This window comes from Rhodococcus sp. WB9 (genome assembly GCF_007558985.1).
Lineage (GTDB): Bacteria > Actinomycetota > Actinomycetes > Mycobacteriales > Mycobacteriaceae > Rhodococcus_F > Rhodococcus_F opacus.
On record NZ_CP041769.1, the window covers coordinates 4,441,245 to 4,671,930 of the forward strand.

At 65.8% G+C, this 230,686-nt stretch carries 210 protein-coding genes and 23 pseudogenes (2 of these 233 only partly in view); 113 read left to right on the top strand and 120 right to left on the bottom strand.

Features of this window, described 5'->3' with window-relative positions; all coding sequences use genetic code 11:
* From FND50_RS20495 to FND50_RS20545, 11 genes are all read left to right on the top strand, one after another.
* Positions 1-89 carry the end of an aromatic/alkene monooxygenase hydroxylase subunit beta gene (locus FND50_RS20495; protein ID WP_144286892.1) on the top strand. It extends 1,018 nt beyond the left edge of the window, so the window shows 89 of its 1,107 coding nt (coding positions 1,019-1,107); its start codon lies beyond the left edge, outside the window; its stop codon occupies positions 87-89.
* Positions 86-427 (top strand): propane 2-monooxygenase effector subunit MimD, encoded by a 342-nt coding sequence (gene mimD / locus FND50_RS20500; RefSeq protein WP_005242368.1) that lies wholly within the window; start codon positions 86-88, stop codon positions 425-427. Before FND50_RS20495 ends, mimD begins: the two co-directional genes overlap by 4 nt.
* A 79-nt stretch (positions 428-506) precedes the next feature.
* Positions 507-1,553, top strand: coding sequence for an amidohydrolase family protein (locus FND50_RS20505; RefSeq protein ID WP_144286893.1), 1,047 nt, complete (start codon positions 507-509; stop codon positions 1,551-1,553).
* The gene (locus tag FND50_RS20510) at positions 1,550-2,293 is read left to right on the top strand and encodes an iron-sulfur cluster assembly protein (RefSeq protein WP_144286894.1); all 744 of its coding nucleotides are present in this window, start codon (positions 1,550-1,552) and stop codon (positions 2,291-2,293) included. Before FND50_RS20505 ends, FND50_RS20510 begins: the two co-directional genes overlap by 4 nt.
* Positions 2,290-3,315, top strand: a complete 1,026-nt coding sequence (locus FND50_RS20515; RefSeq protein WP_144286895.1) for an NAD(P)-dependent alcohol dehydrogenase — start codon at positions 2,290-2,292, stop codon at positions 3,313-3,315. The genes FND50_RS20510 and FND50_RS20515 overlap by 4 nt, the downstream gene beginning before the upstream one ends.
* Positions 3,316-3,356: 41 nt before the next feature.
* Positions 3,357-5,006, top strand: coding sequence for a chaperonin GroEL (gene groL, locus FND50_RS20520; RefSeq protein WP_144286896.1), 1,650 nt, complete (start codon positions 3,357-3,359; stop codon positions 5,004-5,006).
* A gap of 97 nt (positions 5,007-5,103) precedes the next feature.
* On the top strand, positions 5,104-5,430 hold the full coding sequence (locus FND50_RS20525) for a putative quinol monooxygenase (RefSeq protein WP_005571675.1): 327 nt from the start codon (positions 5,104-5,106) through the stop codon (positions 5,428-5,430).
* 50 nt (positions 5,431-5,480) lie between these two features.
* Entirely contained in the window at positions 5,481-6,851 is a 1,371-nt protein-coding gene (locus FND50_RS20530; protein WP_144286897.1) for an FAD-binding oxidoreductase, read from the top strand.
* Positions 6,848-7,168: a hypothetical protein gene (locus tag FND50_RS20535; RefSeq protein WP_144286898.1), complete on the top strand. Its 321-nt coding sequence runs from the start codon at positions 6,848-6,850 to the stop codon at positions 7,166-7,168. The genes FND50_RS20530 and FND50_RS20535 overlap by 4 nt, the downstream gene beginning before the upstream one ends.
* 102 nt (positions 7,169-7,270) lie before the next feature.
* Positions 7,271-9,019: a sigma-54-dependent Fis family transcriptional regulator gene (locus FND50_RS20540; protein WP_144286899.1), complete on the top strand. Its 1,749-nt coding sequence runs from the start codon at positions 7,271-7,273 to the stop codon at positions 9,017-9,019.
* A gap of 160 nt (positions 9,020-9,179) precedes the next feature.
* A complete protein-coding gene (locus FND50_RS20545) occupies positions 9,180-9,425 on the top strand; it encodes a hypothetical protein (RefSeq protein WP_005571679.1) in 246 nt (81 codons plus the stop codon).
* A gap of 373 nt (positions 9,426-9,798) precedes the next feature.
* Here FND50_RS20545 and FND50_RS20555 read toward each other — a convergent pair whose 3' ends face one another.
* The 5 genes and pseudogenes from FND50_RS20555 to FND50_RS20580 all read right to left on the bottom strand — a co-directional run bounded on the left by FND50_RS20555 (position 9,799) and on the right by FND50_RS20580 (position 15,600).
* Positions 9,799-10,095, bottom strand: coding sequence for an antibiotic biosynthesis monooxygenase (locus tag FND50_RS20555; RefSeq protein ID WP_144286900.1), 297 nt, complete (start codon positions 10,093-10,095; stop codon positions 9,799-9,801).
* A 93-nt stretch (positions 10,096-10,188) separates the two neighbouring features.
* Complete coding sequence (locus FND50_RS20560) at positions 10,189-11,121, bottom strand: NAD(P)H-binding protein (RefSeq protein WP_144286901.1); 933 nt, start codon at positions 11,119-11,121, stop codon at positions 10,189-10,191.
* 245 nt (positions 11,122-11,366) lie between these two features.
* Positions 11,367-12,560, bottom strand: coding sequence for an NADP-dependent malic enzyme (locus FND50_RS20565; protein WP_144286902.1), 1,194 nt, complete (start codon positions 12,558-12,560; stop codon positions 11,367-11,369).
* A gap of 84 nt (positions 12,561-12,644) precedes the next feature.
* A pseudogene (locus FND50_RS20570) lies at positions 12,645-13,454 on the bottom strand (coenzyme F420-0:L-glutamate ligase); the annotation flags it as partial.
* Positions 13,455-13,845: 391 nt separating this feature from the next.
* A complete protein-coding gene (locus tag FND50_RS20580) occupies positions 13,846-15,600 on the bottom strand; it encodes an MOSC and FAD-binding oxidoreductase domain-containing protein (protein ID WP_144286903.1) in 1,755 nt (584 codons plus the stop codon).
* Between the two features lie 720 nt (positions 15,601-16,320).
* On the opposite strand from FND50_RS20580, the gene FND50_RS20595 reads away from it, so the two are divergent.
* Entirely contained in the window at positions 16,321-17,295 is a 975-nt protein-coding gene (locus FND50_RS20595) for an SDR family oxidoreductase (protein WP_260850558.1), read from the top strand.
* A gap of 147 nt (positions 17,296-17,442) precedes the next feature.
* Here FND50_RS20595 and FND50_RS20600 read toward each other — a convergent pair whose 3' ends face one another.
* The 7 genes from FND50_RS20600 to FND50_RS20630 all read right to left on the bottom strand — a co-directional run bounded on the left by FND50_RS20600 (position 17,443) and on the right by FND50_RS20630 (position 23,942).
* Positions 17,443-18,624 (bottom strand): acetyl-CoA C-acyltransferase, encoded by a 1,182-nt coding sequence (locus FND50_RS20600; protein ID WP_144286905.1) that lies wholly within the window; start codon positions 18,622-18,624, stop codon positions 17,443-17,445.
* A gap of 72 nt (positions 18,625-18,696) precedes the next feature.
* The gene (locus FND50_RS20605; protein ID WP_144286906.1) at positions 18,697-19,623 is read right to left on the bottom strand and encodes an SDR family NAD(P)-dependent oxidoreductase; all 927 of its coding nucleotides are present in this window, start codon (positions 19,621-19,623) and stop codon (positions 18,697-18,699) included.
* Positions 19,620-20,906, bottom strand: coding sequence for an MFS transporter (locus FND50_RS20610; RefSeq protein WP_144286907.1), 1,287 nt, complete (start codon positions 20,904-20,906; stop codon positions 19,620-19,622). The genes FND50_RS20605 and FND50_RS20610 overlap by 4 nt, the downstream gene beginning before the upstream one ends.
* 132 nt (positions 20,907-21,038) lie before the next feature.
* Entirely contained in the window at positions 21,039-22,274 is a 1,236-nt protein-coding gene (locus FND50_RS20615; protein ID WP_144286908.1) for an alpha/beta hydrolase, read from the bottom strand.
* Positions 22,271-22,516, bottom strand: coding sequence for a hypothetical protein (locus tag FND50_RS20620; RefSeq protein ID WP_144286909.1), 246 nt, complete (start codon positions 22,514-22,516; stop codon positions 22,271-22,273). The genes FND50_RS20615 and FND50_RS20620 overlap by 4 nt, the downstream gene beginning before the upstream one ends.
* On the bottom strand, positions 22,513-23,160 hold the full coding sequence (locus tag FND50_RS20625) for a VOC family protein (RefSeq protein ID WP_005261903.1): 648 nt from the start codon (positions 23,158-23,160) through the stop codon (positions 22,513-22,515). The genes FND50_RS20620 and FND50_RS20625 overlap by 4 nt, the downstream gene beginning before the upstream one ends.
* A gap of 23 nt (positions 23,161-23,183) precedes the next feature.
* Positions 23,184-23,942, bottom strand: a complete 759-nt coding sequence (locus FND50_RS20630) for a maleate cis-trans isomerase (RefSeq protein WP_133984014.1) — start codon at positions 23,940-23,942, stop codon at positions 23,184-23,186.
* 644 nt (positions 23,943-24,586) lie between these two features.
* Between FND50_RS20630 and FND50_RS20635 the strand changes: the two genes are divergently transcribed.
* The 5 genes from FND50_RS20635 (at position 24,587) to FND50_RS20655 (ending at position 33,342) form a co-directional block, all read left to right on the top strand.
* Positions 24,587-26,689, top strand: coding sequence for a hydantoinase/oxoprolinase family protein (locus tag FND50_RS20635; RefSeq protein WP_144286910.1), 2,103 nt, complete (start codon positions 24,587-24,589; stop codon positions 26,687-26,689).
* 11 nt (positions 26,690-26,700) lie between these two features.
* Positions 26,701-29,025, top strand: a complete 2,325-nt coding sequence (locus FND50_RS20640; RefSeq protein ID WP_144286911.1) for a hydantoinase B/oxoprolinase family protein — start codon at positions 26,701-26,703, stop codon at positions 29,023-29,025.
* Positions 29,026-29,068: 43 nt separating this feature from the next.
* Positions 29,069-30,766, top strand: coding sequence for a (2,3-dihydroxybenzoyl)adenylate synthase (locus tag FND50_RS20645; RefSeq protein WP_144286912.1), 1,698 nt, complete (start codon positions 29,069-29,071; stop codon positions 30,764-30,766).
* A gap of 171 nt (positions 30,767-30,937) precedes the next feature.
* The gene (locus FND50_RS20650) at positions 30,938-32,521 is read left to right on the top strand and encodes an FAD-dependent monooxygenase (RefSeq protein WP_144286913.1); all 1,584 of its coding nucleotides are present in this window, start codon (positions 30,938-30,940) and stop codon (positions 32,519-32,521) included.
* Entirely contained in the window at positions 32,518-33,342 is an 825-nt protein-coding gene (locus FND50_RS20655) for a TetR/AcrR family transcriptional regulator (RefSeq protein ID WP_144286914.1), read from the top strand. Before FND50_RS20650 ends, FND50_RS20655 begins: the two co-directional genes overlap by 4 nt.
* Before the next feature lie 37 nt (positions 33,343-33,379).
* Here the strand turns inward: FND50_RS20655 and FND50_RS20660 are convergent, their stop codons facing one another.
* Both FND50_RS20660 and FND50_RS20665 read right to left on the bottom strand, forming a co-directional pair.
* On the bottom strand, positions 33,380-33,808 hold the full coding sequence (locus FND50_RS20660; protein ID WP_005569020.1) for a nitroreductase family deazaflavin-dependent oxidoreductase: 429 nt from the start codon (positions 33,806-33,808) through the stop codon (positions 33,380-33,382).
* Positions 33,809-33,926: 118 nt separating this feature from the next.
* Positions 33,927-34,115, bottom strand: coding sequence for a ChaB family protein (locus FND50_RS20665; protein WP_144286915.1), 189 nt, complete (start codon positions 34,113-34,115; stop codon positions 33,927-33,929).
* A gap of 302 nt (positions 34,116-34,417) precedes the next feature.
* On the opposite strand from FND50_RS20665, the gene FND50_RS20670 reads away from it, so the two are divergent.
* Positions 34,418-34,654 carry a hypothetical protein gene (locus FND50_RS20670; protein WP_260850561.1) on the top strand — a complete coding sequence of 79 codons (237 nt, stop codon included), beginning with the start codon at positions 34,418-34,420 and terminating at the stop codon, positions 34,652-34,654.
* Positions 34,651-34,857: a hypothetical protein gene (locus tag FND50_RS20675; RefSeq protein WP_005261917.1), complete on the top strand. Its 207-nt coding sequence runs from the start codon at positions 34,651-34,653 to the stop codon at positions 34,855-34,857. The genes FND50_RS20670 and FND50_RS20675 overlap by 4 nt, the downstream gene beginning before the upstream one ends.
* 47 nt (positions 34,858-34,904) lie before the next feature.
* On the opposite strand, the pseudogene FND50_RS20680 reads toward FND50_RS20675, so the two are convergent.
* Positions 34,905-35,665: pseudogene (locus tag FND50_RS20680) on the bottom strand (AraC family transcriptional regulator).
* Between FND50_RS20680 and FND50_RS20685 the strand changes: the two are divergent.
* The 3 genes and pseudogenes from FND50_RS20685 to FND50_RS20695 all read left to right on the top strand — a co-directional run bounded on the left by FND50_RS20685 (position 35,646) and on the right by FND50_RS20695 (position 37,767).
* Complete coding sequence (locus FND50_RS20685; RefSeq protein WP_144286917.1) at positions 35,646-36,443, top strand: sulfite exporter TauE/SafE family protein; 798 nt, start codon at positions 35,646-35,648, stop codon at positions 36,441-36,443. The pseudogene FND50_RS20680 and the gene FND50_RS20685 overlap by 20 nt on opposite strands.
* A 183-nt stretch (positions 36,444-36,626) precedes the next feature.
* Entirely contained in the window at positions 36,627-36,851 is a 225-nt protein-coding gene (locus tag FND50_RS37610) for a low temperature requirement protein A (protein WP_313905327.1), read from the top strand.
* Positions 36,758-37,767, top strand: a pseudogene (locus tag FND50_RS20695) (low temperature requirement protein A). Before FND50_RS37610 ends, FND50_RS20695 begins: the two are co-directional and overlap by 94 nt.
* Positions 37,768-37,818: 51 nt before the next feature.
* Here the strand turns inward: FND50_RS20695 and FND50_RS20700 are convergent.
* Positions 37,819-38,685, bottom strand: a complete 867-nt coding sequence (locus FND50_RS20700) for a helix-turn-helix domain-containing protein (protein ID WP_144286918.1) — start codon at positions 38,683-38,685, stop codon at positions 37,819-37,821.
* Between the two features lie 185 nt (positions 38,686-38,870).
* Between FND50_RS20700 and FND50_RS20705 the strand changes: the two genes are divergently transcribed.
* From FND50_RS20705 to FND50_RS20725, 5 genes and pseudogenes are all read left to right on the top strand, one after another.
* Positions 38,871-39,797: an alpha/beta hydrolase gene (locus FND50_RS20705; protein ID WP_144286919.1), complete on the top strand. Its 927-nt coding sequence runs from the start codon at positions 38,871-38,873 to the stop codon at positions 39,795-39,797.
* Between the two features lie 62 nt (positions 39,798-39,859).
* A complete protein-coding gene (locus FND50_RS20710; protein ID WP_144286920.1) occupies positions 39,860-40,765 on the top strand; it encodes an alpha/beta hydrolase in 906 nt (301 codons plus the stop codon).
* 177 nt (positions 40,766-40,942) lie between these two features.
* A pseudogene (locus tag FND50_RS20715) lies at positions 40,943-41,667 on the top strand (nitroreductase).
* Between the two features lie 100 nt (positions 41,668-41,767).
* On the top strand, positions 41,768-43,243 hold the full coding sequence (locus FND50_RS20720; RefSeq protein WP_144286921.1) for an MFS transporter: 1,476 nt from the start codon (positions 41,768-41,770) through the stop codon (positions 43,241-43,243).
* Entirely contained in the window at positions 43,240-43,884 is a 645-nt protein-coding gene (locus tag FND50_RS20725) for a TetR/AcrR family transcriptional regulator (protein ID WP_144286922.1), read from the top strand. Before FND50_RS20720 ends, FND50_RS20725 begins: the two co-directional genes overlap by 4 nt.
* 345 nt (positions 43,885-44,229) lie before the next feature.
* Here the strand turns inward: FND50_RS20725 and FND50_RS20735 are convergent, their stop codons facing one another.
* From FND50_RS20735 to FND50_RS20745, 4 genes and pseudogenes are all read right to left on the bottom strand, one after another.
* The gene (locus FND50_RS20735) at positions 44,230-45,114 is read right to left on the bottom strand and encodes an aldo/keto reductase (protein ID WP_144286923.1); all 885 of its coding nucleotides are present in this window, start codon (positions 45,112-45,114) and stop codon (positions 44,230-44,232) included.
* Positions 45,115-45,197: 83 nt separating this feature from the next.
* Positions 45,198-45,407, bottom strand: coding sequence for a hypothetical protein (locus tag FND50_RS36930; protein WP_260850564.1), 210 nt, complete (start codon positions 45,405-45,407; stop codon positions 45,198-45,200).
* Positions 45,408-45,487: 80 nt separating this feature from the next.
* Complete coding sequence (locus tag FND50_RS36935) at positions 45,488-45,742, bottom strand: MFS transporter (protein ID WP_260850565.1); 255 nt, start codon at positions 45,740-45,742, stop codon at positions 45,488-45,490.
* Positions 45,739-46,777: pseudogene (locus FND50_RS20745) on the bottom strand (alcohol dehydrogenase catalytic domain-containing protein). The gene FND50_RS36935 and the pseudogene FND50_RS20745 overlap by 4 nt, the downstream one beginning before the upstream one ends.
* Positions 46,778-47,016: 239 nt before the next feature.
* Between FND50_RS20745 and FND50_RS20750 the strand changes: the two are divergent.
* A pseudogene (locus tag FND50_RS20750) lies at positions 47,017-47,714 on the top strand (helix-turn-helix transcriptional regulator).
* Between the two features lie 71 nt (positions 47,715-47,785).
* Here the strand turns inward: FND50_RS20750 and FND50_RS20755 are convergent.
* The 11 genes from FND50_RS20755 to FND50_RS20810 all read right to left on the bottom strand — a co-directional run bounded on the left by FND50_RS20755 (position 47,786) and on the right by FND50_RS20810 (position 59,631).
* Positions 47,786-48,610, bottom strand: a complete 825-nt coding sequence (locus FND50_RS20755; protein WP_144286924.1) for a bifunctional allantoicase/(S)-ureidoglycine aminohydrolase — start codon at positions 48,608-48,610, stop codon at positions 47,786-47,788.
* Positions 48,611-48,728: 118 nt separating this feature from the next.
* Positions 48,729-49,049: a DUF202 domain-containing protein gene (locus FND50_RS20760; protein ID WP_144286925.1), complete on the bottom strand. Its 321-nt coding sequence runs from the start codon at positions 49,047-49,049 to the stop codon at positions 48,729-48,731.
* A complete protein-coding gene (locus tag FND50_RS20765; RefSeq protein WP_260850566.1) occupies positions 49,050-49,373 on the bottom strand; it encodes a YidH family protein in 324 nt (107 codons plus the stop codon).
* A gap of 29 nt (positions 49,374-49,402) precedes the next feature.
* On the bottom strand, positions 49,403-50,398 hold the full coding sequence (locus FND50_RS20770) for a LysR family transcriptional regulator (protein ID WP_144286927.1): 996 nt from the start codon (positions 50,396-50,398) through the stop codon (positions 49,403-49,405).
* A 46-nt stretch (positions 50,399-50,444) separates the two neighbouring features.
* A complete protein-coding gene (locus tag FND50_RS20775) occupies positions 50,445-51,638 on the bottom strand; it encodes an acyl-CoA dehydrogenase family protein (RefSeq protein ID WP_144286928.1) in 1,194 nt (397 codons plus the stop codon).
* A gap of 24 nt (positions 51,639-51,662) precedes the next feature.
* Positions 51,663-52,856 (bottom strand): CaiB/BaiF CoA-transferase family protein, encoded by a 1,194-nt coding sequence (locus FND50_RS20780; RefSeq protein WP_260850567.1) that lies wholly within the window; start codon positions 52,854-52,856, stop codon positions 51,663-51,665.
* 5 nt (positions 52,857-52,861) lie between these two features.
* Positions 52,862-53,977, bottom strand: a complete 1,116-nt coding sequence (locus FND50_RS20785; protein WP_260850568.1) for an MFS transporter — start codon at positions 53,975-53,977, stop codon at positions 52,862-52,864.
* A 15-nt stretch (positions 53,978-53,992) separates the two neighbouring features.
* Positions 53,993-55,137, bottom strand: a protein-coding gene (locus FND50_RS20790; RefSeq protein WP_144289124.1) for an IS3 family transposase whose coding sequence is annotated in 2 segments (ribosomal slippage) — positions 53,993-54,858 and positions 54,858-55,137 — 1,146 coding nt in all. Because the reading frame shifts where the segments join, the coding sequence is not laid out codon by codon here.
* Positions 55,138-55,170: 33 nt separating this feature from the next.
* Positions 55,171-55,467: a hypothetical protein gene (locus tag FND50_RS20795; protein WP_260850570.1), complete on the bottom strand. Its 297-nt coding sequence runs from the start codon at positions 55,465-55,467 to the stop codon at positions 55,171-55,173.
* A gap of 725 nt (positions 55,468-56,192) precedes the next feature.
* Positions 56,193-59,165, bottom strand: coding sequence for a UPF0182 family protein (locus FND50_RS20805; RefSeq protein WP_186301099.1), 2,973 nt, complete (start codon positions 59,163-59,165; stop codon positions 56,193-56,195).
* Between the two features lie 205 nt (positions 59,166-59,370).
* On the bottom strand, positions 59,371-59,631 hold the full coding sequence (locus FND50_RS20810; protein WP_144286931.1) for a hypothetical protein: 261 nt from the start codon (positions 59,629-59,631) through the stop codon (positions 59,371-59,373).
* A 952-nt stretch (positions 59,632-60,583) separates the two neighbouring features.
* Between FND50_RS20810 and FND50_RS20820 the strand changes: the two genes are divergently transcribed.
* Positions 60,584-62,077, top strand: coding sequence for a wax ester/triacylglycerol synthase family O-acyltransferase (locus tag FND50_RS20820; protein WP_144286933.1), 1,494 nt, complete (start codon positions 60,584-60,586; stop codon positions 62,075-62,077).
* Between the two features lie 472 nt (positions 62,078-62,549).
* Entirely contained in the window at positions 62,550-62,912 is a 363-nt protein-coding gene (locus FND50_RS20825) for a cupin domain-containing protein (protein ID WP_144286934.1), read from the top strand.
* Positions 62,913-62,986: 74 nt separating this feature from the next.
* Here FND50_RS20825 and FND50_RS20830 read toward each other — a convergent pair whose 3' ends face one another.
* Together FND50_RS20830 and FND50_RS20835 are read right to left on the bottom strand one after the other, a co-directional pair.
* A complete protein-coding gene (locus FND50_RS20830) occupies positions 62,987-63,205 on the bottom strand; it encodes a hypothetical protein (protein ID WP_144286935.1) in 219 nt (72 codons plus the stop codon).
* A 56-nt stretch (positions 63,206-63,261) separates the two neighbouring features.
* Positions 63,262-63,540 (bottom strand): hypothetical protein, encoded by a 279-nt coding sequence (locus FND50_RS20835; protein WP_144286936.1) that lies wholly within the window; start codon positions 63,538-63,540, stop codon positions 63,262-63,264.
* Between the two features lie 223 nt (positions 63,541-63,763).
* Here FND50_RS20835 and FND50_RS20840 point away from each other — a divergent pair, with 223 nt between their 5' ends.
* A complete protein-coding gene (locus tag FND50_RS20840; RefSeq protein ID WP_144286937.1) occupies positions 63,764-64,207 on the top strand; it encodes a DoxX family protein in 444 nt (147 codons plus the stop codon).
* A 53-nt stretch (positions 64,208-64,260) separates the two neighbouring features.
* Here the strand turns inward: FND50_RS20840 and FND50_RS20845 are convergent, their stop codons facing one another.
* Together FND50_RS20845 and FND50_RS20850 are read right to left on the bottom strand one after the other, a co-directional pair.
* Positions 64,261-65,553: a wax ester/triacylglycerol synthase domain-containing protein gene (locus FND50_RS20845; RefSeq protein ID WP_144286938.1), complete on the bottom strand. Its 1,293-nt coding sequence runs from the start codon at positions 65,551-65,553 to the stop codon at positions 64,261-64,263.
* A gap of 117 nt (positions 65,554-65,670) precedes the next feature.
* Positions 65,671-67,317 (bottom strand): alpha/beta fold hydrolase, encoded by a 1,647-nt coding sequence (locus FND50_RS20850; RefSeq protein WP_144286939.1) that lies wholly within the window; start codon positions 67,315-67,317, stop codon positions 65,671-65,673.
* Positions 67,318-67,538: 221 nt separating this feature from the next.
* Between FND50_RS20850 and FND50_RS20855 the strand changes: the two genes are divergently transcribed.
* Complete coding sequence (locus FND50_RS20855; protein ID WP_144286940.1) at positions 67,539-67,898, top strand: thioesterase family protein; 360 nt, start codon at positions 67,539-67,541, stop codon at positions 67,896-67,898.
* 144 nt (positions 67,899-68,042) lie between these two features.
* Here the strand turns inward: FND50_RS20855 and FND50_RS36205 are convergent, their stop codons facing one another.
* The gene (locus tag FND50_RS36205; RefSeq protein WP_186301101.1) at positions 68,043-68,201 is read right to left on the bottom strand and encodes a hypothetical protein; all 159 of its coding nucleotides are present in this window, start codon (positions 68,199-68,201) and stop codon (positions 68,043-68,045) included.
* A gap of 498 nt (positions 68,202-68,699) precedes the next feature.
* Between FND50_RS36205 and FND50_RS20860 the strand changes: the two genes are divergently transcribed.
* Positions 68,700-70,043 carry an NAD-dependent succinate-semialdehyde dehydrogenase gene (locus tag FND50_RS20860; protein ID WP_144286941.1) on the top strand — a complete coding sequence of 448 codons (1,344 nt, stop codon included), beginning with the start codon at positions 68,700-68,702 and terminating at the stop codon, positions 70,041-70,043.
* Between the two features lie 123 nt (positions 70,044-70,166).
* Here FND50_RS20860 and FND50_RS20865 read toward each other — a convergent pair whose 3' ends face one another.
* Entirely contained in the window at positions 70,167-70,370 is a 204-nt protein-coding gene (locus tag FND50_RS20865) for a cold-shock protein (RefSeq protein ID WP_005242781.1), read from the bottom strand.
* Positions 70,371-70,902: 532 nt separating this feature from the next.
* Positions 70,903-71,400: pseudogene (locus FND50_RS37830) on the bottom strand (class I SAM-dependent methyltransferase); the annotation flags it as partial.
* A gap of 484 nt (positions 71,401-71,884) precedes the next feature.
* Between FND50_RS37830 and FND50_RS20880 the strand changes: the two are divergent.
* Complete coding sequence (locus FND50_RS20880) at positions 71,885-72,145, top strand: WhiB family transcriptional regulator (RefSeq protein ID WP_269207245.1); 261 nt, start codon at positions 71,885-71,887, stop codon at positions 72,143-72,145.
* A 179-nt stretch (positions 72,146-72,324) separates the two neighbouring features.
* Here the strand turns inward: FND50_RS20880 and FND50_RS20885 are convergent, their stop codons facing one another.
* Positions 72,325-72,522 carry an FCD domain-containing protein gene (locus tag FND50_RS20885; RefSeq protein ID WP_144286944.1) on the bottom strand — a complete coding sequence of 66 codons (198 nt, stop codon included), beginning with the start codon at positions 72,520-72,522 and terminating at the stop codon, positions 72,325-72,327.
* 68 nt (positions 72,523-72,590) lie between these two features.
* On the opposite strand from FND50_RS20885, the pseudogene FND50_RS36940 reads away from it, so the two are divergent.
* Positions 72,591-72,950 (top strand): annotated as a pseudogene (locus FND50_RS36940) (amidohydrolase family protein); the annotation flags it as partial.
* 175 nt (positions 72,951-73,125) lie between these two features.
* Here FND50_RS36940 and FND50_RS20895 read toward each other — a convergent pair.
* Complete coding sequence (locus FND50_RS20895) at positions 73,126-73,794, bottom strand: zf-HC2 domain-containing protein (RefSeq protein WP_144286945.1); 669 nt, start codon at positions 73,792-73,794, stop codon at positions 73,126-73,128.
* Positions 73,781-74,338, bottom strand: coding sequence for a sigma-70 family RNA polymerase sigma factor (locus FND50_RS20900; protein WP_169695577.1), 558 nt, complete (start codon positions 74,336-74,338; stop codon positions 73,781-73,783). The genes FND50_RS20895 and FND50_RS20900 overlap by 14 nt, the downstream gene beginning before the upstream one ends.
* 209 nt (positions 74,339-74,547) lie before the next feature.
* Here FND50_RS20900 and FND50_RS20905 point away from each other — a divergent pair, with 209 nt between their 5' ends.
* Genes FND50_RS20905 through FND50_RS20915 form a run of 3 tightly spaced genes read left to right on the top strand, consistent with a single transcriptional unit; the run spans position 74,548 to position 76,724 of the window.
* A complete protein-coding gene (locus tag FND50_RS20905) occupies positions 74,548-75,006 on the top strand; it encodes a hypothetical protein (protein ID WP_144286946.1) in 459 nt (152 codons plus the stop codon).
* Positions 74,999-76,105: a catalase family peroxidase gene (locus tag FND50_RS20910; protein ID WP_144286947.1), complete on the top strand. Its 1,107-nt coding sequence runs from the start codon at positions 74,999-75,001 to the stop codon at positions 76,103-76,105. The genes FND50_RS20905 and FND50_RS20910 overlap by 8 nt, the downstream gene beginning before the upstream one ends.
* Positions 76,095-76,724, top strand: a complete 630-nt coding sequence (locus FND50_RS20915) for a cytochrome b (RefSeq protein ID WP_144286948.1) — start codon at positions 76,095-76,097, stop codon at positions 76,722-76,724. The genes FND50_RS20910 and FND50_RS20915 overlap by 11 nt, the downstream gene beginning before the upstream one ends.
* 268 nt (positions 76,725-76,992) lie before the next feature.
* Here the strand turns inward: FND50_RS20915 and FND50_RS20920 are convergent, their stop codons facing one another.
* Positions 76,993-77,877 carry a class I SAM-dependent methyltransferase gene (locus FND50_RS20920; RefSeq protein WP_144286949.1) on the bottom strand — a complete coding sequence of 295 codons (885 nt, stop codon included), beginning with the start codon at positions 77,875-77,877 and terminating at the stop codon, positions 76,993-76,995.
* Between the two features lie 340 nt (positions 77,878-78,217).
* Here FND50_RS20920 and FND50_RS36210 point away from each other — a divergent pair, with 340 nt between their 5' ends.
* Positions 78,218-78,367, top strand: coding sequence for a hypothetical protein (locus tag FND50_RS36210; protein WP_164709532.1), 150 nt, complete (start codon positions 78,218-78,220; stop codon positions 78,365-78,367).
* 705 nt (positions 78,368-79,072) lie between these two features.
* Here FND50_RS36210 and FND50_RS20925 read toward each other — a convergent pair.
* Entirely contained in the window at positions 79,073-79,270 is a 198-nt protein-coding gene (locus tag FND50_RS20925; protein ID WP_144286950.1) for a hypothetical protein, read from the bottom strand.
* 941 nt (positions 79,271-80,211) lie between these two features.
* Here FND50_RS20925 and FND50_RS36215 point away from each other — a divergent pair.
* Positions 80,212-80,391, top strand: coding sequence for a hypothetical protein (locus FND50_RS36215; RefSeq protein WP_186301105.1), 180 nt, complete (start codon positions 80,212-80,214; stop codon positions 80,389-80,391).
* Between the two features lie 280 nt (positions 80,392-80,671).
* On the opposite strand, the gene FND50_RS36495 is transcribed toward FND50_RS36215, so the two are convergent.
* Positions 80,672-81,139: a DUF6325 family protein gene (locus tag FND50_RS36495; RefSeq protein WP_222105614.1), complete on the bottom strand. Its 468-nt coding sequence runs from the start codon at positions 81,137-81,139 to the stop codon at positions 80,672-80,674.
* 102 nt (positions 81,140-81,241) lie between these two features.
* Positions 81,242-82,032 (bottom strand): annotated as a pseudogene (locus FND50_RS20935) (sulfatase-like hydrolase/transferase).
* A gap of 210 nt (positions 82,033-82,242) precedes the next feature.
* Between FND50_RS20935 and FND50_RS36945 the strand changes: the two are divergent.
* Entirely contained in the window at positions 82,243-82,374 is a 132-nt protein-coding gene (locus tag FND50_RS36945) for a hypothetical protein (RefSeq protein ID WP_260850575.1), read from the top strand.
* 146 nt (positions 82,375-82,520) lie between these two features.
* On the opposite strand, the gene FND50_RS20940 is transcribed toward FND50_RS36945, so the two are convergent.
* The 4 genes from FND50_RS20940 to FND50_RS20960 form a co-directional block, all read right to left on the bottom strand.
* On the bottom strand, positions 82,521-82,904 hold the full coding sequence (locus FND50_RS20940) for a hypothetical protein (RefSeq protein WP_144286952.1): 384 nt from the start codon (positions 82,902-82,904) through the stop codon (positions 82,521-82,523).
* 682 nt (positions 82,905-83,586) lie between these two features.
* The gene (locus FND50_RS20950) at positions 83,587-84,981 is read right to left on the bottom strand and encodes a wax ester/triacylglycerol synthase domain-containing protein (RefSeq protein ID WP_186301107.1); all 1,395 of its coding nucleotides are present in this window, start codon (positions 84,979-84,981) and stop codon (positions 83,587-83,589) included.
* Positions 84,982-85,120: 139 nt separating this feature from the next.
* Entirely contained in the window at positions 85,121-86,221 is a 1,101-nt protein-coding gene (locus tag FND50_RS20955) for a patatin-like phospholipase family protein (protein ID WP_186301342.1), read from the bottom strand.
* Between the two features lie 95 nt (positions 86,222-86,316).
* Positions 86,317-88,155 carry a long-chain fatty acid--CoA ligase gene (locus FND50_RS20960; protein WP_144286955.1) on the bottom strand — a complete coding sequence of 613 codons (1,839 nt, stop codon included), beginning with the start codon at positions 88,153-88,155 and terminating at the stop codon, positions 86,317-86,319.
* Positions 88,156-88,461: 306 nt separating this feature from the next.
* Between FND50_RS20960 and FND50_RS20965 the strand changes: the two are divergent.
* Positions 88,462-89,308 (top strand): annotated as a pseudogene (locus FND50_RS20965) (ATP-dependent DNA ligase).
* Positions 89,309-90,730: 1,422 nt separating this feature from the next.
* Here FND50_RS20965 and FND50_RS36955 read toward each other — a convergent pair.
* From FND50_RS36955 to FND50_RS20990, 5 genes are all read right to left on the bottom strand, one after another.
* A complete protein-coding gene (locus FND50_RS36955; RefSeq protein WP_260850576.1) occupies positions 90,731-90,964 on the bottom strand; it encodes a helix-turn-helix domain-containing protein in 234 nt (77 codons plus the stop codon).
* A gap of 20 nt (positions 90,965-90,984) precedes the next feature.
* Positions 90,985-91,116 carry a hypothetical protein gene (locus tag FND50_RS36960; protein WP_260850577.1) on the bottom strand — a complete coding sequence of 44 codons (132 nt, stop codon included), beginning with the start codon at positions 91,114-91,116 and terminating at the stop codon, positions 90,985-90,987.
* A gap of 133 nt (positions 91,117-91,249) precedes the next feature.
* Complete coding sequence (locus FND50_RS20980; RefSeq protein WP_186301108.1) at positions 91,250-91,885, bottom strand: RES family NAD+ phosphorylase; 636 nt, start codon at positions 91,883-91,885, stop codon at positions 91,250-91,252.
* 9 nt (positions 91,886-91,894) lie between these two features.
* Positions 91,895-92,494 carry a helix-turn-helix domain-containing protein gene (locus FND50_RS20985; protein WP_144286957.1) on the bottom strand — a complete coding sequence of 200 codons (600 nt, stop codon included), beginning with the start codon at positions 92,492-92,494 and terminating at the stop codon, positions 91,895-91,897.
* Between the two features lie 232 nt (positions 92,495-92,726).
* Entirely contained in the window at positions 92,727-93,488 is a 762-nt protein-coding gene (locus tag FND50_RS20990; RefSeq protein ID WP_144286958.1) for a hypothetical protein, read from the bottom strand.
* 607 nt (positions 93,489-94,095) lie between these two features.
* Between FND50_RS20990 and FND50_RS36965 the strand changes: the two genes are divergently transcribed.
* The 4 genes from FND50_RS36965 (at position 94,096) to FND50_RS21010 (ending at position 98,039) form a co-directional block, all read left to right on the top strand.
* Complete coding sequence (locus tag FND50_RS36965) at positions 94,096-95,364, top strand: hypothetical protein (RefSeq protein WP_260850579.1); 1,269 nt, start codon at positions 94,096-94,098, stop codon at positions 95,362-95,364.
* A 17-nt stretch (positions 95,365-95,381) separates the two neighbouring features.
* Positions 95,382-96,638 carry a DUF4041 domain-containing protein gene (locus FND50_RS21000; RefSeq protein WP_260850580.1) on the top strand — a complete coding sequence of 419 codons (1,257 nt, stop codon included), beginning with the start codon at positions 95,382-95,384 and terminating at the stop codon, positions 96,636-96,638.
* A gap of 387 nt (positions 96,639-97,025) precedes the next feature.
* A complete protein-coding gene (locus tag FND50_RS21005) occupies positions 97,026-97,700 on the top strand; it encodes a DUF4190 domain-containing protein (protein ID WP_144286959.1) in 675 nt (224 codons plus the stop codon).
* 81 nt (positions 97,701-97,781) lie between these two features.
* Positions 97,782-98,039, top strand: a complete 258-nt coding sequence (locus FND50_RS21010; protein WP_144286960.1) for a hypothetical protein — start codon at positions 97,782-97,784, stop codon at positions 98,037-98,039.
* A 177-nt stretch (positions 98,040-98,216) separates the two neighbouring features.
* Here FND50_RS21010 and FND50_RS21015 read toward each other — a convergent pair whose 3' ends face one another.
* The 9 genes from FND50_RS21015 to FND50_RS21055 form a co-directional block, all read right to left on the bottom strand.
* Positions 98,217-98,855 carry an RES family NAD+ phosphorylase gene (locus FND50_RS21015; protein ID WP_144286961.1) on the bottom strand — a complete coding sequence of 213 codons (639 nt, stop codon included), beginning with the start codon at positions 98,853-98,855 and terminating at the stop codon, positions 98,217-98,219.
* 7 nt (positions 98,856-98,862) lie between these two features.
* Positions 98,863-99,459 carry a hypothetical protein gene (locus tag FND50_RS21020; RefSeq protein WP_144286962.1) on the bottom strand — a complete coding sequence of 199 codons (597 nt, stop codon included), beginning with the start codon at positions 99,457-99,459 and terminating at the stop codon, positions 98,863-98,865.
* 1,007 nt (positions 99,460-100,466) lie between these two features.
* On the bottom strand, positions 100,467-100,595 hold the full coding sequence (locus FND50_RS36970; RefSeq protein ID WP_260850582.1) for a hypothetical protein: 129 nt from the start codon (positions 100,593-100,595) through the stop codon (positions 100,467-100,469).
* Positions 100,596-100,753: 158 nt separating this feature from the next.
* On the bottom strand, positions 100,754-102,454 hold the full coding sequence (locus FND50_RS21030) for a 4Fe-4S binding protein (protein WP_144286963.1): 1,701 nt from the start codon (positions 102,452-102,454) through the stop codon (positions 100,754-100,756).
* A 15-nt stretch (positions 102,455-102,469) separates the two neighbouring features.
* Positions 102,470-103,144: a 3,4-dihydroxy-2-butanone-4-phosphate synthase gene (locus FND50_RS21035; protein ID WP_186301110.1), complete on the bottom strand. Its 675-nt coding sequence runs from the start codon at positions 103,142-103,144 to the stop codon at positions 102,470-102,472.
* On the bottom strand, positions 103,131-103,928 hold the full coding sequence (locus FND50_RS21040; RefSeq protein WP_144286965.1) for an enoyl-CoA hydratase-related protein: 798 nt from the start codon (positions 103,926-103,928) through the stop codon (positions 103,131-103,133). The genes FND50_RS21035 and FND50_RS21040 overlap by 14 nt, the downstream gene beginning before the upstream one ends.
* The gene (locus FND50_RS21045; protein WP_144286966.1) at positions 103,925-104,845 is read right to left on the bottom strand and encodes an alpha/beta hydrolase; all 921 of its coding nucleotides are present in this window, start codon (positions 104,843-104,845) and stop codon (positions 103,925-103,927) included. The genes FND50_RS21040 and FND50_RS21045 overlap by 4 nt, the downstream gene beginning before the upstream one ends.
* Positions 104,842-105,363: a flavin reductase family protein gene (locus FND50_RS21050; RefSeq protein ID WP_144286967.1), complete on the bottom strand. Its 522-nt coding sequence runs from the start codon at positions 105,361-105,363 to the stop codon at positions 104,842-104,844. The genes FND50_RS21045 and FND50_RS21050 overlap by 4 nt, the downstream gene beginning before the upstream one ends.
* A 102-nt stretch (positions 105,364-105,465) precedes the next feature.
* On the bottom strand, positions 105,466-106,362 hold the full coding sequence (locus FND50_RS21055) for an alpha/beta hydrolase fold domain-containing protein (RefSeq protein ID WP_144286968.1): 897 nt from the start codon (positions 106,360-106,362) through the stop codon (positions 105,466-105,468).
* 331 nt (positions 106,363-106,693) lie between these two features.
* On the opposite strand from FND50_RS21055, the gene FND50_RS21060 reads away from it, so the two are divergent.
* From FND50_RS21060 to FND50_RS36975, 3 genes are read left to right on the top strand one after another with little or no spacing between them, the layout of a single operon-like run.
* Positions 106,694-108,841 (top strand): acetate--CoA ligase family protein, encoded by a 2,148-nt coding sequence (locus tag FND50_RS21060; protein WP_144286969.1) that lies wholly within the window; start codon positions 106,694-106,696, stop codon positions 108,839-108,841.
* Positions 108,838-110,016: an AMP-binding protein gene (locus FND50_RS21065; protein WP_260850583.1), complete on the top strand. Its 1,179-nt coding sequence runs from the start codon at positions 108,838-108,840 to the stop codon at positions 110,014-110,016. Before FND50_RS21060 ends, FND50_RS21065 begins: the two co-directional genes overlap by 4 nt.
* Positions 110,013-110,348 carry an AMP-binding enzyme gene (locus FND50_RS36975; RefSeq protein ID WP_260850585.1) on the top strand — a complete coding sequence of 112 codons (336 nt, stop codon included), beginning with the start codon at positions 110,013-110,015 and terminating at the stop codon, positions 110,346-110,348. Before FND50_RS21065 ends, FND50_RS36975 begins: the two co-directional genes overlap by 4 nt.
* Before the next feature lie 74 nt (positions 110,349-110,422).
* On the opposite strand, the gene FND50_RS21070 is transcribed toward FND50_RS36975, so the two are convergent.
* Both FND50_RS21070 and FND50_RS21075 read right to left on the bottom strand, forming a co-directional pair.
* Entirely contained in the window at positions 110,423-112,285 is a 1,863-nt protein-coding gene (locus tag FND50_RS21070; protein ID WP_144286970.1) for an acyl-CoA dehydrogenase, read from the bottom strand.
* A 90-nt stretch (positions 112,286-112,375) separates the two neighbouring features.
* Positions 112,376-113,578 carry an acyl-CoA dehydrogenase family protein gene (locus FND50_RS21075; RefSeq protein WP_260850586.1) on the bottom strand — a complete coding sequence of 401 codons (1,203 nt, stop codon included), beginning with the start codon at positions 113,576-113,578 and terminating at the stop codon, positions 112,376-112,378.
* 544 nt (positions 113,579-114,122) lie between these two features.
* Here FND50_RS21075 and FND50_RS21080 point away from each other — a divergent pair.
* Positions 114,123-115,163, top strand: a complete 1,041-nt coding sequence (locus FND50_RS21080) for an LLM class F420-dependent oxidoreductase (RefSeq protein ID WP_144286972.1) — start codon at positions 114,123-114,125, stop codon at positions 115,161-115,163.
* Positions 115,164-115,193: 30 nt separating this feature from the next.
* Positions 115,194-117,128 carry an NAD(P)/FAD-dependent oxidoreductase gene (locus FND50_RS21085; RefSeq protein WP_144286973.1) on the top strand — a complete coding sequence of 645 codons (1,935 nt, stop codon included), beginning with the start codon at positions 115,194-115,196 and terminating at the stop codon, positions 117,126-117,128.
* Positions 117,129-117,189: 61 nt separating this feature from the next.
* Here the strand turns inward: FND50_RS21085 and FND50_RS21090 are convergent, their stop codons facing one another.
* The 14 genes from FND50_RS21090 to FND50_RS21155 form a co-directional block, all read right to left on the bottom strand.
* On the bottom strand, positions 117,190-118,431 hold the full coding sequence (locus FND50_RS21090; RefSeq protein WP_144286974.1) for an ABC transporter substrate-binding protein: 1,242 nt from the start codon (positions 118,429-118,431) through the stop codon (positions 117,190-117,192).
* An 87-nt stretch (positions 118,432-118,518) separates the two neighbouring features.
* On the bottom strand, positions 118,519-119,232 hold the full coding sequence (locus FND50_RS21095; protein WP_144286975.1) for an ABC transporter ATP-binding protein: 714 nt from the start codon (positions 119,230-119,232) through the stop codon (positions 118,519-118,521).
* Positions 119,229-121,904: an ABC transporter permease subunit gene (locus FND50_RS21100; RefSeq protein ID WP_186301111.1), complete on the bottom strand. Its 2,676-nt coding sequence runs from the start codon at positions 121,902-121,904 to the stop codon at positions 119,229-119,231. Before FND50_RS21100 ends, FND50_RS21095 begins: the two co-directional genes overlap by 4 nt.
* 75 nt (positions 121,905-121,979) lie before the next feature.
* On the bottom strand, positions 121,980-123,515 hold the full coding sequence (locus FND50_RS21105; RefSeq protein WP_186301112.1) for a class I adenylate-forming enzyme family protein: 1,536 nt from the start codon (positions 123,513-123,515) through the stop codon (positions 121,980-121,982).
* 17 nt (positions 123,516-123,532) lie between these two features.
* A complete protein-coding gene (locus FND50_RS21110) occupies positions 123,533-123,943 on the bottom strand; it encodes a hypothetical protein (protein ID WP_144286978.1) in 411 nt (136 codons plus the stop codon).
* A gap of 1 nt (position 123,944) precedes the next feature.
* Positions 123,945-125,015, bottom strand: a complete 1,071-nt coding sequence (locus FND50_RS21115; RefSeq protein ID WP_144286979.1) for a phosphotransferase family protein — start codon at positions 125,013-125,015, stop codon at positions 123,945-123,947.
* A gap of 27 nt (positions 125,016-125,042) precedes the next feature.
* Positions 125,043-125,849, bottom strand: a complete 807-nt coding sequence (locus tag FND50_RS21120) for an SDR family NAD(P)-dependent oxidoreductase (RefSeq protein WP_144286980.1) — start codon at positions 125,847-125,849, stop codon at positions 125,043-125,045.
* Positions 125,846-126,988 carry an acyl-CoA dehydrogenase family protein gene (locus FND50_RS21125; RefSeq protein ID WP_144286981.1) on the bottom strand — a complete coding sequence of 381 codons (1,143 nt, stop codon included), beginning with the start codon at positions 126,986-126,988 and terminating at the stop codon, positions 125,846-125,848. Before FND50_RS21125 ends, FND50_RS21120 begins: the two co-directional genes overlap by 4 nt.
* Positions 126,989-126,991: 3 nt before the next feature.
* Positions 126,992-129,145 carry a 3-hydroxyacyl-CoA dehydrogenase NAD-binding domain-containing protein gene (locus tag FND50_RS21130; protein ID WP_260850587.1) on the bottom strand — a complete coding sequence of 718 codons (2,154 nt, stop codon included), beginning with the start codon at positions 129,143-129,145 and terminating at the stop codon, positions 126,992-126,994.
* Positions 129,146-129,223: 78 nt separating this feature from the next.
* On the bottom strand, positions 129,224-130,432 hold the full coding sequence (locus FND50_RS21135) for an acetyl-CoA C-acetyltransferase (protein WP_144286983.1): 1,209 nt from the start codon (positions 130,430-130,432) through the stop codon (positions 129,224-129,226).
* A gap of 51 nt (positions 130,433-130,483) precedes the next feature.
* Positions 130,484-132,052, bottom strand: coding sequence for an AMP-binding protein (locus tag FND50_RS21140; RefSeq protein ID WP_144286984.1), 1,569 nt, complete (start codon positions 132,050-132,052; stop codon positions 130,484-130,486).
* 51 nt (positions 132,053-132,103) lie between these two features.
* Positions 132,104-133,093 (bottom strand): hypothetical protein, encoded by a 990-nt coding sequence (locus FND50_RS21145; protein WP_144286985.1) that lies wholly within the window; start codon positions 133,091-133,093, stop codon positions 132,104-132,106.
* A 29-nt stretch (positions 133,094-133,122) separates the two neighbouring features.
* On the bottom strand, positions 133,123-133,980 hold the full coding sequence (locus FND50_RS21150) for an enoyl-CoA hydratase-related protein (protein WP_144286986.1): 858 nt from the start codon (positions 133,978-133,980) through the stop codon (positions 133,123-133,125).
* A 5-nt stretch (positions 133,981-133,985) separates the two neighbouring features.
* Positions 133,986-134,810: an SDR family NAD(P)-dependent oxidoreductase gene (locus FND50_RS21155; RefSeq protein WP_144286987.1), complete on the bottom strand. Its 825-nt coding sequence runs from the start codon at positions 134,808-134,810 to the stop codon at positions 133,986-133,988.
* Positions 134,811-135,042: 232 nt separating this feature from the next.
* On the opposite strand from FND50_RS21155, the gene FND50_RS21160 reads away from it, so the two are divergent.
* The 8 genes from FND50_RS21160 to FND50_RS21195 all read left to right on the top strand — a co-directional run bounded on the left by FND50_RS21160 (position 135,043) and on the right by FND50_RS21195 (position 142,831).
* Complete coding sequence (locus tag FND50_RS21160) at positions 135,043-136,227, top strand: lipid-transfer protein (RefSeq protein ID WP_144286988.1); 1,185 nt, start codon at positions 135,043-135,045, stop codon at positions 136,225-136,227.
* A complete protein-coding gene (locus FND50_RS21165; protein WP_144286989.1) occupies positions 136,227-136,682 on the top strand; it encodes a MaoC family dehydratase N-terminal domain-containing protein in 456 nt (151 codons plus the stop codon). Before FND50_RS21160 ends, FND50_RS21165 begins: the two co-directional genes overlap by 1 nt.
* On the top strand, positions 136,679-137,125 hold the full coding sequence (locus FND50_RS21170; protein WP_144286990.1) for a MaoC/PaaZ C-terminal domain-containing protein: 447 nt from the start codon (positions 136,679-136,681) through the stop codon (positions 137,123-137,125). Before FND50_RS21165 ends, FND50_RS21170 begins: the two co-directional genes overlap by 4 nt.
* Before the next feature lie 24 nt (positions 137,126-137,149).
* Entirely contained in the window at positions 137,150-138,388 is a 1,239-nt protein-coding gene (locus tag FND50_RS21175) for a TetR/AcrR family transcriptional regulator (protein ID WP_144286991.1), read from the top strand.
* Between the two features lie 42 nt (positions 138,389-138,430).
* On the top strand, positions 138,431-139,204 hold the full coding sequence (locus FND50_RS21180) for an SDR family NAD(P)-dependent oxidoreductase (RefSeq protein WP_144286992.1): 774 nt from the start codon (positions 138,431-138,433) through the stop codon (positions 139,202-139,204).
* A 536-nt stretch (positions 139,205-139,740) separates the two neighbouring features.
* Positions 139,741-140,970, top strand: a complete 1,230-nt coding sequence (locus FND50_RS21185; protein ID WP_144286993.1) for a cytochrome P450 — start codon at positions 139,741-139,743, stop codon at positions 140,968-140,970.
* A gap of 38 nt (positions 140,971-141,008) precedes the next feature.
* The gene (locus FND50_RS21190) at positions 141,009-141,971 is read left to right on the top strand and encodes a PDR/VanB family oxidoreductase (RefSeq protein WP_260850590.1); all 963 of its coding nucleotides are present in this window, start codon (positions 141,009-141,011) and stop codon (positions 141,969-141,971) included.
* 32 nt (positions 141,972-142,003) lie between these two features.
* Positions 142,004-142,831 (top strand): SDR family NAD(P)-dependent oxidoreductase, encoded by an 828-nt coding sequence (locus FND50_RS21195; RefSeq protein ID WP_144286995.1) that lies wholly within the window; start codon positions 142,004-142,006, stop codon positions 142,829-142,831.
* Positions 142,832-142,906: 75 nt separating this feature from the next.
* Here the strand turns inward: FND50_RS21195 and FND50_RS37835 are convergent, their stop codons facing one another.
* Positions 142,907-143,269: a hypothetical protein gene (locus FND50_RS37835; protein WP_144286996.1), complete on the bottom strand. Its 363-nt coding sequence runs from the start codon at positions 143,267-143,269 to the stop codon at positions 142,907-142,909.
* 316 nt (positions 143,270-143,585) lie between these two features.
* Here FND50_RS37835 and FND50_RS36985 point away from each other — a divergent pair.
* Positions 143,586-143,895: pseudogene (locus FND50_RS36985) on the top strand (IS21 family transposase); the annotation flags it as partial.
* Positions 143,896-143,964: 69 nt separating this feature from the next.
* On the opposite strand, the pseudogene FND50_RS37840 reads toward FND50_RS36985, so the two are convergent.
* The 3 pseudogenes from FND50_RS37840 to FND50_RS36990 form a co-directional block, all read right to left on the bottom strand.
* A pseudogene (locus FND50_RS37840) lies at positions 143,965-144,054 on the bottom strand (transposase); the annotation flags it as partial.
* A 39-nt stretch (positions 144,055-144,093) separates the two neighbouring features.
* Positions 144,094-144,564 (bottom strand): annotated as a pseudogene (locus FND50_RS21210) (transposase); the annotation flags it as partial.
* 44 nt (positions 144,565-144,608) lie between these two features.
* A pseudogene (locus tag FND50_RS36990) lies at positions 144,609-144,742 on the bottom strand (dihydropteroate synthase); the annotation flags it as partial.
* Positions 144,743-144,885: 143 nt separating this feature from the next.
* On the opposite strand from FND50_RS36990, the gene FND50_RS21215 reads away from it, so the two are divergent.
* Positions 144,886-146,130, top strand: coding sequence for a porin PorA family protein (locus FND50_RS21215; RefSeq protein ID WP_144286999.1), 1,245 nt, complete (start codon positions 144,886-144,888; stop codon positions 146,128-146,130).
* A 183-nt stretch (positions 146,131-146,313) separates the two neighbouring features.
* Positions 146,314-146,535, top strand: coding sequence for a hypothetical protein (locus tag FND50_RS21220; protein WP_144287000.1), 222 nt, complete (start codon positions 146,314-146,316; stop codon positions 146,533-146,535).
* 315 nt (positions 146,536-146,850) lie between these two features.
* Here FND50_RS21220 and FND50_RS21230 read toward each other — a convergent pair.
* Positions 146,851-147,187, bottom strand: a pseudogene (locus tag FND50_RS21230) (integrase core domain-containing protein); the annotation flags it as partial.
* A gap of 24 nt (positions 147,188-147,211) precedes the next feature.
* Between FND50_RS21230 and FND50_RS21235 the strand changes: the two are divergent.
* Positions 147,212-148,087 carry a LuxR family transcriptional regulator gene (locus tag FND50_RS21235; protein WP_260850591.1) on the top strand — a complete coding sequence of 292 codons (876 nt, stop codon included), beginning with the start codon at positions 147,212-147,214 and terminating at the stop codon, positions 148,085-148,087.
* 261 nt (positions 148,088-148,348) lie between these two features.
* On the opposite strand, the gene FND50_RS21240 is transcribed toward FND50_RS21235, so the two are convergent.
* Positions 148,349-149,203, bottom strand: a complete 855-nt coding sequence (locus FND50_RS21240) for a TauD/TfdA family dioxygenase (protein ID WP_144287001.1) — start codon at positions 149,201-149,203, stop codon at positions 148,349-148,351.
* A 151-nt stretch (positions 149,204-149,354) separates the two neighbouring features.
* Entirely contained in the window at positions 149,355-150,761 is a 1,407-nt protein-coding gene (locus tag FND50_RS21245) for an MFS transporter (protein WP_260850593.1), read from the bottom strand.
* 463 nt (positions 150,762-151,224) lie between these two features.
* Between FND50_RS21245 and FND50_RS21250 the strand changes: the two genes are divergently transcribed.
* Positions 151,225-151,665, top strand: a complete 441-nt coding sequence (locus FND50_RS21250) for a transposase (protein WP_186301114.1) — start codon at positions 151,225-151,227, stop codon at positions 151,663-151,665.
* A 141-nt stretch (positions 151,666-151,806) separates the two neighbouring features.
* Positions 151,807-152,820 (top strand): Lrp/AsnC family transcriptional regulator, encoded by a 1,014-nt coding sequence (locus FND50_RS21255; RefSeq protein WP_144287002.1) that lies wholly within the window; start codon positions 151,807-151,809, stop codon positions 152,818-152,820.
* Between the two features lie 432 nt (positions 152,821-153,252).
* Here the strand turns inward: FND50_RS21255 and FND50_RS21260 are convergent, their stop codons facing one another.
* Complete coding sequence (locus FND50_RS21260) at positions 153,253-154,242, bottom strand: XdhC family protein (RefSeq protein WP_144287003.1); 990 nt, start codon at positions 154,240-154,242, stop codon at positions 153,253-153,255.
* Between the two features lie 185 nt (positions 154,243-154,427).
* On the opposite strand from FND50_RS21260, the gene FND50_RS21265 reads away from it, so the two are divergent.
* The 5 genes from FND50_RS21265 to FND50_RS21285 all read left to right on the top strand — a co-directional run bounded on the left by FND50_RS21265 (position 154,428) and on the right by FND50_RS21285 (position 159,450).
* The gene (locus FND50_RS21265; protein ID WP_144287004.1) at positions 154,428-154,976 is read left to right on the top strand and encodes a MarR family winged helix-turn-helix transcriptional regulator; all 549 of its coding nucleotides are present in this window, start codon (positions 154,428-154,430) and stop codon (positions 154,974-154,976) included.
* Positions 154,977-155,274: 298 nt separating this feature from the next.
* The gene (locus FND50_RS21270; protein ID WP_144287005.1) at positions 155,275-155,643 is read left to right on the top strand and encodes a hypothetical protein; all 369 of its coding nucleotides are present in this window, start codon (positions 155,275-155,277) and stop codon (positions 155,641-155,643) included.
* The gene (locus FND50_RS21275; protein WP_144287006.1) at positions 155,643-156,512 is read left to right on the top strand and encodes a xanthine dehydrogenase family protein subunit M; all 870 of its coding nucleotides are present in this window, start codon (positions 155,643-155,645) and stop codon (positions 156,510-156,512) included. Before FND50_RS21270 ends, FND50_RS21275 begins: the two co-directional genes overlap by 1 nt.
* Entirely contained in the window at positions 156,509-157,054 is a 546-nt protein-coding gene (locus FND50_RS21280; RefSeq protein WP_144287007.1) for a (2Fe-2S)-binding protein, read from the top strand. Before FND50_RS21275 ends, FND50_RS21280 begins: the two co-directional genes overlap by 4 nt.
* Before the next feature lie 71 nt (positions 157,055-157,125).
* Positions 157,126-159,450, top strand: coding sequence for a xanthine dehydrogenase family protein molybdopterin-binding subunit (locus tag FND50_RS21285; RefSeq protein WP_260850596.1), 2,325 nt, complete (start codon positions 157,126-157,128; stop codon positions 159,448-159,450).
* Here FND50_RS21285 and FND50_RS37845 read toward each other — a convergent pair.
* The 3 genes from FND50_RS37845 to FND50_RS21300 form a co-directional block, all read right to left on the bottom strand.
* Positions 159,362-159,847, bottom strand: a complete 486-nt coding sequence (locus tag FND50_RS37845; protein WP_144287009.1) for a transposase — start codon at positions 159,845-159,847, stop codon at positions 159,362-159,364. The two genes, FND50_RS21285 and FND50_RS37845, sit on opposite strands and share 89 nt — an antisense overlap.
* A gap of 225 nt (positions 159,848-160,072) precedes the next feature.
* The gene (locus FND50_RS21295) at positions 160,073-161,128 is read right to left on the bottom strand and encodes a hypothetical protein (RefSeq protein WP_144287010.1); all 1,056 of its coding nucleotides are present in this window, start codon (positions 161,126-161,128) and stop codon (positions 160,073-160,075) included.
* Between the two features lie 47 nt (positions 161,129-161,175).
* Positions 161,176-163,722, bottom strand: coding sequence for an ATP-binding protein (locus FND50_RS21300; protein ID WP_144287011.1), 2,547 nt, complete (start codon positions 163,720-163,722; stop codon positions 161,176-161,178).
* Positions 163,723-164,580: 858 nt separating this feature from the next.
* Here FND50_RS21300 and FND50_RS36500 point away from each other — a divergent pair.
* On the top strand, positions 164,581-164,823 hold the full coding sequence (locus FND50_RS36500; RefSeq protein WP_222105580.1) for a hypothetical protein: 243 nt from the start codon (positions 164,581-164,583) through the stop codon (positions 164,821-164,823).
* Between the two features lie 291 nt (positions 164,824-165,114).
* Here the strand turns inward: FND50_RS36500 and FND50_RS21310 are convergent, their stop codons facing one another.
* Both FND50_RS21310 and FND50_RS36220 read right to left on the bottom strand, forming a co-directional pair.
* Positions 165,115-165,780 (bottom strand): RES family NAD+ phosphorylase, encoded by a 666-nt coding sequence (locus FND50_RS21310; RefSeq protein WP_186301116.1) that lies wholly within the window; start codon positions 165,778-165,780, stop codon positions 165,115-165,117.
* Positions 165,781-165,785: 5 nt separating this feature from the next.
* Positions 165,786-166,805 carry a hypothetical protein gene (locus FND50_RS36220; protein ID WP_186301117.1) on the bottom strand — a complete coding sequence of 340 codons (1,020 nt, stop codon included), beginning with the start codon at positions 166,803-166,805 and terminating at the stop codon, positions 165,786-165,788.
* Positions 166,806-167,320: 515 nt separating this feature from the next.
* Here FND50_RS36220 and FND50_RS21315 point away from each other — a divergent pair.
* Both FND50_RS21315 and FND50_RS21320 read left to right on the top strand, forming a co-directional pair.
* Positions 167,321-167,653 carry a hypothetical protein gene (locus tag FND50_RS21315; protein ID WP_144287014.1) on the top strand — a complete coding sequence of 111 codons (333 nt, stop codon included), beginning with the start codon at positions 167,321-167,323 and terminating at the stop codon, positions 167,651-167,653.
* Positions 167,654-167,662: 9 nt separating this feature from the next.
* Entirely contained in the window at positions 167,663-167,911 is a 249-nt protein-coding gene (locus FND50_RS21320) for a hypothetical protein (protein WP_144287015.1), read from the top strand.
* Between the two features lie 37 nt (positions 167,912-167,948).
* Here the strand turns inward: FND50_RS21320 and FND50_RS21325 are convergent, their stop codons facing one another.
* Positions 167,949-168,962 (bottom strand): DUF4344 domain-containing metallopeptidase, encoded by a 1,014-nt coding sequence (locus FND50_RS21325; protein ID WP_144287016.1) that lies wholly within the window; start codon positions 168,960-168,962, stop codon positions 167,949-167,951.
* 234 nt (positions 168,963-169,196) lie between these two features.
* Positions 169,197-169,412: a hypothetical protein gene (locus FND50_RS21330; RefSeq protein ID WP_144287017.1), complete on the bottom strand. Its 216-nt coding sequence runs from the start codon at positions 169,410-169,412 to the stop codon at positions 169,197-169,199.
* A gap of 398 nt (positions 169,413-169,810) precedes the next feature.
* Between FND50_RS21330 and FND50_RS21335 the strand changes: the two genes are divergently transcribed.
* The 3 genes from FND50_RS21335 to FND50_RS21345 all read left to right on the top strand — a co-directional run bounded on the left by FND50_RS21335 (position 169,811) and on the right by FND50_RS21345 (position 171,184).
* Positions 169,811-170,080, top strand: coding sequence for a CD225/dispanin family protein (locus FND50_RS21335; RefSeq protein ID WP_144287018.1), 270 nt, complete (start codon positions 169,811-169,813; stop codon positions 170,078-170,080).
* 160 nt (positions 170,081-170,240) lie between these two features.
* Positions 170,241-170,567, top strand: coding sequence for a hypothetical protein (locus FND50_RS21340; protein WP_144287019.1), 327 nt, complete (start codon positions 170,241-170,243; stop codon positions 170,565-170,567).
* Positions 170,564-171,184, top strand: coding sequence for an FHA domain-containing protein (locus FND50_RS21345; protein WP_144287020.1), 621 nt, complete (start codon positions 170,564-170,566; stop codon positions 171,182-171,184). Before FND50_RS21340 ends, FND50_RS21345 begins: the two co-directional genes overlap by 4 nt.
* Before the next feature lie 1,335 nt (positions 171,185-172,519).
* On the opposite strand, the gene FND50_RS36225 is transcribed toward FND50_RS21345, so the two are convergent.
* Together FND50_RS36225 and FND50_RS21360 are read right to left on the bottom strand one after the other, a co-directional pair.
* Positions 172,520-173,152, bottom strand: a complete 633-nt coding sequence (locus tag FND50_RS36225; RefSeq protein WP_186301119.1) for a hypothetical protein — start codon at positions 173,150-173,152, stop codon at positions 172,520-172,522.
* Between the two features lie 2,300 nt (positions 173,153-175,452).
* A complete protein-coding gene (locus FND50_RS21360; protein ID WP_144287022.1) occupies positions 175,453-175,809 on the bottom strand; it encodes a hypothetical protein in 357 nt (118 codons plus the stop codon).
* Between the two features lie 427 nt (positions 175,810-176,236).
* Between FND50_RS21360 and FND50_RS21365 the strand changes: the two genes are divergently transcribed.
* The 3 genes from FND50_RS21365 to FND50_RS21375 all read left to right on the top strand — a co-directional run bounded on the left by FND50_RS21365 (position 176,237) and on the right by FND50_RS21375 (position 179,220).
* Positions 176,237-177,382 carry a DUF475 domain-containing protein gene (locus FND50_RS21365; RefSeq protein WP_144289129.1) on the top strand — a complete coding sequence of 382 codons (1,146 nt, stop codon included), beginning with the start codon at positions 176,237-176,239 and terminating at the stop codon, positions 177,380-177,382.
* 26 nt (positions 177,383-177,408) lie between these two features.
* Positions 177,409-178,080, top strand: coding sequence for a tellurium resistance protein (locus FND50_RS21370; protein WP_144287023.1), 672 nt, complete (start codon positions 177,409-177,411; stop codon positions 178,078-178,080).
* Between the two features lie 861 nt (positions 178,081-178,941).
* Positions 178,942-179,220, top strand: coding sequence for a hypothetical protein (locus tag FND50_RS21375; RefSeq protein ID WP_144287024.1), 279 nt, complete (start codon positions 178,942-178,944; stop codon positions 179,218-179,220).
* 287 nt (positions 179,221-179,507) lie between these two features.
* On the opposite strand, the gene FND50_RS21380 is transcribed toward FND50_RS21375, so the two are convergent.
* From FND50_RS21380 to FND50_RS21400, 5 genes and pseudogenes are all read right to left on the bottom strand, one after another.
* Complete coding sequence (locus tag FND50_RS21380) at positions 179,508-179,897, bottom strand: hypothetical protein (protein ID WP_144287025.1); 390 nt, start codon at positions 179,895-179,897, stop codon at positions 179,508-179,510.
* Between the two features lie 658 nt (positions 179,898-180,555).
* On the bottom strand, positions 180,556-181,656 hold the full coding sequence (locus tag FND50_RS21385) for a DUF2207 family protein (protein ID WP_186301120.1): 1,101 nt from the start codon (positions 181,654-181,656) through the stop codon (positions 180,556-180,558).
* Positions 181,657-182,228: 572 nt separating this feature from the next.
* Positions 182,229-182,597: pseudogene (locus FND50_RS21390) on the bottom strand (integrase core domain-containing protein); the annotation flags it as partial.
* Between the two features lie 362 nt (positions 182,598-182,959).
* The gene (locus tag FND50_RS21395) at positions 182,960-184,054 is read right to left on the bottom strand and encodes a HoxN/HupN/NixA family nickel/cobalt transporter (protein WP_144287027.1); all 1,095 of its coding nucleotides are present in this window, start codon (positions 184,052-184,054) and stop codon (positions 182,960-182,962) included.
* Between the two features lie 437 nt (positions 184,055-184,491).
* Positions 184,492-185,406: a helix-turn-helix domain-containing protein gene (locus tag FND50_RS21400; RefSeq protein WP_260850598.1), complete on the bottom strand. Its 915-nt coding sequence runs from the start codon at positions 185,404-185,406 to the stop codon at positions 184,492-184,494.
* An 804-nt stretch (positions 185,407-186,210) separates the two neighbouring features.
* Between FND50_RS21400 and FND50_RS21410 the strand changes: the two genes are divergently transcribed.
* The 14 genes and pseudogenes from FND50_RS21410 (at position 186,211) to FND50_RS37010 (ending at position 196,494) form a co-directional block, all read left to right on the top strand.
* Positions 186,211-186,666: a phenylacetaldoxime dehydratase family protein gene (locus FND50_RS21410; RefSeq protein WP_144287029.1), complete on the top strand. Its 456-nt coding sequence runs from the start codon at positions 186,211-186,213 to the stop codon at positions 186,664-186,666.
* A gap of 19 nt (positions 186,667-186,685) precedes the next feature.
* Complete coding sequence (locus FND50_RS21415; RefSeq protein WP_144287030.1) at positions 186,686-188,239, top strand: amidase; 1,554 nt, start codon at positions 186,686-186,688, stop codon at positions 188,237-188,239.
* Positions 188,236-188,934: a nitrile hydratase subunit beta gene (gene nthB, locus FND50_RS21420; protein WP_144287031.1), complete on the top strand. Its 699-nt coding sequence runs from the start codon at positions 188,236-188,238 to the stop codon at positions 188,932-188,934. Before FND50_RS21415 ends, nthB begins: the two co-directional genes overlap by 4 nt.
* Before the next feature lie 2 nt (positions 188,935-188,936).
* The gene (nthA, locus tag FND50_RS21425) at positions 188,937-189,548 is read left to right on the top strand and encodes a nitrile hydratase subunit alpha (protein ID WP_144287032.1); all 612 of its coding nucleotides are present in this window, start codon (positions 188,937-188,939) and stop codon (positions 189,546-189,548) included.
* On the top strand, positions 189,545-189,958 hold the full coding sequence (locus FND50_RS21430; RefSeq protein WP_144287033.1) for a nitrile hydratase accessory protein: 414 nt from the start codon (positions 189,545-189,547) through the stop codon (positions 189,956-189,958). Before nthA ends, FND50_RS21430 begins: the two co-directional genes overlap by 4 nt.
* A 632-nt stretch (positions 189,959-190,590) precedes the next feature.
* Entirely contained in the window at positions 190,591-190,725 is a 135-nt protein-coding gene (locus FND50_RS37850) for a hypothetical protein (protein WP_397492265.1), read from the top strand.
* Positions 190,725-191,638, top strand: a pseudogene (locus FND50_RS21435) (ABC transporter substrate-binding protein); the annotation flags it as partial. The gene FND50_RS37850 and the pseudogene FND50_RS21435, both read left to right, overlap by 1 nt.
* A 2-nt stretch (positions 191,639-191,640) precedes the next feature.
* A pseudogene (locus tag FND50_RS37620) lies at positions 191,641-192,660 on the top strand (FecCD family ABC transporter permease).
* Positions 192,657-192,899: pseudogene (locus tag FND50_RS21445) on the top strand (ATP-binding cassette domain-containing protein); the annotation flags it as partial. The pseudogenes FND50_RS37620 and FND50_RS21445, both read left to right, overlap by 4 nt.
* 8 nt (positions 192,900-192,907) lie before the next feature.
* Complete coding sequence (locus FND50_RS37005) at positions 192,908-193,033, top strand: hypothetical protein (protein WP_260850599.1); 126 nt, start codon at positions 192,908-192,910, stop codon at positions 193,031-193,033.
* 230 nt (positions 193,034-193,263) lie between these two features.
* The gene (locus FND50_RS21450) at positions 193,264-194,322 is read left to right on the top strand and encodes a phenylacetaldoxime dehydratase family protein (protein ID WP_144287035.1); all 1,059 of its coding nucleotides are present in this window, start codon (positions 193,264-193,266) and stop codon (positions 194,320-194,322) included.
* A 49-nt stretch (positions 194,323-194,371) separates the two neighbouring features.
* The gene (locus FND50_RS21455; protein WP_260850600.1) at positions 194,372-194,866 is read left to right on the top strand and encodes a helix-turn-helix transcriptional regulator; all 495 of its coding nucleotides are present in this window, start codon (positions 194,372-194,374) and stop codon (positions 194,864-194,866) included.
* Positions 194,863-196,308: an ABC transporter substrate-binding protein gene (locus FND50_RS21460; protein ID WP_144287036.1), complete on the top strand. Its 1,446-nt coding sequence runs from the start codon at positions 194,863-194,865 to the stop codon at positions 196,306-196,308. Before FND50_RS21455 ends, FND50_RS21460 begins: the two co-directional genes overlap by 4 nt.
* A 60-nt stretch (positions 196,309-196,368) precedes the next feature.
* Positions 196,369-196,494, top strand: coding sequence for a hypothetical protein (locus FND50_RS37010; protein WP_260850602.1), 126 nt, complete (start codon positions 196,369-196,371; stop codon positions 196,492-196,494).
* A 260-nt stretch (positions 196,495-196,754) separates the two neighbouring features.
* Here the strand turns inward: FND50_RS37010 and FND50_RS37015 are convergent, their stop codons facing one another.
* The 3 genes from FND50_RS37015 to FND50_RS21480 form a co-directional block, all read right to left on the bottom strand.
* Positions 196,755-196,886, bottom strand: coding sequence for a hypothetical protein (locus tag FND50_RS37015; RefSeq protein WP_260850603.1), 132 nt, complete (start codon positions 196,884-196,886; stop codon positions 196,755-196,757).
* Positions 196,887-197,360: 474 nt separating this feature from the next.
* The gene (locus tag FND50_RS21465) at positions 197,361-198,344 is read right to left on the bottom strand and encodes an FUSC family protein (RefSeq protein ID WP_260850604.1); all 984 of its coding nucleotides are present in this window, start codon (positions 198,342-198,344) and stop codon (positions 197,361-197,363) included.
* 688 nt (positions 198,345-199,032) lie between these two features.
* Complete coding sequence (locus FND50_RS21480) at positions 199,033-199,572, bottom strand: hypothetical protein (protein WP_144287038.1); 540 nt, start codon at positions 199,570-199,572, stop codon at positions 199,033-199,035.
* A 1,637-nt stretch (positions 199,573-201,209) separates the two neighbouring features.
* Between FND50_RS21480 and FND50_RS21490 the strand changes: the two genes are divergently transcribed.
* From FND50_RS21490 to FND50_RS21500, 3 genes are all read left to right on the top strand, one after another.
* Entirely contained in the window at positions 201,210-201,656 is a 447-nt protein-coding gene (locus tag FND50_RS21490) for an Hsp20/alpha crystallin family protein (RefSeq protein ID WP_005568125.1), read from the top strand.
* Between the two features lie 114 nt (positions 201,657-201,770).
* Positions 201,771-202,097 (top strand): hypothetical protein, encoded by a 327-nt coding sequence (locus FND50_RS21495; protein ID WP_144287039.1) that lies wholly within the window; start codon positions 201,771-201,773, stop codon positions 202,095-202,097.
* 639 nt (positions 202,098-202,736) lie between these two features.
* On the top strand, positions 202,737-203,198 hold the full coding sequence (locus FND50_RS21500) for a CinA family protein (RefSeq protein ID WP_144287040.1): 462 nt from the start codon (positions 202,737-202,739) through the stop codon (positions 203,196-203,198).
* Between the two features lie 279 nt (positions 203,199-203,477).
* On the opposite strand, the gene FND50_RS21505 is transcribed toward FND50_RS21500, so the two are convergent.
* Positions 203,478-203,780, bottom strand: coding sequence for a hypothetical protein (locus FND50_RS21505; protein WP_144287041.1), 303 nt, complete (start codon positions 203,778-203,780; stop codon positions 203,478-203,480).
* A 354-nt stretch (positions 203,781-204,134) separates the two neighbouring features.
* Between FND50_RS21505 and FND50_RS21510 the strand changes: the two genes are divergently transcribed.
* The 6 genes and pseudogenes from FND50_RS21510 (at position 204,135) to FND50_RS21530 (ending at position 207,275) form a co-directional block, all read left to right on the top strand.
* Positions 204,135-204,530, top strand: coding sequence for a hypothetical protein (locus tag FND50_RS21510; RefSeq protein WP_144287042.1), 396 nt, complete (start codon positions 204,135-204,137; stop codon positions 204,528-204,530).
* Between the two features lie 37 nt (positions 204,531-204,567).
* Positions 204,568-204,823, top strand: a pseudogene (locus FND50_RS37025) (hypothetical protein); the annotation flags it as partial.
* Between the two features lie 69 nt (positions 204,824-204,892).
* Positions 204,893-205,000: an FAD-binding oxidoreductase gene (locus tag FND50_RS37030; RefSeq protein ID WP_186301121.1), complete on the top strand. Its 108-nt coding sequence runs from the start codon at positions 204,893-204,895 to the stop codon at positions 204,998-205,000.
* A 181-nt stretch (positions 205,001-205,181) separates the two neighbouring features.
* Positions 205,182-205,886 (top strand): hypothetical protein, encoded by a 705-nt coding sequence (locus FND50_RS21520; RefSeq protein WP_144287043.1) that lies wholly within the window; start codon positions 205,182-205,184, stop codon positions 205,884-205,886.
* Between the two features lie 178 nt (positions 205,887-206,064).
* Positions 206,065-206,472 carry a YciI family protein gene (locus FND50_RS21525; protein WP_005263776.1) on the top strand — a complete coding sequence of 136 codons (408 nt, stop codon included), beginning with the start codon at positions 206,065-206,067 and terminating at the stop codon, positions 206,470-206,472.
* A gap of 167 nt (positions 206,473-206,639) precedes the next feature.
* Positions 206,640-207,275: a GyrI-like domain-containing protein gene (locus FND50_RS21530; RefSeq protein WP_144287044.1), complete on the top strand. Its 636-nt coding sequence runs from the start codon at positions 206,640-206,642 to the stop codon at positions 207,273-207,275.
* 90 nt (positions 207,276-207,365) lie between these two features.
* On the opposite strand, the gene dapA is transcribed toward FND50_RS21530, so the two are convergent.
* Together dapA and FND50_RS36235 are read right to left on the bottom strand one after the other, a co-directional pair.
* Positions 207,366-208,271 (bottom strand): 4-hydroxy-tetrahydrodipicolinate synthase, encoded by a 906-nt coding sequence (dapA, locus tag FND50_RS21535; protein ID WP_144287045.1) that lies wholly within the window; start codon positions 208,269-208,271, stop codon positions 207,366-207,368.
* Positions 208,272-208,325: 54 nt separating this feature from the next.
* Positions 208,326-208,478: a hypothetical protein gene (locus FND50_RS36235; protein WP_005568109.1), complete on the bottom strand. Its 153-nt coding sequence runs from the start codon at positions 208,476-208,478 to the stop codon at positions 208,326-208,328.
* A gap of 383 nt (positions 208,479-208,861) precedes the next feature.
* Here FND50_RS36235 and FND50_RS21540 point away from each other — a divergent pair, with 383 nt between their 5' ends.
* Complete coding sequence (locus tag FND50_RS21540; protein WP_144287046.1) at positions 208,862-209,494, top strand: hypothetical protein; 633 nt, start codon at positions 208,862-208,864, stop codon at positions 209,492-209,494.
* An 80-nt stretch (positions 209,495-209,574) separates the two neighbouring features.
* Here FND50_RS21540 and FND50_RS21545 read toward each other — a convergent pair whose 3' ends face one another.
* The 4 genes and pseudogenes from FND50_RS21545 to FND50_RS21560 form a co-directional block, all read right to left on the bottom strand.
* A complete protein-coding gene (locus tag FND50_RS21545; RefSeq protein ID WP_005263781.1) occupies positions 209,575-211,815 on the bottom strand; it encodes an NADP-dependent isocitrate dehydrogenase in 2,241 nt (746 codons plus the stop codon).
* A 325-nt stretch (positions 211,816-212,140) separates the two neighbouring features.
* Complete coding sequence (locus FND50_RS21550) at positions 212,141-213,013, bottom strand: LLM class F420-dependent oxidoreductase (protein WP_144287047.1); 873 nt, start codon at positions 213,011-213,013, stop codon at positions 212,141-212,143.
* Between the two features lie 57 nt (positions 213,014-213,070).
* Positions 213,071-213,279, bottom strand: a pseudogene (locus tag FND50_RS37035) (MmgE/PrpD family protein); the annotation flags it as partial.
* 473 nt (positions 213,280-213,752) lie between these two features.
* The gene (locus FND50_RS21560; protein WP_007299397.1) at positions 213,753-214,094 is read right to left on the bottom strand and encodes a YciI family protein; all 342 of its coding nucleotides are present in this window, start codon (positions 214,092-214,094) and stop codon (positions 213,753-213,755) included.
* Positions 214,095-214,333: 239 nt separating this feature from the next.
* Between FND50_RS21560 and FND50_RS21565 the strand changes: the two genes are divergently transcribed.
* Together FND50_RS21565 and FND50_RS21570 are read left to right on the top strand one after the other, a co-directional pair.
* Positions 214,334-214,858, top strand: a complete 525-nt coding sequence (locus FND50_RS21565; protein ID WP_144287048.1) for a hypothetical protein — start codon at positions 214,334-214,336, stop codon at positions 214,856-214,858.
* A gap of 353 nt (positions 214,859-215,211) precedes the next feature.
* On the top strand, positions 215,212-215,811 hold the full coding sequence (locus tag FND50_RS21570) for a glyoxalase (RefSeq protein WP_144287049.1): 600 nt from the start codon (positions 215,212-215,214) through the stop codon (positions 215,809-215,811).
* A gap of 487 nt (positions 215,812-216,298) precedes the next feature.
* On the opposite strand, the gene FND50_RS21575 is transcribed toward FND50_RS21570, so the two are convergent.
* Complete coding sequence (locus FND50_RS21575; protein WP_005263790.1) at positions 216,299-216,577, bottom strand: hypothetical protein; 279 nt, start codon at positions 216,575-216,577, stop codon at positions 216,299-216,301.
* Between the two features lie 1,175 nt (positions 216,578-217,752).
* Between FND50_RS21575 and FND50_RS21580 the strand changes: the two genes are divergently transcribed.
* The 3 genes from FND50_RS21580 (at position 217,753) to FND50_RS21590 (ending at position 221,193) form a co-directional block, all read left to right on the top strand.
* Positions 217,753-218,700, top strand: coding sequence for a hypothetical protein (locus FND50_RS21580; protein ID WP_144287050.1), 948 nt, complete (start codon positions 217,753-217,755; stop codon positions 218,698-218,700).
* Positions 218,701-219,152: 452 nt separating this feature from the next.
* Positions 219,153-220,625 carry an aldehyde dehydrogenase family protein gene (locus tag FND50_RS21585; protein ID WP_144287051.1) on the top strand — a complete coding sequence of 491 codons (1,473 nt, stop codon included), beginning with the start codon at positions 219,153-219,155 and terminating at the stop codon, positions 220,623-220,625.
* 70 nt (positions 220,626-220,695) lie between these two features.
* Positions 220,696-221,193: a hypothetical protein gene (locus FND50_RS21590; protein WP_144287052.1), complete on the top strand. Its 498-nt coding sequence runs from the start codon at positions 220,696-220,698 to the stop codon at positions 221,191-221,193.
* A 33-nt stretch (positions 221,194-221,226) separates the two neighbouring features.
* On the opposite strand, the gene FND50_RS21595 is transcribed toward FND50_RS21590, so the two are convergent.
* On the bottom strand, positions 221,227-222,147 hold the full coding sequence (locus tag FND50_RS21595; protein WP_144287053.1) for a S1C family serine protease: 921 nt from the start codon (positions 222,145-222,147) through the stop codon (positions 221,227-221,229).
* 145 nt (positions 222,148-222,292) lie between these two features.
* On the opposite strand from FND50_RS21595, the gene FND50_RS21600 reads away from it, so the two are divergent.
* Complete coding sequence (locus FND50_RS21600) at positions 222,293-222,622, top strand: hypothetical protein (protein ID WP_144289131.1); 330 nt, start codon at positions 222,293-222,295, stop codon at positions 222,620-222,622.
* A 188-nt stretch (positions 222,623-222,810) separates the two neighbouring features.
* On the opposite strand, the gene FND50_RS37040 is transcribed toward FND50_RS21600, so the two are convergent.
* The 3 genes and pseudogenes from FND50_RS37040 to FND50_RS21615 all read right to left on the bottom strand — a co-directional run.
* The gene (locus tag FND50_RS37040) at positions 222,811-223,413 is read right to left on the bottom strand and encodes an MFS transporter (RefSeq protein WP_260850606.1); all 603 of its coding nucleotides are present in this window, start codon (positions 223,411-223,413) and stop codon (positions 222,811-222,813) included.
* A gap of 147 nt (positions 223,414-223,560) precedes the next feature.
* The gene (locus FND50_RS37045; RefSeq protein ID WP_260850607.1) at positions 223,561-223,845 is read right to left on the bottom strand and encodes an MFS transporter; all 285 of its coding nucleotides are present in this window, start codon (positions 223,843-223,845) and stop codon (positions 223,561-223,563) included.
* Positions 223,846-223,859: 14 nt separating this feature from the next.
* Positions 223,860-224,201: pseudogene (locus tag FND50_RS21615) on the bottom strand (nitroreductase family protein); the annotation flags it as partial.
* A 181-nt stretch (positions 224,202-224,382) separates the two neighbouring features.
* On the opposite strand from FND50_RS21615, the gene FND50_RS21620 reads away from it, so the two are divergent.
* The 4 genes and pseudogenes from FND50_RS21620 (at position 224,383) to FND50_RS21645 (ending at position 227,402) form a co-directional block, all read left to right on the top strand.
* Positions 224,383-225,129, top strand: a complete 747-nt coding sequence (locus FND50_RS21620) for an SDR family oxidoreductase (protein ID WP_144287054.1) — start codon at positions 224,383-224,385, stop codon at positions 225,127-225,129.
* 294 nt (positions 225,130-225,423) lie between these two features.
* Positions 225,424-225,667 (top strand): annotated as a pseudogene (locus tag FND50_RS37050) (RNA polymerase subunit sigma); the annotation flags it as partial.
* Positions 225,651-226,709 (top strand): anti-sigma-D factor RsdA, encoded by a 1,059-nt coding sequence (locus FND50_RS21635; RefSeq protein WP_144287056.1) that lies wholly within the window; start codon positions 225,651-225,653, stop codon positions 226,707-226,709. The pseudogene FND50_RS37050 and the gene FND50_RS21635, both read left to right, overlap by 17 nt.
* 420 nt (positions 226,710-227,129) lie before the next feature.
* Positions 227,130-227,402 carry a hypothetical protein gene (locus tag FND50_RS21645; RefSeq protein ID WP_005260568.1) on the top strand — a complete coding sequence of 91 codons (273 nt, stop codon included), beginning with the start codon at positions 227,130-227,132 and terminating at the stop codon, positions 227,400-227,402.
* Between the two features lie 427 nt (positions 227,403-227,829).
* Here FND50_RS21645 and FND50_RS21655 read toward each other — a convergent pair whose 3' ends face one another.
* From FND50_RS21655 to FND50_RS21670, 4 genes are all read right to left on the bottom strand, one after another.
* Positions 227,830-228,147, bottom strand: coding sequence for a DUF202 domain-containing protein (locus tag FND50_RS21655; RefSeq protein WP_260850608.1), 318 nt, complete (start codon positions 228,145-228,147; stop codon positions 227,830-227,832).
* Positions 228,144-228,512, bottom strand: a complete 369-nt coding sequence (locus tag FND50_RS21660; protein ID WP_144287058.1) for a YidH family protein — start codon at positions 228,510-228,512, stop codon at positions 228,144-228,146. The genes FND50_RS21655 and FND50_RS21660 overlap by 4 nt, the downstream gene beginning before the upstream one ends.
* Complete coding sequence (locus tag FND50_RS21665) at positions 228,500-229,819, bottom strand: alkyl sulfatase dimerization domain-containing protein (RefSeq protein WP_144287059.1); 1,320 nt, start codon at positions 229,817-229,819, stop codon at positions 228,500-228,502. The genes FND50_RS21660 and FND50_RS21665 overlap by 13 nt, the downstream gene beginning before the upstream one ends.
* 137 nt (positions 229,820-229,956) lie before the next feature.
* On the bottom strand, positions 229,957-230,686 hold the 3' portion of the coding sequence (locus tag FND50_RS21670) for a CdaR family transcriptional regulator (RefSeq protein WP_144287060.1). 506 nt of this gene lie beyond the right edge of the window; only the last 730 of its 1,236 coding nucleotides appear in the window; the start codon falls outside the window, past its right edge; its stop codon occupies positions 229,957-229,959.

The following is a 230,686-nucleotide window of genomic DNA, read 5'->3' on the forward strand; positions in this document are numbered from 1 at the left end:
TCGCCACCAGTTTCGACGCCGCCACCGACAAGTTCCGTTCCCTGCTCGAGGACCTCGGGCTCGACATCCCCAAGGAGTTGGACCAGTGAGCATGCAATTCGGATCGTCCACCGAGTTCTCCAACATGTGTGGCGTCACCTTGATGAACACCCCCATCGGCCGCGTCGTCGCGGAGGTGATGGGCGCCAAGGACGGTGTGGAGCTGACCGAGTACCCGTCGATGATCCGCGTCGACGGCCAACGCCTGCTCGACTTCGACTACGAGGAACTCACCGACGCCCTGGGTCAGGAGTTCGACGGGTCCATCTTCGAGGAGATCAGCTCCACCCACTACGGGCGCATGGTCCACCTCGACGAGAAGACCCTGCTGTTCGCCAGCCCGGAGGACGCCGCCGAGTACATCGGATTCGACCTCACAGCGCAGTAGATCGCAGCCGTCCGGGGCCACACAGGGTGGCCCCGGACACCCACAGCCCATCCGAAAAACAGGACCAAGCGAGGACCCGATGTATCAGAAGGACGGTCAGAAATACTTCATCGTGGACGGCCACGTACACGTCTGGGACGCCCGCGAGTCGAACCAGAAGAACGTACACGGCAAGCAGTTCATCGACTGCTTCTACGACTATCACAAGAACCTCAGCCCCGAAGAGGTCGTGTGGGACTACGACACCTACACGTACTACGGCAGCGAACGCTTCGAGCGTGACATCTTCGTGGAGGGATACGTCGACCACGCGATCTTCCAGGCCACCTTGCTCAGCGACTTCTACCACAACGGATTCGGGCGAACCGACGAAGCACTCGCCCTGGTCGCCAAGCACCCCGGCAAACTCACCTACAACCACGCCTACGATCCCCGCCACGAGGAGGCCGGGCTCGAACAGCTCCGCAAGGACGCCGACCGGATGAACCTGCAGGGCGTCAAGCTCTACACCGCCGAATGGCACGGCGACTCCCGCGGCTACAAACTCGACGACCCCTGGTCGCGGCGCTACCTCGAAGAGTGCATCGAGTTGGGGATCAAGAACATTCACGTCCACAAGGGCCCGACGATCCGTCCCCTCGACCGCGACGCGTTCGACGTCTCCGACATCGACAAGGTCGCCACCGACTACCTGGACCTGCGGTTCGTCGTCGAGCACGTGGGCCTGCCGCGCCTCGAGGACTTCTGCTGGATCGCCACCCAGGAGTCGAACGTGTACGGCGGCCTGGCGGTTGCCCTTCCGTTCATCCACACCCGGCCCCGCTACTTCGCCCAGATCATCGGCGAGTTGCTCTACTGGATCGGCGAGGACAAGATCCTGTTCGGCAGCGACTATGCGCTGTGGACCCCGAAGTGGCTGATCGAGAAGTTCGTCGACTTCCAGATCCCCGAGGACATGCAGGGCGAGTACGCCCCGATCACCGTCGCGCAGAAAAAGAAGATCCTCGGCCTCAACGCGGCAGCCCTGTACGACATCGACGTTCCCGCGAACCTGCGACTGGCCGAGCCGGCCGGGCAGGAAGGTGTGGAGGTCGCTGCCGGGGCGCGGGAAACCGTGTCGTCATGACCGCCGCCGTCGTCTGCACCGAACAGGACGTCCTGATGGCCCTGTCGACGGTCACCGACCCGGAACTGGACGAGCCGATCACCGATCTCGGCTTCGTCCGGTCGGTCACCCTCGACGACGACGGGGTCACCGTGCACCTGCGGCTGCCCACCGCGTTCTGCTCGCCGAACTTCGCCTACCTCATGGCCTCCGACGCCCTCGACGCCCTGCGTCTGGTCGAGGACATCGGCGAGGTGCGGGTGCTGCTCGACGACCATCACGACAGCGACAAGATCAACGCCGGTCTCGCGGCGGACGCCGGATACGTCGGGACGTTCGGCTCCGAGGCGGAGGAGAGTCTGCACGAGTTGCGCCGAACGTTCCGGTCCAAGGCGCACGCCGCGGCGATGGAGCGGTGTGTCGAGGCGCACCTGAAGACCACCGATGTGGGTGTGAACGAGATCTACCGGATCACCCTCAGTGACCTCGCTTCCGGCAGGGCCAAGGCCGCGCTGCTGCGTCGCCGGATCGGCATCGGGTTGAGCATCTGCCCGGCCAGCCGGGTGTTCGTCGACGACGACGGCAAGCGCATCGCCCCGGAATCGGTGCCGATGCGGCTGCGCTTCGCCAAGTCGGTGCGCATTTCGATGGAAGGCAACGCGCACTTCTGCCGCGGCCTGCTCGCCACCCGCTATGCCGACAGCGAATCCGTCGGCGCCACACCGCGAATCACCAATCTCAGAACCAGGAGCCCGCGATGAAGGCCGTGCAAGTGGTGGGATACCACACCAAACTGCAGCTCACCGACATTCCCGAACCCACGATCGAGGGCCCGCTCGATGTCATCGTGCGCATCGGCGGCGCGGGGGTGTGCCGCACCGACCTGCACATCCTCGAAGGGCAGTGGGAGGCGAAGTCCGGTGTCGCGCTGCCGTACACGATCGGACACGAGAACGCAGGCTGGGTCCACGCCGTGGGCGACGCCGTCACCAATGTCGCGGTCGGCGACAAGGTGATTCTGCACCCGCTCATCACGTGCGGACTGTGCCGGGCGTGCCGATTCGGAGACGACGTCCACTGCCAGAACAGCACATTCCCCGGCATCGACGTCAACGGCGGCTACGCCGAATATCTGCGCACCACCGCCCGCAGCGTGGTCCGGATCGACGACTCGCTCGAACCGGCCGATGTCGCCGCCCTCGCCGACGCGGGCCTGACGGCGTACCACGCCGTTGCCAAGGCCGCGGAAACGACTCGGCCCGGAGACGTGTGCGTAGTGATCGGGGCCGGCGGACTCGGTCACATCGGCATCCAGGTCCTGAAGGCGATCTCCGGTGTCACCGTGGTCGTGCTCGACCGCAACCCCGCGGCCGTCGAACTCGCCGTGAAGATCGGCGCCGACCACGGCATCGTCGCCGACGGCACCCACATCCAGCAGGTGCTCGACCTGACCGGCGGTCACGGCGCCGAAGCCGTCGTCGACTTCGTCGGCGAGGGCGGCGCGACCGCAGAAGGGATCGCGATGCTGCGCCGCGCCGGGAACTACTACGTCGTCGGGTACGGCGAGAACATCGACGTCCCGACGATCGATGTGATCTCCACCGAGATCAACTTCATCGGAAATCTCGTCGGCTCCTACAACGACCTCCAGGAGCTCATGATCCTTGCCGCCCAGGGCAAGGTCACGTTGCACACCACCCGGTACCGGCTCGAGGATTTCCAGCAAGCACTCGACGATCTCGATGCCGGCCGGGTTCGCGGCCGCGCGATTCTCGTCCCGTAGCACGTCGCATCCTCCGCTCGAAGCACGAAAGGACATCAGCCATGGCAAAAGAGCTGCGGTACAACACGGACGCCCGGGCGCGGCTCGAGCACGGCGTCAACGCCCTCGCCGACGCGGTCAAGGTGACCCTCGGCCCCAAGGGGCGCAACGCGGTGCTCGAAAAGCTCACCGGACCACCGACGATCACCAACGACGGCGTGACCATCGCCCGCGAGATACAGCTCCGCGAACCCTTCGCCAACATGGGTGCCCAGCTGGTCAAGGAAGTGGCGATGAAAACCAATGGTGTGGTCGGCGACGGCACCACCACGGCAACCGTGCTCGCCCAGGCGATGGTCCGCGAGGGGCTGCGGTCCGTCGACGCCGGCGCCAACCCCATGCGGGTGCGCCGCGGCATCGAACGGGCCGTGTCCGTGGTCGTCGACTCCCTCCACGAGCAGGCCTCCCGAATCGGGGGGCAGAGCGATCTGCAGCGGATCGCGACCCTCGCCGCCAGCGACGACGAGGTGATCGGGCACGCCATCTCGAAGGCCGTCGACTACGTCGGCAAGTCCGGGGTCGTCACCACCGAGGAGAGCGACATCCTCGGGCTGTCGGTCGACATCGTCGACGGCATCGAGTTCGATCACGGCTACATCTCCGGCTACATGGTCACCGACCCGGAGCGGATGGAAGCGGTGCACACCAATCCGCTGATCCTGCTGACCAACAAGAAGATCACCCAGGTCCAAGACATCATGCCGAGCATCGAGGTGGCCAAGCGCGCCGACCGGCCCCTGGTGGTGCTGGCCGAGGAGGTCGACGGGCCGGCGCTGCAACTACTCGTCGGCGGCAACATGCACAAGACGATGCAGTCGGTGGTCGTCCGGGCCCCCGGTTTCGGGCACCGCCGGGTCGCCGAGCTCGAAGACCTCGCGGTGGCGCTGGGTGGGCACGTGATCGCCAAGGACACCGGCATCGAACTGTCCGAAATCAGTGTCGAGCATCTCGGTTCGTGTGATCGCATCACCGTGACCGAGAACGAGACCACGATCGTCGGCGGGCACGGGGACCAGCGACTGCTCGACGCCCGCATCGCCCAGCTCGAGTCCCAGCACGAGCGCGCCAAGATCGAGGCAGACCAGGAGAGCCTCGAACTGCGCATCGCCCGGCTCACCGGTCGGGTTGCCGTCATCCGCGTCGGCGGCGCGACCAGCGTCGAGCTCAAGGAGCGGATGCTGCGCGTCGAGGACGCCCTGGCCGCCACTCGCGCCGCGGTGGAGGCGGGGATCGTCTCCGGTGGTGGCACCGCGCTGGCGCAGTCGCATCGGGCGTTGACCGATCTCGACCTGACCGGCGACGAGGCCATCGGGTGTGACGTCGTGCGCCGCGCCCTCGCCGAACCGCTGCGCTGGATCGCGATCAACGCCGGGTTCGACGGCGACGAGGTCGTCGAGGTGGTCGCCGGTTTGCCGCTCGGGCACGGCTTCAACGCGCTCACCGGTGAATACGGGGACATGTTCGACGACGGGGTGATCGATCCGTTCAAGGTCACCCGCGCCGCACTCGAGAGCGCGGCCTCGATCGCGGCACTTCTGATCACCACGGAGACCGCTGTCGTGGAAGAGGTGCTGGGCAATCCCGGTGCCATCATGGCGCCCGGTTTCGGCGATCTCGCCGACGGCATGGTCCGCCCGTCGAACATCTACTAGTGCACGCAGTGGGTCACCGCCTCGACGGTCCTGCGAGGCGGTGACCCACTGCCCCGTTCCGGTGGTGAGGAATTCGTCCGAAAGAAAGTGAGTCATCGTGATTTTCATCGTGGTGAAGTTCAAGGTCCTCGACAAGTACCGGAACGACTGGTTACTCGTCACCAAGGAGTTCACCGACGCGACCCGATCCGAGCCGGGCAATCTCTGGTTCGAATGGCATCGCAGCGCAGACGATCCCGCCGAGTTCGTGCTGATCGAGGCGTTCCGGGACGGGCAGGCCGGGTCCGACCACGTCGCTGCCGACCACTTCCGGAAGGGATTGGACGCGATGCGCCCGGCACTGAGCGAGACACCGCGCATCCTCCACACCGACCTACCCGGCACCGACTGGTCCCGCATGGGCGAACTGGAGATCAATCGGTAACCCGGTGCGGTGCACAACCCGACGGAATACAACACTGTGGAAGGACAAGCATGACCGTGGTGACGACCGGTCCCGTCGCGGGTCTGCTCGCGGCACTGGGCGATGCCGTGGTGACAGACAGCGACACCATGATCGCCTACACCCGCGACCAGTCGACGCTCTCCCCCTCCGGGCATCCGATCGCGGTGGTCCGCGCCCGGACCACCGACCACGTCGCGAGAACCCTGAAAACCGCCCACCGGTACGGCATTCCGGTCGTCACGAGAGGGGCGGGCACCGGACTCGCCGGCGGGGCCAACGCGATCGACGGCTGCATCGTGCTCAGCACCGAGAAACTCGACCGCATCGTCACCATCGACGAACAGTCCCGCACCGCGACGGTCGAGCCGGGAGTGATCAACGGTGATCTCGCTGCCGCGGCGGCGGAGCGCGGACTCTGGTACGTCCCCGACCCCGGCAGTCGCGCCGTCTCCACGATCGGGGGAAACCTCGCGACCAATGCCGGCGGAGCATGCTGCGCGAAATACGGGGTCACCGGCGACCACGTCGCCCGGATCAAGGCGGTGCTCGCCGACGGCCGGATCATCCACACCGGCGCCACCACCCGCAAGAATGTCGCCGGATTGAACTTGACCCAACTGCTGGTCGGGTCCGAGGGCACCCTGGCCGTCATCGTCGAGGCGACCATGCGGCTGCGTCGACCACCGGCACGCACGGCCACCGTCGTCGCCGCCTTCGCCGAGCCCGTCCAGGCGGTCGACGCGGTGATGGCGATTCAGGCGGTGGCCGACCCGAGCTTGGTGGAACTCATGGACCGCACCACCATCTCGGCCGTCAACGACATGACCCGCATGGGTCTCGACCAGACGGCCGGTGCGCTGCTGTTGATCCAGTGTGACGGCGACGCAGCCCCGGCGGAAGCGCAGCGCAGCGCGGACGCGTGCCGTGCCGCCGCGGCCACCGAGCTGTACATGAGCACCGACCCCGCCGAAGGCGACGCCCTCATGCAGGCCCGCAGTGTGGCGCTGACCGCCCTCGAGCGCCGCGGCAGCACTCTGCTCGACGACCTGGCCGTGCCGGTGCCCCGGCTACCGCACATGCTCGACGCCATTACCCGAATCGCCGACCACCACCGCCTCCTCATCGGCACCTTCGGGCACGCCGCCGACGGCAACCTCCACCCCACGATCGTGTTCGACGCCGCAGATCCGGACGCGACCGAACGGGCCCACCAGGCCTTCGACGAGATGGTGGCGCAATGCTTGGCGCTGGGTGGATCCATCACGGGCGAGCACGGCGTCGGCGACCTCAAACGCCGCTACCTCGAACCCATGATCGGCTCGGTGGAGAGGTCCCTGATGGCAGAAGTCAAGGCAGCGTTCGACCCCACCGGAATTCTCAATCCGGGGCGTGCGATATGACACCCACGAAACCACGCATCCGATCGAAACGGGACGACGACCTCGTCCTGGAGTTCGGCAACCGGTGGGCAGTGTTCGGCGGCGGCAGCGCCGAAGACATCTTCGTCACGTTCGGGTGGACCGAGGCGCAGTACTTCGCGCGCCTGCGGGTCCTGGCCAGGCGCCGTTTCCCGCCCCTCGACGACACCCTCCGGAACCGTCTTCTCGACGTGTGCGCCGAGCGGTTACAGCGAACCGATCATCCCCCTTCCTCTGCGGCGAAGAGCCACGTCGATGGCAGTGCATCGCGGCCGACGGCGCGGCCGTCCCCGACCTGACCCCGGCCCTCCACCACCCCGTCTCATATTGAGACCCGTCTCACATCGAGACGACGTACTCTCAACTACGTGAGAGGTGGAGAATCGGGGCGTAAATACAGCATGACCAGCAAGGATATACAGAAGGCGCGAGAGCTGTTCCTCGCCGACGACGACCTCGACAGCTCCGTTCGCCAGCCCATCTCGTACTCGTGGCAGCGATCGAAGTCGCTCAAGGTGCGCCCGGATCAGCTCGACCTCCCGTTCGTACGAGAGCCGAATCTGGACTGCCCTCTCGTGGCGGCAGCCGAACCCGTCCTGCGGCAGCTCGCGGACGGACTGGTCGACGAACCGGTGAGCGTCATCCTGACCTCGGCTGACGGAGTGATCTTGACCAGGATCACCGCCAGCCGACGACTCAATCGCACACTCGACGACGTCCAACTGATACCCGGTTACAGCTACTCGGAAGAATTCGCCGGCACCAACGGCATCGGCACCACTCTCGAAACCCGTCAACCCACCCTGGTGACGGGCGCCGAGCACTACGCCGACTGTCTCGGGCAACTGGCGTGCGCCGGTGTCCCGATCACCCATCCGATGTCCGGCGCCCTCGTCGGCGCGCTCGATCTCACCGGCTGGGTAGAGGACGGGGGCCCGCTGTTGGCCACCCTCGCCAAATCCGCCACGGCTCAGATCGAAGGCCGCCTCCTCGCACAGGCCAGTGCGGACCAGACCGCATTACTCAACACCTATCTGAAGGCCTGTCGACGGTCACCCCAAACGGGAGTGTTGGCGCTCGGAGACGATGTCATTCTCGTCAACCGAAAACTACGCGTGGCACTGGACGCCCAGGACCAGGGTGCGTTGCTCGAACACGCCGTGGACCTGAGCGGCGCTCCGGCCACCCAACGACACATCGTCGCCCTGCCCAGCGGGCAGACGGCCCGGCTGTCCTCGGTCGAGGACTTCGGGCTCGGCGCCCGGAGGCAGATGGCCTTGTTCTACGTGCATCTACTCGAGATCCCCACATCGGGATCCCCTGCTCTGGAGAGCATCCGCATATTGCCCGGAATCACCGGCACCAGCGCGTCCTGGCGCCGCAGTTGCCAGCAGATCGCTCGCTGCGCGCGCGAACAACAGTGGGTCACCGTCTCCGGCGAAGCCGGAAGCGGCCGAGCATCAGCTCTCAAAGCCGTTGCCATCGAACACATTCCCATCCGCACACGGATCTTCACGGTGGCCGAACTCGCGGGCGACAGCGCCGGCCTGCCGGCACTCGAACAGGAACTCGGACAAGACCGATTCAGCGTCATCCTGCGCGATATCGACCTCCTCGGCGAGTCACAGCAGCGGATCGTCGCCGACCTCATTCAAGGACGCGAGCACGCCGGATGGATCGGTGCGACCATCGGCGGAACCGATCACAATACCGACCTCGAGACACTGATCCTTCCCCACTTCAGCCATACCGTCACCATGCCCGCGCTGCGTCATCGCATCGACGATCTCCACAGCTTGGTACCGCATCTACTGAGGCAGCTCGGTCGCGGCGCGGACTTGTCTCTCTCGCCTGCGGCGATGCGCCAACTCTGCAAGTACAGCTGGCCCGGAAACGTCACCGAGCTCCGCCAGGTTCTGCATGATGTGGTCCAGCGTCAGCGCTCCGGTGTCGTCGAGGTCGAGCAGCTGCCCCCGATGTGCCACGCTCTGAGCCGCCACACACTCACACAGATCGAAGCCCTCGAACGCGACGCCATCGTGCGCAGCCTCGAAGAGAATCACGGCAACAAGAAGGCCGCCGCAACAGCTCTCGGCATCTCACGGGCCACCATCTACCGCAAGATCAAGGAATTCGGCATCGACATCTGACGTCGCCCGCATCAGTTGGTGTCAGAAAATGAGACACTCGTCACACCCTAGCCGGCGGATCATGAGGTCAGAGAGAGAATCCCACGCGGATCAGCAACTCGTTGAGGGCCAGCCTCTTTCGAGTGCGGGAACGCGACCGGGACCGACGCGAGGACGACCCATGAATACGAACCCGCTTGGCGCGGATACCCACTCGGTATCCCCCGGCAGCACCACCTCCCGGGTGTGGTTGGTCGCCGCGCTGGCGCACACGTGCGAACCCACCGACCGTCCCGCGGTACGTGACGATCTGATGCGGACCTGGGTTCCGGAGCCGGGCAGCGGTTACCGCACCCGCGACGGCCGTCGCCGGGCCACCTGGGCGCAATTGCACTCCCGGTTCGATCTCGTCGAGGTGACTCCATGACAACCTCCTGCGCGATCCGGCCCGCACCGGCCCGCCACCACTCATCTGGGGTGAGACGGACCTGCGCGACCGTGCTCAGTGATCAACTGGCCAGGGAAGACGCCGCTGAGGATGCACGAACCTTGTCCCCCGATGACCGGACGACGTGCCCGCTGCACCGACGGTGGATTCACCAATGCGTCGCGTCGCCGACACACGTCAACGCCATCACGCGACACAGATGGTGCCGCCAGTGCGCCGTGCCGCTCACCGTCACCGTCGACGAAATCGCACGGACCGTCACGATGGTATGCCCGTCCTGCGGTGACGGCGGCAGCCCCGCCACCACCAGACTGGTGTCCGCGTGTTGCGCCAGCCTCGGCGAGGCGTCGAATCACACTTCGCGGACAGGCGCGTAGTGCTCCACGAGCGGGAAGGGATCGTAGAAGTGGTGCAGCAGGTCCTTCCACTCCTGGTACCGGCACGATTGCCGAAAGCCTTCGGTGTGGTCTTCGAGTTCTTCCCACTCGACCAGCAGGAGATAGACATTCGGTCGCTCGAGGCCGCGTGACAATCGCAGTCGCAGGAATCCCGGTATCGACGAAATGATCGCCTCGGCCTGCCCGAATGCAGATTCGAATTCCTCGACCTTCGCGGGTGTCACAGACAGCAGCGCATGTTCCAAGATCATCGGCACAGTATGCGACGTCGCAAGGTCGTGGGTGCGAGCGACGTGATCGCCGCTCGAACGGGTGGCGCAAGTAGTGGCGATTCTCGGCCCTCACTACCCGGCGGCGGCCGGCTTCGAGAACAGCTCGCGGTGTGCGGCGACGTACTGCTCGACCGACTGCGCGGGCCGGCCGGTCACGTCCTCGACGTCGGTGGTCAACCGGTCGTAGCGATCGTCCCGGTGCAGTGTGGCAACGGTGAGGAGGTGTTGCACGGTGTGCGACGAGATGTCGGGAACGGCGCTCAACAACTCCACGAAGTCGTCGTGGGGCAGATCGGATCCCGTCACCGACTGTCCCAAGCCACGCGTGTACTGCTCGGCGAGGCCGTCGATGTCCAGGACGGCGGGGCCGGTCAGCTCGAGAACCTGCCCGATTCGCCCTGCCGGATCCTGAAGAATGGCGGCGATCACTCGGGCCACGTCGGTCGCGGCGACGGGCGAGGTCCTGCCGGTACCGAACGGCAAGGCCAAGACGCCGCGTTCGGCGACGGAACGGCTCGCCACGACGGTGAACAGCGGATTGTCCAGGAAGACTGTGGGTCTGACGTGGACGACGGGCAGACCGGACCAGTTCATGATGCGCTCGGCGAGCCAGTGCAGCCGTTGGTGCCGAGACTCTTCGGTGCTGGTCGACGTCATCTGCGACACCGTCATCTGGGACATGTTCACCAACGCCTCGAGATCGCCCCGCTCGTCGGCGATCGCGCACACAACGGCGGCCGCCTCGAGATAGTCCGCGGACACACTCATGTTGAAGAACATCCGCGTCACGCCCGTCAGCGCCGCAGCGACGTCACCGGGGCGGGTCAGATCGCCCACGACGATGTCCGCTCCCAGCTCCCGTAGTGCGTCGGCGCGGCCGTCATCGCGATGAACCATCGCCCGCACGGGCTCGCCACTGCGCAACAGCTGCTCGGCGACCAGCCGGCTGATACTGCTGTAACCACCGCCCACCCCGGTCATCAGGATCGGCGCCCCGTCACTCATGACCGAATCTCGCTGTTCGCGTCGCGTGAAGACGCCACGACAGCTCTACTGACACTGGAACGCGCACTGGAGCCATGGTGGACCTCCTGGATTTACGCTCTCCTGCGACATTACGACAGGACGGCGCGCGCCAGCCACCCACCGGAAAAGACACTTGGGATCACCGACTGCCGGATCCGTCGCGAACACCCCGACACCGGAACCGTGGGTGCGGGTTCCGGATCGGGGTGCTCGACGGATTCTCGCTAGTCGGTGACGCCTTCTGCACGGGCAGCGGCGGCGACTGCCTCCGCGACAGCGGGGGCGACGCGAGGATCGAGCGGGCTGGGAACGATCTTGTCCACAGCCAGCTCGTCACCGACGACCGAGAGGATTGCCTCGGCGGCGGCGAGCTTCATACCTTCGGTGATCCGGCGGGCACCGGCATCGAGCGCACCACGGAACACCCCGGGGAAGGCAAGCACATTGTTGATCTGGTTCGGGAAATCCGAGCGTCCGGTGGCCACGATCGCCGCATGCTTGCGGGCGATGTCGGGGTGGATCTCCGGGTCCGGGTTCGACAACGCGAACACGATGGAATCCTTCGCCATCGTGGCGATCAGTTCCTCCGGCACGGTGCCCGCGGACACCCCGAGGAACACGTCCGCCCCGTTGAGGGCTTCGGCGGTGCCGCCGCGGCGGCCGGCCGGGTTGGTGCGCGCGGCCAGGTCGACCTTGACCTCGTTCAGGTCCTTGCGGTCGGCGGACACGATGCCCTTCGAATCGAGGACCGTCACGTCGGCGATCCCCGCGGCGAGCAGGATGTTCGCGCAGGCGACACCGGCGGCGCCGGCACCGGAGATGACCACCCGCAACTGGTGGAGGTCGCGGTCCTGGACCTTGACCGCACCCTCGAGGGCGGCCAGGACGACGATGGCGGTGCCGTGCTGGTCGTCGTGCATGACCGGGCAGTCCAGGGCCTCGATGACCCGCTTTTCGATCTCGAAGCAGCGCGGTGCGGAGATGTCCTCCAAATTGACCGCACCGAAGCTCGGGCGCAGCCGGATCAGGGTCTCGACGATCTCGTCGGGGTCCTTGGTGTCCAGGACCAGCGGGATCGAGTTCAGGCCCGCGAAGTTCTTGAACAGGGCGGACTTGCCCTCCATCACGGGCAGCGAGGCCCGGGGGCCGATGTCGCCGAGGCCGAGTACCGCGGAGCCGTCGGAGACGACGACCACCAGGCGGCTGGTCCAGGTGTACCGGTCGGCGAGGGTTTCGTCGGCGGCGATGGCGCGGGAGACCTGCGCGACACCGGGCGTGTAGGCGATGGACAGGGCGCGCTGCGTATCGAGGGCGGTCGTGGTCTCAACCGAGAGCTTCCCCCCGACGTGGCCGGCGAAGATCTCCTCGTCGGTCAGCTCGACCTTCTGCGGTGTGGTGGGTTCGGACACGATGGTCATTGTCTACTCATTTCTTGGCTATCGACGATCAGCGTGAGCGTGTCGTCGGAATTGATCATTGATTCGGCGCTCATTGCGCGTGGGTCATCTCTCGATCAGGGCGTCGCCGGGGTCGGCGGCGTGTCGGGGGGTAAGTGGTTCGAGGGGGTGGCCGACGGCGACCGCTCCGAGGGGTTGCCAGTCGGCGGGGAGGTCGAGGGTGCTGCGGACGATATCGGCGGCGAAGATCGTCGACCCGATCCAGCAGCTGCCGATTCCCTTGGTGGCCAACGACACCAGCAGCCCCTGCACCGCGGCGCCGACCGCGACGGTGAACATCGTCGACTCCGCCGCCTGCCGGCGCTTGTCGGGGTAGGTGTGGGCGCCGTCGGGGACGCAGAACGGGATGATCACCTCCGGTGCGTCGAACAAAATGTTGCCGCGGGCCACCCGCGCCGCCACCGCGTCCGCGCTCATCCCGTCGGCGGCCAGGTCGGTGCGCCACTGCTCCCGCATCCGGGTCAGCAGGGCGTCTCGGACGGTGCGGGTGCGGACCCACACGAACCGGACCGGTCGGGTGTGGTGCGGTGCGGGCGCGGTCAGGGCGTCCGCGATCGACGCCCGTACCGCATCCGGATCGACCGGGTCGGTCGAGAACTGGCGGACCGAGCGGCGCAGCAGCAACGCCTCCGCCCGGCCCAGCTCGACCGATTCGGCGGTGCCGAGCCAGAACAGGTTATCCGCCCCGGGCCGGATGACGTTCTGCGCTCTCGAGCCGTCGTCCTTCGGCCGGAGTCCTCGGATCACGGCGACGGGGACGCTGCCCAGCCTGCCCTTCACGAGATCGCCCGCTGCGGCGATCTCGTCCGCCATCGCCACCTCGGTGACGAACAGTTCATTGCCCCGACGTCCACGCCGTTGGTGCGGATGCGCTCAACTGGCTGGCGGGCGCACTGAACACGGGTGACCACGCCGCCGCAAACTTCTACGAGGCGGTCCGGTGACTACTTCGCGACGTGAGCACCTGGTCGTACACGCACTGCTCGGGAGTCATGGCACGACTGTCACCGCGCGCAGGCACGAGTTGACGATCGACGAAGCGCCGCGATACGGCGGGCACGATTCCGGCGCAAATCCGGTCGAGCACATGCTCGCCGGTCTTGCCGCTGCCTCGCTGGTAGTGCTTCGGCTGCTCGGCGAGGTCGCGTTGGCCGAGTCTGCCACGCTGCGTCCATATCCACGGAAGGGGTGTCCATCCGCGAGTTGACGACTGCGGACGAGTAGCCAGGTGGGCCCCCGTGGCTCTTCAGAGATCGAGAACGAGGTCGGTTTCGGGTTGCGAGCAGCACAGGAGAGCCGTGCCCGGCGTCGGGGGCTCCAGGGGGTCCGGTCGGTATCGAACGGTCCCGGAGTGGATCGGGGTCTGGCAGGTGTGGCACACGCCGGTGCGACACGACCAGCGGGTCGGAACGTCGCAGGCTTCGGCGAAATCGAGGACGGTGCTGTACTCGTCGCTCCATGGCGCGGTGAGTCCGCTGCGGGTGAAGGTGATCCGCGGCCCAATGCCGGCGGGGCCTGGGGGCTGGTGCGGCGGAGCGTGGGCGGCGTCGGTCAGTCCTGGGTTGATGGCCGGGAGTGCGCCGAACAACTCGGTGTGGATACGGTCGGAGCCCACCCCGACACGCGTGAGTGCTTCGCGGACGGCGGCCATGAACGGGGTGGGACCGCACAGGTAGGCGGTCGCGTCGGTAGGCAGGGCCAGGACGCCGAGGGCTTCGCGGCCGAGGCGGCCGGAGACAGCCGGCGGATCCACGACCGCTGCCGGGCCAGGGGCTGTGTAGTAAACGTGTTCATGCCCCCGGTCGAGGCCGGCCAACAGCTTGTGCGCTTCGGCCGCGAAAGCGTGTTCGGCGGCCGAATGAGCGGTGTGCAGCCACCAGATGTCGCGCTTGCTGTGGGCTGCGGCGAGTGCATGCAGCATCGCCAGAACGGGGGTCACCCCGACGCCGGCCGAGAGCAGAAGCACGGGCGTGGTGTCGTCGCGGTCTTCGGGAAGGACGAAATCTCCACGCGGAGAAGCGACGTCGACGGTGTCGCCGACACGCAACCGCGTGTGGAGATAGGTGCTGACGAGGCCATGGGTCTCGCGTTTGACGCTGATGCGGTACTCGTTGTCCGACGGGGTGGTGGACAGTGAATAGTTGCGCACCGGTGGAGGGTCGGCGGCGCCTGCGACGCGGAGGGTGAGGTACTGGCCGGGTTTCGGCCGGGTCAACGGGGCATCGTCGTGTGGTGCCAGGTAGATCGACGCCACGGTTGTGCTTTCGGCGACGATCCGTGAGACGCGCAGCGGCCGGAAGCCGGCCCAGGCGTTCGATTCGGCGCCGGCGGGCGGCTCGTCGGCGCGCGCCGGGTGCTCTGCGGCGTCGAGCAGATCACGAAACGATCGCTGCCAGCCGGGGCTGAGCGCGGGGATGTCCACTGCTTTGCGGAGTTGGCCGATCTCCCGGTCGGGCAGGTACAGCAGCGCGTCGACGGCGGCGACGCTCATGCGGTGCCGGCCGACCCGGGTGCGGACGATCTCGTCGCCGGCCTGCACCTGCCCCTCGGTGATGACCCGGAAGTAGAACCCGGGCCGATGATGGGCGACGAGCAGCGCCGGCATCTCGGGTTCACCCAGGCGCATTCCGACCCGATAACAGGTGACGCGGGGCTGAGTGACCTCGAACTCGGCGTCGCCGATGCGATAATGGTCACCGATGTGCACCTCGTCGTCGGGTAGGCCGTCAACGGTGAAGTTCTCACCGAATTGGCCATATTCGAGATCGTCGCGATCGAGATGCCGCCGCCAGAAGTCGTAGGACTGACACTGGTAGACGAGCACGGCACGAATTTCGCCGCCGTGGCCCTCGAGGTCGCCTTGACCGTCGCCGTCGATGTCGAGCGTGCGAGCCATGCGTGGACCGTCGACGGGGTACTTGAAGATGCCCGTGTGGACGGTCCGGCCTTGCCAGGGCACGTCTTTCGGCATACCGACGTTGAGCGACTGCAGGCGTGCCATTGTGCGACCCCTTCCTGTTTCGGCCGGTGTTTCGCGCGGAGCGGGTTGCCGGAGGTGTCCATCGTTCGCGCCCCGGCCACCGCGATGAGCAGCTTCGTCATGTCGCAGAACATCCTATATCCGATTGTGATCTGCGCCACTCCCGACCGGCCCGATAGTCATGAAACAGCTTTCCGATCGACATCCGCGCCGCGGAAGGACGCCGCGTCTGAGCGGATCGGTGGATCGGTGTGCGTTGCGGAACGAGCACGGTCAGGATGGCACCGACGGCGGCCGGCGCCGCGAAAGCCGCCAGTTGCCAGTTGGTTCCGGTCCCGATCGCGACGGGAACGCCACCGTAAGTGGGGCCGACGATCGCCCCCGATCCGGCCCACACCTAGTCCTGTGACACGGCTCCTCCATCCATTCCGGTCGGGAGGACATGTCGAGTTCCGTTGTCACGCCGAACAATAAGGCGTCTTTCAATGATGGCGGCTGCGCATGAGTGTGACTGTCGATCAGTCCGGGAAGCAGAGTCTTGCCCCGCCCGTCGACGACCTCGATCTCGTCAGTCGAGTCGAACTCTGTAGTGACCGCCTCGATCAACCCGCTCCTGACGTGGACCGTCGAGCGCTCGACAACCTTCTCTCCGTCAAAGACCCTTACATCCCTGATTACGAATTCTGTGCGAGTCATCGCCCCTGCCATCCTTGGTCGGTACATCTACATTGATGTAAGATATTGGACAAGTACGTAAACGATTGTATCAAGGGCCACACCCGGGAATCGCGTCCTTTCGGATCCATCGCCCGGACGCGCGGTGCCCACACAGCCAGTGCAGATCTCGCCGGCGGAGCCGCACCGGCCGCGCACAACTATCGCGAGGTCGCATTTCGGCGTCTGGGGGATTCCAGAACGCCACCCGAACAACCACATGCCACAACGAACACGAGCAGAAGGCAGGATGCGATGAACGGGAATCAACGAGCCGCAATCGTCACTGGCGGATCCGCAGGAATCGGGCTGGCGATCGCCGAAGCGCTCGCAGACGAGGGCTACAACCTGACAATCGTCGCGCGAGACCAGAGCAAGCTCACCGAGGCTGCGACCCACCTGCGCGGGCGTGGCGTCGAGGTCCTGCCGGTGTCCGGAAATCTGGCCCGTAGCGCCGACTGTGAGGCCGCCGTGGCCTCGCACGTCGAGCGGTACGGCCGCACCGATGTCCTGATCAACAATGCCGGCCTGGGCCTGAGCGGAAATATTGCCGACTTGGCGACGCCGAAGCTTGACCTCCATCTGAATCTGAACCTTCGGTCCGCTTACCTGCTGATGCAGAGCTGCATTCCGACACTGCAAGTGGCGGGAGCCGAACACGGTAAGGCATGGATCGTCAATGTGAGCTCAATCTTCGGCAAGCTGCCGCGGGCAGGAGTGGCCGCCTATTCGATGACCAAAGCGGCGATGATCGCCCTGAGCCAGTCGGCGCACGGCGAACTCAGCCGTCTCGGCATCCAGGTCACCGCCATCTGCCCGGGACTGGTCGAGACACCCGGATCCTCGTGGATGGAAAAGGACCCCAGTGCCACGCTGCCGCCCTCGGACGTGGCCGAAGCGGTGCGATTTCTTCTGCGCACCTCGCCGCGGTGCGCCGTTCCCGAAATCACGCTGACCACCCCCGGGCCCGACGTCCACTATGTCGACCTCCCGTGGACCTGACAGGCCCTAGCTGCCAGACGGCTCCTGCACCGTCACCCCGGCTTCGGGGTGACGGTGCAGGAGCAAGATCCGCCGGGCGTGACATTCGAACTCGGCGTCGGCCTCATTTCCCGCACGTAGGGCAAAAGCCCTGCCGCATGGCGGGTTTCAGTTGACTTCGAAGAGTCCGGCTGCGCCCATCCCGCCGCCGACGCACATCGAGATCACGACATACCGAGCGCCTCGGCGTTTACCTTCGATGAGAGCGTGGCCGACCAGGCGGGCGCCGGTCATCCCGTACGGATGACCGATCGAGATTGCGCCGCCGTTGACATTGAATCGGTCGGGGTCGATGCCGAGATGATCGCGGCAGTAGACGGCTTGGGAGGCGAAGGCTTCGTTGAGTTCCCACAGACCGATATCGTCGACGGCGAGGTTGTGCTGCTCGAGTAGCTTCGGGATCGCGAAGACCGGTCCGATTCCCATCTCGTCCGGTCCGCACCCTGCCACGACCATGCCGCGGTACACGCCGAGCGGTTCGAGACCGCGGCGTTCGGCCTCCTTCGCCTCCATCAGAACCGATGCCGAGGCACCATCCGAGAGCTGGGAGGCGTTGCCGGCCGTCACGCTCGACCTGTTCGTCACCTCGCCGTCGAGAAGGACCGGGCGCAGTGCGGCGAGCCCTGCCGCAGTGGTGGAGGGACGGTTCCCTTCGTCCCTGCCCAGCTGGACGGGTACGTTCCCATCCTCGGTGGTCTCGAGGCTGTCGAGGGGAACGATTTCGGCGTCGAATCGGCCCGCGGCCTGCGCTGCGGCGGTGCGCTGCTGGGACAGCAGCGCGAACTCGTCCTGACGGTCTCTGGTGACCTTGTACCGTTCGGCCACGATCTCGGCCGTGTGCAGCATCGGCAGATAGGTGCTCGGGAGGTTCTCGACCAGCCAGGGGTCGGTGGCGCGGTATCGGTTCCGGTGCTCGTTCTGGACCAGGGAGATCGACTCGACGCCGCCGCCGATCGCGATCTGCATGCCGTCGCCGACGATCTGCTTGGCGGCAGTGGCGATGGCCATCAGCCCGGAGGAGCATTGCCGATCGATGGTCATGCCCGGCACAGAAGTGGGGAGCCCGGCGCGCAACGCGGCCTGGCGGGCGATGTTGGTTCCGGACGAGCCCTCCTGCATGGCGCAACCGAGGACGACGTCCTCGATCTCCTCGCCGTTGATTCCGGCTCGTTGCGCGGCATGGGCGATCGCGTGTGCGGCGAGCTGCTGGGGCTGGGTGTTGTTGTAGGAGCCTCGATACGCCTTGCCGATCGGCGTGCGTGCGGTCGAGACGAGGACGGCTTCCCTCATGTGGTGCTCATTTCTGGACGAAGGCACACGGTGATGGTTGGTGTGACGGTTCGTGGCGCCGGGCTCGTAGGGTCAACGGGCAACTGTGCCGGCTCGGGTGGCGGAGTCGACGAAGTGCTGAATCTGGGCGGTGGTGCTGTCGGTGCCCGACTGCACGCTCGAGTCGCTGATCTGCGGCCAGTGGCGGGCAACATCGTCGGGGGTTCTGGCATCGGCGGGGAGGAAGACGCCGTGGGATTCGAGCATGCGGCTGACCGCGAATGTTCCACCGCCGGCGCCGAGGATCGTCTTGGTCGGCGCGTCCGTGGACACCAGGAACAGTGCGCCGGGTGTGATCGACTCCGGGGTCAAGATTTCGGCGGCCGTGGCGTCGAAGATCGATTCGGTCATGTGGGTCGTCGCGAGCGGTGCCAGAGCATTGACGTGGATGCCCTTGGATCGGCCCTCGATGCCGAGCACGTTCATCAGCCCGACGAGCGCGGATTTTGCTGCAGCGTAGTTTGCCTGCCCGAAATTGCCGTAGATTCCGGAGGCGGAGGTAGTCATCAGGATTCGGCCGTAGTTCTGAGTGATCATGTGCTGCCACACGGCCTTGCTGCAGTTCACGGCGCCCATCACATGGACGTCCAGGACTGTGCGGAAGTCGTCGAGACCAGCGTTGCGGAAACTGGCATCGCGCAGGATCCCGGCATTGTTGATCAGGATGTCGATTCGTCCCCAGGCGGAGAGAGCGCGGTCGACCATCGCAGTGACCTGCGTGTAGTCGGTGACGTCGGCGTGGTCGGCGATCGCCGAGCCGCCGCGGGCGGTGATCTCGGCGACGACACGGCCCGCGGGGGTGTCCGGAGTGTCATCGGCGGAGCTGACCTCGGGGGATCCGCCGATGTCGTTGACGACGACATGGGCGCCGTGGGCCGCGAGGGCGAGGGCGTGGGCGCGGCCGAGTCCACCGCCGGCCCCGGTGATGATGGCGACCTGTCCGGCGAAATCGATGGTCATGACACAGCCTTCCGGTCGGCGGGCTCGGCCGCAGGGGTGAGGGTGGTGGTCGTATCGTCCGTGGCGCGGCGCGGTACCAGGAGGGTCACGACGGCTCCGACGACGGCTGGCAGCGCGAAGGCGAACAGCTGCCAGGTGGTATCGGCGCCGAGTGCAACGAAGAGTCCGCCGTACGTGGGGCCGATGATGGCACCGATCCGCCCGACTCCCAGTGCCATTCCGAGTCCGGTGGCCCGGCAGGATGCGGGGTAATAGGTACCGATGTAGGTGTTGAGCAGGATTTGGGTGCCCGTGGTGCCGAGCCCGGCCAGCATCACCAGCAGGTAGATCACCGCAAGTGGTGGGGCGGTCGCTATGGCCAGCAGCGACAGTGCGGCGCTGAGGAAGAAGGCGACTGTGACGGGTTTGATGCCGTACCGGTCGGCGAGCGTGGCACCGATGAGTGCTCCTGCCGCACCGCCGACGTTCAAGGCGAGCAGGAAGGACAGGGCCGCTCCCAGCGGGTAGCCGGCAGATTTCATGAGCGCGGGAAGCCAGGTCGCGACGCCGAACAACACGAGAAGGCAGACCAGGGTCATCGCCCAGAACAGCAATGTCGCGAGGGTGCGCTCGGTGCCGAAGAGTGCGCGCAGCCCGCGTTCGGGTGTGGCGGTGGGGTCCGGCCCGGAGATGGAGTTGAGGTCGGCGGGGAGGCCGAGGTGATATCGGTGAGCGATCGCTGTGGCAGCGTCGTGCTGGCCCCGGGAGGCGAGATAGGCCGGTGATTCCGGGAGGTACCGGAGCATCACGGGCAGGAACATGAGTGCAGGCACCATACCGGCCAGGAACATAGCCCGGAACCCGTACTCGGGCACGAGCCACAGCGAGAGCACCCCGGCAAATATCCCGCCGATGCTGGTGCCGACGAACCCGAGCGCCACCGACCTGGCCCGAGCGCCCGGGGCGGCGAACTCGATCAACGTCGCTGCCGCGGTGGGCATGAGGACGCCGGCACCGAGACCCACGACAACCCGCCCGATTCCGAAGACCGCGGGGGTGGGCGCGATCGCACACACGCCCATCGCGGCGGAGAACACAACGACGGCGGCGAGAAGTGTGCGGCGGCGGCCCCATCGGTCGGCGACGGCTGCGGCGAGCAGAGCGCCGACCAGCATGCCGACGCCGACGAGTGAGCCGAGCATTCCCACGTCGGTTGCGTCCAGATTCCAGGGGGTGTAACTCAGCAGTGACGGAACCACAGTTCCGAACATCAGAAGGTCATAGCCCTCGAGGACCAGTGCCATGAGGCAGAGCCCGACGACGGGCGCTGAGCTAGGGATACGAACAGACATTGTTGTCTCCGCTCGGAGAGGGAGTGGCCCCGCCTGCGCCGCTGAATGCGGGCCAGGCGGGGCCACCGGGGGGCTGGGGAATGTCTAGGCGAACCGGGTCGCCAACCAGGTACCGATGTCGGCGGCGGCCAGGGTGGCGCCGGTGGGGGCGCCATCGCGGATCGGGCCGCCGAAGTGGGTGCCGGCGACGCGGACGTGGGTCTTGTCCGCCGATCCGAGGGCATCGACCATGGATGTGGCGTCCTCAGGGAAACAGGCCTGGTCGCCAGTGAGTTCGACGAACAGGGACGGCGCGGTGAGGGCAGGGGCGCAGCGGAGGAAGTCGGCGTTGCTGCTCAGTCCCGACCAGGTGGACAGCCAGGCGTCCGGGGTGACGAAGCGTCCGAAGCCGACGAGTCCGTAGTTGGTCAGGTCCGGCCTTCGGCCGAACAGTGACCCGTAGGGCCGCTCGTTCGGGCTCAGGTACAGGTCGGTGAACCGCAAATCCGCGTCGGTGCGGTACACGGTGAGGACGCGGGGTGCGAGCGCGGCGCGGTGATCCGCCGGGTCGGAAGTGCTCTTGTAGCGGCGACGCGCGTCGGCGGCTTCGTCGACGCGTCGCCGGGCGAGTGCGTCGATGCGGGCAATGCGCTCACGCTGCGCCGCCCGGTAGCGGGTGATGAACTCGGGCGAGTACGAGGAGCTGTGCGGCGGTTCGGCGAATCCGTTGGCGGGATCGAACGGGTTCAACCGCGGATCAACGGACAGGGGGTCGGCCTCGTCGACGACCGAGGGGTCGATCAACCGCTGCAACAGCGCACCCTGCCCTGGGTGCGGCGCCATGAACACCGCTGCATCGGGCAGCGGCATCTGCGCGCCCGCCAGGTCGATGGGCCGGCCGGCGGGGGTGCGGGTCAGCCGCTCCCCCGCCGGTAGTCCGGCCTGCTGGTGGTAGAACGCGAACAGCGTGCCGCCTCCGGAATGCCCCAGGGTGACGACGTGCTCGAAACCCCTCTCCCGCAGGAACACTTGCCCGGCCGCAGCATCGAGCAGGGCCTGCTCGTGCACCAGGGAGATGTCGTTGTTGACCGATCGGGTGCCCTGCGTCCACACCGCGAACCCGCGGGCGAGTAGTTCGGGCACCAGCACGTGGTGGGCCAGGTCCTGGCGCGGGTGCATCAGTGCGACGACGGTGCGGGCTCCGGGGACGACCCGCAGGACCCCGGAGATCTTCGCTCCGTCCGCGGTGGTGAGTTCGTGCACCGAAGTGACGGTTGTGTCGGGGGCTCGGGCGGCGTCGATGTACCGTCCCGCGCCGAGCCGCTGAGTTTGTTCGGTCATCGCGGCTCGATTCGTATGGCGTCCTTGTCCCACTGGGTGATTCGGGACCGGTGCAGTCCGGCGACGCCGCTGTACCACACCGCGTGGCGGACTTTGGTCGCCCGTCGGTCGATCACGATGGGGGCGTCGGAGACGATTCGGTAATACGGTCCGACGCGATCGATCATCACGGCCGGGTCTTGTCCCGCGACTGCGGCGATCGGAGTGTTCTCGGGGACATCGAGGACGAACAGCGTGGTCATCGGTTGCTCACCATTTCTTTCTCGTCCTGCTTCTGCTGCCAGGCCTCGGCGCGCTCGACGATCAGCTCTGCCTTGCGGGTGAGTAGCGCGGCCATGCTCGGTTCGGGGCCGGACACGACGTCGACGAGGGCGTCGATGGTGATGTTGGCGTCGAGGTCCTCCTGTGGGGTGACCGGGCGCAGCGCCCGGGTGATTTCGATCATGTAGCCGTTGGGGTCGTGGGTGTAGATCGACTCGATCGTCTCGTGCTGGATCTGCATCTCGACGGGCCATTCGCTGCCATCGAGACGCCGCCGGTATTCCATCAGGTCGTCTTCGCTGTCGACGTGGATGGCCAGGTGGCGGGAGCGGATGAAGAAGATGGGTACGTCCTCGGTGAAGCGAGAATACGAGTCGCCCTGCGGGCCTCCGTCGAACGGTTCGAGGCCGAAGTAGTAGAAGAAGGCGAGCCGGTCGTCGTTGCCGATGTCGAAGAAGAAGTGGATGAAGTCGGGGTGCTTTTCCGGGCCCCAGCCGGCCGCGCAGATCGAGTGCACGACGGGGAACCCGAGAACGTCGCGGTAGAACTTGACGGTCGCGGCGGGGTCGAATGTGGGGTAGGCGACGTGGTCGACGCCTTTGACCGTGTGTTTCTGTTCGGACATGTTGAACTCCAATGGATTCAGGGCTACTGAAGGGCAGCGGCCGGAGCATCGGCACGCAGGAGACCACCGGCTCCCGGGATATCGACCGGAAGGCCGAGGGCTCGCAGCAGGCTGTAGACGCCGGCGGTGGCGGCCGAGAGCACCGGCAATTCGAACTCGTCTTCGGCGGCCTGGACGAGGTCGAGCGAGGGCATCTGGACGCACGCGGAGATCACCAGCGCGTCGACTCCGGCGCGGTCGAGTGATCGAGCGGCGTCCATGACCCGGTCACCGGGGATGCAGCCGACCTCGGCGTTGTCGGCGACCTCGAGGGCGCGCCAATCCGATACCTGAATTCCTTCGGCCTCGATGTAGGCGACGACCTGCTCGGCGAGGGGACGCATGTAGGGGGTGACCAGGACGATTCGCTTCGCATCGATCGCGTGGAGCGCTTCGACGAGGGCGCCCGCGCTGGAGCGGACTACCGCGTCGGAACCGCCGGCCGCCAGTTGCTCGGCGACCAGGCCTTCCACGCGCTGGTGCTCCCCCGGACCCACGGACATCAGGGCGACCAGGCACGCATAGAGGATGGCGTCGACGCCCGCGTCACCGAGCTCGAGGATGCACCGCTCCCGTTGAGCGTTCATCGCCCGCAACTGTTCCGGCGACACGGCCTGCATCCGCATCCGGCTCGAGTGGAACGAGAACTGTTCGTCCGCATGCCGGTTGAGCAGTGTCGGCATTTCCGTCTCGACCGTCACATTCGAACTCGGCACGACGAGCCCGATGCGGTGAATGCCCATGAGGTAGCCCTTCTGATCTGGAATGCCCGGGCGGTGGTTGCGAGAGCACCACCCCGGCTTACGGAGATTTACGTTCACGACGAGTATTCGACGCCAATGATGATTCGTCAAGCCCCGCCGGACGGCGGACGCGATCTCGATGCCAGAACAACGTGCACACACCGTCGGCCGCCAGCATGAACGCGCGCGAGGAAGGATGATCCGATGACCATATGAGCGGGCATTCGCATGGGATGGGTGGGTGGCGGCGCCGCCCACCGCTCGAGGGCCACGACATGGGCCGGACGCCTGGAGTATTCCCTGCTCTACTTCACGCTCGCCCTACATTTCGCACAGGTCGGACCACCCCAGTGGCCTACCCCTGGTCCGCGCACGTTCCGCGACGAGGTCCGGCCCTCCGGTTGCACAGTCACCGTCTTCGTCGACGACACAGGGCATCCGCGGCCGGTCTGCACTCCGCTCGAAGATCGCCCCACCGCACACCTGAACCGACTGGTCGCAGTCCACTCACTTTCGTGTCGCTACTCACATTCGACACTTGACATGTCACCAGACACGTCGAATACTCGACATTGACGTAAGGAGTGTTCGAGGATGACCTCACCCCCCGTCGCATTCCCCCAGGACGAAGGAGCACAGCGGCAATGGCATATGTAATCGGAGTGGACGTCGGTGGCACGTTCACAGACGCGGTATTGGACGACAGTGCCGGCACTGTTCTCGCCGCCAAGGCTCCCTCGACCCCGCCCGACTACTCCCGCGGCGTCATCGATGTTCTCGAGGCACTCGCCGAACAACTGGGATGCCCGGTCGAGGAGATGCTGGCCGACACGCACCACATCGCGCACGGCACCACCTCGTCACTCAATGCCCTCGTCATGGGCAACGTGCCCCCAGTCGGCTTCCTCACCACAAAGGGGCACCGCGACTCGATCTACATCATGAACGTGGAGGGCCGGTATCTGGGAAGCTCACCGGAGCAGCTGCAAAATGTCATGGGGCAGAGCAAATCTCACGGTCTCATCCCGAAGAAGCACGCCCTGGAGGTGACCGAACGACTCGACCGTGACGGCAATGTCGTCGTCGCCCTCGACGAGGAGTCTGCCCGAGAGTCCATCCGTGTGCTCCTCGCCGAGGGGGTGTCGGGGATCGCGGTCTCACTGTTGTGGTCGTTCCGCAATCCCGCGCACGAACAGCGCATTCGCGAACTCGTCCACGAGATCGACCCGACGATGTTCGTCTCTCTGTCGAGCGAGGTGAGCCCCCGTATCCGCGAGTTCGCCCGCAACGCGACCACCATCATGAGCACCCAGATCGGCCCCGGGCTCCGGGACTACCTCGGCGAACTGGAATCGAAGCTGCGCGAGCGAAACCTCGCCGGACCGCTGCTGGTGATGCAAAGCAACGGCGGAGCGGTCGCCGCCGCGGAAGCACCGAAGAACGCGATCAGCACCGTCGGATCGGTGCTGACCGGTGGCGTGGTCGGGGCGGTATCCCTCGGCGGGCAACTCGGCCATCGCAATATCATCGCGACCGACGTCGGCGGCACCACCTTCCTCGTCGGCCTCGTCGTCGACGGCGATCCCGTCCGCTCCTCCAGCACGATCATCAACCACCATCCGATCAACGTGCCCACCCTCGAGGTACACGCCATCGGATCCGGGGGCGGCGCCATCGCCTGGATCGACGCCGGCGGCAACCTGCAAATCGGCCCCCACAGCGCCCAGGCCGTCCCCGGGCCCGCCTGCTACGGCCAGGGCGGCACCGAACCCACCAACGCCGACGCCAACCTGGTGCTCGGGATCCTGCCCGAACGGGGCCTGCTCGGCGGCCGCAAGCCGCTCGACAAGAACCTCGCGCGGGAGGCGATCCGCGCCCGAATCGCCGAACCCCTCGGACTGTCGATCGAGGACGCTGCCGCAGCCATCTACGCAGTCCAGAACGCCCAGACCGGCGACCTGTTGCGCAAGACCGTCGTCGAGGCCGGACATGACCCGCGTGACTTCGTCCTCTACGCCTTCGGCGGGTCCGGCCCCGCCCACTGCGCGGCCTACGCCGCCGAGGTCGGCGTCGGTGAGGTCATCGTCCCGCTCGGCCAGGTCGCCTCCGCGTTCTCGGCATACGGTCTCGCCTCGTCCAACATCGTCCTCGCCGCCGAATTGTCCGACCCGGCGGCGATGCCCCTCGATCCCACCCGCGCCGATCGAAACTTCACCCAGTTGGAGAACCAGGTGCTCGAACAACTGAACCGGCAGGGTTTGACCTTCACGCGCGTCGAGATCGAGCGTGAGATCGACATGCGCTACAGCATGCAGCTCGCCGAGGTCGCCACCCCGATTCCGGCCGGAAACCTCGACGCAGAGGAGATCGCGCGGGCGTCGGATCTGTTCGAGCAGCGGTACGCCGAACTCTATGGAGAGGACAGCGGATTCCGGGAGGCCGGCATCCAAGCGATCACCTACCGGGTGCGGGCCACCGGCATCCTGCCGTTCTCCCCCACCCTGCCGGAACTGAAGTCCGCGGACTCCGCTGATGCCTCCGCCGCGAGGATCAGCACCCGCAAGGTCTGCCTCGACGGCAAGCTCGGCTACGTCGACACCGACGTCTACTACTACAGCAAGCTACTCGCCGGACACGTCCTGCCCGGCCCGGCCATCGTCGAGGTCCCCACGACCACCGTCGTCGTCCCCCACGGCACCACCGGCACCGTCGACCGCCTCGGCAATCTCACCATCGTCGCCCAGTAGGAGCACCACTCATGACCGCACAGATTCCCGGCTCCGAAGTCTTCTCGAGCCGACCGATCGACCCCGACGCCCTCTCGCGATCACTTCCCCCGGCACTGGAAGTCCATACCGTCACCCAAGAGCAGATCGACGACCTCGACCCGTTGACCTACGAGGTCATCCGGCACCGGCTGTGGTCGGTCACCGACGAGATGGGTGAGGCACTCAAGCGGATGTCCGGTTCCCCCATCGTCACCGACGCCAACGACTTCGACTTCGCCATCAGTGACGAAATCGGCCAGGAAGTGCAGGTCGGCCTGTACAACACCATGCTCGTCGGTGCCGTCGACCTCGCCATCTACTGGACCCTCCAGCACCGCTCGACCAACCCGGGTATCACCGAGGGCGACATGTTCCTGTGCAACGACCCCTGGGTCGGCGGTGGACTGCACCAGAGCGACGTGATGGTCTACCAGCCAATCTTCCACGAGGGCAAGCTGTTCGGGTGGACCAGCGCCATCTGTCACGAACCCGACCTGGGCGGATCCGGGCTCGGCTCGTTCGACCCCTCCGCCCAGGACGTGTTCTCCGAGTCCCTGCCCACCCCACCGATCAAGGTCGTCCGCGACTACGAACTCCAGCGCGACGTCGCCGACGCCTGGGTGCGGCGCTCGCGAGTGCCGATGCTCGTCGGACTCGATCTGCGCGCGAAGATCGGCGCCAACACCGTGGGCCGCAACCGATTGCTCGCGGTGATCGAGCAGTACGGTGCCGACACCGTCAAGGCCGTGATGAAGCGGATGATGGCCGACGCCGAAGGGCGCCTGCGCGGCAAGCTCGCATCACTGCCGGACGGCACCTGGAAGGCCACCGGCTACCAGGACCAGTCGCAAGTCGGCGACCGCGGAATCCACAAGATCACCGTGGCCATGACCAAGACCGCCGATCACCTCACCTTCGACTTCACCGGCACCGACCCGCAGACCGGCGTCATCAACTGCACGTACGCCGGCATGCGAGGCGGTGTGATGCTCGCGATCCTGCCGATCCTCGCCGGCGACATCCCCTGGTCCGCAGGCGGATTGATGCGCTGCTTCGATCTGGTCGCCGAGGAGGGCACCATCAACAACGCGACGTTCCCGGCGGCGGTGAGCCGTGGCCCGATCGGACCGGCGTGGCTCACTGGCACCCTGATCGCCGAATGCCTGTCGCAGATGCTCGACCGGTCGGTCGATCTCGGCAAGAGCGTGCAGGCCGCGTGCTGCGGCACGTGGGATACCGCGGTGATCGCCGGACTCGACGAGCGACCCGAACAGTCGGTGCCGTTCCTCAACATCATGATGGAGCCGATGGCCGGCGGCTACGGGGCACGCCCCACCGCCGATGGCATGGACACCGGTGGCCTCTTCTGCATCCCGATGGGCCGCATCCCGGACACCGAGATGACCGAATTCCTCTACCCTCTGCTCACCCTGTGGCGCCGCGAGGAACCCGACTCCGGCGGACCCGGACGCCAGCGCGGCGGTGTCAGTGCCTCCATCGCCATCACCCCGTACGGCACCAGCCTGCCGATGGGCCTGGTACTCGCGTCGGCAGGCAAGGCCGTCGCCCAGAACAACGGTCTTGCAGGCGGATACCCCGGTAACACCGGCGTCGAGGTCCTAGCCCGCGGCACCGACATCGTCGAACAGTTCGCCGCCGGCCGTATCCCCGACGCGCTGGACGATCTCGGCGGCGGCCGGGAACTCGGAGCCTGCTACGCCGAGAGCTACGTGGCACCCGGTGAGGTGCTGTACATGCACTGGCAGGGCGGCGGCGGCTACGGCGATCCGCTGCTGCGCGACCCGGCCGCCGTGGCAGCCGACTTCCGCGAAGGCAAGGTCACCGAACACGGTGCCGAGACCGTCTACGGCGTCGCCCTCGTCGACGGCGACGTCGACGAGGGACAGACCTCACAGCGGCGCGAGGAGATGCGCACCGAACGGCGCGAGCGCTCCGGTGTCACCCTCACCGATGCCCCCACACTCGACCTGACCGGAGCTCGCAGGCTCGACGACAACCTGGCCGAGGTCACGGTCGGAGACACCCGCGCGATCGCCTGCGCCCAGTGCGGACGTCTCCTCGGCGACGACAAGAACAACACCACGCTCGATCTCGCTCGGTTCGAGGGCCCGTCGTCGACCGCCGGTCCACAGGTGACCTCCGACCCCGCCGAGTATGTCGACACCCCGGTGGTTTTCCGGCAGCTGTGCTGCCCCGGCTGCTGGACCGCCATCTACTCGTGCATCGTGCCGGCTGATCACCCCGACCACGCCCTCGACCTGGCGCGGCTTCTGCCCGCGGTGGCGGAGCGGTGATGTGCCGGACAATTGCGATCAGTACCAGAAGAGGAGGACAAAGGTGACATTCTCGGACTGGGGTGGGCGCCTCGTTCCGTTCCCCGAGGATCGCGCCCGCCGCTACCGCGACAGCGGCGAGTGGAGCACCGATCCCACCGGGCGGCGGCTACACCAGGTCGCCACCCGGTTCCCGGACCGACCGGCCGTGATCACCGCCGAAGGTCAGATGAGCTTCGCAGAACTCGATCGTCGCACGGACCAGATCGCGGCCGGGCTGATCCGGCTCGGCCTCGAGCGACTCGATCCCGTCATCTTCCAGCTCACCAACCGTCTGGAGACAGTCCTCGCGTGGTACGGCTGCATCAAGGCCGGGCTGGTCCCGGTGGCGACGCTGGCCGCGCACCGCATGCACGAGATCGGACACATCAGTCGCAAGGTCGGCGCCGTCGCGCACCTCGTCGAGGCGAATCTGCCCACCTTCGATCTCGTCGAGTTCGCCCGCGAACACGCCGACGGCCATCCCACCATGCGGCACATCATCACCGTCGGCGATGCGGAGATCAGCGACCGGGACGACGTGACTCGCCTCGAAGATCTCGGTCTCGAGATCGATCCCCACACAGCGCACGACATCGTCGAGCAGGTCGCAACACACACCGACGCCTGCGACGTGGTTGCGTTCCAGCTCTCCGGTGGCACCACCGGAGTTCCCAAGGTCATCCCACGCATCCACGCCGAATACTGGAACAACGCGCTGCTGTATGCACAGCGACTCGGATGGGACGAGAACAGCCGGGTCGCACATCTGATCCCGATCATCCACAACGCCGGCATCTCGTGCGGGCTCCACGCCGCGCACTCGGTCGGCGCCTGCCTGGTCCTGGCCACCGCTGATGCCCCGACCGCCTTCCAGCTCATGGCGCGGACGAAAGCGACCGAGGTCCTCATCGGGCACGGCCACTACCAGGCCGTGCTGAGTCCGGACTTCGACCAGGCTGGAGCCTGGCTCGAACGCGTCATCCTCTCCGGCGCCAAGGTTCCGCACGAGCTGTTCGAGCGCGTCGACGACGGAACCGGACGCTGGGCCGGGCAGTTGTTCGGCATGGCCGAGGGCTTGTTCACGGTGACCCCACTCGACGCCCCCGCAGAAGCCCGACTGACAACAGTGGGTACCGCTATCTCGTCCGACGACGAGATACGCATCCTCGAACCCGGCACCGAGAACGAACTCGGCGACGGGGCGGTCGGAGAACTGTGCTGCCGAGGCCCCTACACGCTCCCCGGTTATTTCGACGCCCCGGACCACAACCGGGACGCCTTCACCGCCGACGGTTTCTACCGCACCGGGGACCTCGGCGCGATCACGGTGATCGACGGTGCACGTTATCTGTCGATCGAGGGTCGGATCAAGGATCTCATCAACAGGGGTGGTGAGAAGATCAACGCCGAAGAAGTCGAACTGCTTCTGCTCGAGCATCCCGATATCGCACACGCGGCGGTGGTCGCCATGCCCGACCCCAGGCTGGGAGAGAAGACCTGCGCATATCTGGTGTCGATCGACGGAGAAGCTTTGCCGCTACACGACATTCAGGAGCACTTGGCGCAGCTCGGGGTCGCCAAATTCAAGTGGCCCGAACGGCTCGAGTGGGTGACGACCTTGCCACACACGAACGTGAACAAGATCGACAAGAAACGACTGCGCGCCGAGATCGCAGCGAAGGTTGCCAACGAAGCCGACTCACGTCGCGTGGGTGCATAGATCGGTCGTTCCACCGCACCTCAACACCTTCGGGGCATGCCTGACCGGGCATGCCCCGAAGTCCGTGAACGCGGCGGCCGATTCCCTGTCCCCTCACGGAGACAACCAAGTTGACGTGTCGACGTATGCGTAGAATACTTGACATACACGTCACAGAGAGTGGAGTTCGTCATGAATCTCGAGCGAGTAGCAGTACTGGGCGGTGGACCGGGCGGCCTCTATGCCGCAAGGCTGATCAAACGCAGCCATCCGAACGCCGAGGTGACCGTCTACGAACAGAGCCCCCCGGATCAGACATTCGGTTTCGGCGTCGGCCTGGCGTCTCGCACCCAGCGGAACCTGCGGGAAGCCGACCCGGCATCGCTCGAAGCCATTGTGGCGGCCGCGCACGCCCACGAAATGTCGATGCAGGTCGGCGATCAGATCGCCCGGCTGGCACACGGTGATCTCCTCGCTATCGCACGCACCACCTTGCTCGCGGTCCTCCAGCAACAAGCCCAGAACGCCGGGGTGCAAATACATTTCGGCGAACGGCGTGAAGCATCAGAGCTCGATGCGGACCTGATCATCGCCGCCGACGGCATCAACAGCGCAACCCGCTCGCAGATGTCCGACACCTTCGAGCCCCGCATTGACACCGGCGCCGGCCTCTACCTGTGGTGTGGAACCGACTTCGCGCTCCCCAGCGCCATCTTCGTTCCGGTCACCACCGAGCACGGCACCTTCGTCGCGCACGCCTACCCGTACGCCGCGGACCGCAGCACCTTCCTCATCGAAACCGACGAGGAAACATGGCGGCGGGCAGGATTCGATGTCTCCACCGACCGGACCGCCCCCACCGCCAGCGACGGGTTCGCCCTCGAGTACCTGCAGGACGCGTTCGCCGACACCCTCCAACACCACCGGCTGATCGGAAACCGCACCCGGTGGACGCGCTTTCGCACCATTTCGTGCGAGCACTGGCACAGCGGCAACGTCGTACTCCTCGGCGACGCCGCCCACACCGCGCACTACTCCATCGGCTCGGGCACCAAGCTCGCCATGGAAGACGCCATCGCACTCGACCACGCCCTCACCGCCTCCGCGAACATCGACGACGCGCTCGCGGACTACGAACGGGCTCGCCGCCCCGCCGTCGAATACCTCCAGCGCATCGCGCACCGCAGCGAACTCTGGTGGGAGTCCTTCCCCCAGAGGATGGCACTTCCGGTCGAACAGCTGCTCATCGCCTACATGACCCGCGCCGGAAAGGTCAGCCTCAACCGATTCCACGACACCGCGCCCACGCTCGTGCGGAAGGGCCTGGCGAGCTACGCGGACGTGCCTGCCGACGCGATCCCCGACACGGACATCACGGACTGGACAATCGGGCAACCACTCGACCACGGCGACTGCCGATTCGAGCATCGGATCGCACCGGCGGACCTGCGCGATGCCACCACCACCACAGTGCTCGACATCGACTTCGACTCCGCGTGGGGCCCGGAGGCCACCGCACTCGTCGAGACTGCACCAACCGCGCGAACTCTGTGGCTCACCGGCCCATCCACCCGCTCGTCGCTGCTCAGCAGGCTCGATTTCGCCGAACGTCTCGGTCACCACACGGACGCAGTCGTCGTCGTCGAGGCCCCCACTTCCTGCCGCGCAGATGTCGCAGCAGGTTTGGCCAGCGTACGGATGCACCTCGCGTTCTTCCGTGATCCGGCGACGTCGGACGCTGATCCGGCGCTTTCCGGGTTGCGGGTCTCGACATGAGTACGCGACCGGTGACCGGCGCCGGTTATCCTTCGGACATGACAAGCGAGGAGGCCGCGAACGAGCGCCGACCCCGAGGCCGGGGCAAATCCCGTTCCACCGATCAGGCTGCGACCGAAAGCGCGGGCATCCGCAGCAACCCTCGCCGTGAGCTGGTGGAAAAGCAGATCATCGAGCAAGCCACTCGACTGTTTGCCGAACGAGGATTCGCGAGCACCACACTGCAGGACATCGCCGACGCAACCGGCCTGACTCGGCCGGCGCTCTATCACTACGTGGCCAACAAGGACGAGCTCCTCTCCCGCCTGGTCTGCGAGAGCACTGAGACACCGGCCGCATTGCTGCATACCATCAACGAGCGCACCGATCTGGGTCCGACGGAAAAGCTCCGCGAGATGGCCACCGCCATCGCACTGCATCAGGCGCAGGCCCCAGATCGATTCCAGTTGATCGTCCGATCGGAAGCCGAACTACCCGAAGACATCTCGCGCAACTACGAGCAGAGCCGTCGACACGTGCTGAAGGAATTCATCCAGGTCGTCGAAGACGGTATCCGCACCGGCGAGATGCGACCGGTCGACCCACGAACTGCGGCCTTGGCCATCATCGGCATGCTCAACTGGATCGCCTGGTGGCATCAGCCGGGAAACGCAGTCGACGACCGCGTCATCGCTACGCAACTTGCGGACATGGCAGTACGCTCGCTGGTCCAGCCGGACCCGCAGTCGGCGACCCCGGAAGGTCCGGCGCGAGCGATCGCCATGCTCCGCCAGGACCTGAACTACCTCGAACGACTGCTCGACGAATCACGCCCCGACTGACCACGCTCGACAGCAACGTGCCCCGATCTGATGGAGGTCACCCGCGGCGCAGCGCCAGCACAGGGATCGTCCGGATGCCCGCGGTCTTCTCCGCGTACTCCGCAAAGCCGGGATACCGGCGCGCCTGCTCGGCGAAGATCCTATCCCGTTCGTCACCGGTCACCTCGACGACAGTCACCGGGAACTGCTCGGTGCCCCGTTCGACCTCTGCCTTGCCTGCGGTGACGAGGTTGTAGTACCAGTCGGGATTGGTCGGGGCACCGGCCTTGGAAGCGAAGACGTAGATAGTGTCCGGACCTTGCTCATCGGGTAGATACATCATCGGGCTCACGCGATCGCGCCCAGTCTTACGGCCCCGGTGGTGAACCAGCACCACCGGGGCGCCCTCGAATGGGCCACCCACTCGGCCCTGGTGTGCCCGGAATTCGGCAATGATGTTCGCGTTCCAGTCGTCGGGAGTGCTCATCCTGGGAATTGTCCTCGCCCGGCGCGGGAACAGGCGGCATTTCCGGTCGACGTTGTCGACTCGTGTCGCACTCGTTCCTTTGCTGACTGCGATGGCGACCAGTGCGGCAACGACAGAATCAGTCCTGCTTGGGCACCCAGTGGTCGGTGACGAGCTCGTAACTCTGTTTGAGCTCCCCGTACGCCGCTCGCTGGGCCTCCTCGCCATCGCCGTACCGCCGAACGGCCATCTCATGAGCCGTCGCGAAGGCCGCCTGCACCTCCTTCGACGATCGCCGCAGTGTCTGTGGCAGCTCGGTTCGGTTCACCGCTCCACTCCTTCTCTGTCATGGCCGTGATGTACCCCTCGATTGTCCGCCCGGGACCCCCGCGGCGGTACCGGGTTGACCGGGTTTTCCGATGTCGGCCGCCGGGCGCAGGCACGACGTACGCACGGAACCCGCACCGGCGATCACAGGTTTTCAGGTGGGTCTCCGCAGTGACCTGCCAACGGTGTAGACCGGCGAACACCTGGCACCGGGCACCGGTATGGGTAACAATGACCTCGGATAACACACGGCAACGCCAAATTCATTCTCGCCGAAGGGAAGTCCACACCGGAGGAGACTCGATGCCCGTTTCGCCACACACTTTGTTACAGCACGTCCAGGATCGCACCACCGACCTACGCCGATGGTTGGATACCGGCGACAACACCACCGCCCTGACGGCGTATCTGCGCGACGAACCCGTCGACCACCGATGGCTCACCACCTACAAGCGACTCACGCACGACCTGCTGAGGGCGGTCGACCACGCTCGCTCGCCCACGGCGCCGCACGAGACGCCAACCCCGGACCGTCGATGAACAACGACCAGCGCCGGGCGCTCGAACACGTACGCGACACCTGCGCCATGCTGGACAGTTTTCTGACCACCCACCCGAGCGACCGACCACCCGAACGGGTCCGATCGGCCACCTTCGAGCAGCTCACCGACGACCTCCTCGACGCCGTTACCGCAGCACAGAACGCCGGAGTACCGGAACAACGCATCTTCGACAGCATGTGACAACCATCGTCGCCGGTAGGCTGCTTTCTCCGCCGGGGCCCCGCCACTCAGCGGTTCGCGGAACCGTCTTCGCGGCGACCCGACACGGACGGCGGCATTCCGAACTCGCGGCTGAAGGCGAAAGAGAAAGCTGCCGGAGATGCGTAACCGTGGGTCGAGGCGACCCGGGTCACCGGCTGCGAGCGCAGCATCGGGATGGCGGCCAGCAACCGGGCCCGTAGGCGCCAAGCCGCCGGACTGATCCCCACCTCGCCTAGGAATCGCCGGGTGAAGGCGCGTTCGCTCATCGCCACTCGGCCTGCCCGCTCGGCATTCGTCACGCCGACCTCCGGCTTGCCGAGATAGGAACGGCACAACGCGACCAGGTCGGCCGACGTGGGCAGCGTCAGGTGCAGGGGCAGCGACCTCAGAGTTGCCAGCTCGAACAGCAACAGTGCCGCGATGGCACCCTCCCGACAGTCGCGGTCGTACTCGGCGGGTAGATCGGCGGCGAGGAGCAGCAATTCGCGGAGCAGCGATGACACTTCGCCCACGACGCACACCGTGGGCCACCACGGCACCGCAGCTGGTTCGATGTAGAGACAGCTCGTACTCACGCCGAGGATCCGCACCCGATGCCCTGTGGCGGGAGGAATCATGACACCCTGCGCGGTGGGGACCGTCCAGGTGCCGTTGCCTGTCTCGACAACCATTGTTCCTGTAGCTCCGTACAGGAATTGCGCACGACGGTGTCGTGCCAGTCCAGCACGACGCCGGCCGGATAGTCGGTCGCGATCGGGAGAGTGGATATGTTCGTTCTCGTTCTCATCGGCCTCGTGACCGGGTTGACCACCGTCCTGTTCGGTTTCGGCGGCGGGTTCGTGACCGTCCCGGTCGTCCTGTGGGCAGAAGCAGGGCTCGGTGACTCGGCCGCCCGGGTCGCAGTCGCAACATCCGCAGCGGTGATGGTGGTGAATGCCGCCGTCGCCACGTCCGCAACCTCCGGCGCGGTGCTGCGTCACTTGCGTGACTCTCGTTGCCTGCTTGCACTTCTCGGTCTCGGAGGCGTGGTAGGTGCGTTGCTTGCCCGGCTCGTACCCGGCGCCATCATCCAGTGGGGATTCGTCACCTATCTCGTCGGGACGATCGTTGATGTCCTGGTACGACCGGGCTTCTTCCGACCGACGGCGCCGCACACCACCGACTCTCGGCGACGGTTCGCCATACCGACCTCGCTCGGGTTACCGATCGGCGCGAGCGCAGCATTTCTCGGCGTCGGCGGCAGTGTCATGACGGTGCCTCTCCTGCGCCGCTCCGGACTGGGGATGGGTGTCGCCACCGCACTCGCAAACCCACTGACCCTCGCCATCAGCCTGCCGGCGGCCCTGATCTTTCTCATCGGCCACGGTCCCGGATCGCCTGCCGGGGCCGCCCTGGTCGGCTCCGTCGACCTGGCCGCGGCCCTGGCGCTCCTCCTCGGCGCACTCCCGGTGATCGTCACGCTCAGGCGGCGCCCACCCCGTCTGCCCGACCGTGTGCACGCGATCAGTTACATACTGCTCCTCGTCGCGGTCACCATGACCACTGCGCTTGCTGCGCTTCGGTAACCGCAAGAACGTCGTACCATTCAGCATGTTCAAGGCCACGCGCATAGTCATGGCGGTACCCGCTTGCGTGACTGGGACTCGCGTCTCGGTATAGGGGACCGACAGCGTTGGCCCCACCGCCGCCGAAACGGCCGTCCCGCTCGAGGTCGCCGGATAGGATTCTGCGCCGAGGAGGGATCCATGATGGTCCGGGAAGCGCGCATTACCCATCGCGAGGTTTCGCCACTCGAACTCTTCTTCGACCTGGTGTTCGTGCTGGCGATCGGTCAGCTCACCCATCATCCCTTCGATCATGGGGCGGTGACGCCGAGACCCTGGCGGCGCTCGTTGCGGCGTGCGGTGTCTGGGCCTTCACCACCTTCGAGGTCACACTGCTCGACATCGAGCGCACCGGTACGGGGGTCGTGACGATCACGGTGATGGGCCTGGGGTTGTTCATGAACGCAGGCATCGGGCACGCTTACGACGACAGTCCGTGGCTGTTCGTCGTCCCGATGCTGTTGGCGCTGAACGGCCCCGCCATCTATGCGGCGGCCACCGCCCCCACTCCCCTTCTTCGTCGGCATTTCCTCCACGTGTTGATCTGGTTCGCGGTCTCCGCACCCTTCTGGGTGGCCGGTGCCGCGCTGGACACGCAATGGCGTATGTGGTGCTGGGCCGTGGCGGCGCTCATCGACCTCGTCGGAACGTGGACCGCGCACCCTGTGTCGGGCGGGGCGATACGAACGCAGCAACTTCCGTTCGACGCCGAACACATGCTGGAGCGCATGCGGCTGTTCCTCATCATCCTTCTGGGCGAAACGGTGCTGACCCTGGGCCGCGTGATTGCCGACATCATTCCGATGCCCTCACACTCGTGCTCGCCGCAGGTTGCTTCGTCGCCCTCGTCTGTCTGTGGGCGGTCTACTTCGGGCGGGCCGAACAACTCGCGGAAAGCCATATCGCCGCGACCGAAAATCCGATCCGCTCCGTGCACATCGGGATCAACGTGATCTACGGCGTCGTCACCGGCCTCGTCATGTTCGCCGCGGGAAGTGAAACGGTGCTCGCGCATACCGGCGCCGCCCGAGCGGGGGTGGGCGGTGTGCTGATGCTCGCAGGTCCGGCGATCTACCTGCTCGTACACGCTTTCTACTTTCGCATCACCACCGGCACCGGCTGGATCCCACGCGCGGTCGGCGCCGCGGTACTCGGGCTGGCAGCCATCGCGGCCTTCTGGCTACCGGCCTACGCCGTCGTCGTCGCGCTGGTCCTCATCCTCCTCGTGCTGGCCGTCCACCTGAACCGAGAGCCCCACGACGAGCCCGCCGCCGAACGATATTGAGCCCACCGATGTAAGGCCACGTCGACGGCAGCCGACTCTCCTTCCCGGACTTCAGGAGTGCTGATGTTCGGGTCTGTCGGATGCGGCCCAGCTGGAGAGCAGGCGGAGGGACTCCTCGGAGGGAGAACCGGGCGCGGCGGTGAATCCGAACAGGGTGAGACCAGCCGCACTGGCAACCTCGAGCGCCTCGAAGCGCAGAGTCAGATCCCCGACGACTGGGTGATGGAACCGTTTGGTGCCTCGCCGGTGTGCTTTGATGTCGTGCGCCGCCCAGCGCGTGCGGAACTCGTCGCTGCGAGTGGCCAACTCGCCGACGAGGCCGGTGACCGCTGCCGAGTACGGGGACCGCGCCGCCTCGCCCCGGAGTATTGCGACCGCGTCGTCGGCCGCGTGGTTCCAGTCGGGGAACGTATCGTCGGCGCGGCGGTCGAGGAAGATGAAGCGGGCGAGGTTGGGTACGCCGTCCGAGCGGTCGAACACGTCGGCGTACAGGGCGCGGCCGAGGGCATTGGCCGCGACGATGTCGAGGTGGCCGTTCTGGACCACGGCGGGCGCGGTGATCATCGCGTCGACGAGCGCCTGGACCGGCTCGGGGACCTCCACGCGCGCCCGGGAAGTGTTTCGGCGGCGCGGCCTCGTGGTCGCGGCGCGGGCGAGGGCGAACAGGTGCTTGGTCTCCTCGTCGTCGAGCCGCAGCGCGGTTGCAATCGCGTGTAGCACCTCGTCCGACACCCCTCCGACGTCGCCACGTTCGATCTGCACGTAGTACTCGGCGCTGACTCCGGCGAGCATCGCGACTTCCTCCCGGCGCAGCCCCGCGACGCGGCGCCGACCTCCCGTGGGCAGACCCACCTGGTCAGGTGTGATGCGTGCGCGGCGGGTCGTCAGGAAGTCCTTGATCTCCTTGGCGATTTCCATCTCACCAGCTTAGGGACGGTCGGCAGCCCGTGGGAGGGGCTGCGGGTACCCCCGATAACCGGCCTCTGGTTCGGGGGTGTGGATCGCAGCAGAGTGGTGTGAGGACGCGGTTCGGGACCCCCGAACCGATTATCGAGATCCAGACCGTCCGGCGGGTTCCGCCGGACGACGAAGGGAATGAGCGCATGACCACGAACGCGATCGAGACCGTCAGCGTGAAGACGCCGTACTGGGACATCGCTGCAGACATCCACTTCCCGCCGGACTTCGACGAGTCGAAGCAGTACCCGGCCGTCATCAGCGCGCACCCGATCGGCAGCTGCAAGGAGCAGACCGCTGGCAACGTGTACGGCACCGCCCTCGCCGAGGCAGGCTACGTGGTGATCGCGTTCGACGCCAGCTACCAGGGCGCCAGCGGCGGCGAGCCCCGATTCATCGAAGACCCCACCCAACGGGTCCAGGACTTCAGCTACGTCATCGACCACCTCGTCACGCTCCCGTACGTCGACGCCGACCGGATCGGCGTGCTCGGCATCTGCGGAGGTGGTGGGTACTCGATCAGCGCGGCGACGACGGAACGGCGGATCAAGGTCGTCGGCAGTGTCGTCGGCGTGAACTTCGGCCACCTGTTGCACGAGGCGTTCAGTGGCTACGACCCGATCGCGACTTTAGAGGCGGTCGCCGCACAGCGCACCGCCGAGGCCCGTGGAGCCGGTCGGGTGGTCGAAAATCTGCTACCGCCCACCGCGGACGCCGCGACCGGAATGGGACTCGATGTCGTCGAGGCGACCGAGTACTACAAGACCAGTCGAGGCGAGAAACCGAACGGTGCGACCCGCAGCCTGGTGTCGCGACGTGCGGCCGGGTATGGATGGGACGCGTTCACCAATGCCGAGGTACTGCTCACCCAGCCGTTGTGCGTCGTCGTCGGAGACAAGCCCGGCGCGTTCGGCTCCTACCGGGACGGCCTCGAGATCTACCGACGCGCGCGCTCCGAGACGAAGCAGCTCGTAGTGGCCGAAGGCTGGTCGCACTACGACCTGTACGACAAGCCCGAACCGGTCGGGCAGGCCCTCGACGCCCTCATCCCCTTCTACAACAAGAACCTCTGACCGCAAGCAATCAGGAGAACTCAGCAACGGACACGATCACCTTCCCCAACGGCCCGATCACCATGGCCGGCAACCTGCATCTCCCCGGCGACTTCGATCCGCAGCGCAGCTACCCGGCCATCGTCACCGTTCACCCCGGCGGCGGTGTGAAGGAACAGACCGCGGGCCTGTACGCCGCGAAGCTGGCCGACGAGGGCTTCGTCGCCCTGGCCTACGACGCCTCGTTCCAGGGCGAGAGCGGTGGCGAGCCGCACCACCTCGAAGACCCGTTCGCCCGGGTGGAGGACGTCCGCGCCGCCGTCGACTTCCTGCAGAGCCTGGATTACGTGGATTCCGAACGAATCGGCGTCCTCGGCGTGTGCGCGGGCGGCGGCTACGCGGTGAACGCGGCCCTGACCGATTACCGGATCAAGGCCGTCACCACCGTCAGCGCCGTGAACATCGGCACCTCGTTCCGGCGCGGGTGGTACGGAACCGACTCCGACGCCGCCGCGGTACCCACGCTGCAGGCGGTCGCTCAGCAGCGGACCGCCGAAGCGCAGGGCGCCGAGGCCCAAGGGGCGGACCCGGCCTACATCCCGTACGTTCCGGAGCAGCCGGACGAAAACACCCCCCGCGACCTGGTCGAGGCGCACGACTACTACCTCACGCCGCGGGCACAGCACCCGAACGCGAAGAACAAGCAGCTGTTCACCAAGAGCATCTCGCGGATCTTCACGTTCGACGCGTTCCACCTCGTCGAGGACCTGTTCACCGCGCCGCTGCTCATCGTCGCGGGCAGCGAAGCCGGTTCACTGTGGATGTCCACCGAACTGCACGGCCGGGTCCGCAGCCCCAAGAAGCTCGTGGTCGTGGAGGGGGGCACCCACATGGACTTCTACGACGTGCCGAAGTACGTCGACCACGCCGCAGCGGAAGCTACCCCGTTTTTCCGGGAGAACCTGGCGGCTCACTCCGAAGGGAACTGACCAGCCCGATGCGGTCCTCCCGGGCCTCTGGAATCCCCAGTGGCCCGGGAGGTCTCGGCATCGCCACTCCAGCTTCCGAGTTGCCTCAATGATTCCTCTACCACGTCGCGGCCCGTCCCACCCGTCACTTCTCGATGACCGAGAGCCCGGCATCGAGGCGAATTGATTTTATACATTATGCGCTATGTTGCGAACATGACCGCGTCAGCCGGTATCACCACCACCCCGACGGACGAGGCCACCGTCCTGGAGCATCTTCTGGCCACCCGATGGAGTTGCCGCGCCTACCAGGACCGTCCGGTTCCTGAAGAAACGATCGATCGCCTACTCACCGTCGCGCAACGATCGGCATCGTGGTGCAATACGCAGCCATGGCAGGTCATCGTGACCAGCGGGGAGGCCACGGAACGCTTCCGCGAAGCAATGACGAACAGCGCGCGAAACAACCAGCCCAAGTTCGACTTCGATGCCCCAGCCGAGTACCGCGGCGTCTACCGTGAGCGGCGACGCGCCAGCGGTTGGCAGCTGTATCAGGCCGTCGGCGTGGAGCGCAGCGACCGCGAAGCGTCCGCCCGCCAGGCATTCGAGAACTTTCGATTCTTCGGCGCGCCGCACGTCGCGATCATCACCACCGACGCGGTGCAAGGGGTGTACGGGGCTGTCGACACCGGCCTGTACGTGGGCACGTTCCTACTCGCGGCACGGAGCCTCGGGCTCGGAGCAATCCCCCAGGCCGCGCTCGCCAGCCATTCCCCCTCATCCGCGAGCACTTCGGCATCCCGGCGGATCGAAAGATCCTGGTCGGCATCTCGTTCGGCTTCGCCGACACCGACCACCCGGCCAACAACTACCGCACCACGCGGGCACCGCTGAACGAAGTCGTGACGCGGGTCCGCGAATAGGCCTCGCGGCAACAACGGAGGCGATGTCGCGCTGACCCTCCGCTTCGAATGATAGATTCTCCGCATGCGGAGTGAACGCTCCGCTTTGTTGGGAGTATTCATGAAAACCGCTTCGCTGCGGACGCACTATCAGCTGACATTTGCCGTTCTCACTATTGGTGTCGGTGCTTTTGCCCTGCTGCAGTCACTGTTGATGCCGGTGTTGCCCACCCTCGAGTCGGCGCTGGGCACGACACAGGCCGACGTCACGTGGGTGCTAACTGCCTACCTGCTGTCGGCATCGATCTTCACCCCGGTCATGGGTCGCCTCGGCGACATGCACGGCAAGAAGCGGCTGTTCGTCGTGGCACTCGTCGCACTGGCGGCGGGGTCGCTGCTCGCAGCCCTGGCCACGTCGCTGCCGGTGATGATCGCCGCGCGGGTGATCCAGGGAATCGGTGGCGGCGTGCTGCCCCTGGCGTTCGGCATCATCCGCGACGAGTTCCCCGAGGACAAGGTGGTCGGAGCGGTCGGCGTCATCGCCGCGCTCACCGCTGTCGGCGCCGGCCTCGGCATCGTCCTCGCCGGTCCCATCGTGACCGTGCTCGGCTTTCACTGGCTCTTCTGGATTCCGCTGATCATGGTCGTCCTCGCCGGGTTGGCCGCGCAGATCCTGGTCCCCGAGTCTCCCGTTCGCACCGCCGGAAAGATCAACTGGCTCACCGCACTGCTGCTGTCCGGATGGCTCGTTGCGTTGCTGCTCGGCGTCAGTCAGGCACCGACCTGGGGCTGGGGCTCTCCGATCGTCATCGGACTGCTGGTGACCGCCGCAGTCATCGCGGTGACGTGGGTAGTGGTTGAATCGCGATCCTCCAACCCGCTGATCGACATGACGATGATGCGAATCCGCAGCGTCTGGGCCGCCAACCTGTTGGCGCTGCTGATGGGGGTCGGCATGTACGCCGCGTTCGGCTTCCTGCCGCAATTTCTGCAGACGCCCGCGTCGGCCGGATATGGCTTTGGTTCGTCGGTCACCGAGTCAGGTCTGATGCTGCTGCCCGTGAGCGTGGGAATGTTCCTGCTCGGACTCGCCTCAGGCCGCCTGGCAGCTCGACTGGGTTCGAAAAACCTGCTGATCGCAGGGTCGATCGTCAGTGCGATCGGCTACTTCGTGGTGGCTCTTCTGCATGACACCGAGATGGACATCTACCTCGCCACGTCATTGGTCGGAATCGGTTTCGGCCTGGCCTTCTCGGCGATGTCGAACGTTGTCGTCGCCGCCGTGCCACCCGAACAAACCGGTGTCGCCAGCGGCATGAACGCCAACATCCGCACGATCGGGGGCTCGCTGGGCGCTGCCTGCATGGCCAGCGTCGTCACCGCCGGGGCGTCCACGTCTGGGGTGCCGCAGGAATCCGGCTACACCAACGGCTTCGTCATGCTGGGCGTGGCAGTGGCCCTTGGCGCCGTCGCGGCCCTGTTCATCCCGGCAATGAAGCGGGACAAGACCACCAATCTCGAAGAGTCGCCCGAGCTGCGACATCCAGAACTCGCGATGATCGCCGGAGGCACGCTGGTGGGCGACGAATCCGAATGAGGTCCGATGTGAGCGTTCAGGGAAGCGAAAAGCCGCTGCGCCGCGACGCCGCGGAGAATCGGCAAAGACTACTCGATGCGGCAGCGACCGTGTTCACTGCGCGCGGCCTGGATGTGGGCGTCGACGAGATCGCCCGGGTCGCCGGCGTCGGCATCGGCACCCTCTACCGCCGATTCCCCACCAAAGATGCGCTGATCAGTGAACTGGTTCGCCAGGTGCTCGAAGACTTCCTCGCCCTGGCCCGTGATGCCGCGTCCGCGCCGGAGGGCGAGGGGCTGGAGCAGGTGCTCTACGGTAGCGGAGCCATCCTGGCGTCGAACCGCGGATGCCTGTCTCGCATGTGGAACGACGATCAGACCACAGTTCTGAGGAATGAATATCGACGCATCCTATTCGAGTTGCTGACGCAAGCCAAGCAGCACGGCCGCATCCGCGAGGACGCCACCGACGCCGACCTGGACCTGATCTTCTGGTCCCTCCGCGGCGTCGTCGCGACGACACGCGGCGTCACCGACACCGGCTGGCGCAGAATCCTCACGGTCATGATCGCGGGATTGCGGCCCGGCGCGGAAAAACTCGATGCGGCACCGATGAACGCACAGGAAGTCGCACAAATCATGGAAAATCTGTGGCCTCGATAAGGTGCGGCGGGTGGCGAGGGAACACTGCCCCGTCAGGTATTCGTCGTCGGTGACGTGCTCGAGCCAGGTCGTGGTGGCCGGGTCGTCGGCGTTGTCGAGCATGGCGAGGTGTTCATGAACGAGTCGGTGCTTGCTCCGGGCCAATGTTGTTCGTTCGGTGGGCAGTAGAGGGTTTGACCGGCGTGTGCTTCGACCTTCTGTCCGCCGCGGGACTGTACCAGGCAGTTCCTTCGGTGATGTGCAGGGTCTGACCCTGGGCGTGCGAGCGCCACGCGGTGCGGGCGCCGGGCGCAAAACGCACTTTCACCACTACCATTCGCTGACCGGGGTCGCTCTCTGCATTCCTCAGGCTTCGGGGATCTCGAGGCCGAATGTCTCGCGGGTGATGTCGTCCGGTTCCGGGCCGCCGCGCACACCGGTGTCGAGAGCGTCGATCGCGGCGAGTTGATCGGCGGTGAGCTCGAAGTCGAAGACGTCGAAATTCTCGGCGATACGCGACGGGGTGACCGATTTCGGAATCACCTGGCGGCCCTGCTGCAGGTGCCATCTCAGCATTGTCTGCGCCGGCGTCTTACCGTGTGCCGCTGCGATGTTCCCGATGGTGGGATCGTCGAGTGTGGAGCCGTGGGAGCCGTCGCGGTAGAAGGTGATGCCACCGATCGGGGACCATGCCTGGGACAGAATCCCGTAGTCGGCGTTGGCAGTGAGCACGTCGGATTGACGGAAGTACGGGTGTACCTCGATTTGGTTGACCGCCGGCACCACTGATGTTTCGTCCCGCAGTCTCGTGAGGTGGTCGGACATGAAATTGCTGACACCGATGGCGCGGACGCGACCGTCCCCGAGCAGCGTCTCGAGCGCTGTGTAGGCCTCGACGGTGAGGGTGAACTCGCCGGGCAGTGGCTGGTGCAGAATCAGCAGGTCGATCTGATCGATGCCGAGTTTGCGGGCGCTCTTGTCGAAGGCGTGCAGCGTCGCGTCGTAGCCGTAGTCGGTGATCCAGATCTTGGTCTCGACGAAGATGGCCGAGCGATCGATGCCCGAACGGTGTATGGCTTCGCCGACCTCGCGTTCGTTCTGATAAGCAGCGGCGGTGTCGATGTGCCGATATCCGGCCTCCAATGCCGCCTCGACCGCTGCAACGGTGTCATCGGGCGGCGTCTGGTACACACCGAAACCCATTGCCGGCATCGTGATTTCGTTGTTCAAGGTCAATTGGGGAATGGTCATGTTTCAACCTTAAGTTCGGTCTGCGTGCGCTGGGAGTGCCTGTCGAACCAGGTACCGGCAGTACCTGGTTCGACCAGCGGATTTCATGCGGCGGGTCGGTGCAGAGCCGAACCCGAACCGCGGTGCCGTGCGGCGGGCACGATCACCGTGAGGACGACGACCAGCGCGACGGCGAGCAGTATGGTGCCCCCGGTGATCGCGGCGCCGACGTGGTCGGTCACCGCTGTTGGTCCCTCGAGATTGCCGCCTGTGTTGGCCGAGAGTGCGACGAGGACGCCCAACCCGAGTCCCATTCCGAGTTGATGGGCTGTGTTGGTCAGCCCGGATGCCGCGCGGGCGTCCGCCGAATCGACACCGGCGATTCCTGCGTTCGTCAGCGGCCCGAACGCCAGGCCCTGCCCGGCGCCCCCGCGTGGGCGGCCATCAGGAGCAGTCCACCGAACACCAGAGCATAAGCGTCCTGAACCCACGACAGCGCCGCCGGTGACAGTTCGAGCCCGGATCGGATGCTCGGCAACCCGGTGAAAATCACCGAGTTGTCCAGCAACACCATGAAATAGCTCGCCAGGATGATTCCCAGTAACGCGGCCGGGGTGGCCGTGATGCGACCGGAAAAAGCTGTGGTCACGGCCGGACCGCGACCTTGAGCGCGTCGCGGGAATCCATCGCGGCGTAGCCCTCCGGCGTCTGACCGAGGCCGACGGTCCGGTCGAACACCCTCCCCGGCTGGACGGTGCCGTCCAGGACTGCCGGAAGCAGCTGCTCGATGTAGGCGCGCACCGGCGCCGGACCACCGGTCAGGGTGATGTTCGGCCCGAACAGGCTCCCGAACCCGACGGGCGCGTCCTCGTACTGGGGCACCCCCACACGACTGATCACTCCGCCCGCGCGGACGACGCCAACGGCCTGATCGTAAGCGGGCCGGTGACCGACCGCCTCGAGGACGACCGCGCTGCCCAGTCCGCCGGTCAGCTCACGAACCTTCGCGATCCCCTCCTCGCCACGCTCGGCAACTACCTCGGTCGCACCGAACTCGCGACCGAGGTCGGTGCGCACCTGGTGCCGCCCCATCAAGACGATCTGCTCGGCGCCGAGCCGACGAGCCGACAGCACCGCCAACAATCCCACCGCCCCGTCACCGATCACCGTCACGACACTGCCCTCTCCGACGTCGCCGCGAACCGCAGCATGCCAGCCGGTGCCGTACACGTCCGACAACGTCAGCAAGGAGTCGAGCAGCGCATCGTCGGCGTCCTCGCCCACCGGCACCTTCACCAGCGTGCCGTCGGCCAGCGGCACCCGGACCGCCTCGGCCTGACCCCCCGCCGTGCCCAACGAGGTGTCATTCCAGAACCCGCCGCGCACACACGAGGTTTGCAGACCCGCGGCGCAGAACACGCACGTGCCACACGACACCGCGAACGGTGCGATGACGAAGTCACCGACCCGCAACGTCCTCACATCCGAACCGATCGCTTCGACGACACCGATGAACTCGTGGCCCATCGATCTGGACGTCCATGGCGTGATAGGGATGCAGGTCGCTGCCACATACGCAGGCCCACACGATCCGTACCAGAGCGTCGGTCGAGGACTGGATGGTGTGATCAGGAACATCGATGACGCGGACATCGCCCGCGCCGAACATGTACGTCGCTTTCATGCGATCCAGTTGACCCCTATTCCGGTCGCCCGGGGAGTCACGGACGTTCCGGGTACTGCCAGTACCTCCCACATCCGGCGACCACTGCCTACCGTGGACTCATGAGTTCGATCGACCTGCGCACCGAAATCCGCGAGTTCCTCGGCACCCGGCGCGCACGCATCACCCCGGAGCAGAGCGGACTACCCGTGTACGGCGGCAACCGCCGTGTCAAAGGCCTGCGCCGCGAAGAGGTCGCCATGCTCGCCGGAGTCTCGGTCGACTACTACGTCCGCATGGAACGCGGCAACCTCGCCGGCGCCTCCGACAGCGTCCTCGACGCGCTGGTCGTCGCCCTGCAACTCGACGACGCCGAACGCGACCACCTCTTCGCCCTCGCCCGCCAATCGCAAGCAAGCACCACCCGCCGCCCCCGCACCCCGGCGGTGACCGTCCGCCCGGCAATCCAGCAAGTACTCGACGCCATCACGGACGCGCCGGCCTGGATCCGCAACGGCCGCCACGACGTCATCGCCATGAACGACCTCGCCCGCGCCCTCTACTCCCCCGTGCTCGCCGATCCCCGCCGCCCCGCCAACACCACGCGCTTCGTCTACCTCCACCCTCAGGCGGCCGAAGAATTCTTCGTCGACTACGACACCATTGCCAGGGACGCCGCCGCCATGCTCCGGCTCGAAGCAGGCCGCAACCCCCACGACAAAGCACTCATCGCACTGGTCGGGGGACTGTCCACCGAAGCGAACTCTTCCGCCGGCGCTGGGCGTCACAAGACGTCCGCTTCCACCGCAGCGGGCGAAAACGCCTGCGCCACCCCGCTGTCAGACAACTCGACCTCGACTTCGAAGCACTCGAACTTCCCTCCGAACCCGGCCTACAACTGAACATCTACACCGCAGCCGCCGGCACCGAACACACCGCTCCCGGCAGACCACATTGATCCCTGCGCACAGCGGATCGGAATGCCGCCCCCTTGCGACAACGACAGGGGCACACAGGATCATGTCACATTTACGAGAGTCCGAGCTGAAGGCCGGCGTGCCGGTTGGTGTCTTTGTAGAGCAGATAGCGGAAACGACTCGGCCCGCCCGCGTAGCACGCCTGGGGGCAGAAGGCACGCAACCATAGGAAGTCGCCCGCTTGTACTTCGACCCAATCCTTGTTGAGCAGATACACCGCCTTGCCCTCGAGTATGTACAGACCGTGTTCCATGACGTGCGTCTCGGGGAACGGGATCGCACCTCCCGGTTCGAAGGACACGATGTTGACGTGCATGTCGTGGCGGATGTCGGTCGGATCGACGAACCGCTGGGTCTTCCATGCCCCATTCGTGTCGAGCATCTCGACGCCGTCGACATCTTGCTCCCGGGTCACGAAAGACTCGGGCACCTCGATGCCGTCGACCTGCTGATAGGTCTTGCGGATCCAGTGGAACGTCGCGGTGGCCGGACCGTGGTTGTGCAAGGTCCACCGGGCGCCGGGAGCGAGGAAGGCGTAGCCCCCCGCATCCAGCACATGCTCGACCCCGTCGAGTGTGAGGGTCAGCGGCCCGTCGACAACGAACACGACCGCCTCGGCGCCCGGATCGGCATCGGGACGATCACTGCCGCCACCAGACGACACCTCGACGATGTACTGCGAGAAGGTCTCCGCGAATCCGGACAACGGCCGCGCCAGCACCCACGCCCTGGTCCCATTCCAGTGCGGCAGCAGACTGGCGGTGATGTCGCTCATCGTGCGACGCGGCAGGATCGCGTAGGACTCCGTGAAGACCGCGCGGTCGGTGGTCAGGTCGGTTTGCGGCGGCAGGCCGCCTCGCGGAATGTAGTAGTTCATGCTTTCCTAATCGGGTTGTCGGGACAGTGGCGTGCCACCGGTGGTGTCGATCTTCCGCCTGTGGGTCTCACACGAGAATATTCGTGGGGAGGGTTCCGGCTGCACCCGAGTCCGGACGTCAGTGCGCAAGAACCCACAGTCCACTGAGGCTCAGCACGACGATGCTCACGGCCAGGACAGCTCCGGCGCCGAGTGCCGGTGTTGCGGACTCTGTCGCAAATCTCGTCATTCGGTGGGACCGTGACCGATGCTCGTGAACCGTGACTCCGGCAACGAGTGCGCCGACGATCACCGGTCCGACCAGCGCTATGGAGTTGCTGGGCGGAAGCCAACGCAGGCAGGCCACTACCAACCCGAGAATCGACACACTCGTCCGTGCGAAGGACAGCGAGGTGCGCTCGGGCTGAAGCCCGGCGTCGGTCGACTGAGTCGCGACCATTCAGAACCTCAGAACTTCGACGACCAAGACGGATGCGCAGACGACGAGCACCACACCGACGACCGGTGCCATTACCGGAACCGGCAGCGTGCGGCCCGTCCGCAGTGCTCGCTCGGCAGTGATCCACTGGACGAAAGACGCGACCGCGACGACGGCACCCGAAATGAGGAGCAGTGCGGCCAGCCCCGTACGAACGGCAGGCGGGAGCAGACTGCCACCGAAGGCCTCGACCCCGAGGCCGGAGGCGACGAATGCCGTGGCCGTGCGCATCCAGGCCAGATAGGTGCGTTCGTTCGCGAGCGTGAAGCGTGGGTCGGGGTCCATTCCGGAACGAAACGGTGTCCAGTTCGGCATCAGGTGCCAGGTCCTTTCCGAGTGCGGTGTCTGTTCATTTCCCCTTCGGTCTGTTCCGTCAGGGCGGCGTCGAGAAGCGACGCGCCCGCTTCCTCCAGTTCGGCGATCCGGACGTTGCGCCGTGCCAGGTCCGCGTGGCTCTGGACGGCGAAGCTCCGCGCGGCGGGGGTCAGGGCCCCGGGGCGGTGCACGATGCCGAACGGCGTCCGGATCTCCGGATCGGTTTCGACGACGACCGCGCCCAATCGGTGAGCGGCCGTCGCCATCCGCAGCGGCAGCAATGCGCTGACGGCACCGTTGAGGACCAGCGTCATCTGCGCGTGCCGGTTCGGCATCTGCGCCCGGACCAGTGGAATCACCGACTCTCGTCGTAGCATCGAGGCGACGATGTCGTTCTCACGTAGCGCCGAGTTACTTACCACGAGCGGCACACCCTCGAGCCGCCGCAGCTCGAACGGCGCGTCCGGGGTGGCGGTCCCGGGCGGCATCACGAGCAACAGCCTCTGGTCCCCCAGTTCCACTCGCTCGAGGTTCTCCGTCGGAACGGGAAAGGTGGTGAATCCGAGCTCGCAGTGCCCGGCAAGCACCTCGTCGCAGAGTTCCCTGGCGCCGGGAAACTCCAACAGCTCGATCCGGATCTCGGGGTAGAGACTCGTGAACGAGGCACTCCACGCGGCGACCGCCTCGCTGGACATCTCCGGCATCGTGCCGATCGTGACGGACCCGACCTGCAGTTCACGAGCCCCGCGCATGATGTCCTGCGCGGCGACGAGGTCGCCGAGCACTTTGCGGGCAGGCTCCACCAGCAGCTGGCCCGCGGGGTTGAGCACGAGATTTCGGCCGGTCCGGTGAAACAGGCTCAGCTTCAGCTCACGTTCGAGCTGACGGATGCCCTGTGAGAGCGATGCCTGCGCGACGTGCAGGTGTTGAGCCGCCCGGTTCACACCCCGGTGCTCGACAACGGCTAGGAAGTACTCGAGTTGTCGGATGTCCATGGCCTCATACTTCCCTCCGCCCCGGCGGACCGGCGCTCCTTCCGTGTCAGGCGCGGTAGGAGTCGGGCAGTGTCCCGTCGACGCCGACTTGTCTGATCATGGCCTTGGCGAGGTTCCGCTCGTGGATCGGCGAGGATCCCTCGTAGATGCGGAGCGCACGAACGTCACGCCACATCCGCGGCACGGGGTGCGAACCGACGATGCCCTCACCGCCCAGAAGCTGAACGCAACGGTCGGCGACCCGGCTCGCCATCTCGGAGCTGTACAGCTTGGCGGCGGCGATGCGGTGGCGTGGGATGTCGCCCTCGTCGAAGGCTCGCGCACTCTCCACTGTCAGTGCACGTCCGGCCTCGAGTTCGGCGAAGCCGGCCCCGAGCGTCGCCTGAACCGCGCCGAGCTCCGCCAGCGGAGCACCGAACTGTCTGCGGCCGTTGACATGTGAAGTCGCCTCTTCCAACATGCGAGTCGCCTGACCGACACAGGTCGCGGCAACATGCAGACGCGCGTGATTGATGCCGCGCAGTGCCATCGTCAGCCCCGCGCCTTCGATGTTCCCGAGAAGGTTCGCCGCAGGCACCTCGACACCGTCGAAGTAGATCTCGCCGACCGGTGCCTCGGCGTGCCCGTTCATGATCGTGGGCAGGACCGTCCGCACGCCGGGTGAGTCGGCGTCCACGATGAGGGCAGACACCCCGCCGGCGCCCTCGTCCGATTCGTCGGTCCGCGCGAAGACGATGAACGCGTCCGCCCAGGCAGCGTTCGTGATGTAGCGCTTGCTCCCGTCGAGCAGGTACACGTCGCCTCGACGCACGGCGGTGGTGCGCAGGTGGGCCGCATCCGAGCCTGCCGCTTCCTCGGTGAGGGCGAATGCCGTGACCAACTCGCCTGCGGCCATGGCGGGAAGCATCCGCAGGCGCTGTTCCTCGGTGCCGTGATCGAGGATCGCCTGCGAGCACAGTCCGATCACGGTCGAGAAGCGTGAGCGGTAGACGCACGACGCACGGGTGAATTCGAAGGTGAGTCGTACCTGCTGCTCCATCGACCATTCGAGGCCGCCGTATGTGCGGGGTATGGAGATGCCGAACAGGCCGAGTGCCGCCATCCGGTCGAGGATTCGGGCGGGAACCGCACCCGCCTCGACCATCTCGTTCTCGGCTGGGACGAGTTCGTTTTCGGTGAAGTCGGCGATCACCTTCAGGTAGGTGGGGAAGTCGTAGTCCAAGACCTCTGGGTCGATCATGTAGGGATCCTTTCGAAATGGGTGTCAGTTGAGTGCGGAGTCGCCGACAACGCAGCTGTCGAGCAATCCGGCCACTTCCTCGTCCGTGTAGCCGAGTTCGTGCAGGACGGCCGAGGTGTGCTGACCGGTGGCCGGTGCGGCGACCGATGTGGTGCGGCGACGGCCGTCGAGCGTGAACGCCAGCCCGGGACTGGTGAACGACGTGCCGTCGGCTCCGGCGACGTCGACGAGAACCCCGGACGCCACGACGTCCTTGTCTTCGGCCAGGTCGTCGAAGGATCGTATTGCGCCGCATACTATCTGGGCGGACCGCAATCGCTCGACGGTCTGATCGCGCGTCATCGTGCCGAACGCTTCGGACAGAGTCGTCAAGAGTGCGTGCCGGTGCGCGACGCGCGCCGGGTTGTCGACGAACCGCGGATCGTCGATCATGTCCGGGCGATCGATGAGATGACACAGAGCAGACCACTTTTCGTCCGTGTAGGCCGAGAGCACGATCTTTCCATCCGTCAGGCTGACGACGTCTGCAGCCGGAGCGGCGTGTGCCTGGCCGTTGCCCTTGCGCCGCGGTGCCTGCCCGGTGATCGTGTACTCCCCCCAGTTCGCCGCCTGCATCGCCAGTGTCGCCTCCATCAGCGAGGTCTGAACGTGCGCGCCTCGACCGGTCGACGTTCGCCGGTACAGCGCGGCGAGGATGCCGGTGGCGAGCGCATTGGCCGCGGTGACGTCGGCGGCGGGCAGCCCCAGCCGTTGCGGCTCCCCGTCCGCTTCCCCGGTGGCATGCATCAGCCCGAACTCCGCCTGCGCTGCGATGTCGAGTCCCGGACGGGCGCTCGAGGGCCCGTTGACCCCGAATCCGGTCACGCTTCCGTGCACGAGTCGGGGGTAACGGCGGCTCAGTTCGTCCGCTCCGATTCCCAGACGTTCGGCGGAGCCGTTGCGGAAATTCTGAACCAGCACATCGGCTTCGGCCAGCAACCGGTGGAGAATCACCCGGGCTTCCTCTCGGCTCAAATCGAGGGCGATGCTGCGCTTGTCCCGGTTGTAGGCCTGCACCATCGCTTCGCCGAACGTGCCGATACTCCGAGCCTGATCGCCGCGCAAGCTCTCGACTTTCAGGACGTCCGCGCCGAGATCCGCGAGGGTCTGACAGGCACTGGGTCCGGCGATGTATTGGCCGAGGTCGAGTACCCGGATGCCGGTGAGGGGTCCACGCATGGTGCTCACCGTGCCTCTCGCGCCGCGTATTCGGCGGTCAGATTCTCGAGCCTGGCCTTGGCCCTCTCGGGGTTGAGCATCACGCCACCGACGACACCGAGCACGCACACCGTGATGCCGACGAACATGAAACCGATCGAGTAGCCCTGCGCCGCGCTGGGTGCATGCTCGACGATCAGTCCGAGGGCGTACGGGGCAACGATGCCCGCGACGCTGTAGGCGGCGATGATGCAGCCGAAGAACGCCACCCGCTGCCGGGCCGGCAGGAAGTCGGACGCACCGGCAAAGGCGACGGAGAACGCGACACTGTTGACCGCAAACGCGGCAATCACGAATATCAGCTGCAACGGTCCCGGCGCGAGCTGGGTGAAGATCACCATCGAGATGCCTCCGACCAGCAGATACGCCCCGGTGAGGTAGCCGCGCGCGACCCGTGCGCTGTAGCCCTTCCGGAGCAGCCGGCCGGACAGCAGCCCCGCCGAGAGCAGGACCGCAACCGCGACGATGTACGGCAATGTCACCAGCGTGCCGACGGTGCTCGCCGAGTACCCGAGCCCCTCGTTCATGTACGCCGGCAGCCACGCCACCTTGAGCGAGGAGATCAGGTAACCGGCGAACGAGAGGAGGACCAGGCCCCAGAAACTCTGCAACATCAGCAGGCGGCGGAAGGGAACCACGATGTGGCCGTTGGGGTCGTCGATCTTCGCGACGCCCTCGACCGCAGCCTCGGTCCGCTTGAACGGCAACTTCTCGGTGTACCAGAACCACCCGATCACCCACAGCACACCCAGCGCAACGAGGACAGCGAACGCGGCGTGCCAGGACCAGGTCAGGATCACCCAGGTCAGCACAGGGGCAGCCACCAGCGGGCCCACCGAGGAGCCGGCGTTGACGAGGGCGCCGGCCGTCGCCCTCTTGTCCGGCGCAAAGCGGTCGGCGACGATCGACTGACACAGCGCGTGCGCGGGACCTTCGAAGAAGCCCAACGCAATTCGGCACGCGAGGAGCACACCGAACGACGTCTGAACGGTCAGGGGCAACATGCTGACAATCCAGGTCACCATCAGCAGTCCGGCACCCCAGGTGTACGAGATCGGGACTGCCCCCACCCTGGTTGACACACGGGGTGTGCAGTTTCAGGCCGCGTGTGCGGTCTGATGGAGCGTCTCATATTCGACGGGTGTCAGTCGACCGAGACCGCGTTGCCGGCGCCGCCGGTGGTAGGTCGTCTCGATCCACCCGACGATCGCCAACCGTAGTTCCTCACGGCTGCTCCAGCGGCGACGGTCGAGGACATTGCGTTGCAGCAACGCGAAGAACGATTCCATCGCCGCATTGTCACCACATGCCCCCACCTTCCCCATGGAAGCTTGTAAACCATTGCAGGACAACAATTCTACGAACAATCCGGAACGAAATTGGCTGCCGCGATCGGAATGTACGACGGTGCCGTCCGGGTTGCGGAGCGCGATAGCATTTCGCAGCGCCGAACACGCCAGGTCCGCGGTCATCCGGTCCGCGATCGAATAGCCGACGATCCGGGTGGAGAAGCAGTCCTTGATCGCGCAGAGGTAGAGCTTGCCCTCATCGGTCCAGTGCTCGGTGATGTCGGTCAGCCACAGCCGGTCGGGCTGCTGGGCGCTGAACTGCCGCCTGACGAGGTCGTCATGGACCGGTGGCCCGGATCGGCGATGAAGTCCTCGCTTCTTCGCGAACACCGAGAAGATTCGCTGCAGCGAACACAGTCGGTGGACGCGGTTCTCGCCGGCGACGATGCCGTGGGTGGGTAGTTCGTCGGCGATGAACCGGTATCCGAATTCCGGATCTGCGGCGTGGATATCAAGTGCGGCGTTGATCAGATGGGCATCGTCCCAGTCCCGTCGGGACACGGGATCGGTGTTCCACTTGTAGAACGCTTGCCGGGAGAATCCCAGCACCCGGCAGGTCACCGCGACGGCGATACCGTCGGCGGCAAGGTCGCGGACCAGCGGGAACATCATTTTGGGTTGACATCCCTCGATAGGTAGGCCACCGCCCGACGCATCACCTCCGCCTCCTGTTCGAGCAGCCGGATACGTTTGCGGGCCTCGCGGAGCTCGTCGGATTCGTCCCGTGCGAGGCCGGGTCGGGTGCCGTCCTCGATGTCGGCCTTGCGCAGCCAGTTCTTCAGACAGGTCTCGGAGATCCCGAAATCCTTCGCGATCTGCTCCAGCGGGGCTTCGCGTTTGCGGGCCACGGCGACGACGTCGCGGCGGAACTCCTCCGGGTACGGCTTCGGCATGTCGATCATCCTTCCACCGTGAGGGCGAATCCCTCACAGGTCAGGTGTCAACCAGAGCCGGGGCAGTCCCATCTTGCGGAGTACCGCGGTGAGGGCGACCGCACCGACCGCGAACAGCCAGAAGAAGGCACTGCTGAGCAACCCATACTGACCTGCGGTGATTCCGAGGTTGTCACGGATCTGGTGGCTCGCCAGTCCGATCGCGGCTTTGTCGGCAAAGTTCAGCGTGAAGAACAGGAACAGCAGAACGACAATGCCCCACGCACGACGGCTCGCCGGGCGCGGCCGCCGCTGTCCGGTGTCGCCCGGACTGGTTTCGATCGTCACCATGAATATCCTCCGGAAGTGTGAGCGCTCAGGCAGTGGATGGCCCCGACGGCAGATGCGATGGGTCCCGGGAGCGGTACCAACAGCACAGCCGAGTCGCGGCGCAGCATCAACCGGCAATCCGCGGTCGGACCATACGGTTTTGCCTATAGGTTCTGGTCAGGTACGTCCTGCGAGCCGGAACCGGGGCCACAACGACGGGCAGACTGGGGCACTGCGGACGCGTGCCCCAGTGGGTCACGTTGCCAGCATGGACGTGCGGCAGATGGAGTATTTTCTGCAGTCGTGGACAACGGCGGCATCAACAGAGCGGCCGAGACCTTGCACGTCGCCCGGCAGCCGACTTCCGAATCGCAGCGGACAGTAACGTTTTCAACACCGACTTCCTGACCGCCGGCTTTCCCGGCGACCTCGCCGGCATCTGATTCCCTGACGCGCTGCGCGCCGATTGCCGTGCGGTTCGAACTCGAACCGCGCGTCTTACATGAGGAACGGGTGCCCCGTGCCCGAATGTGGCACTGCCTCACGCTAGAGGTCCTCCAGGAATCCTCGAGCCGTTCGGTAGTCGACTTGTCCAACGCCGCCATCGGGTCGAGGGCGGCGAAGGGACGGGCCGGGGTGCACGTACGCGGCCGGCGGGTGGTTCTGGCCGGCCTACCCGGCGTCGTCGAACCTGTGACTTTCTTTACAGCACACCGTCATTGAACGGAGCGTGCGGAGGGGACGCGTCAACGCGGGGTTCCGCCGGCGACCAGATAGGTGTCGATGGCCTGTTGAAGGCGGTCCAGGGCCGCGCCGTAGGCGGTGAAGTCGCCGGTGCGTTGCGCCTCGCGCAGGTTGGCCAGGGCGTCGTTGAGTTCGAGGACCGCGGCGGTCAGCTGGTCCGGTGCCGCCGGCGGCGGGGCGCCCGGTGGAGGCGGCGCCGGCGGTTGCCCGCCGGTAGGTGGTGGTGTGGTGGCGTCGCCGCCGGGTGCGGTGGCGACGGCGCCGGTGCCGGTGCCGAAGACCTGGTCGAGGGCCTCGGCGAGAGTGGGGGCGTAGCCGATCCGCACTCCGCCCGTGCCCGGTTCGCGGTAGCTGACCAGCACCCGCGCCAGCTGCGGGAAGGTGGAACCGTTGGGCGTGCTGGTCAAACGTTCGGTGAAAACCGGTTCGACGTAGAGGATGCCGCCGTCGGCGATCGGCAGCGTCAGCAGGTTGGCGTAGTAGATCCGATTGGACCGCTCGAGCAGGGTGCGCTCGGACGCGACGCGAGTGTCGGAGATCATCGAGTTCTGGGTCTGCCGCGGGCCCTGGGTCTGGGTATCCGTCGGCAACCGCAGAATATCGATCCTGCCGTAGTTTTCGGGGTCGGAGTGCACCGAGAGGTAGGCGGAGAGGAATTCGCGGTTGAAGCCGACCATGGCGCTGGTGAGCCGGAAGGACGGGGCCGCGGTGTCGGCGTCGCCGACCAGGACGTAGTACGGCGGCTGCTCCCCACCGGTGTCTGCGGTCGGATCGCTGGGCACCGACCAGAACGCGTTGGTAGTGAAGAACTCCCGCGGATCATCGACGTGATACTTCGCCAGCAGGTCCCGCTGCAGGCGGAACAAATCCTCGGGGTAGCGGAAGTGCGCGCGCAGCTCGGTCGGGATTGCCTTCGGCGGCTGCACGGTGCCGGGGAACACGCTCATCCACGCCCGCAGGACCGGGTCGTTCTCGTCGATCTGGTAGAGGGTGACGGTGCCGTCGTAGGCGTCGACGGTGGCCTTCACCGAGTTCCGCACGTAGGACACGTGCTCGGGGGGCGAGGTGCGGCCGGTCTCGGTGACGATCGGCGCAGTGAGTGAACCGACCTGCGAGTACGGGTAGTGCGCGGCGGTGGTGTAGCCGTCGACGATCCACACGATCCGACCGCCGACCACCGCAGGATACGGGTTGGAGTCGGTGGTCAGCCACGGAGCGACGTGTTCGACGCGGGTGGCCGGGTCCCGGTTGAAGATGATCTTCGACTCGGGCCCGATGGCGCCGGAGAACAGGATGTTGCGTTCGGCGTACCGGGCGGCGAACGCCAACCGGTTGAACCAATTACCCACCGGCACCCCACCGGTGCCGGTGTAGGTGTACTGGGCGGTGTCGGTGTCGTACTCGCGCGGCGGCGCACCCTCCGGGCTGCCGACGATGGCGTAGTCCGGGTCCACCTGCGCGATCACCTCACCGAAGTAGATGCGCGGTTGCTCGACCGGGATCACCTGGTCGCCGCCCGCCTGGGAGGCGATGTCGCTGACCGCGTATATCGGGTACCCGCTGTCGCTGCTCGCGCTCTGCCCGGCGACATCGCGGACGGCAGCGTTGACCCTATTGGCGGGGGCGGCGATGAACCCGTTGCCGTGGGTGTAGACGGTGTGCCGGTTGATCCACTGGGTCTGGTTGCCGCTGAGGCTGTTCGGGGAGAGCTCGCGGGCGGCGACGATGTAGTCTGCGAGTTGTCCGTCGATGGTGTAGCGGTCGATGTTGAGGTGCTCGGGGAAGCCGTAGAAATTCTTCAGCTGTTGCTGCTGGGTGAAGGTGCGCGAGAGCACGGTCGGGTCCAACAGGCGGGCGTTGGCGATGGTGGTGACGTCGGCGGGAATGTCCCGGGGCGGCCGGGTGCCCACCCCGGGGTAGTCGAGGTAGTCGACCCGGTCCGGGCCGAGTCCGTAGGCCTGCCGGGTCGCGGCGATGTTGCGTTCGATGTAGGGACTCTCCCGGTCGGCGGCGTTCGGGCGGACCGAGAACTGCTCGATCAGCGCCGGATAGATTCCGCCGACCAGGATCGCCGAGAGCACCAGCAGTGCCGTGGCCATCGCCGGGATCCGCAGGTCCCGCACCGCGATCGCGGCGAAGAACGCCACCGCGCACAGCACCGCGATCGCGACCATGATCAACCGGGCCGGCAGCACCGCATTGATGTCGGTGTACCCGGCCCCAGTGAAGGTGGGTTCCTTCCGGCCGCTCCACAACAACGAGTACCGGTCGAGCCAGTAGGACGCCGCCTTCAGCGCGATGAACGTGCCCGCGAGCACCGCGAGCTGGATGCGCGCCGGCCGGGACACCTCGATGACGTGGTCCTTGCTCGGTGTCAGCCGGACGCCGCCGAACAGGTAGTGGGTTCCCAGGCCGATCAGCAACGCCAGGAACACCGCGATGAACAGCCACGTCAGGATCAAGCGGTAGAACGGCAGGTCGAAGACGTAGAAGCCGATGTCGTACCCGAACTCCGCGTCCACGGTGCCGAAGCCGCCGCCGTGCAAGAACAGTTGCACCGTCTCCCAACTCGCCTGCGCGTGCAGCCCGAACGGCAGCGCCAGCAGCAGCGCGATCCCCACCGTGAACGACCGGGGGCGGCGCAGCACCTCCGTCCGATACCGCTCGAGCGGATCCTTCGCCTCGGCCGCGGCCGAGTCCTCGACCGCGAACAGTGGGCGGGACCGGTACGCCCACACCATGGCCGCGAAGATCACCGCACCCACCAGCAGCGTCACCGCCGTGAACAGGATCAGCCGGGTGACCAGCACGGTCCCCCACACGCGGCGGTAGCCGACCTCACCGAACCACAGCCAATCGGTATACACCAGGACCAGACGCGGCCCGATCACCAGCAACGCAACGAGAGCCACCGTCACCATGATCGTGACCCGGGCCCGCCGCGGCAGCGCCCGCATCCGGTCGGACGGTTGCATGGCCACCTCCCACGGGTCGGGCTCGTAAGGAGCCCAGCCGCCGCGGACCACCCCGCCCGATGCAGCGAAGGCGTCCGTATCACCCCATTCTAGGCGGCGCCGGGCTCGTCCTGGCCGGCGCGCACTCGGCACCGGAACGAGTGCCGCCGGGTTCGATGGCGCAGCTCCTCGCCGGTGCCTCCTCGGCCGGTGACACACTGCTCCCTCAGATCATCGCGGTGACCTGATCGACGGAACAGCGGAAACGACCGTCAAGGGCACCCTGGCACCCGCCGACCGGCACACCCCGATGCTTGTCGGCCGGCTGCAGCGAGAGCATCGGTGCGGGGAGGCTGTTCGCCGGCCGAGGTGATGGCCCGTGCCGCGCAGCGTTCGCGCGGTGCAAAATTCCTCGAAGGTCGTCGAGGCCGATCGTCCGCAGCCGCTGCCGATCGGTTCTACGGGCCAGCAGGTCGCGGTCGGTCATGGTAGCGACCGCCTGTCCGCAGCCAGGCCAGGTCCTCGTCGCTCAGCTTGACGATGTCGCTGCGGAGGTCATCTCGTCGATTCGGGCGATAGCGGTGTCCAGGCGAGAACCAGGCCGAGCCGAACACGACAAGCGGCGAAGAATCCACTGCCTAAGGTGCCCGGTCGGACGGAACACTCCGTGATTCGAAGCGGGGAGCCCCCGCCGTGGTCACGCACACCCGGTAAGGGGCTTTCACGTCGACCGCCGAGAGACGCATGTGCACCGGCATCTCTTGTTCGGCGGCAACCACGATGCGGCGTCGGAATCGGACTTCTGCGAATTATTGGGGGTCCGTCGACGGCCCACAGGCTGCACGGGTCGCTGGCCGGCCAGGTTGCGGCGCAGCTCGGCCCCCAGCTTGCTGGGCACCGTTCTGCCCTGCGGCTGACAGGACGTTACGCCGCCGATTGAACAGGACCTCGCGAGTCGGAACCCGAGAGTTGCAGGAAACGCCGATACGTGTGCCACGACCATTCGCCGCCCGTAGTTTTCTGTCCCGATCGAGACTTGGCGTTCTGCGGCAACCGAATCTGGCGTACTGATGGCACCCACTGGATTTCGTGGCATTCGAAGGGTGCGAGAGACGGCCACGGCACCTTCCGAACCCATGTTGCGCTTCACCGACCGGCCTTCGACGAGAAGGCGCGCCTGCCGTCCCCGCCGACGATCGTCAACGCCCCGACCGGCGGATATCCGCACGAACCCTCGCTGCTGCCCGCGTACGGCCGTTCCGGCGGCCGCAAATCGAAACTCGGTGTGCGCCAATTCGAAGTGGTTCGATCGACGCTCATTGAGGATTCGGTGAACGAATTGTTTGGGACACCACGGGGACGCGTCGCGGCGTAGCGTTGTGGTGACGCCTTGTGGGCTCGCCCAGCAGGTTGGCTCACCCAATCCAGGTAAAAACCCTATGCACCAGCTCAGTTCACTCGATGCGCAGTTCCTCGACGCCGAGACATCCACCACCTCCACCCATGTCGGGGTACTGAGTGTCCTCGGCCCCACCGCGCCAGGTGGCGGGCTCACGGTGCAGGACCTCCGGACACTCGCTGAGGGTCGATTACACCTGGTGGGGCCACTGCGGTGGCGGCTACAGGAGGTACCCCTCGGGCTCGACCGGCCCTACTGGGTGGACTCAGAGTTCCTCGACCTCGGCTATCACATCCGGGAAGTCGCTCTGGCCGGTCCCGGCACCGACGAACAGCTCGCCGAGCAGATTTCCGTTCTCTCGGCACGTCCACTGAACCGCAACCGGCCTCTGTGGGAGTGCTATCTGGTGAACGGGCTCACCGGTGGCCGGCAGGCGATCTACACCAAGGTGCACCCCGCGGTGATCGACGGTCTGACCGCGGCGCAGGCCCTCGTGGTGCTGATGGACACCACCCCGCGACCCCGCACGGAGCCGCACCGGCTCAGCGACGAGCAGTACCAGGCGGCCGGCGCCCTGGGGATGCTCGGCAACAGCGCCTGGCATCTCGCACTGTTGCCCGCACGGCTGATGTGGTCCTCGCTCCGGCTCGCACCGCACCTGCCCGAGCTCGCCCGCACCCTCACCGTCCCCGGCGCGGACCTGCTGGGCACACTCGCCCGCCGGCTGACCCCGCGCGCATGGCGGTGGTCGGCTGACGAGCCGACGGACGAGGCATTGACACCGCCCGACACCCCATTCACCGGCCCCGCCACCGCGCACCGACGCTTCGCGTTCACCTCTTTGCCGCTCGGCGAGGTCGAGGCGGTCAGGACCGCGATGGGGTTCACCGTCGACGACGTGGTGACGGCGCTGTGCACCACCGTGCTGCGTCGCTGGCTCATCGACCACGATGCCCTGCCCGACACGGCCATGGCCGCCGCCATGCCGATCGCGGGGCGCACCGACGCACAGTTCGCGACCGCCGGCCATCGGCTCTCCCTCCTGCCCATCGCCCTTCCGATCAACGAATCCGACCCGGCCCGCCGGCTGCAAAAGGTGCACACCTCGCTCACGGCGGCACCCCAACGTTTCCGCGCGGCACCCGCCACGCTCGTCCGCGACTTCGGCGCCGCGCTGCCGCGGGCGCTGCGCGGTCTGCTCTCGCGCACACCGCTGCGGACGCTGACCATGCCCACGCCAGCGGTCAACCTGATCATCTCCCACGCCGCCGGCCCTGCTCGGCCGCTGTATGCCGCGGGCATCGCAGTAACCGGGAACTTTCCCGTCTCTGCCGTCAGCGACGCCGCAGGCGGCATCACCATCGCCGCCATGTCCTACGGCCGGCACCTCGACATCGGCATCATCGCCTGCCGAAACCTCGTCCTCGATGTGTGGGACGTGACCGGGCAGCTACACCAGGCCCTCTCCGAACTGACCGCGTGTACCCGCAACGTCCGATACCTGCGCCCCTGCCGGCCCCCGGAGTCGAGGTAACCGCTCTCGACATCGGCACCACCATTTACCGACCCGAATCCGTAGACAGTCACAGCTCTATCCGGACGTCTATCCGGACGCGATACTGCGTGGAGGCAGTCCTGTGTGGCGGATCCGGCCATCGCCGCGAGGACATGGAACTGAGCGATCGACTCGCAGTATAGGAATCCCCGCAGACCCCGAAAGTCCTCATCGTGCGGGAAGAAGGCGTCGTCGATGGTCATTCCGCCGCGAGGATCGACCTGCATCTCGGCCATCCATCTCGACTGAGGATCTGTCGGCCTCAGTGCGGAGTTGTTCGCCAGAGCGCCGCTGTCCCCACCCACGGGCCGCCGCTCGATATTGCGGCAAACCAGGGTGCCAGCCCAGAATCGAAGAGCCAGGAATTCGCTTCAGCCCGCGGTTCCCTATTTGCCGGTCGAAGGTCCGTCGCATCTGTGGGTGCCGCCACAACGACGTGGGAGGACAACCGATGTCCGGTCTCATCCGCAAGAGTCTCGATTCACCCGAGGAAACCCGCCCCTTCGAGGACGACATGGGCAGGCTCGAGCTCGTCAATGTCACTTCCGGCGCGGTGGGGAGGGCGACCTTCCAGCCCGGCTGGCAGTGGTCCAAGCACGTCAAACCGATCGCCAAGACAGACAGCTGCCAAGCGGCTCACATGGGTTACGTCATCTCGGGTCGTATGAAGATCGTCATGGACGACGGGGAGGACATGGAGTTCGGCCCCGGTGATCTCATGATCTGCCCGCCCGGACACGACGCCTGGATTCTCGGCGACGAGCCCTGCGTGGTCATCGACTGGACCGGCGTCGCCGACTACGCCAAGCGGTAGACCCTCCGCTGCCGCAACCTGCATACCGCGAACCTGCGCCGGAACGAATGACAACGCAGAAGTAGACCCGTCAATCAGCTCTGCTCCGGCTTCTGTGTCCCGGCGAACTCGTACGCGGCGAGCGGCCCGAGCAGGCGCATCTCGATCCGGCCGTCCCAGTCCCGGGCGAGTTCACCCACGGTCTGCTCGAGTTCATCTGCCGGTCGGGACCGCGACTTGCACGGCCCCCTCCTCGTGCGTGGGTTCACGCACATCGAGGGTGTGAGCGAGCTCGTGAGGACTTCGACCACCATCCGGGTGTCCTCGTCTCACTTGGCGGCGATCTCGTTTCTCAAGAGTTCCCCGAGCGCTATGCGAGCGTCGCGGTCGGCATCCTCCGCTTGTCGCGGATCTCGTCGCGCAGTCTCGCCGCCTGCTCGTTCGCAGATCGCCTTCTCGACGTAGCGGCCCCTGACGACGTACCGGGCCTTAGCCCCTCCAGTTGTTGCAACGCGGCGGCGAATTCGTTCGCGGGCGCCGACAGTAACTCGTCCTTCGCCGAGTCCGCGTCGCTGACCACCGCCTGCGTCGCGAGGTAGTCGACACAGGTGGCTGACCGGCGCAATGAATCGGTATCGCGCAATGGCATTGACTCGCCCACCGCACTCGTTCGCCGCGGGCCCGAAGTCTCAGGCCGCTACGTCACCGGCGTTTACCGACTCGAGGTCGTGCCCGATGCAAACCTGATTCCCCTTTCGCTCACGACCTCGCCGCGATGAGTTTTCCCGTCGCCTCTGGTCTGTACTGGTGTGAGTAGACACGAAGCGTGCAGACGCGGTGTGCAGCTTCATGAACAACAAGGAGAAAGTCTCATGACATCGACACCACCCTCCACGGGAACCTCCAACGCGGTACCGGCGCCGACAGGCGAAACCACGAAGAAGGCCAGAGTTGCCGGACTTGTCGTCAGCGCCCTCGTGGTGTTGTTTCTCCTGTTCGACTCGCTCATCCACATCGCGAACACCCAAATGGTGCGCGAGGCGATGGCCGAGCTGGGCTTTGCCGAGAACCTCAACCGTGTCATCGGGGTCGTTCTGCTGGTGTGCCTGATTCTGTACCTCGTGCCCGCCACGTCCATCCTGGGCGCGGTGCTGCTGACCGGATACCTCGGTGGAGCGGTCGCGACCAACATGCTCACCGAGCAGCCCATCATCAGCACCACCCTGTTCCCGATCTATGTCGGCATCTTCGTGTGGGGCGGTTTGTTCCTGCGGGACGCGCGGGTTCGATCGATCGTGCCTGTCCGACGCGCCTGAACCACCCACCCCCGCCCGGCATCGAATGCCATTGACACCGAGCGGGATCGACGTCATGTGATCGCGGCGTCAAGCAACTCGGCGTATGAATCTTCCATCGCCACCGCCAGCCGGGCAACGTCGGGCAGCGCCTCGGGGTCTGTGCAGAGCCCGATACCGATGATCCCGGCGCAGGAGATCGCCGAGATCCGCAGCGCGTGGTGAGCGGCGGGCTCGGAGGAGGAGAACAGCCGCTCGACCCGGCGTCCGGAAACGCTGACCGGCGCGGGCGGGCCGGGAACGTTAGAGATCGAAAGGCTGAACTCGCGCGCGCTGCCGGCGAGTCGCTTTGCGGCTTCCTCGACGCGCTTCACGCGTCCGAGTGCGTGGAAGAGATCGAACAGCTCTTCGGCGTCGTCGAGGCGCTTGCGCTTGCTGGTCTCGGCGTTGATCCGGTCGAGTCGGGTCAGCGGATCCGCCTCGGCGAGCGGCAGATCGACGTTCAGGAAGGAATCACGGTTTCCGAGTTCACCCGCTCCCTCATCCCGGTGGTGCAGGCTGACCGGAACTTGAGCACGAAGCCGCGGCAGGGCCGTCGCTCCGGCGCTGAGCCAGCTGCGCAGGCCGCCGGCGACGATCGCGAGGAGTACGTCGTTGACGGTTGCGCGGGTGGGGCGTGAGGCGCCGATTGCCTTCAGCTCCGGGAGCGGGGCGACGGTGAAGGCGAGCTCGCGGGCGGCACTGATCGGGCGGTCGAAGGGCGAGTGCGATCCGCGATGGCCGAGCTCACGACGCACAGCCGCGGGCATCCGCAGCGCCTCGTCGACCCGCGAACGCTGCGACGAAGCGGCGCGAAGGCCCGGTCGCGGTTCTCGCGGGGGCGGTTCGAGGTGCTGATCCCAGAGCACGTCGTCCAGGAAGCGAACCGCGCTGATCCCGTCGGCCATCGCGTGATGGATCCGGACCGCGATCGCTTCGCGCCCGTCGCCGAGTGGCCCGATCAGATCGAACGTCCACAGGGGACGCTCGTGGTCGAGGTGCTCGGACATCAGCCTGCTGACGGCCCGCCACAGATCGTCGCGCGAGGCACACCCGGGCTCTTCCCGGCGCCGGACGTGGTCACTGATCTCGAACGCGGTCGCGTCGACCCAGCGCGGCTCCGGCCCCGATGTGTCGATCCGTTGCGTCGCCCGCGGCTGGCTCGAAAGCCGCTCCGACACCGCAGTTCGCAGAGCCTCGACGTCGAGCGGGGAGGTGGCCGGCTCGATAACGACCAGCTTGAGCGTGTGGCCGGCTATCACCGCCGATTCGAGCCCCAGGATATGTGCGTCGTCGGCGGACAGCCGATCGGGGTCCTCGCGGCTCACCTCGGCAAGTCTATTCGGGTCTGCACCTTTTCGAACCAGGAACGCCCGTCTCGCAGCTCAGCACGACTCAGGGTGTTGCTTGCCTATATCTCTTCGTCCGCGGCCCGTCCCCGGACTTCACAGCGGTGCGGTGATCGGCGCCTCGTGGGCGTGCGTGACGGTGGTGCGCCCGGTCTCGAGGTACTCGGTGAGGGCCTGGTCGACGACGGCGTTGCCACCCTGGATCCCCGCACCGTGATCTCCTCCCTCGACGGTGACGAGGTGCGCCGCCATGTCGTGGGCGAGCTGAACTCCGCCCTGATAGGGGGTCTGCGGGTCGCGCATTCCCTGCAGGACGAGCGGGGCCGTCGCCAGTCCCCGATTGCTCAACGTCGGCGGCGCGGCAACGGGCGGCGCACCGGCACATTCGGGCCCGGCGCTGTAGCTGTACCCGATGAGGTCGAAGAGATCTCCCGTGACGAAGGTGGAGAAGAGCCAACCCGGAATGCGGTCCGGCCGAGCGGCGACATTGTTCTCGTTGCACAGGACCAGTGACTGCATCACCTGGGCCTGGGCGATCCGCTCGTACTCTTGCTCCGTCAGGTCGTCCATCGCGGTCCCGTCGGGAATCGCGTCTCGCCCGTCCCGGATCACCCGGGCCATGAGCGGCCAGCTGTTGCGGGCGGGAAGCACCTGCCGCGTCATCACGTAGATGCTGGACGACATCTGGGTGTGCGACGGGTCGGCGAGGCTGCGGATGAAGGCCTCGAACTGAACGCGTGCCGGTCCGGTGAGATCGACCCCACCGCGGTAGGCATCGGCAACGGCTTCCAGGCCCGGCGGTACGTCACCGATCTGGGCGGGCGGCGGCGCGGGCGTCGGGTTACCGCCGGCTTCCTCGACGATCCGGTCCGACCACCGCTGATACACCTTCAATGGCGTGTCACCGAGCCCATACGTGTCGTCGTGGGCGGCGATCCAGTCCATGAGGTCGTAGAAGCGATCCTTGTAGCCGTCGTTCTGCTGCCACAACACGTCGTTCCACAGCCACTTCTGGTCCACCGCGGAATCGAGGACCATGCGACCAGTGTGCTGAGGGAACAGCGTCGCGTAGGTGGATCCGAGGATCGTGCCGTACGAGAGGCCGTAGATGTCGATGACGTCCTCGCCGAGTGCGAGCCTGACCTGCTCCCAGTCCTTCGCGGTGTTCTCGGTCGTCAGGTGCGCCGTGGTGCCCGGCGCAGCGGACTCGCATGCCGTACGCGTCGCGGCACCGCCGAAGCCGAGGCTCATCGCCGTCGTTTGTTCAGGGGCCAGCACGCACTCGACGGCGCCGGCGTAGGGAAGCCCGCGCGGTTGGACACCGACCACGTCCCATTGTGCGCGGACCGCGTCGGGCAGGATCTCGACGAACATGCTGTTCGAGCCGATCGCGTCTCCGCCGGGCCCACCGGGATTGGTGAACAGCACGCCGCGCCGCGAGCCGGGATCCTCGGCGCGGTGGCGGGTGACGAGAACGTCGATCGTGCCGGCGGCGGGGTCCGCGTAGTTGCGGGGAACAGTGACCGACGCGCACTGATCGGATGCCGGATCCAGCTCGTATTCGCCCGGGCAGGGCCCCCAGCGCAGATCGGCACCCGGTGCCGGCTGCGCGGCGGCGGGCGGTACCGTCCCCAGGGCGATCGTGGCGGTGAGGCCGACGACGAGGGCGACACATCGAGTGCGCCGTGAGGACCTCGCGCCCGCGCGCCGCCTCGAGTCCAAGTGCCCATCGATCCCCGGCATACGTCGCGATCCCCCTCGTAAGTCCCGTGTCGTGACGATAGTGGCGACGCACGCTATCGCTCAGCAGCCAGTGTCTCAGACGCACCATCGCGACGATCGGCAACCCGGAATCGCAAGATGTCGCCACGGAATGTCCGGGTGCACACGCCTTTGCGTCTCTACGTCATCGTGCAGCAACCCGCATCTCTCCCGCCAAGCCGCGCCTGGCGTACGGTATTGGCGTGCGCTACGAGGTAGTCGAGTCCGATACCGCGACCGCGTTGGGCAGCGGTGACGTTCCCGTGCTGTCGACCCCACGGCTGATTGCCTGGATGGAGGCGGCCACCGTCGCCTGCGCTGCATCGTTCATCGGTGCGGGTCAGACGACCGTCGGGACCGCTGTCCGAATCGAGCACCGCGGCCCGACACCGGTCGGTGCCAGCATCGAGATCGCCGCCGAGCCGCCAGCCGCCGCTGTCGGCCACCGCCTCACCTTCACCGTGCGGGCGACCGACAGCTCGGGGAAGGTTGTCGCGTCGGGCGAGATCGACCGGGCGATCGTCGACCGGGACCGGTTCCTCGAGGCGGCGTCACGGGCCTGAACACTGATCGCCAGTCACGACCAGCCCGATCCCCTAGCCCTGGTGGCGGGCACCGTTGCGTTCCTGCGACCACTACGGCGCATCGACGAAGTCGTTACCCCACTCGACCGGAGGGGTCACAGCCTTCGCGGCCGAGCACGCCGTTCACTCGTCGCTGAAGAGTGAACGATGGATCTCGGCGGATGTTTGCGTGGGTGGATCGTCGGTGCGCGGCGCGTCGGTGCCGGGCTCCTGGGTCCTGTGGGTCAGTGTTCGCTGCGCAGAGAAGAGCGGGAGTTCGGTTTTGTCATGATCGATGGTCATTCTGTTCCTTGATTCAGGTGTTTGTGGGCGCGGCCGGTTGGGGTGATGGCGACCGGGTAGATCATTGTCGATATGTGGCGAGGTCCGCATGATGTCGTAGGCGGCTCTTTCGGCTCGCCATCAGGCGTGGTGTCAGCATCGAATCCGAGACGGCGTGCCCACCCCTGGAGATGGTCGCGCGGTGCGGATCTGCGCGGCGCCTCGGCGTGCCTGTAGCCATTGGCATCAATGGACGCTCCTTGCATCGGCCGCGAACCGGCCGGCATTCTTTCGAATCGGGATGGCCTGAGCCGATTCGCTCGACGCGGCAACCATTCCGGTGTACCAAGCCTATACCCCGATACAATCCGACCGCTGAACAGTGAACGATCTCACTGCGCGGCCGCCGCGAACAAGCGACCTGTGCTGAGGCGGCGCCACCCCCACCTCGAGGTCCACCCCCGGGCACCCATCGCAAGCGATACTGGAATGCCCGACCCCTTCCGAGGAGACGTGAACATGAGCCTGTACGCAGTTGTGGACCCCGCCACCGGAAGAACGGGGCGCGAATATCCGACCGCGACCGACGAGCAGATGCAGGCGGCGTTGTCCGCGGCGGAGAAGGCGCACCGTGAGTGGTCGCGCGGCTCGACGGTGGTTGAGCGCGCCGGACTGCTCAGCAAGGTCGCCGAGTTACACACCGAACGCCGCGACGAGCTGGCCAAGATCATCCAGCGGGAGATGGGCAAGCCGCTGGACCAGTCGTTGGGGGAAGTCGACTTCAGCGCCGCGATCTACCAGTACTACGCCGACAACGCCGCGAAGTTCCTGGCCGACGAGCCGATCGACCTGGTCGAGGGTGCGGGTACCGCGTTGATTCGCCGCAACTCGATCGGTGTGCTGATCGGCATCATGCCGTGGAATTACCCCTACTACCAGGTCGCCCGGTTCGCGGGTCCGAATCTGGCACTGGGCAACACTATCGTGCTCAAACACGCACCCCAGTGCCCGGAATCGGCGGCGGCACTTCACCAGATCTTCACCGACGCCGGATATCCGGAGGGCGCCTACGTCAATGTCTACGCCACCAACGAGCAGATCGCCGACGCGATCGCCGACCCGCGGGTCCAGGGTGTGTCATTGACCGGGTCCGAGCGTGCGGGCGCAGCAGTCGCCGAGATCGCCGGCCGCAACCTCAAGAAGGTGGTACTGGAACTCGGCGGTTCCGATCCGTTCATCGTGCTCAGTTCCGATGACCTCGACGCCACCGTAAAAGCGGCAGTAGAAGGTCGTTTCGAGAACACCGGGCAGGCGTGCAACGCCGCGAAGCGATTCATCATCGCCGAGGACCTCTACGACGACTTCGTCGGCAGATTCACCGCGGAGGTGCTCGCCACCGCAGACGAACTCGCGCCGCTGTCGTCGGTCGCCGCCGCCGACCGACTGTCCGAGCAGGTGCAGCAGGCGATCGCCGAGGGCGCCACGCTGGTGTCGGAGGGCGAACGGAAGGGCGCCTTCTTCCCACCGGCCGTGCTGACGAATGTGTCACGGGATTCACGCACCTACCGGGAGGAACTGTTCGGGCCGGTAGCGACTGTGTACAAGGTGCGTTCCGAGGACGAGGCCGTCGAGCTGGCGAACGACACCCCGTTCGGTCTCGGCTCGTATGTCTTCACCACCGACCCTGATCAGGCCTACCGCGTCGCCGACTCTCTGGAGGCCGGCATGGTGTTCGTCAATGCCGTTGGCGCCGAGGGAGTTGAGCTGCCGTTCGGCGGCGTGAAGCGCTCCGGTTTCGGTCGTGAACTCGGCAAATACGGAATCGACGAATTCGTGAACAAGAAGCTCATCCGCGTCAGCTGAACCATCGACTCCGGAATTCAGCGCCCTCGGCGTGCAGTTCGATATCGGGGCCTTGACCGGATGCCCATCCGGCGACAGAAGCGGGGACCGCACCCATCGGATGCGGTCCCCACGTGGCACTGGTCAGACAGAGCGCACGTTCGTGGCCTGCGGGCCCTTCTGCCCCTGGCCGACCTCGAACTCCACGCGCTGGTTCTCATCGAGCGACTTGAAACCGCTGCCCGAGATTTCCGAGTAATGCACGAAAACGTCCGGAGTTCCGTCGTCGGGTGCGATGAAACCGAAGCCCTTCTCACCGTTGAACCACTTCACAATGCCCTGTGCCATGCCGATACTCCCTCGATCTCGATCCGGACCCTCACATCGAGGTTCCGATCTCGATGACTTGATCCTGCCATCTCGATGGCGACACGAAGACCGCGCACCGGATTTGCATGCATCGGCGATGACTTTGTGGTGGCGTACCGATGGTGCCGTTGTGCCGTCAGCTCAAGCTTTTGCGTCCCACGAGATGGAAGACGCGGCTGAGTTGGCGGTAGGGGTCTCGTCGGCTGGCCTCGAGTTCGACTGCTGCCGCCGCCTCCACCTGCTGTGAATCGCTCGGGTCCCACCCCGCTCCACTGAAATCGAGCCAGTCGACGAACATCCACACCCCGTACCATCGCACTGGCTCCACGCCGCGGCTCTGCACGACTTCGCTCAGTTCCTCCACCGTATGGGCACGAGTCGGCACTCCCAGCACCCCGATCTCGCCCCTCGCGTCAAACGATGCCAGAGCGTCATCCCACCGTTGTTCCAAGGCCGGTCGCACTGCCATCGCATTGGCGTTGCCCGTCATGATCGAGACGACACCACCGGCGGCAGCGCACCTGCACAGCTGGTCGACCAACGGCTCCGGATGCTCCAGGTACCCGAGCACGCCATGACACAACACGGCGGCAAAGCGTTGACCATTCACCGCCTCATCGGCGTTCTCGCCGTCGGCCTCCACGAGCGTCACCCGTCGCTGGACCTCTCCAGGCAGCCGCTGGAGTCGCTGTCGGGCCTTGTCCAGCATCGCCGACGACGGGTCGAGCAACGTCACGTCGTAACCGGCTTGGGCCAGCGGGAACGATTGATGGCCCGCGCCTCCGCCGACATCGAGCACAGGGGCTGGAGGGGCCGGCAAATGCTCCAGCAGCTGCTGGTGCAGCACATAGGTTCGCACCCGCCCCTTCACCGAGGCATACGCCTCGTCGGCAAACTGATCGGCCAAACCGGCCCAGGTGTCATCGTCGCCCACCACCCCAACATAGTGCTGCGAAGTCCTCGACGATCGGCAGGACTTCAGCGGGGAGTCTTTCCAGAGAATCTGCACGATCCAAACGATTCCCAGCGCAAGTAGCGCTCCCCCGGCTCATTCCCGCAGCAACGGCAGCAGCTGGTTGCCCTGACGCTCGATCTCCGGCAGATACGGGGTGTCCGAGAGTACGAAGCTTGGCATACACCGCCGCGGAGATACTTCCGGTTACCCGGTTCAACCGGACGAGGGGTGTGTTGCCGCTGGCGTCGGTGATCGAGTCGTAGACTCCGAGGCTCGCAGCGTCGACCGGGGGGATCGAAGATGGTCATGCGTCTGCCTTTCGAGGCCGCCCGGGTGTCGCCCGGTCAGCATCGCAAGAGCAGTCGATGAACAACAGGATTCGCCTCACGCCGATCAGATCTTCAGTGGTTCACCACGAACGGCGCAGCGTTCACCCCGAAATCCTGGAGATTCGAATTGTTCTCGTGTGTTGCCGAATGGGCTGTAATTCGGGGCGACCGAGAGCGAAGGGGGTAGTCGAAAGATGTCGACATCGGTTATGACTCTGCATCCTCACGACACCGAGTTGTGGCAGTGGCGATTGGCTGCGCGTTGCCATGAAGCGGACGCGGAGATCTTCTTCCCGGCGGACGCCGAACGAAGAAACGCTCGCTCCGAGCGCGAAGATCTCGCCAAGGAGTTCTGCCGCGGCTGCGCGGTGGTGGAGGAATGCCTCGAGTATGCCCTCAACACCGGCCAACAGCACGGCGTCTGGGGTGCGACGACACCGGGCGAACGGCTCGCACGATTGGGCCGGTGAGCGAACGCCCGCGCCGGGCATTCTCACACGAGCGGCTCGGCTCGACCGTCCTGCCGGATCCGTCAGCCGAGTTATATTCGCGGCAAGTAGATTTCGTGGTCCTGATCGGCTAGACAGGTGCGTTCGAATCTCGCACTCGTAGGAGAGACCGTGGTTGCCCGCGTGCTACGCGGGACGCCTCAGGTCGTCTCGGTCTCGGGGGCCAGGGAGCGGAGGGCTTCAACCCGGGTACCCACGAGGTGTCGGCGGGCCAGTTCTTCCGCTCCGTCGGCGTCCCGAGCTCGGAGCGCCTGGTACAGCTGCTCGTGCTCGAGATGGCCGCCGACAGCGGCTTGGTCGACGTGATCGGAGGGATCGACCCGGCCGGATTCGACCACACCCCCGGTAGATCAGGAGGAGGCCCCGCCAACTCGACACGGTCTTCGGGATCGCCGAAAGACACGGATTGCCGATCGACATTCACCTCCACGACACCGGCGAGACGGGTACCGCGACTCTCACCGACATCGCCGAGCGAACCAGAGCCGCCGGCTTACACGGCCGGGTCACGGTCAGCCACGCCTTCGCCGTAGCTGAGTTGTCCTGCCAAGACCTGGATTCGGCAGCAGACGTGGTGGCGGAGGCGGACATCGCACTGACGACGGCCGCGCTGTCGGCAACAACGGTCTTGCCCTTCCGGCGCCTGGCGCAGCGAGGTGTCCGGGTCGGGCTCGGGTCGGATGGCGTTCGCAACAACTGGAGCCCATTCGGTAACGCGGACATGCTCCACCGCGCATGGCTGCTCGGCGGTGCTGCCGTCATGGGGCTACCGCGGGTCGACCTGCAACCGGGTTCACCCGCCGACTTCATGTTGTGGGACGGAGAATGCGTGCCGGCAGATCGTCGTCGACATCCCCTGTCGGGACACGGTGGTGCGGGCCGGACGGGTCGTCGCCCGCGACGGCCGGCTCCTCTACGTCGTCCACGAGGATTGGTGTCGGTCAGGACCGCAGGGGCGCTTGCAGCAGGGTCCGGTCGTCGCCCGGGGCGCTCACCCCGAGCATCGTCGCATCCGACATCGGCAGCCCCACCGCCAACTGCATCGACATCGTCTTGTCGCCGCCGGCGATGAAACTGCCGGCATTCATGCGACTTCCGTCGGAGCGTTGGAGCCAGACGTTGTAGGTGCGGCCCTGCGGGAGTCCTGCGACGTCGAGGCTGATTCCGGTTCCCCACGCCCGGTTCTCCACCCGCGCGGAGGCGTCCACCCCTGCGGCGAGCACCGTGAATGCCACCGGCTGCCCGGGCGGGGCAGTCGAGGTGCCCCCGCGCAGGAAGAACCCGCCGGTCACCAGGCCGACGGCGATCACGACGGCCGCGGCGGCGACTACGATCCGGTGGTACCGCTTCCGTCCGCGTTCGCGGTCTACGGCCCCGAAGATCGCGTCGGGCAGCGTCGACGACGGCCGGGGCGCAGGTTCGGTGAGCCGGTCCGCGTCCGCCGCAGACAGGGCGGCCGCGACCGGTGTCAGCAGACGCAACTCGGTGCGGCAGTCCGGGCAGCCGTCGAGGTGGGCGCGAAGCGTGATCGTCTCGCGGTCGTCGAGGCGACCGAGCGCGTACATCCCCAACATGGTGCGCATCTGCTGGCAGCGGTCAGTGGTCACCATGCCACCCCATTTCTTCGAGTACGAGCCGGAGAGCTTTCAGCGCGTAGTACACACGACTGCGGACGGTGCCCACGGGAATGCCGAGCTGTGCGGCCACCTCGGCGGCGGGCCGGTCACGCAGATGAATCTCGACCAGGACGCAACGGTGCTGATCGGACAGCCGCCGCAGCGCCTCCTCCATCTCGAGCCCCACCAGCAGTTGTTCGAGGGGACGCTCGGGTGCGGGCAGCTCGGGTGGTGCAGCGTCGGCCAGCTCGGGTCGGGCGGCACGAGCCCGGATCGCGTCGATCACCACGTTGCGGCAGATCGCATACAGCCAGGTCCGGAGCGTAGCGCGTCGCGGGTCGAACCGGTCCGCGCGCCGCCACGCCCGAAGAAACGTCTCCTGTACCGCCTCCTCCGCGCGACCCCGGTCTCCGAGGGAGCGGTAGGCGAGGGCGAACAGTTCCCTCCCGTGTTCGTCGTAGGCGGCCCGCAACACCGTTTCGTCATCCAAACCGCCCTCGGACTGGTCCCCGCGTGTGCGCACGATACGAAGCCGCACCACTCACCTCCCGAAACACCGGATACGGCGTCGGCTCACCCGACACCCACCGAGGAGTACGGGCGCGGGCGGCGCGGCGTTCATCTCGAATTCTGCCACTCCCGTGCGCGGTGGCGGCTCCGGCAGGTGAACGCGGATCGCCGACCATCCGTACTCCCCAGCGCCGAACGATCCGGCACACGGGAACGAACGAATGGAGACCTCCGCAGATGCTGAAGAAATCGATCCTTGCGGCGGCCGGCACCGGCACCGCGATCGCGCTGATGTCGGCGTGCGGCACCGTCACTGACGACGCCCAGACTCAGCCGTCGGCGACCCCGGCTGCCGCCGGGCAGGTGGAGCTCGGCACCCGGGACGCCGCCCTCGGCACGGTGCTCACCGACGGAGACGGTTTGACGCTCTACCGATTCGATGGGGACACCCCCGGCTCCATCCGGTGCACCGGCCCCTGCGCCGAGATCTGGCCGCCCTCACTCGGAGCACCCCGGCCCGACGCCACCCTCGCCGCCCGCACGGGTGCCACGACGCGGCCGGACGGAACCGTCCAAATCACCTACGACGGCCACCCGCTCTACCGGTTCGCGAAAGACACCGCCCCCGGGCAGACGCGCGGCGACGGCATCAAGGGAACCTGGCACGTGGTGACGGTCGACTCCGCCCATGGATGACGCCACCGCACCCCCAGTTGGGGCGCCACGCCCGGCGGTCAGTCGGCGCAGTGCGCTGCTCGGCCTGGCCGCGGTCGGCGCGATCGCGGCAGTGGACGTCGGCGGGTTCGTCTGTGCGGCGGGAACTCTGGACACCGACGCTTTGACCGCGGCACGGCTGACCGACCGGTTCGAGGAGGTCGCCGGGCACCACGACGGGTTCCGGCGCAATCACGCCAAAGGAGTCGGCGCGACTGGATATTTCACCGCCACCGGCGCCGGGTCCGCGGTCTCCACGGCCAGCGTTTTCCGGGTCGGCCGGATCCCGGTGACCGGCCGGTTCTCACTTTCGGGCGGGAATCCGTCCACTCCGGACACCGACGCCACGGTCCGCGGGCTGGGGTTGGCGTTCGACCTCCCCGATGGCGAGCAGTGGCGCACCGCGATGGTCAACACCCCGGTGTTCCCCGACCGGACACCAGACGGCTTCTACGAGCGGTTGCTCGCATCGAAAACGGACCCGGCCACCGGCAAGCCCGATCCGGATCGCATGGCGGCGTTTCTCTCCCGCCATCCCGAGACCGCGGCGGCGATGAACCTCATCCGACAGCATCCACCGACCTCCGGGTTCGACGACAGCACCTTCTACGGTCTCAACGCCTTCCATTGCACCAACGACACCGGAGTCACCGTTGCGGTGCGATGGGCACTGGCCCCTGAGCAACCGGCCCGCTCCCCCGGCCTGCCGCCGCTGCCGGGGCGCGATTACCTCTTCGACACACTCACCGCGGCAGCCTCGCGTGGGCCGTTGCGGTGGCGGATGTTGCTCACGATCGGTCAACCCGGCGATCGGACCGACGACGCCACCCGGCCGTGGCCGCCGACCCGACAGGTCCTCGACGTCGGCACCGTGACCATCGATGCGGTCCAGACCGAAGCGCCGCACACCGCGCGGGACCTCAACTTCGACCCGCTCATCCTCCCAACGGGCATTGCGCCCTCGGACGATCCCCTGCTCAGCGCCCGGTCCGCGGTCTACACCGAATCGTTCACCCGCCGGTCCGGGGAGCCCACAACACCGGCCCTCGTCGATGTGGATGGGGTGCGCGTTGACCGCTGACCCGACCGACCGCCCGCTCCGGTTCGCGCCGACCGTCCGGTTGCTGCATTGGGCGATGGCGGTCATGGTGATCGCACAACTGCTCGTCGGCGCCGTCATGGTGACGACCCTCGACCACTACCATCTGCTGCGCTCGGTGCACGTCCCGTTGGGCGCCGCGATCCTCGCCCTGGTGATCGTCCGAATCGGCAATCGTCTGGTGTGCCGCACGCCCCCACCACCCGCCACCATGAGACCGGTCGAGCGCCGGGTCGCAACCGCGTCGGAGTACCTGCTCTATGCGCTGCTTGTGATTCAGCCACTCACCGGGTGGGCCATGCTCTCGGCCGGCGGCTACCCGATCATCCTCTACCAGCATCTGCACTTGCCCACGCTGCTTGCACCCGATCCCGGCGTCTACGCGTTGTTGAGACAAGCTCACACCTCGTTCGCCTACCTGCTGTTCTTCACCTTCACCGCACACATGTCCGCCGTCCTCTTTCATGTGCTGGTCCTGAACGACAGGCTCCTCGACCGGATGGCACCGTGGCGCACTCGCCGAAAGTCCTCGCCTACCGCGTCCCGACCGGCACGTGCGAGGATCGTCGATGATATTGGATCAGAGCAGGATCGAGAATAGTAATGCCCGCAGCATCGAGGCCGAGACCGGCGTGCGACTCGTGCCGGCAGCGCAATGGAGCACCAGTTTGGCAAGTCGATGAGCGGGAACATGCCCCAGACAGGGGTTCGGCCGGGAATGCTCTCACATTCTCGGCCGGATCTCTGCTTCTCGAGTGTTTCACCGTTGCCGATTACTCTCTCGATCCGCAACTACCAATGTACGCGCGGATGGCGGTCCACCGCAATGCCTCGCCTCTGCGGTTCATCGCTGCGAGCTGGGCAGTGGGCTACTTGACCGCCGTCAGGTATGACGATCGCTTCGAGAGATCGACAAGTTCTTCGGGGAGGTCCCGAACCGGCCGCCCGTAGGCAGCCGCCAGTTCGATCGAATTGGACCGCCGCACCGACCAGCCGTGCCCGGTCAACCACTGCACCGGATCGGCCCGCTCGTCACCGTAGAACAGCTCGGAGATGTCGATGTCGCCGAACGGATTATTGGCGAAATACTTCGCTCTGATGGCATCGAAGCGTTGCAGGTCGGTTCCCGCCGCGAAGTTGTCCACGGCAAGCTGGCTGCCGGGGCTGGACAGTTGGTCGATCCGCTCGAACAGCGCGTCGTGCGCCGCCCCCGGGAGGTACGCCAGCAGTCCCTCCACCGACCAGGCGGTCGGCTTACCAGGGTCGAAGCCTGCAGCGTGAAGCGCGGCAGGCCAGTCGTCTCGCAGATCGACGGCCACCGGGCGACGATCTGCCTTCGCTCTGGCCCCATGATCGGCGAGGACCTCCTCTTTGAATTCCAGCACCTGCGGTTGGTCGACCTCGAAGACCGTCGTGCCGGTCGGCCAGTCCAAGCGATACGCCCGTGCGTCCAACCCGGCAGCGAGGATCACCGCCTGCGACACGCCCGCGCTCGTAGCCGTCGAGAAGAACTCGTCGAAGAATCTGGTCCGACTACCCATGAAACCCGAGACCGGCATGTCCCCGAGTGACGACGGGTCGGCCAACAGCCCGGTGAAATGCGGTTCACCCGCCGCTTCGACGAACCACCGCGCGAAGTCGTCCTGGATCAACGCGTCGGGGCGAACTGTCTCCAACGCCCGGAAGGTCGCCACCCCCAACGCGGTCAGGCCCACGCTACTGACGATGTCCCAACTGTCTCCATCAGTTCGCATCGCTGAAGCACCCTCCCGAACTCGTCGCAGAACCGGAGCCGACGATCGAGCAGGGCAGAGCGGCGACGAGGCCAGAGAAGTTCGGCGAGGCCTCACCGAAATCCGGGCCCAGCGTGATCGACCGAACCCGCGCAATTCTACGCTCGGGGCCATCGCAATCAGCCGGAGCCGATTCGCCGACCTGCACCCGCTTTGTCCCACACTCGGACAAGACCGACGCGACCAGGCCGAGTGGCACTGGACCGAACATGTGGTGTACAACATAGTCGGCCACGATGTGAACCAGATCACAACCGTGACCGTGAGGCACACATATCGGTAACCGACGAAAGCAGGACACATGGCGACAACCTCGATTGCCCCGACGACTCCCACCGGACGGCAGACGCCCCGGCACAGCGGCACGATGAGCACCGCGGAGATCAAGTCGAGGATCGAGGCCATGTTCGCCGACGACCGCAGGCCCACCCGCCCCGCGGTCACGAACTGACGAAATCCTCCGACGAGGGAATCGGATGGAACACCGCGTGACGTGTCCGTCCGCTCCCCCGCCGCGCGTGGCACTCGAAAACGTTGCAGCACAAGCAGAGACGCTCCGCATATCGGGATGACGACCGGCAGGTTACGGATGAACGATCTCCAACAGTGCGCCGACAGTCTCGCGGATCAGTTGAACCGCTCGATCGAAATCGACGACTGTGGTCTCGAGCCGCTCACGTTGACCGAGCAGCATGGTGATCTCGACGAGCTGCGACGATCCGGAATGCAATCCGACTGCTGCTGAGGTCCGGACCCGGCGCCTTATGAAGCCCAGTCCGCAGGACAGGGGAAGAAACGAGAGTTTTCGAGCACTTCGGCATCGATCTCATCGAATCCATCAGGTGAGTTCACACGCCCGAAGGCGCATCGCCAGGACCGGGACGAGACTCTGTCCCCCGGGCAGGACCTGCCGTCGCCGCCCGCGGACGCCAGAGTTTTGACGGGCTCGGCGACGCTGGAGGGACGGCTGTCGGAATGGTGCAGCCTTCATGGGTGCATCCTCACTTTCCCACGAATTTCGGCACACGATTCTCGGCTCGGGCGAGCTGTCTCTCAGCGAAGTCCGCGCTGGTCCCGCACTGATCGAACTCGGCATCGAGCCGGTCGTCCCAGCTGTCGGGTTCGGTCAGCGCCTACACCGCACGCTTGGAATACCTCAGCGAGAGCGGTGCAAAGCAGGCGATCGCTCGGCGATCTCGTCGGCGTCCCGTGCCAGCCAGGTCAGCTCCCGCACCGATCCATCCCCGAGCAAGAGCAGATCCGCCCATCGGCATTGCGGCCCGCGGACGCACACCAACGCCAACCCGGAATCCGACAACGCCTGCCGCAGCTGCTCACCCACCGGCGACCCCATGTCCCCCATTCAACCGCACCACACCGCACTTACCCGAGGAACAGACCGGCCCGTCCGACCTCGAACACCCGCACCCACCACTGGGCGCTGTGCACCACACGCCGACGATCTCTCTGCGTCCGGGCGGGTGGAGTTCGGGAGGATCGGTACCAGGCGAGTCGATCGGTGCGCCGCCGAATCGGCTCTGCCAGAACCAACGCCCGCACTCGAATGCGCGATACTAAGCGCCCCTGGAACGGGAATGCCACCGGGGGCTGGGGTTCGTTCTGGTCAGGGTGCCCCGGTCGAGGGAACGCTGTCGAGACGCGCCTTCGATGCTCGTCCGGCGGTGAACTCCCGCGCTAGGAGAGAAGGACAACTTCGGCCTGATCCTCTGATCCCCAACGCCCACAGCCGATCGTGTCTCGTCCTCGTGACGCACCGTGGTCCGGGTATCTCCGCGTCGGCGCCAGGCTGTCCGAGGGCTCTCATCGTCGGGCTTGCCCGGGATCAGGACTGTGAATGGGCAGGGACGGAAACGGGATGCCGCTAGCGTTGTTTCGCACCCACTGGCGCTGTTGATGACCTTGCGCTCTACAACAGTCGCTCCTGCACATGGGACGCTCGAAGCTACCGGGACCGGCGTCGCGCGCGGATCCACGACCCGATGTCACCCGCCATTTCGGTCGAAAGTTGACGCATACAAGAGCGCCAGATCATCTCCACGGCAGACCGACTTCCTCGGTACCCATCCGGGAATCGTTCAGCACGTGCGAAAGCAAGAGCCGTATCGAGGCGATGTTCGCCGATCGGGAGGAGCCGGAGAACCAGCAGGACCGATCACGCTGATCGGGCTCGATGCGGTTACCCGCACAGGACCGGTGAACACCTGTTCTCGATGGGTGCCGATCCGCCCGTTGCGCACTGTGTTTCATTCATCAACCACACCAAGGACCCTGAAAATGTCTACTCGAATTGCCGCCGCGCTCTCCGCGGTTGCCGTCACCCTGCCCCTCGGCGCCCTCACCGCGCCCGCAGCTTCGGCCGCACCGGCAGTACCCGCCGCGACTCCCGCCGCCGGGTCGGTGACGATCTGCTTCGGTGTACCGCTGGGATCGGCCAGCCTCAATTGGTGCTTCTGACAAAGCCATACTGCGTGTGAAAGATGTTGCACGCCGCGGCTGCGACGCCGGGATCCTGACCTTCCCGGAGTTGAACTCATTCGCTGTGAGCACATCCGGTGCCCTGAGTTTTCAGCGCCGCCGGTTCCTGCGGTCGTCCCGCCGATCGTCTCGCCGATCGGTGCGGCGTCGGACTCCGTGTGCCACCACCGCCGCCGTGGGGACCGTGGTGGCGGCACGCGCGACCGGGGCGGGTCCGATCACCGCTGCTCGGCGCAAACGTCTGGCTGCTAAAGGCATGTCAGGCACCAACTTCCTCGTCTGTTTCGATTGCGGCCAGCAGGGCCTGCACCGGGATGCGTCCACTTGCCACGAGTTGTCCACCGGCGCGGCGTGTGGCCGACACGAACGGTGCGGCCCACGTGTTCTCCCATACCAGCACGGCCGCCGTACTTCCGGGGTCGATCGCCGCAGCGACCGCGTCGACATCGTCCTCGCTGAGGAGCATCGCCAACTCGGTCTCGTAGGATCGCAACTCGCCGATCTCACTGTCGTCGAGGTCGGAGACCTCATACGCTTCGAGTGACCCGTCCATGTCCTTTTTCAGAAGTAGAAGATCCAGGACACGGACTATTCCGCGTTTGACGAGGTCACCGAGTGCGGGTGCGATTTCCCCGTTGAACTTGCTGCCGGGGAACTCCACCACGATCCAGTCGACTGGGCCGAGCTCGTCAATTTCTTCGGTCTCCCACGGGCGGGTGTAGTCCATCAGAGGGAACGGCTTTCCTTCAGGGCCGCTGCGTGTTTCTGGGCCGCCGATCGGATTGAGCGCGGGCAATTCGGTGCCGAGCGGTATCAGACCCATCTCCCTCTAACGGGCCAGGATCTCCGCGCGAATCGCCTCGTACCCCGCGTCGAACCTGCCCCGATACCGGTCGGTCCACTCCTTCGGCGCCTGGTGCGGTGCGTGCGCACATCCGGGGGCGTCGTAGAGGAACACCGGCCGGTCCGGGGCGATTGCCTTGACATCGCCGAAGTACTCGAGCGCCCGGTCAGCGATGTCGACACCGACGTGGTAACCGTCCTCCGGGGTGGCCGGTTGCTCGACCGGGTGATTGTCGTGCACCAGGTCCGGATACCACTGGCTGGTCTCGGCCCCGAGGAATCCGTAGAAGCGCCCGAAACCCCGGCCGACAGGCCAGTTCCGGTTCGTGGAGGCCAGGTTCATCTCGTCCTCGGCGCACAGATGCCACTTGCCGACCATCGTGGTGGAGAATCCCTGCTCGACCAGGATCTCGGCGAGCGTCGTGCATTCCGGGGGAATGTGCCCGTTTGCGCCCGGGAACCCGACCGCCGCCTCACTGATGCGCGCCATCCCGTTGGTGCTGTGGTTACGTCCCTCAGCAGGCAGGATCGCGTCGGGGAGCACAGGGCGGTGGTGTGCCACTGCCCGTAGCGCAGCCCGTTGGCGGCGATCCGGTCGATGTTCGGGGTGTCGATCGGCCCGCGATAACACCCCAGCGCACCGAAACCCACGTCGTCGAGCACGATGTCCAGCACGTTCGGCGAACCCGGAGCAGCTTTCGGCTGCTCGTACGGACACCAATCCGGAACCGAATCCCGAATGTCGACGTTGACGATTCCGCGGAACGGTACAGCCATGATTTGGCTCCTTGATCGGGTTGGCCCTCCTTCTCACCACAGCACTCCAGCCCCGACGATGGCTAGGGCGGAGCGGCAGTGCAGTTTCATCCCGGAACGGGCGACCTGAGAGGACCATTGCAGCCAGCTATCCGACGACGCCCATGACTTGGGCGTCGTCTTATCGTTGGTCGCCTGCCAGCCGGGCAGGGTCATTCGTCGTCCGGTGACGTGCTCGATGTCGAGGACGAGGTAACCATCGGAGGGCTGGATCGTCCACGGGGAGGAGCCTTGCTCGCCATCGTGTTGACCGGCCTCGCCCTGCGCATCCTGTCCCAGCCCGACGAGTCCTGGGCGCGGTGACAACCGCTGCCGGATGCACCGCGGCGTCGGCGGACTGCTTCCCCGACGGACGCGGCGCCGCCCGCCGGAGTGGCCCCCAGACATCGGTGAACCGGCGGAGTGGCGGAGTTACGCATCCTCGCGGCCCGGACGCCTCGCGGACGTGCCTATCCGAGGCGATCCATGCAGCCGGGACGCCACAACGCCACGACGATGAGGGCGACGTCAATCGCGACGCCCCACAGGAGCCGACGATCCCAGAAGAGCACCAGGGCGATGAGTGACGCGACGGCGGACCCGATCGTCAGCCCTGGCCAGATCGATGCCAAACCCGGTACTCCCCATGCGGCGAGGGCGAGCAGCGCGAACCCCGCGACGGTTAGCGCGACGAGAGCAATCGCGACCGGTTTCCGGGTCGCTTCCGGGATCAGCCATGACCGGTCGAGCCGAATCGGCAACGCCGGATAGTCGTTGGGTGCGAACCACATCAGGTGGACCAGGCCGTGCGCAACGAGGAGCACGCCGAGGAAGAGTCGTACAAGAAGCTCCACCGGTCGCCTCCTCTCGCGCTCCCAGCCTCGACGCCATAGCAATCGCCCTTGCGCTCTTCACGTGCGAACGCCCAAAGCAAGACCACCGATGGCGATGCACTACTCATCCGCCGCACCGTGGGAAGGTCATTCCGGGCGGAAGGACGCAGGTTCTCGGGTCGCCCGCTTCGCGCCGTCCCGCAAGCCGAACCCCGAACGGTGAACACGCGCGGCAGGAGGCGATCATACTCAGACATGGAGAAGCTCGTCCCATTTACCCCGTATCTCGACAACCTACTGCTTGACAAGACGTGGGCGCTTGCAGCTATCGATCGACTCGGCTGAGTCGCGGTCTGCCGGATGCGCGAGGGACGGACCAGGGGTGTCGTCCAAGACCTGCCCGCCGCAACCGAGTTCGACCTGGGCTGAACCCGGCCGGACCGGGATTCGCCGCGCCTGGGCAGTCGTTGCCACTGCGGGCGGTTAGGGTGAGGGGCAGGCCGGCTGCTTCGGCACGCCGGATCAGCTCCTCGATGTTGTCGGGATCGTCGCCGCGGGCGAGACCGGTCCGGATCGCGGCGGCGATGGCCCGGGTACGCCCGGCCGGGCCCCGAACGTCGGCGAGTGGGCTCGCGAGGTTACATCGCCGCAGGTCGTACTCCACCCTTCTCCACCGATGCTCTGACGGCCCGAGATATCAATCTCAGACACTGACGCACGACGGCGTGAGGACCGTCGCGGCGGGCGGTTGCGCTGCGCCCACGCCGAGAACCGCATGGAAACCGTCCACGATGCAGTCGGTCATGGCCTGGAGGTCCGGGACCGATGCCGTGTCGGCGTTGATTCCCACGCAACAGGTGTTGGTGTGGGACATGAGGGTGACGTTGAGTGCGGTGCCGAGCGTGGGTCCGAAGGCGTAGTACCGCTCGATCTCGGCGCCGGCGACATACATCGGGATCGGGGAACCCGGCACGTCGGATGCGAGGAAGTCGACGTGCTTGAAGACCGAGGCCAGATAACTGGACGGAAGCAGGTTGAGTGCGCCGGCGATGGCGCCCGACAGCGGGACCGCGGGGTCGTGGCGCGATGCGCCGACGATCTCGTCGATCCGATGCATCAGTTCGGCTGGGTCGGCCACGTTCGCGGGCAGCGCGAGCCGGACCAGCGTGATGCGATTGCCGCCCAACGGGTCGGCTTCGGTGCGCAGGCTGACCGGCACGGTCGCCCTCAAGTATTCGACATCAGCACCATGCAGGGTGTGATATTTCCGCAGCCCGAGCAGTATCGAAGCGAGGAATGCGTCATTGAGTGAACCGTCGGCGCGCTTCGCCGCCTGATGCAACGGCTCGACCGGAACGTCGATCACCGCGAACCTCCGCCTGAGGCTGCGTTCGGTCATGACGGGGGAAAGGGTGTCCGGGATGGGACGCGCGAAGCGGACGACCGCGGCGCATGTCGTGGCGGCGGACTGCACCGTGCGGATGGGGTTGACGAGCGCGCGGCGCACCGTCGGCAGGGCAGAACCGACGGCCTTCCGCGCCAGATCGATACCCGTCGCCACGTCCCATTCCACCGTGTCCGCGAGAGCGCTTGTCTCCGTCGGCACGGGAGTATCCGGGAGCGGGCCTCGATCCGTTCCTTCGCGGGCGAAATCGACTATCTGGTCTGCGATCTGGATACCGCCGAGGCCGTCGGTCAACGAATGATGAACCTTCAGAACCAGCGCGGCCCGACCGTCGTCGAGGCCGCTCAGAAGCGTGAACTGCCACAACGGACGGTCGCGATCGAACGACTCCATTCCCGATCGCCGCGCGACATCGAGGACCGTCCCGATGTCGGCGGGGTCGGGTAGCGCCAAGCGGCGCAGATGCCACGACAGATCGAAGTCCGGATCCACCACCCAGTGCGGTGGTGCCAACCCCAACCAAGCCGGGACGAGCTTGTGCCGGAAATTCGGGACCACCCGGGTGGCTCGGTCGATCATGTCGACGAAACGGTCCCAGTGCGGTGTGGTGTCGAAGACGACGACGGCCACAATCGTGGACCGCAGAATCGGATCTCGTTCCATGTTCCAGGAGAAGAAATCCGGCTGCGTCATATGCGATTCGCGTTTGCCTGCCATGAAAATCCGCCCGTACACCTGTGCGTGATAGTGCCTCATCCTCGACGCTAGTGGTTCACGGCTGGACTCCACTAGAGTCGTTCGTCCGCTCATTGCCGGCGAAGATCTCCTGTGTTTACGTCTCCGCGCCGACAGTGTTCCGGGGCGTTGCCAGTGCCTGCCGGCCGGCACGGTAGCCCGCCAGCATGAAGTGGGCCCAGTTCCGGGTGCTCAGAAACTGTCGGTAGAAGCCGACTCCACGCACGGTCTCGTAGGGAACGGGCTCGATCATCGTCACCGTCGAGGCCGACCGAAGCCGGGACAGGTTTTCCCGTGCCAGCTCGATCTGCTGGCACGTGCGCACCTGGCTCGCGACGTACAGGATGCTCGCCCGCCGATCCTCCCACCCGGTGGCGTCTTCGCCCTCGAACCCGGGCGGGTAGAAGCCGTTGACTGCCAGGGTGAGGTCGCAGGGTTCCTCGATGTCGAGAACGGGATGGACCGGGAAGATATCGACGATCCCACCGTCGCACCAGTGGAAGCCCCCGAACTCGACCGGCTGAATGAACAGCGGCAACGCGACGGCCATGCGCACGGCGCGCGCCACCGGCAGATCGGGATAGGTGCCAGACCCGAGATACACGAGACGATTCTGCTCGACGTTCCAGATCGGCGCATACGCCGGAATGGGCATCTCGCCGAGCGTCATGTCACCGAGGAGACTCCGATAGACGTTCTCGATCGCCTCGCCGCGCAGGATGCCGGCGAATCCCCTGCCGGCCGTCGGTGCCACGCTGAGCAGCTCGCGCCAGCCGACATCGAGATAGTCGTCGGGCCGCAGTCCGAGGACGAACGCGGAGACTTCCTCGGCGGAGAATCCGGCGGCGACCGGGAAACCGAACATCGCCGACCCAGAGCACAGCGAGATGACGGCGGGACGGACGCCGCCCTCCTCGAAGGCCCGCGCCACCCCCACCACGGACGCGAGCGCACCACTTCCTCCTGTCGCGACCAGCGCCACCCGTTGACCCTTCGCCACCGTGATGGGGTACGGCGAGAACGGCGGAAAGGGCCGGAAGTGCTGTCCACGTGTCGCGTCGGGCAGTGGGAGCACCGCCCGACCGGCATCGGCGAGGAACCCGGCATCTTCGCGTACCCCCTCCAGCAACTCGCGCGTGCGGGTGATGACATTGAAGTACTGCCGGAGCCGGAAGACGTCGAGCACAGCGCTGAGCATGTACTCACTGTGTGCGTTCACGGCTGTTCCAGACCAGAGTCGTCAGTCCCTAGAATCACGCTATCGTCGCGAAACGTGCGGCACGACGGGATCGGTCAGACGTAGAGCGTGTCGATGCTGTCGGCGAAGCTGTCGACGACAATCGTGCGGCGCAGCTTCATGCTCGGTGTCAAGTCGCCGGCGTCGATGGACAGCTCTCGGTCGATGACGCCGAATCTCTTGATCTGCTCCCAGCGGTTCAGTCGCCGGTTGAGTTCGTCGATGTAGCCGCCGATCAGTTCGTGCGTTTTGTCGTGCCGTGCGATCTCGGTGAACGATTTGCCGCCCAGCCCGTTCTTGCCTGCCCATTCGGTGACGGCCTCGGCATCGAGGCTGATCAGCGCGACGCAGTAGGGCCGGCTCTCGCCGTGCACGATGATCTCCCCGACGTACGGGCAGATGCCCTTGAACGTCGCCGCGATCGCGGACGGCGCGACGTACTTGCCCTGCGACGTCTTGAACATGTCCTTCTTGCGGTCGGTGATGCGCAGATAGCCGTCGGCGTCGATCTCGCCGATGTCGCCGGTGTGGAACCAGCCGTCCGGCTCGAGCGCCTCCGCGGTGGCGTCGGGGCGGTCGTGGTAGCCGGTCATCACGCCGGGGCCTTTCAGCAGGATCTCGCCGTCGTCGGCGATCTTGACCTCGGTGCCGGGGAAGGGCCAGCCGACGGTCCCGAAGCGATAGGCCTCCGGACGGTTGATACTGGACGCCGCCGCGGTTTCGGTGAGACCGTAACCCTCGAGCACGATGATGCCGACGGCATCGAACCACTGCGCGACCTCCCGATCCAGCGCTGCCGCCGCCGAGACGAAGAAGCGCAGCCGACCGCCGAACCGCTCCCGGATGGTGGAGAACACCAGCCGGTCGGCGACCTTGTAGCGCAGCGAATCCAGCCGCGACGGTTCCTCGCCTGCTTGTTTCGCCTTCGATACCCTCAGCCCGACATCCATCGCCCAGTCGAAGACCCTCTTCTTCAGCCCGCCCTCCTCGGACACCATGCCCTCGATCCGCGCGCGGGCTTTCTCGAAGATGCGCGGAGCCGCACCCATGAAGGTGGGATGCACCACGGCGATGTTCTCGACGATCTTGTCGACCCTGCCGTCGATGGCGGTGGGGAAGCCGATCTGCAGCGGCAGTGCCAGCATCACCTTGCCGAAGGCGTGGGCCAGGGGCAGCCAAAGATAATTCAGGTCGTCTGGACCGAGGATGTGAAGAGCATCGACGGCGGCCGCGGTATACGTCCATGCCGAATGGGGCAGGATCACACCTTTCGGCTTACCCGTGGTGCCGGACGTGTAGATGATGCTCGCCACGTGTTCGGGACGGATCGCGTACGCGCGCTCGGTCACGACGTCGGGGGATTGTGCGACAAGCCGCCGGCCGCGCTCCTCGACGTCGGTAAGCGTCAGCACCCAGTCGCCGTCGCCCTCGCCGTCGATGATCACCACCGTGCGGACGCCAGGCAACTCGGCGCGATGCTGTCGGAGCTTGTCGACCTGGGTCTGGTCCTCGGCGAACACGACGCGGCTGCCCGAGTTCGACACGATGAAAGCGACGTCGGGGGCCTTCGTGGTGGGGTAGACCGTGGTCGTCGCAGCCCCGGCGCACATCACGGCGAAGTCGACGAGCACCCATTCGTATCGCGTCGACACCGCCACCGCGACCGGGTCTTCCGATTCGACACCAAGCGCGATCAACCCGGCGGCGAGTATACGGACCCGCTCACCCACCTGCCCCCAGGTGACACTCGTCCAGCCGCCACCGGACAGGAACCGGAAGGCCTCCGCCTGCGGGGTGGTGCCGACACGATCGAGGAAGAGGCGGGCAACCGACGGGGCTCGATGGTCGATCTTCGCTTGATCGACGACTTCGTCCGCGGGGCTCAGCGCAGCCATATACCCAGTCTAGGTTTCTCGTGCGGCTGCGTCGCCTGCCTACCAGGCCCCCAATCGAGCGTGGGACGATGGTGACGGTGATGTTTTCCGGCACCAGCGCGATGCTCTCGTCCAACCCGCTCGCAGCGCGTTCGCGCACGCGGACTACCTCCGTCACCTTCGCCGTACTGCCCGCTGAGTTCGCTCCTCGCGGTCGCAGTGCGCGGACGCTGCTCGGTGAGTCCGCTGCCATCGTTGATCTGGGCCCAGCATCGTCAGCCGCTACGTTCCCGCCCACGGCCCGAGCATTTCGCGCACACTCGGTGGATGCCTTCCTCGTCGACGGTCCCGTCTCCGATGCTGGCCACACTCGGCCAACTTCCCGGCGGTGCGGGGTGGGCCGTTCGAAATGAAGTGGGATGGTCAACGCGCCGTCACCACCGTCGACAACGGTGTAGGCCGGATGTTCAGCCGCAACGGAAATGACATCACTGCCACCTTTCCGTGCTGTCCCCCACCACACAGCTCCGCAACGAGGCGCCCGTCACGTACTACGTATTCGACGTCCTGGCCCTCGATGGCAAGTCCACGACCGGGCTGCCCCACCTGCGGCGACGGACCGAACTCGACGACCTCGCGCTGTCCGGGCCCCGCCTGCAGGTGCCGCCGTACTGGACCGACGTCGACGGCGAGCATGCTCGATCTCGCCCGTAGACATCACCTCGAGGGAACAGTCGCACAACGCGTCGACTCGACGTATCAACCCGGTCGCCGCTCCCCCGCCTGGATCAAACAACCACTACGCGCCAACACCGAAGGGATCATCGTCGGTTGGGTCGATGGCACCGGAGCCGCCCGCGACGGCATCGGATCACTCCTCCTCGCCGCATACGACGACAACCACCGACTGGTCTACATCGGACATGTCGGCACCGGATTCACCACCGCGACACGGAAATCACTACGAGGGCAGTCGCGGCGATAGAACGACCCACGACTCCCCTCGATTCACCGCCACCTGCGCGGGACACGAAGGGTGCGCGCTGGGTCGAACCACGGTTGGTCGGCGATGTCGAGTACCGCGAACACACCAGCGGGGCTGCGTCACCCGAGCTGGAAAGGCCTCCGTGACGACAAGGCGGCCAGCGAAGTCGACTTGCCGGGACGGCATTGAGGCGTGTGGCAATGGCCGTTCAGACACCCCTCTCGGGCTGCTTGTGGTCGAGGTACCTGCCGACGCTCTGTTTGCGGCGGCGTAGCGGCTTGCATGTGTTAGCGGGTGCGTGATCACCCTGCCGCTGGACGTGTTCGACGGATCGGTGCTCGCCCACGAATCGACGCACGTCCACTTCGCGGCGGGCACGAGGCGCGCAGCGGGGGCGTGAACGCAGAATCCGCGGTCGATTTGTGCTGGCACTGCGGTCGGACGGCCTCGGCGACGTCGGAGGATGCCCTTCGGGAGGCCCTGGGTGAGGCGCGTCGTGCCGACGTCGGCAACGGAGGTGCACACTGTGAGCCCGGCACTGTGTATTCGTAACGGATGATCTGCTCACCGTCCCAGCGCTTTCCCGTCATCGTCGCCGGGACGTTGATCCCGTCGTCGTTGATGTTCAGTACGCCATACTGGCCGCCCCCGGGGAAAGGGCCGTCTGGTCGACTCCCACCGCGACTACGCGAAGGCTCCGAGCAGCATGGGCGAGAACAACCGGCGAAGCCGCCCTGATTGCGCGGCGTGCACCGCTTGGCCACCGCGCCCCACACGCCCTGAACCCGACCGCCCAACCCGACGAACTCGCAGGCGGCCGATTCGACTCCCGCGACGGCAGCCACGCCTACCTCTACCTCGCCGACAGCCCCGACGGTGCGATCGCCGAAACCATTTGCCGGGACCTGCCACTCGACCCTTCGATCGCCCGGGATCGTGCCCGCCTCCACCGTGACCGGCCGCACCTTGACCGCCCTCACCGTCAGCCGCACCCTCACCACGGCCGCACTCCACGGCCCGCACCTGGCCTCGGTCAGACAAGACCTCTGGCTCACCAAATGCGAAGCCCGGCACTACGTCACGACAAGACGGTGGGCCCACACCATCCGCGCCGCCGACAACGACATCGACGGACTCGCCTACCGGCCCCGGCACAACGAAGACACCCTCGCCTGGATCCTCACCACCGACCCCGCGATCACACCCCACCCCGACCTGGCAATCGACCCCACCACCACGCCCCTGCCGCTCGACCACGGCCCCGGCCGCGACCTCGTCGCCCGCATCATTGCCGACCACAGCGCCATCCTCTCCCCCAACCCGACCTACGTCCGACGTGCAGCAACACCCGGCGGCACGCCTCCGGTGCCCGGAGAATCCGGCACCGCCGGCATTCATCAACGCCCGCAGCTTCTCCAACATCCCCGCCCGGAGGTCCGGGCAATCCACCACGTTCTCAAACACCTCGCCCGCGGACGCGTTCCGTCCACCGGGGCATGCACAACGCGGTCTAAGATCCGAATAAGGAAATCTCGTAAACTATTCGGGTACAACAAGTTCGCATCGCAGAAGCTCGGTGAAGGTCACCTCAGTACAGCCCGAGGTCTTCCGTCAGGGCCGCCAGCTCCTCCGCGGCGTCACGCGAGGCCCCAGCTGCGTCCGCTGGTAGGCGAGCAGAGAGGATGCGAGGATCCGGCGATGCCGGCCGACCATTCGGTACTCGATATACCCCTCGTCGAGGAGCTTGATCACATGCGGGCGCGAGACGTTGAGCATCTGCGCGGCCTGCTGGGTCGTCAGCTCCGCGTGCGCCGGGACGACGGTGACCCCCTGCCCCGCGGCCATATTCGCCAACACCTCGCGGATCAGACGAGCACCGCCCGAGGAAGATGCACCGACTCCGCGGTACCTGCCACGGTCACATCGAGGGTGTCCCCCGCCGGCCCGACATCACGAAGCAACTGCAGGGCCTGCCGGGCCTGCTCCTGCTCGACCACGGTCGGCTGATCATGTGCTGCGGATATCGCGCACCTCCTAAACGAGATATACGCAACAAACGAAACAACCGCAATGGAGGCCTGGCGTCGTCAACGACGCCACCCACTTTCCAGGATCGCCCCACGGCGCACCTCAGACAAGGGCGTAGCCGAGCGCTTCCGCGGCCGCGGCGAGACGGCGTTGCATTCCGGGATGCGCGAGCGGGTTCGACGTGGCCGGCCGCACGGGGAAGGCGTCGGCTGCCGGGGGAAACAGCGCAGTACACGGGCCGCCGGAAAACCGACCCCGGTACAGCAGTCCATCGAGCCCGGGGTGCGCGGCCGCAATGGTGCGGGCCCATCGCTGGGTGATGCCGTGCGCCGCGGAATCGAGGGCGAAAGTGCCACCGACCCGGGTCGGCCAGCGGCCGGCCCCGAACCCGCCGACGTCGAGGAGCCGCAGTTCCCGCGCCGGATGAAGCCCGGTCAGATACGGCGTCTCCTGCACCCGGTCGATCGTGCGGGTGGCCTGGAATGCTTCCGCGAGCGCACCGTGCACATCGGTGGCCCCGTACCAGACCCCGTGCCCCGGGTGGTCACCGCGCGGGAGTGGGGGCGGGTCGAAGCGCAGCACCGGGCCATACGTGCGGAGCTCGTTCCAGGCGAGCGCGTGGCTGCTGGTGGTGCGGTGCACCCGCCAGAGGATGTCGGTGGTGGGGACGATGGCGTATTCGTTGTCGCGGATGCCGTGGTGGGAAAGGCCGTCGACGGTCGGAGGGTGCGGGAGCATCCGCGCCACTTACGCTGCCTCCCATTCGATTTGGGTGATCACTTCTAGTGCGGTTGTGACGTCGCCGCCGCTGGTGAGCCAGTCGATGACCGACACCGGGCTTGCGTCCAGCATCAGATCGGCCCGAGGGTCGATCAGGGCTCGCTCGAGCGCAAGGGGATGCAACCCGTCCGGGAGCATCGTCAGGATGCGGTCGAGGTTCGGCACCATCTCCTCACCGTTGAACTGCACCGCGGGTAGCAGCAGTTTGTTGCCGACCTTGATCGACCACACACTGCCCGCCGCTGCGCGCTGGCGGATCCGGGAGGTCGACACCCCGAGCAGACCGGCCGCCTCCTCGACCGTCTTGGCGGTCGCGGTGAGCCCGCGCATGCGTTGTTCCCGCTCGGCGGCCGCAGCGGCCGGGGCGAGTGGGTCCTCGGTGAACCCGGCAGCGTCATACAAGGCGGCGTCGTGGTCGCTGAGCTGGGCGTTCGGGTGCGCCCCGCGGGCCAGCGCATGCAACAGCGGCAGCATGGTTTCCCGCGAGACCGGGGTACCGAGCGCCTCCCCCACCGCAGCCTCGAAGTCGACGTCACCGGCGAGGTAACGGTCATCGATCGTGCCCACCACCAACACCTCCTAACAGTTACTAACAGACTACCTCACTGTTAGCTGGCTGGCGAGGGTAACCGACCACTGCATCGGCGCATCCGCGAGCGTGAGATCCCGAAGGTGAAGCGCCACTACCCGCCGCGGAGCGTTCGCAGCGGAAGGCTGCAGGCTCAGTGGCGGTGCCACCCCGCCCACCCAGAACGCGGCCCGCTGGGAACGAGAGCATCCCCAAGCGACGCGGCCGAGGTCAGGTGAGTGCAGCGAATGGGCACACGACCGGCTTCCGAATCCCGCGATCACTCGGACGGCCACGGTGACGACGTCGCAGCCGCCCACGCCAACCCGCGGCCCACGGGGCACGCCAACGTACCCCGCCACTGCGCGGGTTCGGCAACCGGTGTATATGGCGGTGATTTCCGTCGTATTCCCGCGCGCAGCGCCAGAATAGGGGGTCACCGCGAATCCGTGCGGCTCGGTCGAGGCGGCCAACGTCTCGAGGATTCCGTCGGAGATGCCGAGAGAAGGGCCACAGCCACGTCTGCGTGGACCCGGCTGGCGACCTTTCCGGATTCGAGGGACGCGGTCGGTGATCCGGCCACCGGCGACGACCTCGTCGATACTGTGGGGCGGCCGCATCGCCCGCCCCCTGCGACGGTGTCGTACTACCCTTGACCACGAGGTCGACCAGCACCAGCAACGACCGCTCCCGCGACTCGAACAACGGCGGAAGGCGCCGGCCGTGCTCGGCGATGGCGTTCGCCGCAGCCTCCTGGGTGTCCATGTCCAGCAGCAGTGGCGTCAGCCAGTCCGGGCGGTCCGGGCGATCCTCGCCCACCACCCTGTGGAAGCTGGTGGCGGCATCGCCGAGCAACGCCTCCTTGACGGCCACAGTCTTGTCGGACTTCGTCGCACCGATGTCCGACTGCATCAACGACACCTGCATCGTCGCCAACGCCACCGACTCCGACCACTCCAGCACGCCGACCAGATCACCGTCATTAGCGGACATGCCCACCCCTCTTCCCACTTCCACAGAACGCCCAGTATCACCGATCGGTCCGACACCACTGCTCAGACATCCCCGAACCACGGTGGAATGTCAGTCACCCTGCACCTCAGTGTCATTCACCCGAATGACAACTGGCGTCGCACCACCTGTCGTCGGCCCTGGGGGCTTCTCCCCCGCCGGCCCGAGCAATCACCAGCCATCCGGAAGCATCAGACCCCCACCCGCGAGATGAGCCTCTGCCGCCAACAGATGCGGTCGCACGACCGACAGGACCGCTGTCCGGCCACATACGGTCACCGCTACCGGTGGTGAGATTTCAAGGGCAGCAGATGATTGCACAATGATGTTCCGTATCGACGTCCCGGCGTGCCGGCCTCACCGATCCGCAGCGGTGCGCCCGATCCCGAGATTCCCAAGCTGCAGCTCCCGCACGTGTCACACGGCCACACGCGCCGCTGTCAGCTGTTCGATCGACACGTTGGCGTGCTCAGTCGGTTTGATATCAATCACTGAGGCAGTGACACACTGCCCGGCTTCGGGAGGACCGGGAAGTTCCCGTCCGCGACCTGCAGCGATCGACGTACTGTTCCACTGAAGGGGGCCCAGGATGGCTAGGCGGCGGGGATTCTTCGTGGAGATGCAACACCAGGCGCGGCTCGCCGAGCAGCGGCAACGCCAGCAGCAACGCGCGACCGCGCAGGCCCATGCGCGTGCGGTCCGGGAAGCGGAGCGCACGCAACGGGAGTGGGAGCGTGCCCGGGCCGCCAGTGCCCGTCAGGCTGCGGCCGAGTCTGCGTATGCGGCGAAGGAACGCGCCCGGTTGCACGAGCAGGCCCGGTTGGCGGAGGTCGAGCGGCTCAACACCGAGTTGGCGGAGCAGGCCGAGGCCATCGACGGTCTGTTGTCGGCGACGTTGGCGGTCGACGACTTCGTCGACCTGGCGACGCTGCGCCAGCAGATCCAGCATCCGCCGTTCGACCGCCCGGATCTGACGACCCCGACCCGGCGCCCCGATCCGCTGCCCTACCCGCCGGAACCGGTCTACACCGAACCCCCGGCGCCGACCGGGCTCGGGGCCGCGCTCGGCGGCAAGAAGAAACACGCGGCCGCGATCTCCGACGCCCAGGCCCTGTTCTGGCAGCAGCACCATCACTGGCAGCAACTGCTCGCCGACCGCAACCGGGTCGAGGCCGAGAACGAGCACACCTATCAGCGGCTCGAGGCCGAGCGTGCGCAGCAGCTGCAGGCGGCGCAGGAGCAGTACGAGCGCGAATGCCGGGACCGCCGCGAGTCGGTGCTGTCGGCGAACATGAAACTCGAGCGGCTGATGGTCGCGCTGCAGGAGCGTGAACCGTGGGCTCTCGAGGAGTACGTGTCCATCGTCCTCGGCAACTCCGTCTACCCCGAGTGCTTTCCGGTCGAGCACGATTTCGCGTTCGACGCCGACGACCGCGAACTTCGGTTGACCGTCACCGTCCCAGACCCGTCCGCGTTGCCGCAGGAGAAGGCGTTCAAGTACGTCAAGGCCAGTGACACGATCACCAGCACCCCGCTGACCGCGAAGGCCCGCAAGGACCGCTACGCGAAAGCGATCGCCGAGGTGGCGATCCGGTCGGTGCACGAGATCTTCGAAGCCGACCGAGACGGCATCGTGCAGACCATCTCGATGGAACTCGGCACCCGCGTGATCGATCCCGGCACCGGGCACGACACCACCATCACCCTGGTGCAGGTGGCCACCGACCGGGACAACTTCACCCGACTCGACCTGTCCCGGGTCGAGGCCCGCGCCACCCTCGACCATTTGCGGGCCGGGGTGTCGAAGAATCCGCACGACCTGGTGCCGGTCGCCCACGCGCGCGGCGTCCGCGGCTAACCGACAGCGAGCACCGAATGACCACCCCCGACCCCGCCGTCACCATCACAGCGTTGCGCGAGATGCTCGTGATCAAAGAACGCGAAGCGAACACCCTCCTCGACCGGATCGCCGGCCTCGAACGCGACCTCGCGCAGGCCACAGAGAACGCCACCCGCGCCGCCGCCGCGGCGTCCACTCAGGATCGCGCACCCACCGGCGGGACCACCGATCCCGGCATCGTCGAGACCGACGATCGCCTCGTGCTGCAAGAAGTCGGGATCTACACCTACCACCACCCCCTCGAGAACGCCGCCGCGTACCGCGACCAACTCGACCTTCTCCAGGCCGAGATCAACGATGCAGTCACCGGTGGCGAGGCGATCGCCTCCTCGGACATGTTCAGCTTCAACAACTCCCTCGCCAAGGGCCGCAAGATGACCGCGGACCTGTCGAAACTGATGCTGCGCGCCTACAACGCCGAAGCCGACATCTGCGTCCGCACCATCCGCGCCGGCAACCTCGCCACCGCGATCACACGCCTCGACAAAGCAGCAACAACGATCGCCAAGCTCGGCGCGATGATGGAAATGCACGTCTCAGACGCCTATCACGCCCTGCGGATTCGGGAGCTCGAACTGACCGCGGACTACCTGATGAAGGTGCAGGAGGAGAAGGAAGCCGCGCGCGCCGAACGCGAACGCCTCCGTGAGGAACGCAAAGTCGAACAAGAACTCGCCGCCCAACGCGAGAAACTCGACAAGGAACGCGCCCACTACCAGAACGTGCTCACCTCCCTCGACGCCGCCGACCCCCAGGAAAAGCAGCGGATCCTCGACAAGCTCGCCGACCTGGACAAGGCGATCGAGGACAACGACTACCGGCAAGCGAACATCCGCGCCGGCTACGTCTACGTCATCAGCAACCAAGGCGCCTTCGGCCCCAACGTCGTCAAGATCGGCATGACCCGGCGCCTCGACCCCACCGACCGGATCCGCGAACTCGGCAGCGCCTCCGTGCCCTTCCCCTTCGACACCCACGCCCTCTACTTCTCCGACGACGCCATCGGACTCGAATCCTCCCTGCACAACGCATTCACCCAGCAACGCCTAAACCACGCCAACCCGCGCCGCGAATTCTTCTTCGCCACCCCCGCCCAAGTCCGCGACGTCCTCGCCGCCCACGTCGGCAACCTCCTCGAATACACCGAAACCCCCGAAGCCACCCAATATTTCCAAAGCAGAAACACCTGGCCGGCAGACGCCGCAACCGGGCCGGCAACCACACCGAGGTGACAGTGCGCGGGCGACTCGTCCCGTGATCTGAATCCGGCCGTTCCCCAGATCCACCCGGGTAACGATCCGTTCCCGCAGCCGCCGGAACTCGACGGGCACGTCGGCCGGGTACCGTCGCCAGAGTCAGACGCAATCGTGGGAATGGGTTCGCTGTCCTGGCTGCCGCAATTTGGGCATTCCGCACGCGCGCGAAGGGCACACCAAAATCCTGTTTCCGACTGTGTCATTCACGTGAATGAACATCATGCACCCGCGGACTGTGCACACCGCCGGCGGACCTAGGATCGGCGCCGAGGGGTGCAGTCGCCTCCCGATGTGCTACCGGAGGTGACCGATGAGCATCCCCATCGAGCGTGACCGTGCCGCGCACACACGGATCGGTGGCCGATGACCATCGACCTATCCAAGGCGGCGACGACACCGTCGCCGAACCATGCTCCGATCAACCCGTACGCGGTGATCGCTCTCGTCGCCGCGCTGCTCGGGCTGTTCCCCGTGGCGATCGTCTTCAGCATTCTCGCGTTCTGGCGACCAGCCGGACGGGCCATCGCGGTCGCGGCACTCATCCTGGGGATCCTGGAGGCACTTGCCGCCGGGACGATCCTGTACTCGGCCGGATCCTCCCTCTCGGACGCGGTCCCGGACTCGTCACCGGTCACCAGTTATTCCCTCCCCTCTGCGCAGGCCCCGACCCTTACGCCGACGCCCCCGGTCCCACCCGCCCTCGTTCCCCCGGCCACGGCAACCACCACCGAACCCGAACCCGAGGCCACCACCAGCGTCGACGAGCCCGCGCCGGCCACCTCCCCCATGGTCAACGGCGACTGCGACCCGGACGTCGACAACCACGCCACCTCCGCCGACGGCACCTTCCTCAAATGCACCTACGCCGGATCCACCCGCCCACACTGGGTGAGGTCCGTGCCGATCATCGGCGACGCCGCGCAAGGCGAGAGCTGCAACCCCGCCGCCACCGGGATCGCCATCTCCCCCGAAGGACAAGACCTGTTCTGCGTCAGCGACGGCCACACCGAGACCGACACCTGGGCACCCGGCCCCTGACAACGCACGGTGCCGGCACCGTCTGTGCCGGAACCACTCCCCGGGCCACACCCAAGCACAACAATATAAGGAGCCTGTCCGGTGGTCGCAGTCGACGAAACGAATCTCGGCATCGACACGGTCGAGCGCACCAACGTGTGCGCGATCGTCGCGCTGTTCTGCGCCCTGACCGGCTTGTTCATTCCAGCCCTGGTGTTCGGCGCGATCGGATACGTCGAGACCGGCGGACGGGACTATGAAACCGGCTCCGGTATCGCCGTTGCCGCACTGATTCTCGGTGCCATCGAACTCGCTGCCGTCGTGGTGACAGGCGCCATAGTTCTTGTTTCCATGCACTGACTCGAATACCCGAGGGGTCGACGACGCGGCCGGCGAGTGCGTGAGTGCCCTCCCCCAAGCGGCCCGGCAGCTCCCCACCACCTCGCCCGGGATAGCAGCTCCGGCTGCCGCCGCCGAGGTTGCTCCGGGTCGGTGGCACGACACCGGCGTTCCGCTCTGCTGCCTGCACCGGCCGGATCAGGGCCCGAGGGCCGCGTTGTGCGCGGTGAGAATCGCACCCAACAGGTAGTGCCCGTCGGCGGAGTCGAGCGCGATCACCCCTCCGACGGCGGTAACCGCGGGGTGAGTGTGGGCGGCCGGATCATCGGCCACCATCCAGGCGAGGGTGTTCTCGTCGTGCCGTGGCCGGTACTGCACGCCATCGACATCGGGGTTCGCGGCGAGGATCGCGGCGACCCACCGGCGGGTGTGCAGATACCCGGAGGGGTCGCACTTGGACAGCCAGGCGCCCGCGTTGATCCGGGACGCCCCGGTCCCGGTCAGATCCACCACCCGGACCGTGCGGGTGGTCCGCAGTTCACTCAGAACCCGGCCGGCGATCTTCGCCCGCGGGATCAGCCGCGGGGACTGGTCGACCGGCAGGTTGCGGCAGAGCGTCTCGGCGACCGCCGCTGCCGGACTGTCACCGAGGTACGGGTAGGCGTAGGAGCCGTCGAGACTGTCGAACCGGCCCCCGACCCGGGCCCGGGGCCGGGCGGTGGGATTCGACTCGGCGGCGCCGCGGGTGGCGCTGTAGATGCGCCACAGCGAGGTATCGGCAGCGATGGTGGTGATCAGGGAAGCAGGCAACGGTGTGGGTGGATCCGGGTAGGTCACTGTCGTTTCAGTCCTGCGTCACGTCGTCGGCCAGGTCCCGCAGATCCTGCTCGTGTCCGCCGTCGGCGGCGAGAGCGGCCGGTGATCGCGGGTCGTCGGCGAAGTCGGTCGGGTTCAGCCACCAGGACGCCACACCCCACGGGTCGTCCTTCGCGCCGAGGTCCCGGTTGATCTCGGCGACGATCGGGCGGACCTGCCGGCGTTCGGCGTCGAACTGGAAAGCGGGATAGAGCTTGTGCCCCGAGACCGGCAGCGCGATCACCGTGCCGGCCGCCGCCAGGCGGCTGGCGGTGTTCCGACTGGTTGCCGCCTTACCCAGGACACGGCTGACCGCGGTGGAGTCGAGCATCTCGTGCTGGTCGACGATCGCGTTCAGCGCGGACGCGACGATCCGGGTACGGGCCACCGCCGCGGCGGCGGGGTTGGCGACCGCCCGTTCCTGCTGACGTGCCAGCGCCGGGCTCATCGACAGCAGCGCCGTCACATCGTCGCGTACCGGGCGCAGGGCCGGGCGACGGGAGAACTCCTCGACCAGGAGCTCGACCAGGTCCGGGTCCGACAAGGCATGGATCGAGTCGCGTGCGCGATCTCGGTCTAGGAGCATGTTCACCACCTCCGCCTGTGCCAACAGTGTACCGCGTACCATTCGTGTCAGGATAGTTCCACTGGTCGCAGTCGGGTCGGCCGACCACCTCCGTGCCCGCTCAGACTCGGCGTCGATCACCACCTCACGCGGCCATCCGAGACCCGAGGCCGAGCCGCCGAAATTGTTCGATGGTGTGAATCACACTCACTGAACTTCGATACTGCCGCTCACGAAGATCTTCAAATGCGCCGCTCGTCATCACGTGCGGGTTGTCCGTGTAGCGCCCCTGCCAGCTGATCTTCATCGTTGACGGGGGCTGCGCTTGGCTGTGCCACAACATCTCTCGCGGTCACACCTCCTGCCCGCGCCTATTCGCGCCGCCACCGCCGTCGCCTTTTCCGGCCCCGCTCGCGTTCACCGTTGCCCTGTCGCGGCTCCGCTCATTTCGAGCACTTGCAGCGGCGTGCGCCGACGTCGTGGAACCCCTCAGCCACCTCTTCGCTCCCGATCCCGCGGGGAGTCGCACGATCATGGGCGAACTCCTGTGTCCGTGAGGAAGCCGTCGTATTTGGGGGACGCCCCGCGCGGTGGTCAGCGCCGGGCTCATGGCCGCGCGTCGATTTCTTTCATGGCGGCCGGAGGTGGGTGCACGGTCCCCCTGGCTAGCGTCACGGGAGGTGGGCTCATTCCGCTGCCTTACCGCGTTCCCGGTGGGAATCGAACGAATGTCACTGGAGCTGCCGACCGGCACGGCTCCCGACGAGGCGGAGGCGAGGGCCGCCGCATCGCTGCGATCCCAGGGCATCCACACCTTCTCCGACCTGCCCCTCCAAACGACCCTTACCACCGGGAAACCCGGCATCAGCCGGTACACCCTCACCTACTGGGTCGACGACCACCCCACGACTGATCAACCCCGACACACACCGGTTATCACCACGCAGGAAGACAAGGTGACCGGCCCTCGGCGTGCGTCGGCCACCCCCTGTGCAGTTCTTTCGTTCCCGTCGCCAACGACTCTGGCCTCATCCGACCAACGGGCGGTACCTCGCGAGGGCGAGAAGGGACCGCACATACCCCGCCTCCGCCACGCTCGTCACCTCGTCCAGATAGGCAAGGGTGGCAGGATCCGCGGTCTCGGCATCGACACCCATCTGCTCCGCCACCCGAGCCGCAGCGAGTCATGAGAGCTCACCGGCAATCACCTCCTCGACGAACCGAATACCCACCGGCCGGAACCCATTCTCCTCCGCCCGGGGCAGCACCACGGACCTATGATCGGATGGTTGGTCGAGCTACCTGTGGGCGCTCCTTATATCGTTTGTTGTGTCGCCGTGCGTGCGGCATCGAGCATGTCGTTGATATCGGTGAACTTCATACGCGGGCGACCCTGTTCACGTCCCCGCGAGCGTTCCTCCGCGTCGATCGCCAGCCAGCCTTTTCGGTCGACGACCTCGGGTTGGCGCTCCCGGACCAGCGCCGTGAGAGCTTCTCGGTCGCCGGCGAGTTTCGGCTGCGGCAGCCGTCCCGCGACTACGTCGTCGATCAACGACGTCACGGTGTTGTGGGCGCAGTGCTTGTTCGTGCCGATCACCCCTGAGGGTCCACGCTTGACCCAACCGGTGGTGTATACCCCCGTAAGCGGGCTGTTGGTATCCGGATCGATGACCCTACCGTCGACGTTGGGGATTGTTCCCAATCGGTTGTCGAACGGTACCTCCGGCACAGCCCTGCCGCGGAAGCCGATCGACCGCAAAACGAGCCCGGTTTCGAGGATCTCTCGGTCGTCGGTCGCTCGGGCTTCGAAGGTACCGTGGTCGTTTCTCACCAACTCGTTACGGACGATCTCCACGCCTTCGACTCGTTCGTGACCAAGGATTCGGGTCGGTGAAGCCAGGTAGCGCAGGACGATGCGCTTGTGCGCTGGATTCGGGGCGGAATTCGCGAATTCTCGTGCGATACGGGTCTTGAGATCCGTCGAGAAGGAGTGTGTCGATTCGGTCGTTTCACCGAGATCGAGTTCGGTCCGGTCGACCACTACGTCGACGTTCCGTATCCGGCCGAGCGCGAGTAGCTCGGGGGTCGTGTAGGCGGCGTGACCTGAGCCCCTCCTGCCAAGCACGACGACCTCTCGAATATTGCTCTTGCGCAGCACGTCCACTGCATGCTCTGCCATATCTGTTCGAACGAGATCGTCCGGGTCCGTCACGAGCAGTCGGGCCACATCGAGTGCGACATTCCCGTTTCCGACGATCACCGCACGCGCACAACCGAGGTCGAATGTCCGGTGTGCGTAGTCCGGGTGGCCGTTGTACCAAGCCACGAACTCGGTGGCTGCTGCACTACCCGGAAGCTCGGTTCCGGGAATGTCGAGGTTGCGGTCGTCGAGTGCGCCGACGGCATAGACGACGGCATGGTGGTGATCGAGCAGTTCATGGTGGGTGAGGTGTCGGCCGATCTCGACGTTGAGGTGGAATCGGAACCCGGGCTTCGCTGCGACCTTGCGGAACAACTCGGTGATCGTTTTCGTCGCGAGGTGATCGGGGGCGACACCAGCACGCACCAGACCCCATGGCGTCGGGAGCCGGTCGAACATCTCGATTTCGACGCTGCCACTCGGCATTCTCCCCATCAACTCTGCCGCCGCATATATGCCGGCCGGCCCGGAGCCCACTACGGCCACCCGCAAAGGCACGTCCGGCTTCCGCACCTTCACCGGATGCTGCCGGTCTGGCGCGGGGAGTGCGGAGTCGAGCGGGTGGTAACGGAAATACTCAGCATTAATGTCGCGGTACCGCGTCTGGTCGTCCGGGAGCTCGTCGTCGGGGTATATCGCCTCGACAGGACACGCTTCCATACATGCGCCGCAATCGATGCAGGTCTGCGGATCGATGTACAGCATCTCGGTGGTGCGAAACGCCGGATCGTCCGGGGTAGGGCGGATGCAATTGACAGGACACACCGCGACGCAGGTGGCGTCGTTGCAGCATGGCTGTGTGACAACGAAAGACACGAGAACTCCTCAAAGCTAAGGCAGCCGGACCATCGGCTCGAACTTCGGCACTACAGGCATGCACATCGCCACGTCGAACACCGAGAGAAAGGTCAACGCGTGATCGCTCGCGAAGCCGAGGCTCTCCTCCTTGTTCGCCATCCTCGTCGCATCAACCGGGGAGACCAGTTCACAGAGGGCACCCATCGGCCGCACGCCGGCGGACCGCATTAACCGCACCACCGATTCGGCCATCCCCGACCCCGCGCCTCGTGCGATGAGCGGTGCCACATGCCCCGGCCTGGACAGCGCAGATGAATCAGTGCGCGGATCTGCGATGGTCCTGATCGTGTGAGCCCGGTCGGCTGCAGAAATTCCGGTACCGATACCTTCCACAGCATCCACGGTCACCGACGGGATGGAACTTTCCGCCGATTGGACAAGCTGCCACATCTGGGGCAACTGCAGTCGCACGCAATCCTCCTCCGGTACCGCTACTTTCACGAATCCAGAGGTGTGCCGAATCATGAACGCCACAGATTCGGTGGTCGCGTGCTCGGCGGCGACGACGAGATTCGATTCTCCGCACGCCGGATCGAAGAGGACGATCGTCTTCCCGCGGGCGATATCGGCCGCCGTCCGATCGAAACGAGCATGCGCGGTGTTCCGCGCATCGAACGGGGACATGTAACGGATCTCAGCGATCGACATTTCCGCTCCTTGTTCGCACTTCGGTTCCGGTCCTGCCTCGCTTGGCCGCGAAGACGGTGACCGCATCACGGAAGCTGTCCGTGGTCGTCAGCCGAATCTGTCCGTCACGCTCGCGGGCGAACGCGTTGTCGAGTTCGCTCAGGCTCGCATCGTTGATCGCGCGTTTCGTTTCGATGAGTGAGTCGAACGAGATTCCGCTCAGTCGTGCCGTCAACTTCTCGAGTTCCGGCTCGAACACCTCCGGCTCGTGCGCCGCGGCCACCAGACCGGCGCGCTCGGCGTCGGACGCGCTCAGGCGCTCTCCGAGCAGTGACATTCGCATCGACATCGCCCGACCGACCGATGCCGCGACCAGTGCCGTGGCGCCACCGTCAGGCATCAAGCCGATCGAAGTGAACGGCATCGAGAAGTAGGCGTCGGACCGGATGACGGTGAGATCGGCGGCGAGCGCGAGCGAAACCCCTACCCCCACAGCCGGTCCGCGAACCGCCGCGACGACAGGACGCGGTGCGCGCGTGATCGCGGCGATGCACCGGGACGCGGCGTCGGAGGTATCGGCCGTGTTCTCGACCGACAGCGGATCCTCGACATCGAGATCACCACCGGCGCAGAAGGCCCGGCCCGTCCCCGACAGCACGATCACGCGCACCGCGGGATCCTGACCGGCGCTCTCGACGGCGTCGGACAGCCTGTGCAGGGTCTCCTTGTCGACGGCGTTCATGCGGTCGGGACGATCGATCAGGATGTGCCGCACCGAATTGTCGTCGACGATACTCACAGTCATGGCAGAACCTTCTCGAGAAAATCGGTGATCTCGGCGACGCCGTCGCGTGCTCGATGGAGGAATTCCGTGAAGAGAGTCCACGCGTGGCAGGTGTCCGGATACACGGACAGTGTGCTCGTGCCACCCCCGGCTTGCACCGCGTCGTGGATTCGCACCGCGTCGTCGAGCAGGATCTCGCTGTCGCTGGCCAGTAACAGGATCGGAGGCAATCCGGTGAGGTCCGCGAAGACCGGGGATGCAAGGGGATGGTCGCGGTCGTGGTCGCCGAGGTACGTCGCCGCCAACATGCCGAGGGAGCGCTCCGTGATGACCGGGTCGGTGTCGCTGTTGGTGGCGACGCTCGTCCCGGATGCCGTGAAATCGGCGAGCGGAGACACCACCGCGGCGACCGCGGGCAATGTGGCGCCGCGGTCCCGGGCGTCGACCAGGACGGACACCGTCAGACCACCGCCGGCAGAATCACCGCCGACGGCTGTGTGCTCGGGTCCGTACGCGGCGACCAGGGCGTCCACCACGGCGGCCGCGTCCTCGAGCGCTGCGGGGAACGGATGTTCCGGAGCGAGCCGGTAGTCAGGTAGGACGACCACGGACCCCAGTGCCCGCGACAATGCTGCAGCGGCGTGGCGGTAGCCGTGCGGACTGCCCATGACGTAACCACCGCCGTGGAACCACACGAGGACGTTGTCGTCGATCGCGAGTCCGGCCGCGACGCGCAAGGCCTGGACTCCACCGACGACGATGTCCTCGACCGAAACATCTTCGGCGAGCGTGGACTCGAGCATCATTGCGTCGAGGTTGCGCCGGAGCTGGTCGAGCGAGAGCCTGCCGTTGCCGAACACCGCGGCGAAGGAGTCGCGGACACGCGCGAGCGCGTCGTCGGCATCGACCGTCGTGTGCCGCGATTCGGTGTTCGTCATCGGTGCGTCCCGCCGGCGGTCGTGTGCATCGGGGTGAACGCCGTATGGGTGCCGAAGACCCTGCCGTGATACGTCAGGGGCGGAATCGTTTCGCTCACGATGTCCACCACGCGGCCGAACACGACCGTGTGGTCGGCCACGTCGAGGGTTTCCATCACCTCCGCGGCGATCCAGTGGGGGACATCGGCGATGCGCGGCAGTCCTCCGTCGACTCGCCACGGCACGTCCTGGAACTTGTTCGGGCCCTTGCGCGCGAACTGCGCGGCGAGCTCCGACTGCCCGCTGCCGAGGACGTTCATCCCGAAGCGTCCCGATTCGAGGGCCAGTGCCAGCAGATCCGATCCCCGATCCAGGGAGACCAGTACCGAGGGTGGCGACATCGACAGCGACGCGAAGGCACTCACGGTCGTGCCGTGGGGACGTTCACCGTCCATCGCGGTCACGACGGCGACGGGGGTGCATACTGCGGCCATCGCGTCGCAGAACCGCGTCGCCAGTTCGTCGAGTTTCTGGGGCATGTCGGATGCCTTTCGTACGTGGTGATGCCCGGTGGAGGGGCTGGAACGCGGGCGCCGCACCGCCGGTGCGGCGCCCGCGTGTCTGTGGGGCTCGTCAGGACGTCAGAGTCCGACGTTCTTGCGGATGAACGATCCGGCCTCGTCTGCGGCCTGAATGCCCTCCGGCAGGATCGACGAGAACAGCGGCCACACATGGACCATGTCGTCGTACGGCGACACACTTGCCGACCCGCCGGCCTCGACGATCGCGGCGGCCGCCCGGCGCGAGTCGTCGAGGAGGACCTCGCCGGAACCGACCAGGAAGAGCGCGGGCGGAATGTCGCGCAGGTCGGCGAAGAGCGGTGATGCCAGCGGATCCTTCGGGTCATGGCCCTGTAGATAGGCATCACCGACGTTACCGATCGATCCACGCGAGACCGCGATGTCCTTGCCGTCGAACTCGTCGACGCTGTCACCGCTGGCCGTGAGATCGAGGAGCGGTGAAATGAAGACCGCTGCTGCGGGCAGTGAGCCGCCGTTGTCGCGCACGGTGGTGAGAGCAGAAAGCCCCAGACCACCGCCGGCCGAGTCGCCGCCGACTACCACGTTGCCGGCGCCGTACTCCGAGACGAGCGCGGACAGCACGGCCGCACCGTCTTCGGCGGCGGCCGGGAACGGGTGCTCCGGCGCACGCCGGTAGTCGGGCAGGACGACGGTCACACCGGAGGCACGTGACAGGGTGTGTCCGAGTTCCTGGAAGCCCCGCGCGCTACCCATGATGTAACCGCCGCCGTGGAACCAGACGAGCGCCTTGTCCTTCGCGGCCCCGTCGGCCGCGATGTACAGGACCGGAACGCCGCCGACCTCGCCTTCGACCGACTCGACACCGTCGGGGAGAGGGAACTGCAGAAACAGTCGGTCATACGCGTTGCGTAGATCGTCCACCGTTGCCGTCGCCGGGTCGGGGAAGCCTTCCACGTACATCTTCTCCACACGCGCGAGCGCTTCGGTCCTGGCCATGAGTCCTCCGAAATAGAGTTCGAATCCCGACCGACCACGATCGGGTTGTGAGCGATGTTACATAGTTACCACTAACTTTGGAAGCCTTTTCGCAGGACCTGTTTCGATGTAGCCCAGAACTGGCCATAACGGGTGTTCACGGGATAGATTTCAACAGACAACGGAACGGCTCGCATACACCGGGCCGTGCCGCAAATCACCGCCGGTACACATCCGGCGGTTGCTGCGGTTCCCGTCGGCCTGATTCCGGTCCGGCCGTGCATCCCCGTCCGGCCCGCAACGACCGGACACTCGAAAAGACATCCCCACTCTCGACCGGAGGTCGACAATCATGACCCTCATCTCGGACGACGGTTCCTCCTGCACAATGGAATCCGACGTTCGCCCAGCAACACCCCTCGAACGCGTGCTGAACCCGGCGACTATCGCGGTCGTCGGATTGAGCGACAAGTCCCCGGTGGCGCCCTTCATCCGCCCGACCCTCGACAGCGATGCGACAGTGTTCTTCGTCCACCCCACGGCCGCCACCGTTCTCGGGGTACCGACCTATCGCTCCATCTCGGATGTTCCGGAGCCGATCGATGCGGTCTTGTCCGTGATGTCTGCAGAGCGGACGGTCGTCCTGGCCGAGGAATGCGCATCGCTCGACTGCGGAGGACTCGTCATCTATGCTGCCGGCTTCTCCGAAGTGGGCGCCGACGGGGAAGACCTCCAGCGGCGGCTCGGTGCCGCGGCGAAACGCGGCGGGATGGCCGTGATCGGGCCGAACAGCCTCGGATACATAAGCGTTCCCCGAAGCCTCAACCTGACCGCATCGGCCGACTACCGGCCCCCTGCCGGCGCAGTGTCGATCGTCTCGCACAGCGGCGCGATGATCGGCGGCATTGCCATCGCCAGCCGCGCCCGAACCGGCATGGGCATCTCGAGACTCCTCTCGGCAGGAAACGAAGTCACCACCGACATGGCCGACTATGTGGATTTCCTGGCCTCCGACCCGGAGACCGCCGCTGTAGGCCTCGTCATCGAGGGAATTCGCCGACCCGAGGAGTTCCTGCGCGCGGCCCGGCGATGCATCGCCGCCGGGAAGCCGATCGTGGCGCTCAAGCTCGCACGCAACAGCCGGACCCAGCAGATGGCGGCCTCACACACGGGAGCGCTGGCCGGGAACGCATGGGCCTACGATGTGGCGTTCCGCCACGCGGGGATTCAGCTCGCCTACGATCTCGAGGAACTGGTGGATCGGCTGTCGCTCGTCGGTCAACTCGACCCCGCGAAGTGGAACACGGTCGAACGCCTGGGCGTCGTCGCCGGGACCGGCGGGTTCGCTTCCCTGGCATACGACCTCGCCGAAGCGGAAGGTCTCGCCCTCCCGCCGCTCGACGACCTCGCCGAGTGGGTGCGCTCGACAATTCCGGGCATCACCGTCCCCAATCCTCTCGACACCACGGGATTCGGCGCGACGTTCTGGACGGACATCGTCGACCGGTACGTCGGATCACCCGAACTCGACGCTGTCGTGTTCGTCAACATGTGGGGCGAGGGCGACGACTCCCCCATCTACCGCCGCCTCATCGACGACGTCGCCACAGCCGCACGGCGGTTCGGTAAGCCGGTCGCGATCGCGGCCGGCGCCGGGCCGGTCGGCTCCTATGCGCAGGAAGTCATCGGCACCGACGAGAGTGTCGCGCTCGGTTACGGACTCCGCGGGACCCTGCGCGGACTGCAGACGATGGGAACCTTCGTTCGCGACCGCGAGGCAGCATGCCCTCGAGCCGACGCCGTTGCGGCCGTCCCGCGCCCGAGCGGGCCGTTCCCCGACGCCGGTGACGGCCGTCGTTTTCTGCCGTTCACACAGGCTATGGCGCTGCTCGAACAGTTCGGCATACCAACGGCACCGTATTGCACCGTCGATGCCGGCGCGCAGGTCACGCCGGGCTTCACGGGTCCGTATGCGGTGAAACTCGCAGATGTGCCGCACCGAACGGAGCTGGGAGCGGTCGCGCTGAATGTCGGCCGGGACGATCTCGAACGTGCCGTGGCCGACATGCGCGCCATCGCGCAGCAGCACGGACTCCCCGAGACCGTCGCCGTTCAACCGATGACGGCCGCGAGAGGTGAACTGCTGGTCGGCATCGAAGGCGGCAGCGAGCTCGGCCCGATGGTGGTATTGGGCATCGGGGGCATCCTGGTCGAAATACTGGAACGAGTCGGCGGCCGTCCGGCACCGTTGACTCGAACCGATGCCGCAGCGCTCATCGACGAGTTCCGCGATCTGCGTCTCATGCACGGTTACCGCGGATCCGAGCCCTGGCATTTGGCGCAACTCGCAGAACTCCTGGTCGGCTTCGGACACCTGGCGGCCGCGTGCCACGGCTGGATCGACTCACTCGACGTAAACCCGCTCCTGGTCACGCAGGACGGTCTGGTCGCGGTCGACGCCCTCTGCATCGTGCGCGACACGGACGGGAACCGCCGATGATCGCCGACGCAGTCATCCGATGCGGCACCGATGTTCGCACTCACACAGAGGTGCGTGAGCGGGCCACACGACTGGCCTCGGCATTCGCCGCGCTCGGCGTGGGCCACGGCGACCGATACGCGCTCGTGATGCGAAACGAGATCGGGTTCGTCGAGGCCGCCCTCGCCGGCGCCGCGATCGGCGCGGTTCCCGTCCCTGCGAACTGGCACGGGTATGCCGACGACCTCGGTCACGTGCTTACCGACAGTGCCGCCACAGTGGTGCTGGTGCATACCGATCTGCTCACGAAGGTGGAAGCGGTTCTGCCGCTGGGCAGCACGATCGTCGAGGTACAGCCGCCGCAGGTGGTGGCGGACGCATACGGCTTCGACCGACCGGCTCCCTCGGGACGGTATCCGGACCTCGCCGAACTACTTCGTGTCCACGAGCCGCACACCACCGGGATCACCGACCCGCCGATGAGCGTCATCTACACCTCCGGCACCACCGACCTCCCCAAAGGGATCCTGCGCACCCCGACACCGGCCCAGGACGTCGGCGCGCTGCATGAGGTCGTGATCGCGGCGTTCGCGTTCGGCAGTGCTCGTTCGACTCTCGTCGCCGCACCGATGTACCACACCGCGCCGAACACGCAGTTCCAATTCGCGTTCGCACTGGGCATGGATGTGGAGATCATGCCGCGCTTCGATCCGGAGGAACTCCTCCGCGTGATCGAGCAACACCGGATCGAGCACGTCCAGGCCGTTCCGACGATGTTCGTTCGCCTACTGAAGCTGCCGGTAACTGTTCGGGAGCGGTACGACTTGTCGTCGCTGACCTCCGCCGTGCATGCGGCGGCGCCGTGCCCGCCCGATGTCAAACGCGCGATCATCGACTGGTTCGGCACGATCGTCCACGAGTACTACGGCGGTTCCGAATCCGGCGCTGCCGTCATCTGTTCGAGCACGGAATGGCCCATCCGGGCACGGTGGGCAGGCCCGTCAGCGATGCCGCCGTGCGGATCATCGCCGCCGACGTCTACCTGCTGCCGTCCTCGGCGTGGCCCGACTTCACCTACCTCGGTGACGACGCCAAGCGCCGCACCATTGAGAAGGACGGGTACGTCACCGTCGGCGATATCGGATACCTCGACGCGGACGGATTCTTGTATCTCAGCGATCGCCGCAATGACATGATCACCTCCGGCGGGGTCAACATTTATCCGGCCGAGATCGAGTCGACCCTTCTCGGTCTCGACGGGGTCGCCGACGTCGCCGTGTTCGGCATCCCCGATCCGGAGTTCGGCGAGGCCGTTGCCGCCCACGTCCAATTGGACGTGGGCGCCCCGCTCGGTGAGGACGACATCCGCGCGCACGTCGCCTGCCACCTCGCGCGGTACAAGGTGCCCAAGGTTGTGGTGTTCGAGGAGACCCTGCCGCGGGAGGACACCGGCAAGTTGTTCAAGCGCCGGTTGAAGGCCCCGTACCGGGAGCAGCACACGTCCGAGTTACCGACCGGATCCGCGTAGCGCGCGCCACACACGAGATGTGCGCCCGATCGATTCGATCGGGCGCACATCTCGTTGTCGGGACGCTGTTGTCGTCAGAAGGCCGCTTCGTCCAGGCCCATCACGGAATCGTCGACGGCGCCTGCGATGCGTCCCTCGGCTACGACGAGCGGCAGAACGTTGCGAGCGAAGAACCGCGCCGCCGCAACCTTCCCCTCGTAGAAGGATCGATCGGCCGCCGGAAGGTCCAGGGCGAGCGCCCGGAAAGCGATCGCGGCACTCCGCAACAGCAGCCATGCGACAAGGATGTCGCCGAGCACGTAGAGCAGCCGGGTCGCGTTGAGCCCGACCTTGTAGACGTTCTTCTCGTCACCACCCGGGACATTCGGGTCGGTCTGGACGAGGTCGGCCGTCATCTTCACGACGATCGCCTCGACACTCCCGGTTGCGTCGACGAGAAGATCTCGTTCGAACGCCAGATCCGTGGCCGCGACCGGGTCGTCGGCGAACCCCGAGATCTCCCGCAAGAGGTGCCCGAACGCCACTCCCCTGTTCCTCGCGATCTTACGGAAGAACAGGTCCTGCGCCTGAATGGCGGTCGTCCCTTCGTAGACGGTGTCGATCTTGGCGTCGCGCACATACTGCTCAAGCGGGTAGTCCTGGAGGTATCCCGATCCTCCGAAGGTCTGGAGCGCTTCGGTTCCGAGGATCGTCCACGAGCGTTCGGAGCCGTATCCCTTCACCACCGGGAGAAGCAGATCGTTGACGGCCTCCGCGAGTGTGGTGTCGGTGCCGGCGGCGTGCCCGATCGCGATCTCGTCCTGCCACGACGCGGTGTACAGCACCAGCGACCGAAGGCCTTCGGCGAACGACTTCTGTGTGAGCAGTGACCGGCGGACATCGGGATGCCGGGTGATCGCGACCCTGGGCGCCGCCTTGTCGGACGAACGCGTCAGGTCGGCGCCCTGCACCCGGATCTTGGCGTATTCGAGCGCATTGAGATACCCACTCGACAGGGTCGCGATCGCTTTGGAACCCACCATCATCCGGGCATCTTCGATCACGTCGAACATCTGGCCGATGCCGTCGTGGACCTCCCCGAGCAGCCAACCGCGCGCCGGCTCGTTCTCACCCAGCGTCATCTCGCAGGTCGCCGAGACCTTCACGCCCATCTTCTTCTCGACATTGGTGACGTAGACGCCGTTGCGCTCGCCGGTGAGCTCACCGGTTTCGAGATCGAAATGGAACTTGGGGACGAGGAACAGGCTGAGCCCCTTGGTTCCCGGTCCGCCGGCGCCCTCGACACCCGTGGGCCGGGCCAGAACCAAGTGGACGATATTGTCCGTCAGATCGTGCTCGCCTGCGGTGATGAACCGTTTGACGCCCACGATGTTCCAGGTGCCGTCGTCATTGGGGACGGCTTTGGTGCGACCGGCCCCGACATCGGACCCCGCGTCCGGTTCGGTGAGCATCATCGTCGCGCCCCACTGTTTTTCCGCGGCGAACTGCGCGATCTTCTTGTCGCGCTCGGTACCGTGACGCCACACGACGCGAGTCGCCGTCGGGAACCCCACATACGTCCACAGGGTCGGGTTCGCACCCAGAACGAACTCGCCGAGGGCCCAGTTCAGGGAACTCGGCGCGTTGGTGCCACCCAGCTCGGGAAGCACACGCAGACGCCACCATTCGGCGTCCATCCAGGTCTTGTACGTCGCCGCGTACGACGGTGGGACGGTGACCGTGTGCGAAGCGGGATCGAAGACGGTGGGGCTGCGATCGGACTCTTCGAACGACTCCGCGAGGTCCTCGCGCGCGAGACGATCGACCTCGCGCAGCGCGATCTTCGCGGTATCGAGATCCACCTCCTCGAACGGCCCGGTCCCGAGCACACGGTCGCGCTCGAGCAGTTCGAACAGGTTGAACTCCACGTCGCGGAGATTGCTCTTGTAATGGCCCATCGTCGGGTACCTCTCACACTCGTCGACCTGCCCACAGCAGGCCGGAACGCTGGCCGCGCCCGAAGGCGCGGCCAGCCCGGAAACTGAGGGTCAGGCCTCGGCCTGCGCGTAGATCGGAAGCAGAACCCCCGCGGCATTCACGAGCATGATCGGGTCGACGAGGAGGTGCTGGGTCGCGACATTCATGTCGCGAACGAAACGGCCCAGCGTGCTCGTCCGGCCGATGCTCTGGCTGCCACCCCAGCGGTGGGCGAAAGTCACGACATCGGCGGCGACTTCGTGCACCCAGGACAGCATCTGGCTCACCCTGGCGATGTGTTCGGGCGTCACCGACTGTCCGGAGTTCACGGCAGTTTCGGCCGCCCGTGTGACCTCGTAACAGTAGAGACGCGCGGCCTGGAGGTTGGCTTCCTTGCGCGCGAAGTCGATCCGGAAGATCTCGGCGTCGCCCACGGGGACAGTGTAGGTGGGACGGGTCTTGCCGGCCGTGATGCTCGCGACGAGTTCCAGTGCACGAGCAGCGATTCCGAGGGCGATCGGAGCATGGGGCAGGCCACCGGCCAGTTCGTTCGTCAGCTTGTACATCGTTTCCGAGCGCGTCGGAGTGCCCCCGAAGGTCGGAGTGGTGTACTCGGCGGGCACGAAATGCTTGGAGATCGTGTAGTCGTTGCTACCCGTGCCCGCCAGCCCCCACACGTCCCAGTTCTTCTTGAACTCGGCCTGACCCTTGGGCAGCAGCGCGATCCGCGCCTGTGGCTGACCGTTCTCACCCAGGATCGGATTTCCCTGCTCGTCCGCCACGAAGAACCCGGCGCCGACCCAGGTCGCGTGATCGGAACCGCTGGCGAAGGAGTACTTGCCGTCGATGATGTAGCCGCCCTCGACCTGCACGCCCGGGTACCGCGGGAGGAGCTGACCGGCGACGATGAAGGGCTCGTCCTTGCTCATCAGTTTCTTCGTCACCGCGGGATCGAGGTAACCCACGACGCCGGCGGTGCCCCATTCGCTTGCCATCCACGCCCAGCCCGTCGAGGCATCGGACTTCGTCACCTCCTCGAACACCCGCATACCTTCGCTGGGAAGCAGGCCGCCGCCGCCGAGTTCGGCGGGGATCAGCATTCCGTGCAGACCCAATTCGACGAGCGCGTCGGCGACCGGTTTGGTGATCGTTCGGCCCTCCTCGATGGCCTCCGCTTCCTGCCTGATCAGCGGCGCGATGGAACGAGCGCGCTCCAGGTAGTCGGCCATCCTGTCGCTGCCGGCAACTGCGTCTCGGGTCAGCGTCTCGGTCATGTTCATGCCTTTCGTGGGGATGTCCATCCGGAGGCGTGCCCAACATTCAACTGTCTCCCACGCAACCGGTCTTCGTAGTCTCTACGGCGCTCCCGAACCTGATCGAGAAACATTCCGGTGTGAGTAAGCTAACATAGTTACCACTAATGTCAAGCACTAATAGTGCAGGTCAAACGTCACTTTGAGCCGAACACTCTCCGCAATCACAATTTACCATCTCTCCAACTTCAAGAAAGTTGACTCACCCCGCCGACAATCGGAGAGCGGCAAGCGGAACACGGTCGAGCATCAGAAGCGAAGCCCGATGCCCCCCGAGCCGCCCACTATCGGCCCCAAGTCAATGGAGCATATAGTCACAACTAACATCAAAGTTCTTAATCGCAGTTCAAGCTCTATTGACCTTGAATAGAGACCATAGTTAGCATTAACACTAGATTCGGTACACGCGATACGTCGCCCTTCGGTCCGACAAGAACCGAGCGGCCGAACATCCGAGGACACCTATCGCAGCACAGTGCTGCGAGTTGCGGAAGGCAGGAAGCACATGCGCATCGGCACCATCCTGGGTCACGGTCGACCATTCCATGAATTGGCTTCGGAAGCAGCTGATTACGAGAGCGCCGGACTGGACTCCGCAACTCTTGGCGAAGCGTACTCTTTCGACGCGGTCAGCCAACTCGGCTACCTTGCCGCGCGCACATCCCGAATCGAACTCGCCACCGGCATTCTCGCCCTCGACGCCAGAACCCCGGCGACCCTCGCCATGACCGCCGCCGGCCTCGACTATGTATCCGAGGGGCGATTCCGACTCGGAATCGGGGCCTCGGGGCCCCAGGTGGTCGAGGGATTCCACGGCGCGCCCTTCGGCCATGCCGTGGGTAAGACACGGGAGACGGTCGAGATCTGTCGCACGGTCTGGCGCCGCGAGCCACTACGCCACGAGGGACGCCACTATAACGTTCCTCTTCCGGCGGACCAGGGCACGGGTCTCGGCAAGCCACTGAAGTTGATCAATCATCCTGTCCGTCCGGAGATTCCGATCTCCATCGCCGCACTCGGTGACAAGATGGTCGAACTGACTGCCGAGCTCGCACACGGATGGGAACCGATCTTCTTCCACCCGGAGAAGTTGAACGAGGTGTGGGGCGAGGCGCTGCAGCGCGGCAAGGCCAAACGCGACGACACCCTCGGTGAACTGAACATCATCGTCCGACTCCCGTTCGCCGTCGCCGAGGACGCCGCGCCCTGGCTGGACCGTGCCCGCCCGCAACTGGCGCTCTATATCGGCGGGATGGGTTCGCGGAAACGAAACTTCTACAACACACTTGCTCGCCGCTACGGATTCGCCGACGAGGCGGCACGGATCCAGGACCTGTTCCTGGCCGGTCGCCACGCCGAAGCCGCGGCCGCGGTTCCCGAGGAACTCGTGCGTGCCACGTCGCTGATCGGCCCTGCCTCCGACATCGCGGAACGTGTCGCGATGCTCGACGAACTGGGTGTCGGACTACTCAACGTCGTGCCGATGGCAGCCACCCACCCCGAACGGCTCGCTGCGATCGACACCCTTCGCTCTCTGATCGGTTGAATCCACCTACCCCACTCCGGAAGGAGAATCGTGAGCCCCACCGCCACACCGAACCCGAACCTCGACCGTGCCACCGTGCACGCTGCAGTCACCGCAGGCAACATCCCCTGTCTGCTGCCCGTCCTCTATCAGTTGACCGGCGAGGAAAAATGGCTGTCTCCGCCGTATGTTCCCGCCGCCACCAAGGGATTCGAGGAGCTGAACGACGGCGGCCTCGATCCCACCATCCAGGCAGAGATCCACAATGCGGTCACCGACGCCGTGCTGGACTGGTGCAACGGCAAGCCGATCGCACGGCCCGCTCCGACCGGGAAGGAACTCACCCGTTTGATGAGCACGGTCATGGGCGAACCCATCTCCGACGTCTACGCCCCGATGATCGCCGAACAGCTCGGGTTCGCACCCTTCACCCCTGAGAACGTCGGTGACCTCGTCCGGACATCGCGATCCGACTTCGGTGTCGCAATCGTCGGTGCAGGAGTGTCGGGTATCACCTGTGCAATCAATCTGGAAAAGGCAGGCATTCCCTACACCGTCCTCGAACGCAACGGCCACATCGGCGGCACCTGGTGGGAGAACCGGTATCCGGGTGCCCGGGTCGACATCCCCAGTGATCTGTACTCGTTCTCGTTCCGCCCGAAGAACTGGACCGAGTATTTCGCCCGCCGCAACGAGATCTTCGATTACGTCACCGATGTCGCCCGCGAAGCAGGAATCACGGAACGGATCCGGCTTGGCCATTCGGTCGACAGCGCCGCGTGGGACGCCGACGAGCAGCTGTGGATCCTGTCGGTTACCGGAGCCGATGGCACGCAACAGGAAATCCGCGCGACCGCGTTGGTGACCGCTGCGGGCCTGCACAGCACGCCCCACGTCCCGGACTTCCCCGGCACGTCGGAGTTCCGCGGCGAGATCGTTCATTCCGCACAGTGGCCCGAGGATCTCGATCTGGCCGGCAAGCGGGTCGCGGTGGTCGGTAGCGGCGCGAGCGCCATGCAGCTCGTCGTGGCGATCGCCGACCAGGCTGAAAGCATGGCCGTCCTCCAGCGTCAACCGCAGTGGATCGCGCCCAACGAGCATTACTTCCAGCAGTCGGATGCCACCAAGCACTGGCTCTACGACAACATTCCGTTCTACCGGGGCTGGTACCGCTTCCGCTTGTACTGGCTCTACACGGAGCGCACGTTCGCCGCGCTACCGGTCGACCCGCGCCGCGAGGAGAGGGGCAAGCTCGTCAGCTCACTCAACGACGCTTACCGCGCCCATTTCACCGCGTATCTGAAGAGCCAGCTCGCAGGTGAGGACGAACTGCAGCGCAAGACCCTGCCCGACTATCCTCCGTTCGGCAAGCGGCTCCTCATCGACAATGGCTGGTTCACCACGCTCCGCAAGCCGAACGTCGAGCTCCTCACCGACGGCATCGAGCGCCTCACCCCCGACGGAATTGTCACCGTCGGCGGCGAACACCGCGACATCGACGTTCTCATCCTGTGCACCGGATTCCAGCAGCAGCGCTTTCTGTACCCGATGGACATTCGCGGGACCGACGGCACGTCGCTGCGCGACATCTGGGAGGACGACAACGGACGGGCCTACCTCGGCATCACCACGCCGGGATTCCCCAACCTGTTCTTCCTGTACGGACCCAACACCAACCCGCCCGGCGGCAGCTACATCACCATCGCCGAAGCACAGGTGCGGTACGTCGTCGAGTCGATCAGCCGGCTCATCACCGAGGATCTCGCGGCCCTCGAATGCAAGCAGGAACCCTACGACCGCTACAACGCCGAGCTCGACGAGGCCAACGCCGCCATGGTGTACGCAATGGACGGGGTGAACAGCTACTACCGCAATTCCAGCGGGCGAGTGGTCACCAACTCCCCCTGGCCGGTACCCGATTACTGGGCGCGCACAGCCAGTCCCGAGCCGGCGGACTTCACGGCCACGAAACGCCGCGGCGCCTGAACCACCTCGGCACAACCGACTTCGCCGGGTTCCCGATGGGACCCGGCGAAGTCGTTTCCGCTCAGCCTATCGCCGCGAACACGTCCGTCTCGAGATCGGTGTCATCGAGGCAGATCGAGTTTCCGCCGTCGCGAGCCTGCAACTGCCCGTCCCGGACCTCACCGACGTAATAGCACGTCGGGTAGGAACGCTCGGTACCCGAGAAGGTCAACGGCGGGGCCAGACCGTCGAGCGTTTCACCGTCGAGTTCGCCGAGTCCCCGAACGACATCGGCGGCTGTCGAATCAGACGTCAGGCCCGCCCGGTCGGCTGCTGCTTCGAAAAGCTTTCCGGCGATCCAGGAATCGAATGCGACGGCGGAGAACTGCGCCGAGTCGGTCAGTCCGTCGTAGTACGAGTCGATTGTCTCCCGAGCCTCTCCGACGACCTGGACCGACGGGTCGTAGTACGGAGCGTTGGACTGCGTGAAGAGCAATCCGTCGGTAGCCGGCGACTCCATGTACTCGTTGCCGACAGCGCCGGCCGAACTGTAGAACTGGGGTTCGTAACCGATCTTGTGGCAGTCCTCCGCGATCCGGACATCCACACTGGTGATGTGGGCCAGGAAGAGTCCGTCCACACCCTCGTTCTTCATCGTCTGGCACACCGCGGTGTAGTTGGGAGCGGCCGCCGCGGCCTTGACCGAGAAGTATTTGATTCCGAGATCAGCTGCCGACTTGCCCGCCAACGCGTCCGAATCCGCGCACACAGGTGATTCCGAGCAGTACACGACACCCAACTTGGTCGTGCCCTCCTCACGGGCGAGCTTCGCCAAGCCGTACGTGATCACCGGGTTAGGTGAGCCCGCCAGGTAGAAATCGTCGCTCGCGAGGAAGGTCGCATCCGAGGGCACTCCTCCGATCACGGGCATGTGTTTCTCCTCGACGTACTGCCGCCAGGATCCGGTGGTTCCGGTGATGGGGCCGACGATGGCGACGACTTTCTCCTCCTCGACGAGACTCTTCACCGCCGCGAGCGCCTTCGACGGCTCCTGGCCGATGTCCTTGACAATGACCTCCACCGGATGACCGTTGATCCCACCGGAATCGTTGACACTCGCGGCCCAGGCCTGCGCGACGTCGTCGACACGGCCGTGGGTGGGTGCGGACACACCCGAACACCCACACACCGTACCGACGACGATCGGCGGCTTCGTCAGAGCTGTCGACGGTGTCGGGGACTCCTCTTGCTCGGCGGAACAGCCGGACAGGACGAGCGCTCCCAGCGCTGTCGCGAGCGCCGCGCGCCTACGAATCGTTCTCATCACACGTTCTCCTCAATTGTGAAATTTCTCTGCGCTGTTACATCTCTCCAGTGACATCACGGGGAATAATTCGCCGGCACCGTCCAGCTACCCGGAGCCGAGATCGATCCCCAGATACCGGCTCATCAGCTCGTCCTCGTCGAGCGACGACGGATCGATCGGACCCGACACCCGCCCCCGGTCGATCAGATGCACGACATCCGCACTGCCCAGCGCTCGGCCGACGTACTGTTCGACGAGCAGGATGGACTTCCCGGACTTCCGCAGGACACCGACAGCATCGAAGATCCGGTCGATCACCAGCGGCGCCAACCCCATCGACACCTCGTCGAGGACGATCACGGAACTGCGGGGCAGGAAGGCGCGTGCCAGGGCGACCATCTGCTGCTGGCCGCCGGACAGGCTTCCCGCCTTCGCGTCCATGCGCCTGCCGATCTCGGGAAAGGTTTCCAATGCCAGCGCGTACTGGTCGCGGAGAGATCCGTCCACCGCAAGAAGGAGGTTCTCCCGCACGGACAGTCCCGGAAAAATTCCTCGCCCTTCGGGTATCAGGCACATTCCGGCAGCTGCCCGTGTTGCCGGTCGGTGCGCGGTGATGTCCGTTTCCGCGAGTCGAACGGAACCCGAAGTTGGCGTGAGCAAACCACCGATCGCAGCGAGCAAGGTGCTTTTTCCGGCACCGTTCGGACCGAGCAGAGCCACGACCGAACCGGGCTCCACGGTCACGTTTGCGTCCCGCAGCACGGTCAGTTTCCCATAGCCCGCGGACAGTCCGGTCACCTGCAAGGTCGGCGTGGTCATTTGATCTCCTCCAGTTCCCTATCGGACTGCGCATCGTCGACCGGCTCGCCCGTTCCCAGGTACGCCGCCTGCACGACACTCGAGCGGCGCGCATCGCCGGCGGATCCCGAGAAGATGACGCGCCCGAATTCGAGGACGTACACGTCGTCGGACACGCCGAGCACCAGCGAGACATCGTGTTCGACGAGGATCACACCGATTCCGCGTTCGTCGACGACCCGCCGGATCAGCTCGCCCAGCCGTGCCGACTCGTTGTGGTCGAGACCCGCCGAGGGTTCGTCCAGAAGCAGGACCGTGTGTCCGCCTGCCAGACAACGGGCGACCTCGACCAGTCGTCGGGTGCCGGTCGGAAGATTCATCACGTGCTGGTCGGCGATGTCCTCGAGACCACAGGCCGCGAGTGCGGATTCGGTCGCCGACTGGATGTGGTCCCGTTCGGACTTCGGCGACCGAAGGTGGGTGAGCGGGTCGAGCCGGACGGTCCGCCCCTCGGCGCCGACCGACACATTGTCCCGCACCGTCATCGACTCGAACAGCTCGACGGTTTGGAAGGTGCGGCCGATACCCGCACGCGCGCGGGCGGAAGGACTCTTCCCCCGAAGATCGGCACCCCCGAAGGACACCGAACCGCCGACGGTGGCGACCAACCCGGTCACGGCGTTGAACAACGTCGACTTTCCCGCCCCGTTCGGGCCGATCAGACCCGTCACTCGTCCTGGAGTGGAGACGATGTCGGCACCGTCGAGAGCCTTCACGCCACCGAACGTGACGCTGACCTTCGAAACCTCCAGCGCGGCAGGTTCGACCGGCTCGACGTCGAGCGCCGCAGTGCGCGATGCCGGTTCGGTCCGATCATCGCGACGGCACCACCGGTCGACGAGAGACGTCAACCGCACCGGGAGCTGCGCCTGCGGCAGCATGACGAGCGCGATCGCGCTGATCCCGAAGAGCAGTTGTAGGAAGGTTCCCACCTGGGTGCTCGGAAAGTAGCTAGGAATGAGCGTGTACGCCGCCGCGGCGATGACCGCGTTCCACGGCACCGCCGGACCGTTCAGAACGATGATGACGAACACGGTCAGCGAGATGATCGGGGCGTAGCTGTCGGCCGAGATGCTCTGCTGGGCGGAGGCTGCGAGCGCTCCCCCGATCGCAGCGAGGAACGCCGCGATGCAGAAGACCAATACTCGCGTCACCGCCGCGGGGACTCCGTTGGCTTCCGCCGCTCGAGGCGACTGCTTGATGTAGGTCAGCAGTCGGCCCAGCCGGCCGCGTTCGAGTGTAAACACCACGGCCACCGACACGACCGCGATCACCAGGACGAGGTAGTAGTACCCGGTGTCCGACGCGAGATCGACGACCACGGCATCGGGTCGGCGTACCTCGAGACCCGACGACGCGGCCCCGAACAGGAAGTCCTGCGTGTAGAACATCTGCTGCAGGAAGATTCCGAACCCGAACGTCGCGATCGCCAGATACAGCCCACCGAGACGGATCGCCGGTACCGCCAGCACCGCACCGATCGGCACGGCGACCGCACCGGCGAGCAACAGCGCGAGGAGCCACGACATCCCGGTGCTTTGCAACAGGTGCGAGAACGACGCGGCACCGATCGCCATGAACCCGATCTGCGCGAGAGATACCTGACCGGACGTATGCACCAGCAGCGACAGCGACCCGAAGACCAGGATCATTGCCACCGCGACCGTCCAGTCGACCAGATGGATTCCGGCGAAGAGCGGAACGGTCACCAGGAACGCTACGACCAGGGCGCCGCCGGTGGTTTGGAGCCGTAACGGGGCCCTCCACGTCGGCCGGGGATGCACGCGAACCGCGGTCTTGTCGGCGAGGTACCTCTTCGGGAAGAAAAGCAGAACGACGAACAGGATGGCGAAGGGAAGCGCCGCCGGGAGCGAGGCGAGGATGCCGTTCGTCAGCCATCGGGTCGACAGGGCGGCGAGCACACCGACCACCAGACCGCCGGCGAACGTTCCCGGAAGGTTGCTGAAGGTTCCGATCGCCGCGGCCGCATAGGCTGCGACAACCAGCAAGGTCAGCTGGACCGGATCCAAAGGCATGATCGGTGCGAGGAGAACACCGGACAGGGACGCCATCACGGTGCCGAGAATCCACGCCCACCGGCGCACCCGAGTTGCGCTGTGCCCGACAAGCTCGAGCAGGTCAGGGTTCTGCACCACCGCCTTCATGGCGATCCCGGTCCGGGTCCATCGGAGAAACGCCCACAGCCCCGCCGTCGCCAGCACAGCGATCGCGAAGGTCAGGACGTCGTCGTACTGGATGAAGGTGCCGCCCACCTCGATGCGGCCCTTCGGCAGGAACGACGGAACCCGGCGCACCTCCTGCGCACCGAAGATCAGCAGGGTCCCCGCCTGGACGACCAGCAGGATGCCGACGACGCCGGCAATTTGGAGCGGCAGCGTGGCGCCCTGCAGTTTTCGGGCGAGAAACTCCAGGAGCATCCCGACCGCGGGTCCGATGACGCAGACGGTGACGGCCGCCGCGACCGGCCACGCCAGGTCGAGCTGAACGTTGAGCACATAGAACGAGTAGGCGGCGAGAGCAGCCAGCGCGCCGTGCCCGAGGTTGAACACCCCGGAGGTCTTGTAGGTGAGAACGAGACCGACGGCCGCCAGACCGTAGATCGAACCAGCCACCAATCCAATGATGACAAACGAAACAATGTCCACTCTTGCTCCTTGGGCAAGGACGCCGCGGTGAGCGCCGGAGGATCAGTTGATCGCGCGAGCCAGTCCCTGCCAGTAGGGAGCCCGCAAATCGCGCTTGAGCACCTTTCCGACCGCGCTGCGCGGCAGCGAGTCGACGAAGATCACCTCGGCTGGGCACTTGAACCGGGCGAGATTCGCCCGGCAGTGATCGAGGACGTGCTGCTCGGTGAGGTCAGCTCCCGGCCGGGGAACCATGATGGCGATCGGGCTTTCGCCCCATCGCTCGCTCGGCACACCGATGACGGCGACGTCGGCGACGCCTTCCATAGCGAAGAGCACTTCCTCGATCTCTCGGGGGTAGATGTTCTCTCCACCCGAGATGATCATGTCCTTCACCCGGTCCGAGATGTACAGAAAACCGTCGGCGTCGAGGTATCCGGCGTCGCCTGTCCGGAGCCAGCCGCCGTCGAGAGCCGCTCGGGTGGCGTCCTCGAGAGCCCAGTACCCACTCATCAGCTGTGGCCCTCGCACGAGGACCTCGCCGACGGATCCGACCGGGGCGTCTCTGCCGTCCCGCTCCACCACGCGCAACGCGGTTCCGATGACGGGCCGGCCCGCCGACATCAGGATCCCCGGATCCGCACCGAGTGCTCGGTGGTGATCTTCCGGGGCCAGGATCGTTGACACAGCGCATGATTCGGTCATGCCGTACGCCTGCGCGAAATCACACCCGAAGATGCTCATCGCCTTCCTCAGCACTTCCACCGCCATCGGGGCGGAGCCGTAGACCATCAGGTCGAGACCGGTGAAGTCGAGTTCCGCGGTGAGCGGGTCGCCGACCATGTCCTGAATCATCGCCGGGGCCAGGGTGAGAAGCTGGATCCGCAGTTCCGACATCGCGCTGAGCACACTCACCCGGTCGAAGTCGCGGACCACGCGGATCGAGCAGCCACCGGTGGTGTACGCGAGAATCTGCAGCGCCGCCCCGGCGTGGAACAGCGGCATCACGCACAGCGTGCGTTTCCGGTTCGCGTCGAGAGCGAGCTGGATCTGAAACGCGTTGGCGCAGGCGGAGCGGTGGGTCACCATGGCGCCCCTCGGCTTCCCGGTGGTCCCGCTGGTGTACATCTGGTGATAGATCGCCTCGGCCGGCACGTCCCGATCGATGCGGTCGGCCGGATACGCGACCACGTCGTCGGCGAACCTGAGCGGGGAGTTTCTGTCGTCCCGGATGACCGAGGCGGTGACGCCGGGTACGACAGCGGTCAGCGCTTCGGCGTAATCCTCGTGGACGACAGCCAGGGTGCATCGCGCGTCTTCCGCTATGTACTTCCACTCCAGGGGAGCCAACCGGAAGTTGAGAGGCACCGGTACCACTCCGGCCCGCGATGCGCCGAAGTACAGCGCGATCATCTCCAGCGAGTTCCGGTCGAGCATGCAGAACCGATCACCGGGCTGCAGGGCGTCGGCCAGCCAGTTGCCGACCCGATGCGTCCACTCCCGCATCTCGTTCCAGGTCAGGCTTCGATCTCCGTCGCTGACGTAGATCTCGTCCGGGAAGCGGTCGGCCCAGTGGTCCAGCAGTTCGTGGACGCGCATGTTCACCATCCTCCCGATCAGCCGGGCAGGCCGGCGCGCAGGCCGTTCGAAATCTGTTCCTGGACATCCTGTTCCGAGAACTCCAGCACCGATGCGACGACGCTCTCGTCTGGGACACCCTCGCGATAGGCGGTGCGAAGGAGCTCGGAGACTTCACGCCTGCGTCTGCGCAGGGTGTAAACATCGGCGGCCAGCGCGGGGTCGGGTGCGAGCCCAAGTCTTCCTGCCAGCTCCTCCGTGCGTTCGCACGCCTGTCCCAGCCGCGTCTGGTCCCACGCGAGACGGTCCGCAAGGTTGTCGAGCTGCTCGAGCACGCCGGCGAGTTCCAACCGGGCGGGCCCGTCCGGGAGGGCCGGAGCGACGCGCAGGCCGAGTGTGTCGGTGATCGTGCTCAGCAGCATGGTCAGGTCTGTCGAATAGACGGTCACGTCAGTTTCCCCATTCTCCGTCGCGGAGCATCTTCGTCAGCCAGCCGATGCTGTAGTAGACGCTGTGCGCCATGTTCGAATACCGCAGTTCGTCGCGGTCCCCGCGCTTGTACACATCCACGGCCTGCAGGCAGCCCACAGCGGTTTTGACCAAGGATTGGACCGACCACCAGGCGAGTGTCTCGGGGCTCGGCCGCCACCCGCCCGCCCGCTCGTACTCGTCGAGGAACGGCTCGAGTTCAATCAGCTTGCACAGCAGCGGAGACCGGCCCCGCGAGGTGCGCTGCGCGAACCAGGCGATGTCGGCGGTGGGATCGGAGAAGTGAGCGGTCTCCCAATCCAGGACCCCGGAGATCGCTCCGTCCTGAACGACGAGGTTGCCGACCCGGAAATCGTTGTGAACCAGGCTTATCCGGCCTGATACGGCATCGCTGCGATGGTCGAGCCACGCACAGGCCAGATCGAGCACCGGGATCGAGATGTCCGCGACCTCGCGGTACGCACCGGCCCACTTGTCGTTCTCGATCCTGCCCGTATCGGCACCGTCCGGTACGTCCCCGAGCACACTCAACCCCATCGTGCGCGGATCCACGCCGTGCAGACGCGCCATCTCCCGGGCGACCTCCCGCCCGAGTTCCGCGCGCCGGCCGGTGTCCGGGACGAGCCGCGAGACCGTGTTCGGCATCGGAATGATGCCCGGCACCTTCTCCATCACGAAGAACCCACGCTCACCACCTGTCTCACCGCGATGTGCGATCACCGCCGGAACCCGCATCCCGGTGCGCGCCGCCGCCTCGAGCAACGCCACCTCCCGGTTCACGTCGTAGTCACCGATGATGCCGCTGACCGGTTGGCGCTTGACCGCGAAGGTGTCGGTGTGGGGGTCGCCGGCAGCGGTCCACTCCGCGGTGACCAGATAGGTTTCCCACGAATTGCCCTCTCCGCGCTGGTCGATGTCGGTCAATCGCACGGTCCCGCCGGCGGACAACGCAGCATCCAGTGATGCGGTCAGCTCAGCGAAGAAATCGTCGTGCTCGGTCGTAGGTGTGTCTGCCTCGGCCACGGTCGTCACGGAAACCTCACTCGTATATGTCGGTCGTCAGAAGATGGTCGGATTCGGGCCGCCGCCGTCGACGACCAGATGCTGGCCGGTCACGTAGCCGGAGTCCGGCGATACCAGGAACGTCACCGTGCCTGCGACGTCCTCCGGTCGACAGACCCGCCCGAACGGCGAGTCGGCGTCGAGATCACCGATGTCGGCCCCCCGCGAAGCCGAAACCAGCCGCTTACCCATATCGGTGGCGATGAGACCGGGCGCGACGATATTGGCGTGGATGCCGTAGCGGCGTTCCTCACGCGCGAGGGTGCGCACACACATCTCCATCGCGGCCTTCGCCATCGTGTACGGCGCGGAGTTGGGCGGTGCGGACAGCGTGGTGTTGGACGAGATCATCACGATGTCGCCTCGTCCCACCTCACCCGCGGCCGCCTTGCGCATATCCGGCAGCACCTGCTGGATAAGCCCGATCGGACCGAACGCATGCACCTGCATGAGCTGGAGATAGTCGGCATACGGGGTCGACGCCACATCCTGGCCGCGACTGGCCGAGCCGGCATTGCTCACGATCAGATCGATCGGACCGAGGTCGGACCGGATCGCCACCACCATGTCCGCGACCGCGGCCTCGTCGGCGATCGACGCGCGATACGCCGCGGCGCGGCCTCCCGCTGCCACGATCTGCTCGACCACCTCGTCGGCGGCCGCCGCATCGCGCCGGTAGTTCACCGCCACCGCGGCGCCGTCCCGGGCCAGTCGCAGCGCGACGGCCCGGCCGACGCCACGCGAACCACCCGTGACGAGTGCGGTACGCCCGGCAAGCGGAGCCGCACCCGGTGCGTTGCTCATCGGGCCACCACCGCACGGCCGACCAGATCCTTCATCACTTCGTTCGCTCCTCCGTAGATCCGCTGGATGCGCGCGTCGCGCCAGATCCGCGCGATCGGGTATTCCTCCATGTAGCCGTAGCCGCCGAACAACTGCAGGCACCGGTCGACCACGTCCCACTGCAGTTCGGTGGCCTTGTACTTGGCGCCCGCGGCGTCGTCCGCGGTGAGGTCACCACGGCCCAGTGCTTCCACACATCCGTCGACGTAGTGCTGGAGGACCTGGACGTCGGTATGCATCTCCGCGATCGCCATCCGCACCGACTGCAGATCCGCCAGCGGTGCACCGAAGGCCACCCGGGAGCGGACGTGATCGAGCGCGAGGCCCAGTGCGTGTGCGGCGGACGCGACCCCGGACACCGCGATCGACAGCCGCTCGCGCGGCAGATTCGCGATCGCCGAACCGAATCCGCGACCGGGCTCACCGACGATGTTCGCGACGGGCACCCGGCAGTCGGTGAACACCAACTCCGCGGTGTCCTGGGCCTTGCGGCCGATCTTGTGCATCGGCCGACCGCGTTCGAATCCCGGTGTTCCGTTCTCGACGACGACGAACGATGTCCCGCGGCCGTCCCGCTCGCCCGTCCGCACCAGCACGATCGCCAGGTCGCAGGTCGCGCCGCTGGTGATGAACGTCTTAGTGCCGTTGATGATCAGATCGTCGCCGTCGCGAACCGCGCTCGTCCGGATCGACGCCAGATCCGAGCCGGCACCGGGCTCGGTCATACCGAGCGCCGTCACGCATTCACCCCGAGTGAACTTCGGGAGCCAGCGCTGCTTCTGCTCGTCGGTCGTGAGGTCGCGCAGATACGGGACGATGATGTCGTTCTGCATGCTGAAGGTGTCGCCGGCCATGCCGGAGCGCACGACCTCCTCGGTCATCACCGCGTTGTAGCGGAAATCCGAGATTCCGAGTCCGCCGAACTCCGGATCGAATTCGAAACCGACGAAACCGGATTCGGCTGCCGCGGTGATGAAATCCCGGTCGACGGTCCCAGCCTGTTCCCACTTATCGACGTTCGGCACCGCCTCCCGGTCGAGCAGCGCGCGAAACGCGGACCGGAACGCTTCGTGTTCCGGGGTGTAGAGGGATCTGCGCACGTCTCAGCCCTCCAACAGTGACGCGGGCGGGGTGAACCGCGGCCCGTAGGCGTCGGCGAGTTCCTGCGCGCGGCGCACGAACGCCTCGGTGCCACCGGGGTATCCCGCGACGAACTGGCTGGTGCCACCGGTCCAGGTCGGGAATCCGATACCCAGCAGCGACCCGACGTTCGCATCGGCGGTCGAGCGCAGAATCTCGTCCTCGTGGCAGCGCACCGTCTCAAGTACCTCGGCGAACAACAGGCGATCACGCAGCTCGGTCAGGTCGGCGCGTTCCCCGGTGACCGGGAAGCGTTCGGCAAGGCCCGGCCACAGCGCACCGCGGCGGCCGTCCGGGTACTCGTAGAAGCCACCGCCCGCCACCCGGCTGGGCCGGCCCAGTTCCTCGACCATCGCGGTGAGCACCGCGTCGCCCGGATGGTCGGCGAGCTCGGCACCCTGCTGTTGCGCGACCTCGCGGAACTGACCGCGGATCTTCAGCGGCAACGACAGGGTCAGTTCGTCGAGCAACGCGAGAGTGCCGACGGGGTAACCGGCCTGCAGTGATGCCTGCTCGATCGACTGCGGGTCGACGCCCTCACCGATCATCGCGGCCGCCTCCACGAGCCGCTGCAGGATGACCCGGCTGGTGAAGAAGCCGCGTCCGTCTCCGACGACGATCGGGGTCTTGCGCATCTGCAGCGCGATGTCGAAGGCCTTCGCGAGGGTCGCATCGCTGGTCTTGTCGCCGACGATGATCTCGATGAGTTCCATCCGGTCGACGGGCGAGAAGAAGTGCAGTCCGATGAAGTCGTCGGGTCGCGGAAGTTCGCTCGCCAGATCGGTGATGGGGAGGGTGGAGGTGTTGGAGGCGAGCACGGCGTCCGGGGCCACCACATCGAGTACCTCGGCGAAGACCTTCCGTTTGAGGTCCGGATCCTCGAACACCGCTTCGATCACCAGGTCGGCGCCGGTGAGGTCGGCGACCGATGCGGTCGGGGTGATGAGGTTCAGGATCGCATCGGCGTCCTCCCGGGTGCGCTTCCCGGCATCGACCTGCTTGCCCAGCACCTTGCGGGCATAGTCCTTGCCACGTTCCGCGGCGGCGGAATCGACGTCCTTGAGCGCCACCCGCATTCCGACGAGAGCACACGACAGGGCCACGCCGGCGCCCATCATGCCCGCACCGAGTACGGCGGCGAAGTTCGCGCGGTGGACGGGGAAGCCTTCCGGGCGGCTCGCGCCGGACTTGATGGTCTGCTTGTCGAAGAACGTGCCCTGGATGATGTTCTTCGAGACGGGGCCGGTGGCCAGTTCGACGAAGTACCGGGTCTCGACCGCGGACGCGGTGTCGAAGTCGACCTGGGTGCTCTCGACGGCCGCGGCGAGGATGTTGGCGGGGGCGGGCATCGGTGCGCCCTTGTGGCGGGCGCGCAGCATGCCGCTGCGCAACGGCAGCATCGACTCGATCTCGGGGGTGTGCGCGGTCCCGCCCGGGATGGGCACGCCCCGATCCCACGGCTGGGCAGCACCCGGGTTGGCCGAGATCCATTCCGTCGCAGCCGCGATCAGCGAGTCGGCGTCGGGGACGATGCGGTCGATCAGTCCGAGTTCGAGCGCGTCCTGGACCCGGTACGCAGTTCCGGGCAGCAGGACCTTGTCGAGTGCGACGTCCAGGCCGAGCAGGCGCACGGTGCGCACCACGCCACCACCACCCGGCAGCAGACCGAGGGTGACCTCGGGAAGCCCGATCCGCAGCGCCGGCGAGTCGACGGCGATGCGGTGGTGGCATGCGAGCGCGATCTCGTAGCCGCCGCCGAGCGCGCTGCCGCCGAGTGCGGCGACCACGGGGACACCGAGAGTCTCGAGCCGACGCAACATGGCCTTGGCGCCGTCCGCGAATGCGGTGAGCTCGCCGGCCTGCTCGGGCGTCGTCGCGAGCAGGTCGCCGAGATCACCACCGGCGAAGAAGGTCTTCTTGGCGGAGGTGAGGATCACGCCCGTCAGGTCGGACCCGAGGGCCGCGAGCCGGTCGAGAGCTGCCGACAGGGATGCGGACCACGCCGCGGTCATCGTATTGACCGACTGCGTGGGATCGTCGAAAGTCAGGACAACGACTCCGGATTCGGTCTGTCCCCAGGTGATGGTCTCGGTGGTGGTGGTGTCTGCGGTGCTCACGGCGCTGGCCTCGCTCATGGTGCGGTCACGACTCTCTCGGTGCGATGTAGGTCGGGGGGAAATGTCGGTCACGTGCACTCACAACCGCTCGACGATCGTTGCGATACCCATGCCACCGCCGACGCACAGCGTGACCAGTCCGCGGCGCAGATCACGACGCTCGAGTTCGTCGACCATCGTCGAGATCAGCATCGCGCCGGTCGCGCCGAGCGGATGTCCCATGGCGATGGCGCCACCGTTGACATTGACCTTCTCGTGCGGAAGATCGAGGTCTCGCATGAAGCGCAGCGCGACCGAGGAGAAGGCCTCGTTGATCTCGAACAGATCGATGTCGTCGACGCTCAGTCCGGCGACCTCGAGAGCCTTGCGGCTCGCCGGGGCCGGACCGGTCAGCATGATCATGGGGTCGGAGCCGCTCACCGCACCCGCGACGATGCGGGCGCGCGGCGTGAGGCCGAGTTCGGTGCCGATCTGCTCGTTTCCGAGTGCGACGAGCGCGGCGCCGTCGACGATGCCCGACGAGTTGCCGCCGGTGTGCACGTGATCGATCCGCTCGACCCAGTGGTACTTCTGCAACGCGACCGCGTCGAAACCAGCGGCATCGAGTCCGGCGAACGCGGGCTTGATTTTGCCGAGCGACTCGAGGGTCGTACCCCGGCGGATGTGCTCGTCGTGGTCGAGGATTGTCTGCCCGTTCCGGTCGAGCACCGGCACGATCGAGCGCGCGAATCGGCCCTCGTCCCATGCCGTCGCGGCACGGCGCTGCGATTCGACCGCGAACGCGTCGACGTCCTCGCGGGTGAAACCCTCGAGCGTCGCGATGAGGTCGGCACCGATGCCCTGCGGAACGAACCCGGTGGTCAGGTTGGTCTCCGGGTCGTTGGCCCACGCGCCGCCGTCCGATCCCATCGGAACGCGGGACATGCTTTCGACACCGCCGGCGAGGACGAGCGACTCCCACCCCGATGCCACCTTCTGTGACGCGGTGTTGACGGCCTCGAGACCGGACGCGCAGAAGCGGTTCATCTGCACACCGGCCACGGTCTCGGGCAGGCCGGCGGCGATCGCCGCGGTACGCGCGATGTCGGCACCCTGGTCGCGCAGCGGCCCGACCACGCCGAGGATCAGGTCGTCCACGCGCTTGGGGTCGAGACTCGGGTTGCGGTCCTGAAGCGCATGCAGCAGACCGACGACGAGGGAGATGGGCTTGACGCCGTGCAAGGCTCCACCTCGTCCGCGACCTCGCGGGGTGCGGAAGGCGTCGTACACGTACACGTCATGGGGCATTTCGAATCCTGTTCTCGAGGGGATGCGCGGCGCGTCGGTAGATGCCGGGCGTCAGGCGCGCGGTGCTGCGGCGTCCGCGGTCGTCCAGTACGCGTCGCGGAGCGTTTTCTTGTAGAGCTTGCCGGTGGGCAGTCTCGGCATTTCGTCGATGAAGTCGAACGATCTGGGACACTTGAACTTTGCGAGATTATCGCGGCAGAACTGGTTCAGTTCGGACACCAGGTCGAGATCGGCCTGTGCCGGGTCGACGGCCTGGATCACGGCCTTGACGGCCTCGCCGAAGTCCTCGTCCGGAACTCCGAAAACAGCGGCGTCCATTACCTTCGGATGCGTGACGAGCAGGTTCTCGATCTCCTGAGGATAGATGTTCACCCCGCCGGAGATGATGACGAATGCCTGGCGATCGGTGAGGTAGAGAAATCCGTCCTCGTCGAGATAGCCGATATCGCCGATCTTGGACATCGTGCCGGTGGGGTCCTTGGCCTCGGACGTCTTGCCGGGATCGTTGAAATATTCGAAGCCGCTGCCCTCACCGCGGAACCAGACGGTTCCGGCGACACCGGGAGGGCACTCGTTGCCGTCGTCGTCGAGGATCACCGGCTCGCCCATGAACGGCCTGCCGACGGTTCCCCTGTGCGCCAGCCATTCTTCGGGGGTGCATCCACACATGCCGTTGGCCTCGGTGCCGCCGTAGTACTCGTAGACGACCGGGCCCCACCAGTCGAGCATGGCCTCTTTCACTGCAACGGGGCACGGGGCAGCGCCGTGTACGACCACCTCGAGCGAGGACACGTCGCGGGCGCGTTTCTCAGGAGGCAGTTTGAGCATCCGCGAGAACATCGTCGGAACGACCATCGAGTGTGTGATGGAGTGCTGCTCGACGAGTTCGAGGTACAGCTCGGCGTCGAACTTCTCCATCACCACGATGGTGGCCCCCAGACGCAGGCCGATCGCGACCGTCGACTGCGGACCCGAGTGGTACAACGGAGCCGGTGAGAGGAACCGCATCCCCTCGCGCAGGTGGAACAGCTTGCGGCCGAAGTCCTCGATCGCCAAGATCTCGCCCGGATGCGCGTCGGGCAGCGCACGCTTGATCGCCTTGGGCCGGCCCGTCGTTCCCGACGAGTAGAACATCGGTGTGCCGAGCCGCTCGTTCTCGCCGGGTTCCGTCCCGTATCCGGCGACCGCCGCGCAGTAGGACTCGTACGGTCCGGTCAGGGCGGCCGAACCCGCCTCGGCGTCGACCATGAGCCAGCGTGTCACCCTCGGACACAGGTCGGGGAACTCCTGTGCAACAGACGATTTTGCCTTCGTTGTGATGACGAGCCGGGACTGTGAGTCGTCGATGATATACGCAGCTTCGGCCGCGGACAGGAACGAATTGACCGGCGTGTAGAACAGCCCCGAGCGCTCGGCCGCGGACATCGCCACGATCATCTCGATATTGTTCTCCATGAACAACGCAATGTGGTCACCCGGACCCAGCCTTTCCGAGCGGAGCAGAGCGGCCAGTTGGTTGGCACGCGCGTCGAGGTCTGCGTAGGTCAGGACCTCACCGCTGGGGGCCATGATGATTGCTGGACGATCGGGATGTTCGATGGCATAGCGCCCGGGATACATGACGAAGCTCCTCAGAGACGGGTGGATGAGAAACGAACTGGCGGAGTATGTTCAGGCGCGGATCGGGCGCAGGAACTCCGCGACGGCCCAACCGCCATGCCCCTCGGCCAGGTCGACGGTCATCTGAGCCATCCGGACCGCACGGTCCTCGGTACGCTGGGTGACCGGTACGAAGTGCCGGATCGCCCCGTCGACGACGATCGTCGGCAATCCCTCTGCGGTGATGATGCCGACATGGCGTCCGTCGTAGCGGGATTCACCCGCGTAGTCGGTGTGCACCGTGTAGTCGGTAATCGGGTGCGCCACGTTGTCGGTGGTGAGCACCGCGCCGGCGGACACCCGGATGCCGGACTTCTCGTATTCACCGTACGCACTGAACGCGGTACCGTCCGCGAGCCAGCCGGCCAGCCACTCGCCTGTGTACGACGCCCACTCCCGCGGACCCCACGAGTGGTCGCGGAACGAGGTGACCTTGTCGAGCGTCCAGGTGCGGCCACCGACCCGGATGGCGCCCGAAAGGTGCCCGAACTGCTCGTAGTGGTCGCTGGCGATGACGGAACTTCCCGGCGTGCAGTCGCCGTCGCCGTCGCCGTTGATGACGAACATCGGGCTGGACGCCTCATAGGTCAGCGAGATCTCGCATTCCTCCGACGGCGCATTCTTGAGCGCGATGCGTCCGTTCTCCGCCATCAACGACGGATGTACCACGCGAGCAACGGTATTGCGATAGTTGATCTCCGCTGTCCGCGTGGGTTCCTTGATGACGATCTCGAGTCCCTGACCGGAGAAGCTGTCGTTCGTCTCACACGGAGTCCGCCCCGCCCGGAACGCGATGGCGCCGCCGGGCATGGTCAACTGCACCGAGGTCTCGCTGTACCCGAGGTTCGGCCGGTTACCGATCCGGACGAGACCGCCGAGCTGAGAGATCGGGTCGACAAAGTTGAAGTAGACGCTCTCGTTGAAATTGGGGATGCCGGCGAAATCGTGCGTTCCCTCCGCATCGGCGCCGTACTTGCACACGGTGAACGGTTCGGTCGTCATAGCACTCCTCGGTTCGATCAGCTTCGGATTCAGAATTTTTCGGCGGGTGATGGGTCCAGTGGCGGGAAGACCGCCGGTCGGCGCTCGAGGAACGACAGGATTCCTTCGCGCGCATCTTCCGAGTCGACTCGTCCGGCGTAGGTCCGGGACTCGTCCGCCGCTGCCGGACCTGGATGCGCGTGCTGCCACCCCGAGGTGAGGAGCCGCTTGGACAGCGCTACCGAGGTCGGCGACGTGTCGTGGACGAACTGGTCCGCGTACGCCCTGGCAGTCGGCATCACCTGGTCTGCGGGCACGACGCGGGTGAGATATCCCGCCGCGTAAGCCTCGGCGGCGTCGAAGACTCGACCCGACAGGATCCAGTCGGTTGCGCGCCCGACCCCGACGAGCCGGGGCAGGAACCACGACGACGCACCCTCGGGGACCACGCCTCGCCGGGTGAAGACGAATCCGAATCGTGCGTCTTGGCTGGCAATGCGCATATCCATCGCCGCGGCGATCGTCGCGCCACCGCCGATCGCGTGCCCGTTGAGGGCCGCGATCACGGGTTTCTGCATCGCGAAGAGCCGTTCGCTGATTCGGCCCGCGGGTTCGCGGTAGCCGGTGGGGGTGTGTCCGTCGGTGTCCTCGACCAAAGCCCGGGAGAGGGTTTCCGGACCGTCCAGTGCGGCGCCGACGGAAAACGCGTCTCCGGCACCGGTGACGATCACGGCCCGAACCTCGGGGTCGCGGTCGGCGCGATCGAGGATGCGCAGCAGGTCGACGAGCATTCGCACGCGCATCCCGTTGCGGCGCTCGGGGGCATCGAGAGTCACGACCGCCACGCCGGCCGACACCTCGTAGCGAACGTCCTCGTAACCCCGTGCCTCGTCCTCGTACACGGACATGTCCGTCACAGTCCCCCGCCGCATACCAGGACCTGGCCGGTGATGTAGCTCGACTCGGGGCTGCACAGCAGGTAAACGGCGCCGGCAGCTTCTTCGACAGTGCCGGCCCGGCCGAGGGCGATCTGCTTGGTGGCCGCGTCCATCACCGCAGGGTCGACGCCGACCTTGATGTCGCGGTCCTCGACCTTGATGGTCTTCGCCTCGGTGGTCACCGACGTCAGACGCGTGTTGACCACGCCGTACGCGACCGCGTTGGAGGTTACGTTGTAGCGGCCCCACTCCTTGGCGATGGTCTTGGTCAGGCCGACCATGCCTGCCTTTGCAGACGAGTAGTTCGCCTGGCCGGGGTTGCCCAGCAGTCCCGAGGTGGACGAGATGTTCACGACCTTCCGGCACCGGACGGCACCAGACTCGCGCTCACGCTTCACAGCCGCGCTGATGACCGGTTGAGCTGCGCGCAGGATGCGGAACGGCGCCGTCAGGTGCACGTCGACGATGTCCGCCCATTGCTGGTCGGTCATCTTCTGGATCACGTTGTCCCAGGTGTAACCGGCGTTGTTGACGATGATGTCGATCCCGCCGAAGTTGTCCACCGCGGTGGCGACGAAGCGATCGGCGAATTCCGGGTCGGTGACGCTTCCGACACACGCGACGGCCTGTCCGCCGAGAGCTTCGATCTCTGCAACCACTTCCTTGGCGGGTTCGGCGTCGAGATCGTTGACCACGACCCGCGCTCCTTCGGATGCCAGCTTCACCGCGACGGCGCGCCCGATGCCGCGGCCTGATCCGGATACCAACGCCACCGTGCCCTGCAGTTTCTGGACGCTCACGTGCTTCCTCCTGAGATGTTTGCGCCGAGCGCTCGACCGCCGGTCGCGGCGGCGTCGTCGCGCCAAAAGTCGTGTTGTGACCTCAGTCACTGGGGTGAATACTAACTTCACCCACTTCGGGAGTCAATGGTGACCTTTATCTGGGTTTTTAGAATGATTGTTAATCGCCAATATGTATAGTTCTCATGGGTCCGACCTACAAAACAACCACTTCGAACGAAAGGCAGGCCCCATGAGGAACGTCTGCATCAGCGGCGTCGGAATGATGCCGTTCACCAAACCCGGCAAGAGCGAGACATACGATCGGATGGGCGCCGCGGCAGCAACAGCGGCCTTGAAGGACGCCGGTCTCGAATACACCGACGTCGAGCAAGCTTTCGTCGGCTACGTCTACGGCGACTCGACGTCGGGGCAGAACGCTCTCTACGACATCGGATTGACCGGCATCCCGGTCGTCAACGTCAACAACAACTGCTCGACCGGGTCGAGCGCTCTGTGGCTCGCACGCCAGACCGTGGCGTCGGGTGCCGCGGAATGCGTTCTCGCACTGGGCTTCGAACAGATGCAGCCCGGTGCCCTCGTCAACGCGTACAGTGATCGTCCGAGCCCCACCGCGCGCGGCGAGAACATCGCCGCGTCGATGCCCGGCGGCGACGAGAACGCCCCCATGGCCGCGAAGATGTTCGGCGGAGCCGGCCTCGAATACATGGTGCGTTACGGCGTTTCCGCCGAGGTGTTCGGACGCGTGTCGGTCAAGGCGCGGTCGCACGCAGCCCGGAACCCGCTCGCCGTGTTCCGCGATCCGATCGACCTCGACACCGTGATGTCCTCGAAGCACATCTGGGGACCGCTGACGCTCCTGATGTGCTGCCCACCCACCAACGGCGCGGCCGCCGCCATCGTGTGCAGCGAAGAGTTCGCCCGCGCCCGTGGACTGGACGCAAGCGTCCGCATTCGCGCCCAGTCGATGGTTACCGACCTGACCGGCACGTTCGACACCACCGACATGATGAAGGTCGCCGGATACGACATGACGGCCAAGGCATCGGCCGAGGTGTACGAACAGTCCGGCGTCGACCCGCTCGACATCCCCGTCGTGGAACTGCACGACTGCTTCAGCACCAACGAGGTGATCACGTACGAGGGCCTCGGGCTCACCCCTGAGGGGACCGCGGAGAAGTTCGTGCTCGACGGCGACAACACCTACGGCGGGCGGGTCGTGACCAATCCGTCCGGTGGTCTTCTCTCCAAGGGACATCCCCTCGGCGCCACCGGATTGGCGCAGTGCGCCGAATTGGTGTGGCACCTGCGCGGGCAAGCCGGTCTGCGACAGGTCGAAGGAGCGCGAATCGCGTTGCAGCACAATCTCGGACTCGGCGGCGCCTGCGTCGTCACGATGTACGAGAAGGTGTCCTGATGTCACTCGACCATGCAATCCTCGACGTCATCGTGCCGCCGATCGTCGTCGACGTCGAACGCGGGCGGATCCGGCAGTTCTCCGTCGCGATCGGCGAGGAGAATCCGATCTACCGCGACCGCGACGCCGCCGTCGCAGCCGGCCACCCGGATGTGCTCGCACCCCCTACGTTCCTCTTCGGACTCGAACTCGAGAATTCGGGTGTCTTCGCGGATCTTGCGGCCCACGGTGTCGACCTCGGCAATGTCCTTCACGGCGAGCAACGGTTCCGCTACTTCGCCGATGTCCACGCCGGCGAGCGTGTGACCTTCGAATCCGCCTACGTCGACGCCTACACCAAGGCCGGTGGCGCCCTCGACTTCCTGGTACGACGAAGCGCAGTGTCCCGGGACGACATCCTCGTTGCGGAACTCGAGAGCGTCAGTGTCATCAAGAACCCTGGGAGCAAGCCGTGAACTCATCTACATCGACCGTCACCGAAGCCGTACCGGAGTTGCGGCCGGGCGCCGTGACCCGCACGACCCTGGCGTTGTTCGCCGGCGCATCCGGCGATCACAATCCGATCCACATCGACATCGACTCCGCACGCGCTTCCGGCGTCGACGACGTCTTCGCACACGGCATGCTGTCGATGGCCTATCTCGGACGTCTACTCACCGACTGGGTACCCCAGAGCCGCATCCGAGAGCTGTCTGCACGGTTCACGGCGATCACCCCGATCCTCGCTGAACCTGTGTTGACGGCCGAAGTCAAGGAGATCGTGACAGTCGACGGCGAACGACGCGCCCGTCTGGACCTGACCGTGGAGCTCACCGATGGAACCCGGACGCTGACCGGCACCGCGGTGGTGGCATGGTCCGATCCCGACTCGCCCGGGGATGCGACACTGGTTCCATGATCGATCCGAGCGGGAAGAACTGAAATGTCACGATCGACAGCGGCACATACTGACGCCGGAGCGGTCGCAACGCCGGCACCTACGCGCGGGAGCGCTCGAATAGAGCAGATTGCACGGGCCGCCGCGATCCTCTTCCAAGAATTGGGCTATCAGAACGTCAGCATCGATCAGATCGGCGCAGCCGTCGGCCTGACGGGTCCCGCTGTCTACCGGCATTTCAAAGGCAAGCACGGCATTCTGGTGCACGCACTGAGGAGCCAAGTTCGACTCGTGGACGAACTCAGCGAACGCGCGGACGAGAACGGCTCGACGGCGCAGGAACAACTGGACCTGTTCCTCGACGGACTCGCCGATCTCAGCGCGAACGGCGATGAGGCGACGTTGTGGCGGCGCGAGCAGCGGCATCTCGAGCCGGCCGAGCGTGAAGAATTCCGGAAGCACTTCACCAAGAACCAGGCCCGCATCGCCGCCAAGATCACGGCGACAGACCCCTCGGTCGACGCGCACAAGGCAGAACTACTCGGGTTCGCGGTCCTGGGGATCTACTCGAATACGCCCGACATCCGCGGCGGCCTGCCGGTGGATCGGCTGATCGAGATTCAATCGGCCCTGGCCAGGTCGATCCTCGGTTGCAGCCTCCCCGACTCCGACCCTGGTGCAGGTCCGGCGCCACGTCTCGTTCACCGAAAGCCTGCCGGCCGCCGCGAACGGATCATCGACGCCTCAGCCAAGTTGTTCGACGAACGCGGGTTCTACGACGTGCGCATCGACGACATCGCCAAGGCTTCGGAAATGTCCGTGGCCACGTTGTATCAACATGTGACCGGCAAGGCTCAGGTGCTCCGCGCAGTACTGGAGCGCGGGGCGGAAGGCCTTCTCTACGTGACCGCCGACGCTCTTGCCCAGGCAACCACACCAGCGGATGTACTCGATGCGCTGATCCGCACCTACATCCGGCAGGCCTTGGGTGTGCACGGACGGATCATGCACATCCTGGCCAGCGACCTGCTGTACCTGTCCGACGAGGAGCAGTCGGCCCTCCGTGAGACTCAGCGTGAGTACGTCGCCGAGTGGGTCGACGTGATCTGCACACTCGCCGAACAATTGACTCCCGCGGATGCGCGCGCTCTCGCCCAGGCCGCGATCGGTGTGATCGCGGACGTCGTCCAATATCCGGAGCTCCGGGAACGACCCGGCATCGCAGAGGAACTGTCGGCATTGGCGCACGCCATGGTCCTTCCGAGCGGCCTCCGGGCCCCATGACCACATGACCCCCCAACTCCCTCCCAGAAGGGCACGAAGATTATGTCCCCAACCGATACGCGCTGCGCGGTCGTCGTAGGTGGAGCCTCAGGCATCGGCGCCGCAATAGCGCGGGCGCTGGCCGTCGACGGCGCACTCGTCACCGTGGCCGATCGCAACATCGCCATGGCAAGAGAACTCGCCGCCGAACTCGGGCCACCGCACGACGCCCTAGAGGTGAACGTGACGGACGAGAGCTCGGTACAGGATCTGTTCGCAACCGCCCACGCACGACGCGGCAGGCTCGACATCGCCGTAAACAGTGCCGGACTCAGCGTCGCCGGTTCCGTCACCGATCTCCCAGTCGACAAGTTCCGTCTCGTCGTCGACGTCTGTCTCACCGGCGCGTTCCTGGTGGTCAAGCACGCAGCCCGGGCGATGGACGACGGCGGGGTGATCATTTCCCTGTCCTCGCTCAACGCGCGGCAACCCGGTACCGGAATGAGCGCGTACTGTTCGGCCAAGGCCGGGCTGGCGATGCTCACCGAGGTCGCTGCACTCGAGTTGGCCCCCCGCGGGATCCGCGTCAACGCCATCGCACCTGGCATCGTCATGACACCGCTCACCACACCCTCGATGTCCGTTCCCGGAGTCGAGGACGACTACCTTGCCAACACGCCTCTCGGCCGCTCCGGCACGCCGGAAGAGATCGCGGAGGCCGCCGTCTACATGACGCACGCGTCGTGGCTCACGGGCGAGAGTCTCGACCTGAACGGCGGGGCCCACCTGGTGAAGTACCCGGACCTGCTCGCACATTTCCGCCCGGCCACCGCCTGACACTGCCCGGTCGTGCACGGACCTTCGCCGTGCACGGACCTTCGCCGTGCACACGTCCCCTTTCCGCTCCGGTCGGCGTCGGCGCCGACCGGCAGCCGTTCGAGGGTTCGTCGTGCACGGCGGTCGGCGAAACCACCTCGCAATACCGGCAGTCGATCAGAGTTACCACTAACATTGGGTGCCCTAAGGCGCGGCTGACACTCACTCCGCGCTCCAATCCGTCCACTTCATTCGAGTGCACTGAAAGCCTCGGTAGAGCATCTAAAACGTTTCATTCCAACACTTTTCGCTGGCAGCCCACAGCCCGAACACTCCAGCTCGGCCCTCGCACCAGATATCAATCGGATTCACCGTTGACGATCAGCCAACGACATGTAACGATATGACCGTTCACAGTTCAATGTGCCGCCCGTCACAGTCCCGCGGGTCGCCCTTCGGAATCGGTCGAACCGCAGCAGCTTCCGCGTCTATTGCTGAACGGATCCCGAACCGGAGGTCACGGCACACCTCCCGCCGCCGCTACCGAAGGAGCACACATGACAACTACACCCACAAACGACTTGGCCGGCAACGAGACTGCCTCGGGAACCGAGGACCACCCGGCGTTTCCCTTCGGTCGCACGTGCCCATTCGCGCCGAACGACAAGTACGCATCCTTCAGCGACGACAATCTGCAGAAGGTCGACTTCAAAGGCACGCCCGGGTGGCTCGTCACCGGCTACAACAACGTGCGTGCAGTTCTTGCCGATCCCCGCATGAGTGTGCGCGGAATCGACGACTCGTCCCGCGGCGACGACGGCGAGCAGGCGGTTCCCGGCTTCTTCGTCGCAATGGATCCCCCGCAGCACGACGACCTGCGCCGGATTCTCGCGAAGGAGTTCACGCCGCGCCGTATGGCTGCGATGCGCCCGACGATCGAACGGATCGCCAACGACCTGATCGACGAAATCCTGAAGTCCACCGAACCCGTCGACATCGTCGACGCACTCGCTCTGCCGCTCCCGTCGCTGGTCATCTGCGAGCTGCTCGGCGTCCCCTACGACAAGCACGACTTCTTCCAGGAACGCACCCGCGCCGTCCTCGCAGCGGACAGCACTCCCGAACAGATCGGCGCTGCGATCGGCGACGTCATGACCTACCTCGCCGAGCTGGTGACCGTCAAGCAGGCAAACCCTGGCGACGACCTGGTCAGCCTGTTGGTCAAGCACATCGAGTCGGGCGACCTCGGCGTGATCGACGTCGCGGGCATGTCCACTCTCCTGCTCATGGCCGGCCACGAAACGACCGGCAACATGATCGGACTCGGACTGTTCGCTCTGCTCGAGCATCCCGAGCAGCTCGCCGAACTGCGCGAGGATCCGGAACTCATGCCGCAGGCCGTCGAAGAACTGCTGCGTCACCTCGACATCATCGGAAGCCTGCCCCGGACCACGACCGAGGACATCGAGATCGACGGTCAGCGGATCGCCAAGGGTGAGCTCCTGATGTTCTCGACCGAGGCGGGCAACCGCGATCCTTCGGTGTTCGACGAACCGGATCGGCTCGACTTTCATCGCGACGCCAGCCGGCACCTGACGTTCGGCCACGGCATCCACACGTGCCTGGGCGCACCGCTGGCCCGGGTCGAGCTGCAGGCCGTGTTTTCCCTTCTCCTCGAACGAATCCCGGCCATGCGTCTGGCTGTTCCCGCAGCCGACATCGAGCTCAAGAACGATGCTCGGATCTTCGGCATCCACAAGCTGCCCGTCACATGGGACCCGCGGTAGCAGCCGACCACGAATCGGACGAAGAAGGAGACGCGACCGTGACGACCCGCCAGTCGTGCGACGAATTCGATGTCGTCGTCGAGAGTGTCGAAGCCGCCGCCACCCAGGTCAAGGCGTTTGTGCTGCGACCGGTGACCGGAACGACCCTTCCCACCTGGACACCCGGATCGCACATCGACGTCCTTCTGCCGTCGGGACCGATCCGCCAATACTCACTGTGCGGAGATCCGTCGGATCGCGACGGATGGCGGATAGCGGTGCTCCGTGAACCGTCAGGCAAGGGGCGCGGTGGTTCCGAATACATCCACACGGCCCTCGAGGAGGGGTCGAAGCTTCGGGTAAGTAAACCCCGCAACAACTTTCCTCTCATCGAATCGGGTCGATACCTGTTCGTCGCCGGCGGCATCGGGATTACCCCGATCCTCCCGATGATTGCGCAGGCCGACGCAGAGCGCGCCGACTGGCGGCTCGTCTACGGTGGCCGGAACGCCCACTCGATGGCCTTCCGCCACGAACTCGCCCGATACGGTGATCGGGTCGAGATCTTCCCCGAAGACCTCACCGGCCCGTTCGATCTCGACACCGTGCTGGGTACGCCCCGACCCGATACCGCGGTGTACTGCTGCGGTCCGTCCGGATTGCTCGCGGCCGTAGAAGAGCGCTGCAGCGCGTGGCCGGAAGGGTCGTTGCATACGGAACGATTCGCCGCGACCGCACCGCAAACGTCTGGCGACACTGCTTTCGAAGTCGTTCTCGCCAAACAGGACCGCACGTTTGTCGTACCGCCGGGCGAGACGATCCTTCGGACATTGGAATCGAACGGTGTCGACGTGCCGTCCTCCTGCCAGCAAGGAATGTGCGGACGCTGCGAGCAGACCGTACTGGAGGGAACTCCCGATCACCGCGACGAGATCCTCACGCCCGAGGAACGCGAAGCGGGCGAATACATCCTGATCTGTGTGTCCCGGTGCCACGGCGACCGCCTGGTACTGAATCTGTGATCCCACAAAGAAATCCGACAAGGAGCAAGCAAATGGGCCGTGTAGAGGGAAAAGTTGCCATCGTCACCGGTGCAACCAGTGTCGATCCGGGAGGCCTCAACATCGGTGGCGCCACCGCAACCGAGCTGGCCGCTGAGGGCGCCCGGGTCGTTCTCGCCGACATCAACGTCGACGGCGCCGAACGCCTCGCGGCGATCCTCAACGAGCGTCACGGCGACAAGACGGCGCTGGCGGTGGGCATCGATCTGCGCCACGAGGACCAGATCGAGAAGCTCGTGCAGCGTACCGTCGACTACTTCGGCGCTCCCGACATTGTCGTCAACAACGCAGGCATCTTCCCCGGCGACGACGGTGACGTCGCGAACATGAGGATCGACGTGTGGGACAACGTCATGGCGATCAACGTCCGGGCGGCGATGCTGCTCACCAAACACACACTGCCCCATCTTCGTAAGAACGGTGGCGCGATCGTGAATACCTCGTCCACCCACGCATTCGCCGGCGACAGTAGCCTCACCGGGTACGGAGCCACCAAGGCGGCGCTCATCGCACTGACGAAGTACACCGCCACCCAGTACGGGAAGGAGGGAGTGCGCTGCAACGCCATCTGCCCGGGTACCACCACCACGCCGCCGGCGCTGGCGTTACCGCAGCAGATCAAGGACATCTACGTCCGGCACACGATGAGCCCGACGCTCAACGGCCCCTCCGAACTCGGCAAGGTGTACTTGTTCCTCGCCTCCGACGACGCGCGTGGCATCAACGGCGAAGTCATCCGGGTCGACGGTGGTCTTCTCGCGCATCAGCCGTTCGTCCCAGACATGAGCACACTCGGCATGGTCACGGCACCGGATCAGTAACCGTCGTCAACAACGCGTGCCATCTGTCTGCCGAGACGTCAGAACGTGTCTCCTATTTGCGGACGCGCGTGTCCGCTATTTGCGGACGCGGTGATAGAAGACGAACGCAGAGAGGAAGTACGCCATCGAGGTATGTGGTGGCGTACTTGTCGTAGTGAGCTGCGATTCGGCGCCACAGCTCGAGACGCCCGATCCCACGCTCGACGGTGTAGCGCGCGCGGAAGCGCCCCTTGTCGAATGCCAGCGAGAGGTAGGACCTTCCATCTGGCCACCACCGGAAACCTTAATACTTTTGAGCGTCGCGGCGAGCAGCATGCCCGGCAGCTGCTCGGATTCAACCAGGACGGCTGCGATCGAGTCACCAGTGGTGACGGTTTCTGCAACCGTCTTCGCCGCAGGAACCGTCACCACTTCGTCTGGCGCCTTCACGCTCGCCACACACCGATCCTTGCGAGGACCACCACCCGTTCGGCTTCACCCCTGTACATATAGCAAATGTCAGCGGCGACGCCTGCCAAGGGACACGAGGGGCGTCTCGGTAGGCGGACAGGTGATCTCCCTGTCGGCGGTCAGCTGATCTCCCGCGTGGGTCAGGTCAGACGCATCGCCCCGCGTCCGACGGTGGCGCCCTGCAACCGCAGCGGGGCGCCTTCGGTGATCACGACATGCGCATGATGGAGCAGTCGTTGGCTTGGTTTGCCGCGCAAAACAACCGACCGAAGAAGCCCCGAGCCCCAAGTGCGCCAGGGAAGTGATGGAGATCTTGGAAGCCTACGACCTGACCCAGTGTGCGCATTCGGCGGCGCAACTGGCCGGGTGCGACGAGAAGACGGTGGCCCGGTATGTCGAGCTCCGCGACACCGGTCGCGACCCGGCCGAGCGTGCACGCCGCGCACGCTGGATCGACTCCTTCCCTCGGGAAGATCGAGGAGCTGGTGGAGGCCTCCCAAGGCCGAATCCGGGCGGACGTGGTGCACAAGCGGCTCACCGCGATGGGCTTCGACGGCACCGAACGCACCACCCGCCGCGCGGTCGCCGAGCTCAAGGCGACCTACCGGGCCGGGCACACGCTGTTGATGCTCGCCCTTCATGGAGATTCCCGAGCGGTGAGTGCGCGGGGCGCGTCCGGCGTAGTCGGCCAGGTGGCCGGGACTCCGATACTGTTCGGGGTCAACGATTTCGAGGAGGATCTTGATCCCGGTCCTGACCCCGATGCCGGGCATCGACGTCAGGATCGGCCCAAAAGGGTGTGCCTGCAAAGCCTACTCGAACTGCGCCTCCAGCTCCTTACGAGCCTCCATGGTTGACAGTAGCTCTGCGGCAGGGTGTTTCAACACCTGATCTGCGACTCGACTACCCGGGATGAGGACCGTTTGCTCGCCGAGCGCATCGGCGATCCGCTCCACGATCCTCTTGTGGGAACGCGGAGCGTGCTTGGTAACAAGAGTGTGCAGCGAGCGCTTCCCGGCCGTGGACAGGCCGACGGGACCGCCGAATCGTGCCAGGATCGCCGGTCCGACGGTCTTGTCCAGGTAGGGGCCGATCGCACGCTCGAACGCAGGGTGAACGTCGACAAGAACGCCTCGGATCCGGTTGGTCAGGCGAGTCGCTTCGACGGCGAGGTCGTCGTCGAACTCGGCGAGCATCTTCAGGTCTGCGATCTCGTCGTCATCGACACTGATCAGACGCAGTGTCGCGGGCGGGGCGCGGGCCGCCTCGGCGATGACGAACGCGTCGCGCGCATCTTTGCGTTCCCCGGATGCAGATCCGCGATATACCCTCCTGAAACGTCGTTGATTTGTGAGGCCCCGAGGATGGTGGCTGCTCGGCGACGTTGGCGCGCATCGTGTCAACACTGACGGTGACGCCGCATGCCACGAGTTCTTCGACGACGGGGAGAATCCGGCGCGTTCTACGTCGACCCCGATATGGGCTATGCAATGAAGTGGGTTGGCAAGGCCTATGTTTCGACGTCACGACGCTCGAAAATTGTGTCTTGCATCACGAAGATGTATGAAATAGGGTTCCTGTAAACGTCTTTACCCGTGCGATGCTTGATTTCTTCGCTCGATGTCGCGCTTAACTCGGGCCAGGGAGTTGTAGCAAGTACGCCATTCGAAGGCGACGTCACACGTCTATTCCCAGTGGCCGCCGGGCTCTTGTGGAGCAAAATTTTCCCGTGCAGTATCCCACTCGTCTTATCCGAGGAGAGTTCTATGGCCATGCGCCGTTCGTCCGTCGTGCTGCTCATCGTTGGCGTACTGTTGATCGCCGCAGCAGCAGCGATCAAATACGTTGCCGTACCCAACCTATCGAAGTTGCCCGAGGATACCGATGAGAACGCGGCGTTCGAAGGTACTCTTCGTCAGCTCGACCCGACAAGCTTCGCGCTCGATGCGGGCACCCCGATCACCATCGACCGCTCTGTCACTGTCGACGAGGTGGCGGGCGACACCGCGGTCGTCACGAGCACCGCCGTCACTCACCTGCCCAGCGGTGACACCACCGACCGACACAGTTACGCCATCAGCCGCGTGGACTACACGCAAGCACCGGCGCCGGACGGGGCCCAAGTCGAAAATCAGCAGGGCGGCGTCACGCTGTCCTTCCCGATGAACCCCACCACCGACGACACACTCGTCTACGACTCGGTCACACGTACCGCGCAACCGGTCACCTACACCGGAACAAGCACCCTCGAAGGTCGGGACGTCCACTCTTTCACCGGAACGACGACCGCGCCTATCGCAGACCCTGCCGTGCTCGGACCCGTCAAGGCCGGAATCGCAGCCCTCGCTCAGAGTGGCGACGGCTCCACCCTGCCGAAGGCGATGCTGCAGTCCCTGCTCCCCGCACTGCCCGCCGATCGCGCGGCTGCGGTGCTGCGAACACTCGAGACTGCACCCGAACAGGTGCCTGTCGTCTTCACTTCGGTGAACGCGATGACCCTCGCCGTCGATACCCGCTTCGGAGCGCCTATCAACACCGCACAGAATCAAACCACCGTGCTCAACATCCAATCCGGTGATGCAACCGTTCCGCTGCTTGATCTCTCGCAGGTACAGGTTGAGACCTCGGAGGCATCGATCCAGTCGGTGGCCCAGAAATTCGTTGAGGGTGAGCGACAGCTGAACATTCTGGCAGTCTGGGTTCCGCTCGCGTCCGCATTGATGGGTCTGCTCCTCGTCGTCGTCGCGATCGTTCGCCGCAAGCCCGGTGCACACGGTGACGACGCCACCGGTGTGTTCGATCCGAGCGAAAACGACCCCCACGCTTACGGCGCGCGTACTGGAAGGTAGTCCGAGAGTGTTGGCAACACCGCTCCTCGCAGGCCACACCTAAACGCAGATCGATCAGTACAAAATCACTGTGTCCAAGTGCGGACCTGTGGATTTAACACCATGCCCGGCACGCGCCCGCATGTGTGAAACCCCCCGCTCTGCAGACGTCGATCTCGCTGGTCGAAGATGAGAGGACACCCCGTGCGAGTATGGCCTCCACTGGCGGCGGCGCATTCGACGAGAACGGGACAGTGCTCGGCGGAACCACCGAGCACACCGCCCCCACCGACACCGTGCCCGAAGCCGCGCGACGACTGGTGCACCCGGCAGGGACTGTTCGACTGGGGCTACCGCGCCGGCGGAATCACCCGGTTCTTCGGACCGGAAACCGAAGGCCTGCAGATAATCGCCGGGTGGAGCTGAGCACATCCAGCACGGCGAGGAGACGGTGGTCCTCCCGTTGTGTGAATGGTGGACGAGTCGTTCGCCGACTTCGCCGCGGCCGGCGACATCCTCGCCGAGACGTTGCCCTGATGCATGTCGGGGACATATCGTCTCCCCAGTTCGCACCGGGTAGGGCAGGCCGGTGCCACGGTGGGGTCAGGTGAGTTGCCGGATCCGGGCAGGGTGACAGCGATCTGCTCGAAGAGGACGTGCCAGCCACGTTCGAGCCAGGTCAGCCGTCCCCGGTCGAGATGGTCACCGTTGAGGTTGCCCCTTGCGAGTGGACACTGGATTTCATGCGGCAACTGACAGCGTAGACGACGCGATCAGTCGTTGTTCGAACTCGACTGGGGTGAGGTATCCGAGGGAGGAGTGACGGCGAAGCCGGTTGTAGTACGAGAGCCACTCGAACAACTCCAACCGCGCCTGCGACTTCGACATCCAACTCCGGCCGTGCAGCCGTTCCCGCACGAGTCCTTGGAAGAACGACTCGGCGAGAGCATTATCGTAACTTTGACCGGCCTCGACTCGGCAGGATCCCATGACGGCCGCACACATCGCCGAAAGCCGTTGCAGTGTACTGTTATCCGCGATCACCGCGAAAGACCACGCCACGAACGTCACCACCTCGGTTGCAGTGTTCGTCGTTCGCGTGGTGGCTGACAGGACGACCGACCCGACAAGCCACGCGTACATCGACTACGCCGAGGGTTTGCATGCCCTCCTCAGCGGTGATCCCACCCGCGCATGTTTGCGACTCGAACATGCCCTCACATTCTTCGGTACCGGGGAGGACGTTCCCCATGTCGGCGTCCTGCACAGGCTCGGGATGGCCTATCAGCAGCTCGGCGACACGCACCGCGCGATCGACTGTTACGAACGGATCGTCGCGATCACGCAAGCGCACGGTGAATCGATGTATCGGTCGTTCGCGCTGTGGGCGTTGGGTGATGCGGTGTGGCGTCAGGGTGAGACCGGTCGGGCGGTGCAGCTGATCGAACAGTCACTGCGGCTGACCCGGGTGGTGCACACTCCGCGCACCGCGGTCGGGTGCCTCGAGACCCTCGGGCTCATCGCCGGCGAGGGGCGTGACGCTCGGCGCGCGGTGGTCCTGATCGGTGCGGCCGAGGAGCTGGGGCGCACCGTGGGCAGCCCCACGGTGCGCTCTCCCGGCATGCTCGTCGCCCGGGAAGAGTTCGAGCGCAGGGTCTCTCAGGTGCTGGGCAGCAAGGAGGTGGTCGCCGCGGCGCGGCGGGATGGTCAGCGGCTGGGCTTCGAGGCCGCCATCGCCTATGCCCTCGGCGAACAGCCGCCGGAACCATCGGCTGATCCGTCGGTTCGACTGACCAAACGCGAACAGCAGGTTGCCGAGCTGGTCGCCGAGGGACTGACCAACCGGGCGATCGCCGCGCGGCTGGTGATCTCTCCGCGCACCGCGCAAGGCCACGTCGAGCATGTGCTCACCAAACTCGGGTTCACCTCGCGCACGCAAATCGCGGCCTGGGTCGTCGAACGTGGGCAGCAACAGTGACTGCGGACCGCAGTCTGCGGCGACGAAACCGGATTCGGGTTGCGCGGACGAAACACTGCAGACCCTCTGCCACCGTGTCCTCGGCCACAATCGCGTTATCCGGTTCCGACACCGCCCGACGCCTGTCTACCAGGTGTCGTTGTCTATGGTGCGGTCACGTTCGCGGACAACGCGAGGGATGAGCATTGCTGGGTGACCACGATCCGGGGGTGCTGGACGACCGACCGCGGTCTGTCGTCCAGCACCCCCAGCCGACAGTTGTCAGGCCGGGCGGTCACCTCGCAGGGTGACGCGGTGCATGCGCCGGTAGTGCGGGTGGTAGTCGCCGACCGCGTAGTGCTGCGTCGATCGGTTGTCCCAGATCACCAGGGAGTTCGGTTCCCACCGGAATCGGACCTGATACTCCGGGGTCTTGGCGAGGCCGGTGAGCATGTTCCGTAGCGAGTCGCTCAGTTGCGGAGGAACCCCGGAGATACGTGAGGTGAACAACTCGTTGACGTAGACGAGTCTGCGACCGGTTTCCGGATGCTTACGCACGACGGGGTGGGTCATCGGAGGATACTTTCTGCGTGTTTCCTCGTACCGTGCTTCGCCGTCGTCGCCCTGACGGACGACACCGGTGAGTTCCTTTTCCCAGTCGTGCACGGCCTCGAGCCCGTCGATGAGGGTCTTCATCGTCTCCGGTAGCGCGTCATATGCGGCAGTCATGCTGGACCAGAGGGTGTCGCCGCCGCACGGTGGGATGTCCTGCGCGTGGAGGCAGGTCGCGGAATTCGGTGTCGCCTGCCAGGTCAGATCGGAGTGCCAGACGTCGGTGCCGGCGGCCCGACCGCGAGATTCGAGCACCTCGATGAACGGGTTCCCGGGAAGCGAGGGGAAGAACGCACTGACTTCCTGGGGATCGCCGAAGACCTTGGCGAATCGGAGCTGGTCTTCCGGTCCGATGTGCTGATCGCGGAGGAAGAGCACTTCGTGTTGCAGGAACGCCTGACGCAACTCGGCCTGGCATTCCGGCGTGATGTCGTCGCGAAGATCGAGTCCGTGGACGAGCGCGCCGATGGTCGGGGTGACACGCTCGAGGGTGAAGGTGCGAAATGGTGACTCGTTGCTGCTCATAGTGCTTCCTTTCATCAAGAAGGTTTCTCGTCGTGCTGGTCCGATGCTGTCTCATCCCACAGCGCAGGCGGATTCAGATGATCTGGCACGCGAGGCCGTCGTATTTCTCTGTGCCCGGACGGCACCGATACGGGAGGACTTGTGTGACCCGTCATTGAGACAAGGTGGAAGTGCGGAGACCGTGCGCCCCCGCCGAAGCACTCACGGCGCCGCCGCCCCTTTTCCGAGTCGTCCGCCCCAGCACCAGGGCACAGGAGATCGAAATCGCCGAGGCCACAATGATATACAGCGAAATGGAGAACGAAGAATGGGTGGCGGCGAGCAACGAGCCCGCGATGAGCGGCGCGATGGCGCTACCCAGGAGGTTGCCGAGGGTGGTGGCGAGGGAAAGCCCGCTGTAGCGGACTCTGGCGTCGAATACTTCGGAGAAGTACGCCGGCTGCAGCGCCCACGGAATGTACACCGCCACGGTCGCGGCGACGTAGCAGGCCGCAATGACGCCCCACGAGCCCGTATCGAGCGCCCAATACAGTGGGACCGCCAGAACACCGATCAGTCCAAGTCCCACCAGGTAGAGCCGTTGCCGCCCGAACCTGTCCGACAGGGCCCCGGCGAGCGGAGTGACGAAAAATCCTATGGCCGAAGTGATGATCACCAGAACCAGCATCGCACTCTGGCTGAGACCGCCCGGTTTCTGGGCGTAGACGAAGTTGTACACGGTGAGGAGGTAGAAGAAGATGCCCGGGGACAGGCTGGCGCCGGCGACGAGCAGCACCTGGGCAGGGTGGGTACGCAGAACCTCGATGATGGGCAGGCGCACCACCGCGTGGACATTCTTGACCCGGTCGAATTCCGGGCTCTCGGCCACCTGCACCCGGATGATCAGTCCGGTGATCACGAGTACGGCGCTGAGCAGGAACGGGATCCGCCATCCCCAGGCCATGAAGTGTTCGTCCGGCATCGCATCGAGCGGAAGGTACACGGTCATGGCGAGGATCAGTCCGACCGCCACCCCCGCCTGCGGCCAGCTGCCGTAGAAGCCGCGTTTGCCGTCGGGTGAGTGTTCGGTCGCCATCAGCGCGGCTCCGCCCCATTCGCCGCCGAGGGCGAATCCCTGGGTCAATCTCAACGCGACCAGCAGTACCGGGGCGAGGACGCCGATCGTGGCGTACGTCGGCAGAAGGCCGATCGAGAGGGTGGCGACGCCCATGAGTAAGATAGTGACGACCATCATCGATTTTCGGCCCACCCGGTCCCCGAAGTGGCCGAAGACGACGGCACCGATGGGGCGGGCGACGAAGCCGGCGGCGAAGGTCGAGAAGGCCAGCAAGGTACCGATCGCCGGGGCGAAGCCCGGGAAGAAGTGGCGGTTGAAGACGAGGACTGCCGCCGTGCTGTAGATGAAGAAGTCATACCATTCGATGGTCGTTCCGATCAGGCTCGCTAATGCGACCTTCTTCGGCGAACCAGTGCCCGCTGGTCGTGCGACTGCACCACCCATACTGTGCCTCCCGGCTATTTGGCGCGAAAATATGCGGTCACGCGGCGCGTGTACCACGACGAATCAGAGCGTTGAGGCAACGACTCTCTTTGTGTAATAGGCAATGCAGCGGTAATCTCCCGCCATTTATTTAAGTGGTCAATATCTTACCGCTGAGGATAGTCGTGCGCAAGGTCTCACTTCTTACAGTTTGAGCCCTCAAACTGCTGTTATGCCGAACCGCGAGACCGCAGGATTCAGGCACTGAGTGATAGATGAAATAGAGTGGAAAATGGATTTCTCGGCCCGGAACGGCACTACACACCTCGGCGGAATCAGCCACGCATGGCTCGCACGAAGAAACAGACCATGTGCACAGTTAACGATTCCCACTCGCGGGCGGAAAGCAACACAAATCCATGTGGGATTTATTTGCGACAAGCCGGCACACCACGAACAGAAATGTCCGCAGAGATGCTTATCCCGACGGGGTTGCCGGCACTCACCCAAGTCGCGGGGTGCGATCGGGTGGGACGTCAGCGTGGATTCGACCCCCGCGCAGGCTCACCAGCATGCAGCGGGCGGGCGCTGGACTCCCGGGGCGCAGTCCGTGCCGCCCGGCGCGGTCGAGATCGAGCCCGCCGACCACGCGTTGCGGCGCTCCCGAGATAGGTGGACCACCAGGACGCATCTGGCCTACCTGGCCACAGCGGCCCCTGATCACCTCGGCTGCGGCGTCAGCGTAGTCGTCCAGGTCGAACCGACGTCCGGGATCCCCACTGCGCCCGTAGCCGAGGGCGTCCCGGGCGAGCAGCCTCAGGGCATTGAAGAGCTCACCGAATTGTCGTGCGAAACCATCGGCGCTACCACCGATTCCGCGCAGCAGGAGAGCGGGATCGGTGCCGGACCCGACTGCGTGCGCCACAACGCCCGTCCGCTGCCTACCCGCCCGTTGGAGGGCACCTTCCTCACCCCTGACTGATTGTGTCCTCATGCATCGACCTCGACTTCGTGGGCCGGGAGTCCCGGTTGCGCAACTCGCGCTCAACCACTCTGAGCGGCGCACCTCACGAGACCTGGGTTTTGGCCGATTTCCATAATTTTCACGGCCATAATGTCCACTATGACCTCTCAGGCTGCAGCAGAACTGGACCTTGCAATTATCGGCGCGCTGCAGCTCAACCCCCGCGCTGACTGGGCGGACTTGGCGGAGGCACTTCAGTACTCGCCGAAGACACTCGCCCGACGATGGAAGTTGCTGTCCGAGAGCGGCTCGGCATGGATCGCGGTGGCTCCCGGCCCGACCTTCCTGCAATTCGGATGTGCCGCATGGCTTGCGATCACCTGCAGACCCCAGAGCAAGCCTGACGTTGCAGAAGCCCTGATTGCCGAACCAGCAGTCGACACGGTATCGAGCACATCCGGGACGTCGGACTTCCATGTGATCGTGTTCGTGTCCAGCATCGCCGACCTCACTCGTCTACTCACCGACCGCATCGAGGTGATCGAAGGAATCAGGTCGGTGACAACGACGGTCGTGCTCACCAACTACACGGAAAGCGCGCGGTGGCGCATCCCGGTGTTAGACCTGGAACAGGCCCATCTTCTCCAATCACCCCAGGCAGCGCCCACCCGCAGGAAAACGATTCCATTCCTGGACGATCTCGATCGTTCTCTGCTCGGAGCCCTGGCGAAAGATGGGCGTCAAGCATGGACCACGCTCGGCGAGCACTGCGATGTGACCGGACCGACCGCGCGGCGCCGCGTCGAAAGGCTGATCGACGGGGGCCGCGTGGCCCTGCGCTGCGAGGGAGCAAACACACTGGTCGGACCAGTCGTTGAGACGACTTTCATGATCACGACCCCACCGGGCGAAGTGAACACGGTCGGCAACCTACTGAGCCGACTTCCAAAATGCCGAATTGCAAACGCCATTACCGGAACCTCGACAATCGTCGCCACGATGTGGTTTCAGACGGTTACCGAGATCGCGCCATTCGCGGCTGCACTCACGCGAGAACTTCCGTCCATCACCATCTCGGACCGGTTCATCAGCCTCCACACATTCAAGAGGGCAGGCCATGTCCTTGATCAGGATGGACGAACCACCGGATTGATCCCACGGGCCATCTTCTAGCGGGAACCGAACAACCCGTCACCAGCCGACACCAGAGCTCTCGGGGGTGACCGGTCATCGATCGGCTTCCGGAAGAGCAGGTCATTGACATCGTCAACCTTGTCGGCGCCCTCCTGCTCGGTGCCGACGACGCCGGCCCCAACGCCACCGCCAGCATCAGCCGGTCGCCGAAGGTCCCGGGTCGGCGACGACCCGGGTATCCACATTGGCAGGCATGACAGGCCGCGACGACCTGCGAGATGCGGGCGTCGCAATGACGAGGTTGGATAATCGGACCGCCCCTGTCGAGACGCCGAGAGCTACATTGCTGCCGGTGAGGGCTGGGTGGGACGGGGGCGACTGAAAGAGCATCGTGACGGCATACTCGATGCTGCCCCTCCTGCGGCCCGTGAGTTGATGCTCACGCCACTCGGTGAATCCGCCCGGCGGGATCTATGTGGAGGGCCGCGACGATCGGCCCTGGTTGGACCCGATGATGATTTCGGCGGCAATGGAGATGGCGGTCTCGGCGGGTCCACGGTTGCCGATATCGAGGCCGATCGGGCTCGATAGCGCGGTGAGGTGTTCGGGGCGGAGACCGGCTGCGGTGAGTGCTTGTCGTCGGTTGGCGTCGGCGGTGAGTGACCCCATGGCACCGATATAGGCGAGGGGGTGTGCCCATCTGGCCTCGTCGAGGCATTCGAGGAGGACCGGGATATCGATCTTGGGGTCGTGGGTGAGAACGACAACGACTGTGCGGGAATCGAATCGGCCTGCGTTGCGTTCGCGTGCAATCCAGTCCGACGGCCATTGGCAGACGACCTCGTCGGCGTCGGGAAACCGCTGCGGTGTCGTGAACACGGGGCGGGCATCGCAGATGGTGACGCGGTAGCCCATTCGGGTGCCGAGTAGCCCGGTCTCCCCGGCGAAGTCGGTGGAACCCACGATCACCATCCGTGGCCGGGATTGGAAGCGGCGTATCAGTGTTCCGGAGGAGCTCAGGCCGGTGGGGGCGTCGAGTTCGGGTGCGATGCGGTGGGTACCTGCTTCCGGTCCGGTGAGGACCGTCTCGAGGATGACGGTGTCGTCGCGCAGTGTCCGTTCCATGAGGTCGGCGAGTTGCGGCATGGTGGCGCGGTCTACGCGCTCGACGAGCACGGTCAGCGACCCGCCGCAGGTCAGTCCGGGTTCGAGGATGTCGCCGGTGGGTCCGTAGTGCTCGATTCGGGGGTGGCCGGTGGTGAGGACGTCGAGAGCGGTCTCGTAGAGGGCGCCCTCGACGCAGCCGCCAGAAATGCTGCCGACCACGGTTCCGTCCTGACGGACTGCGAGCATGGCGCCCGGATCTCGCGGAGAGGATCCGTGGGTGGCGATGACGGTGGCGACCGCGACGGCGCGGTGCGCTTCCCATTCGGTGAAGATGTCGCGCAGGACGGTGTTCACGGGTGCCTCGCAATTTCTGTTCGCGTCACGGTTCCGGCGAGCGGGACCGGGGAGCCGGCGCAGTGATGGCGAGGATCGTACAATAGTTTTGCGCAAAGATAAGTCCTGCAAATGTCGGTGAGCCGGTCGCCGGTCGGCGAGACCGATTCGCGGCACCCGTGCCCTCATCGAATCTGGAGTGTGAAGTGGCCGAATCGGATCGGGTAGACGGGGTCGGTGAGATCATCCGGCAATGGGCCCGGACGCGCCCGGAACTGGACGTGTCGGCGCTCGAGATTTTCGGACGGCTGCATCGTAGTTTCCTGCTGTACCGGGCTCAGATCAACGAGCTGTTCGAGCGGTTCGGAACGAACGAGGCGGGGTTCGATGTTCTGGCGTGCCTTCGGCGTGCGGAACCGACGTTTCGGCGCACCGCGGGGGAACTGGCGAAGCAGACCTTGATCACCACAGGTGGCCTGACGATGCGGGTGAACCGGCTCGAGGATGCCGGCCTGGTGCTGCGTGAGCGCGATGACATCGACTCCCGCGTGGTGTATGTGACGCTCACCGACGCGGGTCGCACACTCGTCGACGCTGTCTCGGATGCGCACTTCGCCGAGCTGGCGCGGATGCAGGGTGGACTCGCGGGTGATCAGCGCGAGCAGCTCGCCGATCTTCTGTCCGTTCTCGAGGGCTCCTTACAGGCTGCCGCATCGGAGAACGCCGCACAGTCGCTCGGTGCAGCATCCGCATAAGGCTCGTCTTCAAACTCCTCGGGCGGACGCCTCGGGTCGCCTGACGTGCTCGCGCGCGTTCTCGAGGTAGTGCAGCGACGCGTCGGTGGCGATATTTCAGCGCAGCCACGGCTGTGACCTGTATCCCTTCGGCGGGCGGTGCGCCTCGGCTCGGTGAGCCTCGCCTGATCGGTGTGGCGACCGTGGCCGAGCTGTTGACCTCGTGTAGCCGACAGCGCTAAATTGTCTTATAGCAAAGATACTTTGCGCTGAGTCTTCTTGAACCGTATCCGCAGTCCTTTCGAATGGAACGAGGCACATGAACAAGAGCGGCCTTGCCACGGTGGCTGCGAAAGGCGGCGGCACCGTGACCGCCCTACCCTCGCGCGGCGATGCAACCCCCGAGCGGAACCCAGCAGACGGCAGGCTCGGCGCGCGTGGCTCCTTAGCTGCCGTGCTGTTCCTCCCCGACCGCGTTCATAGTGAGGATCCGATCGTCGTTCGTGAGCATCGTCGGGGCCGGGATCGGCGTAAGTTCGTCTACACCGGATTCTGTTCGGTAGCCGTCCGCGCCGCAGTCGACGTCGCCGTCGCGGCCGTCGAGCGGCGCGCCCTACGAGGGATGAATCACCACATGCATACCGGCGACGGCACACAGCGCCGCGCCCTCGTGCGGGGAGCCCGCTGATGCGCACCCAGGCTCTCGACGCCGGGTTGGTGGCGCAGACCCAATTCGCGATGGCCCCATTCCGGCTCCATCGCCCTACCACCATCGAGGACGCCCTCGCGATCGTGTCCGAACATCCGGATGCCGTCATCGCCGCGGGCTGCTCGGATCTGGTCGCCCAGATCCGTGAGGGCCGCGGCCTGGAAACGTTGGTGTCGCTGCAAAAGGTCGATGCGCTCCGCGCGATCAGCCACGAGGCTGGCGTTCTTCATATCGGTCCGATGGTGACCCATCACGCCGGTGCGACGAACGAACTTGTCGGCACCGTGATCCCGAACCTCGCGGCGGCGTGGGCGTCGATCGCGACGGTTCGGATCCGGTACACCGCGACCGCCGGCGGGAACGTGATGGCGCGGCGGTACCGCTACGAGATGCCGCTGCTGCTCGGAGCCCTCGACGCGGACCTGGTCTTCGATGCCGGCGCGGCATCGCGTCCGGTCGCATCGTTGTGGGCGGACACCGGATCCGCTCAGCGAGGTCTGCTGACCGACATCACGATACGAACGGACGACCTCGTCTGGTTCGGATACGAGCGGTCGATGCGTCCCACGGCGACAGTGGCCCTCGCGGTGCGCCGCAACCCCGACGGCACCCTGCGGGTGCGCGCGCACGCGGGATCGGAGTACCGACACGGATTCGCACTGACGGCTGATACCGGCGCCGGCGAACTCGACCCGCTCGAGGTGAGTACGCAGCTTGCTCGGCAGCTACCGGACGAGTGTGCCGATTACACCGGCTCGGCGGAGTACCGCCGGCATCTGGTGCGTGTGTTGTCGCGCCGCCTGCTCACCGCGGCGTGTGCACAGCTGAAGGGAACGACAACGAGATGACCGAGTACCCCGATCGCGATCCCGACCGATCCGCTGCCCCCGACGGAGAACTCGACACCTGCATCGAGTTCGCCCTGAACGGCGTCAAGCAGACCGTGTGCGTCGCCGCCAATGCCATCCTGCTCGACGTCTTGCGCAACAACCACGGCTGCAGGGGTGTTCGCGGTTCCTGTGAGCGCGGGGTCTGCGGGGCGTGCACCGTGCTCGTGGACGATCTGCCGGTCGCGTCCTGTTCGACCTTCGCGTTCAGCGTCGACGGTTCCTCGGTCGAGACAGTGGAAGGGTTGGCCGCGCCCGACGGCACACTGTCCCCACAGCAACGCGCCTTCTCCGAGTGCGGGGGTTTCCAGTGCGGCTTCTGCACGTCGGGGATGTTGATGCTCACCACCGGGCTGTTGCGCCAGGACCCTCAGCCCGACCGCGGCACCATCCGCGAATGGATCAGTTCCAACACCTGCCGCTGCACCGGATACGAGATGATCCTCGAATCGGTGGAGCGGGCTGCCGAACTGTCCGGCGAGACGAATGGGGAATCCGCGTGAGAGCGACAGCCGAGTCCTTCACACACGATGTCGACTCCGACGCTACGAGCGCCGGATACACCGTGTATCCGATGCCGACAGCCCCGTCGGACAAGCGGGTCACCGGACGTGATCAGCCCCGCGCCGACGCCGCGGTCAAAGTGACCGGTAAAGCGATCTACAACACCGACATCGTGCGGCCGGGCATGCTGCACGCGAAGGTGCTGCGGAGCCCGCACGCGCACGCCCGTATCGTGTCCATCGACGCGAGCGCCGCCAAGGCACTGGACGGCGTCACCGCGGTGCTCACGCGCAATGAAACCGACGGCCTGGCGTGTTACGGCACCATGGTCAAGGACCAACCCGTTGTCGCGACGGACACCGTCCGGTACGTCGGCGACATCGTCGCCGCCGTCGCCGCGGTCGACGAGCGCACGGCGCTGGCGGCACTGGACTTGATTCGGGTCGAATACGAAACCCTGCCCGCGGTATTCGACGTCGAGCAGGCCCTCGACCCGTCGTCGCCGACAATCCATCCACTCGAGCCGCGCGGCGGTCTGCCCCCGTACCGGAACGGCGCGTCGGCGTCGCTGCGCAGCGAACACAATGTCAGCTACGAATTCCGTTACAGCACAGGCTCACCGGAAGTGTGGTACGAGTGCGACCACATCTTCGAGGACACGTTCTACTTCTCCCGGATGAACCACATGCATCTCGAACCGTTCGTCACCGTCGCGGAGGCAACCGACGAACAGATCGAGGTCTGGACGGCGACCCAGAGCCCGTTCAACCTCCGCCAGGAACTCGGGCACGTGTTCGACCTTCCGGAAAACCGAATCCGGGTGCACGTCGCCCTGCTCGGGGGCGCGTTCGGCGCGAAGAACGGCCCGAAGGCCGACCCGGTCGCCATCCGATTGTCCCAACTCAGCGGCGGTCGACCGGTGCGGTTCTGCATGAGCACCGAAGAAGGCTTCCTCACCGTCTCGCAGCACGCCGCGAAGCTGACCGTCAAGGCCGGCGTCAAGGCGGACGGCACCTTCGTCGCCCGCACATCGACGGTGCTCCTCGACAGCGGGGCCTACGCCGAACACAGTCCGGCGGTGGCGGAAAAGGCCGGCTATCGCATGCCGGGCGCGTACCGCTGGCAGCACATCGACACCGTCTGCAAGGCGGTCACGACGAACACGGTGCCCGCCGGCGCCATGCGTGGTTTCGGTGCCACGCAGACGACGTGGGCAGGCGAACGTCAGATCGACCTCATCGCGCAGCGACTCGGCATGGACCCCTACGAATTGAGGCTCAAGAACCTCAAGAAGCTCGGTGAAGAATTCGTGCCCGGGGATGCGGGGATCGACTCCGACCTCGCCGAAGGGATGCGCCTGGTCGCAAACGCCATCGGCTACCACCACAGGGACCGCAGTGGGAACCGCGGCATGGGAGTGTGCGTCGGTCTCAAGGACAGTGGCGGCGGAAACAAGCCCGCGATGGCGCGGGTCAAGGTGACCGCCAACGGTGATGTCTTCCTCAATTGCGCACTCACCGAAATGGGCCAGGGCGGGCACTCGGCGATGTCCCAGATCGTCGCCGACGTTCTGCGCACCAGCCGTGACCGTGTCGTGTACACGCGCATCGACACCGACCACACCCCCTTCGATCAGGGCACCAACGCCTCATCCGGAGTCGTGGTGATGGGACAGGCCGTCCGCAACGCGGCGGAGAACCTGCGCAGACAGGTGCTCGAGTGGGCGGGCGAGGTGTTCACCATCGACCCCGCCACCGCGGTACTCGACGACTGGACGGTGCGCACCCCCACCGGCGACGCGTATCCGCTGTTCGAACGGATCATGGAGTACTTCGGCCACACCGGGTTCGAGTTCTCGGCCGACGGTTACTACAAGGTGCGCAACGACGCCGATGCGCCGTTGGCCGCCCGGTGTGTCTTCTACGAGATCGGTTGGGCAGCAGCCGAGGTCGAAGTCGACCCGGAGACCGGAAAGGTCGAGGTGCTCCAGCTCGCGGTCAGCGGTGACGCGGGCAAGGTGATCAACAAGATCGGCTGCCGCGGCCAGGACGAAGGCGCCGCCATACTAGGCCTTGCGCAGGCCCTGTTCGAGGAAATGCGGTACGAGAACGGTGAACTCCTCAACGCCGAAGCCCTGCTGTACCGCGTCCCACTCGCCGAGGACCTCCCCGAACGCTTCGTCTCGATCACCCAGGAGCAGGGACACGGCGCCGGACCCTTCGGCGCCAAAGGCATGGGAGAGGGCGGCATGCTCCCCATCGCCCCGGCGATCGCCCAAGCCATCGCCGACGCGGTCGGTGCCCAGCTCACCGAACTGCCGATGACACCGGAACGCGTCTACCGCGCACTCTCAACCGGCGACGTGCCCGGTCTCCCGCCGTTGTCGCACACCTGAATCCAACCAGACCCCAGACCCCAGACCACCGGTCGTCGGCACAGACGCCGACGACCGGAAGTCGACAGGAGCAGGACGGCGGCATCCTCACGCGCAACGTCGCTGTTCCTGCATCGCAGCGACACTCCGGCGCCGCACCCACACCCCCGCCCACCGCCAACACCGGAACAACCCGACCACCGTGCCACCGCTCGTACCGAGCCGGCACATCCTGCCCCGTCGTACCCGCCCGAACCCGCCACCGGACCCCGTCGATGAGCTGCCGTTTCGTCCACGTCTGCGAACGGCCCGCCTTCCTACCCAGAGACAGCAGCGGCACCAACCGCGCCCATTGCACGTCGGTAGCGTCCGCCCGCCCCGGCACCGCGACGCTGGGCACGAGGTCTCCAACGCCCATTTGCCCCCGAAACCGGCTGCCGCGCTCGTCCCGATGCTTTTCTGCGTGTACTTCACCACGCTTTGGGGTTCATTCCGACGCCCTACGCTGCTCTGGCGCATCCCGCGTGCCAGCGGATCCACAGCGTAGGTGAGGCGGCCGGAATTGTGGCAACAACCAGGCCTTAACCACGAGTGTTGTCGAGGATGCATGGAGTATCAAATCCGCCAGCCGCATAGCACAAACTTATGACATCGGCTCGGGGTCTAAGAGTCCCGCTGACCCAGCAAGGATCTCGGCCTCAAACTTGTTGATTTCCGTGCCCCTTTCGTCATGGTAGAAGTTCATGCTGGTAACCAACGCCAAGTCCGGAGCTAGCGGATGATCGATCTGCACAAGAGAAGACCGGCCAAAGGGTGTATTCGACTGGAATTTGATTGTGTCGCCCTTCCGTTCTACCTCCTCCACATCGGTTAGCAGGATGGGCGGTCCATACGCAACGAGTTGCCCGAGAATCCGTAGGGAGACCCAGTCGATGAGTTCATCGACCTTCTCAAATGCGATGGCGTACTCTCTTGCAGATTCCGATAGTTCATCGATCACCGAGGCGACCTGCTGACGCCGGAAGTCCTCGCGGCGAACCATTCGTTCGGGCTCGTACTCGTCGACTGCGGCACGGGATAGACGCGAGTGAAGGCGTTTGCGCACCTGGGCGAGTTCTCGTCGGGCACCGACTGTGAGACTAGACGCTTGAGCGACGAACGTCGTCCACTCAAGGGTATTTTGCAGTGCGTTCGCGACCGCGCGGATCGCGTCGTTGTACGAGCGTTTGTCGATACCCAGAAGCTGATCGGTTCCTCGCGGCACCCTGTCGAGCTCGAATCGAGCTTCAAGAAAGTCTCGTAGCCAGCCGAAGTCTCTCCCCGTCTCGGGCGTCGTCCGATACGTATTTGGTGCCAATTGCGGCGCAGGAATCCTTGGGTATCCCGGTAGGCGCGAACGTAGCCAGGATGTCTGAATTGCAGCAGCGGATCCGATCGGCTGAGCCGCGACCAGGAACTCGTGTCCGGCGGCATCGACATTGACCAATGGATGGTGCTGAGCCAGGCTTTCCCAGCTACTGGGGATGAGTGGCTGCCCCGACACAAAGCCGGTGCTATCAATGGTTCGCAGCATCTCAGGGATGCCTTCGGTCGCAGGATTGTTCCGGGGCAGCTGTTCCGTGAACCGCTGGATCAGAGCACTCTGCCGCCACTGATCAGCCAGGTGACCAATCGCGTTCCACACGTCTGTAGTCGTCATCAGATCTCCTCCAGGAGTTCAGGGGAATTGCCGAAATTACGGCTATATCAAAGCCATTGTCGGTCGACGAGTTCGTTGACAGCCTGAGAGACAATCCTTGCCGCTGCGTGCGAAGGTTCCTGACTGAGGAACGCATCCACCCGCCCCCAGCCTGTCCACGACTCATCCGAGCCCGCCACCATTTCCAATACGGCGGCTTCGTCGGGACCTAGGTTGTCCACATACCGATAGCGCACCCCCCGCTCGCGTTGGTCAGCGACGTCATTGTCGGGATCGAGCGCGAACTGGATACGGCACGGACCGACCGCACCGAGCACGGAGTCGTGTTGGCCTGGCGGGGTAATCTGCTGAACCAGTTCTCGAGTGGCGATGGAAAGTGCATCCGAGAAGGCCACGAGCATCGTGACGGTTTGCTCGTGCGTGCTAGGTGCCGGTGCCGTGACACGACGTCTGTAATCGAGCTGCGCGCGCAACCTGTTCCGCCAAATCTTCGTCGCCACATTCAAGGGGCCGCCTGTGGCCTCAAACGTAAGCGCTCCGGCACCGACTTCGGTGAGGGTGCGCTCGCCGAGCCATCCCGCCACATCCCCGTCCACAGTAACCATGTGACGGTCCGACGCCTGCCAGAACGCAATGCGCGGCGGTTCCACCGCAGTTGGCCACAAAGATGCTACGAGCACCTCGGTTGTCGCGCACCAGGATTCGTCGGGACGGAGATCTTCTCGTTCGGCAGCAGCCGGGACGAGAAACGGAAGGTCCGATGCGATCTGGGCCGAGAGGCGGTCCGTCACGCCCGCGAGTTCAACCAGGAATCTAATCCGCGCAGTGTCTGTTGGATGAAGCTGCTCAGGCAGCGGCGAGACGGCGCGGGCGTGTGCCGCCGCGGCGAAGTAGTCGGCGAATGAATCGTGGACAGCTCTGACGACATCGCCACTGGATCGGATGATCAGGCCAGTTTCAAACCCGAATTCGCGCAGGTCCGTGGTAGTGACGTCATGGCCGCTTGCTTGCAGCGCGCTGGCGGCTTCGTTGAGCTGCGTGGTCCACGCGAAACTGTCGCAGTAGCGACGACCGGTATCCGCGAGCGCGGCAAACGCGATTCCCAATCCCACCTCGAGGACAGTGGGGTTCGTGTAGCCGCCCTCTTGGGCACGAGCATGGATGTATTGGCGATACATCGACGCCGGGTCGGTGAACTCCCAGCCCTTGGCGATGAGCCAGATTCCGACGACGAATAGTTGCGGGTTGTCGGCGGCCCCTTGCAGCGCGTGCTCAGCTTGCGCGGCCAGTTCTCGTGCATAGCGGTCATCCAGCTCGCCCTGTGAGAGATCTGCCAATATTTCGAGCCGCCGCTCTCTGTTGAGCTGCTCGACGCCCACCGGGTAAACCGGGGTATGACGGGGAAGCATACCCTGCAGAATCGTCGAATCACGTCCGGCAAGAACCAACTTTGCGCGGACGTCGGACGCGATGAATTGCTTCAATTCAGCCTTCAGCGCGGCCCGCTCCTCGGAGGGGATCTCGGACACACCGTCGATGATCACCGTGACTGCAGAATCGCTCAATGCCTTGAGCCCGGTTGCCGAGTAGGCGCCCACGAACCCAGGAGTATTGATGCCGCGGGCGATCAACGATCCCAGGCGTTTGGGGACGTAGGCTTCCGCGTCGACGACGATGACGATCTCGCCTCGTTCAGCCGCTGCCGCTTGCGCTTGTTTGATCACCGTCGACTTACCGGTCCCGGTCGGGCCGCTCAGAAGCAAAATTTGCGTCGCGCCGATCAGTTCGTCGAGTGGGCGCGACTCCTCCTCGGCAGACGTACCCACCTGTGCACCTGCGCCTGCGACTTCGCATCGCAGTGCCACTCCTCGGGGTGCGTTTCGACGCACCACTTCGACGAACTCGTTCCTGAGATCAGGCGACCACGATTCGGTACCGACGTACTCGCGGCTGTCGGAGAGCAAGGCATCGAGTTCTGTCCTAGTAATTACCCGCACATCGGGATCGGCAGCACCACTCCGTCCGACAACCTGCCGAAGCAGTTCGAGCACGAGTTGCGTGCCCCGCTCCTCGGCCTCGAGTTCACCGGTGACATGCGGCAATAGGCCCGCCACTCGGTCGACGGCGGCGACGAGCAACTGATCGAATCCCGGAGTATCCGCCACGATCGATGCACGCCCACACACTGCAGCGTCGAGGGTGACGTTCCGATGGCGCGCTATCGCGCCCAGATCTGCGCCGTCCCCGTTCCGTGCCATCTCCAACGCTGCTTGGACCTCACGGCCGGTCGGTCCGAGTCGCCCATCGGTCACGAACTCGTATCGAGCGTCGGGGTACTTGGCAGCCAGCGCCGACCACCGAACCAACTCATCGACCAGCGCAGCCTCACCCCAGGTGTACTGCTGACCCCGGATCTTGAACTGCGCCGCCCGCACCAGCGTGTCGTCGCCGGTGTAGATCTCGACGTCGACAACATCGTTTGTCGCTTCGACCCGCACGTAGCCAGCGTCATCGAGGTCAGCGAGATCCAACACACGATGAACAGCTTGAGCGTGCTGGTACGCAAAACCCGCCGAAGCGTCGACACCCCCCATCCAGGCCTCCCCCTCATCTCATCGCACTCGCCCGCACCACCAACCAGCCCGCAACCCGTCAGTTACCGGATCGGCACAGCCTATCCGCTGGCGCCGACACACCTCCGAGTCAGGATCCGATCGGCATGACATAAGGGTCACACGGCCGGGGATCGAAACCCGCACCCCGGCACAGCAGGCGTTCTAGAGATGCCACAGCGAGCCGCGTGAACCACTATTACGGTGGCGTTGTGGTGACTTTTGTCGACGACGACGGATACGAACTCCGATTCTGGCCGACCGGGATTACCTCAGCCGGCGAAGTCTAGGGCAGGTGGCTTCTGAAAGGGATCCAACCGGCGGCACGGCCCACGAGGACTCCACTCGAGCAGCGTCTAATTGACCTTGCGACGACCATTTCTCCGTCCTCCGCGTCATAGCTGCAGATCAGCAATCCATTTGGCGAGGAGCCACCCTGGTGTGGCGTGGCCCGTTTGGGATTCCGATTTGCCGTAGCGTTACCGGAGCGATCATTCCGAGCTCGGTCTTACCGATCGGTCACCGGGCGCAGGGGTGCGTTCTGCAGCCATCATGGCCGTCCGCGCGACATATCGCACCAGCCGCACGCAAAACTCCACCTGGTCGGAGCTAATGCTCCACGAACAACGTTATCGTCGACTGCCGCGTAGCATTTGACGACCGTTTCCGAAGTCTCCCGTCGGCATCGAGACGGTCTGTCAGGTACAGGATCGCGGCCTACTCCAGCAGGTCAGTGGCCAGCGCCTCCCAGTCCCGAGCCACCGCCCAACTTCGTGTTCGTCGATCGTGCGCGACCTCGACTGCTAGGCATCCCATGCGCAGGAGTACCGGAACGTTTACGTGGCGCAGCGCCATGCCCTTCCGGTCATCGAGCACGATCATCCGCGCCAACGTCTTCCCCGCCGACGCGGCACCGACCAGCGAATGGGCCGCGAGGAGCAGCTCGCTGCGCCTGGCCTGCTCCCGCTCGCACCGCAAAGTGATCCAAAGCGTTTCTGGCCCAACGGCTCCAAGCAGAACCGGAGGAATTCGGCGGTCTCGCCTTTCGTCGCCCCAACACCCGAAAACAACGGCCTGGTGTGACTGTGGCGGTCACACCAACGACGCCGAACGCCCCGAGTTGGCCTCCCTGGCGGTTGGTTCGTCGAGCAGCGGCGTCGTGTGATCCGGCAGCGACTGTCTCGCGGCCTTCCGCTGCGCCCGTCCGCCCAGCGGACCCTGCGGGCTTCCAGGGGCGGGTGTCACCCAGGCCGGGGGGCGTCGGAGTCGTCACCAGCGCATCGTTCCAGACGAACTGGACATGCGGCGTAGGTCATTTGACTGTATCTCCCAGTACTACTGATTCACGACGCGGACGGTGCGAGGCGCCCACGGTTAGGGGAGCCGTGCGCCACCCGAGCCGACGTATTTCAGGTGGTGGACCTCGTCGAGTACCTTGACCACCTCGTCGAAGGTGCTCGGGTCGGTCAGCACGTCGTTCGATTCGGCGATGCCGAGGGCGGCCGGGTCGAGGGTTCCGCGGTCGAGGAGCATCAGGGCGAACTCGGCGGGGTTGTTGCGGCAGCGGTAGATCACCCCGTCGGTGTGCGGGTCGGCGCCGAGGATCTGATGGCAGGTGGTCCGGGACCAGGTGTAGGCGCTCCGGTCGCAGCCGACCAACGTCCCCGACAGGTTCAGAGACCCCAGGTCGCCGTCGAGCAGGGAGGCCACGGTGATGTCGCGGCTCAGGACCATCCTGGTGTGGGTTTTGCCCGCGAGCCGTTTCCGGCGCACGATCCCCGACCGTGGGATGGGGATGTCGCGGAGGATGCCTTCCGCGACCGCCCCGGCCATGGTCAGCGCGACGTAGAGGTATCCGCCGTGGGAGGTGTCGATCGGCTCGAACCGGCCCTGCAGCGGGTCGCCGAGGGTGCGGATGCCGGCGACATTGAACGAGTTCGGCGGGTACGGGGACCCGGTGCCGGAGATCCGGTGCAGGACGGTGCCCGCGGGGATCACCCGGGTCTGCGGGGGTCGGCCGTTGTAGCGTTCACTGCTCACCCCGGTCAGTCCATGCCCATCTGCTCGGCCGCCACCATCAGCTCCACCTCGGCGTCGGTCAGCGCGTGCGCGGTCAGGCGGTCCACCGGCCGCCGGTTGTCGATCAGCGGGTTCTCGGTGAACCACCAGTCCAGGGTCCCCCACGGGTCGAGATCGCATTCCATGAGCCGGTTCGCATGCTCCGCGGCCGGCCGGATCTGCTTACGGTCGCGGTCGAACTGGAACAGCGGGTAGCGGTACTGGTTGCCGACCTTCACCCCGAGGAGTTGATGCGCCTTCCTCTTGGTGTTGGCCAGGGCCCGGTTCACACTCCCCGACGGCGAGAGGATCTCCGAGACCTCCATCGAGGAGATCGTGTCACCCGACAGTGACAGCGGGGACTGGTAGGTCAGGTTGCCGGTCGCGGTTTCCAGTTCGACCGTGTCCCGACCGGGCAGGCGTGTGCCCCCCGCCGTCGTAGCGGCCGGTCCGGGATCGGTGAGAGAGGGAGAGTGCGGCGCCCACTCGGCACCGCCGCCCGGGGTGGCGAGGTCGCCAGGGACGCGCGGGAGCCGCTGCAGGTGGATGGTGACGACATCGGTGTCGCTGGTGTCGAACAACGCCCGCATCACCACACCACCGGCGGCCGCGAGGTCGGCGGCGTCCAATGCGGTGCGGAACGCGTCGGTGAGCCAAGGCAGGGCCAACCCGGTCGCCCGCAGATCGAACCGCAACTCGAAATCCACCTCGATCCCGCCGGCCCGGCGCCGCGACGCACTGTCGAACGAGGCGACCACGCTCGCGATCTCCCGCTTCCACTCCTCGGCACTCTTCGGGTGCTCCCGGACCCCACCGGCGATCCGCGCACCCGGCGCGACACGACCCCGGCGGACCGGCAGCGACGGGCCGTGCAGCGACCGTACGGCGCCGACCCCGGCACGACCCGGCGACCGGACACCGGCCGCCGGGGACACGACCCGGCCGGTCGCCGCGCTCCGATTCACCACCCGCACGCGCCGGGGGGTGTCGACGGTTTCGTCCCTCATGACCCACTCCCACCAGAAAGCTACGTTTCTTACGATATAGACAAGTGTAAGTATCGTAAGCTGCGGTGTCCAGCGCCGGGGAAGCAACTACGCAGCACCCTGCTGCGCAATTGGTTGTGAGCGCACCACCTCGCGATTCCCGCACTATGTGGCATCGCGACCGCGATCGAGCGTGCCGACCAGCACGTCACCGTCGACGTCGGGCCGTCACCTACGGGTCAGGACAGGCCACCAGTGTCGATCGGGCTCGCCGGTGTGCCCTCGGCGGCACTTCCTGGCCCGTCCCGGAAGCTCCGTTCGAGATCATCGACCAGGACGGCCCGTCACCAATGCCCCGCACCATCAGGTCGAAACCGGCGGGCAGGCCCGGACGCATAATCGCCGGGCGCCCATGAGCGTCGATTCGGCACCGACGGCACCCGGAGGGTGGCACTTCCGGCACCCCAGGGGGATGTTCACGGCGGCGACGGAAGCCGAGAATTGTCTTTGTACCCACACCCGCCCGAGGAGTCAGCATGTTCAGTCGCACCCCCGCCCAACGCGCCGTCGACACGGCACTGAGGAACGGGGCACTACCCCCCGGCGCGCCTACGCAGGTGTGGGGGCCGCTGCTGGCCGACAAACGCGCCACACTCGCCCGCATGCGCACGATCACGCTGATCCTCGCGGTGACGATCTGGCTCATGCTCAGTATCGCCACAGTCGTCTCCATCGCCGAGGGCTCCGCCACCCTCGCCAGTTACCTGCGGTCGGCGGTCTCGATGATCACCATCGCGGCACTACCGCTCGCGTTTGGCTACCACCTCCGCAAGGTGGACCGGCTCGCCTCGCAACTCCGACCTCGATAGGCCGCCACCATGACCACCACCACCGTGATCGGTATCTGCGTCCTCGTCACACCCATCATCGTGATGCTGGTCGTCGGAGAGATTCGCGATCGCGGGGCAAACCGAACAGGTCCCCAGCAGGTGACCGAGTTCCAGCGACGCATGGCTGGCGGGAAGGTGACGAGGTACGCGATATACACCTTGCGCGACACACCGCTTCCGCCGCCGGACAAGGACGACGACTGCCGCACCCGGCCCCCTCGGTGGATCAAGCACTGACCGCCGCACCGCTGAACCACCGTGACGCCGGGGTGAGTTACCGGGTTCCGGTCGTGGTCGTCGGCGTCGCACCGGGGGATCCGCTCGCCACTTCGGCGGGCACACCGAGTTCGACCTTGATGTAGGGCTCGAGCAGTGTCGACCACGATGCCAGCATCTTCTGATACTCCTCCGGGCACCCCACCGCACGGTCGGCCGGCAACCGCCCCTCTTGGTCGGGTTGTCCGGGCTCGGCCACCAGCACGCCGAGCGCGTCGGGAAGGGCACCGTAATCCCAACACAGCAGGTTGTAACCGCGGACCTGGCTGAGCGAATGTTCGTCGGCGAACACCTGTGCGTTCAATCTCGCCGGGTCGTCGGAGATGTCGAACCAGAAGTCCGCCGCGGCAGCCACACCGCCCACCCCGGCCGGCCCGGGCGTGGTCAGCTGCAGTAAGGCACCGGCCTGGTCGGCGGAATCCTCTTCTCGCCCGGTGGCCGGCAGCGTATACAGGTCGATCGCCATGTGACCGGACTCGTGGAACGCGATCATCCGCGTGACCCCGTCGAAGTACAGGTTGAAGTAATCGGCGCGACCCTCCGACTGCAGCGTCGCGTAATCTTCAGCGACCTTGAACATCTCGTAGCACAACACCATCCGGTCCGCTTCTCCATCCCAAAAGGCGTTGAAACTACCACATTCCATGCCGACGACCGAAACATCCTTGGGCAGTTTGTAGATTTCTCCCATCGCCTCGGTCAAATTTTCGATGACCTTGTTGTCGCGGGCGATGTCCTGGCCCGCCTTGGCCTCCTCCGACAGGGCCGCATGCTCGTATTCTGGTACGAACTTGCCCGTGTCGGGCGCTTGACTCGTCGTCGCGCCCGTGGGATCCGACGCCGAACTGTCGCCGCCATCCGACGAACACGCCCCGGTCAGAGCGAGAAGTGCCGCCGCGACCGCCGCGGACCAGTGGAGCCGAGCATGCAGAGCAGCCATCGAAATCATCTCCATAAGGAGCATGTTGTGAAGAGCCGGGGTGTGGCAAAATTGTAGCAAGCCGCACCCCATCGCAGCGGCTACATAATCGTGGAATCATCTTTGTTACCAAGCGAAAGCAATGCTCCGCACGCACATGTTGATGGATCGGCGCACGGAGGCGTAGGGCCTCCCACTGCCCTCCCGAACCGCAGTGCCTCTCCGGCCACCCTGCCCCGCGCGCGACACAACGATTTCGCGGTGCACCGAATCGGGTCCTCCTATCCACCACGTTCGATGGTCGAATACTGCTCTGCGCCAACCAGATCACAATCTGAGCAGACCGGGCAGGCTCCTGCCCCAGTCGCATGGGTCTCCATGCCCGACCGATGACCAGGCCGGCGACCACAAAGAAGCCAACGGATCCGGCATCCGCCGATGACTCTGCATGACATAGTTGTCGGCGCTGGTCGGTGCCATATTGCCCCAACCCGCCCACGTCTTGCCGATCCGGTCGACCCCGGTGTTGAACGTGTCGACCACCGAAAAGTCCCGGGCCAACAATTTGTCAGCCCGGTGTTCCAAGAACGCCTGCTGTGGCGTGCCCGACAGGCGAACGGGTGGGGCGACGGCCTGTGCCTGCCGAGCGCAGAAACGCGGCGAGCACAGGTCATAGAGGTGTGGCGCTCAACGGTGTGGGGGTGATGCTTTCGATGCCGTCAACGATGCCCCTCGGCGTAGCGGTCACTCTTCCCCATCAGGGTGCAGATCACCCCACCCCGGCCAACTGTCCGAAACCGCACGCACTCAAAGCATTACCGCACCAAAAGAGCGGGGATAGGGCACGCCCCACCCTGAAGGGGACGCGCCCCAACATCGGGATGAACCAGTGTTAACGGGGCACACACCCCCTCCACCACCCGAACTTCAGGAGTATGACCATGACCCAGCCCGAACTGACCACACCGCACACTCCGCGCCGCACCCCGCCCCCGCCCTCGAACGTCGGATGGGCCGTCGCCGCCGTAGTGTTCTTCTGGCCGCTGGCCTTCGCCGCGTTCAGCAACGCACTGAATGTATTCCCCCGTTGGTCCACCGGGGACCTCGACGGCGCCCTTGCCGCGTCGAAGAGGGCCAGAACCCTCGGCATCATCGCCCTGAGCATCGGAGTTCTGTCCACTGCCTGGTGCCTGTCCTCGGCCTTCACCTGACACCACGTACAGACGCGCAGAGGCCTGGGGGTGGTCACTGCCACCCCCAGGGTGGCTAACGCCAACGGCACCCGCCCACCACGATGGAAGAACCAAGACCGGCAACAACCGACACCGCGTCACCACCCACACCCGACGACGACCGCGAGAAAGAACACCCATGACGACGAACACCAACCCCGGCCCGCCGAGCAACGACCCCGACCACACCCAACGCACCGCCCTGACCGCGCACCGCGACCAACTGTCCCGAGCCCAGTGGATCGCGGTGCCCGGCCCGCTCGTCGCCCTGACCATCCTGTGGTGGTTCTTCCCCGCAGCCCTCACCCCGTGGCTCCCCCTGGTCGGCGCGATCGGCCTCACCCTCGGTATCGCCACAACAATCGTCATCAAACAGATGCTCGACACCACCGAACAGATCCTGGCCCAGATGCCCACCACCGCACCCGTCTCAACCACCCCCTACCACAAGGACGACCACCAGTGACCGACCCAGCGACCGACCCGATTCTGACCTACACCGACCACGAACACGCCCACCAGATATCGCTGACCCCGGACCGCTCCCCCATCACCGTCGGCCGCTCCGCCGATGCCGACCTGTCACTTCAGACCGACCCGGACATCTCCCGCCTTCACGCCACGCTCGAACGCATCGGCCTCTACTGGACCATAATCGACGAAAGCCTCTCTCGCAATGGAACTTTCGTCAACGGCACCCGGATATGGGGGCGCCAGACCCTGCACCCAGGGGACGTCATCCGGATCGGTAAGTGCACCCTCACCTACCACGGGGAGCCTGCGACGGACTGCGGCATCACCAGCGTCGGCGACACCCTCGACACTCCCATCGACCTCACCCCCGCCCAGCGCATTGTCCTGACCGAATTGTGCCGGCCGTTCCGCGACGGCACCGATCACCCCATCCCCGCATCGAACAACCAGATCGCTGACGCCCTGAACCTGAGCGCTGAAACCGTCAAGTCGCACCTGAGTGCCATCTGCACCAGATTCGACATCGACGACGTCCCCCGAAATCAGAAACGTGCCCGACTCGTCGCTCTCGCCCTCACCAACAGCATCGTCACCCCACACACGCCCTGACGCCGCTGTTTCGATCACCCCTATACCGCCTGCCTGCGGCACTGCGGGCCCGCGGTGACCGCCACCAGGCTCTTCGCCGCGGTCCCGCTATCGTTCCGGAACGCACCGCGGTGTGACGCTTCCTGGAGGAGGCGGCTGCACCCACCGCCGATCGAGACTCTGATCCGTCTGCCGCACTCACCCTGTCACCGCCACACATCCCGTGCACGAGTTGGCGTCGACCACGACTGCACCACAGTCGCTTTCACCTATGAACGAGCAAGCGCAGCGCCGCCCGTGGATCACCGGTACAGCCCTGACGCCCTCGCGACCGACGGCGTCGACCCCAACAGGCGGGTGAGCTGGAGGATTACGCTCGGCCGTCTGTCCGACCACCGTGCCGGCAAAGGGGCCGCCCGGGGGCACCGGCGACGGCGCCCCCACTCACCTCCACATCCACCGCATCCATCGCATCCACCGCCTCCGTGCCCCACCACGCCACAACGAGGCATCTTGTTGCCGTCGCTGAACTCCTTCGAGCGCGAGCCGCGAGTGCGGATGCACCGGGACGTGACCGAGGGGTAGCCGGATCACCGGCTATTGCAGTCAGTCAACCCAGACCGATACCCAGGCAGGGCTCCAACCCTGAAGAAGTCGCGGCCGCATGCCGCTGCGCCCCCGGGGCAGCGCACAGCGCATCCACCAACTCGCCGCCGGGTGCGAGCCTCGCCCGACGGACAACGACCGCACACCGGTCCCACCGAGCCCCTACCCTCGAGTCCACCCGTGTCATCACAGCGTCGCTTCCGCAGGCAATGCGGAACAGTCAACGAATCGAACGCAGCATGTTGCCGTAGCTGCGGCAAGCCCACAGAGCAGACGCCTGCAGCCCATTACCCCTGTCGAGCAACTCGTTCCGATCGGCCGACTCGATCATCCGGTTCACCAGGACCAGGACCAGGATCGGGATCGGTCGGGTGGCGCGCGGCGCGGTGCACCGGGGGTCTCGCCCCGAGTGTATCGGGGTTGTCACACGATCGGGTGACACTCGATCGAATGCCGATCGGGTAGCGGCTCCGAGTTCGTCACGCCGGCGGTGCAGGGCTGGTGGACGGCCGAGATCGGCGCCGTAGCGGCTTCGGCGTGGCGCCGAGCCTGCTCGATCAGGTCTGCGCGACGGCGCTTCAGTATCACACGGGCCACCACAGCGCACCCGCATCTGATGACCCAACGTGACGGTGGGGTGCGCGCCCACACCGCCCACCGGGTCGCTGAGACGCGCGAAAACCCCGGCGCGGTATGCGCCGGGGCAATCGGTGACTGCCGTCTACAGGGTTCGGGCTTCGCCTGCGGGGGTCAGCCGTTCCCTCCGCCGGCGCCGCCCTGCTGGTTGTTCTCCAGACCGATATTGATCCCGCCATTACCGCCACCGGCACCGCCACCGTTGTCATTGCCGCCGTTCGGGATACCGGGAATCCCGCCGCCCCCCGGAAGTTGGTTACCACCGCCGGCGCCGCCCTGCTGGTTGTTCTCCAGACCGATATTGATCCCACCGTTGCCACCACCGGCACCACCACCGTTGTCATTGCCGCCGTTCGGGATACCGGGAATCCCGCCGCCCCCCGGAAGTTGGTTACCACCGCCGGCGCCGCCCTGCTGGTTGTTCTCCAGACCGATATTGATCCCACCGTTGCCACCACCGGCACCGCCACCGTTGTCATTGCCGCCGTTCGGGATACCGGGAATCCCGCCGCCCCCCGGAAGTTGGTTACCACCGCCGGCGCCGCCCTGCTGGTTGTTCTCCAGACCGATATTGATCCCACCGTTGCCACCACCGGCACCGCCACCGTTGTCGTTTACGGCATTGACCGGCACATCGACCAGGATCGGCGTCGCCGACGCTGCCGCAGCACCGAACATCAGTGCTGCGACGGCGGCCCCGCCGGCGATGAAAATTCGAGCCGTGAGCTTGGTGGTGTGGTGCGACATAGATGAATCCTCCGCTGTTGTTGATGAAAGCCGGTAATGCTTTCTGTGTCAACAATTCTGTCTCGCCAGCACCTGGCCGCACCTCCCCATGAGGAGTGAACGCCCCTCACCCCACGGCGGAGCCGGACTGTCATGGTCCGTGTGCACAGTTTGGTAGACGTCCCCTCGTTCGCGGAACTGCTCGAACAGAGTGAGCCGATGTGAACCGTCACGCACCCAGTGCGCAACCGACGCATCGACGTCGATCTTCCCGTCAGCGACCCGTGGGCCGCCACCGCGATCGGGATTCGGTTCCGCCGATCCGGGAGGTCACCCTCGCCGAACGGTACGGACCCGCGGCGGGCGCGCAGATCTGGACGGAGCCGGGATGTTCAGAACTGTTGCCCACGATCGGGTCACCGGCCCGGCTCACATCGAACGGCACGAACGAGTCCGCCGGACCCAATGACCGTCGGTGATGGGACCGTCGCCGTCGAAGGTGAGCGTGTCGTGGTCGTCGACCAGCATCCGATGGTGCGACCGTCGTCATTCCGCGGTGCATCGGGGATCGGCCACCGAGTGTGCGGTCACCGGCCGCGGCGTGCTCGGCCGCCGAGTGGCACGGTGGCGTCGAGATCGACGCGACCAGCGTATTCGGTGCGTCACAGCCGCTGTGCCGCAGCCTATGTCCGCGGTCTTGCGGTGGTCCCGTCGTCACCATATCCTCGTAAGGTCACATCAGCGGCCTCGCCAGGTTCAGTCACACGGTGACGATGCACACCGTTATCGGACAGGTCTGCCCGAGTGCAGCCGGGCATCAACCTGAGCGAGTAATGCGCGGATCCGAGTGAGACGACGAGCGCTGTCCCACAGCGACCACGGCAAGAAGACGACATACAGTACCTCAGCCCAGCCGATGCTGTCCGCACCCTCCTCGTGGATCCCCAGCACGAAGCCAACCGACCACAACCCGGCGCAGAGGGCGGTAATGACGAGCGACCGCTTCTGCGCTCGGCCTCGTCGGCGCAACAGCTCTTGGACGACCTCCCCGTCTGCATCGTCAGGTAGTGGAGCACCATGCTCAATCGCGTTGCGTACAAGCACTTTTTCGGAATGGGGCTGTCCGGCTCTCAGCCGCCATTGTCCATATACGTCGCCGGCAACGAGCCGGATGGCTACGAAGAGCATCCCGAAAGCGAGGGACTCGGGAATAGACACGAGAAGCACTCCTGGGTGTTGGTGGGTGTGGCGGCTTACCCGCGAGACGATTTCAGTCTCCGCTCCCCGGGGGAGCTCCACGCAGCCCCCGTGAGGTGGGCAGTCCATCCACCCTCGGGCGCGCGCCCAGTCGATGAGGCCCGCGGGAAGTTCGGTTGATCGAACCGGTGATCGTCAGCTGGTCGCAGGGTGTCGCTGGTGACACCACGTGCGAACTGCTCAAACAGGACAGCACGAGCTCTGCCGCCACGTCATCGACCGATGCGCTCGCTCCGTCGCGCGGCGCGATCACACTCGCAGTACCGTCACGGTGCCCAACCGCAAACCAGGCATGTTTCGACGGCGGTAGACGAAAGGTGTGCGGCCGAACCGACACGCGAGCGTGAGGGTCCCCTTCCTGGTGCCGAACTGAGGCACCTCAGCCACCGACGCCGCAACCGCTTGGTCGCCCGGATGGCCCCTGTGTGGATGTCACGGCCGATGGTGCGGATCTTTCCCACCGCCGGATATCGGGCCTGCTGGCCCGACGCCGGCCCGGGGCTCGCGCGAGGGCACCGGGCCGGGCAACGTCGGACCAAACCCCGCCCCCAGCCGCTACCGCGAGGGTGCCCTCGGGGACGATATGTGGGGAATCCGTTCGACCCGGCCGCGGTCGAGGTCAGATGGCGCGGTCGTCGGAGGACGGCGCGATAACCAGTCGGCCCGCGAGCCGGGGCCGATCCGATCGACGCTGAAGCCGCCCGGCATGGAGCCAGGGCTCGGGCACCGACCGGCGAACGGGGTTCCCGAGCCGCTGAATTCGGGTCCGCAACCCGACGGCCCAGAACACGACCAGCCCAGGCTCGTCCGGCAGCGTCGAACACGGCGGCGACCTGCCCTCCGCGCATGCGAGCACGGAGGGCAGGTCTTGGTCGGTGAAGGACGGCGTCGGCCGGACGGGCGCACCGCCAAACCTCACCGGTTGTCGACCGTCGCAGCGGCACCGCACCGATATTCAGGACCGGCATGGTCGCCGGACACCTCGTGGATCAGGCGCGGCAGGTGCGGCAGGTGCGCGGCTCCAGGCGGACGGTGCGGTGCCCTTTGCTCACCTCCCGCGGCGGCTACCCGACGTTGCCACCGCCGGCACCGCCCTGCTGGTTGTTCTGCAGCCCGAGGTTGAGTCCGCCGTTGCCGCCGCCGTTGCCGCCGCTGTTGTCATTGCCGAAGTTGAACGGTCCGGCGGGGAGGCCGCCCGGGCCGGGCTTGACGTTGCCACCGCCGGCACCGCCCTGCTGGTTGTTCTCCAATCCGAGGTTGAGTCCGCCGTTGCCGCCGCCGTTGCCGCCGCTGTTGTCGTTGCCGAAGTTGAATGGCGCCGCGGACGCGGCGCCCGCGCCGAGGATGAGCATCGGGATTGCTACGGCGCCGACGAGGACGGCACGGACAGTGGTCTTCGAGCGCTTGGTGGTGTTCGACATGGTGTTCCTCCGGTGTGGGATGAGGGGTGGTGCTTCGGATGCCGTCAAGGTTGCCGGTCCGCGCCGGGTCGCCTCATCCCCCTCAGGGATGGACACGACACCACCCGTGAAATACGCACCGAAATCGCACCGTCCCAGCGGATTGCGATCCATAGGGGTGGGCCCGCCCCACCGGCAAAGGGGATGTTCGCGTGACATCAGCGGAGGATAGTGGAACGCGTGATCGGCCCACACACCCAATTTACCAAGGGGATTGATGACCCAACCCGAGCTTCAGAAGCAGCCGTATCGCTGATACCCGGCACCGCGACCTCGGACGCATAGTCACACCGTGGTGACCGATCTCGGCCACACCCTCTGAACGACAATCCATCCCGTCCCCGTGCAGTAGCCACCCTGCATGCCCACTAGAGAAAGGCCACGCTTCGTGGTTCTGCGCATATTCGGTCTCTCCTTCGCGGTCACGATCGTCTCGTTGATCATCGCCGCGATCTACGGAGGCCCCCAGGCCGTCCTCCTCGTGGTGATCCTGTCGATCCTCGAGATCTCGCTGTCGTTCGACAACGCCGTCATCAACGCCACCGTGCTGCGCCGGATGAGCGAGTTCTGGCAGAAGATCTTCCTCACCGTCGGCATCGTCATCGCCGTGTTCGGTATGCGTCTGGTCTTCCCGCTCGTCATCGTGTGGCTCGCGTCCGGTCTCGGCCCCGTCGCCGCCCTCGACCTGGCCCTCAACCCGCCTGCCGACGGCGCCGCGTACTTCCCCGACGGCAGCGCCAGCTACGAAACCCTGCTCACCGACGCGCACCCGCAGATCGCGGCGTTCGGCGGCATGTTCCTGCTCATGCTGTTCCTCGGCTTCATCCTGGAAGAGCGCGAGATCACCTGGCTGTCCTGGCTGGAGAAGCCCCTCGCCCGCGCGGGCAAGCTCGACCAGCTGGCCGTCATCATCGCCGGCGCCCTGCTGCTGATCACCGCCGCGTACATCGCCCCCGCGGACACGGTGTCCACGGTGATGATCGCCGGCGTCCTCGGCATGGTCACCTACATCGCCGTCAACGGTCTCGGTGAGCTGTTCAACACGCCCGAGGAAGACGAAGACGGTGAACTGGTCGAAGGGTCCAAGTGCGGACCGACCGCCCTGGCCAAGGCCACCGGCAAGGCCGGGTTCTTCCTGTTCCTCTACCTCGAGGTCCTCGACGCGTCGTTCTCCTTCGACGGTGTGATCGGCGCCTTCGCGATCACCTCCGACCCGATCATCATCGCCCTCGGCCTCGGTTTCGTCGGCGCGATGTTCGTCCGTTCCATCACGGTGTACCTGGTCCGCAAGGGCACTCTGTCGGACTACGTGTACCTCGAGCACGGCGCCCACTGGGCCATCGGCGCACTGGCCGTGATCCTGCTGGTGTCCATCGGCTACCACGTCAACGAGAACGTCACCGGACTCGTCGGCGTCGCCCCGATCGGTGCCGCGTTCATCTCCAGCATCATCCGCAACCGCCGCACCCTCGAACCGATCGCAGCCGACGACCGCGACCACGACGACGAGGCCGAGTCGGTCCCCGTCGGCTGACCAGACCCCGAGAACAAGGAGCCACCATGGCGATCGACTACACCCGACCCTCCCACGGGACACCGCGGGGCGGGGTGAGCCTGAGCAAGGTCACCCTGTCGAAGACGGCTCCCACCGTCAGCCTGGCCAAAGCAGGTGAACAGCAGGGCGCGATGCGGGTCAATCTGAACTGGTCTACCGGGGCGCCGCCGACGAAGAAGGGGTTCCTCGCCAGACTCGCGGCCGCACCGGCGGGCGGAGTCGACCTCGACCTCGGCTGCCTGTACGAGCTGGCAGACGGCTCCAAAGGTGTTGTCCAGGCACTGGGTTATAGCTTCGGAGCCCTGAACACGCACCCGGTCATTCAGCTCGACGGCGACGACCGCACCGGCACCACCGTCGGCGGCGAGAACATGCAGATCAACCTCGCCCGCCCGGAGATGTTCCGGCGGATCCTGGTGTTCGCGATGATCTACGAAGGCGCACCGAACTGGGCCGCCGTCGACGGTGTCGTCACCCTGTACCCCACCTCGGGTCCCCAGGTCGAGGTGCGATTGGATTCACCGAGCAACGACGCACCGATCTGCGCCCTCGCCCTGGTGCAGAACACCGGACGCGAGATCACCGTCACCCGCGAGGTCCGGTACATCAACGGCGGCCAAGACGAACTCGACCGCACCTACCGGTGGAGTCTGCGCTGGAGCCTGGGCAGTAAATAGCCCCCGAACCGCAGAAGGAACGCACCATCAAAGACATGACCCGACCGCAGCCGCCAGAGCCGGAAGTACACAAGCGGCGAAAGGGCAGCGCTGTGCCGCGCCATAGCTTCGCCGCCCACCCGAATGCAGCACCCCTTTCACGCCGGAGACGAAATCAACTGGACCGAGTACGAATTCGAGGACTTCGGGTTCGATGTGTCCGGTCCGCACTGTGACCCACCTGACGATCGAACCTCTTGTCCGCCCGGTCGCCATCGTGTCGACGTATCCCAGGTCGCCGACGTCCGCCGCGCACCACCGGAGCGCGGTCGATGGCGAACGCAGGAGTCACCGGCACAGTTGCCGTCCACACCTGAGTGCAATACTCGCGCACCGATTAAGATCTCGATCTCCTGACGCAACCGCGGCGAGGTGGACGGTGACAACTTCCAGCCGCGGCAGTCACCGCACACGGCGGCCGTGGTCGTCGCAGTTCCGACATCGAGCCCCAGTCCGTAACACGAAGATGAGCAGCTCACCCAGACACGATTCCGCGCCGGAAATCGCCGATGTGAGCGCATACTGGCCCACACGCCCCTGGGACCTGCACAACAGGGACGCTCCTCCGACCTGATCGCCGCGAGAACGTGGCGGCAGTGAACAGACCGGATGCGCCCGTCTCCATTGAAGTCCCACGTGACCAACTCGTCTCGACAGAATCGGTCTCACTCCCCCGTGACGCGAGCACTCCCGCCGTCGAAGCCTCGGTCCGGTGACCCGAAATGGGACCTTGCGACGTCGCGGCGTGCCCTCGACTGTCGGGAATCGTCTCGATGCCCGCGACGATGACACCATCATTCGCGCCGCGACGGTACTGGAGCGATGCCCAGAATGCGGGTCTTCCCCACATGTGTGCTCCACCTGCCCGCGATCGCGTTGGGTGCGGTGGCGGCGATGAGCCCGACAGGGCTGGGGTTCATCACCTCGCGCATCACCGTCCTCGAGCAACTATCGGTGTTCGAATCGAAAGAGCACCCCGGCATCCGATTGCTCGTTCCGACACCGGGCCGCAGCCGCGCGGCACTCTCCGGGTCATCACACTCCGACGTGCGGAAGGGGACATCCTGCTCCCCTCTTCCGCACGATCACCTCACCCGATGAGCCGGGCACGGCCGAGCGGCTCCGCGGCCCGACAGGTGACGAGACTCGCGACAATCACGGCGCGGACCACGCCGACACGGTCACCGAGACACCCGCGAGGACGGACCGCCGCTCGAGCCGCCTGCCCGTCAGATCACCAGCACCGGCGCTGGTGTCGCATGGGTTCGAAGGCGCCGTTCCACCTTCCGCACCGGAGCATGCGGGTCCGCGAGCACCGCCCGCAACTCGCCGGAGCTGTCCGCAACGGTGCGCTCCGCCGTGTCCCCGCGTCGCTTCCAATCCTGTCCTCACGGAGCAGGAGGACCATCACCACCGATCACCTCGTGCCCCGACGCGGTATCGCAACTCGGGTCGTACGCCAACGTCTGCGCATCGCACGGAACAAACTCCTCATCCGGAAACGTGAGTTCCCCATCCGGTTGCACGGCGTCACAACTCGGGTCGTACGCCAACGTCTGCGCATCGCACGGAACAAACTCCCCGTCCGGAAACGTGAGTTCCCCATCCGGTTGCACGGCATCACAACTCGGGTCGTACGCCAACGTCTGCGCATCGCACGGATCGAACTCCGCCGGAATCGAGGGCCCGGGATCCGCGTACGCTGCGCCGAATCCTGCCAGGAGGAGGAACGGCGTCGACGCGACAACCACCGCCGTCCGGAGTGCCTGAATCTTCATGCTGGGAACCTTTCTCGTGTCGTGACCCCGGCGGTGCCGGGGCTATTCGGCCACCTCCCACCCTGCTCGATCACAAGGCCACCGATCGTCCGCCATAGGGTTGAGATCAGATCACCCCTCGGGTTCCGGCGACCGACGATCACGTTTCGGCACTCCAGCGCATGGTTACGCGCTCGTCGTACCACGGCGACGTCCGCCACACCGGGCATCACCGGGAGCGCTGCATCGCCTTCAAATCCGGCACACCCGACTCACCGTCCATCACATGCACCATCGCCACCGAATACCTTCTGCTCGCTTTGCTCACCCGACAGCGCCTCCACCGGCACCCGCATACTCACCTCGCCGCCATCAGCACCTCCGACACGCGCGACAGTCTCCAACACCAACTCGCCGGCTACCCGGGTTCGGGCCCACCCGCATCACCGCGATCCCGCGCACCGACACCGAGCACACCCCCTGCGTACCGCAGACCCCTTCCACCGCGGCGCAGCACAGGGACCGCGACAACGCCGACGACCGGCGGACTCCTCGACCCGCGCCGCCACGGTAGGAGCGGCGACCGCGTCGCGCAGCGTACCCATCAGATCCGACCCGCCACCGGATGCTGGCGGACCGACCGGCGGCGGGTCGCAGGATGCTCCAGGCGTTCCGCCACTCAGAAACCGCCTATCGCTCCGACGTTATGGCCTCCACCGGTATCCGGGCCTCCCCCGGCCGCCTCGAGCCGATAGAGGGCCATACACAGCGTGCCGTCAAGGCTGTTGAAACCGACCTCCGCGTACAAACCCACGGCGTCGTCGTACAACGAGGCCGGCGGATACCAGTCTGGGTGGGGTGCAGCCCGTCCAGTCGCGCGGCGATACCTCACCGCCCACCGGTGAGCGACATCGAAGGCGAACGCGTAGGGGACCGCGGCGAGGAAGCATTCACCGTCCGCGGCGGACCCGATCGTGCTCGACCGCCCCGACAGCACCCGCTCGAAGCCGGCAGCTCGCGCCCAACCTTCTCGCCCCGCCGGAGTGTGCCGAAGACCCGTTCCGGCCGCGAACACTCCCAGAGAGCCGATGACGAACGCAGTGAAAGGAACACCGACGACCGTGGGACCGAACACGCCGAGGAACCCGAGCACGGCCAGTACCATGCACAGGCATAACATCGTCCGTCCGATCCACGTCCTGACCGAGATCGCGAGCAGATCCTCCTGCGCCGCCCACGCCCGGCATGCATCGAACATCGCGCGCATGCCCTGCTTCACCGTATATCCCGATTTCACCGAGCCGTCGGCGACGAAAACCGTTCCTGGCTTTCGAATTCCGAGAGCGTCGGCAAACGCCCGGGAGACCGGATCGATTCGGGCCCATCGATCCGGTGTGCCGATCCCCTCTATCCGCCAGCGCTCGTCCTCGACGAACGTCAGCCGGATCACCGACCGCTCGGCCAGATGAAGCAGAGTCGCCGTCGGCGCGCTGTCACCGATCCACTTTTTCACAACATATTCGACCTGCGCAGGCCCCCAACCCGAACAAGGTCCATACCGCACCGGCACCTCGCCGAGATCCTCACGGGCACTTCGCGACCACACCAGACCTGTTCCCCACCCCACGACCGACAACCCCGCGGCGACCGCGGCGAGCACCCACGAGTCACCGACTACCGCGGCGAGCCCACGCACAGTCGATGCCGGCCCCCACACCAACGGCCACAACAGCCCCACACCCGCCACGACACAGACAACAACCGCAACACCAGCACGCATTCTCGACGCATCCACCGAGCGGGCAGGATCCTCGGCGCGTTCCCCTACGCCAGAATCGCGCCCGCGTTCCACTGCGCCAGAACGGGGTTCGTATTCATCACCGTTGTCGTACATTCGCCTACCTCGTTGCCAGGAAAATTTGCCGATACCGCAATCCTCTACACACCCACACCCGGCAACCAGACGTCACAGGACTACCACCCCCTCCCCCACGGTGCCCGGAAACCCACCCCAACAGGGGACGACACCCCCACGCACGGTGCACCCCGCCACCATCGGCCGTCCCCGAACAGACACCGGGACAGCGAGCATTCACGGCCACAACGTCACACCACCGACACCAGATACCAGCCGGAAAGGCGAACACGACACCGATCACCAGTGCACCCTCAGGGACAGCACCCCGACCATGCGATGTACCGCCGACGGGCCCCCAACGCTACAGGCCACACACAGAGGCACGAGCAGCGACCTGCGGCATCCATGGGGCGCACACCACCTGCTACAACGCGTCCCTGTACCCCGAAGGGTGGGACTGCCCCCACCCTGGTTGACACACGGGGTGTGCAGTTTCAGGCCGCGTGTGCGGTCTGATGGAGCGTCTCATATTCGACGGGTGTCAGTCGACCGAGACCGCGTTGCCGGCGCCGCCGGTGGTAGGTCGTCTCGATCCACCCGACGATCGCCAACCGTAGTTCCTCACGGCTGCTCCAGCGGCGACGGTCGAGGACATTGCGTTGCAGCAACGCGAAGAACGATTCCATCGCCGCATTGTCACCACATGCCCCCACCTTCCCCATGGAACCTTGTAAACCATTGCAGGACAACAATTCTACGAACAATCCGGAACGAAATTGGCTGCCGCGATCGGAATGTACGACAGTGCCGTCCGGGTTGCGGAGCGCGATAGCATTTCGCAGCGCCGAACACGCCAGGTCCGCGGTCGCTGACACCTGCGCCGGGCACGTCCGCGCCTCGGGATCTACGTACCGAAAGGCAACAGCCGCGCCGGTGGGATAGTGGTCCTCGCGAGCTCGGCATTTGCCGTTGTTGGTCGATCGCCTGCCGAAGCAGTTCACGGTACTCGACGAGGCGCGCCCCGGCTAACGCCAAGATGTCCCGACGGGTGGTTGACTCCGAATAGGGAGAAGGACCGCGGGGCCGGGGAACTCGCTGTCCTAGAACTAGTTTTGCGGTCGATTCCTTCCTTTGCGGTTTGTCCGCCAGGCGCCGCGGGTGGTTGGCCGGATGGGTGGTCATCGTGCGGTCAGCGGCACCTCGTGGTGGTCCTGCACTCTCTTGGTCAGAAGGCTGACATGGTTGTATCGGGAGCGCGCTCGGCCTCGGCCTTGTGGTAGTGCAGTTTCCAGAGCAGCACCGCGCCGAGCCAGGATGCAACGAAGAGTCCGACGATGACGTATCCGAACAGTTCGAAGTGATCGGCGAGGGCGCCGTACCAGCCGATCCAGCCGGTGGTTACTCCGAAGTGGTCGGTGAGCGCTCCGGCAAGGTAGACCGATGCCACGAACAGTCCGATGACCACGGTCATCGCGGTGGTCGCCAGGTTGTAATACAGGCGGCGACCGGGGCTGCGGTAGGCCCATGAATACGCCCGGGTCATGAGCAGACTATCGGCTGTGTCCATCATCGACATGCCGGCCGCGAACAGCAGCGGCAGGGTCAGGACAGCGGCAAACGACATACCGCCGTTGACCGCGGTCGTCGCCGACAGCGCCAGCAAGGTGACTTCGCTGGCAGTCTCGAGACCGAGACCGAAGAGGAAGCCGAGTGGCGCCATGTGCCAGGAAGACTTGATCAGGTTGCGGGCGCGCGAGCCGAGAACGCGGTTGACCAGACCTCGGTTCAGCAGTTGCAGGTCGATCTGTTCGGCGCGGAGAGTGCCGACGCGATATTGGCGCCACAGTCGAGTCAGCCCGGTCAACACGACGGCGTTGAGCGCGGCGACGAGGGCGATGAAGCCGATCGCGACCAGGATTGATATGGTGCCGCCGACACCGCGTATCCCGTCCAGGCTGGTGTCGCTGAGGTTGGCGCCGGCGAAGGCGACGAGAACGGCGAGTACCAGCACGACGGCGCTGTGGCCCATCGCGAAGAAGAAACCGACACCGACCGGCCGTCGTCCGCGCACGAGCATCAGCCGTGTGGTGTCGTCGATGGCGGCGATGTGGTCGGCGTCGAAGGCATGACGCATGCCGAGGATGTAGGCGAGGGTCCCCGCTCCGGCGAAGCCACTGGCGGCCGCGAGATTTTCGCTCTGCCACAGGTAGAGACTCCACCCGAGGACGTGCAAGGCGGCGATGGCCGCGACGATTGCGGCGAGGCGCGATCGCTCGGCGCTGGTCCATCGGGTGGTGAACGAGTGGGCTACGGACGCCATGGTTGTCCTTTGTGTCTACAGCGATAGTTCGCTGGCCGCGAGGGGTGGAACAGCTGACGGGCGTGCTGTTCAGCCTGAATCGCTCCGTCGGTCGGATATGTTGTGGCGCTTCGAACTACTGTGTATCGGCAGGTGATTCACGCAGACGAAGAACCATTTCGATCTTCGGTCGTCTTCGAAGGATATGAGCCGTCGATGCGTAGCGCTTGACCCTCAGTGACAGTCACTTTTGCTTTCCGTGCCATCGTCCGTTTCACGGGTGGTCAGCGACCGGGACGGCCGCCGTCCGGCACCACGTGTCGTGGTCCACGAACCTTGAACGGATCGCGCAGGTCTCGATCTGCGAGCGTCGAGGTTGTCAACGCGCAGCGCTCATCAGGAGCGCCGGTGAGACTGCTGACGTGCCGACGCTCGGCGGATCGACTATCGGGCCTCGATCATCGGTGTTGTTCGCGGTACCGGCTCGGACTGGTGCCGTAAGTCGCCGTGAAGGCTCTGCTGAAGACTGACAGATCGGCAAATCCGAACTGGGTTGCGATGTCGGTCAAGGATCGGGGGGTGTTGCGTGGGGCCACCATCGCCTGACGGCAGGCCTCGAGTCGGTGTTCACGAATCGTGGCGGCCGCGGTTGCGTCGAAGCGCGCGAACACTCGGTGCACGGTTCTGGTGGAGACGAAGAACGCCCGGGCGATGTTGGTCGGGGACAGATCCGGGTCGTCGAGGTGCTGTCCGATATACCGCACCATGTTCACGTACAGGTCCCGCACCCCAGCATCCGGGTCCTCGGGCTGACAACATTCCTCCTGCGCCGCTGTGATGGCGAGGTCCGCCAGTCCCCCGGCGAGTCCGATCGCTCCCCCGGAGGACACCTCCCCATCTGCAGCCAGGAGGCTCGACAGCATCGGTGACAGTAGCTGTCCCACAGTCGATGTGGACCTGACGGTTCGTGCTGTCAACTCCTGCGACTGGCTTTCGGTGAGCGACACCGCCGCGCGCGGCCAAGTAAACACGCGCAGGTGCCATTCCGGATGCAGGTTCCAGGTGAACGGTCGCGAACTCTCGTAGAGGGCAAAGTCTCCGGGGCCGAGGGTGCAGGTGCGTCCGTCCTGGATGAGTTGCCCCTCACCGGCGACCACCATGCCGATCTGCATCAACTCGCGTGGGTGGAGGTTGGTGAGCCTCGGCGTTCTGCGGAAGGTCTGGGATGTGGCTGCGACGTCGGCCGCCATCAGATGCGCAAATTGACGGGTATGCACCGTACCGGTGAAGTGCGTGGGTTCGGCGGCGACGTCCAGTGCCACGAACGTGTCGCGGATCGTGTCGATCCAGGTGTCGAGCGCGGTGGTTCGCACTACCTCGCGGCGACGGCGAGGTGTCGACGCCGCCGGCGGAGGGAAAGGCACCAGCGCGGACTTTTCCGCAGAACGCCGATCCGGACAGGTACTGTCCACGAGGTCGCCATCAGACGGCGGCAACATTGACATGAACAGCTCCTTCTCCTCGCGTGAACCCCACGCTAGGAGGGCGGAAACAACATGTCAATGCACGCTGACTTATTTACGTGGGCGAAACACGATTTCACCCCGTGGTGGGCTAACCGGACTCACGCGGACCGGACTCGGCGGGAACCGGGAACCGGGAACACACAATCTGCGGCGCTGTGCCCGGGCCGGTGACGTAGCCCGGGAACAATTTGTGCTTCTCCACGAGCACATCACGCGCGGTTCCGGTCGCATCGACCGAATAGATCCGGAACCGGCGATACTCTCGGCGAGTTGACTGACGCTGCATTCGTCACGGGCGGCGAGAAGGCGGAGAATTTTGCGGCGTACCGGGTCCGCGATCGCATCGAACGCTTTTTGCCCAGACCTTCGTTCCTCCATCCCCATCTCGGTACCAAGAGAGCCTAGCGAGACCACAGGCGAGACGGGGGGTCGACTGCGATTGTCCTCACGCCTCACACCCGCTGTTCTTCTGGCACATCAGGTGATGGCTCCGACCGTGCGATAGCGGTGTCGCAGAGTGCAAAGGAAGCTGTCGCTGAGCGTCAAACATCTCGCCTCGCAAGCGCCTACCGTTCGAGTACGCCGGAATCCCCGGATGGTTCAGGGGACCTCCTGGACTGATTGACGATCTGTGCTGGAGGTTGCGCAGCGATGCCACGTGAAATCCGCATCACCGACAACGCACCACGGTTCGATAGGTGGTCGACCACCTTTCCTGAGGACGTGACGGAGGTGCTGTTCGCCCACTTCGGGGTGCAGGCAGCGAATCTGGAACAGGCGAACGCGGCGATCGACGACATGGTGGGGATGTTCGACAACGATCCGCGGCCCACGGTTTTCCAGCGAGGCCACTTCATCGATACCTCCGCATACGCCAACGCCACACTGAAGGCGTACTGGTTCTGTCCGGACGACTATCACCGGTGGGCGGCACAGGAGAGCGTCGAAATGTTCTGGGCGTCGCGGCTGTCGACCGGGCCGGTCGGCTGTTACCGCGAGACCGCGGTGATTCCCCGGGACCGGGCCACCGCCAAGTACATCAACTGCCACAACCGCACTGGGTTCTTGACCATCCTCGACCACGTCCCCGTGGGCGCCGCGGTCTAACCGAAGGAGACACCGGTTCATGTCTACATTGCCCCCACCCGACTCCGCACGCCTGGCCGCGCTGGACCAGCATTTCCGGTTCGGCCTGTCCGCTGCGGATCTCGAGGAATTCGCCCCTGCGGTCGAGGCCTCCCTCGATGCCTCGACCGCCGTCGAGCGCCTCTACCGGCGTTCCGCCCCGACGACGCCGCAGCGAGAGTGGGTCCCGCCCACCCCGGAGCGCAACCAACTCGGCGCGTGGTACGTCACCACAATGCTTACCGGCGCATCGGAAGGCCCGCTGACCGGCAAGACGGTGGCGGTCAAGGACAACGTCGCCGTCGCCGGCGTGCCGATGATGAACGGATCGAGGACGGTGGAGGGTTTCGTCCCTAGCCACGACGCGACAGTGGTGCACCGTCTGCTCGATGCCGGAGCGACGATCGCCGGCAAGTCCGTGTGTGAGGACCTGTGTTTCTCCGGGGCGAGCTTCACGTCGCAGCCGGGACCGGTCCGTAACCCGTGGGACCCCACACGCAATGCCGGTGGGTCCTCCAGCGGCAGTGGAGCACTCGTCGCCAGCGGCGAAGTCGATCTGGCGGTCGGTGGCGATCAGGGCGGCTCCATCCGGATCCCGGCGGCGTTCTGCGGCATCGTAGGGCACAAGCCGACACATGGGCTGGTGCCCTACACCGGAGCGTTCCCCATCGAGCGAACCATCGATCATCTCGGCCCGATCACCCGCACCGTTGCCGATGCGGCCCTCATGCTGGGTGTGTTGGCCGGCCCCGACGGGGCCGACCCCCGACAGCCCACCGTGATCGAGGCCGTGGACTACGTGTCCGCGATCGCCGACCCGGCCGCAGGGCTGCGGGTCGGTGTCGTGACCGAAGGCTTCGGCACACCTGGGTCCGATCCGGACGTCGACGCGGCCGTGCGGGCGGCGGTCGATGTCCTGCGCGGCGCCGGACTCGCGGCAGAGGAGGTGTCGATTCCCTGGCATCTCGACGCCATGCACGTATGGAACGTGATCGCCACCGAGGGCGCCGCGTACCAGATGCTCGACGGCAACGCCTACGGGATGAACACCGACGGCTTCTACGACCCGGAATTGGTCGCGCACTTCGCCGCCCAGCGCCTCGACCGCGGCCACGAGCTGTCCAAGACCGTCAAGTTGGTCGGGTTGTCGGGCCGGTACACCTTCGAGGTCGGCGGCGGCAAGTACTACGCCATGGCCCGCCAACTCGCGCCAGAGTTGCGCGCCGCCTACGACGCCGCGTTGAACCGCTACGACGTACTGGTCATGCCCACCGTCCCCTACACCGCCCAACAGATCCCCCCGGCCGATGCCAGTCTGGGCGACTACCTGCACGTTGCGCTGTCGATGGTGGGCAACACCGCCCCCTTCGACGTCACCGGGCACCCGGCGTGCTCGGTCCCTGCCGGCCTGGTCGGCGGCCTGCCAACCGGCCTGATGATCGTCGGCAAGCGATTCGACGACGCCACGGTTCTGCGCGTGGCACACACCTATGAACAGGCGGTCGGCGCGTTCCCCGCGCCACCGGCCGCCGCGACCGCAAGGAGTTTCGCATGAACGGAGTATTCGACCTCGGGGGCACGGACGGGCTCGGCCCGGTGGTGACAGAGGACGACGAACCGGTCTTCCGCGCCGAATGGGAGAAGATCGCGTTCTCCCTGTTCGCCAGCTGCTTCCGTGCCGGATTGTTCAACATCGACAGTTTCCGGCACGGCATCGAGCAGATGGACCCGGCCGAGTACCTGCTGTCCAACTACTACGAGCACTGGGCGCACGTCGCCGAGCACTCCGGGGAGAAGGCCGGCGTCATCGACCCGGCCGAACTCGACCGGCTGACCCGGTTCTACATGGACAACCCGGACGCCCCCCTGCCGCAGCGGGAGGACCCCGAGCTGCTCGCCTTCGTCGACGCCGCCGTCACCGGCGGGGCACCGGCCGCCCGGGAATCGGACAAGGTCGCGGTGTTCTCGGTCGGTGACACCGTCACCGTCGCCGCCGACAGCCCGACGGGCCACACCCGCCGGGCCCGCTACGTCCGTGGCCGCACCGGTGTGATCACCGGCGCGCACGGCACCTTCATCTATCCCGACAGCGCCGGCAACGGCGGCCCCGACGCCCCCGAACACCTCTACACCGTGCGCTTTACCGCCCGTGAACTGTGGGGCGAGGAGACCGGTGATCCCAACAGCGTCGTCTACTTCGATGTCTGGGAGCCATACCTGACCCTCGTCACCACCGAAACCAAGGAGTGAACATGGCCGCAACCGACACCCGTCTGCGCTCGCAGGAGGAGATCACCGCCCGGGTCAAGGCCCTCGAAGCGGTGCTGATCGAGAAGGGCGTCCTGACCACCGCCGCGGTGGACCGGCTGGCCGAGGTCTACGAGAACGAGGTCGGGCCGCAACTCGGCGCCAAGGTCGTGGCACGGGCATGGTCCGACCCCGAGTTCAAGTCCCGCCTTCTCGCCGACGCCACCGCTGCATGCAGCGAACTGGGCATCGGTGGCCTGCAGGGCGAGGACATGACCGTCGTCGAGAACACCGACACCGTGCACAACGTGATCGTGTGCACCCTATGCTCCTGCTACCCGTGGCCGGTACTCGGCCTGCCGCCCAACTGGTACAAGGCACCGCCATTCCGGGCGCGCATCGTGCGCGAGCCCCGCAAGCTCCTCGCCGAGGACTTCGGATTCACGGTGCCGGACTCGGTGGAGATCCGGGTGTGGGACTCGAGCTCGGAGCTTCGGTACTGGGTGCTGCCGCAGCGCCCGGCCGGCACCGACGGACTGAGTGTCGAGCAGCTCGCGGCATTGGTGACCCGGGACTCGATGATCGGCGTCGGCCCCGTCGCCGCCCCAGCCTCATGAGTGCCCCGCTACACCAGGACACCGCCGAACTCGACGCGGCTCGGCGCCGCATCGAGGACCTGGTCTGCGGTCTGCCCGACGCGGGTGATCTGCCGTTCGAGCAGCCCTGGGAGTTGCGGGCCTTCGCGATGGCCGTGGCTGCCTACGACAATGGGCACTACGCCTGGTCCGAATTCCAGCTCTCGCTGGTCGAGTCGATCAGGCGATGGGAAAACGGCCGAGGTTCCGAACCGTGGAGCTACTACGAACACTGGCTCGTAGCGCTCGAGGCCGTGCTCGCTGACAAAGGTGCACTCTCGGACAACGCGCTCGATGAACGGACGAGAACAGTACTGGCCACACCTCGCAACGCCAACCACCACGAGGCACACCGGGAACCGGTCGCGATTGCACCCGCGCTGACCAGCTAACCCACACTGCCGGTCGAGCAGCCTCGACAATCGCGGTTCGGCCCGCGCCGATCAAACATCGGCGCGGGCCGAACCGGCCTCGAACCAGTCCTGCCTATCGATTCTTCTTGGCAAGCAACTACTTTCCATCCCACTGGTGGCGATTTTCGCGGTCCATCGTCATGGTCGGATCTATCCGTCTGGGGCCCGTTGCGGAGATCTGACATGCCGTTTTGTTGCAAGACGCTGTCGTCGCTCTTCGCGGTCTTCTACTGCGCCCCACCGCTTGCCGGCCGATTTGAAGGGATTGTCAGCAGAATCGCCGCGGCACGGGCGGAAATACGGTCATCGGACCTGGTCGCACCGTCGACGGATACACACCACCACGACAGCTGGTACGCCGAGGATCACGCCGGCAGAGCGACCTCGCACAGATAGCTCAGGACCAATACCCCGTCCCGTCAGAAGCCTCGAATCAATCACCATCGACGGCCGTACCGTGGACCCCGCGGACGCAGGCTTGGCGAATCGCTCGAGTTTGATGACCAACTGTCGGTCTGATCCACTCGGCGGACTTCCCGCTGCACCGCAACGCGTGCCCTCCGGGCCTGGCGACCCACCCCACTGGGCCCTGATGAAGGAGTTCCCGCGCCATGCGCATCTCGTTCCGGCAGACTGCCGCCGTTCTCTCCGCGGCGTCCGTGCTGCTCGTCTCCGGTTGCTCGTCGGCCGGCGACTCCCCCGCCACCGAGGAGACCGCCGCCTCGAATTCCCCAGCTACCCGATGACCGTGGAGAACTGCGGGCACACGGTCACCGTGGACGCCCCGCCCCGGCGGGCGGTGTCGCTCAATCAGGGCTCCACCGAGATCCTGCTGTCCCTCGGTCTCGCGGACCGCCTGGTGGGAACCGCCACCTGGACCGACCCCGTCCGCGACAACCTGGCCGCCGACAACGCGAAGGTTCCGCGGCTCGCCGACAACAAGCCGTCGTTCGAGGTGGTACTCGATACCGAACCCGATTTCGTGACGGCATCGTTCGGCGGCACCCTCGGGCCGGGCGGTGTGGCCGATCGCGACCAGTTCGACCGACTGGGTGTCCCCAGCTACCTGTCGCCGACCGATTGCGAAGGCAAGACGGACGAGAGCGTCGACGCCGACGGGGCGCGGACCTAACCGCTGCGCATCGACACGGTCTACGAGCAGATCCGCGAACTCGCCGCCATCTTCGACGTCCGCGACCGCGGTGAGCAGTTCGTCGCGGAATTGCGGCAGCGGTTCGACGCCGCCTCGCGTGAGGTCGAGGCCTCCGGGGTGTCGCTGGCGTACTGGTTCGCCGACACCGAGACCCCGTACATGGCGGGCTGCTGCGGATCCTCGGGCATCATCACCAACTCGGTGGGCGCGCAGAACATTTTCTCCGACACCACAACGAGTGGCCGCAGGTGAGTTGGGAGAGCGTGCTCGACCGTGACCCCACCGCCCTCGTCCTGGCCGACCTCAGCCGCCGGAGCATCGACGGCGACGCTCTCGACAGCAAGATCGCGTTCCACGAGTCGAACCCGGTGACACAGCGGCTCACCGCAGTCCGGGACAAGCGGTACATCGTCGTGAACGGTGCCGACATGAATCCGTCGACCCGCACCGTCGACGGTGTGGAGAAGACGGCGGCCGCACTGAAACAGTGGGGTCTGGCGAACTGACCTTGGCGGCAACACGGTTCGACTCCAGGTCGCTGCTCGTCGCGCTCCTCCTCGGCGGTGTTCTGGTGCTCGCGGCGTCGATCGCGGTCGTCATCACCCTCGGCCCGGCGAGCCTGTCGGTGGGCGACGTGTACGCGGTGGTCCTCGAGCACTTCGGTCTGGGCAGTTCGGGGGTGAGCAGGATCAAGGACGGCATCCTGTGGGAGTTGCGCCTGCCGCGGACCCTCCTCGCGGCGGTGTGCGGCGCCGGGCTGGCGTTGTGCGGAGCGATTATGCAGTCGCTGCTGCGCAATCCGCTCGCCGACCCGTTCGTGCTCGGCATCTCGTCGGGCGCGTCCACCGGGGCGGTGCTCGTCGTCGTCCTCGGTCTCGGCGCCGGGGCGGTGTCGTTGTCGGCGGGTGCCTTCGCGGGGGGGCGGTGATCTCGTTTGCCCTGGTGATGCTGCTGGCGACCGGTGCAGGCGGCGGCACGTCGCGGGTGGTGCTCGCGGGAGTGGTGGGCACGCAACTCTTCTCCGCGTTGACGTCGTTCATCGTGATCTCGTCCGCCGACGCCGAGCAGACCCGCGGGGTGCTGTTCTGGCTGCTCGGTTCGCTGTCCGGGGTCGACTGGGCGGACGTGGCGCTCTGCGGGGCCGTCACCGCGATCGGCATCGGCGTCTGTCTCCTCACGTCCTCGGCGCTGGATGCCTTCACGTTCGGGAACACCGCGGCCGCCTCACTCGGAGTGTCCGTGCGGTGGATCCGCCTGCTGCTGCTCACCGTGACGGCGTGTCAGCGCGGCAGGCGCGATCGGGTTCGTGGGGCTGGTCCTGCCGCACGCCGCACGGTTTCTCGTCGGCCCTCGGCACAGCCGACTGCTGCCCACCACCGCCGTCGTCGGCGCGATCTTCATGGTGTGGGTGGACGCGATCGCCCGCACGGTGTTCGCGCCCCAGGAAGTTCCGGTCGGCGTCGTCACCGCCCTCATCGGTGTCCCGGCCTTCGCCGTCATTCTCTTCCGCATGAGGACGAGCCCATGACGCTGCGCGCCGCGAACCTCGGCTGGAGCCGCGGCGGACACCTCGTGCTCGACGGGGTGTCCGTCGACCCCGCAGCCGGCGAGACCATCGGACTTCTCGGCCCCAACGGGTCGGGCAAGTCCTCGCTGCTGCGACTGCTCAGCGGGATCGGCGAGCCCCACACCGGCAGGGTCCTCCTCGACGACACCGACATCAGGAACCTCCGGCGACGGCAGATCGCCCGCCGGGTGGCGATGGTCCCGCCGACGTGATCACCGAGGCCCTCGTCGAGCAGGTGTACCGGGTGCGGGCGGGGGTCGCCGTCGATCCCGTCACCGGCTACCCCACCGTCACGCACCGGCCGCGGTCTTCGCGGCACCTCTCGCTCCGCTGACGCCGTTTCCCCTTCCCTACGAACGGGACGCTGAACACCTGAGTAGTTCGGATCTCGCTCCCTCGGCGCGCTCGCGGCCGGACTGACGGGCTCCCTCGTTGACTGTCGCTTATCGTCGAACCATCTGTCGCTCGCAGTCAAATGCACACGCGCACAGGACGGTAGCTTCTGATCTATCCGAGTTGCCGAACGTTTTCGGCAAGCCCCAACTCGATGAATCAGGAGTCCTCATGGAATCTGCAATCAGCAGCCACCTCACATGCCCACGGACGTTGACCCGGCGTGTGCCCGACGACTACCAACCTCCATTTCCTATGTGGGTAGGACGTGCTGACGAGAGCTTGCAGCAGGTAGTCATGGCCTACTTTGGCGTGCAGTTCCGCGACGACGAACAGCGCCCGGCCGCACTCGCGGCCATGCGCGAGATCGTGGCCAGCTTCGATCTGGACGACGGCCCACTGCACTACGACCTGACCAATCATGCGGACAATCAGGGCTACGAGAATCTGATGATCGTGGGATACTGGAAAGACACTGCTTCCCATAACCGTTGGCTTCAAGGACCGGCCGTGGCCGACTGGTGGCAATCGGACGAACGGCTGTCCGAGGGCCTTGGCTATTTCCGTGAGATCGTGGCCCCGCGGGCCGAGCAGTTCGAAACGCTGTACGCCTTCCAGGACCGCCTCCCCGGTGTCGGTGCCGTCATGGACGGCACCAGCGGCGAGATCAACGAACATGGGTACTGGGGTTCAATGCGTGAACGTTTCCCGATTTCCCAGACCGACTGGATGCAGCCCTCGGGCGAACTGCGGGTGATCAGCGGCGATCCTGCCGCAGGTGGCCGCGTGGTGGTCAAGGGCCACGACAACATCGCCCTGATTCGCTCCGGACAGGATTGGAAGGATGCCGAATCCGAGGAACGTTCCCTGTATCTCGACGAAATTCTCCCAACTTTGCAGCAGGGCATGGATTTTCTTCGCGACAACGGCAACTCGTTAGGCTGCTACAGCAATAGGTTCGTGCGCAACATCGACCTGGACGGGAACTTCCTCGATCTGAGCTACAACATCGGCCACTGGAGTTCGCTCGACAAACTCGAGCGCTGGGCAGAATCCCATCCCACCCACCTGCGCATCTTCACCACCTTTTTCCGCGTCGCCGCCGGCCTGTCAAAACTGCGGCTCTATCACGAGGTCTCGGTGTTCGACGCCCACGACCAGCTGTACGAGTACATCAACTGCCACCCCCAGACCGGCATGCTGCGCGACGCCCAACCGGTTGAGGGCTAAGACTGCTGGACGCGCCTCCGGTCGTTCATCCTCCTGGGTCGCTGGAACGATGGATGCGGTGTCGATCGGCGGTAAACGGTCGACACCGCGGCAAGGCTTTGCTTTCCGGAACACGTACGATATGTTGACCTCTGTTGACATATTAGCTTTTGGGTTGCAGGGAAGCGTGGTCCAGAGGGCAGTGACTACTCAGCGAAACGAAGAGTTGGCGTTTGCAGTGCTGGCCGATCAGGTTCGGCGTCAGATCTTGGACACACTCGCCTCGCATGGGGAGTGCAGCGCCGGCTTCATCAGCGACCAGATTTCGACAGTGGGACGCACCACGGTGTCTACGCATTTGAGAGCGCTGCGCTTATCCGGTGTCGTGCTCGAGCGGCGCCAGGGACGGCATCGCCTGTATTCGATCGACCCGATGGGGCCGGCCAACGATGCTCTGCAGTTCCTTCGTGGTCTGCTCGAACGCGCCCTGGGAGCGAAGACCAGTGACTCTCCGATGTCGCCGGCGGTCGATCCGGACGGCGGCTCCGTACGTCGCCGGGCATGAGTCGACCCGCGACCTCTATATCAGGTGGGAAAGCACGTGCCGGTTTCTCTGTGACCGCCCAGATCGCCGTCCCCGAACCGCCTGCGAGGGCTTTTGAAAGGTTCGAGGCGGGACAGCTGCTCGAGCTCGAATGTGATCACCTCGTGGTCGGGGCGGCGATGTCGATCTCGTTGCCGGTCAGCGACGGAGCACAGATGGGCTTTGCGGGATCGCCGATCACCTTGTTAGGCCATGTCGCCGGTGTCAAGCGCGATCGTTCGGTTCTGATTGTCCACCATCAGCCATGGCGCGGGCGACTCGTGGTTCGGTTTTTTCCTGACGGAGTCGGATCCCGGATCGTTGTCGAGTCGAGTCTGGATCAAGATGGCTTGATTTGGCTCGCGCACAAGCGCGGGTATGTACCACCGGAACCGCCGCGTGCTGATCGGCACCGGATCGGACTGCTCGTGAGCAAGTCGGGCTCGGTGGCGGTCTTCGCCCAGGCAACCGAGTCGCTGGCAACGCTTGCGGTCGAGGAAGTCAACGCCGACGGCGGTATCGGTGGGGTCCTTGTGGACCTGGTCGTGGGTGACGACGCGTCCGATTCGGCCGCCGGTGCCGCTGCAGCGATGCGGTTGATGCGCAGCGGTTGCCGCGTGGTGTTCGCGTGCGTGACCTCCGCGACGTTCAACGCGGCCGCATCTGCATTGCACGGTACGGGCGTGCTACTGGTCCACACGGTCCTCAACGAAGGCGGCCGGCCGAGCCCCGGTGTCGTCCGACTCGGGGAACGACCGCTTGCGCAGGTCCGCGCGGGGGTGCCTGTCTTGATGGCAGAGACAGGTGGCCGTAACTGGTTTTTCGTGGGCCAGCGTTATTCGTGGTCATACGGGGCGCATTGGGCCGGACGGCGCGTGGTCGCCGAAGCCGGTGGCTCGGTCCTCGGCGAGACCTACCAAATTCTGGGGACCACGGACTTTACGCAAGTCGTCGACACTATCGAACGCTCGGGTGCCGAGTTGATCCTGTCCTCACTTGTCGGACACGACGAGGTGTTCTTCGAACGGCAGTGCTCCCAGCACGGATTGCGGTCCACCACTCGCACATTCGCACTCGTACTCGATGAGGCCACCCAGCAATTCATCGGCAACTCCGATGCCGACGGGGTATGGGCCGCGTTCGGCTACTTCCAAGGGTTCGGAGACAACACCGACCTCGAGACGCGTTATCGCGCAAGTGCAAAAGGGATCCTGCCGCCCCTGAGTTCATTGTCGGAGACGACCTACGAAGCGATCCTGGCGTACGCTCGCGCCGCAACGATCGCCTCCCCCGACGACCGGGTTTCGATACGCCGACAGCTCCTCGCGCACAACGAATTCGATACGGCCTCCCCTAGAACCATGCACCGGCCGATCCTGCTGGCGGAGTCCCGCGGCGGACGCCTGCACCCACGCACCAGCTAAAGGCGTATTTATACCCGCACTATTATTCTCCCTCGGCCGTCGACGACAGAGAGAGGTGTCGTGAACCTGTCCCGACAACCGATCGCGATCGCCCCGGACGCAACGGTCCTGCTCGCCTCCACCGATCTGACCGATACCCGCTCCCTGCCACCGGACACCACCCTCTGGCTGCGCACCAACCAATAGGACCGTCACGCAACCTCTCCGTCGAAGAACTTGGCGGGCACAGACAACCCAGCACCGGACCAACGCGGAACCGCAGTGAACCCTCACCCTTGGCAACACCCATCCCCCGACCGGCCCCATCACTGCGTGGCAGCGCCTTTCAATCTTCTGGCATACACACCTGCAGTGCGGCGAGTCTCGCGTCGATGGGGTCGGACTTGCCACGGCGCCGTGTCTGACGACGGGACACTCGACCTCGACGATGGTCCGTCCGGCACCGGTCAACGCGCGAGCCAGGCCGATTCCGTAGCTGCGGGTGCCTTCGAGTCCGACCACGACGCGGGGCCGGGGGCGTGCTCGGCGATCCACGCGAGGACATCGGAGAAGCCGGATCCGTTGTTGGGGATGGTCAAAGTCGCGATCGTCGCGCCGTTCGGTGCAAGAGCCGAGGCGGCACCGGCCCGAGTGGAACCACCCAGCGGCATATCTGTGACGGGTCACGTGCCCCGGTACCCGCTTCCGTGGCGTAGTCGTCGACCACCTCATCGAGAACCCAAGCCGAGTGAGCGCCGCTGCCCGGACCCGGACCCGCGCCACCGGGACGATCGGGCCACGGTTGTCCTTCGATGCGGCGGGCATGGGCATGATTGTGGCATTCCACCCCCAGTGGTGTCGCCCGCAGAGACCCCGCCGGATGGTGTGTAGAGGGAGTTCGGTTGGAGAACCCGCGGATACGAAACAGAAACCACGGACGCACGAGGACGGATCCACGACAGCGAACTGATCGTGCTGTACCGCTTCGGTGAGACGACCGTCAGCGACTCCCCTCCGCTGATCCGCCGCTGCGGTTGAAGTGACAGATCTGCACTTGGATACTCACGACGCTCTCAGCGCTCGTCGAAATTGTCCAGCACGGTCAGTGCGGCCCACAATCCATCCGCCGCCAACGAGATGGACTGCAACGCACCGGATGAGGGTTGATGCCGTTGGACTGTCTCCCCGAAGGACTCGAGGCGCGAGCGGGCATCAGGCAGAGCGGTATGCACGACGTGAAGATAGGGCTCTCGATGGTGGGCGGGGTCCCATGTGAGCTTGTCGAATGCGGCGGAAAACGCTTCGATCAGCCCTGCTGCTTCGCACCGAAGCTGTTCGGGATCTTCCAACCGATGGTCCGAGGCGGTGAGTGCCTCGACTGCGATCTCCAGCACTGACACCTGCAGCAATGTGTCGTCGAGAATCGTAGCTATCGGCTGGTACACCCGAGATCCGCCGACTCTGGCCCAGCCGACGCTGCGCATGTTGCCTCGCAAGCTTTCCCGACCCTCGCTCAGCGCGGCGCCGGCGCCGGTCGACTTGTGCAGATCCCACACCCGTTGCCGCCCTCGATCACTGTCGTGGTGCCCGGACCGTAGTCCGTGGGCAAGATCGGCGAGCAGGGCGGAGAGTTCCTCGGCACGTTGCAGAATCAGATCACGCGCCGTGGAGAGCCTGTCGGGAGGCAGGACGAGAGCGTTGACCGCCACACCGACCAGCACACCCACTGTGACATCTAGGACACGATGAAACACCAGGGCGGGATTTGTTGCCGTGCCGTACAGCAACACCAGCAGCGCGGTGATCGCCACCCACATTCCGTCCGGTGCCAACCACCGGCTGCGGCCGAGGATCGTACCGACTGCGACCGCACCTGCGATGGCGGCGAGTTCGGGCAAGGTTCGTGCCGCCAGCGCGGCCACAAGCACACCGAGCACTACGACCGTGACCTGACGTGCGGCAGCGGTGACCGAGCTGCGGACCGTGGTGCCGATGATGAACAGGGCGGCGTAGGGCGCGAGGAAGGCCTCGGGACTCTGCAGCACTCGATCGGCCACCCACCACGCGATAAGCACTGCCACAGTGCACTTGACGGCCGACACCAAGCCCGGCGGCTGGAGGACACTGCGCAACCACCTAGCCCAGCCGCCCGCACTTGGTCGCTTCGTCTGAATATCGGTCTGCGCGGAAAGAAACCATCTCATGTCGAACACTCAGCAGGTTCAGAAGTCATCGGCTCGGTGTCACTCATTTCGGTTCGGTCCTGCGCGGCAGACGTGCCACTCGTGATTACGGGCGACCTGGCAGACTCGTTTGGCGTGCGTTTCGTGCCGCGCCCGGTCCCGGCCACGCGCCCTCTCCGGGGAGAGGAACGACGACTCGACCTCCCGGCAGGACCCCACGATGCGCCACATCTCCGCGATGACGGTCGGTGGGTCTGGTCCGCGGCGAGTCCTTGCGCCGGAGACTGGACACATGCTCGGCGCACAACACAACCAACATAAGATCCCAATCGGTCTACTCTTGCTTGGTCAGGTGCCCAGCCAGAGCCGTCGACGGGCGACGAGCGACGTCCGATCGACCAGATCCGGCCGCAGGGGTGCCGGCGCAGCGATCTCGAGGTATGCGACCAGCTTCCGGAGAAACGCCACATTGTCCATCCCGAAATCAGCCGTGATAACCCCGGCAGAGACACTGCTATGGCGCACCACCGCAATCCGAAGGCCACCATCCGCCTCAGCGCTGTCAACTCCGTCGCTTCCGCTGCCATCGCCGCCCTGGTGGTCCCGCGCACCGGTTGCCACACAACGGGTCCGGACCCTTGGGCTGACGCAAAGTCGGTTGCCCGCTGCCGGCGGTACCGCCGGCGACAGTCACCGGGCCGATGACCATCCGGCGGCAGACACAGTGCATCGACACGGCGCTGGCATCGGGCAACGCTCCGCCCTCCGGGACAACCGGGACCCACGGCGTGGACTCCGCGTGAGCAGTTCGCTGGCCCGAGCGGTCGAGGATCGTGAAGGTCGGATCCTCGCTGCCGGCCGAGGTCCGGGGTGAGCGGGCGGCGTGGAATGCGTTGGCGACGATGCCGAAGCAGGGCACCGCTGCACTGATGCCGATGGCGATCCGGTCCAGAATCGAGTGCACATCGGCGGATGCGGCAACGGTCAGGCGGCACCGCTGCGCCGACAGATCGGTGACGGTGCGGTGCAATGCGGCGACGCCTGGGCAGCCGAGAAGAGGAACATCTAACAGGTCGACGACGACATTGTGACCGGTCAGCACCGATTCGCCGAGACAGGCCGGACTGCACCGGCACGGTGCCGGCGTCCACGTTCCCGGCCATCCTGATCGCGACCGGGCCGCCGGGGGTCTCGTCGATCTCGATCCGGGACTCGGTGGCTCCGGCGGCGGTGGTGTTCCATCGGCAGGTGTCCGCTAACCAGGCCTGCACCTGTTCCGGAAAGTCGACAACGGCACGGAAATAGGTCATGAGGTTCCTCCGGGGTGGGACCGGCCCGAAAGACCCCAAAAAGAAAAAGGCCGAGAATCGTAGCCGGTGACGGACACTGTCTGCCGGGCTGTGAACTCAACCTCTGCTCCACGGTAACGCGCATCTCCCAGGAAGCAAACCCACCGCCACGCACACCGTCGGCTTCACGGGATGATCCCACTCCCTCGAAGCCGCACACGCTAACCCCGCCAGAAGAGCCGATCGGGTCACCGGGAGTCTCGGCTGAACCCGGGGTGCAACACCCCTTCGGTAGGCAACTCTCGTGGGGCGCACCGTCTGCGTGAGGAACCAGGTGAGAGCCCTCACTCCAGCCCAAATCTGCTCCAGGAGAAGGTCTCGCCTGGCACCGGAGGGTGTAGTTGTTACCCGGCCGGCTCCCGCGCGTCACCGGACGCTTCCCTCCCTGCCGAAGACCAGCGATTCCGGTGCCCGGGATCTCAGCCGCGCCATGGCCGAATTTGCCCGCAGTCTCTCCGGCCCACGCTCCCTCGACGAACGGCTGCGCGATGTCACCGACGAGGTTGTCGAGCTGATGCCGCCGAAGATGTGCGCGGGCATTCTGCTCGTCTCCGGCAAGAGGTTCGAGACCGTCGCGCCCACCTCCCCACTACTTCCAAGAATTCGACCATGCACAGCATCAACTCGGACAGGGACCGTGTGTGTGGCGGCGGCGCTCAACAATCTCGTGGTGCGAAGCGACGATCTTCGTTCGGAATCGCATTGGCCGCAGTTCGCGGCGGCCGCAGTCGATGTGGGGATTCTCAGTTCGATGTCCTTTCAGCTGTATACCGCCGACGGAAGATGGGGCACTCAACCTATTTGCTTTCTCTGCGCACTCTTTCGGCTCCGAAGAGGAAGCCGCGGGCGAAGTTCTCGCCACCCACGCCGCGTGAGTGCGATCGCTCAGCAGGTGATCGACCGACGATAAGAATCGGTCACTCTCCCGGAAGGGCCAGGTTCGACCGCGCGACATACCGGTCGGTGAGGAACGTGCCGCCGATCCATCAAGGGTCAGTACACCTAGCGCCCACGGTTTGCACAATCGATGCTGTCGGGGCCGGATCGAGGCACCCGGCCTCGATCCGGGCACCGCGTGGCCCCAATTTGAGAGGCCGGACGGCACCGACGCGGCCGCGAACTTGGGCTCGATAAACCCACCACGGCCGAGGGACGCCCCTCCCCTCGCCGAAGCATGACCCCCATTCGAAACGGCCGTCCCTCCACCCCGCCGACGACCCCTCCTCGTCGGTAACCACCGAGTAGCGGGGGTACAACTAAGAGGAGGAGGACGAAACACCGCCATCAGTTCTGGCACTCGGAGTGACCGAGTGCTAAATTGCTTTCGCACAGTGATGGAGGCTTCGCCGAGGTGGCGGACCACTTAACTGATCATGGGAGGTGTGTTGCTGTGCTGCGTTTCGATCCCTTCACCGACATCGACTCGATGACCCAGTCGTTGCTGGGCGCTCATACCGGATCGTCGCGTCGTCCGCGGTTCATGCCGATGGACCTGTACAAAGTCGACGACCACTACGTCCTGCACGCCGATCTGCCCGGTATGGACCCCGGCTCGATCGACATCGATGTCGATGCCGGGGTATTGACCCTGACCGCCCATCGAAGCCAGCCAGACGATGGTGTGCAGTGGTTGACATCGGAGCGATTCAGCGGCCGGTACCGGCGCCAGGTGTCGCTCGGAGAGAACATCGACGTCGACCGCATTTCGGCCAGTTACGACAACGGTGTTCTCAGCGTGATTCTGCCGGTCACCGAACGAGCGAAGCCGCGGCGCATCGAGATCACCCGCGGCGGCTCACCCGTGGCGTGCGGTGACCGCACCCCCATCGAAGCCTGACCCGCGCACCACGCACGCCGGTTCGGTTCAGCGGTGCACCGCCACCGCTGGACCGGACCTGGTGCAGGACAAACGTATCCGATCCCCACTACATACACTCTGAGGACCTGAAAGATGACGGCCACCACGACCGGGTTCCGACACGATCCCCACAAATCCGTGCCACGCTCATCCTGGCCCAGGCCGCCCCGTCTTCTCGGTGAATACTGCACCGACCTCTCGTTCATGCTGGGCTCGCTGTCGATCGTGATGTTCTGGATGTTCGGGTTCGGCATCCTGCTCGGTGCCGGCGCCATCGCGGCCGGAATCGCCGCCTACCGGCACCCCGCCGTCGAAGGGAACGAGCCCAAGGGACTGGAAGCGCTCCTCGGCATCCTCACCGGGGCTTTCGGAATCGCCGCCGGCCTCGTCTTCCTCGCCGCGGCTCTTCCCAACCTCTGACGTACCTGCCCGCCCCGGAGGTCGACACCCAGTGAGGCCCTGCGCTCCTGGTCGGTGGGTAAGAGTAAGCACGCGCGGTGTGTTGACCGGATTGGTAGCACCCCTCGGTGGCTGTCGCGGCTTTGAGGGGGTACCTCGCGTCCAGTCCGTGAACGCGCCGGCCCGAATTCCTTTCTGCACGTCGCGCCGAGCCGAGACTCCGCGAGTCGTCGTCGACACAAGCTCGTGGAGTCGCAGTCCGCACCCCGCGCTCGCTCATCGTCGGGTGTCGCGGCAGTGGTTCTCCCGAATTGACACTCGCGTGTAGGGCGATTGCGATCCGGGGATTACGCCTACTCTTCGTGGGGTATTTCGGTACCCAGGTCGTCGTGTCCGAACGCGACGACGACCAGGCTCCCCGGTTCAGCCCGTAGCCGGCGGCGCCGCCGAGAATTACCGGCGCCGGTTCATCTGTCGAAGGCGAGCGGTGCACCACTCGCGGGAATTACAGGTCCGGAAGAGTCGGCAACGAGTTCTACTCGAAGCACGAGATGGAGGCCAGATGATCAATGTGATGTTGTTGGTGGTGATTGTGCTCGCGGCGGCAATGGCGAGTGTCTCTGGGCCTCACCGCATCGGCCGGGGTGCGGTGCGCGACGAATGAGTAGGTGTGACGAGCGTGCGGAACGGATCTCTGTGGCTGCGCGCGATCGGCAACTCACCATTGCCACAGCGGAATCCTTGACTGGCGGGGAAATTTCCGCCGTTCTCGGTGCCGCGCCGTCGTCGTCAGAGTGGTATCGAGGCAGCATCGTGGCCTATGCCAGCTCGGTGAAACATGGATTACTGCAGGTTCCCGACGGCCCGGTTGTCAGCGAACCCAGTGCCCGCGCGATGGTGACATCAGTAGCCGAGTTGCTCGGCGCGGATCTCGCGGTGGCGGTCACCGGTGCCGGCGGGCCCCAATCTCAGGACGGACAACCACCGGGCACAGTGTGGTTCGGGGTCTTCGCCGACGGTTCCGCTCGCACCGAGCTGCGGCACTTCGATGGAGATCCCGGCGACGTGGTGGAGGCGACTACCGCCCATGCCCTGTTCCTGCTCGAGGACGCACTGCGCTGATAGATGCAGGCGCCCATGTGGTTTCGGTCCGGATGCCCTCTGCGTAAGACCGGATCCAGCTCCGCCGAGGCGCGGGCCTGGGATGCCGCATCGAGGCACCCGACATCCTTGCACCTGGCGATTCTGCATTCAGAATCCGTGAATTCGTCGCCGTGGACCCCGGCCGGAGCGTTCGTCTTGGTTGGGACGGAAGATCCTTACCACCGTCCGACGCGCGACCACCAATGCGCGGCACCAGCCGACCTGCATCGCAATCAGCGCGGCGAGCGGATCGATGTCCTACCGATGTCGGCTTTCAGCAATCCGCGCCTGCGCAAGCGCGGTCATCACCCGCTCGGTCATCTCCGGCCATGGAGGACGCCGCAAAACCGCGATCGTACCGATTACGGCCGCCGCGAAACCCGTGCAGACCCCGATCAACGCGTGCCAGCTCGCATCGACGGCGGGCGTCCAGGTAACACCCTCCGCACCGACTGTGTAGATGCCAACCGGGCGCTCAGCCCGATGACCCCAGCCTGTCCGCGACACAGTAATGATCACCATGCCGTTATTCGCCTCGTACGGCTCGCCGAAGATCAGCAATCGGACCCTCCTCGTCGGGGACCGTCAGTCTACTGCGCGAACCACGGCGATTCCCCCGATCCGTGATTCCCGCCGTCGACCGTGACGGCGTACTCGCACGGGCATTCGCCGCATTTCAGAGCCAGTCGTTCATCAAAACCAATCGTCAACCACCAGCGCCGACCAGAACCATCGAGGGCACGAGATATGAAGTCGCCCAATGGCCCTGACCCCTAAGTGGATCACTCCTCCTCGCGGACCAGCGCCTTCCGGGCGCGCGGCCCGTACCATCGACACCGCCGCGGTAGCCACCACCGCGGCCTTCGCCGGCGGCGCCCTGCTCAGCCAAACCGTGATCGTCCCGATCTGGCTGCCATGGAACCAGCGGAATTCCTGCACCACTTCGCGGTCTACGGCCCTGTCACCGGGGCGGCGGTGTTCCCCTTCGACCTCGCCTCGACAGTGATGGTGGCCATCACCACTTACTCCGCCGTCGTGAGTCATCGACCCGGGCGCCGCGCCTGGACTCTGCCGACCGTAGGCATGGTCGGGACCCTGCTGGTCCTCCCGATCTACTTCGTGGACGCGAACCTCGCCATGCTCGACCCTGCTTTCCCACCCGAGGCGGTGCACACAACCCTGACCGACTGGTATCGCTGGAATTGGGTACGCGCGGGTCTGGGCCCAGCCTCGGCCGCCTCAGCATGCATCGCGCTCATCGTCGGCCGCGGCGAGAGCGGCTCCGTACCCGAGACCATCACGCCGAAGTGAGGCGAAAGGACTGGGCTTCCCGGGCAGCATCGAATACCTGTCCGGTGACGAAGCACGTCAACGCCGTACTGCCGTCGGCCCCGGGGTGCAGGTCGCCGCCCACACCTCGATCGTCCGACACATCAACCGGGAATCCCTGCTCCAAGGTCTGCTCGAGAAGGTCACCGAGATGGGCGTCACCGCCCTCCAGCACACTGCCGTGGAGACCGTCACTCCCGCAGGCGCGAAGTGGTCGATACAAACGCCGGATCACTCCTTGGACAACGACCACGCGGTCATCGCGCTCGGTGCCGCGACAAACGCGCTTCTCAACCCCCTGGGCATCCAGTTGCCGATCATCGGAGTACTGAGCCCGTACCGGTTTGCGACCGGCCACGCCCGACAGCCTGCCGTCCATCGGCCCGGTTCCCGGTCACCGCGGCCTCTACATCGCCGCCGGTCACGGCATGGTGGGTGTCACCTCACCCTGAAGCCTGCCACAACTGAGGGGATCGCCGAATTGATCACCAGCATCCGGGAATCGGTGCTTCCTTTCCAGTGGGCAGGACGCATCTGATGACAGAATCAGGTGCACCACGGTTAGTTGCGGACCCTGATCCCGCCCGGGGACGCACGGACGATCGTAGGGATCGCGAGGGAGGACATATTCGAATGCGACGCGTCGTGCGGGCCTTCTGGGGGCCGCGGCCGGAGCCGGTCGAAACGCTGGCAGGACAGTGGCGGCAGACGTTGGAGCACGTCACGGAACTGCTGCCGGCGGCGGCGCCACCGGCGCGAGGCGAGTGGCGGCAGGTTCACGCGTCGGGACCGGACACCGCCTGTGCGCCGGACGAGTTGACAGCAGCACTCCTGGACGCTCAGGGCGCGGAAGCGTGGTCGGACCTGACGGGGACCGGATTGCGACTGATGCACGCGGGTGCGGACGGGTGGGCAGTGGAACTGTCCGGCGTGGCGGGTGGTGCCCCGCAGTTTCTCCTGCAGTCGCTGGTGATGACGGTCGATGCGCCCGACGGCGCCGTCGTCCCCGAATCCGAACTGCTCGCAACGCTTGCGTCGGTGTGGGAACCGGATTTCGGTGACGTGAGCGACGACGACATTCTCGATGCCCTCGAAGACGACGCCGGCTTCACCGTCGGCGATCCGGTCGTCGGCCGGTTCGGCTATCTGTCCGCGGCCCGCGCAGTCCTGGTGCCCGACGGCCCGGAGGCGGTCCGTCAGGACACGCTGAGCAGCGGCCGGCTTCTGCACATTGCAGCACCGGGCGACGTCGACACGGTTGTTCGCGTATACGGCCGGCTACGGGACGCCGGCGCGCTCGATCCCCTGCGACGTCCGCTCGATCGGCCGAGACTGTGAGGTGCTGCGTCGCGAGCGCTGTGCACAACGCGCCCGGACACCGCAACTACCAGTCCCCGCCCCGGTTCGGACGAGACCCCAAGAAATTCTTCGGCGGCGTGTCGAGAAATCCTGACTGGCTCCGTCTCCACAATGAACGCGACCACAATGAGCCGCACCATCACCGAGGAGAACCACAATGGCCAAGTATCTTCTGCTCAAGCACTACCGCGGCGCCCCTGCTGCGGTCAACGACGTGCCGATGGACCAGTGGACGCCGGAAGAGATCTCGACCCACGTCCAGTACATGCAAGACTTCGCAGACCGACTCGAAGGCACCGGCGAGTTCGTCGACGGTCAAGCGCTCGCCCCCGACGGGGTGTTCGTCCGCTACGACGGCGAGGGTCGCCCACCGGTCACCGACGGCCCCTTTGCCGAGACCAAGGACCTCATCGCCGGCTGGATGATGATCGACGTCGACAGCTACGACCGCGCCATCGAGCTGGCAGGTGAGCTCTCCGCCGCTCCGGGGGCGGGAGGGAAACCGATCCATGAGTGGCTCGAAGTGCGCCCGTTCCTCACTGCGCCGCCCACCCTCACTGACTGACCTCGAGATCCTCCTCCGGCCCGTACCCCGAAGGTGCTCGCGGATCCTCGGCCCCCGCGGACTCCACCTCGTGGCGACCGAGACGGAACCGCACCCCACAGTTCTCATAATCGTCGAGCCTCGTGGAGGCAGAAAGGTGTGGCTCGCTACGCGAGTCCAGGTGCCCGATGACGGACAAGACCGACTTCAAGAAAACCCTCACTTCCTACCAGGCCCCACGAGGCGAGTTCCGGATCGTCGATGTGCCCGACATGCAGTACCTCATGATCGACGGTCACGGCGACCCCAACACCTCACCGGCATTCAGCGACGCCGTCGAAGCGCTCTACCCCCTCGCGTACAAATTGAAGTTCGCCAGTAAGCGTGAGCTCGGCCGCGACTATGTCGTTCCTCCGCTGGAGGGCTTGTGGTGGGCAGACGACATGGACTCCTTCACAACGGTGCGGGACAAGTCGCGATGGGACTGGACGATGATGATCATGACCCCGAACTGGGTCGACCAGGCCATGTTCACCACCGCGGTCGAACAGGCCGGCGCCAAGAACCGCCCGATACGTCTGGACGACGTCCGACTCGAGGCGCTGAGCGAAGGGCGGTGCGTGCAGACACTGCACGCCGGCTCTTTCGACGACGAAGCAGGCGTGCTCGCACAACTGCACGACGAGTTCATCCCCGGCAACAGACTATGTGTGTCCGGCAAGCACCACGAGATCTACCTCAACGACTTCCGCAGGATCACGCCCGAGAAGCAACGCACGATCCTCAGGCAACCAATCACCACCGGTGCCGCCTCCGGCACCTGACAATCATGGCGACCCGTGCGCTGGGGCCAGGTAGCAGCATGTGTGGCGGGAACGTCGGCGTCGACAGCTTCGAGTGCATGCTCAGCTCGGTCAGTGCAGCAACCCCGAAGCGAGCAACCCCCTCCGCAACGCCTCGTACTCGCCGTCGTCGAGGGCAAGTAGCGGGGACCGCACAGTTCTGTTCTGCAGCACTCCGAGCAACTGCAGTGCCCCCTTGACCGTCGTCGCGCCGTAATTGGGGACACCCATGACCGCATGCAACGCCGGCTGCAGGCGGGCATTGATCTCCCGTGCGGTTTCGACATCCCCCGACAAGAAGGCGTCAATCATCGTGCGGATCTCGTCACCTGCCACGTGACCGAGAACAGAGACAACCCCGCACGCCCCATACGCCAGGAAACCCAGAGTGAGGCTGTCGTCTCCCGAGTAGACCGCATAGCCCAATTCGCGCAACATGATCGCCTGAGTGGGATCTCCGGCGGCATCCTTCACCGCCACCACGGACGGCCAATCAGCCATCGTCTCGAACGTCGACGGCGCCAGCTTGGTACCGGCCCGGCCGGGAATGTCGTAGACCATGATTGGGGCATCGACTGCCTCCACGACGTACCGAAAGTGCTGCAGTACACCCCCCTGGCTCGGTTTGTTGTAATACGGCGTCACGAGCAGCAACCCGTCAGCTCCGAGCATGACAGCCTGCCTCGCCAATTCGAGTGTGTGCCGCGTGTCATTCGTTCCCACCCCGGCAACGATCTTCGCGCGGTCGCCCACCGCATCCTTGACCACTCGCAAGATCCGACCGTCCTCGGCGGTGGTAGTCGTGGCCGCCTCACCGGTCGTCCCCGAGACGACAAGCCCGTCGTGCCCATGATCGACCAGATGTACGGCGATCCGAGCAGTCGCCTCCTCATCGATCTCGCCATCCACGGTGAACGCCGTAGCCATCGCTGTGAGAACGCGCCCGAACGGAGCCACCGGCGCTGACGAATCGGTCATCGCCCTAGTGTATGCGCGACGAACCGGCGACAACCCTGACCAGACATCCCCCGGTCACTCGCCGGGAGAGGTTCGGCTTTCGAGCAGCTCAGCAAGCTCGGCTATGGTGATCTCGACGGTACCGAACAGGGGATCACCATCCATGGCGGCACGGGCGACCGCCCGGCCGAGACGTTCTGTGAGGTCGGCATGCAGCTGATCGGTCATAACTCATCAGTCTCCAGGAAAACCCGCGCCTGTGTGGCCCCATTCCTGCCTCCCGCGGGCCGTCCCGATTCCAGCACCATCGGGTATCTCCGAATTATACAGAGCCAATGAGACATTGACGCCGCCAGCACGTCTATCGCGGCTGCGCAGACCGACGGCGGTCAGTCGACTACACCGGAGTCCACCATTTCGATGAGACCGCCAAAACAATGCCCATCGGTCGGTTTCTGCTGCAAAAGTCGCCACGGGCGAAGGCACGCTGGCAGACCCGTACTCGGCGCCCCTGACGAAGGTCCCTCGATCAACCACCTGTGGCCGCACTCCGTGAAGCGAGATCGCCCATCGCACGGTTGAGGTCCGCACACGCCGGGTACCCACCGGTCATGACCACCGAGCACCTGCCGCGCCATTGTTCTCCGCGGACGGAGGATTACCCCACCCTTCGAGTAGTCGCGGCCCGCGAAGCCCAGCTGATGCGGACGCTGGGTCGGGCAGTGAACATCCTCTCGGCCGCTGACGTGCCGTTCGCGGTCGGCGGGGACTGCGCCGTCTACGCCCGCGGCGGACCGCCAGCCGAGCACCAGGTGACCATCATCGCCTCGGACGAACACCTGACCGAGGCACGGACCGCGTTGGCTGCGGGTGGGATGCGGTCCATCGCTTCCTCCCGCCTCGGGTCACGGCAGGTCGTCGGCGGTGATCTCCGGGTCACCCTGCTGTATCCGGCCGGTACCACTGGGACCGGGGAGGGACTCCTCGCACGGGCCGAGACGATGCGGATCGGGCAGATCTGGGCGCCTGTCCTCAGCGGAACCGATCTGATGATCGACAAACTCCGTCGTCTCGGTTCCCATCGGTGTGATTTCGTGCCGATGCTGCCGGTCGCCCGCGCTTTGCGCGAGCAGGTCGACTGGCCCACCGTGGCGGGGGCCACTGCCGACCTCCCCTGTGCCCGAGCATTTTTGGGGCTGCTCGACGACCTGGCGGTCACAGGGGCGCTGGAGGGGCGGCCCTGACCCACAAGGGCCAGGACCCTGCCCCGCACCAGTGTTCGACCCGTGCACAGTTCACGAACCGGCGGTTCAGTGGTTCGGGCTCACTGTTGCGCGGCCGCCAGCGTGGTGTTCAAAGTCTTGCTCGGCCTCATCACGGCGTCGGCCTTCTCGCTGTCCGGCTGGTAGTAGCCGCCGATGTCGACCGGCGAGCCCTGAACCTCGATGAGCTCCCGCACGATGGTCTCCTCGTTTTCGGTCAACGCCTCGGCAAGCGTGGCGAAACGTTCCGCCAATTCCTTGTCCTCGGTCTGCGCGGCGAGTTCCTGTGCCCAGTACAACGCGAGGTAGAACTGGCTGCCCCGGTTGTCGAGCTCGCCGGTCTTGCGCGACGGGTTCTTGTTCTCGTCCAGCAGCTTGCCGGTCGCCGCGTCGAGCGTCTTGGCCAGGATCTTGGCGTGCTCGTTGCCGGTCTTGATGCCGAGATCTTCCAGGCTGACGGCCAATGCCAGGAACTCACCGAGTGAATCCCATCGCAGGTGATTCTCCTCCACCAGCTGCTTGACGTGCTTGGGCGCCGACCCACCGGCGCCCGTCTCGTACATGCCACCGCCGGCCATCAGCGGCACGATCGACAGCATCTTGGCGCTGGTGCCGAGTTCCAGGATCGGGAACAGGTCGGTGAGGTAGTCGCGCAGGATGTTGCCGGTCGCGGCGATGGTGTCCATGCCGCGGATCAGCCGCTCCAGCGTGTAACGCATCGAGCGCACCTGCGACATGATCTGGATGTCGAGGCCCTCGGTGTCATGATCCTGCAGGTACAGCTCAACCTTCTTGATCAGCTCGTTCTCGTGCGGGCGGTACGGGTCCAGCCAGAACAGCACCGGCATGCCGGAGTTGCGTGCCCGGGTGACCGCGAGCTTGACCCAGTCGCGGATCGGCGCGTCCTTGACGGTGCACATGCGCCAGATGTCACCAGCCTCGACGTGCTGGGTGAGCAGCACCTCACCGGTCTCGACATCCACGAAGTTGGCGTCGCCGTCCTCCGGAATCTCGAAGGTCTTGTCGTGCGAGCCGTACTCCTCGGCCTTCTGCGCCATGAGCCCGACGTTGGGGACAGTGCCCATGGTCGTCGGGTCGAACGCGCCGTTGGTCTTACAGAAGTTGATGATCTCCTGATAGATGCGCGCGAAAGTGGATTCCGGCATCACCGCTTTGGCGTCCTTGAGTCGCCCGTCGGCGCCATACATCATGCCGCCCGAGCGGATCATCGCGGGCATCGAGGCGTCCACTATGACGTCGCTGGGCGAATGAAAGTTCGAGATGCCGCGGGCGGAGTCGACCATGGCCAACTCGGGACGGTGCTCATGGCAGTCGTGCAGGTCCTGAATAATCTCCTCGCGCTGTGTGCTCGGCAGTGTCTCGATCTTGTCGTAGAGGTCGACGAGGCCGTTGTTGACGTTGACGCCCAGTTCGTCGAACAGCTTCTGATGCTTGGCGAAGGCGTCCTTGTAGAAGGTCTTCACCGCGTGGCCGAAGACGATGGGGTGCGAGACCTTCATCATCGTCGCCTTGACGTGGAGGGAGAACATCACGCCCGTCTTGCGCGCATCCTCCATCTGCTCCTCGTAGAAGTCGAGCAAGGCCTTCTTGCTCATGAACATGCTGTCCATGATGTCGCCCTCGCCCAGGGTCAGCCCCTCCTTGAGGACGATCGTCTCGCCGCCGTCGGTCACCAACTCCATCCGGACCGTGCGCTGCCGGTCCAGTGTCATCGACTTCTCGCCGTGGTAGAAGTCGCCGTGCCGCATGTGCGCGACGTGGCTGCGCGAGGCCATCGACCACTCACCCATGCTGTGCGGGTGCTTGCGGACGTACTCCTTCACCGCCCGGGGTGCGCGACGGTCGGAGTTGCCCTCACGCAGGACCGGGTTGACCGCACTGCCGAGGATCCTGCCGTAGCGCTGCCGGATATCGCGTTCCTCGTCGGTCTTGGGGGCTTCCGGAAAGTCCGGAATCCGGTAGCCCTTGCCCTGCAGTTCCTTGATGGCGGCCAGGAGCTGCGGCACAGACGCGCTGATGTTCGGCAGCTTGATGATGTTGGTCTCGGGCAGTTGCGTCAGCCGACCCAGCTCGGCCAAGTTGTCCGGGACGCGCTGCTCTTCGGTGAGGCGGTCGGGGAACTCGGCCAGGATCCGCGCCGGTACCGAAATGTCGCTGGACTCGACCTCGATGCCCGCGGCACCGGCGAAGGTGCGCACGATCGGCAGGAACGCGTAGGTGGCGAGTAACGGCGCCTCGTCGGTCAGCGTGTAGATGATGGTTGGATGCTTATCGGCGCTCATGGTTGTTCTCCCGCGTCAGTTCGTTCCGAGGTCGATAGGCTCCTCGTGAGGCTATCGGTCTCGCGTCGAGTCCAGGTTAGGTGCGACATCATCAGAGCATATTCAAGCGCACGATTTTGATTCACTTCGACCACTTTGGTTCACCATGCGAACACTCCGCGGTTCACGTGCGCATCGGTAGCGTTCACCGGGACCAGGCTGCGCCCCTCGCCGTCCAGTTTCCGTCCACCATCGGCCTCGCCGAAGCTTCGCCACCATGCACTCCACCGAGGCCTGGCGGGCGCTACCGCGGGCGACGGATCAGGCGATCCGTGCGTCGGAGAGATCACCAGTCCGCGATCACCGGAACCACGCGCTCGCCCAAGATCTCGAGGGGCGTGATCGACGCGACTTGCGGCACCCATCCGTGAACGTGAGTGACTCCCAGCTTCGACAAGTCCTCGAGTTGACCCAGAAGGCTGTCCACGTTCTGTCCACCCGCACCCGGGTCGAGTGGGAACATCACGGTCTTCTCGATGGCGTCGTAGTCGGTTCCGAGAGCGTCGCAGTGGCTCTTCAACACCTCCAGCTTGTGCTCGACCTCGGGTCCGCCGAACAGGTTGCAGGCCTGCGCGTACTGCGCGACCAGCCGAAGCGTCTTCTTCTCACCCCCACCGCCGATCAGAATGGGCGGGTGTGGGCGCCGGAGCGACTGCGGCACGTTCATCGTGCGGCCGAGCTGGTAGTGCGTCCCCTCGAACGGTCCGTCGTTCTCGCTCCACATCTGCAGGCAGATCTGCAGAGTTTCCTCCAACCGTTCGAAGCGTTCGGCCGTGGGCGGGAAGTGGAGCCCGAGTCCCACACTCTCGTCCTCGTTCCAGGCGGCGCCGATTCCCAGGTATGCACGACCCCTGGACAGGACGTCGAGCGTGGTCACGGCCTTGGCAAGAAGGCCTGGCTCGCGGTAGACAGTCGCGGTGACCCAGGCCAGCAAGTCCACCTTCTTCGTGACGGCAGCGAGATAACCGAGAGTGGTGTAGGCCTCGAGCATCTCGGTGTCGATCGGTCCCACCGGTTCGATCTGCCAGAGATGATCCATGACGCTGATCTTGGCGAAACCCACGTCCTCGGCGGTGACGGCGATGCGAGACAAGTCGTGCGCGAGGGTCGACGGGCCGTCCGGAAAGGTGAAGTCGGCGATGTGCAGTCCAAGTTCCATAGCTCCACGTTCGGCTTGTCGCCGACGACTACCCAGGGATCGTCAGTACCACCTTGGCCTCCCGACAGCCTGATCGATGGTCTCGGTGTCGAGTCCGAGTAGGGTTGCGATTCCAGTGACTGCGGACGGTCCGAGGTGTGCGACGTGGTCGATCCTGTACTCGCGCAGCCAGTTGCACGAATGAGGGCAATCTGGATCTCCCATCCAGTGGCCAGCCCGTGAATCAGATCCCGGCCGACGCGTCCTGGGTGCCGCGCGACGGCGAGGAAAGTCGAGGTCGAGGATCTCCTGCTCGGTAGCATCCCCCTGAATGGCGCTCACCTGCAGGCGAATTCGATGAGCGTTCCGCCGAGAGTTCAGCATGTTTGCGCTTGCGGTCGACTTCGATCCGGACGACGACGTCCGAGAACGTGCCCGCATCGGGTGCTCGCGGACAAGGGTGACCCGTCGAGAGGAACCGGATGTGGCCACGACGCTCCCCGAGCGTGACGACCAGATCGCTCACCCCCGCAGGAATCCACAGCCGGCCGATCGAGTTCGGCCACGAGCAAAAGGAGCGCTACAAGGCTCACGGCGAGTGATGGACCTGGCCCCGGCAGTCGACGTGAACGGTTTGAACGCCCCGAGCGAGCCGGTCGCGGTGCACGTGGCGGCGGTGCGGGTCTTGCCCCGGTGGATGGTGGGGCGGGAAGGGGATCTGGCCGAAGCCGAATGCGATTGCCTGGGAGGTCGAACCCCGTCAGCTGGCGGGATCGTAATGGAACGCGCGCACCTCCTGCGCACACCGGCAGGCAACCGCGATCTTCGCAGCCCATTCCAGTGCCGACTCGCGGGAGGGTAACTCCAATATCGTGTAGCCGCCTTCGAGCTGCTTCGTCTGCGGGTACGTGCCCTCCGTCACCGTGCCATCTCCATCGACCAGGACAGGCGGAACGCTCTCGTCGATTCCACCGCCGAATACCCAGACGCCGGCGTCCTTCGCCTCCTCCACCACCGCATGCGACGCATCCGACGCTGCCTGCAGATCCTCGTCGGGAAAATCCATGGCACCACTCGGGAACGAGATCAGGTACTTCGTCATCGCGCCGACTCCTTCTTCGCACGTCAGGGATCGGACCCATCCTCGCCGACACGGGCCGGCGCGCACAAGACTCGCCCGCCCACCCCGACGGGCGGAACAGGCCGTCTCCACGACCGCGCTCACCGCGCCCGAGCGCCGGTTGCTTTCTGCGTGTCCAGGGTGTCAGTGTGTCAGCAGACGTTCGCGTCGGCCGGCCCATACACCCCGTACACCGCCGAAGCCTGTGATTCAATCTCGTCATGCGCAAGTCATCGCTGCTAGTCGCGTTGATCGCGTCCGGGACAGTTGTCGGAGCCATGCCCGCGGGGGCGGCACCCACGCAGCCGTCCTGGTCGGGCGAGTACTCGGTGAAGCGTTTCGCCGCGACGAAGGACGGTACGAGTTTGGCCGCGCGGCAGTGGGAGCCCGACTTCGCCGATACGTACAGATTCGAGACGAGTTGCACGGACGACGCCTGCGTAGCAACCGTGATCGATGGGCCAACGCCAGCCAACCCGACACTGCCGCAACCGCCGCAGTACACCTGGGACGGGACCAGCTGGGTCCACACCTACGACTGGGAGTGGGACTGCTACCAAGGCGAGGGTGTGCCGAAGGTGTGGGCACCGGCGCACTCGGTTGCGTACTACACACCGCAATCCGACGGGGCGCTGACCGGTTCCTGGCGTACCGATATCGACAGTGGTCCGTGCGAGGGCTCGGTGAGCATGGAGGTCGCGGCCTACCCCGTCGAGCCGCCTCCCGGACCATTCGGCAGCAGTTGACAGGCGCAATGTCCTCCGTGACGATCGCGCCGCCTATCTCACCCTTTCAGGTCGAACCATGTGGTCGGCCTGCAGCGGCGTCAGGAGCCGTTGATCACCAAGTCCAGGAGCCAGACCAGCCACGGTATGCCACCCTCAATTGGCAACTCCCACGACGCCCCGGCGTTGTACCCGCTCCGCGCCGTGCTCGTCGAGCAGCCGCACGCCACCCCCACCCTCGACCTCGATATGCAGGCGCTAGGAATACGGATTTCGCGCGCACCCTCGGTGCACTCACGCTCATGCAACTACGGAGCGCAGACTGATCAGGAATCGAGAAGCGCCTACCCAAGGGCCGCATTAACGTCACTGGCATGAACATCGAATCCCTCACCCTCGAAACCCCCGACCCCACCACGGTGAAGGCCTTCTACGCCGCACTCGGCATAGATGAACGCATCAGTGCCCGCGACACGGACGCACCGACCACCGGCTTCCGCGGTTACACCCTCTCGCTCGTCGTGTCCCAGCCGAACATCGTCGACGCCTACGTCGGGGCTGCCCTCGAAAATGGCGGCACTACAATCAAACCGGTCAAGAAGAGCTTGTGGGGGTACGGCGGTGTCGTGCAGGGCCCCGACGGAGCGCTCTGGAAAGTCGCGACTTCGTCGAAGAAGAACACCGGGCCGGCCACGCGGCACATCGAGGACCTCGTCCTGTTGCTCGGCGTCGAAGACGTCAAGGTCAGCAAGCAGTTCTACCTCGACCACGGGCTGGAAGTGACACGAAGCTTCGGTCGCAAGTACGTCGAGTTCGCCACCGGCCCGAACGTCAAGCTCGCGCTCTACGGGCGCCGTGCCCTCGCGAAGGACGCCGGCGTCTCCCCCGACGGCACGGGCGCCCACCGGATCGTCATCAGCGGCGACGCCGAACCCTTCACCGACCCCGACGGCTTCACATGGCAGACAGTGTGATCGGGGACCCCTCACCGCCACCGCGGCAGGGTATCGACACCGACCACCCCACTCATCCAGTTGGGCCACCACGGGAAGAACATATGTGACGTGGCTCACATCGCTGCGACGTGACCGGCTGGCAGATCTACCATTTCCTCGCGCCAGTACACACCAAGTACCGGTCGCCGATGCAATCCCCAACGCCCGGGAAGACATTGGCCAGGCATACCACCCAGGCACACCGGCGTGATTCAATCGTCCAATGGAGAGCGCGGCGACGTCCTGTTGCACGTCCCGGCGAGGCCCGGCCGGAGCGGAGAACACTCCGACCGGGCCGCTTCGGCTCACCGGGCGCTTCGCCGCACTACCGGACGATCTCAGGACGCGTATGTCACGGCAGCCGAGAGGTTTCAGATTCCCGTGCGACGCGAGGCTCGGGCTCGATGTCGACAGCTCAGCCGCAGCAGCGAACCAGAAATCGCGCAGTCCCGGGTCCGCGCCGCCCTCACCCGATACAGACCAGGACGCCCACGACCACTACTGCGACAAGCGAGGCGCCGCCGCAGATCAGCCACGCCCGCGTTGCGAGCTGCCGCCACTGATCGCACCGACCCGCCACCTCCGCGACCGCGACCGATCGCCCCAGGTCCGTTTCGAGCGCCTGCGACTCCGAGAGGCGGCGGGCCTTCGCATCCGCCCGTACCGCCACGCCGAACGAGACGGGGACCACCAGCACCGCAATCACGAGTAGGCCAACCATCGCACCCATACCCGTCCCAAGCATTCCAGTTCCTTCCACACCACACGACGCCCGTCACAGGTGCCGTTCACCGATCACCCGAACCCACGGGCTCACCCCCCCCGTCAGCTATATCGCCGAACTGCCGCCTGGTGTTGCACTCCGAATGACCGGCACCAGCGAACGACCACAAGCCACGCGCGCCTACACACCCGGTACGGGGAAGTTCCACATCGCCAGGACAATTACGCCCATGACCAGTCCGGCGCACGCAATGGTGCCAACGACACTGACACGCAACGCATCCAGTAGATCGGACCCCAGTTTCTTGCTGATCCGTGCCATTACACTCTTCCTTCACGTGCCGAGATTCTGGCCGCCGGGTCGATGACGGTGCACCCCACACACTCGTCCGACTTCGACACCTACACAACGGCCGAATCACCTACACCCATACCCGCTTTTGGGTCCCAGACAGGGGTTTAACCACACCTCATTCCCGACCACCGCGCTTCGCGAGAAATTATGTTGTGTTCTTCATCACACCCGGGCGGGATCTACCCGGCCGATGGTCGTCATCGACAATGGCCTGCGAATAGCTCAGCGCCTCGCTCGTTTCCGCAGAACAGCTCCAAGCGACAGCCGAACATGCTGTGGCACAACATGTTCGGCGGTTCATTACGTAGAATTCTCGCCTGATCAATCGAGAATTTCGCCCGATACCGCAGACTCATGCCGATCGGAACTCGGCAGCGCCAACTAAATTCACACATGCGCCGTCAACGACCCCCAAAATTACACCTACTGGTCGGTAATGATGAGGTGAAGAAATTTGCACAATGGCGTGGATCACACTCTCTGGACTTCCATGCCCCGGCTCACGAAGATCACTGATGCGCCGCTCGTTACTACGCGCGGTTTGTCCGTGTAGCGCCCCTGCCAGCTGACACCGATCGCTGGCGGGGGCTGCGCTTGGCTGCGCCACAAGATATCCGGCGTCGCCTCGCTCCCCGACTCCACCATTGCCGGCGCGATTCCTGGCTTACATTCCCAGCTACCGAACGAGTCACCCTCGCCCGCAATCGCGTCCTGCACACTCCTGCCCGGATACAGCCGTGCCTCGCGCCCAACACTCCCGTCCACGTTTGCCCGGTACACCGCCGGGGGATGCTCCGGGGAAGGACGACCCCGTCGTCGAATCACGCGAGAGAGGCAGTCCGATGAACACTGTCACGACCGGCATCGTTGCAGGTGCCGCAGGCACCACGATGCTCGACGCCGTCACATACCTGGACATGGCGATCCGAGGCCGCCCCGCAAGCACCGTTCCGGAGAAGACGGTCGAGTCCGTTGCGACCGCTCTGGGCGTCGCGATACCCGGACGCGGTGACGTGCTCGCGGCCCGGCGGTCGGCGTTCGGGGCGCTCGGCGGGATCGCCGTCGGCACCGGATTCGGCGTGGCCGCCGTCCTCGTCCGCCGGGCCGGCGCCCGCCTGACCCCGGCTGCCGGAACGATCGGGCTCGGTCTCGCCGCGATGGCAGCCACCGACATTCCGATCGCCATGCGCGGCATCAGCGACCCGCGACAGTGGACCGCTCAGGACTGGCTCAGCGACCTCGTGCCGCATCTCGTCTACGGCGCCACCGTCACCACAGTCCTGCGGCAGCAGGACGAGGCGACGGGGCACCGCAGGGAGCCGGGGGCGGAACGGTCGAGCACTGTCCGGTCGGCCGTGATCGGCGTGGCCAGCGGTCTCCGCAGTTCCACCGGCATCGCGGCGGCACTGCTTTCGGGTGCCCCCGGCTCGGCACACTGGTCCCGCCTCGTTGGTGCGACGGCGCTCGTCGGCGGCGAACTGGTCGCCGACAAGAACCCGAACGTACCGTCGCGCCTCTCCCAGCCCGCGCTCACCGGACGACTCATCGCAGGCGGAGGAGGCGCCGCGGCGCTGGCCCGCCGCGACCGCGCCGACACGGCGTCGGCCCTGATCATCGGAACCGTCGGCGCCCTCGCCGGCTCCTACGGCGGCGCGTGGTGGCGGCAGTGGGCCGGCCGGCGGATGCCGGACTGGCAGGCCGCGCTTGCGGAGGATGCCGTGGCGCTCACGATGGCGGCGGCCGCACTCCGACGGCCCGCGCGGTCCTCGTCGGTGAGCGCGTCGAGTTGACGCCGCGCCATCCGCCGCACAGGGCTCGCTTCACGGTCGATCGTCGATATCCCACATCGTCACGTTGGCCCCAGACGATCATTCGTGCGAACGGAACTGACCGGCATTCGGCGCTGAAACCAACAGCTCGACACCGTAATTCCGTTCTCGGGAAAGATCGTTCGTCGATCAGCTGGGCTGGATCGACCGCATCGCATTCCTGACGCTCGACCCCGCCATCGCGGTTGTCCTCCGATTGGGGGACACGTATTCCTCCCCCAGCGGGGCCCGGTTGGCGGACAGACGGCAGAGCTGCGGCGAGTCATTGTTATTCAGACGCCGGAAACACTCCGACGCAAACCCCGGGAGGACAGGACTCCACAACACGGGACGCCATCGCGGCTCACCCGCACGGTCACCAATGCGCTACCCACCCCTTCTTGCCTTCTGCAGAAACCGACCAAAGGACCACCATGGAGAACACCCAGAAGCTTTACATCGACGGCGAGTGGATCGACCCGATCGGGACCGACACGCTCGACGTCGTCAACCCTGCGACAGAAGAGATCGTCGCCACCATCGCGCTGGGCGACGAAAAGGACGTCGATTGCGCCGTCACGGCCGCCCGCAGAGCGTTCGACGGTTACGGGTCGACGACACGCGCCGACCGGATTGCGTTACTGGATCGGATAATCGAGGTCTACGGGCGACGGATGGCCGAGCTGGCAACGACGATCACCCAGGAGATGGGAGCACCTACTTCACTGGCCACGACCGCTCAGGCACCGTCCGGCCTGGTGCATCTCACCGCAGCCGTCGATGCGCTCCGAGCGTTCGAATTCGAGGAGAAGATCGGCACGACGACGGTGGTGCACGAGCCGGTCGGCGTGTGTGCGTTCATCACACCCTGGAACTGGCCCGTCAACCAGATCGCCGCGAAGGTTGCGCCGGCGTTGGCCGCAGGCTGCACGATGGTGTTGAAGCCGTCCGAGATCGCGCCACTCAATGCGATCATCTTCGCGGAGATACTTCACGAAGCAGGAGTCCCTGCGGGAGTTTTCAACCTCGTTCAGGGTGACGGACCTACCGTCGGAGCCGCGCTGTCGATGCACCCCGACATCGACATGGTCTCGTTCACCGGATCGACGCGTGCCGGCGTCGAGGTCGCTCGGAACGCGGCGACAACGGTCAAACGTGTCACACAGGAGCTCGGTGGCAAGTCGGCGAACATTGTGCTGGACGACGCGGACTTCGAAGAGGTCATCACCCGAGACGTTGTAGGCGTGGTGGTCAATTCGGGCCAGTCCTGCAATGCCGCCTCGCGCATTCTGGTTCCGTGGGACCGGATGGACGAAGCGATCGCGATCGCGAAGACCGCCGCCGCGTCGATCGTCGTCGGACAACCCGAGTCCGAGAGAACGACCGTGGGTCCGCTGGTGTCACAGGCACAGTTCGACAAGGTGCAGCGCCTGATCCAGATCGGAATCGATGAGGGCGGCACGCTCGTCGCCGGTGGAGTCGGTCGCCCGGCGGGACTGTCCACCGGCTACTTCGTCCGGCCCACCGTCTTCGCGGACGTGACGAACGATATGACCATCGCGCGAGAGGAGATCTTCGGCCCCGTCACGATGCTGATCGGCTACGAGGACGAGGCCGCCGCAATCCGCATCGCGGACGACACCGCGTATGGGCTGTCCGGGATGGTCTCGTCGAGCGATCCGGAGCGCGCGCGGAATGTCGCCCGGAAGTTGAGGACGGGAATGGTTCATCTCAATGGGGCTCCGCTGGCCTTCGATGCTCCGTTCGGAGGCTACAAGCAGTCAGGCAACGGCCGGGAGTTCGGCAAATTCGGCCTGGTGGAGTACCTCGAGGCCAAGGCGATCTTCGGCGACAACGACGAACCAGATCCGGCCGTGAACAGCACCCGCCAGAGTGCCCGGGAATGAGTAACGCGGAGGCGGCGGGATGTGAACGCGGGTCTTCGGCCCAAAAGCAGGAAGAGACGGGAGACTGATCGTGAATGCGATCATGTGGATGGGCGTGGCCGGAATCGTGGGCACGGCCCTCTCACCGTGGATCACCGAACGGCTGCGCAGCAAGACTGCGCGCCGAGACCAACTCGTGAAACTGCGGCTCGCGATCTACGCCGACCTGTTGCGAGCGACGGCCCGCCTCGCCGCAACCGCAACGACTTCGGCTGCATCACACCCGAATGACGCGGACGAGATCGGCGGCGACGAGTTCGATTCCCTGCTCAGCCAGGCGCGGGTCGTGGCCAGCGATGACGTTTACCGACGACTCAACGAGCTGTCGCAGCTCACTGGGACGTTCAACCGGCACCTCGTGAAGACCGAGCCGCGCCCAGTCTTCCCCCACCGGCAACACCTGCACGATGGCGCAGTGAACGACCCGTTGCGCCTCCAGCATCGAAGAACACTGACCGATATCGCGGGCGGTATCGCGGTGGCTCACGAGAAAGTCCAGGACGCGATCCGGCACGAGATGAATCGGTGACCGTCGATCGGATCCCACGTCGCTGTGTGGTCATCAGGCCGCGAGCTCACGAGGACGAGCGAACACGTCCACCAGCGCACTGTTGCGCCACACCGTGATCTCGATCTGCCGGTCGATCGCATCCTCGACCATCAACCGCTGGACGGCAGTCGTCGTCACGATCGGCTTGCCGTCGAGTTCGACCATGATGTCCCCGCGCCGCAACCCCGCCTCGGCGGCCGGGCTTCCCGGCGAGACACCGGCCACCTGCAAACCAGTCTTCGACCCGATCCGCCCCTGCAGCTTCGGAGGCAGCGGAACCTGCATGCCCGCGATCCCCAACCAGGCCCGACGCACTCGCCCCGCCGATACCAGCGCGGCGATGATCTGCCTCGTCGTCGAGTTGATCGGCACCGCCAGACCCACCCCCATCCCGGCGACAGCGGTATTCACCCCAACCAGCCGGCCCGCACTGTCGGCCAACGCGCCACCGCTGTTCCCCGGATTCAGCGCCGCATCGGTCTGGATCACCTCATCGATCACCCGCCCCGACTCCACCGGCAACGAGCGGCCCAACCCGGACACGATGCCCGCCGTCACACTGCCCGCCAGACCCAGCGGGTTTCCCAACGCGACGACCAACTGCCCCACCCGCAGCGACGCGGCGTCACCCAACTCCACCGGAGCCGGAACATCGCCTCGAGCACGCAGCACAGCCAGATCGGACAACGGATCGCGTCCCACCACATCAGTGCGCACAACCGTCCCGTCGGTGAACGCCGCCTCGGCCCCGCTCGCTCCGGAAACCACGTGCGCACTCGTCAGCAACAGCCGGTCATCGGTGATCACACTCGCACTGCCCGAACCGCTCCCCCGTGATGTCCGCACAACCAGGCTGGCCACACTCGGCAACACCGCATCGGCGACCGAGATCACCGTCCTCGAGTACCCGTCCAATTCATCCAGTTCGCCCATACCCACTACAGCGTCGGCACAACACCACCTATGCCCCTGTTCGCTCCCAGCTGACCACCCGGCGACAGCACGGCGCGAAACTCTCCGCACGCTGCCTCCACGAGCGCTAACATCGCCGATCGTGACAACACTGCGCGACGTGCCCATGACACTTTTGCGAATAAATTACCAATTATTGCGTATCCCTTTGCAATTCGTGGAGCATGTCGCGATCACCCAACTCGACGAACAGGCGCCAGCGCGCCTCGCCTACGAAAAGTTGCTGATTCAGTGCGACCGAGCAGCCGGCTACCTCCTCAACGACGAGAACGCCAACGGCCGCGCAGCAGAGCTGCACCGACATACGACTGCCGTCCGGGTCGGAATCGCCAGTCGACACCGGCGGGTAGATGCCGAAGGCGCGACCCTCCTGGATCTCCAGCGTGCACGGTTCCACCGGCGCCGCCGACCCCACAGAGACACCGACCCGGCGTGACCGTGCGGTACGAGGCCGACCACTCACCGGCAGAGGCTGCGTTCGGCGGCGATCAAGGTGTGGGAGACGTCGGCGACGGGGAGAATCCGCCCGGTGCAGAGCTGGTCGAAGGTGTCGAAGCTCGCTAAAAGCCAGAGCAGGTCTGCGCCCGTCGAGCCGAGCAGGAAGCACCGGTGGCGGCTTCCAGCTCATGCAAGTCGCTGCGCGCGAGATCGATGTTCGAGCATCAGGACGCTGATACTGGCGACCACCAGAATTACCGCCATCGCGAAGAAGATGTCGCGTGGGAGGAAGCCGGCGCCGAGGGCGGACCCGACGATCAACGGGCCTGCGATTCCACCGAGCCGCCCGATCCCGAGGGCCCAGCCGACTCCGGTGGACCGCATCCCGGGTGGATACAGCACAGTTGCCAGGGCGATGACGCTCATTTGGCCACCGGTCACACCCGTTCCCGCAAGGAATGCAGTTCCGACAAGTGCCCAGGTGCTGCCGCCGCCGATGACCCACCCCAGTGCGGCGACAAAGACCGCGCCGCCGAGATAGACAACGCCGAGAGTGCGGAAGGGGTTGGCCTTGTCCATCGCGGGACCGATGATGATTGCTGCCAGAATCCCGCCGATCGTGGTCAACACGGTTGAGGCGATGACAACGCGTGAAGGAGCTCCCAGCGAGCCTACGATCGTCGGAAGCCAGCTTTGAATTGCGTAGAAGGCCGCCAGATTTGCCGCGAATGCAGTCCACAGCAGGAGGGTGCTCAGGAACCACCTGCCGCGTACCAGATCGACAACCATCAGCACCCTCCCGCGATCGGGTTCCTCGACACTCGAGTAGTCGGCCCGGATGACCGCATCGGCGGGCAAGGCGGGGTCGATGCGACGCAGGGTGGCATGTGCACGGGTGAAGTCGCCACGCATCAGCACGGGTGAAGTCGCCACGCATCAGAAGGTAGCGGGGGGAATCGGGAAGGAACGCAGCAGCGAAACGAGCAACACCAACGGCACGGTGCCTCCGATGACGAACATCGCGCGCCAGCCCCAGTGTGGGATGACGATGCCAGAGACGATTCCCGCGGCTACGAAGCCGAGTGCGAACCAACAGTAGGTGAACATCACGAAGGATGACCGCCGCCGGGCGGGGGCGAATTCGCTGGTCAGAGCGACAAGGCTGGGGATGGCAGCGCCCAGGCCGGCGCCGGTCAGAAAACGCAGGGTGATCAGTTGCATCGGGCCGGTCGTCACTGGCGGACTCGGGCGAAGTCGGCGAGCCAGACCAGCAGGACGGGGGCCTCGACGATGTGGGCCTGCTCGCCCGCGAGCGCGGCCAGACGGGCCTTGCGGTCGGGATCCCGGACCGCGACGACACTCCATGCCTGGAGGTTCGACGACGTGGCGGCCGACTGCGCAGCCGAGACAAGGACGTCGAGCGTCGCGTCGGTCAGCGGATCGGGTAGGTAGCGGCGAACCGAACGGTGCGAGTGCAGGGCTTCCAGAACCGGATTCCACTGCGCGGGCTCGGTGAGGGCGGGGTCCCAGTAGCGCTGCTGCAGCGGCGTGCGGGGTGCGATGTCTGCGATGGTCACCCGGCCAGGAAAGCCGACCGCCGTCCCCCACTCGAGTGTTAGGCGCACCGTGATTCCTGAGATCCTCCGCGACCTCGTCGACAACCGCGAACGGAACGCGTGAACAGCCACGGCGAGGCCGCCGATCGGCGACAATTCGGGGGCTGCCGACAGCTGTGCGGGAACTACGTGATGCAAGGGAGTGGTCGTGACGGAACGGGTCATCGTGGTGACGGGTGCCGGATCGGGAATCGGGCGGTCCATGGCGACCGGACTACTCGATGCCGGACATCACGTGGTGTTGTCGGGACGGGCGCAAGACAAGTTGGACGAGACAGCGGACGGTCACGAACACGCGCTCGTGGTGCCGGCCGACGTCTCGTCGCCACAGTCGGTGCACAGCCTCTTCGCCGTCGTCGCCGAACGGTTCGGCCGCGTGGACGTACTCGTCAACAATGCGGGCACCTTCGGCCCCTCCGGCGCGGTGGACGAGATCGACCCGGAAGACTGGGACCGGACGGTGGCCACAAATCTCACTGGGGTCTTCCTTTGCTCGCGCGAGGCGGTGCGCATGATGAAGACGCAGACACCCCGCGGCGGTCGCATCATCAACAACGGCTCCTTGTCCGCGCACACGCCCCGACCCGCGAGCGTCGCCTACACGGCAACCAAGCACGGGGTGTCGGGGTTGACCAAGTCGATCGCGCTCGACGGGCGCGATCACGACATCTGCTGCACCCAGATCGACATCGGGAACGCCGCAACCGCCATGACGGCCGGCATCGGCCAGTCCGCCCGCCAACCGGACGGATCGATGCGAGCGGAACCCACCTTCGACCCGCGGTACGTCGCGGACGCGGTGACCCGACTGGTGGAACTTCCCCTGGACGTCACCGTGCCGGCGATGACGATCATGGCCGCCGGGATGCCGTACATCGGCCGCGGCTGACCGCGCGGACGGTCAGCGACGCTGGTCTGCCCAGTCGAGGGTGCGACAACTGCTGACCTCGCCGAGTACCGGCCACCAGTGGGATAATCCACGTAGGAGAATCGTCCACTCCGAAGACGATGCCGTTGCACAGACGTCGACCCCGGCCCAGGGCCTCAGGACCGCCCGAGTGCGCCGGGGTCGGCCCGAAGAGGACGGGTGTGGTCGTGCGGCAACCGACGGCGTGCGGACAACACCGGAACCCACAACCGACGTGGAGCTCCGATTTCTTGTCGCTCTTCTCTGACAGTCGGTAACAAGTCGGAGCCCGTCACCGACGTAGTAGATGTCGTAGTCAACGATGACGGACCCGAACAGCGGGCGCTGGACTCGAAAGGCGAGCAGGCAGATGAACGAACTGCTGAGCACGCTGCCGGAAGAGCACCGGGAGATCTTGATCCTCCGCCTCGTGGTCGGTATGTCAGCCGAGGAAACGGCCCCGGCCGTGGGTAGTACCAGTACCGCGGGGGTGACGAGGGCAGGTGAGAGGTTTGGCTAGGAGCAAGCGCAACGGCAATCCCGATGCCGATCTCCCAGGAGACGACGCACCGGTGGACGTCGCGGCAGTGCGCCGCGACGACGCTTTGATCGACGCGATCGCCGGTGGCGGTCCTGTCGCGACGGATTCGCCGGAGCAGTACGAGCTCGCGCTTCTGCTGACCAATTGGCGCGCCGACATCGCGGCGACGCCGATGCCGACCGGGCCGCTGCTCGACGACGTGATCGCGGCGATCGACGCCTCGGACGCCCGTTCCGCACGCAGCGCTGCCCGCGGCAAGCTCCGCTTGTTGCGACCCATCGCCGGCGCTGCCGCCGCGATCGCGGTCGTCATGGGTGGCGTCACCATCTTCTCGTACAACGCCGCACCCGGCGATCCGCTGTGGAGCGTCAAGTCGGTCGTGTTCAGCCAGCAGGCCGATTCGACCGTCGCGCAGATCGACACCACGTCGCAGCTGCAGGAGGCCGAGCGGCTGATCGCCGCGGGCGACGCGGAGGCGGCGAAGAACCTACTCGAGGGCGCCGCAGACCGTTCCGGCGGGGTACGCGACCCCGACCTGCGCAACGAACTCGACGTGTGGCGTGCGAAGCTCGCCGCGGAGGTCGAGAAGATCGCTCCCACCACGCCGCCCGCGACGACGACGCCCGGTACCACCACCACCGACGCGCCGACACAGACTAGCGAACTGCCGGCCATCGTGCCGGGGACACCTGGTTCCACGACCGCGCCGGGAGTCGAGCAGTTGCCGGGAACCCTGCCCACGGATCTGCAGCTTCCCGGACTGCCGCCCACTTCACTGCCGCCGCTACCCACGACGACGCTGACGCTCCCGCCCGAGACCTTGCCGTCCACCAGCCCTGAACCCACCATCACGATGGTCCCGCCTCCGCAGCCGCCCCTGCCTGTCCCTTCCGACAACCCGACCACCCAACCGCTCCCGCCTACGCCGTCGGACAACCCGACCACCCAACCACCCACCCAGCAGCCACCGCCGCCGGAGCCTTCCTCGGCACCGATCCCGCCACCAGGCCCGACCAGCTGAGAATTCGGCGGCCATACCGCAACGGCAAAATCGCCCCACTACGGATCATCGTCACCATGAACGACACAGCCATGCAGCTGGGCATGCTCCCCGCTCGCACCCGGAAGCACCGAAGAAAAAGTCATGGTCGGCATGCAACAACTCAGATCCCGCTTCACCCGCTCCTGAACACGGCACACCCCCTCAGCCCCGGGACGTGTCGACTTCCCGGGCAGAGCTGTCACCACGACCGCATTTCTTGCCGAAGTGCTATCGAGCGGGCCGCCCTACACGACACAGCCCAGTCATTCACAACAGATGGAGTGATCGCATGACCGACGTCGACCAACCGACAGCCCGCGTGCAGCAGCAGCTCGGCCGTCTGACCGACGAGCAGCCGCCCCTCACCAACGCCGCCGCGGTGCTCTGGGACGTGATCGTGTGAGCACGCCCGCTGATCTCGACGAGCAGGTAACCGAGGTCCGGGATGCACTGCACGCTCTCCGTCGAACCCTCCTCGACCTCGAGCGCACCTACGCAGACCTCGATGCGAACACGCTCGACGTGGACGCACTCGGCGACCCGACCACCGCACCGGAAGCGTTGGAGAGCGCCGTCGACGCCCTCCGCGCCGCTCAGGACACACTCGGAATCGCTGACGCCGACCTCGACGTAGCGAAGCGACACACCTCACGGTTGAAGACGCGCGAATGACCGCGGCCACCGGCGGTGTGCCCCCGGTCGACACGCCGCCACCCGGTCGGCGCACCACAGACGACGGTGCAGCCGAGCGCCTCCGCGGCTGCGGCGAGACGGCGTTGCAGGCCGGGATGCGCGAGCGGGTTCGACGTGGCCGGCCGGTACCGACGCCGGTACAGCAGCCCATCGAGCCCGGGATGTGCGGCCGCAATGGTGCGGGCCCACCGCTGGGTGATGCCGTGGTGGGAACGTTCGTCGACGGCCGGAGGGTGCGGGAGCACTCGCGCCACTTACACTGCTTCCCGTCCATTTGGGCGATCACATCTTCGCGCGGACTCGACGTCGCCGCCACTGGTGAGCCAATCGATGACCGACACTGGGCTCCCCGCCGAGGAGTCGAACCGGACCGAGGTGTGCTTCGAGTTGTCGTTCGAGAGTGCGGCTATCGGGCGAAGGCGGCGGTCGCGGCAGCGGCGACCGCTGTAGCCGTGAGGAGTAGAGCTACCAGCAAGGCATGGTGTCGGGTCATTCCGTGACTCCCCCGCTGCAGCGAACGGCCTCGTCTGTAGCTGATGTACGTGATCACGAGCAGCAGCACCGCCATCGCTACCAAGGTCAGCGAACCAGCGCGGTCGCCATCGGCGGTGGGAATGTGGAGGAGCGCCACCGCCGTCGCGGCGGCGGAGAGTGTGGTTCTCCGCCAGGCCAGCGCGGTGCGGTCTGGTTGTAGTCCCGGATCCCGGTCAACGGACCCGATCACGACCACAATGCCGCTCCGGCGGCGAGGAGCGTGAGGATCCCCAATCCGAGAGCGAGACCGGGCACGAGGACGGAGCCCGGAAGTGGCAGGTTTCGCCTGATCGCCGACTGCGCGGCCCTCCAGCGCAGATACGCGCCGGAGGCGAGGACGGTGGCCAGCCCGAAACACACCATCGTGATCGTCATCTGCAGTGCCCCGGAGGGCAACGCAAGTAACTGGTGGGCAGCCACACCTGCCGCCAGGAGCGCCATCGCGGTGCGGATCCATGCCAGGTAGGTGCGTTCGTTCGCCAGCGTGTACCGGTAGTCCGGTTCCTCATCCACCGAACCTGAGTCCGCTGGTGGACGGGAGGTCAGAATGCCCATCGCGCGCGGCCGGCCGTTTTGGCTTTCAGTTCGGTCGCGTGGTCGCTGCCGTCGAGGAAGGCCCGTGATTCCGCCACTGCCCATCCGTAGACGCCTTTCGCCATAGTGGAAGTGGCGCCTTGTTCCAGCTGGCCGAAGACGTCGACGCGGACCTGATGCGAGTCGCGGTTCTGCGGATCGGCATCGGTGGCCATCTGGGCGAAGTGTCCCGCCAGCCGGTGTTCGCCTCGTGCCAGAAGGGCGCGCGCCCGCTCGGCCAGTTGGGCGGCGCCGCCGCCGAGGTCCGCGATCTCACGGGCGAGGTCGGCGCGGGGGGCGGACTTGAGGTTGGCGGGGTTGCCGTCGTACCAGCCGCCGTAGAGGCGCCAGACGTTGCGAATAACGAATTCCGGTTCGTCGTAGGAGGGGGCGAGGTAGGGCTTGCGGAGGAGTTCCGCGGGGGCGGTGACGCTGTGCACGACCTCGTCGAGGGTCGCTCCGGCGTTCATCATCTCGAGGGTGCGGCCATGCAGGATTTCCAGGAGTTCGGCGGCGTCGGTGAGGGTGGTGCGGATTCGGTCGGCGCCGAGGACGGGGAGCCCGTGTCCGGGGAGGAGGATTTCGGCGCCCAGGTCGGCCATCCACCGCAGGGTTCGGGCCCATTCGTGTGCGAAGCGTTGCACCTTCTGCGGGTTTCCGGCATTGGGGCTGGCCCAGATGAAGAAATCACCACAGCACAGGATCTTGCGGTCGGGGATCCAGGCGATCGCGGCGTCATCGGTCTCACCGCGGGCGTGATGAAGTTGCACCTGCAGGTCGTCGACCGTGAGGTCGGTCTGGTCCGTGAAGGTGACGTCGGGGTACCGGTATTCGGCCGGCCACATCAGGTTCGGTGCCTGGAATTGGCGTTGGTTGATGATGCCGTTGTAGCCGCGGGTTTCCTTGTAGCGGTCGAACCGGCTGATTACGTTTTCGTGTGCGAGGACCGTGGGGCGGGTCCAGCCGCGCTCGCGCGCTTCCGTGTCGAAGGGGTCCATGCCGAAGACGTGGTCGACGTGTCCGTGCGAGTAGACGGCCGTGTGCACCGGTTGCTCGGAGATTTGCCGGGTGGCTGCGAACAGGTCTTCGGCGGTCCGGCGGTCGCCGGTGTCGTACACGAAAAGACCGGTATTGGTGGGAAATACGTAGACGTTGCCGAACGCCGGCCACATGTAGGCGCCGTCCGCGATGTAGTGCATACCCTCCTTCCGGAGGTCTCCGTGGTGGTAGGCGTTCTGGTTGGCTTCGCCCTTCCAGACCTTGTCGGCGTAGTCGATGATGTCCGTCATGTGGCGCTCTCCTCGGCTTGGCTGTCGGACCGCGACGCTGCGATGTCCCGTGCGCCTCATTCTGTGCACCGGCCATCCGCCGAACAATCGTCTGTGCGCACACCCCTGCCGGCCCCGGCCTGTGACCGATCACAGATTCACTGCGGGTGGTCAGCCTCCGCGTCGGATTCGTCGGTGGCGGCGCTGACCGCGACCGCAAGAGTAAGGAGCTCCGCGGTGATGTGTACGTCGAGGCCGGTCAGCTCGCGGACGCGGTTGAGCCGGTTGTCGACGGTATTGGGGTGGACCGTCAGGGTGTCCGCAGTGGCGCGCCGGTCCAGGTTGCTGGCCAGATAGACCCGGAGGGTGTGCACAAGGTCCGGGCGCGATCGCAAGGAGGCGCAGCGGTCCAGCAGCACCGGCAGCGACGCACTGGGGTGCGCAAAATGGTGTGCGAGTGCGACATCGGTCATTCGGCTGACCGTGCCGGTGCGGCCGGACCGGATCGCGATGTCGAGTACCTCGGCGGCCGTGGTGCCCGCTCGCGGAAGATCGGTGATCGAGGTGGCGTTCTCGATCGCGATCGTCACCGGTGCGCCACTGACCCTTGCGAGGTCCACGGCCAGCAGGTCGAGAGCGCCGATTGGTGGATGCATCACGATCCGAGCGTGCCGAGGTCGGACATCGATCAGCCACAGGCCGGGGACCGCTCGGGCCAGGTGGGCGCGGATCGCACGGACCTTCCGTGTGGCCGCGAGCGATCGGGCGTTGCGGTCGCCGGATCGCTCGGCGGGGGTGTCATCGATGTGCAGCAACATGATGCTCGGTTCGGCAGGGATGGAGTTCGGGTCGTCGAACACCCACTCGTCGCCGCGCAGGAGAGTATCG

Coding starts and splice junctions, on each gene's coding strand:
- FND50_RS21540 (WP_144287046.1), top strand. CDS start 208,862: ATGACCACCGAGCACCTGCCGCGCCATTGTTCTCCGCGGACGGAGGAT.
- FND50_RS20775 (WP_144286928.1), bottom strand. CDS start 51,638: ATGATCGACCCAGAGGTCTTGGACTACGACTTCCCCACCTACCTGAAG.
- FND50_RS20760 (WP_144286925.1), bottom strand. CDS start 49,049: ATGGTCGCGACTCAGTCGACCGACGCCGGGCTTCAGCCCGAGCGCACC.
- FND50_RS20920 (WP_144286949.1), bottom strand. CDS start 77,877: ATGCGAACTGATGGAGACAGTTGGGACATCGTCAGTAGCGTGGGCCTG.
- FND50_RS20605 (WP_144286906.1), bottom strand. CDS start 19,623: ATGACCATCGATTTCGCCGGACAGGTCGCCATCATCACCGGGGCCGGC.
- FND50_RS36235 (WP_005568109.1), bottom strand. CDS start 208,478: ATGACCGATCAGCTGCATGCCGACCTCACAGAACGTCTCGGCCGGGCG.
- FND50_RS20820 (WP_144286933.1), top strand. CDS start 60,584: ATGCACCAGCTCAGTTCACTCGATGCGCAGTTCCTCGACGCCGAGACA.
- FND50_RS20540 (WP_144286899.1), top strand. CDS start 7,271: ATGACCAGCAAGGATATACAGAAGGCGCGAGAGCTGTTCCTCGCCGAC.
- FND50_RS20545 (WP_005571679.1), top strand. CDS start 9,180: ATGAATACGAACCCGCTTGGCGCGGATACCCACTCGGTATCCCCCGGC.
- FND50_RS36210 (WP_164709532.1), top strand. CDS start 78,218: ATGGCGACAACCTCGATTGCCCCGACGACTCCCACCGGACGGCAGACG.
- FND50_RS20675 (WP_005261917.1), top strand. CDS start 34,651: ATGAACAACGACCAGCGCCGGGCGCTCGAACACGTACGCGACACCTGC.
- FND50_RS21185 (WP_144286993.1), top strand. CDS start 139,741: ATGACAACTACACCCACAAACGACTTGGCCGGCAACGAGACTGCCTCG.
- FND50_RS20895 (WP_144286945.1), bottom strand. CDS start 73,794: ATGGTGACCACTGACCGCTGCCAGCAGATGCGCACCATGTTGGGGATG.
- FND50_RS21275 (WP_144287006.1), top strand. CDS start 155,643: ATGCGCACCCAGGCTCTCGACGCCGGGTTGGTGGCGCAGACCCAATTC.
- FND50_RS20620 (WP_144286909.1), bottom strand. CDS start 22,516: ATGACCACGCTGTTCGTCCTCGATGTCCCCGAGAACACTCCGATCGCC.
- dapA (WP_144287045.1), bottom strand. CDS start 208,271: ATGACCGATTCGTCAGCGCCGGTGGCTCCGTTCGGGCGCGTTCTCACA.
- FND50_RS20630 (WP_133984014.1), bottom strand. CDS start 23,942: ATGGGCATTCACCGCATCGGGCTCGTCGTGCCGAGTTCGAATGTGACG.
- FND50_RS21510 (WP_144287042.1), top strand. CDS start 204,135: ATGGAACCAGCGGAATTCCTGCACCACTTCGCGGTCTACGGCCCTGTC.
- FND50_RS21545 (WP_005263781.1), bottom strand. CDS start 211,815: ATGAGCGCCGATAAGCATCCAACCATCATCTACACGCTGACCGACGAG.
- FND50_RS21135 (WP_144286983.1), bottom strand. CDS start 130,432: ATGCCCCATGACGTGTACGTGTACGACGCCTTCCGCACCCCGCGAGGT.
- FND50_RS21575 (WP_005263790.1), bottom strand. CDS start 216,577: ATGCTTGGGACGGGTATGGGTGCGATGGTTGGCCTACTCGTGATTGCG.
- FND50_RS21105 (WP_186301112.1), bottom strand. CDS start 123,515: ATGCGCGTCCACGAACTGCTGGACCACTGGGCCGACCGCTTCCCGGAC.
- FND50_RS21175 (WP_144286991.1), top strand. CDS start 137,150: ATGTCACGATCGACAGCGGCACATACTGACGCCGGAGCGGTCGCAACG.
- FND50_RS21585 (WP_144287051.1), top strand. CDS start 219,153: ATGGAGAACACCCAGAAGCTTTACATCGACGGCGAGTGGATCGACCCG.
- FND50_RS21005 (WP_144286959.1), top strand. CDS start 97,026: ATGACCATCGACCTATCCAAGGCGGCGACGACACCGTCGCCGAACCAT.
- FND50_RS21180 (WP_144286992.1), top strand. CDS start 138,431: ATGTCCCCAACCGATACGCGCTGCGCGGTCGTCGTAGGTGGAGCCTCA.
- FND50_RS21560 (WP_007299397.1), bottom strand. CDS start 214,094: ATGACGAAGTACCTGATCTCGTTCCCGAGTGGTGCCATGGATTTTCCC.
- FND50_RS37610 (WP_313905327.1), top strand. CDS start 36,627: ATGGTCCGGGAAGCGCGCATTACCCATCGCGAGGTTTCGCCACTCGAA.
- FND50_RS20505 (WP_144286893.1), top strand. CDS start 507: ATGTATCAGAAGGACGGTCAGAAATACTTCATCGTGGACGGCCACGTA.
- FND50_RS21565 (WP_144287048.1), top strand. CDS start 214,334: ATGCGCAAGTCATCGCTGCTAGTCGCGTTGATCGCGTCCGGGACAGTT.
- FND50_RS20755 (WP_144286924.1), bottom strand. CDS start 48,610: ATGAACTACTACATTCCGCGAGGCGGCCTGCCGCCGCAAACCGACCTG.
- FND50_RS21195 (WP_144286995.1), top strand. CDS start 142,004: ATGGGCCGTGTAGAGGGAAAAGTTGCCATCGTCACCGGTGCAACCAGT.
- FND50_RS20660 (WP_005569020.1), bottom strand. CDS start 33,808: ATGAGCACTCCCGACGACTGGAACGCGAACATCATTGCCGAATTCCGG.
- FND50_RS21040 (WP_144286965.1), bottom strand. CDS start 103,928: ATGACTGTGAGTATCGTCGACGACAATTCGGTGCGGCACATCCTGATC.
- FND50_RS36220 (WP_186301117.1), bottom strand. CDS start 166,805: ATGAGGGACGAAACCGTCGACACCCCCCGGCGCGTGCGGGTGGTGAAT.
- FND50_RS20720 (WP_144286921.1), top strand. CDS start 41,768: ATGAAAACCGCTTCGCTGCGGACGCACTATCAGCTGACATTTGCCGTT.
- FND50_RS21165 (WP_144286989.1), top strand. CDS start 136,227: ATGTCACTCGACCATGCAATCCTCGACGTCATCGTGCCGCCGATCGTC.
- FND50_RS20795 (WP_260850570.1), bottom strand. CDS start 55,467: ATGGTGACGATCGAAACCAGTCCGGGCGACACCGGACAGCGGCGGCCG.
- FND50_RS20510 (WP_144286894.1), top strand. CDS start 1,550: ATGACCGCCGCCGTCGTCTGCACCGAACAGGACGTCCTGATGGCCCTG.
- FND50_RS21665 (WP_144287059.1), bottom strand. CDS start 229,819: ATGACGGACATCATCGACTACGCCGACAAGGTCTGGAAGGGCGAAGCC.
- FND50_RS21240 (WP_144287001.1), bottom strand. CDS start 149,203: ATGAGCAGCAACGAGTCACCATTTCGCACCTTCACCCTCGAGCGTGTC.
- nthB (WP_144287031.1), top strand. CDS start 188,236: ATGAACGGAGTATTCGACCTCGGGGGCACGGACGGGCTCGGCCCGGTG.
- FND50_RS21255 (WP_144287002.1), top strand. CDS start 151,807: ATGACCTCTCAGGCTGCAGCAGAACTGGACCTTGCAATTATCGGCGCG.
- FND50_RS20670 (WP_260850561.1), top strand. CDS start 34,418: ATGCCCGTTTCGCCACACACTTTGTTACAGCACGTCCAGGATCGCACC.
- nthA (WP_144287032.1), top strand. CDS start 188,937: ATGGCCGCAACCGACACCCGTCTGCGCTCGCAGGAGGAGATCACCGCC.
- FND50_RS21550 (WP_144287047.1), bottom strand. CDS start 213,013: ATGGAACTTGGACTGCACATCGCCGACTTCACCTTTCCGGACGGCCCG.
- FND50_RS21455 (WP_260850600.1), top strand. CDS start 194,372: ATGGATGCGGTGTCGATCGGCGGTAAACGGTCGACACCGCGGCAAGGC.
- FND50_RS21385 (WP_186301120.1), bottom strand. CDS start 181,656: ATGCGTGCTGGTGTTGCGGTTGTTGTCTGTGTCGTGGCGGGTGTGGGG.
- FND50_RS20960 (WP_144286955.1), bottom strand. CDS start 88,155: ATGGCTGCGCTGAGCCCCGCGGACGAAGTCGTCGATCAAGCGAAGATC.
- FND50_RS36495 (WP_222105614.1), bottom strand. CDS start 81,139: ATGGACTACACCCGCCCGTGGGAGACCGAAGAAATTGACGAGCTCGGC.
- FND50_RS20725 (WP_144286922.1), top strand. CDS start 43,240: ATGAGGTCCGATGTGAGCGTTCAGGGAAGCGAAAAGCCGCTGCGCCGC.
- FND50_RS37850 (WP_397492265.1), top strand. CDS start 190,591: ATGCGCATCTCGTTCCGGCAGACTGCCGCCGTTCTCTCCGCGGCGTCC.
- FND50_RS21020 (WP_144286962.1), bottom strand. CDS start 99,459: ATGCTCCTAGACCGAGATCGCGCACGCGACTCGATCCATGCCTTGTCG.
- FND50_RS36970 (WP_260850582.1), bottom strand. CDS start 100,595: ATGGGTGTCGATGCCGAGACCGCGGATCCTGCCACCCTTGCCTATCTG.
- FND50_RS20580 (WP_144286903.1), bottom strand. CDS start 15,600: ATGGCACGCCTGCAGTCGCTCAACGTCGGTATGCCGAAAGACGTGCCC.
- FND50_RS21120 (WP_144286980.1), bottom strand. CDS start 125,849: ATGAGCAACGCACCGGGTGCGGCTCCGCTTGCCGGGCGTACCGCACTC.
- FND50_RS20950 (WP_186301107.1), bottom strand. CDS start 84,981: ATGACGCAGCCGGATTTCTTCTCCTGGAACATGGAACGAGATCCGATT.
- FND50_RS21140 (WP_144286984.1), bottom strand. CDS start 132,052: ATGTATCCCGGGCGCTATGCCATCGAACATCCCGATCGTCCAGCAATC.
- FND50_RS20515 (WP_144286895.1), top strand. CDS start 2,290: ATGAAGGCCGTGCAAGTGGTGGGATACCACACCAAACTGCAGCTCACC.
- FND50_RS21395 (WP_144287027.1), bottom strand. CDS start 184,054: ATGGCGTCCGTAGCCCACTCGTTCACCACCCGATGGACCAGCGCCGAG.
- FND50_RS20530 (WP_144286897.1), top strand. CDS start 5,481: ATGACCGTGGTGACGACCGGTCCCGTCGCGGGTCTGCTCGCGGCACTG.
- FND50_RS20710 (WP_144286920.1), top strand. CDS start 39,860: ATGGCCGGCAACCTGCATCTCCCCGGCGACTTCGATCCGCAGCGCAGC.
- FND50_RS20765 (WP_260850566.1), bottom strand. CDS start 49,373: ATGGACCCCGACCCACGCTTCACGCTCGCGAACGAACGCACCTATCTG.
- FND50_RS21300 (WP_144287011.1), bottom strand. CDS start 163,722: ATGGGGGGTGTCGACGCTTCGGCGGGTTTTGCGTACCAGCACGCTCAA.
- FND50_RS20880 (WP_269207245.1), top strand. CDS start 71,885: ATGACTCTGCATCCTCACGACACCGAGTTGTGGCAGTGGCGATTGGCT.
- FND50_RS20735 (WP_144286923.1), bottom strand. CDS start 45,114: ATGACCATTCCCCAATTGACCTTGAACAACGAAATCACGATGCCGGCA.
- FND50_RS20850 (WP_144286939.1), bottom strand. CDS start 67,317: ATGCCGGGGATCGATGGGCACTTGGACTCGAGGCGGCGCGCGGGCGCG.
- FND50_RS36975 (WP_260850585.1), top strand. CDS start 110,013: ATGATCACCTCCGGCGGGGTCAACATTTATCCGGCCGAGATCGAGTCG.
- FND50_RS20705 (WP_144286919.1), top strand. CDS start 38,871: ATGACCACGAACGCGATCGAGACCGTCAGCGTGAAGACGCCGTACTGG.
- FND50_RS21065 (WP_260850583.1), top strand. CDS start 108,838: ATGATCGCCGACGCAGTCATCCGATGCGGCACCGATGTTCGCACTCAC.
- FND50_RS20810 (WP_144286931.1), bottom strand. CDS start 59,631: ATGACCGACCGCGACCTGCTGGCCCGTAGAACCGATCGGCAGCGGCTG.
- FND50_RS21055 (WP_144286968.1), bottom strand. CDS start 106,362: ATGGCCAGGACCGAAGCGCTCGCGCGTGTGGAGAAGATGTACGTGGAA.
- FND50_RS20925 (WP_144286950.1), bottom strand. CDS start 79,270: ATGGGGTCGCCGGTGGGTGAGCAGCTGCGGCAGGCGTTGTCGGATTCC.
- FND50_RS20835 (WP_144286936.1), bottom strand. CDS start 63,540: ATGCCATTGCGCGATACCGATTCATTGCGCCGGTCAGCCACCTGTGTC.
- FND50_RS20865 (WP_005242781.1), bottom strand. CDS start 70,370: ATGGCACAGGGCATTGTGAAGTGGTTCAACGGTGAGAAGGGCTTCGGT.
- FND50_RS20625 (WP_005261903.1), bottom strand. CDS start 23,160: ATGTCCGAACAGAAACACACGGTCAAAGGCGTCGACCACGTCGCCTAC.
- FND50_RS20825 (WP_144286934.1), top strand. CDS start 62,550: ATGTCCGGTCTCATCCGCAAGAGTCTCGATTCACCCGAGGAAACCCGC.
- FND50_RS20560 (WP_144286901.1), bottom strand. CDS start 11,121: ATGAGTGACGGGGCGCCGATCCTGATGACCGGGGTGGGCGGTGGTTAC.
- FND50_RS20535 (WP_144286898.1), top strand. CDS start 6,848: ATGACACCCACGAAACCACGCATCCGATCGAAACGGGACGACGACCTC.
- FND50_RS21520 (WP_144287043.1), top strand. CDS start 205,182: ATGCGACGCGTCGTGCGGGCCTTCTGGGGGCCGCGGCCGGAGCCGGTC.
- FND50_RS20780 (WP_260850567.1), bottom strand. CDS start 52,856: ATGCGTGGACCCCTCACCGGCATCCGGGTACTCGACCTCGGCCAATAC.
- FND50_RS20685 (WP_144286917.1), top strand. CDS start 35,646: ATGTTCGTTCTCGTTCTCATCGGCCTCGTGACCGGGTTGACCACCGTC.
- FND50_RS20555 (WP_144286900.1), bottom strand. CDS start 10,095: ATGATCTTGGAACATGCGCTGCTGTCTGTGACACCCGCGAAGGTCGAG.
- FND50_RS21045 (WP_144286966.1), bottom strand. CDS start 104,845: ATGACGAACACCGAATCGCGGCACACGACGGTCGATGCCGACGACGCG.
- FND50_RS20655 (WP_144286914.1), top strand. CDS start 32,518: ATGAGTACGCGACCGGTGACCGGCGCCGGTTATCCTTCGGACATGACA.
- FND50_RS20615 (WP_144286908.1), bottom strand. CDS start 22,274: ATGACCGAACAAACTCAGCGGCTCGGCGCGGGACGGTACATCGACGCC.
- FND50_RS37040 (WP_260850606.1), bottom strand. CDS start 223,413: ATGGTTGTCGATCTGGTACGCGGCAGGTGGTTCCTGAGCACCCTCCTG.
- FND50_RS21035 (WP_186301110.1), bottom strand. CDS start 103,144: ATGTCGATCGCTGAGATCCGTTACATGTCCCCGTTCGATGCGCGGAAC.
- FND50_RS37845 (WP_144287009.1), bottom strand. CDS start 159,847: ATGGGCGTTGGAGACCTCGTGCCCAGCGTCGCGGTGCCGGGGCGGGCG.
- FND50_RS21315 (WP_144287014.1), top strand. CDS start 167,321: ATGTTCAGTCGCACCCCCGCCCAACGCGCCGTCGACACGGCACTGAGG.
- FND50_RS21500 (WP_144287040.1), top strand. CDS start 202,737: ATGAGTAGGTGTGACGAGCGTGCGGAACGGATCTCTGTGGCTGCGCGC.
- FND50_RS21525 (WP_005263776.1), top strand. CDS start 206,065: ATGGCCAAGTATCTTCTGCTCAAGCACTACCGCGGCGCCCCTGCTGCG.
- FND50_RS21095 (WP_144286975.1), bottom strand. CDS start 119,232: ATGACCACGCCGACCTTGCAGGTGACCGGACTGTCCGCGGGCTATGGG.
- FND50_RS20860 (WP_144286941.1), top strand. CDS start 68,700: ATGAGCCTGTACGCAGTTGTGGACCCCGCCACCGGAAGAACGGGGCGC.
- FND50_RS21410 (WP_144287029.1), top strand. CDS start 186,211: ATGCCACGTGAAATCCGCATCACCGACAACGCACCACGGTTCGATAGG.
- FND50_RS20700 (WP_144286918.1), bottom strand. CDS start 38,685: ATGGAAATCGCCAAGGAGATCAAGGACTTCCTGACGACCCGCCGCGCA.
- FND50_RS21335 (WP_144287018.1), top strand. CDS start 169,811: ATGACCCAGCCCGAACTGACCACACCGCACACTCCGCGCCGCACCCCG.
- FND50_RS21530 (WP_144287044.1), top strand. CDS start 206,640: ATGACGGACAAGACCGACTTCAAGAAAACCCTCACTTCCTACCAGGCC.
- FND50_RS21270 (WP_144287005.1), top strand. CDS start 155,275: ATGAACAAGAGCGGCCTTGCCACGGTGGCTGCGAAAGGCGGCGGCACC.
- FND50_RS36205 (WP_186301101.1), bottom strand. CDS start 68,201: ATGACCATCGATCATGACAAAACCGAACTCCCGCTCTTCTCTGCGCAG.
- FND50_RS20840 (WP_144286937.1), top strand. CDS start 63,764: ATGACATCGACACCACCCTCCACGGGAACCTCCAACGCGGTACCGGCG.
- FND50_RS36955 (WP_260850576.1), bottom strand. CDS start 90,964: ATGGCCGCGGGGCAGGGGGTCACCGTCGTCCCGGCGCACGCGGAGCTG.
- FND50_RS21060 (WP_144286969.1), top strand. CDS start 106,694: ATGACCCTCATCTCGGACGACGGTTCCTCCTGCACAATGGAATCCGAC.
- FND50_RS21150 (WP_144286986.1), bottom strand. CDS start 133,980: ATGTCCGTGTACGAGGACGAGGCACGGGGTTACGAGGACGTTCGCTAC.
- FND50_RS21660 (WP_144287058.1), bottom strand. CDS start 228,512: ATGGGCATTCTGACCTCCCGTCCACCAGCGGACTCAGGTTCGGTGGAT.
- groL (WP_144286896.1), top strand. CDS start 3,357: ATGGCAAAAGAGCTGCGGTACAACACGGACGCCCGGGCGCGGCTCGAG.
- FND50_RS20980 (WP_186301108.1), bottom strand. CDS start 91,885: ATGCTCCCGCACCCTCCGACCGTCGACGGCCTTTCCCACCACGGCATC.
- FND50_RS20905 (WP_144286946.1), top strand. CDS start 74,548: ATGCTGAAGAAATCGATCCTTGCGGCGGCCGGCACCGGCACCGCGATC.
- FND50_RS21595 (WP_144287053.1), bottom strand. CDS start 222,147: ATGGGCGAACTGGATGAATTGGACGGGTACTCGAGGACGGTGATCTCG.
- FND50_RS20600 (WP_144286905.1), bottom strand. CDS start 18,624: ATGAGGGAAGCCGTCCTCGTCTCGACCGCACGCACGCCGATCGGCAAG.
- FND50_RS21430 (WP_144287033.1), top strand. CDS start 189,545: ATGAGTGCCCCGCTACACCAGGACACCGCCGAACTCGACGCGGCTCGG.
- FND50_RS21450 (WP_144287035.1), top strand. CDS start 193,264: ATGGAATCTGCAATCAGCAGCCACCTCACATGCCCACGGACGTTGACC.
- FND50_RS20910 (WP_144286947.1), top strand. CDS start 74,999: ATGGATGACGCCACCGCACCCCCAGTTGGGGCGCCACGCCCGGCGGTC.
- FND50_RS21295 (WP_144287010.1), bottom strand. CDS start 161,128: ATGACGACTACAGACGTGTGGAACGCGATTGGTCACCTGGCTGATCAG.
- FND50_RS21075 (WP_260850586.1), bottom strand. CDS start 113,578: ATGACCGAGACGCTGACCCGAGACGCAGTTGCCGGCAGCGACAGGATG.
- FND50_RS21160 (WP_144286988.1), top strand. CDS start 135,043: ATGAGGAACGTCTGCATCAGCGGCGTCGGAATGATGCCGTTCACCAAA.
- FND50_RS20610 (WP_144286907.1), bottom strand. CDS start 20,906: ATGGCACTGGTCCTCGAGGGCTATGACCTTCTGATGTTCGGAACTGTG.
- FND50_RS21375 (WP_144287024.1), top strand. CDS start 178,942: ATGCCCAGAATGCGGGTCTTCCCCACATGTGTGCTCCACCTGCCCGCG.
- FND50_RS20650 (WP_144286913.1), top strand. CDS start 30,938: ATGAATCTCGAGCGAGTAGCAGTACTGGGCGGTGGACCGGGCGGCCTC.
- FND50_RS36930 (WP_260850564.1), bottom strand. CDS start 45,407: ATGGGACTCGGGTTGGGCGTCCTCGTCGCACTCTCGGCCAACACAGGC.
- FND50_RS21380 (WP_144287025.1), bottom strand. CDS start 179,897: ATGAAGATTCAGGCACTCCGGACGGCGGTGGTTGTCGCGTCGACGCCG.
- FND50_RS20565 (WP_144286902.1), bottom strand. CDS start 12,560: ATGACCATCGTGTCCGAACCCACCACACCGCAGAAGGTCGAGCTGACC.
- FND50_RS21415 (WP_144287030.1), top strand. CDS start 186,686: ATGTCTACATTGCCCCCACCCGACTCCGCACGCCTGGCCGCGCTGGAC.
- FND50_RS21360 (WP_144287022.1), bottom strand. CDS start 175,809: ATGTCGAACACCACCAAGCGCTCGAAGACCACTGTCCGTGCCGTCCTC.
- FND50_RS20635 (WP_144286910.1), top strand. CDS start 24,587: ATGGCATATGTAATCGGAGTGGACGTCGGTGGCACGTTCACAGACGCG.
- FND50_RS21340 (WP_144287019.1), top strand. CDS start 170,241: ATGACGACGAACACCAACCCCGGCCCGCCGAGCAACGACCCCGACCAC.
- FND50_RS21325 (WP_144287016.1), bottom strand. CDS start 168,962: ATGGGGTGCGGCTTGCTACAATTTTGCCACACCCCGGCTCTTCACAAC.
- FND50_RS20770 (WP_144286927.1), bottom strand. CDS start 50,398: ATGGACATCCGACAACTCGAGTACTTCCTAGCCGTTGTCGAGCACCGG.
- FND50_RS20805 (WP_186301099.1), bottom strand. CDS start 59,165: ATGCAACCGTCCGACCGGATGCGGGCGCTGCCGCGGCGGGCCCGGGTC.
- FND50_RS21145 (WP_144286985.1), bottom strand. CDS start 133,093: ATGACGACCGAACCGTTCACCGTGTGCAAGTACGGCGCCGATGCGGAG.
- FND50_RS21090 (WP_144286974.1), bottom strand. CDS start 118,431: ATGAGAACGATTCGTAGGCGCGCGGCGCTCGCGACAGCGCTGGGAGCG.
- FND50_RS21370 (WP_144287023.1), top strand. CDS start 177,409: ATGGCGATCGACTACACCCGACCCTCCCACGGGACACCGCGGGGCGGG.
- FND50_RS21495 (WP_144287039.1), top strand. CDS start 201,771: ATGACGGCCACCACGACCGGGTTCCGACACGATCCCCACAAATCCGTG.
- FND50_RS21600 (WP_144289131.1), top strand. CDS start 222,293: ATGACACTTTTGCGAATAAATTACCAATTATTGCGTATCCCTTTGCAA.
- FND50_RS21000 (WP_260850580.1), top strand. CDS start 95,382: ATGACCACCCCCGACCCCGCCGTCACCATCACAGCGTTGCGCGAGATG.
- FND50_RS20990 (WP_144286958.1), bottom strand. CDS start 93,488: ATGTCCGCTAATGACGGTGATCTGGTCGGCGTGCTGGAGTGGTCGGAG.
- FND50_RS21320 (WP_144287015.1), top strand. CDS start 167,663: ATGACCACCACCACCGTGATCGGTATCTGCGTCCTCGTCACACCCATC.
- FND50_RS21580 (WP_144287050.1), top strand. CDS start 217,753: ATGAACACTGTCACGACCGGCATCGTTGCAGGTGCCGCAGGCACCACG.
- FND50_RS20955 (WP_186301342.1), bottom strand. CDS start 86,221: ATGCTCAGCGCTGTGCTCGACGTCTTCCGGCTCCGGCAGTACTTCAAT.
- FND50_RS36965 (WP_260850579.1), top strand. CDS start 94,096: ATGGCTAGGCGGCGGGGATTCTTCGTGGAGATGCAACACCAGGCGCGG.
- FND50_RS21050 (WP_144286967.1), bottom strand. CDS start 105,363: ATGCCCCAGAAACTCGACGAACTGGCGACGCGGTTCTGCGACGCGATG.
- FND50_RS21280 (WP_144287007.1), top strand. CDS start 156,509: ATGACCGAGTACCCCGATCGCGATCCCGACCGATCCGCTGCCCCCGAC.
- FND50_RS21285 (WP_260850596.1), top strand. CDS start 157,126: ATGCCGACAGCCCCGTCGGACAAGCGGGTCACCGGACGTGATCAGCCC.
- FND50_RS36225 (WP_186301119.1), bottom strand. CDS start 173,152: ATGTCGCACCACACCACCAAGCTCACGGCTCGAATTTTCATCGCCGGC.
- FND50_RS21070 (WP_144286970.1), bottom strand. CDS start 112,285: ATGGGCCATTACAAGAGCAATCTCCGCGACGTGGAGTTCAACCTGTTC.
- FND50_RS21460 (WP_144287036.1), top strand. CDS start 194,863: ATGAGTCGACCCGCGACCTCTATATCAGGTGGGAAAGCACGTGCCGGT.
- FND50_RS20640 (WP_144286911.1), top strand. CDS start 26,701: ATGACCGCACAGATTCCCGGCTCCGAAGTCTTCTCGAGCCGACCGATC.
- FND50_RS21570 (WP_144287049.1), top strand. CDS start 215,212: ATGAACATCGAATCCCTCACCCTCGAAACCCCCGACCCCACCACGGTG.
- FND50_RS37045 (WP_260850607.1), bottom strand. CDS start 223,845: ATGCAACTGATCACCCTGCGTTTTCTGACCGGCGCCGGCCTGGGCGCT.
- FND50_RS36215 (WP_186301105.1), top strand. CDS start 80,212: ATGTCTACTCGAATTGCCGCCGCGCTCTCCGCGGTTGCCGTCACCCTG.
- FND50_RS20830 (WP_144286935.1), bottom strand. CDS start 63,205: ATGGTGGTCGAAGTCCTCACGAGCTCGCTCACACCCTCGATGTGCGTG.
- FND50_RS21080 (WP_144286972.1), top strand. CDS start 114,123: ATGCGCATCGGCACCATCCTGGGTCACGGTCGACCATTCCATGAATTG.